This is a genomic window from Serratia myotis (assembly GCF_027474885.1).
Classification (GTDB): Bacteria; Pseudomonadota; Gammaproteobacteria; order Enterobacterales; family Enterobacteriaceae; genus Serratia; species Serratia proteamaculans.
This window is the reverse complement of record NZ_CP099707.1, coordinates 1,382,942-1,612,011: the sequence shown is the minus strand read 5'-3', so window position 1 is coordinate 1,612,011 and position 229,070 is coordinate 1,382,942. Positions and strand designations below refer to the sequence as shown.

Here is a 229,070-nt window from a genome sequence, read left to right as displayed (position 1 = left end):
CTGATTTTCGTGAGGTATTTAACGAATCTGACCAAAATCAGTGTCTGTAAGCGGTTCCCACCACGAAACGATTTCCCGTTTCGTTAACAAACAAAGCGGCAACTTTTGGCAAGCAGAACAGCAATTGCCGCGGCGTTTTTATCCGCACTGTTTCCGGGCGACACCTGCGTGTCGTTCAGGCTGGTGTGTGGGCACGATTTTACTCAGTTGTTAAAAAACAGAGGAAGACGATGACAACACGCGAAACCTCCTCAAAACCACAAAAGGATGGCCTTAATCCTGTGGTTTTCTTCACCTCGGCGGGGCTGATCCTGGCCTTCTCGCTGATGACCATCTTTTTTACCGATTTCTCCGGGCGATGGATCACCCGCACCCTGAATTGGGTTTCTACTACCTTCGGCTGGTACTACCTGCTGGCCGCCACCCTTTACATCGTATTTGTGGTGTTTATCGCCGCTTCACGCTTTGGTTCAATCAAGCTCGGGCCCGAGCAGTCAAAACCCGAATTCAGCCTGATGAGCTGGGCAGCGATGCTGTTTGCCGCCGGTATCGGCATCGATCTGATGTTCTTCTCGGTCGCCGAACCGGTGACACAATATATGATGCCGCCGGAAGGCCAGGGCCAGACGCTGGAAGCCGCACGCCAGGCGATGGTCTGGACGCTGTTCCACTACGGGCTGACCGGCTGGTCGATGTATGCGCTGATGGGCATCGCTCTTGGCTACTTCAGCTACCGCTATAACCTGCCGCTGACCATCCGTTCGGCGCTGTACCCGATCTTCGGCAAGCGCATTAACGGCCCGATCGGCCACAGCGTTGATATTGCTGCGGTACTGGGCACCATCTTCGGTATCGCCACCACGCTCGGCATTGGCGTGGTGCAGTTGAACTACGGGCTGAAAGTCCTGTTCCACATACCGGAAAACCTGACGGTTCAGGCCGCGCTGATCCTGCTGTCGGTGATCATGGCCACCATTTCGGTGACCTCCGGCGTCAACAAGGGCATCCGTATTCTTTCCGAGCTCAACGTGCTGCTGGCGCTGGGGTTGATCCTGTTCGTGCTGTTCTTCGGCGATACCGAGTTCCTGCTTAATGCACTGGTGCTCAACGTCGGCGATTACGTCAACCGCTTTATGGGTATGACGCTTAACAGCTTCGCCTTCGATCGTCCGGTGGAGTGGATGAACAACTGGACCCTGTTCTTCTGGGCCTGGTGGGTAGCCTGGGCACCCTTTGTCGGCCTGTTCCTGGCGCGAATTTCACGCGGGCGTACCATCCGTCAATTCGTGGTCGGCACGCTGATTATTCCTTTCGTGTTTACCCTGCTGTGGCTGTCGATCTTCGGTAACAGCGCGCTGTACCAGATTATTCACGGCAACGCTGCCTTCGCGCAGGAAGTGATGCAGTACCCGGAACGCGGTTTCTACAGCCTGCTGGCGCAGTACCCGGGCTTTACCTTCAGCGCTTCGGTGGCGACTATCACTGGCCTGCTGTTTTACGTCACCTCGGCGGACTCCGGTTCGCTGGTGCTGGGTAACTTCACCTCGCGCCTGAGCGACATCAATAATGATGCCCCCAACTGGCTGCGTATTTTCTGGTCGGTAGCGATTGGCCTGCTGACCATAGGTATGTTGATGACCGACGGCGTGCCCGCGCTGCAAAAAACCACGGTGATCATGGGCCTGCCGTTCAGCTTTGTGATCTTCTTTGTGATGGCCGGGCTGTATAAATCGCTGCGGGTGGAGGATTACCGCAAGGCCAGCGCCCTGAACACCACCGCACCGATGCCGGTGTCCAGCAATGACGTGTTGAACTGGAAACAGCGCCTGTCACGGGTGATGAATTATCCGGGTACCCAATACACGCAGAAAATGATGGATACTCGTTGCCGGCCGGCGATGCAGGAAGTGGCGCGTGAGCTGGAGTTGCGCGGTGCCAAAGTGGAGTTCAGTGAGGTGCCGCCAACCGAAGATGAGCGTTTAAACCATCTGGAGTTGCTGGTGCATTTGGGTGAAGAGCAGAACTTTACCTACCAAATCTGGCCACAGCGTTACTCCGTGCCGGGCTTTACCTATCGCGCCCGCTCCGGTAAATCGCACTACTACCGGTTGGAAACCTTCCTGATGGAAGGCACCCAGGGCAATGACCTGATGGACTACAGCAAGGAACAGGTGATCGGCGATATCCTCGATCAGTATGAAAAACACCTGAACTTTGTGCACATCCACCGTGAGGCGCCGGGGAATACCCTGACCTTCCCGGATATGTAAGCGTTAAAATGCCAAAGGCCACATCACGTGGCCTTTGGTTTTCAGGCTATCCTGAGTCTGCAGCACTTATTTCCCCATGCTGTCTTTTTTCATTTCATCTTTTTTCATGCCGTCTTTGGCCATGCTGTCTTTCTTCATGCCGTCGTGTTTCATCGCATCTTTACTCATGGAATCTTTTTTCATGCAATCCTTGCTCATGCAGTCTTTCTTCATGGCGTCTTTTTTCATGCCATCTTTAGCCATACCGTCATGAGACATCTGGCCCATGTTGTCCTTTTTCATCGCGTCTTTGCTCATGCTGTCTGCCGCATTGGCAGCGATAGAACCCAACATCAATGCGCTACACATCATCACTGCGAATAACTTTTTCATGGTATTTCCTTCTCTCATTTAAAAAGCACCTGTGTGCCGGGGGATAGTTGCGGCCTTCGTTAGCTGCCGCCAAACCAGTTGTAACCTTGATCTTCCCAGTAACCGCCGGGAAAACGGTTGGTGACTTCAATCACCTGAATATGTTTTGGATTCTTGTAGCCGAGCTTGGTCGGCATGCGCAGTTTCATCGGGTAGCCGTATTTACGCGGCAGGATCTGGCCGTCGTAGGTCAGCGCCATAATGGTTTGCGGATGCAGCGCCGTAGCCATGTCGATACTGGTGTAATAATCGTCGGCACATTTGAAGCTGACATATTTTGCGCTCAGGTCCGCGCCGATCGCCTGGAGAAACTCCGCGAACGGCACCCCACCCCATTTGCCGATCGCACTCCAGCCTTCAACGCAGATATGGCGCGTCACCTGGCTGATCTGCGACATCTTGTGCAATTGCGGCAGCGTCCAGGAGTGTTTATTCAGCACCAGTCCGCTGACTTCCAGCCGATAGTCGTCGCCATTAATATCCGGTGCCTGTTCCTCGGCATAAAACGCATTGAACGGGAACGGACGGGTGATCATCGATTCGGCGTACACCGGTGCCAGATGGTCGGCATTGAACAGCCAGCCCTGTACCCGATCGTTAAACCGCGAGATGCGGTTCAGCGCCTGTTCCACATTGGTGTTGTCGCTGATGTCACAACCGGTGAGCATCGCAATCCCCCCCAGCGTCAGCCCATTGCGCAGGAAACGACGGCGTGAAGAGGACTCCAGTTGGCGTGCCAGCAATTGCTGTGCCTCCCTGACGATCTCCCGCCCTTCACTCAGGCTGATCGGGTGTTTATCTGTTTTCATCGGGCTCTCCTTAACGTCCACGCAACATAGCCAACAGCGTGCGTGGCACCAGCGCCACCATCACCAGATGCACCACCACAAACCCCACCAGCGCCGACATGGCAAAAAAGTGGATATAGCGTGCTGCGTCATAGCCGCCGAGCAGCTCACGCAGCAGCGGAAATTGCACCGACTTCCACAGCACCAGGCCGGAAAGCACCATCACCACCCCAGCCACCATCACAAACAGGTAGGCCACCCGCTGCACCATGTTGTAATGGCGTAAGTCGTTGTGACCGAGCTTGCCCCGCAGCGCCGCCAGCAGGTCACTCAACAAGGCTTTCGGGCTGAGCGGCCAGAACTTGCGTTTCAGACGGCCACTAAACAGGTTAATCAGCAGATAACACAGACCGTTAATGCCAAACAGCCACATACCGGCAAAGTGCCACTGCAGCGCACCACCCAACCAACCACCTAACGTCAGCTCATTGATAAAGCTGAAGTTAAACAACGGCGAGGCGTTATAGATACGCCAGCCGCTGGCCACCATGATCAACATCGCCAGCGCATTCAGCCAATGCGTCAGGCGCAGCCACAGCGGATGGATCAGCACCGGTTTCTCCGGCGTAATGGACATGGCCATGGGGCTCTCCTGAGGGTGGTGGTTTCGATGTGTTGAGTATCCGTCTGATTTGTTCCCCAAGACCTCACGCAAAGTTAAATAAAATGTGATAACTCCGGCTGCGTCGCTTGTGTAGACTTCAATCAGGTCTGGCAATCAGCGGTGAGAAGAATGGATAAGCCAAAGAAAATTTTAATCGTCGAGGATGACGGCAATATCGCAGAGCTGCTGCAATTACATCTGCGCGATGAAGGCTATGACATCAGCCATGCCGCCGATGGCAATCTGGGTATGGCGATGCTGGAACAGGGCGGCTGGGACGCGCTGATCCTCGATCTGATGTTGCCGGGGATCGACGGGCTGGAGATCTGCCGTCGGGCACGCAATATGACGCGCTACACGCCGATCATCATCACCAGTGCACGTTCCAGCGAAGTACATCGCGTGTTGGGATTGGAGCTGGGCGCTGACGACTACCTCGCCAAGCCTTTTTCAATGCTGGAGCTGGTTGCCAGGGTCAAGGCGCTGTTCCGCCGCCAGGAGGCGATGAGCCGTAACCTGCGGATGGACGCCGGCACGCTCAGTTTTGACGGCTTGACCATAGATCCGATTGCCCGTGAAGTGCATTTGAACCAGCAGACGGTCGATCTGACACCGCGTGAATTCGACCTGCTGTATTTTTTTGCCAAACACCCTGGCAAGGTGTTTTCCCGCCTCAGCCTGCTCAATCAGGTGTGGGGTTATCAGCATGAAGGCTACGAGCACACCGTGAATACTCACATCAACCGGCTGCGCATCAAGATTGAAACCAACCCGGCGGAACCCGAGCGCATCCTCACCGTATGGGGCATGGGCTATAAATTCGCGGCAGCGCCGCAAGAGTGAATCATGAAAAACCTTACGCTAACGCAACGCCTGACCCTGATCTTCGCCCTGTTGATGGTAATCAGCTGCGCCATTTCCGGCTGGATGCAGGTCCGCAGCAGCACCCAGTACAGCCAGGGAGTGATCCAACGGCTGTCCGGTAATCTGGCGCAGCACATTGCCGACAGCAATCCGCTGTTAGGGCAAAATGGGCTGAACGCGGAGTCAGTCAATAGTCTGTTTAATCAACTGATGGCGGTGAATCCCAGCGTTGAGGTGTACCTGCTCGATAAACAGGGCGACATCATTGGTAACGCCGCCCCGGCCGGCCATCTGAAACGCCAGAAAGTGGATCTGCAGCCGCTGCAGGCGTTGTTCAACGGTGCAAATATGCCGGTTTACGGCGATGATCCACGGAATCCGGACGCCAAAAAAGTGTTCAGCGCCGCGCCGCTGAAGGTCAATGGACAGGTTGAAGGCTATTTGTATGTGGTGCTGCTGGGCGAGGATTACGACGCATTAACCAGCCATGCTTTGCATAACTCCGCGGTCTCCATGGCGCTGTGGACATCCGGCCTGATGGTGCTGTTCAGCCTGGTGGCCGGTGGTTTTGCATTTTATTGGGTGACCCGACCTATCCGCCGTTTGACACGCCAGGTCAGTGAGCTGGACAGCGGTGGCATCGCGGCGGTACAAGCCTATGCGGCACTGCCGGCCGACAGCGGCGGTCGCGATGAAGTCAGTCGACTGCAGCAGGCATTCCGCAGCATGGCACAGCGTATTGCCGAGCAGTGGCAGACGCTTTCGCAGCAGGATCAGCAACGCCGCGAATTTATCGCCAACATCTCGCACGACCTGCGTACCCCACTGACGTCACTGCACGGCTATCTGGAAACGCTGTCGGTCAAGTCCGCCAATCTGAGCGAAAACGATCGTCAACGCTATCTGGAGATCGCCTTGGCGCAGAGCCGCAAAGTAGGTCGATTGGCGCAGGAACTGTTCGAATTGGCGCGGCTGGAATATGGCGTGGTGAAACCGCAGAAAGAGCCGTTCTCACTCAGCGAACTGGTGCAGGATGTCTTCCAGAAGTTTGAATTGGCGGCGGAGGCACGTCAGCAGCGGTTGCTGGCGGATATCACCCCGGGTATTCCCCTGGTGTTTGCCGACGTCAGCATGATTGAACGGGTGCTGACCAACCTGCTGGATAACGCCATCCGCCACACACCGCAGGGCGGCGAGATCGAGGTGCGCCTGTGGCAACAGGCAGGCAAGGTGCTGGTGCAGGTCAATGACAGCGGCCCGGGTATTCCACAGGAGCTGCGTGCCGATCTGTTCATGCGCCCTTCCATTCTGAGCAGCGCGCGCCGTCATGCCAGCGGTTTGGGGCTGATGATCGTTCGGCGCATCTTGCTGCTGCACGACAGCGATATCCAATTGGTCGAGCGGCCGCAAGCCGGTGCCTGTTTCCGCTTTTCGATCCCGCTGCGCTAGTTGAAGCCACTGAGTTTAATGGCAACGTTGTCTTTTAGTCAGAGATACCCGGGCCTAGCGCACCGAGGGGCCATTATGGGACACGTCCATGTGTCCCACCCTACGGGCCGACTAGACGTCGTTCCAATTTGCTCCCGGCAAATTGGTCGGCGGCTGCGCCGCTACGACCCCAACGGCACGCTCTCCCTAATAACGGGCTTTGGCAGCAATCTGTACTGCATTAGTGAATGCAGCTTTTATCGACGCTGATAAATTTGTCGTTATAGATAATAAATTTCTGCCCTTTCAGTCGAATACCGGCATGGGTCAGCGTATCACCGGGGCGCAGGTACTCGGTGATCCCCTCTTCATCGGTGCTGTCGCAGCCGGGTTTGAGCAGGAATTTAAAGTAGGTGTTGCCGGTATTGGTGAGGGTACCGCGCTGCGGATCCAGCCGATAGGCGAAATTGCTCTGGCGCGGGCGCACCACCAAAATGGTGTCCATCACCACTATCGGCTCCAGATTGACGCCGGTAGTTTGACGCTGCGCCGGGTCGAAAAGGCGGGTGGGAATTTCGCGAAATGACACCCGGTAATAACGCTCACGGTTATCCTGCGGGCCACGGTAGAAGAACTTGTAATATTCGCCCTGCCCGGCCTGCAGTTGTAGCTGACGTGGGGCAAACAGCAGTTCGCCGTCCGCCGGGCGGCTGCGAGCCTCATTCTCCCCCGGCCGGTCAATAGCTCGCAAAGTCACCTGATAAATACGTGCGCTGCGGTTATTGTTCAGCACCCGCTTGGCGGTGAACGATTGGTCCTGATCCATCGCAAACGTCAGAGTGCCGACATTAATCGCCGTCGCGCTCAATGGCAGACACAGTAGCCACAACAGCCAGCTTCTCACGGCGTTTCCTCTAGTTAATATTGCGCCAGGTGGCTTCAACGTGGATCTCCCCGGCGGCACTGACGTCGCCATACCAGCCGTTACCGTCCACCGTTTTAAGCGAGATCGGGTTATTCATCGGAATGCTGAACTTCACCCGGGTTTTGTTTAGCACCCCGACCTCGCCGGAAATATCGTTCCACGGCGTGCTGCTCCATAACGCGTTAGTCATGTCATGCCACTGCCCGTCGCAGCCGGCGTCATAGCTCTGCTGACCATTGGTGCTGGTGGTGATACTGAGCGTGGCCGGAAAGGGTACCTGGCTGTGGCTATCCGCCGAGGAAAAAATACAGTAATTAATCCCGTTGATGGCCTGCGTCGGGCCGGTAGCCATCACCCTCACCTGATCGGCGGCAGTCTTACCGCTGGTGGTGACGATATAGCCAAATTCCAGCGGCGGCTCTGCCGGGCCGACGTAGCCCTCACGGTGCGGCTGATTGTCGTAGTCGTCAGAAATGATGCTGATACTGAAATCACGCGGTTTGATAATCAGCTGGTTGGAGGTGGAAAACTCATACCAACCAGACTCTGGCGAAGTGGTGTTCTGAAAGCGGAAGTTAATCAGGTCACGAGTACCGCTGTCGGAGATGCCCAGCTTCACCATCTGTTTGAAAAAGTTGCTGGCGAAGAACACATAGATCACATTGCTGCTCTTCAGTTGGTTAAAGGTGTAGTAACTGCCGGTACCCGAGGTATTTTTCCAGCTGTTTCCGTCCAGGCTGAACTGCAAATCGGCGGCGTTGGTCGCCGAGGTTAACGCCGCATTGTTGATCGCCGGGAACACATGAATCGAGGTGTTACTGACGCTGCCGTCGGTCTGCAGATCGTAACTGACCATTTTGCAGGTAATGCCGGAACGCGAACCGATAGTCTGGTTTTTGCAGTCGGCATTGCCTTCACCGATGATCGGCACGCCGTCACTGTTAACAAACACTTCCGACACCGCGTTGGTGTTGATAAAGCGCAGATGCGCCGCCTTGCTGTGGGTCACGTTGCGTTTATACCAGCTACCTCTGCTCTGATCCTGGCAACGCCCCCCGTTACTGGCATCGTAGACGTCTGCGGTCTGGCAACCATTAATCTGCATGCTGAACGCGTCACCGGGCGCCATCTGCTTCAAATACTGATAGAAACTCGGCGACATCATGCCGTGCATCCATTTAGCGCCACCCGAGGTCACCACTGCACCATAAAACCCTTTTTCATCGGTGGCCTGCGGCAAAATCAGGCTGGTATCCATATTACAGCCGCCATACCAGTTAATGCAGCGCAGCCCGAGGAACGGGTTCTTGATCGGGGCATTTTCCAGCCACATGTCAAAACGGTTGTTGGCCGACAGGCCGGTGTTGTAACCGTTATCCACATAGCCCAGGCTCTGCTGGTAAATGGTGCCGGAGCCGCCGTATTTCAGCCCGGTCCATTTATTGGCACCGGTCATGCGCGGATCAAGCGCCCCGGACGGGGTGACAAAAAAGTTGTCATCGGCGTTATTCTCGACAAACACGAACTTAACCATCGCGGCATCCGGCCGGTTAGTCACGTTTATCGCTGCCCGCAACGGCAAGGCAGCCAACAGCATCAGCAGCAGCGTAAACTTAGCCTTCATTCGCCATTTCTCCTGCCTGCTGGTTACCCGCATAGGTTTTCAATCCGGTACAAATCACGTCGCCAACCCATATCGCCCCCTGCGCTTTGCTCAGATCCAGGCCCACTTCGCAGCTCTGGTTACCGCTGTAGGTAAAGTCGATCACCGGGAATTTCTTATCGACATCCATAATGAATTCACCTTTCTCATCGGTGCGAGTGCGGCCGATATGGTTTTTGATATAGGCATTAGCCAGCAACGTGCCGTCTTCCGCCTTGATGCGGCCAAACACCGTCACCATCTGTTTAATTTCCGGCGTGATCACCGCCACGTTGCCTGGATACAGCGTCAGCTTGCTCTTGCGCCTGGTGACGATGTCGAAGCTTTCCGCCGAGTTTTTATTGTTCATTAATTCAACTTCGTACTGGCCGTAAGGCGACAACGGCACATAGTTTTTATTGCCGGTCAGCTTCACCGTCCGGCCATCAACCCGAGCGGTCAGCATGCCGTCATTTTCGATGCCGGTGTTAAAGATGATGCCCGCATTGCCCTCATTTCTGCCGCTGGCCGCAATATCACGTCCTTGCCAGCCCACGCTGCCGCTGGCGGTCAGGCTGGTGTTAACGTAACCGTCGGCAGAGCTGCTGACGTTGACCGTACCGGCGGAATACTTGGTGTCAAAGCGCGCGTAGGCACCACCATTCATACTGTTGTCGCCGTTGGTGTCACCGGAGATCGCCCGTGACAGGTTGGCGCCAAGGGTACGGATTGGCCCGTCTTGAATATCTTTACGCGCGGCCAGGTTAGCGGTGGTATAGCCGTTCTGGTTTGAAACCCCGGCGCTGAGCCAGTTGCCCATCGGCAGTGAAAAATCGAGTGCGATGTATTTACCGGTATTCGAACTGTAGCCACCGTTGTTGTAGCGCTGAACGCCGGCACGCACGCCAAGCGTGCCAAAACGACCGGTGAAAATGTTTTGATAATAATCAGCGTTGTAATAGTGGCTGCTGTTCTTTTTATCGTCGTTGTAACTGAGGCTTAGGCTGCCCAACGGCGACCAAAGCGCACCAAAATTCATCGTGCCGCCGATGGCGCGGTTGTGCGCATCGTTTTGCAGCAGCTTGTCGCCAATCACCGTTTTTTCCTGGTTGACCCACAGGCTGCTGAAACCGCCGGGCAGCGCAGCACTGACGCTGTTGACCAGGCTCCAGGAATGGTCAGACGCCGCCATGTTCTGCACGTTGAACTGAATGGATTGGGTCAATGGCACGCTGATACGGCTTTCGCCCACCGCGTTGCTGTCAAACGAGTAACCGGAAAGCGCCCAGTTCAGCGTCTGCAGGTTACCGGTGGCCGAAGCGCCGATCAGGTAAGAATCCTTGGCCTGCCGTTGGCGTTGATCATCACCACGCCAGTCGTCCATGCGGATCATCCCGCCCCAAAATTGCCAGGCCAGCGGTGCATTGGCACCGCGGTTGGGGCTAAACAACTTGTTTACCCGCTGCATGCGTTTATCCACCACCCGACCGTTGACCACCACCTCAACCTCAACGTCATAAATGCCGTAGGGCAAGTTGCCGGTATCCACTTCATGGTTGCCCATAGCGAAGTTCTGCACGCTCAGCAGTCGTCCCTCGCGCGACAAATGTACTTCCCCCGCCGAGGGGAAGAACGCCACGATCGGCGTCAGCGATTGGCTGTTATCAAATACGGTCGAGTTGGCGCGGTTGCCGTAAGACAGGCCATAAATTTTGCTGGAGTTGATGGTGGTGACCGGCCCCAGCGACTGCAGATTCCAACTGTCCAGCATGCCGGCGGCAAAGCGACGGCCGGCAAAATCACGTTCGTACATCGCCTTATACAGCGTGGCATTCTCATCGCCGCTGCCGATACCATAGACGGAACCGTTAACTTCCACATGATGCTCACGCAGGGCTGTCACGCTGTTGAGCGACAAATAGCTGGAGGTATTGCCCTCGCTGGCCCGGGTGCGGTTATCGTAAACCCCGAGGTTATAATCCAGCGTGCTGCTGATGGCGTCCACGCTGGAAACGCCGATGTCACTGGAGCGAGCACGCAACAGGGTTCCCATCGCCGCCTCTTTCACCACCAGTTGCAAATTAAGCTGGCGGAAATCCAGCGCCAGCCAGGCGTCATCCGTCAGTGCAATGCGCTGCTGCGGGTCAAAGCCGGCTTCCTGCAGCGCCTGCAATTGCCTGATGGTCTCTGCAGTCAGCGGCGTGCCATCGTCACCGTCTTCCAGCGTAATCTGGCGGATTTTCAGCTGATTGTTATCCAGGTATAAAAAGGCGTGACCAATACGGCGGTCATCTTTTACGCCGCTATTTTTTTCAAAGTGCAGCAGTAATGGAATACTCATGCCTTCGCGCAGCGCCAGGCTGAAGGTCTGTGGGATTAACACACCGTCAATCTGGGTCAGCCCGGCAGCGTTCACCGTCTGGCCCGGTAGCAACACCGCAGGGATCGCCATCACCCCGCTGGCCAGCAGCGTTCTCAACAGCACAGCCTTCACATGCCACTCCTTGCTTTAATGTGGTGCATTCCGTTTCATCGCAGACAACCTGCTCTATTTCACCGGGATAAACTGGTCGCCATGCCATAGCGCCACGCGACCTTTCTTGTCGTTGACGTCCACTTTGCTGAAACCACGTGCCTTGCCCGGCATTACGAAATAGTTTTCCTTGCAGTCATTGCCGTCTTTCTTGCTGCGGCAGTTGCCGTAGGCCACCACCTTGAAAGTGGCGTTGCCGGTGTTTTTGATCTGTCCGTCGGCAAACTGGTAATTGAATTGGTCCTGCCTTGGCGCCACCACTAAAATGGTGCCAATACGCGCAGAGGTGGTCGCAACAGCATTGCGCCTGGCCGAGTTTTGCCCTACGTCGCTCAGCGCCTGATCGAACCAGACGATGCGGTAATAGCGCTCCTGGCCGTCAGCGGGACCTTTGTAATAAAAGCGGATCACATCGCTGGCGTTGGCTGGCAATATCAGGCTGGCCGGTGACAGCAACATTTCGTCCTTGCTGCCCATCGGCACCACGGCTCCGGATTCCAGTGGGCTGGAGATACGCTCGATTTTGATGTTCACCAGGCGGCCACTGTCGGTGGTGTTCTTGATCTCTTTACTCAGACGCGCGCTATCGCTGTACATGAATGAACTGATCTCACCGACATCCAGCGCGAAAACAGGGTGAGACAGCGATAACAGCAGGAGAGCGGCGAGAGAGATGTGTTTCATGGTGGCATTCCAATGACGAGCTTCTGTGGCGATAAACAACAGGGAGTTGCCCCCCTGTTTTATAGCGGTGAACCTGGGAAGTTACGCGGTCCAGGTGGCGTTGAATTCAACGCTCACATCGCCGCTCCAGATCCCTTCAGGCAAGGTGCTGAAATCCGTCACGGCGGTAGTGCCGTCAGAGGTGGCACCAATGATGGTGAAGGTGAACTGATCTTGTGCGCTGGTGCGAACAGCCTGGTTATAAGCGTTGGACAGCGCGCTCAGGTTGCCGCCCAGAATACCGGCAGAGGTATCGATCATGGTGGTTTCAGCGGTTTTCTCTACGGCTTCACCGTTGTAGTTCACACCTACGTTCAGGGTGGAACCTGAGGTATCGAGCTGAGTCAGGGTGTTGGAAACCAGTTTGGAAGTCAGTTTGAATGCGGTCGCGGTAGCATCCCCTTCCACGGTCACGTCAAACAGACCTTTCTGGCTGTTAAAACCCTTGATGCCTTCCGCATAGTTGAAGGACAGGCTGCCAATAGGGGTAACAACCAGCTTGCTGGTAGTGTCTTTCTTCGCAGTAGCAGACCAGGTGGCCAACGCCTGAGCGGTAACGTCGGCGGCTTGTGCAGTGCTGACCGCAGCGAAGGCTGAAATGATTGCCAGAGCCAGTGTAATTTTCTTCATGGTAAAACTCCCTTCAACTTTGAATATGATTGTGCGTCCATTAGCGTGACCTGCTTTAGCCAGTCTGCTTGACGAGATGAAGAGTAACCGCATTGGATCAAAAAAGAATCATTAACTATCAATTGATAAATATTTAGTTTTAAACCCTGAAATTAATGTTTATAAAACCAATTTTAAGGTTAAAACCCCAAACGGTATCGTCTCTAAGGACAAAAAACTTATTATTTTCCGGACAAATAAAGCAGCCGCAACTGTATATAAAACACTCAGTTACGCCAAATCAAAATACGACCTTCCTGATTGTTTTTGTAGGATGTTTAATTTGATTTAAATCAATTCCACCGGAATGATGCGCCCGGCATAATTAAAAGATCTGAGGAGAAGGGGAATACGTCGCCGACTGCCCCGGAGCCAAGACAGACCGACGACTTACTTTCAGACTGGGTGCTGGAGGCGAAAAGCCAGAATCAAACGCATAAACCCCGCCTGATTAAGGCCAAGTTTGCGCATGATATTCAACTTATGGGTACTCACCGTTTTATAACTGCGATGCGTGACACGGGCAATGCGTTGCGGATTGGTATCGCTAATCATCATCGCCAATATGCGCCATTCACTGCGGGAAAGAGGCTCTACGGGTTGAGTCAATGCCGTCTGAATACCCGGACTGCGATACCCCACCCCCGTATCGGCAGCGGCAAAGGCCTCGAACAAACAATCCAGCGGATCTTCTTTTGCCACCAGGGATAAATGCGCCTCCGCCGCCAGCATCGCCAATATGCTGGCGTTGGTGATTTCAGTAAATATGATCAGCGGCGTCTTCGGCCAGAAATCGTTAATGGTCAGAATGAAGCGTAATACATCATACAAATTCTCACTTTCATTATATAACTCCATAATGAGGATTTGTTTCTCATTCTCCTTCAGCACAGCGTCTATTTCCCTGATACTGTGGGCAAATTGATAGTGTGTGGGCTCAGGGTCAATAAGTGCCCGTAATCCTTTTCTCACCCAGGGATTGGGTTCATAAAAAAGAATAGTCTCCCTGATAGGGGTATTCGTCATAATCTATTACCGAAAAGTAGGTATAAAAATAGCGTTCAAGGCGGAAATGTCGAGCATCACAGGTTGGCAAAGTATAAATGTTGCGCCATAAAAATGCTGCATTAATAGCCAGGCAGTGAAAGTTAAGTGGTTAATATCAAGGTGATAATATTGGCGGCATATTCCTTTCCCCCGGGGTGGTGTTCATCCTGACACCGATTAATTGATAATTGCTGCTTTGTCGCTTTCAAGACCAGAACAAATTTCGACCCTGTGCTCACGCAAAATGCGGCAACGCAGGAAAAATAGCCGGGAAATGCCGGAAATGTACGAGCGCACCTGATTGCTGCGTACCACCAACAAAAACTCATCACCGCTGCACTCTGCTGTCTGCGGAGCGGCATAGGCCAGAATGTCACGGCTCAGACCGGCACTGGCGGCGGCCGCAGCGCCGGGCATCGACATGAAAACCTTGCAGCTGTTGGCCTTACCCAGATAAATTTCCTGCCGGGAAACCGATCCGGTGAGATAGCTGCTAATGGCCACCACCAACATAATCACCCCCAGCGCGACTACGCTGGCTATCGCCCACCAACGCCGGGAATAGCCGGCGTAGACCATCCCGGTGACTGGCGGTTCTGCGGGCGATGAGGCTATTTCAGGTTGATCTGAGGCTCGCGGAACCACGGGTATGTCTTCGTCCGTGAAGCTGTCCTGCGAACCGTCACAGGATTCCACCTCTATTTCATAGCGCAGCATAAAACCGACTTTGGGAACGGTAGCGATTACCTCTTCCTCAATGCCCAGATTTTTAATTACCCGACGCAGTTTGCTCACACACTGGTTAAGATTATTGTTGCCTGAAACCATGCCATAATCATCCCAAACCTTCTTGAATATCACTTCCCTGCAAACGGCCTCACCATGATGGGTAATCAATAGCAGCAGTAATCGTTTTGAAGGATTGGAAATAGAGATGGGGTCATCAGAGAACTCCGTCTGGCTCAGGGTACCCGTATCCACATCAAAAATAATGTGGTCGTTTAATCTATATTTCATTTTTTAAAGGTCACTCTAGTGATTATTTATCGCCGGCGTTAAATGTTAATGGGATATTAAGCAATATTTAATCAGGTTAATTGGTCAATCTCAGCTAGCAATCGAAATGAAAATCAATTAACGCCACAGAATGGATGTCTCTTTCCTTACTATTTTAGATATAAGATTTTTCTCATAAACCATAACCAAAGATTATACAAACATCACAACCATTGATATATTTATATGTAAAGGTTCTTAAAGTTAGTTTTTTGTTTTGTAAATTACCGCCTTTAAGCTAAAAATCCTTTCCGTTCATTTATTGCAAGCATTTTTAATGAATAAATAATATTGCATAAATTTTAACAGTGTTATTTTTAACCAAAAATCAAAGGGTAAAGCGCAAAATTGACGTAATCATCAGCAGAGTTAATCACTTGATACGGGGGTTATAGAGGCAATAAGGAAGGAAATGAAAGTAAAATGTTACGAATAACATTTACGTCAATAATACCCTATGTCACTATATTATTGACGTAAAAAATAGCCTTAAACAGCGTAATTAAATTAATCCGCAGCGGGGAAGGTCAGGCTGAAGGTGATCCGGACAGCATGATTCCCTGCGGAACAGTGAGCACGACTCACACCACCATGCAGCGTCATAATCGCACGGACGATCGCCAACCCCAGACCGCTGGCATGGCTGCCGGCACTGCGGGCAGCGTCAACCCGGTAAAAACGGTCGAACAGCTTGTCCAGATGCGCCGGGGCAATCGGCGGTCCCTGATTAACCACCTGTATCACCGTCTCCCCCGTCGGCTGGCTAAGCACCTGCAACTGTATCTGGCTATTTTCATCGGCATAACGCACCGCATTAGCAACCAAATTGCTCAATGCACGCTGGAACAGCATCGCATCCGCCAACAGTTGCCCTTCCCCCTGGCAAACCAGTGTCATACCGCGCTCTTCTGCCAGGCCTTCGAAATAGTCCGCCACTCGCTGCAGCTCTTGCGCCACATCAAGCCGGCTGGCGTTCAGCACGGCCTGCCCTTCTCCCGCACGCGCCAGGAACAGAATGTTTTCCACCATGCGTGAAATGCGCTCCAGCTCCTCCATATTGTTCGACAGCAGGGTTTCATACTCCTCCACGCTGCGCGACTGATAGAGAGCCACCTGGCATTGCCCCATTAGCGCGCCCACCGGAGTGCGGATCTCATGCGCCAGATCGGCGGAAAACTGTGTCAGACGCTGGTAGCCATCGTTCAGACGATCGAGCATGGCATTAAATGAACGAGTCAGTTGCTGTAGCTCCTTTGGCGCGCCCTGCTCACTCAGGCGAGTCGACAGCGTATTCGGCGTGATCACCGCCGCCTGCGCCGCCATACGCCATAACGGCTGCAGCCCACGACGCATCACCCAATACCCCAGCAAGGCGATCAGGACAAACGCCACCACCACCGCGGCCACAATTCGCCAAAGATAACGCGCCAACATCTTCTGTTCATTGACCATCACATGGGCCGCCGAGATCTGCAGCAGGTTGCCGTCCTGTAGCCTGACCAACGCCGAGACGGCACGCAAGGGCACGCCTTGCTCTGTCAGCCCACCCTGTACCGCAGTCAACCGCTGCGGTGTGCCCACCGGCGTCGGGGTCATTGGCGGCAGGGTCAATCGGGACGGGTTAACGTTGATTAACGGCTTTTGACCCAGTTGCTGAAAAATAAGGACATCCTGTTCATTGCCCAGCATATTTTCGAACAGGCCGGTGTTCGCCGTCAGCCGGTCGAGCGGAAAACGCTGGCTCAATAAATGGCGAAAATACTCCACGCGGCCGGTGACCTGCAAATCGCTGCGGATGGTCATCTCCTGACGCATGGCTCCGTACAGGTATCCTCCCGCACCGCTGACCACCAGTGCCGCCACCAGCGCAAACAGCATGGCACTGCGCAGTGTCAACGACAGCGCACGCCAGCGTTGAGCCAGGGCCTTCATGAACGCGGCTCGCAAACGTAGCCGATACCGCGCACGCTGTGGATCAGCTTGACGTCAAAGGGTCGGTCAATCTTGGCGCGTAGCCGCTTGATCGCCACATCCACCACGTTGGTATCGCTGTCAAAGTTCATGTCCCAGACCTGCGAGGCGATCATGGTGCGAGACAATACCTCCCCTTCACGGCGCACCAACAGGTGTAACAACATGAATTCTTTGTTGGTCAGCGAGATCACCTGTTCCTGCCGTACCGCTTTGCGGCGCAGGACGTCAAGTTGCAGATCGGCAATCGCATAGTGGTCGGCCTCACGCACCGTGCCACGCCGCAGCAGCGTGCGCAGTCGCAACATCAGTTCGGTGAAGGAAAACGGTTTAATCAGATAATCATCGGCCCCGAGCTCCAGCCCATGAATACGATCCTGTACCCCGTCGCGGGCGGTCAGAAACAAAATAGGCACGTCGCTTTTCTTGCGCAGTACCTCAATGATCTGCCAACCATCCAACCCCGGCAGCATCACGTCGAGCACGATGGCATCGTAGCCATGCTCCAGCGCCAGGAACAGGCCGTCGGTGCCGTTACGCGCCAAATCGACGCTGTACCCGGCTTCCCCCAGCCCTTTCTTCAGGTAATCACCCGTGCTGATGTCGTCTTCAACTACCAATATCCGCATTGTCGCCACCTCATTACACCTGCGGAAATACTAGCAGTTTCAGCAGACATGCTTGATGACATTAATGTCATTAAACGGACATGGTGCTGTCCCTATTGTTCAACCATGCTTAACCGGCAACCTAAACAAAGGAGAACATTATGATTACCCGTCATCGTTTTGCCGGTTTACTGCTGTCCACCCTGATGCTGTGCAGCGGAGCCGCCGCTGCGGCTCAAACGCCAGGAAAAGTGATTGCTCCCCTGCGCGGCACTATCGATCAGGTGACCGACAGCAACCTGCAGGTCACTGACCGCAAAGGGGAAAAGATCAGCGTAAAACTCAACGACCAGACCAAGGTGCTGAGCGTTTCAAAAGGCACGCTGGATGACATCAAACCGGACAGCTTTATCGGCACCGCCGCGGTACCGCAAGCGGACGGCAGCCTGAAGGCGCTGGAAGTCCACGTGTTCGCCGCCAGCCTGCGCGGCACCGGTGAAGGCCATTCGGCCTGGGAATCTGCCGACGGCAAGGTGGATACCATGACCAACGGCACCGTCGGCAAACTGGTTAAATCCAACGGCCGTACCCTGACCGTGACCTACGGTAACCAGCAGAAAACCGTCAACGTGCCGGAAGATGTGCCGATCGTCACGCTCGATCCCGGCGATCGCAGCCTGCTGAAACCTGGCGTGCACATCGTGTTGTTCTCCGCGACTGACGACAAGGGCGAACGCGTAGCCACCCGCATTTCTGCCGGTAAAGACGGCACCGTTCCACCAATGTAATTCGGGAGTTCGTGATGAAAACCAACGCGCCACGGCCGGTGCATCGCTGGCCGGTCCGTATCACCCATTGGATTAACCTGTTCGCCATGGTTTGTATGTTTATGAGCGGCTGGGAAATCTATAACGCCTCACCGCTGTTCGGCTTTCGCTTCCCGCCGCAGGTCACACTCGGCGGTTGGTTGGGCGGCGCGATTGGTTGGCATCTGGCAGTGATGTGGCTGCTGGCAGGCAATGCACTGTGCTATCTGCTGTGGAGCCTGTTCAGCGGCCATTTCCGACGCGACCTGCTGCCGCTCACTGCAGGCAGCTTAGGGCGAGATATCTGGCAGGCGCTCACGCTGCGGCTAAAACATCAGCACGGCCGCTATAACGCGATTCAAAAGCTGATGTACCTCGGCGTGCTGGCTTTGGGCCTGCTGTTGGTGCTCTCCGGGCTGGCGATCTGGAAGCCGGTGCAACTGCAAGGGCTGGTGAGCCTGTTCGGCGGCTTTGACACCGCGCGTTACGTTCACTTTTTCGCTATGTCCGGCATTGGCTTGTTTGTGGTGATCCACCTGTTGATGGTGATTATCGTGCCGCGCACGCTATGGGCAATGATTGCGGGAGGCAAACATGAATGACAAAAAACAGCGCCCTGCGGCACCGACGCTGGAACCGGCGCAAAAGAAACAACTAGTCAATTTACAACGCCGCCTGATGCTGCGATCCGGCCTGACGCTGGGCGGTATCGCCATGCTGAGCGGCTGTAACCTGCAGGACGGGGATCAGGTGGATAAAGTACTGTGGGCCATGTCGCGCTGGAACGATCGGGTGCAGGCCTGGCTGTTCAACGGTCAAAAGCTGGCACAGACCTATCGCCCGGAGCAGATCACCCATCCGTTCCCGTTCAATGCGTTTTATCCCGAGTACAACGTGCCGGAAGTGGATCTCGCCAGCTATCGGTTGGAAGTCTCCGGCAAAGTTGAAAAAAAGGCGTCCTGGACGCTGGAACAGCTGCAACGCCTGCCGCAGGAAAGCCAGATAACCCGCTTGATCTGTATCGAAGGCTGGAGCGCCATCGGCCAGTGGGGCGGCGTGCCGCTGCGCAACTTCCTGCAGCATGTCGGGGCAGATCTGAACGCCCGCTATGTCGGTTTCAAATGTGCGGACCGCTATTACTCCAGCATCGATATGGCCACCGCGCTGCATCCACAGACGATTCTGGCGCTGGATTTCGGCGGCAAGGCGCTGCCGGCAGATTACGGCTACCCGCTGCGGCTACGGGTGCCGACCAAGCTGGGGTTCAAGAATGCCAAACATATCGCCGCCATTTTTGTCAGCGATACCAACCCCGGCGGCTACTGGGAAGATCAGGGCTATAACTGGTTCAGCGGCATTTAGTTTTTTGCGCAACACTGCGCAGAATTCCCGCTGACGGCTAGTACATGTATTCCGACGCTGTTAATAATTCATCACTAAAAAGGAAGGTAACTATTGGAAAAATAATAATAAAAAGGATTTTATCATGGAGATTGATGTTACTGAACGTTATTCGCTACGGGCGGGTGAATTCAGATATCAGTAAGCAAAAGTGACGAAAAAACTGCTGAATATTACCTTGATTTCAAAAATATCACTCAAGAAATGCGGGCATGGTTTACGCATGTTTATACCGACCCTGACTTTTTAGATAACGCTTATGCCATAGAGTTTTATGACGTCAAAGCACTGAATCTTGCCATCAGGCAAGGACGCTCTGCATTCGATACCTATACCCCCATGGGGTATACATTTTCCGAACGTGAGCGCCTGTTCGTCGAGGGAATAGGTAAAACTATTACCGACTTCGTTACCCAATATCAGGCAAAGCTCGTTTTTAGCGTACCTTTAAGACCCGCCTTGGCCAAAATCTATGATTCACTCTTGAAAAAACATGCTCAGAGAGTACAGTATTTGTACAAAATGGAATTCATAAAGGACGGTTTATATGTCATCGAAATCTAACGTCTTAGATCAATCTCAGGAGCAGAGCTCGGACTTTCTGAGTATTAAAGAACAGCGCCTGCAGGCCATACAAGCTTTCCATGATGCCTGGTGGGAACAAAGGTGTCAGGAATGGCGTGAACGAGGTTGCCTCGGTACGCCGGGTCGGGTCATCAGCCGCTACCGTTCCAACGATACGCCATAACCCCCATCTGGGGGTTTTCTGTTTTTAGCCGCTCATTCGCCGGTCGTCATCAGCGTGATATCTGCCTGCAAGATCGCCTCGCGCGCGGCGGCGGGCAGATTGTCATCGGTAATAATCGCGTCAAATACCGTTATCGGCAGCGCCAGATAGGTAGCGATTTTGCCGTATTTAGAGGTGTCGCTGAGCAAGATGCAGCGGCGGCTGGCGTCGACAATGGCTTTCTTCACCATCACCTTGTCTTCGTTCGGCGTCGACAACCCGCGCATGCCCCATGACGAAGCGGAAATAAATGCCAGATCGATAAACAACCCACGCAACGCCTGCGCTGCGGCTTCACCCACGCATGAACGATTCTCACGGCAGACGGTACCGCCGGTGTGAATGATTTTGCACTGGCTGTGTTCAATCAGGTAACCGGCAATCACGAAATCATTGGTGACCACCGTCAGATCGTCGCGATCGCTGATGTGCTTGGCCAGCGCCAGCGTAGTGGTGCCCGCATCCAGATAGACACAGCTGTCAGGAGGGATCTGCCGGGCCGCCAACTGGCCAATGGCCGCTTTCTGCTGGCTGTACATCCCTTCCTTATCCTGATGAGAAGGCTCGATCGCCACCCGTTCTGCCGACTGCACGCCGCCCGACACCGCCAGTACCGCCCCCTGCTCTTCGAGCTTTTGCAGATCGCGGCGGATAGTCATGTGCGACACCCCCAGCCGTTCGGTCAATTCAGCAATGCTGACCACCCCACGTTCTGATACCAGCGCTAAAATTTGCTGATGGCGTTCTACAGGTATCACGGTTCCCTCTCTTTACCGCGGTGATAATAATTGTGATTTTACGTCAATTTTCGTTCGATAACAGTCCCCTTTATTCAGGTCGTGAGGTGGGTCATGGTATCAACACATTATTTTAAATAGTTTTAAAACAGGGAGATAAGCCAATTTATAGCTCTTTTATCTGATATAAGCCTGAAACAACAACTGTTAATAATTGTGATGCCGATCGCTGACTTCGGACCAACAAGCGCTTACATTTAACACAACAAAACAAATTATCACTAAAATTAACACGAGGTGCCGCATGACACAGCCAGGGGATTTTGCAGTTTGCATCGTAGGACTAGGTTCGATGGGCATGGGAGCGGCAAAGTCGTGCATTAATGCCGGACTGAGCACTTACGGCGTCGATCTTAATCCGCAGGCGCTGGCCGCCTTGCAACAGGCCGGAGCAAAACAAGCGGCCACCCGCGCAGACGACTTCGCAGCCGAACTCGATGCCTTGTTACTGCTGGTGGTCAACGCCGCACAGGTGAAACAGATCCTGTTTGGTGAGAACGGCCTGGCAGCGAAGCTGAAGCCAAACACGCCGGTGATGGTGTCCTCCACCATTTCCGCCGCCGATGCCAAACAGATTGAACAACAGTTACTGGCGCTGGGGCTGAACATGTTGGACGCCCCGGTTTCCGGTGGCGCCGCCAAAGCCGCAGAAGGCCAGATGACGGTGATGGCCTCCGGCGCTGAGTCTACTTTCGGCCAGTTGCAGCCGGTACTGGACGCCATTGCCGGCAAGGTCTATCGCATTGGCGAAGAGATTGGCCTGGGGGCCACGGTGAAAATCATCCACCAATTGCTGGCCGGGGTGCATATCGCCGCCGGGGCCGAGGCCATGGCGCTGGCCGCCCGCGCCGGTATCCCGCTGGACGTGATGTACGATGTGGTCACCCACGCCGCCGGTAACTCATGGATGTTCGAGAACCGCATGCGCCACGTGGTCGACGGGGACTATGCGCCTAAATCGGCGGTTGATATCTTCGTGAAGGATCTGGGGCTGGTAGCGGATACCGCCAAAGCGCTGCATTTCCCGCTGCCGCTGGCTGCTACCGCTTTCAATATGTTTACCGCCGCCAGCAACGCCGGTTTCGGTAAAGAGGACGACAGCGCGGTGATCAAGATCTTCGCCGGTATCGACCTGCCGCAAAAGAAGGAGAAAGCATAATGCTGCTCGGCGTTATTGCAGATGATTTTACCGGGGCCACCGACATTGCCAGCTTTTTGGTGGAAAACGGTCTGTCGACGGTACAGTTGAACGGCGTGCCGCAGGATGAACTACCGCTCGAAGCGCAGGCGGTGGTCATCAGCCTGAAGTCACGCTCCTGCCCGGCGACACAGGCGATTGAACAGTCCTTACAGGCGCTGGCCTGGCTGCAACGCCAGGGCTGTCGGCAATTTTACTTCAAGTATTGTTCTACCTTCGACAGCACCGCGCAGGGCAATATCGGCCCGGTGACCGATGCGCTACTTGATGCATTGGGCGAAAGCCAAACGGTGATCTCTCCGGCACTGCCGGTCAACGGCCGCACCGTGTATCAGGGCTATCTGTTTGTGTTGGATCAGTTGTTGTCAGAATCCGGTATGCGCAACCACCCGGTGACACCAATGACCGACAGTAACCTGCTGCGGCTGATGGAAGCGCAGGCTCAGGGACGCTGCGGACTGGTGACGGCAACAGAAATGGATCGCGGTGTCGAAACGGTGGCCGAAAAGCTGCGGCAGTTGGCGCAACAAGGCATAAGGTACGCCGTGCTGGATACGCTGAATGAACAGCATTTGCTGACTCAGGGTGCAGCACTAAAAAATATGAAGCTGGTGACCGGGGGCTCCGGTCTGGCGATCGGCCTGGCTCGTCAATGGGCACAACCGGGGCAAGGCAGCCCACAGGCGGCCGGGGCACCACAGGGCGAAAAGGCAGTGGTGTTGTCCGGCTCCTGCTCCATCATGACCAATCAACAGGTGACGCGATACCGTCAGCAGGCGGCTGCCAAAGCTATCGACGTGGCCCGTTGCCTTAACGATGACGACCGAGCGGCTTACGTCACCGAACTGACCGACTGGGTGCAACAGCAGGCTAACGGCCCACTGGCTCCATTGCTGTACGCCACCGCCGAGCCGGAAAAATTGCGACAGGTGCAACAGCAATACGGTATGGCCGCTGCCAGCCAGGCGGTAGAATCGCTGTTCGCCGGGGTGGTTGAACAGCTCCGGCAGCAAGGTTTCAATCGTTTTATCGTTGCCGGCGGCGAGACCTCTGGCGTAGTGACTCAGGCACTGGGCATTCGCGGTTTCCACATTGGTCCCTGCATTTCTCCCGGCGTGCCCTGGGTGCGGGCCATCGATCAACCGGTTTCACTGGCCCTCAAATCGGGCAACTTTGGCGATGAGAACTTTTTCGCCCGGGCACAAACGGAGTTCCCCCTATGACACTGACCACAGAACAGCAGGCACGTGAGGAAATGGTGCGCCTGGGGGCCTCGTTCTTCCAGCGCGGTTACGCCACCGGTTCTGCCGGCAATCTTTCGCTGTTGTTGGCGGACGGCACGTTACTGGCCACCCCCACCGGTTCCTGTCTGGGTGAACTGCAGGCCGATCGACTGTCGAAGGTCAGCCTGAGCGGCGAATGGTTGTCCGGGGATAAACCGTCAAAAGAGATCAGCTTCCACCGGGCACTGTATCTGAATAACCCGGAGTGCAAAGCCGTGGTGCACCTGCATTGTACTTATCTTACCGCCCTGTCCTGCCTGCAAGGGCTGGATGTGAAGAACGCCATCAAACCCTTCACCCCTTATGTGGTGATGCGGGTCGGCAAGGTGCCGGTAGTGCCTTACTACCGGCCCGGCGACCTCCGGCTGGCGGAGGATCTGGCCAAACTGGCACCGACCCACCGCGCTTTCTTACTGGCCAATCACGGCCCGGTCGTCACGGGTAAGGATCTGCGCGCGGCGGCAGACAACACTGAAGAGATGGAAGATGCGGCGAAGCTGATTTTCACCCTCGGCGAGCGCCCAATTCGTTATTTGACCGATGATGAGATTGCCGAGCTACGGAGCTGAATCATGCCTAAATTTGCTGCCAATTTATCGATGATGTTTACCGAACTGCCGTTCCTGGAGCGGTTCGAGGCCGCAGCCGCCGCAGGGTTTAGCGCGGTGGAGTTTCTGTTCCCCTATGACTATCCGGCCGAGCTGTTGGCTGAAAAGTTGCACCATAACGGCCTGCAACAGGTGCTGTTCAATACCGCGCCCGGCGATGCCGATGCCGGTGAATGGGGGCTGACGGCCGTACCTGGCCGCGAACAGGCTGCACGGGCCGATATCGACCGCGCGCTGGCTTACGCTATCGCGCTGAACTGCCCCAGCGTACACGTCATGGCCGGTGTGGTGCCGCCTGGCGAAGACGGGCAGCGCTACCGCGATACCTTTATCAGCAATATCCGCTACGCCGCCGACAGCTTCGCCAAACACGGTATCAAGGTGCTGATCGAAGCGCTCAGCCCGCAGGTAAAGCCCAACTATCTGTTCTCCAGCCAGCATCAGGCAGCAAAACTGGTCGAGGCCGTCGATCGCCCGAACGTCTTTATCCAGTTCGATTTTTTCCATGCGCAGTTGGTAGACGGCAATATCAGCGGCCTGATGACCGCACTGGCCGGGCGCTACGCCCATATTCAGATCGCCTCGGTACCGGATCGCCATGAACCGGACGACGGCGAACTGAATTATCCCTGGCTGTTCGCCCAACTGGACCGCCTCGGTTATAGCGGCTGGATTGGTTGTGAGTACAAACCCCAGGGCGATACCCGCGCCGGACTGGGTTGGATAAGGCCTTACCTGTAACGGACTAACCAACCCAACCTGCACAGCAACAATATAAAAATTAAACGCACCCGTATCGCCAACCGGCGATCGCGGTGCCTGACTCTTACCCGATTAAAGGCTATCCCATGTCGACTTCTATGCTTTTGATGATTGCCGTATTAGGTGTAGTGCTGCTCCTGCTGATGGTGATCAAAGCCAAGATCCAGCCGTTTGTCGCCTTGCTGGTGGTCAGCCTGCTGGTGGCGCTGGCCAGTGGCATTCCGACCGGTGAAGTGATGAAAGTGATGACCGCCGGGATGGGCGGCGTGCTGGGCTCGGTGACCATTATCATCGGTCTGGGCGCCATGCTCGGCAGAATGATCGAGCATTCCGGCGGTGCCGAGTCGCTGGCCCAGCGCTTCAGCAAGGCGTTAGGGCCGAAACGTACCGTGGCCGCGCTGACCATCGCCGCGTTTATTCTCGGCATTCCGGTGTTCTTCGACGTCGGCTTTATCATCCTGGCACCGATCATCTATGGCTTTGCCAAGGTGGCCAGGGTTTCGCCGCTGAAGTTTGGCCTGCCAATGGCCGGTGTGATGCTGACGGTACACGTCGCACTGCCGCCGCACCCTGGCCCGGTGGCCGCTGCCGGGTTACTGAATGCCGACATTGGCTGGCTGACCATTATTGGCCTGGCGATCTGTATTCCGGTTGGCGTCATCGGCTACTTCACAGCCAAATGGCTGAACCGTAAGGCTTACCCGTTATCGATTGAAGTGCTGGAACAGTTGCAGCTGGCAGCGCCAGAACCGGCCCCGGAAGGCAAAGCGCCGTTAAGCGATCGCATTAATCCACCCGGTGCCTGGCTGGTGGCCGCACTGATCGTCATTCCCATCGCGATTATTATGCTGGGCACCGTTTCCGCCACCTTGCTTGAGCCAGGTTCAGCGCTGCGCGACACGCTATCGTTGATCGGTTCCCCAGCGGTAGCACTGATGATCGCCCTGCTGTTGGCGTTCTATTTCCTGGCGATTCGTCGTGGCTGGAGCCTGCAACACACCAGCGACGTGATGGGTGGCGCGCTGCCCACTGCCGCCGTGGTGATCCTGGTGACCGGTGCCGGTGGGGTGTTCGGCAAAGTGCTGGTTGAATCGGGCGTGGGCAAGGCATTGGCGGACGTTTTGACCACCATCGGCCTGCCGTTGATCCCGGCGGCATTTATCATCTCGCTGGCCCTGCGTGCCTCACAAGGGTCCGCCACCGTGGCGATCCTGACGACCGGCGGCTTATTGTCGGAAGCGGTCAGTGGACTGAATCATCTGCAACTGGTGTTGGTGACTCTCGCTACCTGCTTTGGCGGGCTGGGGTTATCGCACGTAAATGATTCCGGCTTCTGGATCGTCACCAAATACCTCGGTCTTTCAGTGGCTGATGGCCTGAAAACCTGGACGGTGCTGACCACTATCCTCGGCCTCAGTGGCTTCCTGTTCACCTGGTTGCTGTGGCTGGCGGTGTAATTTCTCTGGCATACTGCACAGAACCTTTTGGCTCTGTGCAGGAAAAAAATAATGACCCTTATCACCACCGCCCCGCAGTTGCTCACCGAACGTTTACGCCTGGATGCCCACACGCTGGACGACTTTGATTCATTGGCCGCCATGTGGGCCGATCCTGAAGTGGTGCGCTATATCGGCGGCACGCCGAGAGACCGGGAAGACTCCTGGGGCCGCCTGATGCGTTACGTGGGTCACTGGGCGCTGTTAGGGTATGGCTATTGGGCCGTGCGCGATAAAGTCAGCGGCGCTTACCTCGGCGGCATCGGTTTTTCCGACTTCCAACGCCATATCATCCCGGCGCTCGACGCCCCAGAGATGGGCTGGACGCTGGTGACATCGGCGCAGGGCAAAGGCTATGCCACCGAAGCGCTGCGGGCGGCTTTGGCCTGGGGGAAAGAGCATTTACCGGGTGATAAGACGGTCTGCATTATTTCACCGGAAAACCAGCCTTCAGTGGCGCTGGCGAAGAAGGTCGGTTTTAGCGAAAGCCGCCGCAGCGAGTACCATCAGAGCCCTATTCTGGTGATGCATTGCCCGCTGTAAGCCGGGGTATTAACTCACCGACGCCGTGGTCAGCGCAACCTGGATAAAATTATCCCGCAGTGCGTCAGCCTGCTGCGGGTTCCAGGCAATACCGACTTGCCACTCAGTCTGTTCGCCACTCAGCGGCAGAATATCGATGCCCGCCGGGGCAATATGGCTGACGCTGTGCGGCAACAGGGCAACGCCAATGCCGGCGGCGACCAGCGCCAGCAGCGTCTGGATATCCCCGGCCTGTTGCACTACGTTGGGTGTCAGTTGATGGGCAGCAATAAAGCGCAGCGACTGTTCGCTCAAACCGCGTCCGCGTTTCGGCGTCAACTGCAGCAGCGGTAGAGTATTGAATTGCCCGATGATCGTTTCCGCCTTCAGCGCCAACGCGGCGGGGGCGGCCAGCACCAAGCGATCGCTCAGCAGCGCGGCGGCCCGTAGCGGCGTGCTGACCGGTAGCCGTACGAACCCCACCTGCAACTCACCCTGCAATAACAATTGATACTGCCGCTCCGAAGGCAGATCCTCCAGCCCCACGGCAACCTCAGGAAAACGTTGGCGGAAGGCAGCAACCAGCTGCGGCGCCAGGTGAAAACTGGACAGCCCGAACCCCATCGCCAACCGCCCCGCCTCCCCTTGCACGATCTGCAAGGCACGCTGTTGAAACTGCAGATGCTGGCCAACCAGCGTCTGGGCTTCGGGATAAAGCCGCTGTCCGCTGGCGGTGAGTTGTGCTCCCTGGCGGCCACGGTTAAACAAGCGGGCACCAAGCAGCGCTTCCAGCGCCTGGATCTGTTTGCTCAGCGCCGGCTGGGTGATACACAGCCGCTCCGCCGCCAGGCGATAATTACCCTGTTCAGCCAGCACCACAAAGGCGCGTAGTTGTCGAATATCCATTCCGTTTAGTTATCAAATAAAGAATTTAATTGATTATACAGTAATCAATAGCTTTGCTGTAATCAACGCCAGACAACAGCCAAAGGTGATCCCATGACAAGCTCTCTGCGTGCCGCAACGGTGCAGTTTCAGCATCGCGCCAACGATAAAAACTACAACCTGTCGGTGATTGAGGGCTTTATCGCCCGTGCCGCCGCCGAACAAATCCAAGTGCTGACTTTCCCGGAGATGTGCATTACCGGCTATTGGCACGTTCGACACCTCAGCGCCGGCGAAATTGGCGCACTGGCGGAACCGATAGCCACCAGCCCTTCACTGGCGCGTATTCGTCCGCTGGCGGAGCGCTATAACATGGCGATCGGTGTTGGGCTGATTGAACAGGGTGAAGACGGAAAATATTACAATGCCTACGCTGTTTGCCTGCCCGACGGCAAACTTCACGTGCACCGTAAACTGCACGCCTTTGAGCACCCGGCAATAGCCAGCGGCGACAGTTTCACCGTGTTTGATACCCCATGGGGTGTGCGGATGGGAGTATTAATCTGTTGGGACAATAACCTGGTGGAAAACGTGCGGGCAACCGCACTGCTGGGGGCGGAGGTGCTACTGGCACCGCATCAAACGGGGGGTACTCATTCACGTAGCCCGCACGGCATGAAGCCGATCCCGCTGGAAATCTGGCAACGTCGGCAGGAAAACCCGGCGGCAATTGAGGCGGCGTTTCGTGGCGAACATGGCCGCGGCTGGCTGTTGCGCTGGCTCCCGGCACGCGCACATGACAATGGTTTGTTCGTTTTATTCAGTAACGGCGTAGGGCGTGATGACGATGAGGTGCGAACCGGCAACGCGATGATCCTCGACCCTTACGGCCGTATTCTGGCGGAAACCTGGGCGGCAGAAAATCAGATGGTCACGGCCGAACTTGACCTGTCGCTGATCCCACTCAGCACCGGACGCCGCTGGATCCACGGCCGCCGACCGGCACTATACGGTATTCTTACCCAGCCGCAGGGTTATGAACGAGATGCCCGCAGCGCGCGCTTTTCGTCAGAGCCGGGGCAAAAGTTGGGCAAGTGAAGGTTGCTGAATAACAGGCAATAAATATCCTCCGGCATAGCCGGAGGTTTTTCATATGCGCCTATAAGGCTCTGTTACCAGCCGCGCCCTAACAGGCGCATAGCAATCTGACATTTGCATCTATGGATTACTTACGGCCCGTAAACGGGCTACCTGGATACGGGATCGAGAGTTGCTCACCCATTTTATCCTCTTCCAGTTGGTGCTTTATGTATTCTTGTATCCTGGCCGTGTTTTTCCCTACCGTATCAACGTAATACCCTCGGCACCAAAACTCCCTGTTACGGTATTTGAACTTCAAATCCCCAAACTGCTCATAAAGCATCAGGCTGCTCTTTCCCTTCAGGTACCCCATAAACCCCGATACACTCATCTTCGGCGGGATTTCCAGAAGCATATGAATGTGATCCGCACAGCATTCCGCTTCCAGAATATTCACGTTTTTCCATTCGCACAGCTTTCTTAAAATACTGCCAATCGCTTTGCGTTTTTCCCCGTAGAACACCTTTCTTCGGTACTTCGGCGCAAAAACTATGTGATATTTACAGTTCCATCGGGTGTGCGCTAAGCTCTTTTCGTCCCTCATTGGGACCCCCTTTTGATTTCTTGTTGAACATTTGCAGTTGCCAGACCGCAAACTGTTTTAACAAATCAAAAGGGGTTTTTATAACTGGCTCAAAGCTGAAAGCTTTACTGAACCCCCAGCCTAGCTGGGGGTTTTCTGTGCACAAAAAAAATCCGCCCGAAGGCGGATTTTTATCTGATGCGGCTAACTGCGCCACATGCTCACGCCCGCAGGCGTGGAGAAATCTTAGAAACGGTAGCCTACGCCAACGCTCCAGATACCAACGTCAACACTGCGGATACGGCTCTGCTCGTAACCTACATCCAGAGCAACGTCCTGGATTGGGTTGAACTGCAGGCCAGCACCGTAGGTGAAGCCGTAGTCGCTGCTGCCGTTACGGTCGGAACCGTTCTGAGCATTGTCGATGTTTTTGCCGTAGCCAACACCAACCACACCGTAGATGCTTGCCCAGTCATTGAAGCGGTAAGCTGGACCGGCAGTGATAGAGTTGTACTGAGCTTTACCGTAGTAACCGTTCTCAGAACCGTTCTTTTCCACGTGGGTAAAGGAACCGATCACACCCAGTGGGTTGTTGTCGAATTCGTAACGGTACTTCAGGTTGAAACCGTCGGCTTTGTTAGCAACGCCTTGGAGATCACCCTGCGCATAACCAGCAGAAACGGTGCTCTGGCCAGCGAATGCGGTACCTGCGGTTACTGCTAATACACAGGCTGCTACTGCGGAAAGACATGCAATTTTTTTCATAACCACCTCAAACGCGTTATATTTTTAAGTAAATCCATTTGTTCATGCTTTGAAAATATAGCAAAAATTAGCGTGAAACTCTGCCTTAAAATGAGTGTCTAATGCTTTATATCGTGTAACATTAGATTTCAAGAACAGTGTATCTTCTTCTTTTCGCTCTATTTTCGAGCCGCATTCTACGCGTTTCTGTGACAACAATCACCTATTTAATATCCAGATGATTCTTAAAAAAAGCGCATTTTTTGAGCATAAAAACCAGATCACTGCCCTGAAGCTGGCACTTTTCTCCGCTGCATAAGCTTTTCTCAGACACATTTACCTCATTTCATTTACACTGCCGTCATCCAAAAAACGACAGTCTTCCCAGGTTATGGGAAACGCATAAAAGGCTCTAAAGGATGTCCTCGTCTGCAACCACTAAAGCGTCCTCCACGCTGGTGCCTATCTGTTTATTGATTATTGCCATGGTATCGATCCAGACCGGTGCCTCGCTGGCCAAAAGCCTGTTCCCGCTGGTCGGTGCTGAAGGTATCACCACGCTGCGCCTGAGTATCGGTACGCTGATCCTGTTTATTATCTTCCGTCCGTGGCGCATGCGCTTCGCCGCCGGCAGCCGTTTGCCACTGTTTATCTACGGCCTGGCGCTGGGGGCGATGAACTACCTGTTCTATCTTTCTTTGCGTACCCTGCCGCTGGGCATCGCCGTCGCACTGGAATTCACCGGGCCGTTGGCGGTCGCCATGTTCTCGTCACGCCGCCCAATAGACTTCTTGTGGGTCGCATTGGCGATCGCCGGCTTGTGGTTCCTGCTGCCGTTGGGCCATGACATGGGCAGTATCGACCCCTTTGGGGCGGCCTGCGCGCTGGGTGCCGGTGCCTGTTGGGCGGTCTATATTATCTGCGGCCAAAAAGCCGGCGGCGACCACGGCCCAGGCACCGTGGCGGTCGGTTCACTGATCGCCGCCGTGGTGTTCTGCCCGATTGGCGCCTGGCAAGCCGGAAGCGCCCTGCTGAATATTGATATCCTGCCCGTCGCACTGGCGGTGGCCATTTTGTCTACCGCACTGCCCTACTCATTAGAAATTATCGCTCTGCCGAAAATTCCGGCGCGTACCTTCGGTACCCTGATGAGCCTGGAGCCAGCGCTGGCGGCGCTTTCCGGCATGCTGTTCCTTAATGAACACCTGACCACGGTGCAATGGCTGGCACTGGCAGCGATCATCGCGGCTTCCATGGGTGCCACCCTGACCATCAAACCAAAACCACAAATCGAAAATCTGTCCTGAGGATCGGTAACGCCTGCATTTGCCAAAAGCGGAATGCAGGCGGGTTAACTGTTTTCATACTGGCAAACAGGCATACTTTTCCGCGCAGTACCCCCCACGTTTTTATGGAACCGGACCCGGCAGGGTTCACCACATGGAGAATTAAAGTGATTTATAACACTCTGTTTAACCCACGCTATGGCCGTGGGCTGTCACCGATACTGATCGAAACTCTCACCACCCTTCGTCAATACGATCTGCCTGAGCTGGCGCTCGGGCGGCATGAGATCGACGGTGAAAAGATCTTTATGGACGTGATGACGCTAACCACCGGGTTGGCGGAAACCCGGCGCGCAGAGCTGCATCAGGAATATGCCGATATCCATCTGTTAATCAGCGGTGAAGAACGTATTGATTACGGCATGCCGGGTGACTGGCAAAGCGAATTGCCCTATGACGAAGTTCAGGATTTGCAGCTGTTGGATATCCACCGCCATCGTCAGACGCTGACGATGTTTCCCGGCATGTACGCCATATTTTTCCCCCATGAGCCGCATCAAATCGGTTGTCAGTTGAACGCGCCGATGCTGATCAAAATAGCGGTGATGAAAGTGCATTACACCCTGTTGCTGTAAACAGCCAGCCGGTCGAAATGGCCGGCTTTCTCGTGGCACGCTTTAATGCCGGGACAAATCGCGAATAAACTCACTGGTTTGCCCAGGTGAGCGCAGCCGGATAAAACGGATATGCTGATAACGGGGATTGCTCATATCAGCCAGATAGCCGACCCGGTTTTTACGGTAGGTCTTGAGGGTCCACAGCACAATTGAATCGCGGCTGAAAAAAGAACGGCGGAAACTTTCACGATTGCCGGTGCCCGCCCACAACTCGGTACCGGACCATGCACGTGTGGCGGCACGCCGCACTGCCTGAAACAGCGTACGGCAGAAACCATAATCCACCCACACCACCCAATCGACGCCATTCCACTTGACCGCTTTGGTTCGGCTATAGTTGCCGTCAAGCACCCAGCCGCTTTCCGCCTCGGCCAGTACCTCTGCGACTCGCACCAAGAACACATCATCGGGTGTGCCTTGCCAGTCTGACCGCCAAAACAGCTTGTCCAACTCGATATGGGGCAACGCAAGTGTTTGCGCCAACTGACGTGCCAGGGTGCTTTTGCCACTGCCACTGGTTCCAACGACGTTGATTTTCATTGGCATCGGGTTCTGAAATAAGGGCAGAATATCTTAGCGGAGATGTCATTGGCCTATCAATATGAATTAACGGCTATTTCTGCAATTGACCTTTAAATTTAAAGCACAGCTTCATCCGATTGAAACAATAATAAGGATGATAATAAAATCGGGTTATAAAATATTACAAAAGGAAATAAAAAATTAAATTAAAATTCAATTAGTTAAATTTTACCAAACCACTCTACGCCTGTTAAATCACATTTTCAATTCGTTACTCCCTATTTATCCAATAGCCATTTTCGTCCTGCAAAAATCCCTGTCATTGCTATAATTACTCCCGAACCAAAATAGGACAACGCCACAACAAGAGGAGATCTGATATGAGTACCGCTAAACTGGTGAAAACGAAATCTTCTGAGCTGCTTTACACTCGCAATGACATGGACGAAAAAACCAAGCTGGAGGCCATCAAGGCGCTGAACCGTCAGGTTATCCAGTTTATCGACCTGTCACTGATCACCAAACAGGCCCACTGGAACATGCGTGGCGCCAACTTTATTGCCGTTCATGAGATGCTGGACGGGTTCCGTACGGCGATTATCGATCATCAGGATACTTTTGCCGAGCGCATCGTGCAGTTGGGTGGCGTCGCCTTGGGCACCGTGCAGGTAGTGAACGATAAAACCCCGCTGAAAAGCTATCCGACCAATATCCATAGCGTACAGGAACACCTGAAAGCGCTGGCCGATCGTTACGGTGCGGTGGCCAATGACATTCGCAAGGCCATCACTGAAGTGGAAGATGAAGATACGGCGGATATGTTCACCGCGGCATCCCGTGATCTGGACAAGTTCCTGTGGTTTATCGAATCCAACATCGAATAAACCCTGCTAAAAGCAATCAAAACGGCCCGCATTGCGGGATTGAACAGGCTGCGGGCTTTGCCCCAGCCTGTTTTTCTTTTTGCACGGCTTGAATTGCTCAAAAAACCGCCCATAGTAGATAAATTAGACGGCAGACGGTGCCACAACAGTGAGGTGACTATGGCAAGCGGATGGGCGGCAGAAGGTGCCGTGCAAGATCAAATCGATTCCACCGTGGATGATGCCGTACAGCGTGCCAGACAGGCGCTGGGCCACGGCGAAAGTGAGCATTATTGTCAGGAGTGCGGGGAAGAAATTCCTTTGGCGCGTCGGCAAGCGCTGCAAGGCGTGCGCTATTGCCTGGCCTGCCAAACCGAGCTGGATAAAAAACAGGCGGCTAGCAGCTTATATAACCGCCGCGGCAGCAAAGACAGCCAACTGCGTTAAGCTGATGGGCTAAAAGCCTTTCCGCCCTTTTTGACTGAACATTCCTGCACCAGATGCAACACCCTTGCTGCACAAAAGTTAGAGTTAGTTATCAGTATTGAAGCGAAATGGTTAACTATCGGTTGTTTCAGCACCATTATTTGGTTAATGATAGACGACTGCACCAACAGGTCACTCAAAGCACTATTTTGGGGCCCCAATAAAGTGCATAAAAATAATAATTCGATCCTCAAACACAACATCACAGCATAACTCTTTGTTTTTATAGTAGTTGAAAACATGGCACGATTTTTTCATGGCACCAACTGCAATATAAAAAATGGGTAATCCGCAACCTGTACAGGAAATTCCTCTCATGAAGTCAATTTTTAAAGTCTCCCTGGCCGCACTTTCGTTGGCCTTTGCCGTAAGCTCCCACGCAGCAGACAAACTGGTCGTCGCCACCGACACCGCATTCGTTCCTTTTGAGTTCAAGCAAGGCGATAAATATGTCGGCTTCGATATCGACCTGTGGGCCGCTATCGCCAAAGAACTGAAACTGGATTACACCCTGAAACCAATGGACTTCAGCGGTATCATCCCGGCACTGCAAACCAAAAACATCGATCTGGCGCTGGCCGGTATTACCATTACCGAAGAACGTAAAAAGGCCATCGAGTTCTCCGACGGCTACTACAAAAGCGGCCTGCTGGTGATGGTGAATGCCAATGACAACAGCATCAAGGGCATTGACGACCTGAACGGTAAAGTGGTGGCGGTGAAGAGCGGCACCGGTTCCGTTGATTACGCCAAACAACACATCAAAACCAAAGACCTGCGTCAGTTCCCGAACATCGATAACGCCTATATGGAACTGGGCACCAAGCGCGCTGACGCGGTACTGCACGACACGCCAAATATCTTGTACTTCATCAAGACTGCCGGCGCCGGCAAATTCAAAACCGTCGGTGAATCACTGGAAGCCCAGCAATACGGCATCGCCTTCCCTAAAGGCAGTGACGAGCTGCGCGTGAAGGTCAATGGCGCGCTGAAAACGCTGCGCGACAACGGCACCTACAACGAAATCTACAAAAAATGGTTCGGTACCGAACCTAAATAACGGATGAAGTCAGTCACTGATTCACTTGAGCACAGGGGTGGTGTCTTAGCCCCTGCGCTTTGTTGTATCTGATTCCCACGTTTGGGATCACCGGGAGAAAACACCATGCAGTTCGACTGGAGCGCCATCTGGCCCGCCATCCCCATCCTGTTAGAAGGCGCCAAAATGACCCTATGGATTTCGGTCCTCGGTCTGATTGGCGGCCTGATCATTGGCCTGGTGGCCGGCTTTGCCCGAACCTACGGCGGTTGGATTGCCAACCACGTGGCTCTGGTATTCATTGAAGTTATCCGTGGCACGCCGATCGTGGTACAGGTGATGTTTATCTACTTCGCCCTGCCGATGGCGTTCAACGATTTACGCATTGACCCGTTCAGCGCAGCGGTGGTCACCATTATGATCAACTCCGGTGCCTATATTGCGGAAATTACCCGTGGCGCCGTGCTGTCAATTCATAGCGGTTTCCGTGAAGCAGGCCTGGCACTGGGCCTGTCACGCCGCGAAACCATCCGCTATGTCATCATGCCGTTGGCGCTGCGCCGCATGCTGCCACCGCTGGGTAACCAGTGGATCATCAGCATTAAAGACACCTCGCTGTTTATCGTGATCGGCGTGGCGGAACTGACCCGTCAGGGCCAGGAGATTATTGCCGGTAACTTCCGCGCGCTGGAAATCTGGAGCGCCGTGGCGGTTATTTATCTGATTATTACTCTGGTGCTGAGCTTCGTGCTGCGTCGTCTGGAAAGAAGGATGAAAATCCTGTGATTGAATTTAAAAACGTCTCCAAGCATTTTGGGCAAACCCAGGTGCTGCACAATATCGACCTGAAAATTAACCAGGGTGAAGTGGTAGTGATTATCGGGCCTTCCGGCTCCGGCAAATCCACACTGCTGCGCTGCATCAACAAGCTGGAAGAGATCACCAGCGGCGATCTGATCGTCGACGGGCTGAAAGCTAACGATCCCAAGGTTGACGATCGGCTGATCCGTCAGGAAGCTGGCATGGTGTTCCAACAGTTCTACCTGTTCCCACACCTGACCGCGCTGGAAAACGTCGCCTTTGGGCCCATTCGCGTGCGTGGACTGAAAAAGTCGGATGCGGAAAAGCTGGCACGTGACCTGCTGGCCAAAGTGGGCCTGGCTGAGCGTGCGCACCACTATCCTTCAGAGCTTTCCGGCGGCCAACAGCAGCGTGTGGCTATCGCCCGAGCGCTGGCGGTGAAGCCGAAAATGATGCTGTTCGATGAACCGACCTCCGCACTTGACCCGGAACTGCGCCATGAAGTGCTGAAGGTGATGCAGGATCTGGCGGAAGAAGGCATGACCATGGTGATTGTCACCCACGAAGTCGGCTTTGCCGAAAAAGTGGCGTCACGTCTGATCTTTATCGATAAGGGACGGATTGCGGAAGACGGCAATCCTCATGAGTTGATCAACAACCCGCCAAGCCCACGTTTGAAAGAGTTCCTGCAGCACGTTTCCTGATTTATCCTGTTCAACGGCGGGCGTACTCTGCGCCCGCCGTTTCTATTTAGCACGCGTTCCCACTCCCCGCCTCGTATCATTTCCTACTATATTGCTTGTTTTTATTAACATTTGTATCAATCCGCCGATTTACAGAGCCCCAAGAGAGGATAAATGCCCGCAACCGCATGCTCCCGATTCGGTTCTCATCTGCGAGAACGTTGGTTCCCCCTGCTACTGCTGCTGGTCACCTGCACCGCTTCCCCGTTGGCGATGGCGCAACCCGCGCAGAATACCGCGGCTAGCGACCAGACCGAGCAGCAAAAGGCTTCCTACACCGCACTGGCAGATATTCTGCAGGACGACAAAGCCCGCGCCACGCTGATCGACCACCTCAGACAGGCGGCAGATGAATCGCCCAAGACCCAGACGAAACCCGCCGCGTCAGAAACGCCCGAGTCGCTGAGCGACAACCTGAGCAGTTTGGCGCAAGGGGGCATCAGCACGGTCAACCAGCGGTTAAACTCGCTGCAAAAGCTGATCGACTCCGGACCCAAACGCACCTTTAATCCCGACAGTTTTTTCCGAGCCTTGGGTTATTTTCTGCTGACGGTCGCGGCCACCTTCGCCCTGTTCCATCTGATCCGACGGCTGATCCGCCCGCTGTACAAGCGGATGGGTAGCTGGGGCCACAACGCCAAACTGCAGCAGGGGCCGTGGTATAAGCTGCCAACGGCAATCCTCGGGGCCTTCGCCGTCGATCTGCTGGTACTGGTACTGGCACTGGCTGCGGGTAACCTGTTTGCCCGCCATGTTAATGCCGACAGCGCGACCATCCTGCGCTTGCAAACTCTGTTTCTCAGCGCCTTCGCGGTTATCGAATTCTTCAAAGCCGTGCTGCGACTGATTTTTTCGCCTGACTTTGATTATCTGCGTCCCTTTGCATTTAGCGATGCCAGCGCCCATTACTGGAACAAACGCCTCGCCTGGCTTAGCGGCCTGATTGGTTACGGCCTGATGGTGGTGGTGCCGGTGGTCGCGACACAAATCAGCTATCCGGCAGCAGCAGCGGCTAACCTGGCGATCATGCTGGCGCTGACGCTATATGCAGTGGCGCTGATCCTGCGTAACCGCAAACCGATACAACAACAGATTAACCTGCTGGCAGAACGATCCATGGCATTCTTCAGCATCATTCTGCGTGGGCTGGGCCATGTCTGGCACCTGCTGGCAATCGCTTATTTCCTGGTGTTATTTGCGCTGTCACAGTTTGATATCGGTAACAGCCTGCGCTTTATGATGACCGCAACGGTGAAAAGTCTGGTGGTTATCGGCGTCGGTGCTTTGCTTTCCGGCATGCTGACCCGTTGGATTTTCCGTCGCATTTCACTGCCGGATGACGTCAACCGGCGCTACCCGATGCTGGAGCGGCGCATTAATTCTTATATCCCCAATGGCTTGAAGATACTGCGGGTGATGGTGGTGCTGGCGGTAACACTGCTGTTGTTTGACGCCTGGCACCTGATCAATCTGTATCAGTGGGCCGGTAGCGAGAACGGCGAAAAAATCATTGGTGGGCTGGTACATATCCTGCTGATTATGGTGGTCGCCGTCTTCAGCTGGACGCTGATGGCCAGCATTATCGAACACCGGCTGGCGTTGGAACTGAGCAATGGCATCCGCCCAAGCGCGCGTGAACGCACCTTGCTGACGCTGTTTCGCAACGTGCTGGCCATCGTGATCAGTACCATTACCATCATGATTGTGCTGTCACAGGTAGGGATTAACATTGCGCCCCTGTTGGCCGGTGCCGGGGCTCTGGGCCTGGCCATCAGCTTTGGTGCGCAAACGCTGGTGAAAGACGTGATCACCGGCGTCTTCATCCAGTTCGAGAACGGCATGAATACCGGCGAATATGTCACCGTCAGCGGCATTACCGGCACGGTGGAACGCATGACCATCCGTTCAATCGGCCTGCGGGACGACTACGGCGTGTATCACATCGTTCCCTTCTCTTCTATCACTACGCTGGCCAACTATGCCCGCGAATTTGGCGTATATCGCGCCAACTACAGCGTGAGCCGTGATGAAGACATAGACCATGTTCATGAGGTACTGCATCAGGCGGTAGACGCGCTGAAACAGGACGAGCAGGTGAAACACTTCCTGGTGGGTGAACCGGTATTCAATGGCGTGGTGGCACTGGGTGACCGTTCCTTCACCACCCGGGTGACCGTGCGTACCCAGGCGCTGAAACAATGGGTGGTGCAGTATGCGCTCGACCGTCTGGTAAAAATGCATTTTGACCAGGCCGATATCGCCATGCCACAGCAGGCCATGCAGCTTTCATATGCTCCGGGCTCGCAAGAGTCGGCAACCAAACAAGCTGAGTGAAAAAAGACGCTAGCCCCGGCAGGGGTTAGCGTCACAAGTCTCAGTGCAGTGCCTCGGTCTGTTTCACCGAAGCAAATGTCTGCATCAGCCTGACCACATCCTGCATGCCAACATTCACCTGATTGATCACTTCCCCGGCATCATGCGTCAGTGCTACGCCGCCACCCGCCTGTTCCACGCACACCGCCATTCCGGCAATCGCCGCCGTCACGCCCTGTTGAATCGCTTTGGTGATGCGCTCAATTTCGGTTGCCGCCTGACGAGACTGCTCTGCCAGAGTACGCACCTCGTTAGCGACCACGGCAAACCCTCGCCCGTGCTCCCCCGCATGTGCCGCCTCGATAGAGGCATTAATTGCCAGCAGATTGGTCTGGGCGGCAATTTTACGGATCGCCTCCACCATGGTGCCTATCTGTTGCGAGCCGTTACCCAGTTCGCTAACCACCGCCGAAGTATCCCGCGCAGCCGCTTCCACCTGCTGCATGCCGGCCACCGCCTGCTGCACGATCACCGCCCCCTGCGCAGCGGTCCGGTCGGTATCCAGGGAAAGATGATGCGCATTACGTACCATCTCTTCCTCGTGCTGTTGCTGAATCATCAATTGGGTGATGTCCTGAGCGATCTTCACCACTTTCACCAACCGCCCTTCCTCGTCGAGGATCGGGTTATAGCTGGCTTCCAGCCAGACCCGTTCCCTGCGACGGTTTACGCGTTCAAAGCGCCCGGTGATAAATTCGCCACGCGCAAGACGCTGCCAGTGTTGGCGATAATCGTCGGAGGCGGCAAAATCCGGCGGGCAAAGCACTGCATGCGACTGCCCGCGCGCTTCCTCCAGCCGATAGCCCATTAAATTCAACATATTGTCATTAGCATCGAGGATCTTTCCCTGTGCGTTGAAAGTGATCATCGCCATGGATCTATTTAGCGCGGCCAATAAACTCTGATGTTCCTGCGCCTGGGTAATACGCTCTGTCACCACGCTGGCGATCTTGACGATCTCCACCACCCGCCCCTGCTTGTTCAAAACCGGGGTATAGGTCCCCTGCAACCATACGGTTTCACCGTCTTTGCGAATCCGTTTTATATTGTCGGTGATAGGTTTGCCATGATTTAGCATATCCCAGTGTTTACGATACGCCGTACTCTCGGCGTATTGCGGATCGCAAAAAATACGGTGATGCTGGCCGAGCACTTCCTGACGCTGGAATTTCATGGTCTGCAGAAATAAGTCGTTGACGCGCAGCACGGTACCATCCGGATTAAAGACAATCATGGCAACGGCATTTTCTATCGCGTTTAGCTCCGCGCGGGTGTGGGTATTTAACTGACTGAATCGTAACAGCATAGGGTGAAGATCCTTCTGGCAGATGATTTAGCGAACAAATGCTTTTCATTTTATTTTTCTGCACGCCGCGCCCACACGCAGGCGCGCATCAGCCGGAGAAACGGGCAGGCCTTATTCTCCAGACAGATAACGCTAACCGGGGTAAATATATCAATTTAGCAAGGTGACTATTATTTTTTAAATAAATAATTAAATCGGGATTTTTATTATTGGTAACTGCATTGAGAATAACGCAAGTTGAAGAAATTGAAAGGAAAACGCAAAGTATTATTGATGCCGGTTAAATAACCGGCATCTGGGGAATTAACGCCAACGTTCTGCCGCCCAGGCGGCCTGCTGTTCTGCGTCATGGAAGGTCCAGGCAACGAAACGGCTGATCTTTTGCCCCTGCGCCATCTCAATGGTACGCACTTCGGCCGCACCCGCCAGCTTCAGCGCGTGATAAATCGATGGCAAAGTAGTGTGTTTGGAAATCAGCGAGGTGAACCACAGGCAGTTCTGCGCCTTGCTGACGCTTTCCTCTACCATTTTACGCACAAAGGCTTCTTCGCCACCTTCACACCAAAGCTCGTTATTTTTGCCACCGAAATTCTGTACCGGCTTGTCGGCCACTTCGCCTTTGCCCAGCTTGTGCAGTTTGCGACGGGTGCTGGCCTGCGATTCCTGTTCGGAACCGTGGAATGGCGGGTTACACAGCGTGGCATCAAACTTCTCAGCCACACCGATAATGCCGTTAAAGATAAACTCCGGCTGTTTTTGCAGGCGCAGACGCACGCTGTTTCTCAACGTCGGGTTCATTTCGACGATCATTTTGGCCGAATTAAGCGATACCGGGTCAATCTCCGAACCGGTAAAACGCCAGCCGTACTCGCGCAGGCCAATGATCGGATAAATGCAGTTGGCACCAATGCCTACATCGAGGATCGCCACGCCTTTACCGCGCGGGATCTCACCGTCGTTGCTGGTCGCCAGCAGGTCAGCCAAATGGTGCAGGTAATCGGAGCGCCCAGGGATCGGCGGGCACAGGTAATCGGCAGGAATGTCCCAATGCTCGATACCATAAAAATGTTGCAGCAACGCACGGTTGAGCATTTTAACCGCCGCCGGATCGGCAAAATCGACCGAGATATCGCCCCAGGCGTTCGGCTTGACGAACGGCTCCAGCCCCGGGCAACTGGCGATCAGCGCCGGGAAATCATAGCGTGAGCGATGACGGTTACGCGGGTGCAGTCCGCTTTTCTGCTGCGGGAAGCTTTTCTTTTTTTCCACCGTGACGGGCTCTCTTAAAGGTATTTCTGGCGCGTAAGATACCATAAAGCAGCGGCAAACTTGCAGACGACGGGAAACGCGTCAGAATAAAAGCTCTGTTTCCCTATCTCAGGTCACCTATGAGCAGTGAGTCCCGTTATTACTATGAACCCGCCGCAGGGCATGGTTTGCCGCATGATCCGCTAAACGCCATCGTCGGCCCGCGCCCCATCGGTTGGATCTCATCGGTCAGCGTCACTGGCCAGCGCAACCTGGCACCCTACAGCTTTTTCAACTGCTTCAATTACCGCCCACCGATCATCGGCTTCGCCAGCACCGGCTGGAAAGACAGCGTGGCGAACATCGTCGAGACCGGGGAGTTTGTCTGGAACCTGGCGACTCGCCCATTGGCCGATGCCATGAATAACAGCTCCGCCAGCCTGGCACGCGGGGAAGATGAATTCGCTTTTGCCGGTGTGACACCATTACCCAGCCGTCGGGTGAAGGCCGAACGCGTAGCGGAAAGCCCGGTGAACTTTGAATGTCGCCTGTCGCAATGCATTCAGTTGCAAAGTGCCGGCGGCGAAAAAGTGGAAACCTGGCTGATACTGGGGGAAGTGGTGGCGGTGCATATCGATCCCGCACTGCTGGACGAACATGGCGTCTATCAAACCGCCGCCGCCGAGCCTATTCTGCGTGCAGGGGGCCCGACCGCTTACTATGGCATCTCGGAACTGCACCGTTTCGATCTGACCCGGCCGGATGCGCAAAAGCGCTGAGTGACCTCATATTTTTGATAAAAAGCCCGCTGATACGCGTTATTGGCGGGCTTTTCTCATGGGATTCAGACCAGACGTGCGTTAATCGCCGCAGCGAAATCACGACACATCTTTTCGTCACCTTCGGCGTTATCCGCCAGCACCTGCTCGCCATCCACCACGCGGATATGCGCCGCCAGGTCAAAGTCCGCCGCCGGTTGAGGCCGGGCAGCCGCAGCCGCGATGGTCTGCTGCGCATCCTGCCACGCCTGTGCCACCGTCTGGTTACAGGCCTGCGCCAGATAGTCCGGATTAAAGCCTTCGCCGGTCAGGCTGCGTAGCGTCTCATCGTGGCTGACACCGTTACCCGGCAGCCAGTAGTGGCGCGCCAGGTCCGGGCCAATCGCCGGGTTATCGGTGAGGTAACCGTCACGCTGCAAGAAGAAGTGACGCGTCTGTTCGACCGCCATCAGCGCCAACAGATAGCCCTGATAGGAACAGGCCGACTCCAGCGACAACAAATGCGGGATCGCCAGCGTCGGACGCGGGCTGCCGCTGATGCCCAGTATTTTGTGCTCAACCTCACGCGCCAGCGCGGTAATCGCCTCCGGCGTGCACTGCTGTTCATCCCACTGATATAACGCCCATTCAAAGTACGGCACCAGCAGAATATGGCGCTCGTTGAACGCACGCATCGGCTGACGCGCAGCAATGCTGGCCTCAATCAGCGCATCCGGTACCGGCTCGCCGGCGGCGTTTTTCGCATAGCGTTTCAGCCAATCGGCGTCGTCCAGCAGGCTGTCGCAGAACATCGACTGGGTTTCGGCATAGGCCATAGACGTCGGCGGGAACTCCTGCGAGAAACAGGGGGCATTCTGGCAGATATTGGCGAAGTGAGCGGCGTGACCGCCCTCGTGGAACAGCGTATTCAACCCCTGAGCGCCACTGCCCACCTGATCCGGCTGCGCCAGACTGGTAAAGTTAATCCGTGCCGGCAGCCATTTCCCCTGCTGGATAAACGGCGGTACCGGCCCATGCATAAAGCCATTTTCATACTTGCCCTCACGCACCAACAGATCGAGATCCATCTGCGCACCGCGAAAACCGATGTGCAGTCGTTTGAAGCTGTTGATCCAACGCTCAAGCGACTGGGCGAACGGGAAGTAAGGATCCAGTTGGCGGGTCACGTCACCGGCGCTGGCAAAGCGCAGGTTCCAGGGCTCCAGTGCCTGTTCGCCCTTTTGCGCTGCCAACTGCTGCAGGCTGCGTGAGTTGGCTTCACGGGTTTGCTGTTCGAAGCGATCCAGAATGGCAAACAGCTGTTCCGGCGTCATGCGCTCGGTTTTGTTCACCTTGTAGTCGAAATAGTTGCGAAAGCCCATCTGGCGCGCAAAGCGGTTGCGCAGGCCAATCAGCTCCGGCAGGCCGTTATGCAGCAGCCACTGTTCCAGCTCACGCAACGCCTCCTGCGAACTACGGCGATAGTCTTCATTTTCATTGGTGGCCTGATTGGTCAACAGCTCGCCGAGCGAGGCGTTCACCCGTTGCCCGGTGGCATTCAAATGGCTGACCGGGTTGGCCTTGCGCCGGGTATAAAGGTCCGCTTCGGCGCTGATGATGTGATCCAGCAGCGTCTGGGCCTCGGCATCTTCAATGGCGTTACAGTCAAAGAAACGCAGCCAGCCGTTCAGCCCGTGTTGCAAGGCGTCGCGCTGCGCATCCTGTGGCAGGACCTCCAGCCCGGCGAGCAACTGACGGATCTCCGCCAATCGACGCGGCTCAGCGATAAAGCGTTTATAGGCGCTTTCCGCCGCCGAGAAGCGTGCAGAAACATCGTCACCGCCAGTGCCCATATAGTTCTGCCAGAACAGATCTTCTTTGGTGCGGTGAACCTCAAGGTAATCCTGATTCAATTGATTGAAGTAATCGAGAGCCTGTTGCATAACCATCCTTTCAGCCGATTCGCGAAGTATTCCAGTATAGACGATGGGATTTACGCGCTGCGTAAACGCTCCAGTCCCTGCTCCAGGCTGCCGACTTCACCGGTAGCCAGCAAACAGCAGGCAATCTGGCGCTGGATCGCCAGTGGGATTGCCACTTCCCCCGCCAGACAACGTTCGGTCCAGCGTGCGGTGGTTTCGGCATCTTTTGCTGCCGGCAGATCAGGCACTTCATCCTGCCCCGGCCGCTCCAGCAGCACCTGCTGCTCGCCGTTAACGATGTAATGGATCTGCGGGCAACGCTGCGGATTGGCGTAGGCCTCGCCTTCGGTGCCGTGCATCAACAACCCACGGGCGCCGATCTGGCGGAAAAACGAGGCCACCCGGCCAACGTATTCCGGATGCGACACGCTGGCGATACGCAGCACATCCTGCCCGGTAAACGGCGTGGCCAGTTTGGCCAACGTATGGGCACTGTTGCGCACCCCCATGCGCCAGCGCATGCCAAGCTGACGATCCAGAGGTGCAGACAAGGCCGAAATCGGGATAAACACCGCTTCACCCTGATCCAGACGCTGCTGGGCATCGGCGGCGTCTTGCGACCAGGGCAGGCCCAACGCCTGGAAGGTTTCGGCACTGGTGACGCGGGTGCTGTCATCCAACACGCCATGCACCACGACCGGCAGACCGACACGCTTGAGCAACAGTGCCAACAGAGGCGTCAGGTTCGCCTGTTTGCGCGCACCGTTATAGCTCGGCAACACCACCGGCATCGGCCGCCCTTGTGGTGCCTGCAGACACATCACCTGCTGCTGCATCGCCTGGTAAAAACCGAGCATTTCCTCTTCGGCTTCCCCTTTGATGCGCATGGCAATCAGGATGCCACCCAGTTCCAGCTCGCCCACTTCACCGGCCAGCATCTTTTGATAGAGCTGGAAGGCGGTTTCCCGGTCCAGATCGCGCGCATGGTTCTTGCCACGGCCTATTTCTTTGATAATTTTGGTGTAATCCATCGTCTGCGTTCCCCTGATTCAGTCTGGGTTCAGCATACCTTATCCACGCCGCCGCTCAACCTCATCCGCCAGTCGTTGCTGATCTGCATCACCGGCACGCAGCCCGGCGATCACCCCGTCAACGTCTTCGGCGCTGCGGTTCTGGCTCATCTTCCCTTTGCCTTCACGGCGAGTCACGGCGATCTCGATGCCGACAATGCCCTTGATTTGCGCAGCAATGTAATGGGCCGGGGCGTCGTCGATACGCCAGGGTTCAGGCTGACGTCCTTCCTGCAATGCTGTCAATCCTTCCAGCTGTTGCCGCAACCAGCCCGCGTCCTCCGTTACCCTGGGCACGCCGTGCAGTTGCACCACGCTGTAATTCCAGGTCGGCACCACCTTGCCGGTCTGACGCTTGGTTTCATACCAGCCGGGCGAGATATATCCCTCTGGCCCCTGAAATATCACCAGGCATTCCTGCACCTTCTGTAACAACGTCCAGTGGGGATTGGCGCGGGACAGGTGCGCCCGCAGCACCACGTTTCCCTGCTCATCGGCGTCAATCAAAAACGGCAGCGGGTCGGCTACCAGGCCCTGCTCACCCTGGCTGATTAACATGCCCAGCGGGTGGGCACGAACCAGCGCAATTTGGCTTTCCAGGCAGTCATCACGAAATGAAGCGGGTTGATACATGGCGTTGAGCGTCCTTTAGCGTAATCGGGGAGATGAAATAGCAATAACACTCACCCGCGGTTTACTGAAGAGCCACTTTGCGCTGTTGTTGAATGATCCACCTCAGCAGCACAAAGGCGACAACCATCGCCAGCAGGTTGTAAACCATTGCCCCGGCAAACGCCTGCCCATAGCGTTCAGCACCTGCGCCGCCTGCCAGCAAGGGGACAAAAAATGCACCGCTGGCGGCAATCCCCAGGGCGCCGCCGACCTGCTGCACGGTGGAAATCACCCCGGCGGCCATCCCCGCCTGCTGCTGTTTTGCCAGTCCGAGCACCAGATTAAGCAACGGCGTCATGCTCAGTGCCTGGCCAAAGCCGAGGATCACCAGCCCCGGCAACAACCACAGTGGCTGCACCAGCGCCGCCCCCCACAATACCTGTGCCACCAGCAGGGCCATCCCCGCGGCGTAAATCACCACGCCAAGTGCCAACACGCCATTGCCCCAACGCTGCGCCAACATCGGTGCCAAAAATGAAGCCAGCATAAAAGCCACGCTGGCGGGGGCAAACAGGCTGCCGGCCTGAAACGGCGTCAGGCCAAGGCCTGCCTGTAGCAGCAGGGCAAAACACAGGAAGAACGAAGAAGCGGTCGAGTAAATCGCCAGCACCACCGCCACGCCTGGGGCGAAACTCCCCTGCCGCAGCAACGCCGGATCGAGCACTGCGTCTCCGGCACCCAGCGCCAGTCGGCGTTCCCAGCGAATAAAGCCCCACAGCACCGCCACGCTCAGCGCCAGCGCAGGCAATACCCACCAGGGCCAGCCGCGTGACGGCCCTTCCAGCAACGGAACCAGCAACAGCAGCAACCCGCTGGCCGCCAACAGCAGGCCAACGCCGTCCAGCCGCTGTGCCTGTTCAAGGCGTGACTCGGGAATGCGCCGCGCCGCCAGCATCGCCAGCGCACCCACCGGCAGATTGATCAGGAAAATCATCCGCCAGCCGCTGCCGAAAATATCGGCTTCAATAATAAAGCCACCGAAGATCTGACCGACAATGGCCGCCAGCCCCAGCGTCATGCCCAGCCAGGCAAAGGCGCGCCGCCGCTGGTGCTCACTGTAAAGCACGCGCAACAGCGCATAGATTTGCGGGAACAGCAACGCCGCCGTTGCCCCTTGCAGAAAACGCGCCACGATCAGCATGCTGAGGGAGGTCGCCATACCGCACAGCGCCGACGTCAGCGTAAAGCCCAACATGCCAAGGCTAAACATGCGACGGCGACCAAAGCGATCGCCCAGCCGCCCACCGGCAATCAGTAACACACCGAATGCCAACTCATAACCGGCAATAATCAGCCCGATGCCGGCAAAGTCGGCGGCGAACTGCTGCTGGATCACCGGGGCGGCCACGTTCACCACAAACAGGTCAAACACCGTCACAAAACCGCCCAGCAACAACACCGGTAACCCAGGCAGACGACGATCGTTCTCCGCTAATGACTGTTCCATAAATGCCTCCAAAGATTGAGATGGCGACAGTATGGAACATGTCATAAACTGTTACTATATAGCCAGTTATACTATTACTAACAGCAACAGGACAGCCACTATGCCACCGCGCACCCTCAATCGAACCCGTCAGGATCTGGCGGATTTTCTGCGTCAAAAGCGGGAGAAATTATCGCCGCAGGCCGTCGGCTTGCCGAGTGGTACCCGACGCCGGACGCCGGGGCTGCGGCGCGAAGAGGTGGCCGCACTGGCGGGGGTCGGCCTTACCTGGTACACCTGGCTGGAACAAGGGCGGGAGATCAACGCCTCGGTGGATTTTCTGGAAAACCTGGCGCGGGTGCTGAAGCTGGATGCCACCGGGCGCTACCATCTGTTTTTGCTGGCGCATCAGCGGCCGCCGGTGCCGGTAGGCCATCAATGGTGTCAGGTATCGCCGCTGGTACGCCGCCTGCTGGACGACCTGAAACTGCGCCCGGCTTACGTCATGAACCTGAGCTGGGACATCATCGCCTGGAACCCGGCGGCGGATCGGCTGTTTGCCATCGGAGATCGCCCGGCGCAACAACGCAACATGCTGTGGATGCTGTTCGCCGATCCACAGCTCAACCAGCGGCTGATGGAGTGGCAGGCGCAAGCGCCGCAAATCCTGGCCAGCTTTCGCCGCGACTATGCCCGCGCACCGGAAGACGCCACCATGCAGCAACGGGTTCAGACGCTGGAACAGGTATCACCGCAGTTCCGCCAGCTGTGGCAGCAGCATGATATTCACGGCCTCTGCCAGGGGCAGCGTACTTTCACGGTGCCGGGTGCCGGCCAGGTGACGTTCGAACATGCGTCGTTCATTGTCGATGAGGAAAATCATTTGCGACTGGTGATGTACAGCGCGCTGGCGCAATGCCCGGCCAGCGCGGCGTTTGAGGCATTACTGCAGGCGTAAGGCTATTTACGGCTGTCAAAAATCAGCTTGCAGGCCAGCCCGGCGAATACGCCACTCAGCAGGTAGTTCGGCCAGCGCGCGCTGAAGCGGCGGCCGACGAAACGGCTTTTCATGCTGCTGACCGCCATGATCAACCCGCCGTTAATCAGCAGCCCCACCAGATTCAGCACCGTCGCCAGTAACAGCATCTGCACCACCAACGAACCGGCCTGCGGATCGATAAACTGCGGGAACAATGCCAGAACGAACAGCGCCATTTTGGGATTGAGGATGTTGGTGAACAGCCCCTGTCGAAAAATCCGCATGGCCGGTACTGCCGCTAACCCAGCAGAAGCCTGCAAACTGCTGCCGGTTCGCAGCGTTTTCCAGGCCAGATACAGCAAATAGGCTGCCCCCAACATGCGCACCGCGTCATAGGCCAGCGGCACCGCGACGAACAGTTGCGACAGGCCTAACGCCGCCGCCAGGGCGTGGCAATAGGTGCCAAGCTGGATCCCCGCCAGTGACGCGAAACCCGCGCGTCGGCCCTGACTGACGCTGCGTGAAGCGATCAGCAACATATCCGGGCCGGGAGTCACCGTCAGCGCCAGGCAGGCGCCGGAAAACAGCAAAAGTGTGGAAGCATCAACCATAAATCACCTGGTACCGCGTGGCGGGAAACAGGTTTTATCATAGATCTACCGCCGCCGTTTGTCAGCTCTGTCACTGTTCGGGGGCCTGCTTGCCGCCTGGCGCAGCCGTTAGCCGAACCCGGCGCTCACCCAGCAGGTTCATGCCCGCGGCCGCCAGCAGGATGATAGCCGCGCCGGCAAACTGCAGCGCCACCAACCGATGACCAAATGCCAGCCGATCCACCAGCATGGCGGCAATCGGATAAATAAAGGACAGTGAGCCGATAAGGTTGGTCGGCAACTTTTGGATCGCGCCATACAGCAATACGTACATGATCCCGGTGTGTAATACCCCGACCGTCACCAACATGCCCCACTGTCCGGCACTGGCCGAGGCATGGAAATCCACCAGCGGTAGCAGCATCACCACGCCGACCGTGACCTGGATCAGCGCAATCAGGTGCGGCGGCGTCCCTTTCAGTCGTTTGGCGGCCAGCGCCATCAGGGCATAGAAAAACGCCGCCCCCAACGCCAGCAGAATACCCATCAGGTAGTTATTCTGTCCGCCCGCCTGTTTCGGCTGCGCCAATACCACCAGCATCATGCCGACAAATGCCAGCACCAACCACAGCAGTTTGCGGGCGGTCAGTTTCTCACCGAGAAACACCGCACCCAGCGCCACCAGCATAAACGGCTGAGTGTTGTACACCGCGGTAGCGATGGAGATCGACGCATAAGAATAAGCGGCAAACAGCAGCAGCCAGTTGATCACCAGCGCGACGCCACCGGCAATCGCCACCAGCAGCGTAGTGCGCGTCAAAATATCACGTCGCAGTTGGCCCAGCGCCGCGCAGATTGCCAGCAGCACCAACGCGCCTATCGCACAACGCCAGAACACCACGTTAATCACCGGCTGGCCGGACATCAGCACAAACCAGCCAATGGTGCCGGAAATCAGCATCGCGGCGATCATCTCCAGCGAGCCGCGTTTTATCTCTGCATTCATGGTTGTTTCCTCAGGGTAGCCCAATACGCTTATCTTGCGGCTTTCCCGCGCCGGTTTCCATGGCATAAAAAAGGCCATTATGCTTAACTGCCTTTTTATCGAAGGCATAAAACATAAATAACCTAATGGAGGTTGTATGGATGATATCGATCGCCAGATCCTGACCCTGCTGGCCGAGGATGCACGGGTGTCGCTGAAAACCCTCAGCGCCAGCGCCGGACTGTCGTCACCCAGCACTTCGGAACGGCTGCGGCGGCTGGAAGAAAGTGGTGTGATCCGGGGCTACACCCTGAACGTCGATTTGCAGGCGTTGGGCTACGCTTTTCAGTCGCTGGTGCGCATCAAACCGCTGCCGGGCATGCTGAAGAAGGTTGAACAGATGATCCAGGCGACCCCAGAGGTAATTGAATGTGACAAGGTGACCGGCGAGGACTGCTTTATCGTGCGTCTGGTGGCGCACTCGATGGAGCAACTCGACCAGACCCTTGATCGTCTGGCCGAGTGCGCGCAAAGCAACACGTCTATCGTCAAAACCACGCCGGTGAAGCGCCGCCTGCCGCCGCTGCTTTGATTAACGCGTACGCCGACGGGCGAACGGATCCTTGCGCTTTTTGTCTTTTTTCTCTGCCGCAGCGGCAGATTTGACCGCGGCCAGGTGCGCCTTGTCTGCTTCAGGGACTTCGCGCTGTTCGATAGGAAACACCGGCAACGCCGCCAGCAAGCGCGACCCATAGCTTTTGGTCAACAGGCGGCGATCGTAAATCACGATCTCGCCGTGGCATTCATTACTGCGGATCAGTCGGCCCACTTGCTGGATCAGGTTGAACGAAGCGCTTGGCAGGCTCTGTACCTCAAACGGATAGCGCTTCAGCGACTTCAGCCATTCACCCTCGGTCAGGATCACCGGGCTGTCGATCGGCGGGAAGGCAATTTTGTGGATATGTACCTGGGTCAGCAGCTCACCTTTCAGATCCAGCCCTTCGGCGAACGACTGCAGGCCGATCAACACGCTGGCGGTGCCCTTCTCGACCCGTTTGCGGTGCTCTTCCACTAACCGGTAGCGCGGTTGATCGCCCTGTACCAGCAGCATCAGGCGCAGATCGGTGACGTAGCTGAGAAAGGTCTGCATCGCCCGGTGGCTGCTGAACAAGATCAGCATGCCCTTGTGCTTGCCGCTGGCCTGCTCGGCACGGAAAAAGCGCGCCATCTCTTCCAGGTGTTCGGCCTCATTGGCCATCGCCGGCTCAAAGCGCATGTTCGGAATGACAATCTTGCCCTGCTCCACGTGATTGAACGGCGAAGACAGGGATTCGAAGCGATCGCCGGCCTTTTCACTCAGCCCACTCATTTCTTGCAGACGCGCAAAGCTGTTCAGCGAGCGCAGCGTCGCCGAAGTGATCACTACGTGCGGCACCTTGCGCCACAGCAGCTTTTCCAATTGATCGCTGACGCGGATCCCCACGCAGTGCAGATACAGATGGGTCACGTTATCGCGCAAGTCGCGCGTGACCCATTTGGAGATCGGCGCATTGGAAGACTTGTCCAACGCCGCCAGCCGCCACAGTTTGCTCATCGCCTCCAGATACCCCAGGGTACGGCTCATCTGAATGATGGAACGATGCAGACGCACAATGTCGTGCTTGCCGGTCTGTTCGCTGAGATCGTTGACGATAAACTCTGCCACCCCGCGCAAAGCGTCGGTCAGTTTGAACAAGCGCGCGCAGGTTTCCACCATTTCCGCCGGCAGTTCGCCCATTTCAAAACGGTGTTCGGCGATGACGGTGTCAGTCGGCAGATAAGCGCTGACCTGATGCTCGAAAATCTGGATCAGTTCGCGCAGTTCTTCACAATGGTTTTTCAAACGTTCGTCGTTCGCCAACCCCGGCGGACTTTTAGGTCGGTATTGCGTCATGCACTGCTCAACGTGACGCACGATCATGTCCAACTGCAGGTTAGTCGACAATGCGGTGATTTCGCCCTCAATCTCCAGTGCGTCACGCGCCACTTCCGGCAGATGATGGCCTTCGTCCAGCACCAGCAGTAGCTCTTTCGGGTTGGGCAGCACCGATTCGGTTTCCAACGCCGCCATCACCAGCGCATGGTTAGCCACCACCACGTCGGCGGTCTCAATCTCTTTGCGGGCGATATAAAACGGGCATTCACGGATGTAATGGCAGTTACGGCCCAGACAGTTGGCTTTATCGGTGCTCAGTTTGATCCACAGTGGATCATCAATCGACAGCTGATAATGGTCGCGCAGCCCGTCCCACTCATGGCGGCTGAGCGCTTTACTCAGCTTTTGGCACAGCGCCTGTTCTTCCCCGTTGGAAGGGGCCAGTTCGTCGCCCAGAAACAGCATCAGGTCGCCCTGCTCGCTGACGTCAGTGCTCAGCGCCGCCAGGTTACGCGGGCAAACATAACGCCCGCGACCAAAAGCACCGGTAAATTTCAGATCGGGAATGATCTTCTTCAGCAGCGGCAAATCCTTACTGTAGATCTGATCCTGCAGCGCCACGTTAGCGGTGCTGACCACCAAAGGTTTGCTCTCGGCGCGGCCAACGGCGATCCCCGGGATCAGGTATGACAAGGTTTTGCCTACGCCGGTCGGTGCCTCGATCGCCAGATGGCGCGGATAATCACCGGCCAGCGTTTTCGCCACTTCGGCGATCATCTGCCGTTGCGGTGCACGGGAAATAAAATCCGGTATTTGCTGCTGCAGGGCTTTGTACCACTGGCCAATCTGATCTTTAACTGCGGGGGAGAGCGCCATTCAACTCTATATCGTTACGAAATGATGGCGCTATTGTCCCACAGACCGTCGGCCGCGTCAGCCTGGCCTTCGATCATTGAGGCGCGACCCGCACTGAACGACCACTCGTCCAACTGAGTGGTGGTGATCACCACCATCACATCTTGCGGCCGTAACTGCAGATTTTCCGCCAGCAGCTCCGCCAACCGCTGATAAAAACGCTGTTTGGTCAGGGTATCGCGCGGACGGCCAGCGGTAATGTAAAACAGCACAAAATCCGCCGAACGCGGGCCGCCCAGATAGTCACGATCGTAAATCAGCTCTCCCGGGCGATATTGATCGATGGCCTGGAATTTATCGGCCGGCGGTACGCTGAAGGTTTCTACCAGCGCCTGATGCAGGCTGTCTGACAGGGTTTTCAGGTATTGCGCAGATTTCCCCTGATGCAAAGCAATGCGGCTAAATGGCATGAGGCTACTCCTGTTTCAGTTCGCGCAAACGCGTTACGGCAGAGGCTGCCGCAGGCCAGCCGGCATAGAACGCCAGATGAGTGATCACCTCGGCAAGCTGTTCGACGTTCACGCCATTGCGCTGGGCCAGTTGCAGATGAAACGGCAATTGCTCCACGCGGTTAAGCGCCACCAGCGCCGCCACGGTGATCAGGCTGCGCTCACGCGGGGTGAGTATCGGCCGCTGCCAGACGTCGTCGAATAATACGCTGTCACTGAGCTGTGCCAGTTTGGGGGCTATGTCGCCGAACGCCTGCTGGCCGGCCTGTTGGGAAGGTTGCATCATTTTCTCCTGTCGATTTACCGATAGCCCCACGCTACCCGCAAACACCGCAGGCGAAAATCGGGATTTTTAACACTAAAGATTCATAAAAACAGGATGGTTAGCTCCAGAGGACGGCGCGCGAGGCGACGCAATGTATAAATCTCACACATGATTTCTCACAATACCCGGAGGTGTATCGATGACAGCCGACAGTCATCCAGAGAAGAAATTCACTCTTTCCGCAACTTTTTTAATCGTTCGACATGGAAATGAATATTTTGTCATAAATAGATCACATAACTACGGTAAAAAACCTGCGCTGCAAACAAACGGGCGGCACAGTGAAACAGCAGTACAACTGATGATAAGCGTCTTTCAATCGAATAAAGCAGGGTAAATCATGAAACGTAATCTTCTGGCCGTTATTATTCCGGCACTTTTAATTGCGCAGACAGCACAGGCAGCAGAAATCTACAATAAAGACGGCAACAAACTTGATTTTTACGGCCGCGTAAAAGCACTGCACTATTTCTCTGACGATGCCGGTAATGATGGCGACAAAACCTATGTGCGTATCGGTTTTAAAGGCGCTACTCAAATTAACGATATGCTGACTGGTTATGGCCAGTGGGAATATCAGATTTCAGCTAACCATTCTGAATCCGACAGCGCGAAAGATACCAAGACTCGTCTGGGCTTCGCCGGTCTGAAATATAAAGATATCGGTTCCTTCGACTACGGCCGCAACTACGGCATTATTTATGACGTCGGCGCCTGGACGGATATGCTGCCAGAGTTCGGTGATGATGCTTACGTCAAGACCGACAACTTTATGAATGGCCGTACCAACGGCGTGGCGACCTACCGTAACAACGACTTCTTCGGCCTGGTTGAAGGTCTGAAGTTCGCGGTACAGTACCAGGGCAAGAACGAAAACGACGGTCGCGCCAACAGCAAGGCGAACGGCGACGGTTGGGGCCTGTCTTCCAGCTATGAAATCATCGACGGTCTGAGCGTTGGCGCTGCCTACGCCTCTTCCAACCGTACTGCCGGCCAAAAAGCAGGCACCTTCGGTAAGGGCGATAAAGCAGATATCTGGGCTGGCGGCCTGAAATACGACAATAACGACGTTTATCTGGCGGCCACCTACTCGCAAAGCCGTAATATCGCGCCTATTTCCGGTACTGCGACCATCAACAACAATTCTACCTCCGTTAGCGGCTTTGCCAATAAAGCAGAAGGTCTGGAATTGGTTGCACAATATCAGTTCGACTTCGGTCTGCGTCCATCGCTGGGTTATGTTCAGCAGAAAGGCAAGGATATTGAAGGTATCGGCGATGCCGACCTGGTTAAATATATCGATGTCGGCGCTTACTACTATTTCAACAAGAACATGTCGACCTATGTCGATTATAAAATCAACCAACTCGACGGCGATAATAAGCTGGGTCTGAAAGACGACAACGTTATTGCTGTCGCCCTGACCTACCAGTTCTGATGTGATGAATAACCACCACTGCAAACTTTAGCTTCGGCTACTTGATCTCAGAGTGACTTCGCCGGGCGGCTACGCCCGGTTTTTTTATTTTCCTCTCCCCTTGCCCCTCATCACCGCACCAGGAAACTTGCCTTACAAAACAAACGGGTCTACATCTATATGTTGCGCAAATCAACCTGGATGACCTATGCCAAACACTTCCCCCTTCGAATACCACTCCGCCCTGCGCTACAACAGTGACGAGTTGGCACAGATCCTCTGCCATTGTTTTGAAAACTACATCGTGCGTTTCGTTATTGACGGTGACACCTTCGCCCGCCGCTTCGGTGCCGAAGATCTCAGTCTGAATGACAGCATTATCGTCACCCATCAACAGCAACCGGTAGCACTGGCGCTGATTAGCCGCCGCGGCTTACACAGCCGGGTGTCGGCGTTGTCTATCCGACCGGAAATGCGCGGTAAAGGGTTGGGCAAGGCTCTGATGCAACGAATTGTTGCCGACGCGCGTGAACGCGGCGATCGCCAACTGTCGCTGGAGGTGATCGAAGGCAATGACCCGGCGATTGCACTGTACCATCAGGCCGGACTGCGCATCGTGGGAACCCTGACCGGCCATCAGGCCGGCGAGCAGGCCGCAGCCGAGATTGTGCCGCTGCAAGAGATTGATCCGCTGTTTGTTTCCCACCGCCTGACGGCTGAAGGTGCCACTAGCCTGCCCTGGCTGATCGCCGCGGAATCGCTTTTCAAGCTGCCCGGTAAACCCTACGCCTTTACCTTTGGCCAGCATCAGGCCTATGCGGTGGTGCAGGTCGGTGCGGATAAGTGTTTTTTGCGCATGATTTACGTGCCACCGCAGCACCGCAGCCAGGGCCATGCCCGGGCGATGTTGACCGCGCTGCAGGCAAAGTTTTCACCGTTACCGCTGGTGGCCAACGTCTACGTTCCCGAAGTGGCCGCCCCCTTCTTCGACCGGCTCGGCTGGCAACAGGATCCATTACGCCAGTTTGAGATGACGATGGACTTAGAAACACCACAATAACAACCAGAGAGCGATCCCTTTATGACAGGAAAAAACAGGCAGACAGTGGCCCTTGGCGCGGCGTTTGGCATTGCGCTACTGACTCTGACCGGCTGTGCACAGCCGCCAAAAACCGATCTGCAAGCCCAGCAACGTCTGGCGGATCAGTCAGTGCTGGCACTGAACTGGTTCCAGCAGTCCGGCGAATATCAGGCGTTGTCACACCAGGCGTTCAACAGTGCCAAACTGGCCTTTGATCAGGCCAAGGCCACCCCGGGCAAGAAGAAAGCGGTAGTGGTTGATCTGGACGAAACCCTGCTCGACAACAGCCCGTACTCCGGCTGGCAAGCACAGCAGGGCCAACCTTTCGCCGCTGCCACCTGGGCCAAATGGTCACAGGCGGAGCAAGCCGGTGCAGTGCCGGGTGCCGTGCAGTTTGCCCGTTACGTCAATAGCCATCAGGGCACCATGTTCTACGTTTCCAACCGCAAGCTGTCTGAATACGCCGCTACGGTAGCCAATATGCAGAAACTGGGCTTTACCGGCATGTCGGAAAAAACCGTGCTGCTTAGCGGTGACACCTCCAACAAGCAGCCACGCTTCGACGCCATCAAGAACGCGGGTTACGACATTGTGGTCTACGCCGGTGACAACCTGAACGACTTTGGCGCAGCGACCTATCACAAAGATAACGCACAGCGCCGGGCGTTTGTCGCCGACAACCAAAGCAAATTCGGCACCGAATACATCGTGCTGCCGAACCCGCTGTACGGCGACTGGGAAAGTGGTATGGCGAAGGACTATAACAAGCTGACGCCAGAGCAAAAACTGCAGATACGCCAGCAAGCCATCAAGGCCTGGAACGGGCAGTAGTTGGATTAGATGGATGCTGCAGTCAGTGCCCTCACTGAGTCTATTACCCTATGGATTTCGAGTTGCAGCTAGGCGGCAAACTCGTTCATCCCCAGGAGCTTACTCAAGTAAGTGACTGGGGTGAACTAGTGCAGCCAACAACGCTGCAGCTTGAAAGACGACGGGGAAAATTACAGCAACTTATACATATAACTGGTGGCATCCAGCGCGCTGCCGTTGCTGGCGAGGGCGTATTGCGGAATGCTGCCGGCCAGTTGAAAGCCCATTTGGCGATACATGCCTTCCGCCGTATCGCCGGTCAGGGTATCCAGCACCAGTAAATGCCGCTGAAGCTCAGCCGCCTTTTGTTGCACCTGTAGCATCAAGCTACGGGCGATGCCCCGGCGGCGAGCGTCCGGGTGCACCATCAGCTTTACCACCTCCGCCCGGTGGCGGCCGTTGTCCGGCATCGCCAGCAACAATTGTACCGTGCCAACCACCCGCCCGGCATCGTATGCCACCAACAGCAACCGTTCCCCACGCTCAAACGCCGGTAACAGGCCACGCCAGAACGCCTGAGCCTGATCCAGACTGAACGGCATAACAAAACCAATGCTCGCGCCCTGGGCGACGCTGGCTTGCAGCATTTCGGCCAGTTCAGGGACCGCGTTGTGTGCCGCTTCTGCATTCAGTTGCTGTATCTCAATCATGATTAAGGCCTGCTGATAACGAGGGTATAGTGGGCCGGCTCGGGGCCGGGGGCATGAAATTTTGAAGCGCCGAACAGCCGATAACGCAGGCAGTCACCCGGCTCAAGCTGGAAGGTTCGTGCCTCCAGCGTCAGTTCGAGCCGGCCTGCCAGCAGCCACAGATGGTGCTCAAGCGCATGTACCGAAGGCGCGTCATAGGCAATCTCCGCCCCGGCCTCGAGGGTGCATTCAATAAACTCGGCCTTATACAAGGCGGCAGGCGGTGAGACCGAACGACGATGAAAACCGCTGGTGCGATCAACCCACACCGTTTGCTGTTCACGATGCAGCAGCTCCGGCGGCTCGTCCTCGACCTCACTCAGCAGCCGCGACATGGTCAGCCCATAAGCCGAGCACAGCTTGTTTAGCAGTGAGGCGGTCGGGCTGGTTTCAGTGCGTTCGACTCGCGACAACGTCGCCCGGCTGATACCGGTTTGCTGCGCCAACTCTTCCAGCGACCAACCCTGCTGCTGACGTAAATCAGACAACCGTTGCGCCAGCCGGAGATCGGCGCTCTCCAATTCGTTATCCATGTTTTAGTCTCTGATGCAAAAAAAATCCCATATAAGAGAAATAATCTCAAATACGGGATTCGTCAATCAGATTTTTAACCGGTAGTAAAATTCGTTGAGAGGTCTTTCGTTCCTACGACGATAACACCGACGGATCTGGTACCCGCTGCTCGCCTTCAACAACCGGCGGTGCGATCGCCGCACAGCGCCAGGCGCTGAACACCGCCAGCAGCGGTGCCAGTGCGAACAACAGGAACAACCAGCGCGCCGCGGAGGCCGCCCCCGCCGATCCACCCGGTACGTTCAGCCCCGCCAGATTAGCAATCATCCCGGCCAGGGCAGCACCAAAGGCGGTCGCAAACAGTTGTACCGTGGTGATCGACGCCCCGGCAATATCCTTATCCACCTCAGGCGAGACTTGCAGGATCCGCGTCAACAGGTGCGGCCAACCGAAGCCAATACCAAACCCCACCAGCGTCAGGGCAATCACAATCGGCGTCAGCCCCGCCCAGTGCCCGCCGGATGGTATTGGCATCAGTACGCCCAGTGCTAACAGCCCCACCAACACAAACAGCGGTCCACTGATGATCGCCCGGCGGATGCCTGCGCTGCGCCAACCGGAACTGAGGATCTCCGATAACGTCCACCCCGCCGCCATGGTGGCCGCAATATAGCCGGAAATCAGCGGTGACTGGCCGTGCAGTGTTTGCAGGAAATAAGGCACAAAAATTTCGCTGGTCATACCCACCACCAGCAAAGAGACGGTGATATACAGCGAGGCCAGAGGTGACCCACGGCGTAAGGCCCCCTTCGGCAGCAGGCGGGCACGGGAGTGCGCTTCACGCTGTATCAGCCAGGCCATCATCAGCACCGCCAACGCAATCCCCCCTAAATTAATCCACGCGCTGTCCGCCAGGCTGCCGGCAGAAACCACCAGAACCGCCGTTGCCAGCAACAACAGCTGGGCCACCGGCAGCGGTGCCGCCTGTTGCTGCGGCTTGCCTTTCGGCAGGATCAGGAAGGTAAACCCGGCGTACAACACCATCACCGGCAGCAGGATGCCAAAGGCCCAGCGCCAGGCGTTCAATTCGGCAAAGATGCCGCCCACCGCCGGCCCCACCAGGGTCGCGATGCCCCACATCGCCGAAATCAGTGCCATCGCCCGCGGCCATAGCTTTTGCTCAAACACCAGATTGATCATCGCGTATGAAAGCGCGAAAATCAGCCCGCCGCCGAAGCCCTGCACGGTTCGGCCGATTAACATTACTGGCATCGACGGTGCCAACGCACACAGCATCGCCCCGGCGATAAAGAACAGTGATGCCACCACGTAGGCACTGCGAGCCCCATAGCTACTGAGCAAGCGTGCCGATAATGCCGACCCCAGAATCGACGCCACCACAAACAGCGTGGTGTTCCAGGCATACAGATCCAGACCGCCTATATCCTGCACCACCGAGGGCAAAATGGTGGTAGCGACCAGAATATTGATTGCATGCAGCGCTACACCGAGTGAGAGCGCGATCGCACTGGCACCATTTTTGCCGGAAAAAAGATCGGCCCAGCGGCTATCATCGTTGGTTATCACGGTTGTCGTCCTGTTTTCAGAGGAATGGCATTGAGTTAATAGTGATACTGCGTTAAATTTAACAAGAATTATCTTGGAATAAGAGTAGGGTGAGGCGGAGAAATATGTCAAGAATAAACTTGGAAAATAGCGGTGGTCCCGCACAATCGGTCAGTGACCGTTTGCTGACACTATTAAAAACCCGCGGCCCACAGCAAGCGTCTGATGCAGGCAAAGTCCTTGGCACCACCGGCGAGGCCGCGCGCCAGCAGTTCGTCAAGCTGGCAAAAGATGGGTTGGTTGAAGCCGTAGCAGAGACCCGTGGCGTCGGTCGCCCGGTACAACTGTGGCACCTGACTGCCGCAGGCAATGCCCGTTTTCCGGATACTCATTCCGAACTGACGGTACAGCTGCTGCGCACCGTGCGCGACAAGCTGGGTGAACAGGCGATCGAATTGTTGATCGACACCCGCGAGCAGGAAACGCGCATTAACTACAAACAGGCGATGGTCGGCGCCACCGATTTACAGGAGCGCGTCGAGCGCCTGACGGCGATCCGTTGTCGCGAAGGCTACATGGCCGAATCACGCGTACAGGAAGATGGCTCTTTTCTGCTGGTAGAGAACCACTGCCCTATTTGCGCCGCCGCCACCGTTTGTCAGGGATTCTGTCGGGCAGAACTGAGCATATTCACCGAGGTGTTGCAGGCGCAGGTTGAACGCTCCGAACATATCCTGGCGGGGGCACGCCGTTGCGCCTACCGTATTTCATTGCTGTAACCGACCCCCGCCGCAAGGCATCCTGCAGGCTGGCGTCATCCGGTGGATCATCACCGGCTCGCCAGCCCGTTGCCTGCTTAAAAAAGTACTGAAAAGCGTTGCTTATCCTCTGTCCGATCGGGTTTACTGAGCCCTCTAATAATAACCTTCCCTGCAGAATTAAAATCCATGCTGAGCCAAAGTAGCCGTAACGTCCTGCCGTTAATCGGGGCGCTGTTCACGTTATATATTGTCTGGGGTTCGACCTACTTCGTTATTCGTCTGGGCGTCGAGAGCTGGCCGCCGCTGATGATGGCCGGTATCCGCTTCCTGGTCGCCGGCATTGTGCTGTTCAGCTTTTTGGCGCTGCGCGGCCATGCATTGCCCACGGCAAAGCAGTGGCTGGCTGCCGGAACCATCGGTATTCTGCTGCTGGCAGTAGGTAATGGCCTGGTGACCGTGGCAGAGCATCAGAACGTGCCTTCCGGCATTGCCGCCGTAATGGTGGCGACGGTGCCGCTATTCACCCTGTGCTTCAGCCTGCTGTGGGGCATGCGCAATACCAAGCTGGAATGGGCGGGTATCGGGCTGGGCCTGGTGGGGATCGTGCTGTTGAATACCGGTAATAATCTGGTTGGCAACCCCACAGGCGCGCTGCTGATCCTGCTGGCTTCTGCCAGTTGGGCCTTTGGTTCCGTGCTGGGCTCGCGTATTTCGCTGCCGGCCGGACCGATGGCTGGGGCAGCGGAAATGCTGGTCGCCGGTGTGGTTCTACTGGTCGTTAGCCAGCTTAGCGGCGAGCGTCTGACGCAGATGCCCACCGCCAAAGGCTTCTTCGCGCTCGGTTATCTGATTGTGTTCGGTTCGATGCTGGCGATCAGCGCCTATATGTTTTTACTGAAAAACGTGCGCCCGGCGGTGGCAACCAGCTATGCCTACGTCAATCCGGTGGTGGCGGTGCTGCTCGGTATCGGCTTTGCCGGCGAGTCGTTGGCACCGCGCGAATGGGCAGCGCTGGTGATTATCGTCGCGGCGGTAGTGCTGGTCACGCTGGGCAAGTTCCTGTTTGCGCGCCCGACCAGCCGTGTAAAAAACGTGGAGCAGCAACCGAAATAGCAGGTGTTTATACCCTATGGCTTTCGAGTTGCAGCTAGGCGCCCAGCTCACTCATCCCCAGGCGCTTACTTAAGTAAGTAACTGGGGTGAGTGAGTGCAGGTAACAACGCTGCAGCTTGAAAGACGACGGGTATAAAAACGATTCTTGTTTCGTCCGTTGAAGAGACTATAATTCCCGCTGTTCCGGGCAACCTGCGAAATCATCCCAATGCTGAAAAAATCGTTCATTATCGTTATCTTTCTGTGTGCCTTTGGTTCACTCGGCGGCGTATTCCTGGCCGGGCTGAATATGTACACCCGCTCCACCACGCCAAGCGAAGAAACCACCACCTCCAGCGAAGCCGCTGCCAGCGCTACACCGGCGGAAGGCATTCAGAGCAAGTGATGCGCCATCCAGTCCTGACAGCGCTGCTGTAAAAAGCGCTGCAACAGCCTGACGCGCTCCGACACCTGCGAACGGTGCGGACAAACCAGGCTGATGGGCACCGTGTCGCTATGCCACTCCGGCAACAATGCCAGCAGCCGTCCGGCCTGGATATCCGCCACCACATCAATGGCTGATTTACGGACAATCCCGTGCCCCGCCAACGCCCAGCGTCGTGCTACCTCGCCGTCATCGGTAAAATAACGGCCGGTCAGCGGCACCTCCGTCAATTCATCGCCTCGCCAAAAACGCCATTCCGCCTGCCTGCGCCCACTGGGTTGGTAAATCAGAATGCTGTGCTGAGCCAGATCGGCCGGTGTTTGCGGCACGCCATGCTGTTGCAGATAAGCCGGACTGGCGCAGATCAAACGGCGGTGCTGCGACAGGATCGGCAGCGCCACCAACGAAGAGTCCGCCAGTTGCCCGAAGCGCAAAGCAATGTCCACCGGTTCGCGAAACAAATCGGCATGACGGTCGTTAATCAGTAATTGCAGTTGGATATGCGGGTGTTGCCGTTTGAATTCATCGAGCCAGCCCAACAACAGATTGCGGCCAAAATCCGAAGGGGCGGAAATCTGCAATACGCCGGACAGCCCCTGATGTTTCTCACGTATCGCCTGCTCACCCTCCGCCAGCGCCCCCAATGCCAGCCGGGCACTGTCGAGATAGCGCTGCCCTTCTTCCGTCAGGCGCAGGCTGCGGGTGGAACGCACCAACAACCGAACCCCCAACCGTTGTTCCAGCCTTTTGATCGCAATACTGGCCGCCGCCGGCGTGATATCCAACGCGCGCGCCGCCGCTGAAAAACTGCCGCCTTCCACCGTACGGACAAACACTTCAAGGTCGATAAAGGATGTCATGGGTCTTCCTGCGTCTAAATAAATTCTGAAATATAACCCTATCTTACCGTGCCAATAACGTACCGCCATGAAATAACATTGACCACAAAGCAACCATTAGTTATGGTCAGATCATAACCTTATGGAGCATTAAGCATGGATGAAAACAAGGGACTGGACTACATCCTTAGCCTTCATGGCACCCGGGTCAGCCGTGAAGATGGATACTGGTGGAAAATAGAGGCATGGAAGGTGACCAAAACAGCATTCATTCCCCATGGCATACGCTACAACATGACGTTACATGATAAATACAACACCCGGGTGTTTGGCATCGACAATGCCCATGCTATTAAAGCGCCTCGAAAAGGGAAATTTTCGGGCCGGATACTTTACGACCACCAACACCAGACTCCTACGGATAAAGGCTCTCCCTATGAGTTTCATTCCGCATTTCAGTTGGTGGAAGATTTCTTCACTAAAATCGATGAAGTCATAAGCAAGAGAGAGAACCGAGGTTGAAGATGAAAGCACTGATTGGCGTAATGCCTGAAGAGTTGATCCGCAAACGGATACTGGCGATTGCAAAGGGTGAGTATGAACCGCAAGAAAGTGAACCGCAGGTCTGGTTCACCTCAATGATTGCCTTGGCCCAGGTACTCAGCAATGAAAATATTGCCTTGCTACGGCTGATTGATACTGAAAAACCAGAAACCCTAAGCCGGTTGGCTGAGCTCTCCGGCCGGCAAATAAGCAACCTTTCTACCACGCTGAAAACACTGAGCGGCCACGGTCTGGTTACGCTCGAAAAATACGGCCGAACAGTCAAACCCAATGCCCTGTTTACCGACTTCGAGATCATCGTTGATCAAAAATTGAATGCCCGTTTTAGTGCGGCCTGAACAGGTGTTTATTATTAAAAATATTTAACAAGTGTTTGCCATTTAGACCAATTGTTCGCGGATTTTCAATAAGGAATGATAGATAACACCGAAACTCACAGTAATTGAGGCGTTATCATGATTAGTCCTTCTTCTTCCCTGAACCGGCAAAAGCTGGTGATCCTTGGCGGTAACAGCGGCATTGGTGCGGCAGTGGCTTATGCCGCGATAGAACGCGGGGCCAATGTGGTGTTGGCTTCACGCCGCGTCGGCAGCATGCAGCAATACCAACCTGCCGACGGCGGCGGCAACCTGCGGGTGATGCAGGCAGACGTGACCGATGAAAACTCACTGCGCGCGCTGTTTGCCGAAATCGGCGAGTTCGATCATCTGGTGTTCACCGCCGGCCCGGCAGTGCAGGCCAGGCTGTTGGCAGAAACCGATTTTGACGAGGCGCAGGCCAACTTCGACGTCAAACTGTGGGGCGCACTGCGTGCCATTAAGGCTGCATTGCCCAGCCTGTCGCCACGGGGCTCCATCACCCTGACCTCCGGTCAGCTATCGCGGAAATACCTCAGCGGCCAGTTGATTAAAACTGGCATCAATGCGGCATTGGAGGCGATTGGCAAGCAGTTGGCGAAAGAGTTGGCACCGCGACGGGTCAACGTGGTGAGCCCCGGTGTCACGGCCACTGAAGCCTACGACGCCCTGAGCGCCGAGCAGCGTCAGGCGATGTTTGCCAAAACCGGCGCTGGGTTGCCGGTTGGGCGTGTCGGTCTGGCGGCGGAGGTGGCAGCGGGCTATCTGCTGGCGATGGAAAACGGCTTTATCACCGGCAGCGTGATCGATATTGACGGCGGCGGGCTGCTGTAAAATTACAGCGCCGTCACGCCAAACGCGGCGGCCTGTTGTTCCAGCCCGGCGATTTTTTGGTATGCCGAACGTGGCACCAGACTGAAATCACCGATCAACAGGCTGTCACTTACCGCTTCGCCCAGCATCGCCCTGGCCCCGGCGCGCAAGATCTCCAGCTGTTCCGGCGGGGTTTGTGCCGAAGTGATCAGTGGCAGCCCCGGAACGGTGGCGGTTCGCCCAATAATTTTTAGTCCCGCCAATGCCTGCGGCTGCGCCCGCTTCAACAGTTCAAGGCTGACGCAGTCGACGGCGGCGATATCCGCCTGCCGATTCTGGATCAGTTTTATCGACTGATAATGTGCCCCAGAGGCAATAGCGGAACTGAAGAACTTTCCGTCATGAGCCAGGGGGGCTATCAACGACCGCAGGCTGTTATGGCCTGACTGCGAGTCGGTACTGTTATAGGCCGCAACCCGGCCGCGAAAATCTTCCAGCCGTTCACCGGTTTCATCATCGCGTACCATCAGCCAACTGCTGTATTCCGGCCCTTCACAACCCTCAACGCGGTAGTGATAGGTACCAATCAACTGAACCTGCGGCAGGCTGACGGCCAACGGATAGCCACAGGTTTGACTGAGCAATAAGTCATCCCGCTGCCAATGCTGCGCCAGATCCTGCGGCCAACTAAGCAATTCGGGCGCTTGCGGCAACCCCAGTTGCAGCAATTTGCCACGCAGCACCTGCCAGAAGGCTGCGGCCGGTTGATGAGTCACGCCGTACATCGGCAAAGATACCTGCATTTTTTCCCTTACCCCGCAGAAGAAGAAGTCACCAGCGTCTGCTGACGCCAGGCAGTGAGACGACGCACCCAGCGCTCAAACAGCATATCGGTGATGATCGCCAACAGGGCAACCACCACCGCGCCCTGGATCACATAGGCGGTATTAAAGCCGCTCAGGCCAATAATGATTGGCGAGCCCAGCGTTTTGGTGCCGACGGTAGAGGCGATTGCCGCCGTACCGATATTAATGATCACCGAGGTACGGATTCCGGCCACGATCACCGGGGCTGCCAGCGGCAATTCAACACGCCACAGGATCTGCCGGGGGCTCATCCCTACCCCCTGCGCAACTTCACGGGTCGCCGCAGGCACTGACTCAATACCCGCTAAGGTGCCCTGCAAGATCGGCAGTAAACCGTACAGCACCAGCGCGATGATCGCCGGCTGCTCGCTAAAGCCCATCACCGGCACCGCCACTGCCAGTACCGCCACCGGTGGAAAAGTCTGGCCGACCGCCACCAGGGTTTCCACCAGCGAGCGGAACTCTTTACCCGCGCGGCGCGTCACGCCAACCCCGGCTGCCACCCCAATCACCACGGCGATCAGGCTGGAGACGGCCACCAGCAGCAGATGCGCCCATACCAGTGAGATAAAACTGTCCTGCTGATACACCGGCCGGTCCAGATCGGGGAACCAGGCGGCAAACAGGCCGTGTAAATGATTCATGCCAAACACCAGTGCCAGCAACAGGGCAAAGGTCCAGGGCAGTGGATCGCGCAGCCAGCGCAGGGCCTGAGACCCACTCATGACAACGCCTTTTGGACAATCAGATCGCTGAAATGCAGCACGCCAAGCGCTTCCCCCTGCTCGCCTATCACCGGCAAACATTCGCTACCGCGTGCCACAAACACCGACAGCGCTTCGCGCAGGCTCATGGCGGCGGCAATAGGCTCCCCTGCCACATGGCCAGGACGCACCCGTTGTGCCACCGTTTCCAGCGACAGCAGCTTGATACCGCGATCGCTACGGCCAAAGAAATCACGCACAAAATCGTTAGCCGGTGCGGTCAATAACTCCAGCGGCGTGCCTTGCTGCACAATGCGGCCCTGATCAAGCAACACGATACGGTCCGCCAGCGCCAGAGCCTCATCGATATCGTGCGTCACCAGCACAATGGTGCGTCCGGAGAGATGATGGATGCGCGCAATCTCCGTTTGCAGCGCCGCGCGGGTCACCGGATCCAGTGCGCCAAAAGGCTCGTCCATCAGCAGCACTTCAGGGTCAGCGGCCAACGCACGCGCCACCCCAACCCGCTGCTGCTGCCCGCCAGAAAGCTGGTGTGGATAGCGGTGGCGGAACAGATCCGGCTCCAGGTGCAACAGCTCCAGCAATTCGGTCACCCGATCGCGAATGCGCGCGCGCGGCCACTTCAGCAGTTGCGGCACGGTGGCGATATTTTCTTCCACCGTCCAGTGTGGGAACAGGCCGATCGACTGAATGGCGTAGCCCATACGACGGCGCAGATCCTGCGGTTTGAATTTCTGGATCTCTTCGTCGGCAAAGTAAATCTTGCCCTGATCGTGTTCGATCAGTCGGTTGATCATTTTTAACGTCGTGGACTTCCCGGAGCCCGAGGTGCCGATCAGTACGGCAAATTCACCCTTGGCAATCCGCAGCGTCAGATCGTCCACCGCTGGCTTGCCCTGAAAAATCTTGCTGACCTGATTAAACTGAATCATCGGCGTGATACATCCAACATTGAAACCATAAATTTAAACAGCGAATCGACGATTACCGCCATCACGATCACCGGGATCACTCCCAGCAGTACCAGATCCAGCGCGCTGCTGAGCAGGCCCTGGAAGACGATGGCACCAAAACCTCCGGCACCAATCAGCGCCGCCACCACCGCCATGCCAACGGTTTGTACCGCCAAAATGCGCACGCCGGTCAGGAACAACGGCAATGCCAGCGGCAACTGTACGCGAAAGAATATCTGCCCACGCGTCAGCCCCATGCCGCTGGCAGATTCGATCACGCTGGCCGGCACGCTCTGCAACCCGGCCACCACGCTGCGCACCAGCGGCAGCAGCGCATACAGCACCAGCGCCACAATTGCCGGTGCCATGCCAATACCGCTGACGCCGTGTTCCGCCAGCCAGGGCAGCGCCGCCGCCAGACCGGCCAATGGCGCGATCAGCAAGCCGAACAGCGCAATCGACGGCACGGTCTGGATAATGTTCAAGGTAGAAAATATCGGCGTTTGCCAGCGCGTAGAGCGAAAACACAGCACCCCGAGCGGAATGCCAATCAGCAGCGCCGGCACCAGCGTTGCCAGCAGGATGGTCAGGTGCTGCAACAGCGCGGCGTCGAAGACGTCCTGCCGGTTGTAGTACTCTTTCAGCAGCGAAAGCTGATCCAACTGGTGGCTAAATAGCAGCGCCAACGCAGGCAGTATCACCAGCAGGTTGCCGAGCATGCGCCACAAATGTGAGGCGGTAATGCGGGCCATGGCGTCGGCGGCCATCAGCAAGCTCAGCGCCAGGATCAACCAGCAACCGCTGCCCCAGGAAGTCCGCGCCAGTTTAGAGCCTTCCAGCGCCAGCTGTTGAGCCGCGTGCCCACTCAACCAGAAGGTCAAAGCCAGTAGCGCCGAAGCCGCCAGTGCAGTAAACACCGCATTGCGTCTGCCGGGTGCCAGCAGGCTGAGCCCCGCCAAAATCACCATGGGTACCAGCAACCACAGCGCCGGGCCGTGCAGCAGGGAAATCAGGGAAATGCTCTTGCCAGACAGCAGGCGATTGGGGGCATAGCTGAGAAACGGCAGGCCAAAAGCGGCCAGCAGCAACAGAATGAGTAGCGTCAGTAGTACGCGGTTTTTTACGGCAATAATCAAAGAAACTCTCCAGCTCCATGTTGGCCCCCAAGCGGGGGCCAATGGTGTTACCCCTTAACCAACCCTTTCTCTTTCAGGTAGGTAGCCGCCACCTGTTTGGCGTCCTGACCTTCTACCGCAATCTGCGCATTGAGTTTTTGCAGCGTTGGGCCGTCAAGTGTTGCAAACACCGGCTTCAACAGTTCGGCGATGTTGGCATGCTGTTTCAGCGTTGCCTCGCGGATAATCGGTGCCGGTGCGTAAATCGGTTGCACCCCTTTTGGATCTTCCAGCGTTATCAACCCCAGCGCCGCTACCGGGCCGTCGGTACCGTAGGCCATCGCCGCGTTAACACCGGAGGTTTGTTCCGCCGCCGCCTTGATGGTCACCGCCGTGTCACCGCCGGCCAACGACAACAACTGGTCCTGATTCAGCTTAAAGCCGTAAGCGTTCTGGAACGCAGGCAGGGCATCCGGACGTTCGATAAACTCCGCCGAGGCCGCCAGCTTGAACTTACCACCGCCGTTGATCCACTTGCCCAGATCGGCCAGCGTTTTCAGGTGATTGGCGTCTGCCACATCCTGACGGATGGCGATGGTCCAGGTGTTGTTGGCCGGAGCCGCATCCAGCCAGACAATTTTGTTCTTGTCGTAATCCAGCTTCTTCACCTTTTCAAAACCGGCCTGGGCGTTTTTCCACGCCGGGTCTTTTTCATCAGAGAAGAAAAATGCGCCGTTGCCGGTGTATTCCGGGTAGACGTCAATTTCGCCGGAGGTGATCGCCCCGCGCAGTACCTTGGTGGTACCGAGCTGTAATTTATTGGTGGTTTTGATGCCGTTGGACTCCAGCACCTGCACGATAATGTTGCCGAGCAACGAGCCTTCGGTATCGATTTTAGAACCAACGCGCACCGTGTCGGCGGCCTGCGCCACGCCGACGCTCGCGGCAAGCAAACTCAGCGCCAGAGCCAGAGCGCGACCACGTGATGGGGTGATTGCCATACTTTTTCCTCTTGTTGTGTATTTTCCGGCTATTTGGCCAGATCGATTGGAAAATCCTGTGAAGCGCGCTTCCATCGCACAATAAATGTCTCCGCCGGCCAGACTTCATTTTCGCCCTCAATTTCCCTTGGCGACTCGCCGGCATTAAACGGATGAACCTCAACGGCGACCGGGGTAAATGCGTATTCACTCACCCACTGGCCATAGCCTTGCACCACAAATCCCTGGCTGCGCTGTTGATATTCATCACGCTCGGCCAGATACACCTGCCGTAAACCGTACCACGGTAAGCCGGGGAGATCATGGTGAACTAAATGATAGTTCAGATTAAGAAACAGCAGCCGCCACGGCCAGGCCGCCTCATTAATAATAGAACGTGCCTGCGGAGCTTCAACGGCGCGGTGCTCAAAAAACGATCTTACCTTGGTCAGCGCCAACGCCGGATAACCGATCGCCAGCAGGTAAAACACCGTGCCAATGCCGTGCAGTTGCAACCAGTTCATTACTCCCACCAGCAACAGTAAATGCACCAGCCACATCGCCAGAGTGCGCAAGTCACCGGCGGCGATCGCTTTCAGCGCATTCACCCCGGTAGCGATAATATCCAGCGCCGGGCCCAACAACATGCGACCACTCAGCGTATTGCGCACCTTTGCCAACAGCGGGTACAACCGCGGAAAACGCTGCCATTGCGCCTGGCTGAAGTAATAGCTTTCGGGATCTTCATGCGGATCGGTCAGATGTTCATTACGGTGGTGCTGAAGATGCGAATCGCGATACAGGCCGTAGGGATACCACACCGCCAACGGCAGCAGACCGAATAACTGATTCAGCCGTGGCCAGCGGGTCGGATGGCCGTGGATCAGCTCGTGCTGCAGCGACATATACCAGGTGGCCAGCAGGATCAGCAACGGCGTACCAAGCCACGGCCCCAGTGCCTGCCAGTACTGCACCACGCCAAACCAGCCGCCGTAAACCGCCGCCATAATGCCCCAGGTCGGCAGTTCCAGCCGCCAGGACCAACGCTGGTTAAGCTGCCGGATCCATTGACGTTGGGCAGGATGCAAATAGTGGCTGTGGCTTTTGGCTGAGGACATGCGCAGGCTCGCTGTAAGAGATTTTGCTCAGTATCAGCGAGCGGCAGGGGCGCTCAAAATAACGAAAGCGGCAAAGCAAAGTTAAAAATCAGCTATTTCAGGGGACAAAATCCAGCACTACGCTGTGGAATAACGCGTACTCGGTCTCATTGGCCATTTTCGGCAGTTTGGCGCGTTGTACTGCCTGGCTTGCCGCCGCACAAAGCTCGGCATCGCCCTCCAGCACTTTAAAATCTTTCAGCGAGCCGTCGGGTAACAGATGAATGCTGATCGCACAGCTTTTGGATTTATATTTACCGGGCAACTGCATTTCCTGCGTGATGGCCTGGCGCATTCTTTCCGGGTAATTGCTACGCTGCGGTTTCGTCGGCTGGGCTGAAGCCACCCGGTTCTCCAACCTGCCGTCCGCAGTAGGGTTCCCGCTGCCGGCGCTACAGCCGGCCAGTAACATCGCCAATAACCACATCCCTGTTTTCATCTCTCTGCATCCTTGTATTATCACCCGAAGGTGTCAAATCAGTGCTCCGGGTAGACGCCCCCGGCATCGGCTAACTGTTGTAATCGCTCACGCCACCATTTTGCTGCCAGACCGGTGGCATTTTCTCGCCAGCCAAAATAAGCGACGTCGCTGCAGCGTTCGGATTCAACGCTTTTCGCTACCAGCTGGCCGCTTTTCAGGTAGGGTTCGGCCAAATATCGCGGCAGATAGCCACAGCCCAAACCGCTGAGTTGCGCCTGTAACTTGGCGTCGAAACCAAATACCGTCAAGGTGTCTTGTTCCTCGAGGATGTTCAGATTCTGCGGCGCATTCACCCGTGAGGTATCACGTACCACTACCGCACGGTGCTGGCGAATTTCGTCCTTTGGTATGGGTTCCGCCAGCGTGGCCAGCGGGTGCTGCGGAGCCACGGCAAACACGTAGTCCAGCCGCCCCAACTGACTAAAAGCATAGCCTACCCGCGACGGGGGTTCACAGATCGCACCAATAATAATATCCGCACAGCCATAGACCAGTGACTCCCAGGATCCGGCCAGCACCTCATGACCAAAACGCAGGCGGGTATGGTGATGCTGTTGATAGAACTCTTCAATCAGCGGCAGCAAGCGCTCAAACGGAAATGAAGCATCGATGCCGAGCGTAATTTCACTTTCCCAACCGTTTTCCACATAGCGCGCCTGCTGCTCCAGATCCTGCGCCGCACGTAATATCGACCGACCTTTTTCCAACATCAGCTTGCCGGTATCGGTGAATTTCGCCCGATGGCCGGAACGATCAAGCAGCGTGATGTCGAGATCGTTCTCCAGTTTCTGCACCATATAGCTCAACGCCGACGGCGTTTTGAACAGCACCGCCGCCGCCGCGGCAAAGGAACCATGCCGGTCGAGCGCATCCAAAATCAGTAACGCTTCCAGGTTTAATCTCACCGCTCCCCCTCCGTGTATAAAAAAACTCAACAAGACGGCAAAAATTCTGCGCTATCTTTGAAATCTGCCCCTGCCTACCATGCGTTTTATCGAGATGACATTCATCATCTGTTAAACCGAAGTATCACTGGGAAGGTAAATCATGTCTAAATTTCAATTACTTGATAAAGATAATTCCGCACTGATTTTCATCGACCACCAGCCACAAATGGCTTTTGGCGTGGCTAATATTGATCGCCAGCAACTGAAAAACAACGTGGTCGGTTTGGCCAAGGCCGGCAAGATTTTTAATGTTCCTACCCTTTTTACCTCGGTGGAAACTGAGAGTTTCAGCGGCTACATCTGGCCGGAGCTGCTGGCGGTTCACCCTGAAATCACCCCGATTGAACGTACCTCGATGAACTCCTGGGAAGACGCCGCCTTTGTGAAAGCGGTGGAAGCCACCGGTCGCAAAAAACTGGTAATTTCCGCCCTGTGGACCGAAGTCTGTCTGACCTTCCCGGCGCTGATGGCGCTCGAGGCCGGCTATGAAGTTTACGTAGTCACCGATACCTCCGGCGGCACCTCGGTCGATGCCCATGAGCGTTCGATCGATCGCATGGTGCAGGCCGGTGCCATCCCAGTGACCTGGCAGCAGGTGTTGTTGGAATACCAACGTGACTGGGCGCGCAAAGAGACTTACGACGCAGTCATGGCGCTGGTGCGCGAACACAGCGGCGCTTACGGCATGGGTGTTGACTACGCTTACACCATGGTGCATCACGCTCCAGCACGCGTGGCAAAATAAACCTTCACCCCGGCCATGCGCCGGGGTTTTTCTGGAGTGGATCGCTATGGCTCACCCGCAGCATGTCACGTTAGTCATCACACACCGTTTGGCTCCGGGACAGGAGCCGGCCTACGAGGCCTGGCTAAAACGCATTATGCCCGAGGCCGCCAACTTTCCCGGTCACCTCGGCGTTAACGTGATCCGCCCTACCGGTAACGAGCAGGCCTACACCGTTTTGGTGCGTTTTGACAACCTCGACAATCTCTATCTGTGGATTAACTCGCCGCTGCGCAAAAGCTATATCGCGGAAGTTTCGCCACTGCTGTTGGAGAGCGACCGCATTGAAATTCGGCCCGGTGCAGAATTCTGGTTTACGCCACCGAGTGCCACTACCCGTCAGCCCGCCAAGTGGAAACAGTTTTTGATCACCCTGTTGGTGATCTTCCCTTCCACCAATCTGGTGCCCTGGTTTTGGGGCAAGCTGTTGCCGCAATTGAACGGCACGCTGACCGGCCATTTTCTTAATGACGCCACCGTGGTTGCCCTGGTGGTGTTCCTCTGGATGCCAATCGTGACCCGTGTATTTCATCAATGGCTCACCCGCCGTTAGGCGGCCTGCCGGGAGAACGTTATGAGTAACCATGCTTCCCTGATTATCACCAACGGTAAATTTCACACTGTCGATCGCCAGGCACCTACCGCCCAGGCAGTCGCCATCCGCGACGGCAAATTCCTCGCCGTCGGCAGTGAAAACGAGGTCATGCAACACGCAGGGCCAGAAACGCAGGTGATCGACCTGCACGGCCACACCGCGGTACCCGGCCTCAATGACTCACACCTGCACCTGATCCGCGGCGGCCTGAACTACAACCTGGAGCTGCGCTGGGAGGGGGTACCCTCGCTGGCCGACGCGTTGCGTATGTTGAAAGAACAGGCGCTGCGCACCCCCAGCCCACAATGGGTACGGGTGGTGGGTGGCTGGACCGAGTTTCAGTTTGCCGAACGCCGCATGCCAACGCTGGATGAAATCAATCAGGCGGCGCCTGACACTCCGGTGTTTATCCTGCATCTGTATGACCGCGCCCTGCTCAACCGCGCAGCGCTGAAAGTGGTGGGCTACACCAAAGACACGCCCAACCCACCCGGCGGCGAAATTCAGCGTGACGGCAACGGCAACCCGACTGGCATGCTGATTGCCAAACCCAATGCGATGATCCTGTATGCCACCCTGGCCAAAGGGCCAAAACTGCCGCTGGAACAGCAGGTCAATTCGACCCGTCAGTTTATGCGCGAGTTGAATCGCCTTGGGCTGACCAGCGCTATCGATGCCGGCGGCGGTTTCCAGAACTACCCCGATGACTATCAGGTGATCGCCGAACTGCACGAGAAGAAGCAGTTGACCCTGCGAATTGCCTACAACCTGTTCACCCAGCGGCCGAAACAGGAACTGGAGGATTTCAAGCTGTGGACCGACATGCTGAAACCTGGCCAGGGTACCGATTTTTACCGTCATAACGGCGCCGGTGAAATGCTGGTGTTCTCCGCCGCCGACTTCGAGGACTTCCTGCAGCCCCGCCCGGACCTGCCGGAAGGTACCGAAGACGAACTGGAGCGCGTGGTGCGCCACCTGGTCGAACATCGCTGGCCATTCCGCCTGCATGCCACCTATGACGAATCCATCAGCCGTATGCTGAACGTGTTCGAAAAAGTGAACCGCGAAATTCCATTCAACGGTCTGCACTGGATTTTCGACCACGCCGAGACCATCTCCGATCGCAATATCGAACGGGTGAAAGCACTGGGTGGCGGTATTGCGGTACAGCACCGTATGGCATTCCAGGGGGAGTATTTCGCAGAGCGCTACGGTAAAGAAGCCACCAAACAGACACCGCCGGTGGCAAAAATGCTGGCAGCCGAACTGCCGGTTGGGCTGGGTACCGACGCCACCCGCGTAGCCAGCTATAACCCGTGGACCGCACTCTACTGGCTGGTTTCCGGCCGAACCGTAGGCGGCATGGCCATGTACGACGATAACGCACGGTTGGATCGTGAAACGGCGCTAATGCTGTGGACTCAGGGCAGTGCCTGGTTCTCTACCGAGCAAGGCAAAAAAGGCCAGATTAAGGTTGGGCAGTTGGCGGATCTGGCGGTGCTGTCGCAGGATTATTTCAGCGTGCCGGAAGAGCAGATCAAGGGGATTGAATCGGTGATGACGGTGGTGGACGGCAAAGTGGTTTATGCCGCCGGTAGCTTCTCACCGCTGGCGCCACCGGCAATACCGGTGCTGCCGGACTGGTCGCCGGTGACTCAGGTGCCGGGACATTATCGCTCTGCGCCGCCTGCCGCCGCTAGCCGTACCGGGGTATTAAGCCAGGCACACCAGTGCTGCGGGCCCTGCGGTGTGCATGCGCATCAGCATGATGTCGCCCGTCGCTCCAGCATTCCCATCTCAGACGAGAATGCCTTCTGGGGTGCGTTCGGCTGTTCGTGCTTTGCGTTTTAAGTTACCAGACTGGCAACCTGACAACTCATCAAGTTACTAAGCTAGTAACTTATTAACCAAGTAAACTCTGACGCTCTCAGCTTGTGAGCGTCAGAGTCCATCACTCAGTCGCGGTTGATGTCCAGCCAGCGGCGCTGCTCGGCAGAAGCGGCAATCGCATCCAGCACGCAGGACACTTTCCAACCCTCCTCAAAGTCTGGCCACATGCGATCACCGGCGGCAATACCGTTAACCAAATCGCGGATCTCCACCGTTTTCTGATCGTTAAAGCCAATGCCATGCCCGGCACTGATACAAAACGCAGCGTAGTCCGGATGCTTTGGCCCCACCAGCAAGGTTTTAAACCCTTGGCGTTCCGCCGGCTCATCGTGACGATACAGCTTCAGTTCCGCCATTCGCTCCTGGGTGTAACTCAGCGTGCCCTTGGTGCCGGTAACTACGTAGGTCAGCCCCATCTTGCGCCCGCAGGCAATACGTGAGGTTTCGATAGTGCCCATGGCCCCACCGGCAAAGCGCACCAGCGCACTGGCCTGATCCTCGTTTTCCACCTGGTGCATCAGCGTCGGGTCTTTCGCATCCGGACGCTGTTTGATGATGGTCTGCATATCGCCGGAGACTGCCACGATATCTCCCACCAGATAATGCGCCATATTCACGATATGCGCCGCCAGGTCGCCCAATGCTCCCAACCCGGCCGTCGCCTTGCGGCAGTGCCAGTCGATTGGCGTGCGTGGGTCGGCGAGGTAATCTTCGTTGTGGGTGCCATAGAAATGCACCACTTCGCCAATTTCGCCGTTGGCGATAATTTCACGCGCCAATTGGCTGGTCGGGTTCTTCATGTAGTTGAAACCCACCAGCGTTTTGACACCTTTGGCCCGCGCGGCCTGCACCATTTCAGCGGCGTCAGCGGCATCCAGCGCCAGCGGTTTTTCAGAATAAACGTGTTTGCCGTGTCGGATCGCCTCCAGCGCCATCTCTTTATGCAGGAAGTTGGGCGCACAGATATCCACCACATCTATCGCCGGGTCGGCTACCAGTTGACGCCAGTCACCGGTCGAGCGCGAGAAACCAAATTCAGCCGCGCGCTGTTGCGCCAGCTCCGGCGTCACTTCCGCCAGCATTTCCAGCACCAGCTCCCCTTTCAGCGGAAATACCGTGGCAGCCTGCGCATAAGCAATGGCGTGGCAGCGCCCAATGTAGCCGGTGCCAATTAAACCAACGCGAACCTGTTTCATTCCTTTCTCCCGTTACCGATAGCCTTAACATGTTGGCGCGCATTATGAAACGCACCATCTGATAAGTGTTTATATGAAATATAAATTTCAATAACAAGTGAGGGAGAAAATAAAGATGATATTCGTGATGCCGTTCATAAAAGCTTGCAGGCTTGGATGAAACAATAAAAATCCGGGCCAGCATAAACTGGCCCGGCGGTTAGAAATGAACTTTTCATTCCAAATTAGGGTGGTTCATTGAAACCCTGTCACAAGAGGCTCCGAGCGTGTCAGGCCAACATCCACTAACTGCACATCATCGAGTAACAACAGCGATTGGCACAACTATCCCAAGGTTCGAAAACACATTGGCGCAATCGGATTAACAGTTGGCAGGATCGGATTATCCGCACAGCGTCTAACCTTCTAGAGTGAAACCTCACCCAATGAACAGGTAAGGAAGGTTTTATGTCTCAGTCTCAAGTATGGTTAATCACTGGCAGTTCACGCGGTCTGGGCCAGCAGCTGGCGCAAGCGGTGCTGGAAGCCGGGCATCGTCTGGTCGCTACCGCACGCCAACCACAGCAGTTACAGCCACTGGTTGATCGCTACGGCGACCGGGTTATCACCGTCGCACTGGACGTTACCGATGCCGCCGCCGCGAAACGCGCGGTGCAAACGGCGGTCGAACACTTCGGTCGACTCGACGTGCTGGTCAACAACGCCGGTTACGGAAATATTGCGCCAGTGGAAGAAGCCGATAAGGCCGATTTCCGAGCTCAGGTCGACACCAATTTTTACGGCGTATTCAACGTCACCCGCGCCGCGTTGCCAATACTGCGTCAACAAGGTAGCGGCCATATCATTCAGATTTCCACCATCGGCGCTCGTCTCGCTTTCCCGGGCCTCAGCGCCTACCATACCGCCAAGTGGGCGGTCGAAGGCTTCTCCGAATCGCTGTCGAAAGAGATCGCCCCGTTCGGCGTGAAGGTTACGATGGTAGAACCGGGCGGTTTTCGCACCGACTGGGCGGGCTCGTCGATGGCCATCGCGCCGATCGGCTCAGCTTACCAGCCACTCTTCAACCCAATGCTGGAGTACCTGCAGCAGCATAACGGCCATCAGCCTGGCGATCCGGCCAAGGCCGCGCAGGTGATCCTGCAACTGGCATCAATGAACGAGCCGCCGCTGCGCCTGCTGCTGGGCAGCGACGCTGTGCAGATGGCCCAACAGGTGTTAACGGCGCGTCAAGCGGAAGATGTCGCCTTCCGAACGCTCAGTCTGAGCACCGACCGGGAAGATAGCCAACCAGATCACGCCACCATGGCAGCCTTGGTGGCCGGTAAATTATAAGGAGTAGCAATGAGCAGCGATCAGATTTCCCTGTCCAGTGCGGTATCGGCTCGCCTGGCCGCGATGGGCGTGGATATCGAACGGGTCGGCCAACTGGCCGGCCTGCCTGGCGGGCTGCTCAGCGGGCGGCGAGAGAAGGTCAAGCTGTCCACCCGACAGTTCTTCGATACCTGGCTCGCCCTCGCCCAACTGGCCGACGACAACGCCTTCGGCTTGCGCCTGGGCGGCGACATATCGCCAGAGCATTATGATATTGCTTCGGTCGCTGCGCTGCACTCCGCCACTCTCGGGGAAGCGCTGCAAAAGGTTGCCCGTTACAAACGGCTGCTGTGCCCGGAAGAACTGATGCTGGTCGAAGATGGCGACAGTATCCGCCTGCACACCCGTTGGACCATGACCGAAAGCCATGCGCCGGAGATGCTGATTGATGCCATGTTCGCCTCCATCATCACCCTGTGCCGCCGTGGCACCGGACAGGCGATACGACCACGGGCGATCGAACTGACCCGGCGACCGGATCCGGCTTCGCCTTTGTCGCGCCACTTCGGTTGTCCGGTGCATTTCAATGCTCCGCTGGATGTGCTGGTGTTTGACCGAGCGCTGATGCGCCAGCCCTTCATCACCTACAATCAGGACATGCTGGCGGTGCTGCTGCCGGGGCTGGAAGCCGAACTGGCCAGGTCATTGCAAAGCGACGATCTGCCCAGCCAGGTGATGGCGATCCTGGGGCGCAGCATGCGCGGCCAGCGCCCGAGCGTTAACAGCGTGGCTGCCGAGCTGTATGTCAGCCCGCGCACCCTGCAACGTCGCTTGCAACAGCATGGCTACAGTTATCAGCAATTGCTGGATAAAACCCGCCACCGTACCGCCTGCCAACTGTTGGCGGAAACCGATCTGGAGCCGGGGGAAATCGCCTTTGTGCTCGGATTTGAAGAATTGAATTCGTTCAGCCGCGCCTTTATACAGTGGGAAGCGCAAACGCCGAACCGCTGGCGCAGCCAACGCCTTGCCAGCCCCAGGGAGAACAGACCATGAGAGTGATTATCTTTGGTGCCAGCGGTATGGTCGGCCAGGGTGCGCTGCGCGAATGCCTGCGTGACCCACAGGTGAGTGAAGTACTCAGCATCGGCCGCACCATGCTGGCGCAAAGCCATGCCAAATTGCGGCAACTGACGCTGCCTGACCTGAGTGATTTATCCGCCGTAGAAGCCCAGCTTGCCGGTTACGACGCCTGCTTTTTTTGCCTGGGCGTCTCCTCGGCCGGCATGAGCGAAGCACGCTACCGCACGCTGACTTACGATCTGACGCTGGCCGCCGGTCGCCCCTTGGCACGGTTAAACCCGGCGATGACCTTTATTTATGTCTCCGGCGTCGGCACCGACAGCAGCGAAGGCGGTCGCAGCATGTGGGCCAGGGTCAAAGGGGCCACCGAGAATGCCCTGTTGGCCTTGCCGTTTCATGCGGTAATGTTTCGTCCCGGCGCTATTGTGCCACTGCACGGTATCCGTTCCAGAACCCGTGTTTATGATCTGCTGTATCGGCTATTGAAACCGCTGTGGTTCGGCGCGCTGCGGCTGTTCCCCAATCAGGTCACCACCACCGAACGCGTCGGGCTGGCGATGCTGGCCGTGGCGCGACACGAAACAACGCTGCGGATCGTCGAGCCTGGGGAGATTAATCGTCTGGCGCTGCCATCGGCGGAATGATTCTGCTATGTTAAAGCCGCGCGCGTGGGTCGCCTGTCCCACGCTTTCGCCCCTGTGACAGAGACAGACCTCATGCCGTCAAAGATTTTATTCAGCGCCTGCCTGGCCGGTTTTAAAGTTCGCTATAACGCTTCCGACAAACCCTTGTTCAATGCCACGCTGCTGCGCTGGCAGCGCGAAGGCCGCCTGGTGGTTTGCTGCCCGGAGCTGGCCGCCGGCTTTTCCACCCCACGTCCCTCGGCAGAAATCACGCCTGCCGCCGAAGGTGCTACCGTACTAGCCCAACGGGCGCGGGTGGTTGAAGTCAGCGGCGGTGACGTCACCGCCAGCTATCTGCTTGGCGCCCATCTGGCACTGGAGACAGCACAACGGCACGGCTGTCGCTTTGCCCTGCTTACCGACGGCAGCCCATCCTGCGGTAGCCAATTTATCTACGACGGTTCTTTCAGCGGCCAGACCAAGCCCGGCAGCGGCGTCACCGCCGAACTGCTGCGCCAGAACGGCATTGAGGTGTTTTCCGATCGTCAGCTCGACGCGCTGATCGCCCGGATTGAGGCGCTGGAAGGGGCTTAACGCCGCAAATGTTGCGCCAGCCGCTGTTGCAGGTGCGAAATGCCCTGCGGATGATGAATAAAGCTGTCGATGGTCATCATCTGCCAGCGCTGCCCTTCATCGCCAAAGCGTATGCTGGCAATCTGCTCCGGCTTGATGCTACCCAACATAAACCAGGTCGGTGGGTAACCGGGAAAAATACCCTGGTAACACTGCCCGTGGCTCACCTGCTGCGCGTCAATCTGCAGGCCGAACTCCTCCCGCGTTTCCCGCTGCACGCATTGTAGCGGCGTCTCATCATCCTCACGCCCGCCACCGGGTAAATCCCAACAGCCGGGCCAGGGAATATCCGCCTTGTCATCGCGCTGGTAGGTCAGCACGTTATCGCCGCACAACAGCGCGATTTTTGCACCGCCAAAGTCCGGGTTATCCATCTGCGACATGTTGATCCTCTTAAAGAACTGCATTTTACGTCTGTCCTTAGCCGTTTGACCGCTCAGACCCCGGGTTACTATGGCTGTTTGCACGTTTTAGCAGAACAGGACAAGGTTTTTTGCCGTGGTGAAACCCTTTTTACGCAGTGGCAGTTTAGATGACGTACTTGCATTGGGCGAGAATGGGCAACCGGTTTATGCCTGCGCGCAGCAGTTGCGGGAAACATTACGCATTCACCAACAGCAGCAAGCCGCCGACTGCCTGGCGATCCCGCAGCCGAACGAGACGGGCACCCGCATTGACTGGTACTCCCCCTTTCCGGGGAAAGTCACGTCCTGGTTGGCCGCGAGTGATGCCCAACGCGCGCAGGCCGTACATCTGCTGGAACAAAGCCTGACAACCTTGCATTTGCTGGTCGCTCAAACACAGACAGCCGAACACCCCAGCCACCGCCTGTTTGGCGCATTGTTGGCCAAAGCGATGCAAATTCCTGACCCCAACCATGTCTATCTGGTTGACGGCAAACCGGTACTGACCTTTTGGGGGTTTATCAAGCCACAGGCTCAGTGCCAGGACGACCCGCTGGCGTGTCTGCGACCGGCCGAAACTGCGAAAGAAAAGCCGACACCGATCGCCGCCGCACCAAGGCCGATGGCAGTCCCCACAGCAAAAACCGCCCCAGAGCCAGAGGTTAAATCGTCGGTTGCCGCCACACCGACGCAACCGCGCCGCCAGTGGCAACGCTACGTGTGGATATTGCCAGTGCTCATGCTGATTGCCCTGCTGGCAGGTTGGCTGAGCCAACCGAGTGCCCCACCTGCTACGCCCCTGGTGGCACAACCACCGGCGCCGCCGCGCACCGTCACACCGGTGTTCAAGCTACAACTGCCGTTAGCACCGGCCACGCTGATGCCAGCAGCACCGGTGCCGGTGGTCTTGCCGTCGGCGGACAAGCATGCGCTGGTGTTGCCCGCCGATTCGGTCAAAGCCGGTTCGACCCGCTTTCTGAACGGTAAATGGCGGGCCACGGTAGCGCTGAAGGATCTCCCCACCGGTAAGCGTCCCAGCCTGCAATACCGCATCAACGCAGGTAAAGGCAGTGCCAACATTACCTACGGCGATGGCATCAGCTGCCGGGTACCGATTGAGGCCGGTCTGATGCAGTCCGGCAATCTGGTGATTAACAGCCGTACCAAAGCGCGCTGCAGCGACGGCAGCCGCTACCAGATGCCGGAAATCATCTGCAAGCAAAATGAGACCGGCCCGGCAGAATGCGTCGGGCGTTACGATGCGGATACGGTTTACCCCATGATGTTAAAACGCGAGAGTAAATAATGCTGGCCACCCTTACCGATTACCCGCACAGCATTACGCTGATCCAGGACAGCGGTATCCAATTTTTGGACTTTGCTCTGACGCCGGTTTTGGATGATGAGTTTCCGGGCAAGTTTGTTCGCCAAACGGCCAGCGGCCCGCTACTGCGCCTGCAATGGGATGCCGACAGCGGCAAATACCTGTTGCCCGCCCAACCGGGACAGACTCCCGAAGTGGTTCGCCCGGAGTTCAGCTTCCCCTTGCAGCAATCGCTGCAGTTGTTGGATCAAACCTGGCTGCCGCTGCCCTTCTTTCGTCGCACTTCATCAGGGGTGTTTTTATCCGGGCCGGATAACTGGGCCCGGATGCAGATTCTGTTACTGGATAACCCCGATCAGGACGGCAACCTGCTGCGGGTAGTATTGGCCTTTGATACCCGACTCGCCTCTGCGGGCCAGGAGGCGCTAGCCCCAGGTGAAAGCGATCTCAATACCGGACTCAGCTTCTCGCTGGGCCATCAAAACCATCAGTTGGGCGAGTTTCTTGACCTGACCTGGGTAGACAGCTGGCTGCGTGAAGTCTTTAGTCAATCCGCGACCCAGCTGGAGCACCGCAGCGAAGCGGCAATAAACGCCGGACTGAAAACCTTCGAATATCAGGCGCACTACCTCAATCTGTTGAATTTGCTCGGCAGCCAATTAACCGTCCCGCAGATAAAAATCATCGGAGAGACACCACAACAACCCGCGATCGCCGTAGATCTGATTTTGGACGTCGGCAATTCCCACACCTGTGGGGTGCTGGTCGAAGATCACCCGCATGAAAGTAATGGCCTGAAACAGACCAATGAACTGCAGTTACGTTCACTGTCCGCGCCGCACTGCGTTTACCACGAATTATTTGAAAGCCGGGTAGAGTTTGCCCAGGTCTCATTTGGCAAACCCCACCTTTCATTCCAAAGCGGACGCGATGACGCCTTTAGCTGGCCTTCCATCACCCGCGTGGGCCGGGAAGCCATGCAACTGGCACTGCGGCGGGAAGGCACCGAAGGCACCACCGGGATTTCCAGCCCGCGTCGCTACCTGTGGGATGAAGAACGTTATGCGCCCGGTTGGCGCTTTAACAGCAAACAAGAGCCGATGGCCGCCGCTGCGCCATTGACCTCACTGATCAACGATGAAGGTTTACCTCTGTCTGCGCTACCTGTGGATCAGCGACTGCCAGTATTTGCCGCCCACTATAGCCGCAGTTCGGTCATGACCCTGATGCTGACCGAACTGTTGGCGCAGGCACTGATGCAAATCAACAGCGTCGCCCAGCGGATTAAAATGCCGAATACCGCCGCCCCACGCCGTCTGCGTACTATTATCCTGACGTTGCCTTCGGCGATGCCCAAGCCAGAGCGCGAAATTTTCCGCCGCCGCATGCAGGAAGCGATTGGCCTGATATGGAAAGCCCTGGGTTGGCACCCGCTGGATGCCCCGTTCAACGGCGAGCAAGCCCGCATGCCGGTGCCACAGGTGCATATGGAATGGGATGAAGCCACCTGCGGCCAGATGGTTTATCTGTATAACGAAACGCAGGTGAATTTTGCCGGCCGCACCGACGCCTTTTTTGCCGCCATGGCCCGACCGGACCGGCCGCCGGTGGCGGGAGAACAACAGGGAAAAACGCTGCGCATCGCCTCTATCGACGTGGGCGGTGGCACCACCGATCTGGCCATCACCCAATACACACTGGACGATGGCGTGGGCAACAACATCAAAATCAATCCGCGTCTGCTGTTCCGTGAAGGATTTAAGGTCGCCGGTGACGACATTTTGCTGGATGTCATTCAGCAATTTATCTTGCCCGCCGTACAGCAGGCATTCGAACAGGCCGGGGTCGGCGCAACGCCGGCGATGATGGACAAGCTGTTTGGCAACCAGGGCCGTATGGATGGGTTTTCAACCCTGCGCCAGCAGGCCACGCTGCAGATTTTCATGCCCGCCGGGCGTGCGCTGCTCAGTGCTTATGAGGATTACGATCCGCTGGATGCCCACGCGGAAATCGCCGCCAGCCTGGGCGAACTGCTGCCGCAGCCCCCCACGCCACAGGTACTGGCGTTTATCAATGACGAAGTTCAGCGTGGATCCGACGTTGACGCCTTCGACATTCTGCAAACCCCGTTGGTTTTCCGTCTGGGTGCCCTGCACAGCGCTTTCCTGTCTGACCGGATCGGCATCAGCCACTGCCTGCGCCTGCTTTGCGAGGTGGTGGCGTTGTATACCTGCGATGTGTTGCTATTGACCGGCCGCCCGGCACGTTTTCCGGGTGTTCAGGCGCTGCTGCGTCACCTGCAACCGCTGCCCGCCAGCCGAATTTTACCGCTTGAGGGTTATCACACCCGCAGCTGGTACCCGTTTAACAAACGTGGACGCATCGATAACCCCAAATCAACCGCTGCCGTGGGTGCCATGCTGTGTCTGTTGGCGATCGACCTGCGGCTGGAGAGTTTTTATTTTAACGTCGGCGACTTCCAACCCTATTCCACCGTTCGTCATCTGGGCATGCTGGACAGCAATAACCTGCTGGCGGACGATAATGTCTACTATCGCGATATCGATCTGGATCGCGCAGACTTCGCGTTGGATGCCGACAACTGTTTCCAGCTGCGCGGCCCTCTGCGCCTCGGATTCCGTCAATTGGACAATGAACGCTGGCCGGCATCCCCGCTCTACACGCTGACCATCACCGATGCCTCATTGGCGCGCAAACTGGCCGGTGATATGGTCATCAGCCTGCGACTGATCCTTACCGGTAACGATGGACAGGGAGCCGAAGGCGTCAGTATCGCCGAAGCCCGGTTGGCCGACGGCACGCCGGTTCCCGCGCATCATCTGCAACTCAAACTCAATACCCTGGCGGCCAGCGCCTCTGGCGCAACCCATTATTGGATCGACAGCGGGAGCCTTTATCAACCATGAAACCTATCACTTCCAGCCGGCCTGAGCCGCTAAACCGCCTCGGCAACAGCATCACGCAGGCGATTGACTGGGTGGCCGCCACCCGGCAGCAGTCCACCCGGCTGAACCGGGAAGCCGATAACCTGACGATCCGCCTGCGCCGCAGTTATAACCGGGCGAGGCAGTTGGACAAAGCCCAGCATCAGCCCCTGGCCATTGGCCTTTATGGCCATAACGCCGCAGCCAAGGCCCACCTGTTAGCCGCGCTGGCACCCGGTGCCAGGTTACTGAGCGAAGATGCCACGCTGGCCGTACGCTATTGCTCTGGTGATGCCCAAAATCCGCCTTCTTATCCCGTTGCCGTTTCCCTGCTTGATGAAGCGCAGTTGGTTGCCATGATGATCGGCAGCGCCTTGATCGGCGGCTTTCGCCCGGATTGGGATGCCCGGGCCATGGCCACACATCTGCAGGCACTGGAACGTCACCGCCAACCCATGGCGATCGGCGGCCTGGACAGCAACGCCATGGTGGCGCTGTGGGACAACCTTCGCCATCAGGGCGGCAAATGGCAAACGCCGCTGGATAAACACTTCTGGCCATATGCCATCTCGCTGGCCCCCTGTCTGAACGTTGACGACCGAGCCAGGCTGTTCGCGCCGCTCTGGGGTGAGGATCCGCTACTGACGAGTTGTTATCGCCAGTTGACGCATGCTTTACACCGCCTGGGGAACGGCGAACGGGTGTATGCCCCTCGCCAGGTATTGAGTCAGGATGGCGGCATCCTGCAGGCCCAGGCTATCCCAACGCCAGCCGAGGTAAAACTTGCCGTATTGACGGAGCAAGGCACCGCAGTGGACATCGCACTGACCGATCTGGCCTGGCTGGCTGCCTCGGTGACCAGCACCTTGCCACCGAGGGAAAGCGGCGGGTTGCCGAACCCTATCGAACTGCTGGACCTGCCGACCGGCAGCCCATGCCCGGGCGCTGGGCTGATTCAACGCATGCAGCAAGCAAAACGCGCCAACCTGTTGATTCTCGCGGCCGATGGCCTGCACGCCAACCTGCTGCTGGTGACCGATGCGGCCCGTACGCCGCAAGATGCCAGCAGAACGGGCAACGCGCTGGCTTATTGGGTCAGACAAACTCAGGGAGAAAACCCAGAGCTACGCAGCCGTCGCAAGCCGGGCTTAATCTGGGCAGTCACGGAATTTGACTCGCGTCAGGCCGGGAAATCACGCCCCGACGACGCCGTTCAACGCTATGTCGGTGAACCGGGCGAAAGCTGGGCAACCCTGCTGGCGATGGATGAAAGCGACTGCCAGCGTATGGTGGCCTGGCTGGCCGCACAGGCGTGCCCAACATTGAAACAGCATCGCATCCTTGAACAACAGCAGGAACTGCGACGCGAACTGTCTGAAAGCCTGCTCGGCAACTGGCTCCACGCGGCAGACAGCGCGTCAATGCAACAACGCACCCAGCACCTGCTGCGCAGATTGCAGGCGCAAGCCGGCCTGCACGGCGAACTGCTCGAATGGCTGCTGCCGCAGTGCGATACCTTGCGCCAACTCTATAACCAACAACGGCATAGCTCGCCCGCGCCGGTATCCAGTCCTCCCCCATTTGATGTTGAGATCGACCTGTTTGGTGAGGAAGTTGTGGCCGCCATTGCGCCCACCGGGCATGGCGGTGAGTCGTTTGCCCAACGGGTGTTTACGGATTGGATAAACCATCTGCGCGGTCTGCCGGATAATGCCCAACTGCTGGCATTATTGGGCGTTGGGAAACAGCATCTGGAGATGCTGGTCGATGCCTTGATCACCGCAGCCTGCCGGCTGGAGATGGCCGAATCGCTGGAGCGCACATTATCTGCCGGGGCGTTGCCGGAGCAAGCTGAAGACCGACAGGTCAGCCAGGCGTTGGCGATATTGGGTGATTTTGTCACCTGGTTGGGCTTCCAGCAGCGTGAAGCGAAGTTACGCCCCGCCAGCCGGATTAATCACGGCCAGCCGATCTTTACCCCACCGCCGCAGCCCGCCGTCGACTGGGGTAACCAACAGCGGTTAACCAAACTGGCACCGACACCGGCAAGAAATACCGCGTTTTATATCTACGACTGGTTGGTCGGTCTGCAGACGCTGCTGACGGAGAATAAAGCGGCAGAGGCTAACCCTGCCTTTGAGGCAGCTTCACAGGCGGCTTTGGGCAGCATCGTCGCCTCGCTAACGTCCGAGTCGGCCTGATAATTTCTGCGGATGGATCACATCGCCAAAGCGGCTGGTGTATAGTGAAAAACCGTTTTCACCACAGGCGAAAAATAACGATGAACTCTCCGTTTCTGGTTACTCCACAATGGCTTGCACAACATATCAACGATGAAAACCTGGTCGTGGTTGATGTCAGGATGTCCCCGGTCGGCCTGGTGCCGAAGAAAGACATGCTCGCTGAATTTGAACGCGGCCATATCCCGGGCGCGGTGTATTTCGATATCGATGACGTCGCGGACAAAAACACCACGCTGCCGCATATGCTGCCGACGGCAGAGGAATTCAGCGTAGCGGTGGGTAAATTGGGCATCAGCGAGCAACAGACCATCGTGTTTTATGATGAGGGCAATCAGTTCTCGGCCCCGCGCGGTTGGTGGACCTTCCGTAATTTTGGTGCCCAGCAGGTTTATGTGCTGGACGAAGGCCTGAACGGCTGGACGGCACTGGGCCAACCGCTGGCGACCGGTGCTGCGCAGCGCACGCCGCAAACCTTCAACGCCCGCTTTAATGCCGACGCGGTCGTCAATATGCAGCAGGTAGAACAGGCGCTGAACACTGAGGTGCAAATCCTGGACGCGCGCGCCGCACCACGTTTTTACGCCGAAGCCCCAGAGCCACGTCCAGGTCTGCACCGCGGCCATATTCCCGGCAGCATCAATATTCCTTACGGCGAACTGCTGGAAAACGGTCGTTTCAAATCGCTGGAAGCACTGAAGAAAACCTTCAGCGACAAGGGCGTGAATATCGACGGGCCGATCATCACCAGTTGTGGCTCCGGCGTGACGGCGGCAGTGCTGGCATTCGGCCTGCTGTCGCTGGCTGCGCCGCAGGTAAAGCTGTACGACGGCGCCTGGAGTGAATGGGGTGCACTGAGCGGCAAACAGCCGATCGAGCAGGACTAACCGTTGATCCGATCGGCGACGATCTGCGCCAAACGCTGGATCGCCGCTGACGGGTTTTCTTCGGCACGGTGCAGCACCACGCCTAGCTGATTTAGCGGCGGTAACACGTCAGGTGGCAAAAGGGACAGTCCCGACGGCAGCCCGGCGTCGGTGCGCACCGTCACCCCTAATCCGGCGCTGACCGCGGCCCACACGCCGTTCAGGCTGTGGCTGGTAAAGGCGATACGCCAGGGAATACCGGCACGATCCAGCGCCTTAATCGCCGCGCTGCGCATCAGGCATGGAGCATCAAACATCACCAGTGGCAGCGGTTCATCTCCCTGGCTCCATGGCGTCAGTTCAAAATGGGATGAGGCAATCCAGTGCATCTGCCGCTGACCCAATGTCTGATAAAACGGCGTGCTGATACCGCCGTCCCACGCCAGCGACAAATCCAGTTGCCCTTTCAACACCCACTCGAGCAGTTCGGTATTGCGGGCGATACGTGCTTCGATACGCACTCGCGGATGCGCTCGGGCAAAACTGCCCAAGACCTGCGGTAAAAAGGTTTCCCCGAAGTCTTCCTGCAAACCCAGCCTGACAGTGCCGTGCAGGTCCAGCCCGCGCACTGCGGTCGCGGCCTCATCATTCAACTCCAGCAAACGACGGGCATAGCCCAGCAGGATTTCACCGGCCTCGGTCATCACCATGCCGCGCCCGGACTTACGCAGGATCGGGCTACCCACCTGCTGCTCAAGCTTTTTCAGATGCGCGCTGACCGCCGAGGTAGATCGTCCCAGCCGCTCCGCCGCTTTTGCGAAACTGCCTAGCTCAATGCCGGTCACGTAACTGCGCAAATCGTCGAGATCAAAGGTGACTCGCCCCATACCAACCATCCTGTTTTTAAGAACCATCAGTCAAAATAATGCCGATATGACTAACAAAGATGGCGTGTGATGCTCAGCCGGTCAATAACTTTCAGGAGCATCGCTCTGCTTGCCAAACAGCCGGCTTTAACACGTCGTCCCCCTTTGACCACACAGCGCCACGGGTTGACAGCCCGTCTTGATATTGATAATCATTATCAATATTGAGTTTTCAATCAGGATCGGCAGGATGCGGATCCCAGGGGCCAACCGCTATGTCGCAGTCACCGATCACACCTTACGCCACCACTTGCTGCATCGTGGGCGGAGGCCCCGCCGGATTAATGCTCGGCTATCTGCTGGCCCGAGCGGGGATAGACGTGATGGTGCTGGAAAAGCACGCCGACTTCCTGCGCGATTTTCGCGGCGATACCATTCACCCTTCCACCCTGGAAATCATGCATCAGCTTGGCCTGCTTGAGGAACTGCTGGCACTGCCACACCAGCGCGCAGAAACGCTGCATGCCGAGATCGCCGGGCGTGATATTACGCTTGCCGACTTCACCCGCCTGCCGACGCGCTGCAAATTTATCGCCTTTATGCCGCAGTGGGAGTTTCTCAACTTTCTGGCAGAAAAAGCCGCCGCCTTTCCTGCGTTCAGCTTGCTCAAATCGGCGCAGGTACACCAGTTGTTGTACGATCGCGGTCAGGTCTGCGGGGTGTTGGCGGATACGCCGGAAGGCCCGATCCGCGTCCGCTGCCAATTGGTGATCGGCACTGACGGACGTAACTCGGTGGTACGCGAACAGGCGGCACTCAGCAGCCGCTGTTTTGGCTCGCCGCGCGACGTATTGTGGATGAAGATCGATAAACGGCCCGGCGATCCGGCCTGGTCGATGGGTCACACCGGGCCAAAGCAAAACTTCATCATGATCGACCGGGGTGAATACTGGCAGTGCGGTTATTCAGTCGACAAGGGCAGCTTCGAGGCGATCCAACAGGAGGGGCTGGAAAAATTTTTGCTGCATATCGCCGAGGTCGCCCCCTTCCAGGACCATCGCCTGCAGGAGATCCTCAGTTGGGATCAGGTGAAGTTATTGAGTATTCGCATCGATCGACTGGATCAGTGGGCCAAACCGGGCGTGCTGTGCATTGGCGACGCCGCACACGCTATGTCGCCGATTGGCGGCGTCGGCGTGAATCTGGCGATTCAGGATGCGGTTGCTACCGCCAACCTGATTATCCCTCCGCTACGCAGCCATGGTCTACAGCTCAAACACCTGTTGCGCGTGCAACGACGCCGCAATTTCCCCACCAAAGCCACTCAGTTTCTGCAAATTAAAATGAGCCAACGCAGGCCGAAAAAACGTCGCGGCAGCGGTGGAGCCAGTCTGATAACCCGGGTCGGCAACAGCCGCTGGTTGCCACGTTTATTTGGCCGGATTATCGGACTGGGGTTCCGTCGGGAAACGCCGAAGCATCTTGCTGATTGAGGGTTTGTTGCGGTCAGAAATGCGCAATGGGTACCCTCGAAAAATTAATCATCTTCCAGCAGAGTAATGCCCATTTCATCGGCCAGCTCAAACAGATGTAATAAAACGCTTTTATCTATTACTGATACCCTATTACCAGTAATAGATAACTCGTCTCCATTCAAACGGTCGCCAAACAGAATATAGGCATTGCCAGGATGTTGTTTTGACGGCCAAATCAGCCCATGAATATCTTGATGTTGCTCATGAATAGCTTCAGCCCACTTGCGCGTTACCTGATAGTCCGTGGCATCGCAATGCGCGACCTTTTTAGAGGCTCTCATTTTGGCCAGGCCAGGTTGATCTAATGCAGCAAGTTGCAATTCGGTATTCACCAACAGTTCTGTATGAACCAAACCCACCAATCGTCTGACGTTGAACTCAACATGTTGTTGTGAAAAATCGACATCATGCAAAGGGACTTCGCACAACGCCACCTTGGTAGTATCGCCAGCATAAATTGTGGCGATCACGTTATTGTGTTGGTCGAAAATTGGACTAAATCGTGCGTCGCCTCCTGGGCTATCATTGAAAGCATTGCCAGCGTACTTTTCTCGATGAATTCGATAAAGCGGCGTCCCTGCCCCGACAATTCGCTTATTAATATTGACCTTTCCTACCGGGGGAAATAAGTCATCAGCCATGCTGTGCCCCCGCTTTCTCTATAAGAGCAGCATGTAACACGGCAGCGGGTTCTTTCTTCATCACGTCTTTAGGCTTTTTACCGCCCAGCCAGCTATTGGCCGTCCCCATCCAGCTCGCAATTGTCCAGGCGCTGGTGCCGTCACCAAAGACGGTCAATATGTCTTTGAGGATTTTTAGTGGCTGGTAAGCCTCATCCAGCGCGTAAGCCGGATAACGGTCGTGGCCTTCAACGTTGATCGCAAAAATCTTCCCACGTTGCTTCCAACCGTTTGGGCCTGCGCTGCGGTTGCGATTTTTAAAACCGGCCCTGTCGGAGAGTTCGGCTGATGTCAACCAGTGGGCATCTTCCAGGAGGTACTGGCGAAGGTCCTGCTTCCTTGCTTCATTCCTGCCCTGAAACTCGGGAAAACCCGCAAAAATGCTGGCGGCAGGCATACCGTTGTCGCTATCGACATCCCCTCGTACTGCCGGTAGCTTCCCGGCTGTAGACTTGGTCACCATATCCCATGCAATCTCCAGCATTTGCATCGCCGCATTGGGATCCACTGCCGGGTCATTGATCATTTCGGTTAGTTTTTTTCTCAGGGCGCTATTACCGGCGTCATTGTTGCTATCCGATTTGGTTGTATGAGCATCGGGATCAATTTCAATCACCAAGAATCGCGCCGAATGCTTACTTGGCTTAAGATGTTGCAGCTGATCGGCAGTGAGCATTTGCATAACAGTACGATGTCCCTGACGACGATGGGTTTGCTGTTTGGCTGTCATACGCCCTCCGGCAGACAGATATTGAGTATATTGAGTATATCTCGTATACCCTGAGTTGTCTAAATCTTCACCAGTGCGGCGATTCCCTTTCAGGTTGCCTGCCGTTTCTCACCAAGAGGTTCATATGTTCAGTATCCGCCAGGCTTTGAGCGGTGATTTAGCGCAGGTTCGTGATGTGGGGATTCGTACTTATCAGGCCCATTTTGGCGAACTTTGGCACCATAAAGCGGAACTCGATGCTTTTCTGGCGCAAGACTTTGCCGTTGAGGCACTGGAAAAAACGCTGCAGGATACGGAAGTTTGCTGGCTATTGGGATATGAAGACGACAATCTGGTAGGTTATGCGCGGCTGAATTTCAACAGCCTGCTGGCACCGACCCAAACAACCGGGGCCGAATTGCAGAAAATCTATTTCCTGCCGGAATATGCCGGCCGGGGTTACGGCCAGCACTTTTTTGAACAGGTGCAGCTTCGGGCGATCGAACGTAAGCAGCAAACGCTGTGGCTGGAAGTGTTACAGCGCAATACCAGCGCCCAGCGCTTTTACCAACGCCAGGGGCTGAGTATTTGCGGTGAGACCTTTTACACCAGCGCCCAGGGTTCCATCGGTATCTGGTATATGTCCAAGCCGCTGTAACCCCTTATCCCGGAAACTCCAGCGCGCCGGTCAGATCGCCCAGCGGTTTCTGGCTGCGCGCCGCCATTGCCTTATCCCGTTCCGTTAGCCCGTCCAGCGGCGGCAGATCAAACACCCGGCTGATTAATCGCAAAATTGACCCGGTGTCATACACCTCATGGTCAACGTAGCCTTTACGGGCGAATGGCGAAATCACCAACGCCGGGATACGTGAGCCTGGGCCCCAACGATCGCCCTGCGGAGGGGCCACATGATCCCACCAGCCGCCGTTCTCATCGAAGGTAATCACTACCACGCTATTTTCCCACTGCGGGCCGTTGCGCAGGCTGTTGATGATATGGGCGATATGGCGGTCGCCGGCCTCCACATCGGAATACCCGGCGTGCATATTAAGGTTGCCCTGCGGCTTGTAGAACGCCACCGGTGGTAAAGTTCCCGCCTCCACCGCGGCCAAAAATTTATTGCTGCCGGTTGAATCGCCAATGCCGCCGTCACGTAAATGCGCCTCGCGTGCCTGTGGATTGCCCGGCCCCAGATTTTCGAAATAGTTGAACGGCTGATGGTGATACTGAAAGTCTGGCGCACCGGGGAAATCGCCCTGATCCTTGCGGTTGTCCAGCGCGTATTGCCAACCCCCGGCGTACCATGCCCAGTCGATCCCCTTCTGACTGAGTAAATCGCCGATGTGCGGGTGCTTCTGCGGCGGCATCACGTTGGGCATGGTAGCGTCCGCCAGCGTCGGATCTTTCTCATCCTGAGTCCACGACGGCCAGTACGGCGGTGCCATGGTGTTGACCGCATAGCCGTCCGGCGTCAGCAGGCTCTTGCCAAACAGCGGGATACCAAACGAAGCGCTAACCGGCGAGTCGCCCAACGGCTTCAGGCGCGAGTCCGTCACGTCATCGCTTTCCAGCAGGGCAATGCCGTCTTTGGCGACTGAGTTTTGTACCTCGGGGTAAAACGGCGGGCGGGCGCAAATCAGATACTGGTGATTCAGGAAGGAGCCGCCAAACGCCCCCTGGAAGAAGTTATCGCACAGGGTAAATTCCTGCGCCAAGGTCCACAACCGCAGGTTGTAAGCATCGTCACCGTAATAACCCATGGTCAGGGCACCGGAATCGGCCCAGGCAACAAACTTGTCGTTTTTGCCGCCGTTAATCTGCATCTGGTTTTGATAAAACACATGCCACAGATCGCGCGTGACCACGCCGTGCGGCAAGTTCTCACCCTGCGGCCCGGTCAGCACAAACGGCTGATTCGGTAATTGATTGGTGAATACTGCATCTTCGTCGATTTTGTAATTAACATGCCCGACTTCCTGCTCTTTTGGCACCAGGCCTTTCCAGATCGGTGGCAAAGAATCCAGTAGCTTATCGTCACGATCGCGCTGCTGGTACTCCTCCGGCTTAAGTGCCGACAGCGGTTTTTCTACTCCGGGGAAATTGGCGAACAGGTTGTTGAAACTGCGGTTTTCGGCGTAGATCACCACCACATTTTTCACATGACGCCGCAGCAGTGGGTTTTGTGCGCCGGTCGGCAAAGTGTTCAGTACCACTTTCTTGTTGCCGTCAGCTGCGGCCCTGGCCAACGGCACAATCGAGGCACCGACCCCCAACACCGTCGCACCTGCCAGAAAACGCCGACGCGCCGGATTGCTCGGCTGCTGCTGTTGCGCCGACGCCGGCAGATCCTTATCGGATTTATCGCTCATATTTATCCCTCGTAAAATTTTTAACCTATTGATTTGTTATAAATTTATTTAATAGTCATTATGCTATGGCACAACTATGAACGAAATGTGACAAGACCTGGCAGGTTAGCATTTGGCAACACTTTCGCGAACATCGCCGCAGTTTTATCAAAATCCTGCGACTTCACGGCTTAGCGAGCGTCACGTTGCAGCATCAGAAACAGCAAGGCCAGCGTATTGGGCACCATGTACAGCATCGCCCCCAGTTGCACCGCTAGCGGGTTTTCCTTGGCCTGCTAGGCCATAAACCAGTCGCCTGCGACCACCATAAAACCGAGCCCCCACACCGCAATCGCGCAGAGTGTGCCCAGCATGGCCCAGGCTTTCCCCCTGGCAAAGGCCGCGTAAGGTTGGCGCAGATGTTTCAGCATCAGCATCACACCCAGTGCCGCGGTGATACCGGCCACAGACTCCAGCACAGTGATCATCGCCAATCCGACCCGCCCGGCCCATTCCACGCTGACGGCGCGCCACATTAAGCCGGGAACCTGATAGGTATCCTGCATGGCAAGCAGCGGCGCCACGGCATGTTGGGCGGTACCAGCAAAATCGGCGGTATTGTTCAGCAGACTGAAGATCCCCCAAAGAGCCGGGAACAGTGACAGGACGATGCAACCCAGACGCGACATGGTGATTTCGTTCATAATTATCCCTAATTTATGATGATGTAAAACCCAGAGTTCCTTGTATTGTTGCCACTTTAGACTCCCCAGTTTTAACGTGCATAATGTAAGAACTAATCTTACAATGATTAAGAGAATAGCGGAGGGGAAAACATGGGCAGAACATTAACAGTGGATCTGGGTGAAGAACTGCGTAACTTTGTTGAAGGTCTGGTAGCCAGCGGCGACTACCGAACCCCCAGCGAAGTTATTCGTGAATCGGTGCGCACCCTGCGTGAGCGCACCGCCGCCTCAAAACTGGAAGAGCTACGCCGTTTGATCGCCGAGGGGGAGAACAGCGGAGACGTTGTGGAATGGGATCGTGATGTGTTCATGGAAAGAATACGGAGCAAAGCTAAAGGATGCGCAGAAAAATAACGATCAGGCCAAAAGCATTGGCTGATATGGAAGATATCTATTTGTATGGTTTGGCGCGGCACGGATTAACTGCTGTCGAAGACTATCTAAACCATATTCACGATACATTCGATAATTTAAGTCATCATCAAATTGGCAGGCGCATTGAATCAATAACCGATGATCTCTGCGCTCTGCCGGTAGGAAAGCATATTATCTACTTCCGAGACGACGCTCGGCAGGTGAGAATTATCAGGATATTGCATCACTCCCGGGATCCCTTCCGCCAACAATTTATCGGGTAGCATCACCTCTTATATCGCCACCAGCCCGCGCACGCCGTCTTGCTCCATCGCGCTGCCTGCACCGCGCTGGACAATGCTGCCACGCGACATCACAAGATAACGGTCCGCCAGCTCGGCGGCGAAATCATAAAACTGCTCCACCAGCAGGATCGCCATATCCCCTCTTTCCGCCAACTGTTTGATCACCGTGCCGATCTCTTTGATCACCGAAGGCTGGATCCCTTCCGTCGGCTCATCGAGGATCAACAACTGCGGTCGGCAGGCCAGCGCCCGCCCTATCGCCAACTGTTGTTGCTGGCCACCGGAGAGATCGCCGCCACGCCGATCTTTCATCTGCAACAGCACCGGGAACAGTTCATAGATATGATCCGGTACCTTGCGGGCCTGACTGCCAGAAAAGCGCGCCAACCCCATCAGCAAGTTTTCCTCCACCGTCAGGCGACCAAAGATCTCGCGCCCCTGCGGCACATAGGCGACGCCTGCCTGTACCCGCTGGTGCGGTTTTCTGCCGTTGAGGCTTTCGCCCTGCCAACTGATACTGCCGCTCTTGGCCGGGATCAGCCCCATCAGGCACTTCAACAGCGTGGTTTTCCCCACGCCGTTGCGCCCCAGCAGGCAGGTCACTTCGCCGATATGGGCTTCAAACGACAGGCCGCGCAAAATATGGCTGCCGCCGTAATATTGATTCAGTTCGTTCACTTGCAACATAGCTGCTCCTAGCGCCCCAAATACACTTCGATCACCTGCTCGTCGGCCTGCACCTGCGCCAATGAGCCCTCCGCCAGCACCTGACCCTGATGCAGCACCGTGACGTGGTCGGCAATGGTTTCAACAAACCCCATATCGTGCTCCACCACCATCAGCGAATGCTTGCCCGCCAGCGAGCGGAACAGTTCGGCGGTGTACTCGGTTTCAGCATCGGTCATGCCAGCCGCCGGTTCATCGAGCAACAGCAGGTGCGGTTCCTGTACCAGCAGCATACCGATCTCGAGAAACTGTTTTTGCCCGTGAGACAGCAACCCGGCGGGACGATGCCGTTCATGGCCGAGCCGCAGGGTTTTCAGCATGTCATCGATGCGATCGCGTTGTTCGCTGCTCAGTTTGGCGCGCAGGCAGGCCCATACCGACTTCTGGGTTTTCTGGGCGATCTCCAGGTTTTCGAACACCGTCAGCGCCTCAAATACCGTGGGTTTTTGGAACTTGCGACCAATGCCTGCCTGGGCGATCTGCATCGGATCCAGCGCGGTCAGATCAACGGTTTGATCGTAAAACACCCTGCCGCTGTCCGGTCGGGTCTTGCCGGTGATCACATCCATCAGCGTGGTTTTCCCCGCGCCGTTAGGCCCGATCACACAGCGCAATTCCCCCACGCCAATCTGCAACGACAGATCGCTCAGCGCACGGAAACCGTCGAAGCTGACGTTGATCTTGTCGAGCAACAGCACCGGATCGGTTTGCTGGCGGTATTTATCGGCCGGCAGCGGCTGAGTGAACAGCTCTTCGGTCATTTGCAGCGAATTCATTGTGGTTTCCCTCTGCGCAGCAGGCCAATGACCCCTTTCGGCAGGAACAGCGTGACGATGATAAACATCAGGCCGAGGAAGAACTGCCAGTATTCCGGAATGGCCATGGTGAACCAGCTCTTGGCACCGTTGACGATACCGGCCCCCAGCAACGGCCCCACCAGCGTGCCGCGCCCGCCGAGCGCAACCCAGATGGCGGCTTCGATCGAGTTGGTCGGCGACATTTCGCCCGGGTTGATAATCCCCACCTGTGGTACATACAGCGCCCCGGCCAGCCCACACAGCACCGCCGACAGCGTCCAGACAAACAGTTTGAAGCCTTTCGGATCGTAACCGCAGAACGTCAGGCGGTTTTCCGCATCGCGTACCGCCGTCAACACCCGACCGAACTTGCTGCGTGCCAGAGCAAAGCCGATTGCCAAACTGGCAGCCAGCAGCAGCACCGTGGTCAGGAACAGCGCCACCCGCGTGCCGGTCGCGGTGATCGGGAAGCCCAGCAGCGTCGTGAAACCGGTAAAGCCATTGTTGCCACCAAAGCCGGTTTCGTTACGGAAGAACAGCAGCATACCGGCGTAGGTCAACGCCTGGGTCATGATGGAGAAATACACCCCTTTGATTTTTGAGCGAAAAGCGAAGTAACCGAAGATAAAAGCCAGCACCCCGGGCACCAGCACGATCAGGCACAGCGCCCAGGCGAAATACTGGGTACCGCTCCAGAACCACGGCAACTCGTTCCACGACAGGAAGGCCATAAATCCCGGCAGGCCATCACCCGCCGCCTGGCGCATCAGGTACATGCCCATGGCGTAGCCACCGAGGGCAAAAAACAGCCCGTGCCCCAACGACAGCAGCCCGGCATAGCCCCACACCAGGTCGAGCGCCACCGCCACCACCGCATAACACAAAATTTTACCCACCAGCGTCAGGGTATAAGTGGAGATCGCCAGCGGATGGTCTGCCGGCAACAGCGCCAGAAACGGCATAATCAACAGCGCCAGCAACGCCAGTCCGCCGATGCCCAGCGCCAGTCGGGGTGCCTTTTGCACGCCGGTGACAGTCAATGGTTGGCTCATCAGTCGATCACCCTGCCCTTGAAGGCGAACAGTCCCTGAGGACGTTTTTGGATAAACAGCACGATCAGCGCCAGGATCAGGATCTTGCCCAATACAGCACCAATCTGCGGTTCAAGAATTTTGTTGAGGATACCGAGGCCAAAAGCCGCCACCACGGTACCGGCCAGTTGGCCGACGCCGCCGAGTACCACCACCAGGAACGAGTCGATGATATAGCCCTGGCCCAGTTCCGGCCCGACGTTACCCAGTTGCGACAGCGCCACTCCACCCAGCCCGGCAATGCCGGAGCCCAGACCGAACGCCAGCATATCGACACGGCCGGTGGGCACACCACAGCAGGCAGCCATCGCACGGTTCTGGGTCACGGCACGCACGTTCATGCCGAGGCGGGTTTTATTCAGCAACAGCCAGGTGAGTGCCAGCACCAACACCACAAACAGGATCACCGCGATACGGTTCCACGGCAGCACCAGATTCGGCAGTAACTGAATGCCGCCCGACAACCAGGCCGGGTTGGCGACCTCGACGTTTTGCGCGCCGAACAACACCCGAACGCCCTGGATCAGCACCAGGCTGATCCCCCAGGTCGCCAGCAGGGTTTCCAGCGGCCGACCATACAGATGACGGATCACCGTGCGCTCCAGTGCCATGCCAATGCAGGCGGTGATGGTGAACGCCACCGGCAACGCCACCAGCGGATACAGCGCCAGCCACTGCGGCGCAAACTGCTGAAACAGTCCCTGTACCAGATAAGCCGAGTAAGCACCGAGCATCAGCATTTCGCCGTGCGCCATGTTGATCACCCCCAGCAGGCCATAGGTGATCGCCAACCCAAGCGCCGCCAACAGCAGGATCGAGCCAAGCGACAGGCCGGTAAACGCCTGGCCAATCAGGTCGCCGATCATCAGCCGGTGTTTCACGCTGGTCAGGCTTTTCAGCGCTTCGGCACGCACGGCGGCGTCCGGTTCATGGCTGGCATCGGTCAATGCCTGCAGCCGGGTTTGGGTTTCCGGCGCGCCCGAACTGCCAAGCAGTTGCACCGCATTGAGGCGCACTTTGGCATCGGCGTCGGTCAGTTGCAGATTGGCCAGCGCGATGCTCAGCGCGTCATGCACCCGGCTGTCTTTTTCCTGCGCCAGGCGTTGGGTCAACAGCGGTAGCTGACTGTTTTGCGCCTCTTGCTGCAGAGCCTGCGCCGCCTGTAAACGCAGCGCCGGATCTTCACTGACCAGCCGGTGTGCCGACAGCGCGTTGGCAATCAGTATCCGCAGCCGGTTATTCAGCCACAGCTTCTTCGGCGTACCGACCGGGGCAGCGCTACCCTCCAGCGGCTGATAGCGATCGCCCTGCTGGATAAGGGCATGTTTGGCCTCGTCGATCACCACGTTTTCCTGCTTTAACGCCTGCAGTAATGGCAAACGCGCAGCATCCGGCGCGGTCGCCCACGCCTGCAATAATTTGGCCTGCTGCGTACGGTTGGCCGCAGCAAAGTCATCGGCCGGCCCCGCCTGCGCGAACATGGGCAGGCAGCCCAGCAATAACCACAGATGCCTGAGATGGCTTAAAGATAAAAGTTTCATCCGATGTCTCTTCGCAATAGGGCATGGCTCAGTCAGCCCCCCGCCGTAACGGGAGGCCGGGCATTACTTACCGCCTTTGACCGGGCTTTCCGACTTTTTGTCGTTGCCGGCAATGTACGGGCTCCACGGCTGAGCGCGTACCGGGGCATCGGTCTGCCACACCACGTTGAACTGACCGTTGCCTTCAATTTCACCGATCATCACCGGTTTGTGCAGGTGGTGGTTGGTGGCGTCCATGGTCAGGGTAAAGCCCGAGGGTGCGGCGAAGGTCTGTCCGGCCATCGCGGCGCGTACCTTATCCACGTCAGTGGTACCGGCCTTCTCAACCGCCTGCGCCCACATGTGGATGCCGACATAGGTGGCCTCCATCGGATCGTTGGTCACGGCAGTGGCATAGTTCGGCAGGTTATGCGCCTTGGCATAGGCTCGCCATTCGCTGACAAACTGCTTGTTGGTCGGGTTGTCTACCGATTCGAAGTAGTTCCAGGCCGCCAGGTTGCCCACCAGCGGTTTGGTGTCGATGCCGCGCAGCTCTTCTTCCCCCACCGAGAAGGCGATCACCGGTACATCGGTGGCTTTGATGCCCTGATTGGCCAGCTCTTTGTAGAACGGCACGTTGGAGTCACCGTTGATGGTGGAGATCACCGCCGTTTTGCCGCCGGCGGAGAATTTCTTGATGTTGGCGACGATGGTCTGGTAGTCGCTGTAGCCAAACGGCGTATAGACCTCTTCGATATCTTTATCCTGAATACCTTTCGAATGCAGGAAGGCGCGCAGGATCTTGTTGGTAGTGCGCGGATACACGTAGTCGGTGCCCAGCAGGAAGAAGCGTTTGGCCGAGCCGCCGTCTTCGCTCAGCAGGTATTCCACCGCCGGGATCGCCTGCTGGTTAGGGGCGGCGCCGGTGTAGAACACGTTAGGTGACATTTCTTCCCCTTCGTACTGCACCGGGTAGAACAGCAGGCCGTTCAGCTCTTCAAACACCGGCAGCACGGATTTACGCGACACCGAAGTCCAGCAGCCAAACACCGCCGCCACTTTATCCTGGCTCAGCAACTGACGCGCCTTTTCGGCGAACAGCGGCCAGTTGGAGGCGGGATCCACCACCACCGCCTCGAGTTTTTTACCCAATACGCCACCCTTGGCGTTAATGTCATCAATGGTCATCAGCGCTACATCCTTGAGCGGCGTTTCAGAAATGGCCATGGTGCCGGACAGCGAACTCAGGATGCCGACCTTGATGGTATCGGCCGCCTGCACGCCCCAAGCCATCCCCATGCCAATCATGGTGGCGGACAGCGCAAAAGCTTTTATAAAGTGACGACGTTGCATAATTCAAACTCCTGATGTGTGATAGAAAACCAACCTTCTTTTTTAAGAAAAACTCACGTAGGACTGTCTGGTAGCTGGAGGCGTGCTTGATGCAACATGTGTAAAGTTATTTTTCTGACCTCAGCCTTACTGACGGCAATATGGTTGCTGAGCAGCGTTTGCGCCTCCTCGGTTTGCTGTTGCAAGATTGCCCGCAAAATCGCGGCGTGTTCGTTATAGGTCGCCGCCACCCGGCTACCCTGAGTGAAATCCAACCGACGAATGATGCGGATCTTCTCGGTCAGATCACGATGGATACGCGCCATTTCGCCATTGCCCGCAGCCTCCACCAGCGCCATGTGAAACTGCTCGTCGTGCAGCGAAACGGTCTTGCCGTCCTCCAGCCGCGGCTCGTCGATCCAGAAACTGCTGAGCGTCTCCAGTTGCAACGGCATTTCGCCCGCCGGCCGTGCACACAGGCGTTTTACCGCCTCACACTCCAGCACGATGCGCAGGTCATACAGTTCCTCGAAGTAGGCAAAATCGAATGGCCGCACCTGCCAACCACTGCGAAAATGCACTTCGACATAGCCTTCGCGCTCCAGCCAGAACAACGCCTGACGCACCGGCGTACGGCTGACGTCCATGCGCAGCGCGACTTCGTTTTCGCTAAAGCGATCGCCCGGTAGCAGCTGAAAATCAAAAATGTCGTCCTTGAGCTGCAGATAGATACGTTCCGCCAGCCCCTCCGGTCGCGCCTTGCTGCGGTTATTGGTGATTTGCATCGTATTCCTCTCTGCGGGCGCAGCCTGCCGCGCCGCGACGATTAAAAACGGTTAACTGGCGTGCTCCAGCCACAACAGGGCGTCGCCCGGCCCGACAGGCCGCCCCTGCTGACAACTGATGCGCTTAATGATCCCGGCGCGCGGTGCAGTGACCGCCAGCTCCATTTTCATCGCCTCGACCACGATCAGCGGCTGACCGGCTTCTACCTGCTGTCCCGGCTCCACCAGGATCTTCCACACGCTGCCGTTCAGGTCGGCGCTGACCAGATAACCGTCCACGTCGTCCTCATCAATCTGCAGCGGCAACAGTTGGGCCTCGGCTTCGCCTTCTTCTTCCTGCCAGCGCGTCACCTCGTGGCTGAACGCCTGCTGCTGATGCTGCTGGAAGGCGCTGATATCTTCGGCGTTGTCCACCAGGAAACGGCTGTATTCGGCAAAATCAAACTCGCTGTCCTCGATGCGGATCTGCGCGCGCCCTTCACGGAACGCCTCGCGCTGTTCATCCAGCTCCTGCTCGCTGACCGGGTAGAAACGCACCTGATCAAAGAAGTGCAGCAGCCAGGGTTCACCGGCGGTGAACTGCGGGTTTTTGAGGAATTTGTTCCAGATTGGCAGCGTGCGCCCGACCAGTTGGTAACCACCCGGCGAATCCATGCCATAAATGCACATGTACATGCCGCCGATACCGACCGTGCCTTCGGCGGTATGGGTACGCGCCGGGTTGTATTTGGAACTGAGCAAGCGGTGACGCGGGTCAATCGGCACCGCGCAAGGTGCGCCGAGATAAACATCACCCAGCCCGAGGATCAGGTAACTGGCATCAAAGATGATGTCGCGCACCTGCTCACGCGTGCTGAGCCCGTTAATGCGCTGGATAAAATCGACGTTGTTCGGCAGCCAGGGGGCGGACGAACGGACCGTCTGCTGATAGCGTTCTACCGCTCCCAGAGTGGCTGAATCTTCAAACGCCATCGGCAGATAAACCGTGCGCGTCGGCACCTTCAGTTGGCTGACATCCCCCAGCGCCTGCTCGCGCGCCAGCAAACGCGTCAGTAAATCGGCCTGACCGAGCACGCGGCTGTCGTAGCGGATCTGCAGCGATCGCACGCCGGGCGCTAACTCCTCAACGCCGGGAATGACATCCTGCCTGAGCGACTGCATCAGCAGATGAATGCGTAATCTCAGTGCCAGATCGAGTACGTTGTCGCCGTACTCCAGCAAAATGTAGCCGTCCCCTGCCTGGCGATAGACCACTGCAGGGCGGCTGTCGGTGGCCGGTAACGCCGCCAGAATGCTGGCCGACCCGGTGGCTCCCGGAGTCAGATCCGGTGCAGCCAGGGTAATCGCCTTTACCGCCGCCAAGGCTTCGATGCTGCCGAGCTGCGCTTGCTCCAGCGACTGCGCCTGTTTGAAGCCAATCGGGTGGAAGCGGATGCGATCGCCCGGCTTCACCTGACCGACCTTCCACAATTCGGCCCTGGCGATGGTCACCGGACAGACAAAGCCACCGAGGCTCGGCCCGTCACGGGTGAGGATCACCGGGAAATCGCCGGTGAAGTTAATCGCACCGATGGCATATTCGCAGTCATGCACGTTGGACGGATGCAGCCCCGCCTCACCGCCGTCCTGCCGTGCCCACTCGGGTTTTGGCCCGGACAGGCGTACGCCCAGCCGGTTGGAGTTGTAATGCACCTGCCATTCGGCAGCGAAGAAAGTCTCGATCGACTCCGGGGTAAAGAAATCCGGCGCGCCGTGCGGCCCGTACAGCACGCCGATGTTCCACAGGTTGCCGTACTCGGGGATCAGGCTGTCATCCATTGCCTGCGGCGCGGCGATCGGCGCAGGAGTCGTGATGGCGGCCAACGTCGGTTGGGACACCGCCAGCATGTCCGCGACCCGTAGAGTACGCCCGGCGTGACCGCCAAACTGCCCCAGCGCGAAGGTCGAACGGCTGCCCAGATACACCGGCACGTCGAAACCGTTACGCACCGCCAGATAGGTGCGGCATCCGTGCTGAGCGCGGCCCATCGTCAGCACCTGCCCGGCCCGAACCGCAACCGGCTGCCAGTAACCCAGCGCTTCGCCGTCCAGATCCGCCGGGCAGTCCGCCCCGGTCAGGGCAATGGTGGCATCGCAGTGGAAACGTAAGGTCGGCCCCTGCAGGGTAAACTCCAGTCCGGCGGCGCTGGGGTGGTTACCGACAATGCGGTTGGCCAGCCGGAAAGCAAAGTCGTCCATCGGCCCGGACGGCGGTACGCCGATATCCCAATAACCGAGACGGCCCGGGTAATCCTGCACGCTGCTGTAGGTCCCCGGTTGCAATACTTCGATGCTGCTGGGCTGGAAACGGAAGCTGTCCAGCATGCGGGTCCACACGCTGCCGGTCTGGAATTCGGCGGTGGCAATCACCTGCCGCAGGTAATCCAGATTGGTGGCAATGCCGTGCAGCCGGGTAGCGTCCAGCGCCACGCGCATTTTCTCCAGCGCCTGCTGGCGATCCTCGCCGTGGACAATCAGCTTGGCGATCATCGGGTCGTAAAATGCCGACACTTCACTGCCGGTAGCGACCCAACCGTCAACCCGCACGGACTCCGGGAAATGCACCTCGGTCAATACGCCCGGGCTGGGCTGGAAGTTCTTCAGCGGATCTTCGGCATAAATGCGCACTTCAATCGACGCACCCTGCGGCGGACGTTGCAGTGCCGCCCAGTCCAGCGCATCCCCCGCCGCCACCTGCAACATGCATTCGATCAGATCCAGCCCGGTGACCATCTCGGTGACCGGATGCTCCACCTGCAGGCGAGTGTTCACCTCGAGGAAATAAAATTCGTCGCGTGCGCCGTCGTAGATAAACTCCACGGTACCGGCGCTGCGATAATTAACCGACGCTCCCAGCGCCACCGCCGCCTGATGCAGCGCCTGACGAGTGGCCGCAGGCAGGTTGGGTGCCGGGGTCTCCTCCACCACCTTTTGGTTGCGACGTTGCAATGAGCAGTCACGCTCGCCGAGCGCGACCACCCAGCCCTGACCGTCGCCAAAGATCTGCACTTCGACATGGCGCGCCTGATCGACAAAGCGCTCGATAAAGGCCCCAGAGTCGCGGAAAAACTGCTCACCCAGCCGTTTCACGCTGTCGTAGGCTTCACGCAGTGCGGCTTCGTCATCGCAGCGCGTCAGGCCGATACCGCCACCGCCGGCGGTGCTTTTCAGCATCACCGGGTAGCCAATCTGGCTGGCGGCGTTGACCGCCTGCTCAACGCTGTCCAGCAGGCCGGTGCCCGGCGTCATCGGCACCTGCGCCACCGCCGCCAGCTCACGCGCCCGGTGTTTCAGGCCGAACTCGCGGATTTGCGACGCCGTTGGGCCGATAAAGGCAATGCCCGCCGCTTCACAGGCGTCGGCAAACTCAGCGCTCTCGGAGAGGAAGCCGTAACCGGGGTAGATCGCCTGCGCGCCGGTTTCTGCCGCCGCCGCCAGAATCTTGTCGATACACAGGTAGCTGTCGCCGGGTTTTTCACCGCCGAGTGCCACCGCCAAGTCGGCTTCGGTGACGTGCGGAGCATTGCGATCGGCATCGGAATAGACCGCCACGCTGGTCACGCCCAGACGTTTCAGAGTGCGGATGGCGCGACAGGCGATTTCGCCACGGTTGGCAATCAGTACGGTAGAAAACATGATCAAGCCCCCTTCAGGCTGGCGACATAGTTGCGCCAACCGCCAAATTCAGTGATGTCCGTGGCGCCCTGTAGCGCCCAGGGTTCGCAGATAAAGCCCTTCACCCGGCGACCGTCCGCCAGCAACAGCGTGCCGATGCCCAACGGCGCCGGGATTTCCGCCACGAATTCGCCGAAACGCGCCAGCGGGATATCCCACAGCTCGACATCGATAGCGGCCCCCTGTTCGGTTTTGGCCAACCCCGGCTTTGGCGGCTGAGTATTGGCTAACGCGTACAGCCGGTAGCACGGCGCGGTGGTGGTTTGTTCCACCAAAGCCGCCGCACGTTGTGTGAGCTGGAAATTCAATGGCATTCCACTGAGGTGGGCACCCACCACCGCCACCCGCACGTGCTGGGTCGAAGGTATAAGGGATTGCGAAGGTGGCAGCGGGCGGCCGGTGGCGCCCAACGGCAGATCCTGCGCCTGTTGCCAGCGCAGGCCGAACGCGGCCAGCGCCCGATCGTGCCAGGCGGGGGCGACCAGCGTGATACCGGCGGGCAGGCCGTCGTCACGCATCGACGCAGGCAGCGCCAGCGCGCTCAGATCGGCCAGGTTGGTGAAATTGGTGTAGGTACCAAACTGCGAGTTGAACAACACCGGTTCCTGCTCCATTTCCGCCAGCGTGCGGATGGTCGGTGAGGTCGGCACCACCAGCGCGTCGAAGGGAGCCAGCCGCTGTTCAATCTGCCGTGTCAGTTCGGCACGCAGATATTCCGCCTTATAGGCATCGCAGGCGCTGTACTTCAGGCCGTTATTGACGATGCCGCGCACCACCGGGTTGATGGCCTGCGGGTTGGCACTCAGCATCTTTTCGACCGCCACGGTGCGTTCCGCCACCCAGGGGCCGTAATAGAGCTGCTCCGCCAGTACGCGGAACGGGGTAAAATCGAGGGTTTCCAGCGTCACGCCGCAGCGTTGCAACTGCGCCAGCGCCCGTTGAAAAGCCCGCTCGGCCTGAGTATCGCCAAAAAACTCGAGCTGCGCGGGCACTGCAAGGCGTGGCGCCGCGGGCAGGTCCGCCGGGGCGGTATGGGGATTGATACGGGAATAGGCGTCGGCGGCGTCGTAGCCACCCGCCAGTTCGGCCACCAGCGCGGCGTCCGTCACCGTCAGAGCAAATACCGACACCGTGTCATTCAGCCGACAGGCGGGTACCACACCTTGATTCGATAACCAGCCCTTGGTCGGTTTCAGGCCGACAATATTGTTGAATCCGGCCGGGACACGCCCTGAACCGGCGGTATCGGTACCCAGTGAGAACGGTGTCAGGCCGCGCGCCACCACCGAGGCCGATCCAGAACTGGAGCCGCCGCTGACGTAACGGCTGTCGAAACTGTTTACCACCGCACCGTGCGGGGAACGGGTGCCCACCAGGCCGGTGGCGAACTGATCGAGGTTGGTTTTACCGATCACCAGGGCACCGGCGGCGCACAGATTGGCGACGACGCTGGCGTCTGCCGTCGCCTGATAGGCAAACTCCGGACAGGCGGCGGTGGTCGGCCAGCCACCGACGTCGATATTGTCTTTAACCGCAAAGGGCACGCCAAACAGCGGCAGACGGCTGATGTCACCGGCGACGGCTTCAAGCCGTTGTGCCAGTCGTTGGCACTGCGCCTCCAGCTGTGCCGCGTCGGCAAGATACAGCCAGGCATTGTCATCCGCAGGGAGATCGGTAGCCCATGCAGCCAAAGTAGCGCGCACGCAGGCCATGCGCTCGCCCGCCAGGCGGGTGTGATAATAGTGTTGCCATTCACCGAGGGTGAAACCGCGTAGATTTACAGGCTGAGTCATTGGCTGAATTCCATCTGGTACACAAGATGGGATTCAACAGAGCAACCGGCGTGCCAATTTTTAATTGGCTGATTCTAATAAATTATAAGAAAAACTTATCTTAAAACAGAGAAAACCTGCACCAGCCACGGGCAAGCGGCGAACAAAAAAGGTGCAATAAACCGCTATTATGCCGATACAAAAATGTTTTTCTTAAATTAACCCCAATCTATGTGCGTGTGTTGGAATACCAACTTACGATTAATCAGAAATAATTAGCCTGTGGTTTTAATAAATTATTTAATTACAAAACAATGCCATCAACCAACTTCAAGCTAAAATCAACCGGAGCACAATGAATTACAAAGAACCATGAAAACACCAATTAAGTTTCAACCTTAATTAAAAATCCAGAATTAAAAACCATAAAATAACCGACATATGTTTATAACAAAATGGACTTTAAAATAGAGCATTTAACCAAGCCCACCTCGATATAGAAAACTTTACACAAACCCTGCTTATCATTCGCACAATGATTGGACTAACCTAGGTCTGGAGTTTTTGCTAGTGGCGGCGGCCTGCACGTCAGCGCCGAACTTTCTCGCTGCTAAATACCCTGACCCAAGGAGCCCCCATGACATTGATTAATCATCTGCTGGTTAAAAACCGCAGTTGGGCAACCCAGCAACAAGCGCGCGATCCCAATTTTTTCCCGCAGTTGGCACAGGCGCAGAAACCGCACACGCTGTGGATTGGCTGTTCCGACAGCCGGGTCCCCGCCGAAACCCTCGTTCGTGCACAGCCCGGCGAACTGTTTGTACACCGCAATATCGCCAATATGGTCGAAGAGCAGGATGATAATTTGATGAGCGTGGTGCAATACGCGGTCGAACATCTGGAGGTTGAGGCCATCGTGATTTGCGGCCATTACGGCTGCGGTGGCATCCAATCTGCCCTGAGCAGCCGCGATACCCCCAGTAAGGACTCACTAACCCGCCGCCTCAATTCGCTACGCACTAGCCTGGAACCGCATTTGCCATTTGGCACCGATACCGAAGACGACGAAACGGCTCACCTGAACCAGGCGGCGCACACCAACGTACAGCTCCAGCTCAGTACCCTCAGCAAAACCCAGTTGATTCAACGCGCCTGGCGACACAATGCCCGCTTGACGCTGGTCGGCTGCATTTACGATATGCATACCGGATTTTTGAATGTGCTGGAGCAGCGTAACGCCGCCGGGAGGGTGACATGAATCGCGCCGATCTGCGTTTTGACCTGCCCGCCGGGCTGGTGGTGTTTCTGGTCGCCCTGCCACTGAGCCTGGGCATTGCGCAAGCCAGCGGTGTCCCTCCGTTCGTCGGCCTGCTGACCGGGGTGATCGGCGGCATTGTCGTCACCCTGCTCAGCCCTTCCCCGTTTTCGGTCAGCGGCCCCGCCGCCGGGCTGGTGACCATTGTCACCGGTGCCATGGTCACGCTGGGCGACTTTCCGTCATTTTTGCTCGCCTTGTTATTGGCCGGCGTGTTGCAACTGGCATTCGGCCTGCTGCGCGGCGGCAAGCTGGCGGCGCTGATCCCCGGAGCGGTGATCCACGGCATGTTGGCCGCCATCGGTATTTTACTGATCCTGCAACAGTTGCCGTTAGCCATGGGTTATCCGTCAGGGCATGGTCTGAGTGAGAAACCGTCTGGCGCGCAACTGCGGAGTGATATCGCCCCGGCGGCGGTGTCACTGACGCTGGGTGCCCTGCTGCTGATCGGTTTCTGGGGGCGCTCATCGCTCAAACAACGCCTGCGGCTGACGGCATTACCCGGCCCTCTGGTCGCCGTGTTGTGGGGCTGCCTGTTTGTCTGGCTAGGCCAGAAGATTTGGCCCACCATTGGCACTTTGCCGCGGATAGAGTTGCCGGCACTGAACAGTGTCGAAGCGCTGCAGACGCAATTTTCGTTGCCCAACTGGCAAGCGTGGCGCAACCCGGCGGTTTATCTGGTGGCGATTACCCTGGCGATTGTCGCCAGCCTGGAAACCCTGCTGAGCCAGGAAGCCTTGAAAAAGATGGCGCCGATGATGCCGGAACCCTCCGCCGATAAAGAGCTACGGGCGCAAGGCGTGGGCAACTGCATTAGCGGGCTGCTGGGCGGTTTGCCGATTACCGCCGTGATCGTGCGCAGCTCTGCCAACGTGCAGGCCGGCGCACGCAGTCGGGTGTCTATTTTGCTGCACGGCGTACTGTTGCTGCTCAGTGCGTTGCTGTTTGCCGAGCTGCTCAACAGCATCCCGCTGGCCAGTCTGGCGGCCATCCTGATCTACACCGGTTTTAAGCTGGCGCACCCGCGTATTTTTATCAGTCTGTGGCGTCAGGGCCTGCAACAGTTCGTCCCTTTTGCCGCGACGCTCGGCGGTATTCTGGCATTTGGCATGCTGGCGGGCATTGCGATCGGCCTGGCGGCGCAACTGCTGTGGAGCCTGTACCAAAGCAATCGTCACGCCCTGCATCTGACCCGCTACGACGACCATTATCTGCTTCAGTGCCAGCAAAACCTGACCTTCCTCAACAAGATGCGCCTGAAGCATTTATTGGCGCAAATAGAGCCCAACAGCACGGTGATTATCGATTGCGAAGGGATTAACTACCTGGACGACGATATCCGCGCGATGCTCAACGAATACCGCCAAACGGCGGCGGATAAACAGATCAACATCAGTCTGCATCCACCGGCCAACATTCTGGCACGCGAAATCTCTTAAACGAAAACGGCGCCGGGTATGAAACCCGGCACCGTGAGTACCCTAGTCAGAAACCTGGCTGCGGATCAGTCCGCGACCCGTTCCAGACCCACCGGGGTAATGCAATAAGTCTGTTGCTTGCTCCTTTCACCCAACCGCAAGTGCTGCATTTCATTGGTGATCACCAAACGGTTATTCGGCTCTTCGTGATGCAGGTGGATTACTTCACCGCCGTAACCTGAAATCGGCAGCACCACTGTACGGGCCTGCTGCGCCTGGTCGCCAATCACTTCATAGCTGAACAGGTTGTTACCATCCGCATCGTCATAACTGAATGTGGCATAAGTGCCTGGGAAATAATTGTGTACAACCCCACCTTTGATGAGTTCAATCGTTAAGGTTTTTCTCACCAGGTCGACAGTGCCAGTCAAGAATTGCCAATCGCTGATCCCCCTGTAGGCGATGCTGAAAGTATTCCCTACCAGCTCATCAGGGCGAATGTTGCTGGCAGAAATACAGTCCTTATAGGTTTCTAACAACTGCTCACGCCGGGGACTGGCGAAAGTATTAATCGCCAGGTAAATATCGTCTTTAAATACCGAGAACAGCGCGTAATAGGCCTGAGGGTAGCTGCGCAAATGCTGGGCCGCAGTTTCAATCCGCGCTAATAGCGCCTGCTCGGGATCACCCGGCAGCGCTTCATTTTTCAGTCCGTTGTTGGTGATCAGCAAGACGTTAGTTTTGTTCTTGTCATCAAGGATATTCGGATACGCCGGGCTCACGCGTACCCGGCCCGGCTCCTCATGATAGATTTCAATTTTATCACCGGCGGTGAAAGGCAGCTCATCATGACTTAAGGTGGCCTGAGTACCATGAATATCCTTGCTGAAAATCACCGCATTTTGCTGATTACGTAAGGTGATTTTGGCGTAGGTCATATCAGGGAAATAGGAATGCGGCGTGGTGCTGGTAACGTCAATCACCACCATACCTTTGGCATGATCAACCGCCAGCGTGGCGAACACGGCATCGCCCAGGCCAAGCAGATTGATGTCCTGTGAAACGATTGACGAAGATACTTTTTTGACAAAACCAATCTTCGCCGCGTTATCCCCTTGCTGCAACACCAGGTAGTCCTGAGTCGGTTGATACTTATGGTTTTTACCCGTCGGTAACCGCAGAGTGTATACGCCAATCGGCAGGTCGCTCAGGACCATGGTCGGGCTGTTGATACGCGTTTTATATGCGTAACGCGCCCCTTCCATCAGGATCAGGTCTTCGCCATAAATTTGTGCGAAATCGTCAATATCAAAACTCAGGGTCGCATTGCCTTTCAGGCCGCTGGCCTTCAACTGAGTCGAATCAACCAACTGCAGAGTGGAGTCGAGTTTCAACTGCGTTTTGACCGATTCAATATCCTGAGCACCGACCAATTGACACAACGGATAGACGGCTTTCGCATGGCTGAAAACGTTGCGATTGCGTTGTTCCTGAGTGACATAACCCCCGACCCATTGGATAAATGGCGTCACATCCACTTTGTTGCCTGCCACGGCAAAGCTTTCCGACAGCATATCCAGCAAGGCATGTTCACTTGGCACGAAGCCAGGGGTATTACAACTTTGGCGATACTGCTGATTAAAGTGGGTGAAGGCATTTTTGCCCGCTTTACCCACCATCAAGACGATAAAATACAGCTTGGAACGCAGGTCCCACTGATTGAGCGGCGTGGACTGAGCGATCAGATCCAGGATTTTTTTCTCAACTTTAGCCATATTGCCGTAATCATACAGCCAGCCTTCTTTATATTTTCGCTCCCCCAACATCACATCCTGATAACAGGCGGCATAAATATTGTTCCATACCTCACCGGTGGAAAAATATTTATCGCCCATAAAATTTCCCTGATAACCATGGGCAATCTCATGCAGGCTGCCCCAATTATTATCCAGCGCCGTCAGCCAGAAACTGCTTATTGAGCTGGTACTTTCCGCCGTCCAATTACCGCCATAATAAGCGGCCCCGGCACCATTTTTATCGGCCTTGATAAAATAACGATTTTTGCTATTACGATCAGAGTCGCTTTCAGCCTCAAATGAAACGCCCGCCAGCGCATTATAAAAAGTAAAGATCCGATCGTAATAGGCGATCAAGCCATCAATATTTTTGGCTTCACCCAAAGACTTCAGATCTTTTTTGCTGATTTTTGGCACCAGGATATTGGCATATTCAGAGTCGACCAATGCGAATTCAGCATCCTGCGCGTCCCAACGTGCAAAGAAAGTGGTTTCATTTTCACCTTTGCGGTAAACCGGCAAGGGTTTGCTGGCGTCGGGATACTCAAACTCCAGAACCGGCGTGCCCTCTACGTAAGGCGTATCAATAAACGGCACCGAGACCGCATTTACGCTGGCCTCAACCCAGGCATTGCCGATGCTGAAGTCAGCCTCGGTTTTGTTATCGTCATTGAGCAGGCGCAGTTTAAGTTTGGTGGTAAAGGCTGCATTGGTCTGACGTACTCGCACCACCTGCCCGGCGGCGAGAATAATCCCCAGATGCTGACGATCGTGGCCGATGCCTTTGCTCATTCCCGCAGCATCCAGCCATACCGGTCTTGGCAAAGTATAAATTGATTTGGATTTAGTGATTGTAGGCATTTTATATTCCTCAAGGTTATTATTTTCGTCTAACAGACCTTGAGAAATTAACCAGGAATGCTCTTAAGCACTAACGATGGGAAATGGCTGAACCACCACACAACAAGGAGTAGAAACCCAAATATTTTACTGCCATACCGCCTCGCGGACTTTAATCGCACGCGGCAATAGCCCCAAAGCATAAAAACGATCGGCTATCGCCTGCTGCTGGCGAATAATAGTCAAATCCATTCGACGGGGTTGATGACTGCGACGAGACAAAGCATGGGTGAGCGAAGAAATAGCCAACCCCAGCTCAGCGGATAACAGCACTGCGGCCTGGTCACGGTGGGCGTCAATATAATGGCCGGTTTGTTCCAGCGCACTCATCAGCCCGTGCAGTAAATCGGGGGAATGCCCGGCAAAGTCGCGATGGGTGAGATAAAACTGATGGTTGTTCACCCGTCCGACGCCATTGGCAATCACCCTGAGCTGCGCATTCTGTTCGGCATCGCTCAGCAGAGGATCCCACATCATCCAGGCATCTACCGCATGGTGATCGCTGGGGGTCAGTGGGTATTTTGGTGGTGCATAGACCACCCGCACATCTTCCAGCGTCAGCCCGGCTTCATCCAGAATTTGCAGCAGCAGATAATGCACGTTGGAGCCTTTATTGACCGCAATCCTCTTGCCGCGCAGGTCGGCAATATTCTGAATGGGGCTATCGTGAGCAACCAGCAATGCCACGCTCTGTGGGGCGGCGGGTTCCCAGGCCACATACAGCAGCGGGCTGTTGCCGGCCTGAGCGAACAGCGGTGGCACCTCGCCGGTAGTGCCAAAATCGATTTCACGGTTGGTCAGGGCATGCAGCAACTGCGGGCCGGCAGGAAACTCGCTCCACAGTACACTCACCCCGCTCTCGGCAAACCGGGCCTCCAGCAACTGACGGGCTTTGAGTATCCCCAGATTGCCAAACTTCTGATAGCCAATGCGCAGCTCACGTTCACTGCGGCCGGCGGATTGGGCAGATTTTAGTGCCGAACTCGTCACGCTGCGCCGGGCTTTGATCAGGCCAAGATGCCCCAGATGGGTACGCAGCGTATTACGGCTGATCCCCAACAGCGACGCGGTCTGCAACTGATTGCCCTGGCTCAGTTCAAAAGCATTGCGCACCAGCGAATCGATCACCCGCTGATAGAGTGGGCCGTCGTTGCTCTCAAGCTGCTGGCGCAGGAAAACATCCAACGAATCATCACCATAAGGCAATGCACTGACATTTTCGGCGTTCAACCTCAGCTGCTGCGGGCTAATCAGCGGCTCTCTGCTAAGCAACACGGCATTGTGCAGGGTGTTTTCCAGTTCGCGGATATTCCCCGGCCACGGATAGTCCATCAGGGCGGCCAACGCCTGCTCACTGAGACGTAATTGAGGGCGCCCCAGGCGCCGCGCGTACAGCGTCAGGAAATGGTCGGCCAGCAACGGGATATCCTCCCGCCGTTGGCGCAAGGGCGGCAGAGCAACGGCGGCGACGTTAAGCCGATAGTAAAGATCTTCACGGAAACGACGTTCGCGAATGGCAGTAGCCAGATCCACATGCGTGGCGGCCACCACGCGGACGTCCACTTTGACCGGTCGATGAGAACCAACCCGGGTCACTTCCCGTTCTTGCAAAACACGCAGTAGTTTGACCTGTAACGACAGGCTCAACTCACCAATTTCATCAAGCAACAGCGTGCCGCCTGCCGCCGCCTCAAACCATCCCTGATGGCGATCCGTCGCCCCGGTGAAAGCCCCTTTTTCATGCCCAAACAGCTCCGATTCGGCCAGGCTCTCGGTCAAAGCCCCGCAGTTCACCGCCAGAAAGGGGCCATCGCGTCTTGGGCTTTGATGATGCAGGTAACGGGCGACCCCTTCTTTACCGGTGCCGGTTTCACCCACGATAAGCACCGTCGCATCGGTCGGTGCCAATCGATCCAGCACGCTCTGGAAGGCGATAGAAGCGGGATCAATTAACTGTGGGCCGGAGGTTTGCATGGTTATTACCTTCAGGGGATCAGAACGGAAACCATACCGGCAGACGCCGGCGATAACGAGAGGGGAAACGCCCTCCTTGCTGCAAATGCAGCAGAATACCGCTCCCAACAGATAAGCTAACCCACTAATAATTAACAAAAAATAAGAAAGTCATTTTTGGCATGCTTCCTGCTAAGTTGTTTATAACCAAGTCTGGATATTCTATGGAATAAATTAAGATATCGTTATATAGGAAACGGATAATGAGCGAAGCACAGGCTGACAACATCAACGTTTTTTGGTTTTTACCGACCCACGGTGACGGCCGTTATTTGGGCACTGCCGAAGGAGGAAGAGCCGTCGATCTGCCTTATTTACAACAGGTTGCTTTGGCGGCAGACAGTCTGGGTTATTACGGCGTGCTGATCCCCACCGGCAAAAGCTGCGAGGACTCCTGGCTGGTCGCTGCCGCACTGGCCCCAATCACCAAACGTCTGCGCTATCTGGTCGCTGTGCGCCCTGGCTTGCAGCCCCCCAGCCTGGCTGCACGGATGGCTGCCACGCTGGATCGTCTTTCGGAAGGCCGTCTGTTGATCAATGTAGTCACCGGTGGCGATCCGGTGGAAAACAAAGGCGATGGGATTTTCCTGAGCCATGCCGAACGTTATCAGGTCACGCGTGAGTTTCTGGAGGTTTATTCCCGCCTGTTGAAAGGGGAAAAGGTCGATTTCCAGGGTGAGCATCTGCGGGTGGAAGGCGCTGAGGTGCTGTTCCCGCCGGTGCAGGAGAACGGGCCACCGCTGTTTTTTGGCGGTTCGTCTGAAGAAGCGCTGGAGGTGGCGGCCAACCAGATCGATACCTATCTCACCTGGGGAGAACCGCTGGAACAGGTGGCGGAGAAAATTGCCGTGGTCCGTCAGCGGGCAGAAGAGCGCGGCCGCACCCTGGACTATGGCATTCGCCTGCACGTGATTGTGCGCGAAACCGAAGAGCAAGCCTGGGCCGCCGCCGACAAACTGATTGCCCACCTGGATGATGAAACCATCGCCGCCGCGCAGAAGATTTTCTCGCGCATGGACTCGACTGGCCAGGCCCGTATGAGCGCCCTGCATGGCGGTTCGAAGGACAGTTTACGTATCGCTCCCAATTTGTGGGCCGGGGTCGGACTGGTGCGTGGGGGCGCGGGTACGGCACTGGTCGGCAATCCGCAACAGATTGCGGCACGCATTCGAGAATATCAGGCGTTGGGGATCACCAATTTCATTTTCTCGGGTTACCCGCATCTGGAAGAAGCGCACCGATTTGCCGAGCTGGTGATGCCGCTATTGCCGCTGGCGATTAACAACGTGAAACGTCAGCGCACGGTCAATACCGGGCCGTTTGGAGAAACCATCGGTGGCGATCGTCGTCCGGTGAAAAAGTAAAACTGAGGAGCCACACCATGAGCAATGAACCGATTAAATTCGCCTACTGGGTGCCTAACGTCTCAGGCGGTCTGGTGATCAGTCAGATCCCTCAGCGCACCGGTTGGGATGCCGACTATAACCGCAAGCTGGCCCAGATTGCCGAGCGCGCCGGGTTTGACTATGCCCTGACACAGATCCGCTTTACCGCCGGTTATGGTGCCGATAACCAGCACGAGTCGGTGACCTTTTCACAAGACCTGCTGGCCGTGACCACCAGGCTCAAGGTGATTGCCGCCCTGTTGCCTGGTCCATGGAACCCGACACTGGCGGCCAAACAGATCGCCACCATCAGCCACCTGTCCAACGCGCGTATTGCCGTCAATATCGTTAGCGGTTGGTTCCGCGGCGAGTTTAAAGCCATTGGCGAACCCTGGCTGGATCATGAAGAGCGCTACCTGCGTTCGGAGGAGTTTATTCGCTGCCTGCAGGGCATCTGGCAGCAGGATAGCTTCACTTTTGCCGGTGATTTTTACCGCTTCCGCGACTATGCATTGAAGCCAAAACCCCTCGATCCCCAGCCGGAAATTTTCCAGGGTGGCAGCTCGAGAGCCGCGCGGGATATGGCAGCACGGGTCTCCGACTGGTACTTCACTAACGGCAATACTCCGGAAGCTATCCGCCTGCAGGTTGAGGATATCCAGCTCAAGGCCGCAGAAAACCAGCACCGGGTAAAGGTCGGCGTCAATGGCTTTGTGATTGCCCGCCAGACGGAGCAGGAAGCACAAAGCGTGCTGCGTGATATCCTTGATCATGCCAATCCCGATGCGGTGAAAGGCTTTCAATCCGAGGTTAAAAATGCCGGCAGCGCTTCACCAGAGGGTGAAGGTAACTGGGCTAAATCAACGCTGGAGGATCTGGTGCAATATAACGATGGGTTCAAAACCAACCTGATTGGCACGCCGCAGCAGATTGCACAGCGGATCATCGCGCTGAAGCAGGCGGGGGTAAATCTGATGCTGCTCGGCTTCCTGCACTTCCAGGAAGAGGTGGAGTTTTTTGGCCGCGAAGTGATCCCGCTAGTGCGTGAACTGGAACGTCAACAGCAGCCGGAGCTGAGTCATGGCTGACCGGCAGATTGTCATCATTGGTGGTGGCTTTAGCGGCACGGCGCTGGCTATCCACCTGGCGCGACTGGGAGAAGCCGGGCTGAAGGTGACAATTATTGAGCCTCGTACTCAGTTGGCGCAAGGCGTCGCTTACGGCACCCGCGACCCGGCGCACCGCATTAACGTCCCCGCCGCACGGATGCAGCTTTCCGCAGAGGAAGAAGGCGATTTCGACCGTTGGTTCCGGGCTTCTGCCGCCTGCCAACAGGATCCCAAGGCACTCTGGTCGGATGGGAGCCTCTATCCGCAGCGGGGCCAGTTTGGCGCCTATATCGCCGAAAAGCTGGCCACGGCGATGGAAACCTCCGCGGTGCAGGTTACCCACGTTCAGGACTACGCCGTTGCTCTGCAGGACGGTGTGGTACTGACCGCTTGCGGAAATAAATACCCTGCGGATGACGTGGTGCTGGCCATCAGTCATCCGCCGCCGGCCGTACCCAAACAGCTTCAACAAGCGCTGAAAAATCATCCGGGGCTGATCGCCAATCCCTGGCAGGTTAACGCGTTGACCGAGGTGGATAATCAGGCTCGGGTGGCTATTATCGGTTCCGGTTTGACCATGTCGGATGTGGTGGCCTCACTTCACCGCCAGGGACATCGCGGACCGATCCTGGCTTTCTCACGGCGCGGTCAACTTCCCCGGCCAAACCTGACCGGTGACTATGCCGCGCGGCAGCTTGATTACCAGCGTCCGCAGGCGGCTACCGCCCGTGGCTGGCTGCGACGAGTCCGGCAGGAAGTCCGCCAGGCAAAGGCAGAGGGGCTGCCCTGGCAACTGGTGCTGGACGACATTCGCTCCCACGGCCAGCAAATTTGGCAACAGTGGTCGCTGAAGGAACAGCGGCGTTTTCTGCGACATCTTCGCCCCTGGTGGGACGTGCATCGTTACCGCATCGCGCCGCAGGTCAGCGAGGTGCTGACGCAGTTGCAGCAGACCGGGCATCTTAAGGTGCTGGCCGCCCGCCTGCAGCAGGTCGCAGTGGATAAAGGGGCGATCGTGCTGAGTTTAAAAGCGCGCGGTAGGGGCATTGCGGAAACGCTGTTGGTGGATCAACTGATTGTCACTACCGGCCCGGCGCACGGCGCGTTGCTGGAAAGTGATGCTTTGCTGAAACAACTCGCAACGCAGGGGCTGATCCAACCCGATCCGCTGGCGTTGGGAATTTGGGTCGATGCCTATTCCCGGCCGATTAACCGCCAGGGCCAGAGTCAGGCTCACCTGTACGTGGCAGGCCCCGCCGCCCGTGGCCGTTTCGGCGAGCTGATGGGCTTGCCGCAGGTGGCGCAACACGCAGAATCGCTGGCGCAACAGCTGCTGGCCCCCTCTCCCCCGAAACCAATAAAAAAGGCGTAATCTTTCGATCACGCCTTAATCACCACCGGGGTGTTATTTATGCACCACGAAGACGTTGCGCCAACCCTTTGAGGAAGTAACGCAGCATCTGGTCGCCACAAGGACGGAAGTTTTTGGTGCCTTCTTTGCGGAACAGCGCACTCAGTTCCGGTTTGGAAATGCGGAACTCCACGGCGGTGAAGATCTGGTGCATGTCGGTATCTTTCAACTCGAAGGCTACGCGCAGCTTTTTCAACACCAGATTGTTGGTGACAGGCAGTTCCACTTCCGGCGCCGGGAACTTGTCGTCCTTACCACGCTTGAAGAACACCAGACCGTTCAGGAAGTGTGCCATCACTTCGTCCGGACAGTTTTCGAAACCTGGCTCACCTTCCTTGATGACGTAAGTGCTCATTGCCGAGACCGCAACGTCGAAATTATCCAGCTTGATAATCTCAACCATTTTCGCGTCGTTAATATTCAGCATGTAGCGCACGCTGCGCAGCACGTCATTGTTGATCATAGAATTGCCTTTAGCTTGTAAACCGGAAGGCGCGCACATTGTAATACCCTATACTGCTGCGCCTTGAATATGTGCGGCAGTATAGGGATCAGAGCCGGGTTTCTCAATCGATTTGGCTTTTTTGCTGATACAGCGGGATGTCTTCGCCAATGATGTATTTATTGCGCAGGATGGATGAGACCTTATCCATAATCATCACCACCACCACCAGGATCAGGGTGATAAACATCACCACGTCCCAGTTCCACAATCGCATGTTCTCCGCATACACCAGACCGATACCGCCAGCGCCGACGAAGCCCAGCACCGCAGCAGAACGGGTGTTGGATTCAATCTGGTACAGGCTGAGCGCTAAAAATGTGGGGAACGACTGGGTAAAGATACCGTAACGGTGCTTTTGCAGCCCGTTAGCGCCCACCGCCGTCAGACCCCGGCTGGGGGATTTATCTACCGCTTCATGCCCTTCGGCGTACAGTTTGCCGAGCAGCCCGACGTCCTGCATCACAATCGCCAGCACCCCGGCCAGCGGCCCCATGCCAACGGCGCGTACAAAAATCAGCCCCCAAATCGCCATGTCGATACCGCGCAAGACATCCAGCAGGCGGCGCACCAGCACCGAGATCGGTCGCAGCAACGGCGTCGACATCACGTTGCGCGCCGCAAAGAACGACAGCGGCAAGGCGATCAACGAAGCAGTGATAGTGCCGGCGAACACGATGCCGATGGTGATAAATATCTGCTGGAAGTAGTACATGAACGGCCAGTTGACGAAATCGTGCCAGACGAACATGCGCATAAAGTAGCGGCCTAGCTGATGACAGCCGTTAATAAACTGCGGCCACGAGATACCAAAAAACTGGAAGAAAAACAGGTAATACAGTGCAATCGCCACCGCCACAATACCGATGGTGCGCAGGTAGCGGCGCTGCTGTGAAAATATCTCCGGATGCTGCTGTTTGAGCGTTTGCAGCTTTTCCGCCGAAATAGTGGGTGCCGTTATCATTTTTTCCCCTCCACGACCCGTTTGCGCAGTTCACCTGAGGTGTAATCAAGCAGCGAAACTACCAGGATAATCAGCAGCAGCGTCATGCTGACCTGATCGTAGCGATCGAGTTTGATGTTGGTCATCAGCTCCTGACCGATGCCACCCGCCCCCACCAACCCCAAAATGGTTGACTGACGGAAGTTGATTTCCAGCCGCATAAAGCTGTACGAAAGAAACACCGGCTTCACTTGGGGCCACATGCCAAAACGCATGCGCTGCAACGGGGTCGCACCGCAGGCCATCAGCCCGCGTACCGGCTTGTTGGAGGCGGTTTCAATCGACTCATAAAACAATTTGGTCAGGCTGCCAATGGTGTGCAGCGCCAGCGCCAAAAAGCCGGGAATAGCCCCGATGCCGAACGCCATCACGAACATCACCGCCCACGCCAGTTCCGGCATGGTGCGTAAAAATGCCACCAGCGTGCGGATTGTCAGACGTAGCGTCGCCGGGCTGTGGGTGTTGTTGGCGGCCAAAAATGCCAGCACACCCGCCACCAGCACCGAAAGAATGGTCGCCGCCAACGCCAGCTGCAAGGTTTCCCAGATCAGCGGCAATTGAATGTTCAGCCGGTAACCCCAGTAGGCGAATGACCCTTCGGTGTGGCCATCGGCGAACAATAAGCGCCAGTGCAGGGTCGGAATGGTTTCCGCCAGATAGTCAAAGAAGTGGGGGATCGACAGCCACACGGTGTGCAGGTTGAACTCGGCGATGTTACCGGCGCCCAGGTAGAGCACCACCAGACCGAGCGACCAGATCAGCGTCTCACGCTTTTGCTTGCTGCGGATTTGCTGGTAATAGTGCGCAAAATCTTTATTCAAAATAGGTTTCCATCTTTATGCAACAAGGGGCTCAGCATGCTGAACCCCTTTGGATCAATCACGACGTAAAGGCGAGAATTAACGGTCGCCTTTGGTCAGCTCACGCTTCATATCGATGATGTTCTGGTATTCCGCCAGTGTGGTGTCGCCGATGTGTTGTTTGCCGCCCATCGCCTTGATAAAGCACTGGTGGTCTTCCTTATCCAGCTTCTTGATGGCAGTCACGACCTTGGCTTTGAATTCTGCCGGCAATGCATTGCTCACCAGGATTGGGCCGTTCGGGATCAGTGGCGACTGCCAGATAATACGGATCTGTTTCATCAGGTCCGGGTGATCCATGCGGATCATGCGGGTGAATGCTCCGCTGGTGTAGCCGGTATTGTAGTCGCCGATCATCGACGCCCAGGTCACTGCGCCTTCGAACTGGCCGTTCAGCACGCCGAGGACGTCCTGCTCATGGCCACCGGAGAAGGTCACACTGGAGAAAGCGTTGTTGTATTTATTGTCTACCGTGCCGCCGAACAGTTTCTTGAATTCCTGGTTCGGGATCAGGAAGCCGGAAGTGGAATCCGGATCGGCGAAGCCCACCGCCTTGCCTTTCAGGTCTTCCAGCTTTTTATACGGGCTGCCGGCTTTAACGATCACCACCGAGTGGTAACCACGGGATTGGTCAACGTCATCCACCGCGATGCCGACGATATCCACCGCTTTTGGATCCTTGATGTACACCGAAGCAAATGACGACGGCGACATGCTCAGCACCAGGTCAATTTTGCCGCCCAGTAGCCCCTGGATCACACCGGAATAGTCGGAGGAGTTGCGCAGCTTGGTGTCGACGCTCAGCTCTTTGTCCAGGAACTGTTTAACGCACTGGTTATCACCAATCTGCTGGGTGGCGTTTTGCCCACCGAGAATGCCCAGGTTCAGTACTTTAGGTGCGTCCGCTGCGGTAGCATTAAATACCATCATCGCGCCGGCCATCAGGGTGGTCAGACTCAATACTTTTTTCATTACTATGCCTTGTGTGTGTAAAGGTAAAAGTGAAAATAAGGGTTTCAATGGATTTGATTGGCTTCCTCGCCATACAGCTGGTGCAGTATCCGTTCGTTCAGTTGCGACGGATGACCGTCAAACACGATTTTGCCCTGAGCAATGCCGATCACCCGGGTGCAATATTCTTTCACCAGTTCGACCGAATGCAGATTCACCATCACCGCGATGTCGTTTTCGCTGACTTTTTGCAGCGCATCCATAATGCGGCGGGTATTTTTCGGGTCGAGTGATGCCACCGGCTCATCGGCCAGCAGAATTTTGGGGTTTTGCATCAGCGCGCGGCAGATCGCCACTCGCTGCATCTGGCCGCCCGACAGGTTCTCGGCGCGCTGCAACGCATGCGGCAGCATATTGAGCCACTGCAGCAGTTCTATGGCGCGGGCACGGTCGGCGTCGTCAAACAGTTTGAAGAAGGATTTCAGGGTGGAAGTGTGGCTCAGACGACCCAGCAACACGTTGGTCATCACGTCCAGCCGCGGCACCAGGCAGAAGTCCTGGAAAATCATGCCACAGCGTGAACGCCACTGGCGCATCTGGCGGGCGGTCAACTGGGCGATATCCTGCGCCACGCCGTCGTCTTCAAAATGCAGCATTTCGCCGCAGCTCGAAGGAATGGTGCCGTTCAGGGTATGCAACAGAGTGGATTTACCAGCACCGGAACGGCCGATCACCGCCACGAACTCACCCACGTGCAGGTCGAAGTTGATATCGTCCAGCACCCGTTGCTGAGATTTATAAGCTTTGCCTAAGCCTTTTACCGATAGCACCTTGCGGGATGACATCGGTTGTTGCCCTGGAAAGTCGGTCGTTGCAAGTTTTAACTGTGCCTGAGCCATATGATTTCTCTGGTTTCAGTGGCTAATCATTATGGGCACCTATTAACGAATAACTTTGTGACAACGGGATGATGGTTTTATGGCTGGGAAATGACGCGTGCCGTCATTTCCCATTGGGATTAAAAGCGAATAAGGCCTTTAATTAGCTGTTTGTTGTTGATGACCTGCGCTTCGTAATCCTCCGCCAGGCTGTCGAAATCAAAGTGATGGGTCAACATCATCTGGGCGGTGATCGCCCCCGTCGCCATTAACCGGCCGACCTTGACGAAATCCTCTTCGGTAGCGTTACGACTGCCCATCAGGGTGGTTTCCTTTTTGTGGAACTCAGGATCCGAGAATTGCAAATCCCCCTTGAACAACCCAACAAAAACGATGCTGCCGCCGTGACGGATCAGGTTGACGGCATGGTTCATTGCCTGCGCACTGCCGGTGGCGTCGATCACTTTCGCCGCCAGCATGCCACCAAACTGGCCGCGCAGCCTGGCCTCAAACTGATCGTCCAGTGGATTGAGTGCCGGCAGCTCCAGCACCCGTTCGACATGCCGTCGTCGTTCGGCGCTGGTATCAGCCACCACTACCTGTGCTCCATCGGCTTTGGCTATCGCCGCCACACCCAAGCCGATTGGCCCGGCACCTACCACCAATAACGGATCGTCCGGCGCGATGGCCGCACGGCGGACTGCATGGGCGCTGATGGCAAACGGCTCAATCAGGGCTGCCGCCTCTGGCGCTACGTCGTCCACCGCCAGCAGGTTACTGACCGGCACGCTGAGAAACTCGCTGAAGCCGCCGTCCTGATGTACACCAATCACCGAAATATTCTCGCAGCAATTGGTTTTGCCGCTCAGGCAGGCACCGCAATGATGACAGGAAAGATAAGGCATCACCGTCACGCGCTGCCCAATCCGCCAGCCCGTCGCTTGGTTGCCCAGACTGATAATCTCACCGCATATCTCGTGCCCCAGCACCCGCGGATAACTAAAGAAAGGTTGCTGACCGGACCAGGCGTGAATATCCGTACCACAAATGCCCACGGTAATCATTTTGATCACCGCCTCGGCCGGTGCGGGAAAAGGGGCCGGACGTTGCTGATAAATTAATTTCGTCGGTTGATCGAGCACTAATACTTTCATTGTTTTCATAACGTCCCCTCGGTTATTGGGAGAGTTATTAAATAAAAATGCCGAACGGCAATAAATTGGTGGGTAAATCTGTGAGGCAGTACAAAATAAACCGCTTTAAATTGGTTTTAAATAGATAAAAAACAGCCGAGGCTCATATGAGCAGAACCCAAAATCTGCGGCACAATGTCGTTAACCAGATGATTGACGGCATCAACAGTGGCCACCTGCGCTCGCCGCTGCCGTCTCAGGCTGCGTTGGCCGAAATGTACAACATCAGCCGCACCACGGTGCGCCATACGCTGACGCATTTGTTCCAGCGTGGCGTGCTGGAAAAGGTCGGTGACGACTATGTTATTTTACGCCAGCCGCAGTCGGACGACGGCTTCGACTGCCAAAGCCCCTCCCTGGACGAGCAGGGGAAAAGGTTCGAGAAAGCGTTCTATCAGATGATCAATCAGAAGCAACTGCGCGCCGGAGACAGCTTCAGCGAACTGCAACTGGCGCGGGCGGTCAACGTCAGCCCGGTGGTGGTGCGGGAATTTCTGCTGCATTTTAGCCGTTACAATCTGATCGACAGCGTCAAGCGCGGGCAGTGGAGCATGAAACAGTTTGACCAGCGCTATGCCGAACAACTGTTTGAACTGCGACAAATGCTGGAAACGCACGCCCTTTCCCACTTTATCAATCTGCCGGCGCACGATGAACGCTGGCTGCAGGCCAAAGAACTGCTGAGCCGCCACCGCCAACTTCGCGAAAGCATCAGCGACCACTATCGCCTGTTTTCCCAGTTGGATCGTGACTTCCACGGGCTGATCCTCTCCGCCGCCAACAACCCGTTTTTCAACCAGTCGCTGGAGATCATTTCGGTGATTTTTCATTTCCACTATCAGTGGGATGAGACCGATCTGAAACAGCGCAATATCATTGCCATTGAAGAGCACATGACCATTCTCAGTGCGCTGATCTGCCGCAACGATCAGGAAGCCATCAACGCGCTACACCGCCATTTGGATACCGCCAAACAGTCGATGATCCGCTCCCTCAATCAGGCCATCGCTTGAGCTGCCGGGGTGTTTTTTACTGATAAAAAACACCCCGGCATGATTTAAAACCGATAAAAAGCAGCAAAATACTGGCTGCCGCACGGAACCGCGACAAAACTTAGTGCCTAAAATATTTCGCCCTCTAGGCTTACTGCCGACCACCTGCCAATACCTTCACTAAAACACCATCCAGGGGAATACCCGGAATAATAAATATTATTAATGCGAGATTCTGGAGGACGAAATGGAAAGAAGTAATACGATTAACGCCGGAAAGGAACAGGCTGAACCCTATTCCGATCACATAATTCCTATGCCACCCGAGGGCATGCTGGTTCGCTCGGCCAGAATTAAAAAAATTCAAACTACGGCCATGTGTTTGTTATTTCTGGCGGCCATAATTAACTTTCTTGATCGCAGTTCACTCTCGGTGGCGAACTCTACCATTCGGCAAGAAATGGGCCTGAGCGGCACCGAAATCGGCTTGCTGCTTTCGGCATTCTCCCTGGCCTACGGTATCGCCCAGTTGCCTTGCGGCCCATTGCTGGACAGGAAAGGCCCGCGCATCATGCTGGGGATCGGCATGTTTGTCTGGTCGGTGTTCCAGACGCTGTCCGGCATGATCCACAACTTCACCCAGTTTATCTGGGTGCGTATCGGGTTGGGGATCGGTGAAGCGCCGATGAACCCGTGCGGCGTGAAGGTGATCAACGACTGGTTCAATATCAAGGATCGCGGTATGCCGATGGGCATTTTCAATGCCGCTTCGACCATTGGGCTGGCGATCAGCCCGCCGATCCTCACCGCCATGATGCTGGCCTTCGGCTGGCGCGGCATGTTTATCACCATCGGCGTGTTGGGCATCGCACTGTCGATCGGCTGGTACATGCTGTATCGCAACCGACAGGACGTCAGCCTGAGTGCCCAGGAACAGGCCTATTTGAATGCCGGGAGCGTCAGCGCAAGGCCAGAACCGATGAACTTTCGCGAATGGCGAGCGCTGTTCAGGAATCGCACCATGTGGGGCATGATGATCGGCTTTAGCGGTATCAACTACACCGCCTGGCTGTATCTGGCCTGGCTGCCGGGTTATCTGCAGACCACTTACCATCTGGATTTGAAAAGTACCGGGCTGATGAGCGCCATCCCATTCCTGTTTGGTGCCGCGGGCATGCTGTCGAACGGCTTTGTCACCGACTTTCTGGTGCGTCGCGGTATGGCGCCGTTGAAAAGTCGTAAAATTTGCATCGTCGCCGGCATGCTGCTGTCCGCTTCCTTTACCGCCGTGGTCGCTCAGGCCACCACCACCTACAGCGCGGTGTTGTTGATCGGCATGGCGCTGTTCTGCATCCACTTTGCCGGCACCTCCTGCTGGGGGCTGATCCACGTGGCGGTGACCTCCCGCATGACCGCCTCGGTCGGTAGCATTCAAAACTTCGCCAGCTTTATCTTTGCCTCGTTCGCGCCGGTAGTCACCGGTTGGATCCTGGATACCACTCACTCGTTCAGCCTGGCGCTCACCCTCTGCTCCTGCTTCACCGTGATCGGCGCGCTGTCGTATATCTTCGTGGTCAAACAGCCGATCGTTGACAGCGCAGCCTGATGTTTTGCTCACGCCCCCTTTTCCACCGGGGGCAAACCTTCAGCTCAGGGAGAAGAAATCCAACCCCAGCGCGGCCTTCACCCGCCCCAGCGTCTGCCGACTGACCTGGTCGGCGCACCGGGTACCCTGCTGTAAAATGCGCAGCAGTTCGCCCTTGTCGGCCAGGTAATCGGCCCGGCGAGTGCGGATCGGCTCCAGCAGACTTTGCAGGCAGTCTTCCAGCAGGCGTTTGATTTTCATGTCACCCAACCCGCCACGGCGATAGTGTTCCTTCAAATCCGCCACCAGCACGGCGTCATCACAGAAGGCATCCAGATAGGTGAACACCATGTTGCCCTCCACCTGGCCGGGATCACTGACGTTCAGATGACCCGGATCGGTAAACATGCTCATTACCGCCTTATGCACCTGATCGGCATCAGCCCCCAGGGTGATGGTGTTACCGCGTGATTTCGACATTTTACCCTGCCCGTCCAGCCCCGGCAGTCGGCTAACGTTGCTCAGTAAGGGTTGGCACTCCGTCAAAACCTGCTGGCCGACAATGCGATTGAAACGTCGGACAATTTCATTGGTTTGCTCCAGCATCGGCAGTTGATCCTCGCCGACCGGCACGTGAGTGGCACCAAAGGCGGTAATATCCGCCGCCTGGCTGACCGGATAAACCAGAAAACCGGCCGGCAGGCTGCGGGAGAAGTCCTTCTCGATGATTTCACTTTTCACCGTTGGGTTACGTTCCAGCCGCGCCACGCTGACCAGGTTGAGGTAATACATCGTCAGCTCGGCCAGCGCAGGTAGCGCGGATTGCAGGCAAATGGTGGTTTTCTGCGGATCGATGCCGACCGCCAGATAGTCGGCCACCAGATTAAGCACGTTGGTGCTGATTTTTTGCGGGTTATTGCCGTTATCGGTCAGCCCCTGCAGGTCTGCCACCAATACCGTTTGCCGATGCTGCTGTTGCAGCTCAACGCGCTGACGCAGTGAACCGACGTAGTGGCCTAAATGGAGGGATCCGGTGGCGCGATCGCCGGTCAGAATGGTGTAGCTCATTGCCTTGCTCCTGAAAGTAAAGACACCACCGGATCAACGCAATAAAAATGCCGCCAGAACCGGCGGCATTAAAAAGAGGTGTGAATACCCGTGCCGCCTTTAGAGGAGGCGCCACCAGGACTGGCTGTGAGTGGAGTGCATCGGCATATTCATGGCTTTTAGGCTACGCTCCCGGCAGCCGTGTTGTCAATAACCGCAGGTTGCCAGATTGCCGCCTGCTCACGGGCTATGCGACAAAATGCCTCGCTCAGCGGTGACGGTGTGCGCCACGCCAGCGCCAACGTATAGGGTACCGGGCTGCCGGCACCGCTCAGTTCACGGAACACTACCCCGGGAGACTGCAGTACCGCAAACAGGGCCGGCATCAGTGCGATCCCCACGCCTCCCGCCACCAGCCCGCCAATGGTCTGCATCTGTCGCGCCTCCTGCACGATACGCGGGCTAAACCCCGCCACGGCACAGGCCTGCAGGATCGCCGCATGCATCCCCGGCCCGTAATGCGCTGGAAACAATATCCAGGACTGATCGGCCAGACTGCTCAACGTGACTTGCTGCTGTGTCGCCAGTGGGTGGTTTTCCGGCAACGCCAGCACCATGCGATCGTACAGGAAAGGCAGCATCTGCAAGCCCTCCTGTGGCACCACCGGCAGCACTACCATGCCAATGTCGGCACGGTCATCACGCAGTGCGATCAGTTGCTCGGCGGTAGTGGCCTCCTGCAAATGAAACTCCGCCTGCGGATGCGCCTGACGAAACTGCCGCAGGATCCCCGGTAACAGAGCGTTCACCGTGCTGTCGACAAAAGTCAGGCGCAGCGATTCCGTCAGACCACGTGCCGCACGCTGGGTATTGCCGAGGGTGCGATCAAACTGCGCCAGCGTGCGCCGTGCCTCAATCAGAAATACCTGCCCCGCTTCGGTGATCCTGGTGATGCGGTTGCCGCGCTCCAGCAAAAGCACCCCCAGTTCCTGCTCAATTTTTCTGATGGCGGCGGTCAGCGGTGGCTGTGCCATATGCAAGCGGTCGGCGGCACGGTGAAAACTCATTTCTTCCGCGACGGCGATAAACTGCCGCAGCTGACGTAGTTCAATCACACGATACCTTTTTCATATTTTGGGAGCATAAATAGAGTATTGGATGTATCAACAGCAAAAGCCAATACTTTTCCAACCGCAGAACGCCGACGCCATTCCGGCACGGCCCGCGGTAAGGAGAACAGTTATGACGCAACGTACAGCGATTATCACCGGCGGCTCCAGCGGCATTGGGCTGGCTATCGCCCGGCAACTGGCGCAACAGGATTACCGTGTCGCCATCGTGGCACGTGAGCCCCAACGCCTGCAGCAGGCAGCGCAGCAAATTGGCCCCGACACCCGCTACTATTCGGCGGATTTGAGCCGCCGTGGGCCAGTGGAAGACGTCGTCGCACAGCTCGCTGCCGATCTCGGCACCGTAGATGTGTTGATCAACAACGCCGGCTTTACCCGGGTGATTGCCGCCGACACGCCGCTGGCGCAGGCCGAACAGGAATGGGATGCAGTGATCGAGGGGAATCTGAAAAGCACCTTTCTGTTTACCCTCGCGATGTTGCCACACCTGCGTAAACCGGGCGGTCGCATCATTAACCTGAGCTCAATTGCCGCCCAGTGTGGCAGCGGTAGCGCCGGGGCGCTGGGGTATTCCGCCGCCAAGGCCGGTGTGCAGGGTTTTACCCTCAGTCTGGCACGCGAACTTGGCGAATTGGGCATTACTGTCAACGCCATTGCCCCGGGCTTTATCGCCGATACCCGCTTCTTCGGCGCCGGGTTGTCGCAGGATCGCATTGACGCCATCGCGGCAGAAACACCTATGGGCCGCACCGGCCGGGTGGAGGACATCGCCAACGCCGCACTGTGGCTGGCGTCAAAAGAAGCCTCATTTATCACCGGCACCATCACCTCAATTAACGGCGGCGCGCGGGTCGGTTAAGAAAGCGTTACATTCCGCCATTTGCGTTCTCAGCCTGCCGCGCTAGGGTGAAGGGATTCAACCTGAAGAAGGAACACAATATGAAGATCGGATTTGCCGGGCTGGGCGGTATGGGTAGCGCAATGGCCACCAACCTGTTGCAGGCGGGCTATACGCTGAAAGTCTGGAACCGCTCACCTCAAGCGGCGCAGTCGCTGGTCGCTGCCGGAGCCCAACAGGTGCAGCAGGCTGATGAGTTGGCCGATGTGGATGTGCTGATCACCATGCTGGCCAACGACGCCGCAACCGAGCAGGTGGTGCTGGCAAGCGGGTTGCTGCAACGGCTGCAACCGGGGGCGATCCACATCAATATGGCGACGGTATCGGTGGCGCTGGCCAAACGACTGGCGGCGTTGCATATGGAGCACAACGTCGGCTATATCGCCGCGCCGGTGCTGGGGCGGGTGGACGTAGCCGCGGCCGGTAAGCTGAATATTCTGGCGGCGGGCGATGCGCAGCTGATCGCCAAGGTACAGCCGCTGTTTGAGGTGCTCGGCCAACAGACCTGGCATTTTGGCGAGCAGCCCGAACAGGCCAATATCGTCAAAATCGCCGCCAACTTTACGCTGGCCAGTGCGATTGAGGCAATGGCCGAAGGCAGTGCGCTGGTGCGTAATTACGGCGTTTCCGGCGCGGATTACCTGCAAATGCTCAGCAGTACCCTGTTCGCCTCTCCGGCTTATAAGGGCTATGGCGCACTGATTGCCGAAGAGAAGTTCGAACCGGCCGGTTTCAAATTAAGCCTGGGTATGAAAGACGTGAGCCTGGCATTGGAGGCCGCAGCCAACAGCCACACACCAATGCCGTTCGCCGGCGTACTGAAGGATAACTTCCTCGATGCGGTGGCGCAGGGCGATGCGGATTTGGACTGGTCAGCGTTGGCCAAGGTGGCGGCACGCAGGGCGGGATTGAAATAAGGCTAACGAGCCCGGCTGATACACCGGGCTTGTTTTTATCTGGCGATCAGAAGCGGATTTCTGCCGCCGGTAGCGCATTGATCAGCACGCCGAAGCTTTTAATATTCGACAACGTGGCGTTGTGATGGGTACGGATCTGCAGGCCAGTGGCGTGCGCTTTGTCGTGACTGGTGTGTGCATCGGCCGCCAGCGTCACCGGATAGCCCAGCCCAGCGGCGCGACGGGTGGTAGTGTCTACGCAAAACTCGGTGGAGTAGCCGCAGACCACCAAATGCGAAACCCCCTTGGCGATCAGCAATGGCCCCAGCCCGGTGCGCAGGAAGGAGTCCGGGGTGGTTTTACCCACCCGATGGTCGCCGTCGTTCACCTGCAAACGGGAGTCAATCTGCCAGGCATCGCTGCCCTGTGCCAGCTCATCGTCCGGTGTCTGATGCTGGATAAAAATCACCGGCACCCCAGCCTGACGGGCAGCGGCGCTCAAAGTGTTAATTCGCTCAATCGTCGCTTCGGCATCGGCCGGCGGCGGCGTAAACAACCCTTTCTGCACATCAATAATCAACAGCGCTGACTTCATGATAACTCCCGTGAATTTAATCGAAGATCAGCATAACGGTTGGCGCGGACGGAAGATATGGTCAACGCCCTGTTCACGCAATTGACTCACCAGATCGTGGCCGCCATTCGGTGTCGCGTGTGCCAGCAGGCGCTCGGCTTCAAATACCGGGCTGGCCCAGAAAATATTCACCGGATCGCCATACTGTTTCGGCAGGGTCAGGTGCTCGCTGTACGGGTAAAACGACGAGGAGAGCACATAGCCCTCATAGCCCTGCGGTGCGACTTCAGACTCCAGGGTATGGCCTTCGCCAAACCAGGTAATTTTAGCCCAGGGGGCGTGGGCAAACCCGGCCAGCGCGCTGGCCATCTGCACCGCGTTCTCCTCGGTCATGTACTGACCGTCGATGGCGATGCCCATTTCCATACGGCGGTAGCGGGGAGCTTCGTCGTTAAACAGGATTTCCACCCACGGCATCGGGCGGATACTGACGCCCATGGTGAGAAAATAGTAGATGCCATCGCGCTCATGCTGAGTAATGGCCATCGGCGGCCATTTACCCTGGTCGATTGCGTAGTATTTCACCGAAGGACCAAAGTGCTGATCGTAAATCGCCTGATAGTCGTTCTGCATTTTTGGCCACGGATTACCCTCTTCCCGCTGCCAGCTACGCCAGAACTGACGGGTACTTTCCGCCAGCGCATACTGGGTATTGGTGGAAGCAGAGCCGAGCGGATAAGCCAGCGGGCTCTCTTTGATGCAACTGGCGGAATAGCACACCGAGTGGTCGATATACAGGCTCCAGCCGGGGATCACTGCCAGCAGTTGACCGTAATACCACAGCGCCGCACCGTCGTCGCTCTCCGTCCAGACCACCATCAGCCCTTCAGGATTCAGCGGCGCTTCCCCTTCCAGATTGCGGCAAAACTCGGCTGCCAGCATCGGTGGCTGGCCCAACGCCAATGCCGCACTGTCTTCCTGTTGCGGCGCGGCCGCCAGGTTACGCAGCCAGCAGGCTCGCACCTGAAAACGTTCGCTATTTTCTTCTGAAGGATAAATATAAAAATAGGCAGCCCGATGATCTTGCTGAACCACCGCCACCAGCGTCTGGTTCTCATTACTGACTTCAGCAAGTACGTGTGACTCGTTCATATAACCTCAAATAGGCTCAAGGCGCAGAATAATGCTGCACGCTAAATAAAATGGAAATTGGCTTTTGCCCAGTGTAAAGCGCATTAGCGGCCGGATCACCCGTAAAAGTCTCAAAATTTCGGGCTGTTGGCTAATTGATGGTCGGATTGCACCGCATCGGTAATCATTTCCGCCATCGCCCTGGTCGTCAGATCAAAATACCCCTGAGGATCCCCATAAATTAAATATAGCGGCGTGGCACGGATCCGCTGACCGGCAAGCGGTAAGGGCTGCAATTCACCACTGGCCAGCAGCCCGGTGATGCGGTCCTGCGGCAACCAGCCATATCCCACCCCATGACATATCGCCTGTATCGCCGCATCAAAGGTGGTAAAACTCCACGCGGCGTCTGCATCCGCTTGCTGCAGAGGATCGGTAATCACCACGCGATGAAAACGGACCAGTTCGGCCTGCGTCAACGGGCCCTTCAATTGATGCAACGGATGGTGACGATGGGCGACGGCGATAAAATTCACATCCATCAAAAAACTGCCGTCCACTGAAGCATCCGGCGGCAACGTGGTGATGTATAAGTCGGCATCAGCTTGCGCCAGCAGTTCCCAGCTTTCACCCCGCAGGATCTCACGCAACCGCACCTGAGTTTGCGGATAGCGCTGTTGAAATTGCCGCAGCGCGCGGAACAGTAACGGCTTGGGAAAAACGCTGTCCACTACCAGCGTTAACGCCACCTTCTCACCTTGGGTAAACGCCGCCGCCCGCGCCTCAAGCTGGCTGAAAGCGGTAATCAGCGGTTTGGCATGTTCCAATAATGCCCGGCCTTCCACCGTCAACTCCGCCTTACGGCCGACTATCATCAGCAATTTAACCCCCAGCCGCTCCTGCAAGGTGTGCAAACTGTAACTCACCGAGGATTGGCTGCGGTGCAGGTATTCAGCCGCCTGAATATACCCCCCTTGCTCAATCACGGTCTGCAACGTGTGCCACTGATCCAGAGTGGTTTTGGGTGCCCGCATCCTCGCCTCCTAAAACATCTAATAATTCGATTATTAACCGCCAATATTAGCGTTTTTATATCGATTTTTATCAGCGTAGGCTACTCATATCGACTTAAAACACTCCCCATAAGGAACACATAATGAGCAGCTTCGACAAACACGACCTGAGCGGTTTTATCGGCAAACATCTGGTGTATACCTATGACAATGGCTGGAATTATGAGATCTACCTGAAGAATGCCGGCACCATCGATTATCGGATCCACAGTGGGTTAGTGGGCAATCGTTGGGTGAAAGATCAGGCGGTCTACGTGGTTCGGGTGGCCGCAGAAGTGTATAAAATCTCATGGACTGAGCCGACCGGGACTGACGTTAGCCTCATCGTCAATCTGGGCGATCTGATTTTCCACGGCACCATTTTCTTCCCGCGCTGGGTTATGAATAATCCGCAGCACACCGTGTGTTTCCAAAATGAACACCTGGCACAGATGGCGGCCTATCGTGAAGCCGGTCCGGCGTACCCGACTGAAGTGATCGACGAATTTGCCAGCATCACCTTTGTACGCGACTGCGGCGAAAACGATGAGCAGGTGATTAACTGTCCGGCCAGCGAGCTACCGGCAGATTTCCCCGCTAACCTGCGGTAATCATCAATGCGCTACGGCGGTTTTGTTAATTCGTCGTAGCGCTCGCTGATAGGAACCGTTACGCATCGAGGCCCGCAGCACTTTACCCACCCCACCGGCACCGACCCGCACCAGTTTTTGTCGCAACCGGCCGGAAGAAAAATCAAATTGCTGCTGCGCCCAATCCGGCAACAGATCAATACCCGCCTGCATTACCAGAGCGCCAAAAGGTTGTGCCAGCCTGCTCGGTGCCGGAGCCGCCAGCAGAATGCGCGCCACTTCCTGCGTGCGCTCATCACACACCAACTGCGGCCGCATCCGCTGCAGGTAATCTTCGATTTCACAACAGGATACAGGGATATTGCGCGCCCCCAGGGCAGCGGCGACGCGTGCCGCCTCACGGTAATAGCTGTCCTGCTGTTCGCGGGCAAGATGAGGGTTGCGGTAACGCAGATGGCTGGCCAAAAAACAGCGGCTTTCCACCACGTGCACCCAGGTGAGCAGGTCCGGATCGCTGGCGGCATAAGCCCTGCCGTCGCTGCTGACGCCGTTGACCCGCAAATGAATGGCTTTAACTTTGGCGATCAACCGTTCGGCCTCGGCCGTGGGGCCAAAGGTGGTGACGGAGACAAATTGGCTGGTACGGCGCAGGCGGCCGAGCATATCGTCGCGGAAGTTGGAATGATCCCAGACGCCGGCCAGCGCCAACGGGTGCAGCATTTGCAGCAACAAGGCGCTGACACCGCCACACAGCATCGAGGTGAAATCACTGTGTACCTGCCAGATAACCGACTGCGGCCCAAACAGGCCCGGATCACCCGGCGGGTTCTCAAAATCGACCCCGCCAAGCGCCAGCCCGGTCAGACCGATCACCTGTTTTTCTATCGCCGCACGTATCACTTCCATCCTGACTGACCCCAATTATCGTCCGGCGGCCAGTGTAGCATGCAGGGGAAGGCTGCTTTTAACTCTGCGGGTCGCGATCGTTGAGCAGCATAATCTTACCGGCAAAGCTGCGATCTTCCAGCCGACGGTGGGCAGCCGCGCCTTCGCTCAGCGGGAAGGTTTCAATATGGGGCACGGCAAATTCGCCGTTCTGCCAACTGCTGAACAGACGCTCAGCCCTGTCACGTCGTGCCTCGGCGCTATTAAGATAAGTCCAGAGATCGCCGCCGACCACACCTTTGGAATCCATCATCAGGCCGTAGGCAGAAATCGCCGGTGCCTCGCCGCCCGCCATCCCAAAGGTGACGACCCGGCCACCAGGGCACAGCGCGTCGATGCTCTGTTGCAGCGTGATGCCGACCGAGTCGAAACCGTACTCAACGCCACCGCCGGTCAGCGCGGCAATTTGCGCGACCCAATCCTGCTGATAGGTGAAAGCTGCTGCGGCACCGTTGTTCAGCGCGATCTGCTGTTTGTGCGCCGAAGACACCACGGCGTAAACCTGTGCGCCACGCGCCACCAGCATGCGGGTCAGGATCTGCCCGACACCGCCCGCCGCTGCATGCACTAACGCGCGATCGCCCGCCTTCACCTGCACGCTGTCATTAATCAGGTACTGCGCCGTCAGCCCTTGCAGCAGAATTGAGGCCGCCTCGACGTCGCTCAGGGCTGGTGGCAGCCGCAGTGCATGCTCCACCGGCACATTGATACGCGTGGCGTGACAAAAAGGCACATCGGCGAAACCAATCCGCTCCCCCAGCTGCCAGCCATTGACGCCCTCACCCACGGCGATAATGGTGCCTACGCCTTCGTAACCGCCGATATGCGGCGGGTTACCGTGCAGCACATAATTGCCCTTGCGGCGGTAGATATCGGCAAAATTCAGCCCGGCAGCACCCATCCGCACCTGCACCGCGCCCGCCGGTACCGCTGGTGTCGGTAACTCAAGGTATTCGAGCACGTCCGGCCCGCCAAAGTGTTCAAACGCTAATGCATGCATGTTGCTGCTCCAGGAAATTCCGCCAATAACACACTGACGGTCGATAGAAGGATTATCGCAAAGCGCTATAATCAGGCAAAGTGGCCCGCAGAACATTCAGAAAACACCAGGGGTTTATAATGGACCGATTAACCAGCATGGCGGTGTTTGTGCGGGTGGTGGAAAAAGGCAGCTTTGTCGCCGCCGCCGAGGAGATGGCAATCTCTCCGACCATGGTCGGCAAGCACATCCGTTACCTGGAGCAACGCCTTAATGCGCCGCTGCTGAACCGCACCACCCGCAGGCAGGGGCTGACCGAGGCCGGTCGGGTGTTCTACGAACGCTGCCGCCGCCTGCTGGCCGACGCCGATGCCGCCGAAGCCAGTGCCCGGGCGCTGCTGAGCTCCCCCAGCGGGCTGCTACGTATCAGCGCACCGGTCACTTTTGGCAACCGCGTTTTGACGCCAATCCTCACCGAATTCCTGCAGCGGCACCCAGAGGTCGAGGCGGAGGTGGTGCTGTCGGATCGCAAAGTGGATTTGATTGAGGAAAGCTACGAAGCTGCATTTCGCATCGGCCCAGTGGCCGACGACGGCCTGGTGGCGCGCGCCCTGCCCGATTACCGTATGACGCTGGCCGCCTCGCCGGACTATTTGGCGCAGCACGGTGTTCCAACGCAGCCGGTTCAGCTCAGTACGCACAGCTGCTTTGGCTTCAGTCAGTGGGACGGCAACCACTTCTGGCGGTTGCAGGGGCCAGAGGGGGAAATCAGCGTGCCGGTCAGGCCACGGCTGCGGATGGACTCTGGCGAAGGGGTGCGCCGGGCGGCGCTGGCCGGTTTCGGTATCGCGCTGCATGCCGGCATGCTACTGGACGAAGATATTGCTGCCGGCCGGTTGGTACAGGTCTTGCCGGACTATTCACCGCTACCACGGCCGATGCATTTGGTCTATCTGCCCGAACGACGACAGTCACCCAAGCTGGAAGCTTTTATCGCCCTGACCGTCGCCAGACTTTGGGGACGCGCCTGAACAAAACACCGCGGCCAAAATCGCCCTAGGCCGCGGTTTCACCATCACTTCAGCTCATTACTTCATATATCAAATAAGAATAACTAATAGAATTTATATTCTTCCTGTCACTATCAACCCCCGGTAGGATTGGCCTGTATTCACCAGCAACAGAGGTTCCGCCTGCCCTTTGCTCCGAGAAGCCGAGCCCTCTGGCGCTCCGGGCGGAATACTGTGATGTATTAATAAGGATCCGCTTCTCTATGATCGTTCTTTCGAACGTTTGCAAAACTTTTGACAGCGCACAGGGCCGCGTTGTCGCGGTAGATGATGTCAACCTGGCGGTCGAAGCCGGACAAATTTACGGCATCATTGGCTATAGCGGGGCCGGTAAAAGCACCCTGATCCGTTTGCTTAACGGGCTGGAAACCCCTACCAGCGGCAGCATTCAAGTCGACGGTTTCGATATCGCCGCGGCCAAAAGCGACCAGTTGCGCCAGGCGCGGCTGAAAATCAGCATGGTGTTTCAACACTTCAACCTGCTGTGGTCACGCACCGTCAGCCAGAACATTGCCTTCTCGATGCAAATCGCCGGCGTGCCCAAGGCACAGATTAAACCGCGTGTGGCGGAGCTGGTGGCATTGGTTGGCCTGCAGGGCCGCGAAGAGGCTTATCCTTCGCAGCTCAGTGGCGGACAGAAACAACGCGTCGGCATCGCCCGCGCGCTGGCCAATAATCCGGGAGTACTGCTGTGCGATGAGGCCACCTCGGCGCTCGATCCCCAGACCACCGATTCGATTCTGGACCTGTTGCTGGACATCAACCGCAAGCTGAACCTGACCATTGTGCTGATCACCCATGAAATGCACGTAGTGCGCAAAATTTGCCATCGCGTGGCAGTGATGGAAAACGGCCGCATTGTCGAAGAAGGCCCGGTGATCGATGTTTTCACCCGGCCGCAGCAGCCGATTACCCAGCAGTTCGTTAAACAGGTTTCGCAGTATCAGAAAACCGAGGAAAGCTTTAACCCCTTGCTGGCCCAGCACCTGCCAGGTGCGATCTTCAAGCTGACCTTTGTCGGCGTGCAAACCCATCAGGCGGTGATTTCCGACATGATCCTGCGCTACAAGGTGAGCATTAATATTCTGCACGGCAAGATAACCCAGACCCTGAACGGATCCTTTGGCGAATTGTATATCCACGCCGATGGCAACGATCTGCAAATCGACAGCATGCTGAAATTATTGAAAGAACAGCAGATCGCCGCTGAGGTGATTAAACATGATTGAGTCACTGTTCCCTCACCTGCGCATTGACCAGTTGCTGAACGCCACCCTGGAAACCCTGTACATGACCGGTATCGCCGGGCTGGCGACGCTGGTACTCGGTATCGTTCTGGGGGTACTGCTGTTCCTGACCTCCCGCGGCCAACTGTTGCAAAATCGCCTCGTCTATTCGCTGATTTCAGTGTTGGTCAACGTATTCCGCTCCATTCCCTTCATCATTTTGATCGTGTTGCTGATCCCGTTCACCAAGACGCTGATCGGCACCATTTTGGGGGCCGATGCCGCGCTGCCGGCGCTGATTGTCGGCGCTGCCCCCTTCTATGCGCGGCTGGTTGAGATTGGCTTGCGTGAGGTGGACAAGGGAGTCATCGAAGCGGCGCGCTCTATGGGGGCCAAAACCAGCACCATTATCTTCCGCGTGCTGCTGCCGGAGTCTTCCCCGGCGCTGGTTTCCGGTATTACCGTCACCCTGATCGCGCTGGTGAGCTACACCGCGATGGCCGGGGTGATCGGCGCAGGCGGGCTGGGTAATCTGGCCTATCTGGAAGGTTTTCAACGCAATCACGGTGACGTGACGCTGGTGGCGACGCTGACGATCCTGCTGATCGTTTTCGTTATCCAGTTCATCGGCGACACCATTACAACAACGCTCGATAAACGATAAATAACCAGGGAATAATGATGATGAAAAAGCAAATGATGATGCTGGCTTTCGCCTCACTGACCGCGTTAGCCTCCTTTGGTGCCGCGGCGGAGACCAAGCTGGTGGTTGGTGCGTCCAACGTACCGCACGCGGAGATCCTCGAGCAGGCCAAGCCGATTTTGGCGAAGGAAGGCATTGATCTGGTGATCAAACCCTTCCAGGATTACATCCTGCCGAATACGGCGCTGGCCAGTCACGATATTGACGCCAACTACTTCCAGCATGTGCCCTATCTGAATTCGGTACTGAAGGACCATGCGGGCGATAAGAGTTACGACTTTGTCAGCGCCGGGGCTATCCATATCGAGCCGATCGGCATTTATTCCAAGAAGTACAAGAGCCTGAAGGATCTGCCGGACAACGGCAAAATCATCATGCGTGATGCGGTGGCAGAGGAAGGTCGTATTCTGTCTATCTTTGAAAAGGCAGGCGTGATTAAGCTGAAACCGGGCGTGAGCAAGGTGGATGCACGCATTACCGACGTGGTGGAAAACCCGAAACACCTGAAGTTCCTGGCGAACGTGGAAGGCGCACTGTTGCCACAGATGTACAACAACGATGAGGGTGACGCAGTGGTGATTAACGCCAACTACGCCATCGATGCCGGGCTGAACCCAACCAAAGACCCGATTGCGGTCGAAAGCGGTGAAAACAACCCCTATGCCAACATCATCACCGTGCATAAGGCCGACGTGAACAAGCCGGAAATTGTCGCCCTGGTGAAGGTGTTGCACTCCAAGGCGATTCAGGATTTCATCCGCCAAAAATACCAGGGCGCAGTGATCCCGGTTAACCAGTAATTCAAGCCAAGGCCGCAGCAATGCGGCCTTGCCCTTTATCGAACAATACGCCCTTTCCTAGACCTTATTGCCCACCTGACTGAGACGCGGCCAAACCAGCATCAATGCATCGAGCAAGCGATATAAATCCTCACGGCTTGCCCCTTCACGTGCCTGAACCGACATCCCTTCAATGGTACAGACGATGAATTTGGCCAACAGTGCGGTATCGGTTTTCGCCAATAACTCCCCCTGCTGTACCTTGCGGTCAAAACAGTCTCGCAGGCTGGCCTCATTAGCATGATGCTTGTTACGCAGCATCTCGGCGACTTCATCAGACGACGAAGACAGCGCCGCGGACGCACACACCATAAAGCAACCGGACGGCGTATCCGGATCGGTAAACACTTCAGCTGAAGAGCGCACATAGGCTTCAACGATTTCCGCTATCGGCAGATCCTGCTCCAGCAGTTGATTGGTGCAGGTGGTGTACTTTTGCAGATAACGCTCCACCGCCGCGCGAAACAACCCTTCTTTATTACCGAACTCGGCATACAGCGTTGGCGCCTTGGCGCCGGTGACTTCAACCAGATCGGCCAGCGACGTTGAGTCATAGCCGTGCCGCCAGAACAGATCGAGCGCGCTGTCCAGCGCACGGTCGCGATCAAACTGCTTCGGTCTGCCACGCGTTTTTTTAGCGCAGACCTCTTCATTGATACTCATAGACCCTCTCTTATCCCGCCCCGCAGCAGGGCTCACTAATTAAATTAACGATCATTATAAAAAAATATTGCGCTGCCGTCGAGAAGCGATTAACATTTAGTTATCGATCGTTAAGTAATAACAACGACAGACATTCAAATCCCAGTTTACGCTGTTAGAATAGGAATTAACATCATGAAAAACTTAAAAATTACTCTTGCCGCCATCGCGCTTGCCTCTGCTTCTTTCGGTAGCTTTGCTGCAGACCTGGTTAATAGTCAGCCGGCTGATCAGCAAAAAATCGGCGTGGTTACCGTCAGTGGTGCTTCCGATATCACCTCTCTGGAAGCCGATTTAGCGGCCAAAGCTGACGCAGCCGGTGCAAAATCATTCCGCATCACCGGCGCCGGGGGTAACAACCAGCTGCATGGCACCGCAGTAATCTTTCAATAACAATCAGTTAATCGTCATTCTCTGGGCCGGTAACGGCTATTTTCTTCCCGGTTAACGACGATAAGAAAAAAATTAATTAACGAACATTAAAAAAATAGTTGCAAAGCGTCGAACAGGCGACTAACATTAAATTATCGATCGTTAATTAATTTAACGACCCAATAAAAACATCGTACAGAATATCGAGATAGGAAATAAGACCATGAAAAACCTGAAAATGACCATCGCTGCCATCGCACTGGCTTCTGTTTCTTTCGGTAGCTTCGCCGCCGACCTGGTAAATGCCCAACCGGCAGATCTGCAAAAAGCCGGTGTGGTTACCGTCAGTGGGGCTTCCGACCTGACCAGCCTGGAAAACAAACTGGCTGCCAAAGCGGATGAAGCAGGTGCTAAATCATTCCAGATCATCTCAACTACCGGCGACAACAAACTGCACGGTACTGCGATTATCTACAATTAATTGCTGAATCAGCAATTGCGCAAAGAGGCGGCCCTGGCCGCCTTTTGTATTATTGCCCCGCCGAAAATCTGCTGGCTGAAGCCCAATCCAGTGGTTTAGCAGCTACTTCGATAGGCCAATATCAGACTGGTATTGTCTCATTACGTCAGCCTGGATTAACCCGCCCGAACCGAGTTTCCCTTTTACCAAAAGTAGCCCATGCTGTAACAGGATGGGGTGGGCGACGGCTCATCCCGCACCTCTTTCTGGCAAATAGGGACGCTGGCTCATGACGAAAAAAACCACCTTGCTGCAGTTTTTCCATTGGTATTACCCTGATGGCGGAAAGTTATGGCCAGAGGTCGCCGAACGGGCCGCGCAAATTGCTCAGTTGGGTATCACCGACCTGTGGCTGCCCCCCGCCTATAAGGGCGCTTCCGGCGGCTATTCGGTAGGGTATGACAGCTACGATCTGTTCGATCTGGGCGAGTTCGACCAAAAAGGCAGCCGCGCCACCAAATACGGTGACAAGGAGGCATTGGTGCATGCCGCCACAGCGCTGCGTGATAACGGCGTGCGGGTGATTTATGACGTGGTCTTCAACCACAAGCTCGGTGCCGACGAAAAAGAGCAGGTGCACGTGTATAAGGCGGACGCCAACAACCGCAATAATATTAACGATCAGGGTTTCGACGCTCTGGCCTACACCCGTTTCACCTTTCCCGGCCGACAGGGCACCTACTCCAAATTTATTTGGGATTACAAATGCTTTGGTGGGGTTGATTACGTTGAACAGCCCGATGAGAAAGGCGTGTTCAAAATCGCCAATGACTACGGTGACGACGGCTGGAACGATCAGGTCGGCGACGAGAAAGGCAACTACGACTATCTGATGGGGGCCGACGTTGAATTTCGCAACCCGGCGGTGGTAGAAGAGCTGAAATACTGGGCGCGCTGGCTGCTGGAAACCCTGCCGTGCGACGGTTTCCGGCTGGATGCGGCCAAACATATCCCCGCCTGGTTCTTTAAAGAGTGGGCTGACCACGTGCGTGACAGCGCACAGCGCGATCTGTTTATCGTCGCCGAATACTGGTCGCACGATTTGGCCGCGTTACAACAGTATATTGACCTGGTCGAGGGCAAAGTGATGCTGTTCGACGTAGCCTTGCACCTGAAGTTTCATCAGGCATCAAAACAGGGGGATGGGTTCGATATGGCGCAGATGTTCACCGATACCCTGACCGCTGCCGATCCAGCCCATTCGGTCACGCTGGTCGCCAACCACGACACCCAACCGCTACAATCGCTGGAAGCGCCGGTCGAACCCTGGTTCAAACCGCTGGCTTACGCCTTGATCCTGTTACGCGAACAAGGGGTGCCCTGCGTGTTCTATCCTGACCTGTACGGTGCCAGCTATAAAGATAAAGGCAGTGACGGCCAGGAGTACCAGATTGATATGCCGGTCATCCCTGAGCTGGAAAAGTTGATTCAGGCGCGACAACGCTTTGCCAACGGCGTGCAAACCGATTATTTTGATGATAAAAACTGCGTGGCCTTCAGCCGCAGCGGTACTGCCGAAGCACCTGGCTGCGTAGTGGTACTCACCAATGGGGCTGAAAGCGGCAAAGCGGTTTCGCTGGGTGCCGAACTGGCACATAAAAACTGGCGCGATCTGCTCGATAACCGTCAGGATGAGGTCACCACCGACGAACAGGGGAATGCGACTTTCCCGGTTAACGGCGGCAGCGTCAGCGTTTGGGTACTGGCAGAAACCCTGTAGCAGGTGCGCCGTTGCGGCCATATGTCGCAACGGCGGCAAACTAAATTTTGTCTTTCGGGTCTAAATTTGGCTAACACCTTAGCAAACCATTCACACCGGAGCCTAAATAGGGTACAAGGCTGCATGAAAATTCCAAAACGACTCCAGCCATTGGTAGATGATGGTTTAATCGACGACGTCATCCGCCGTTTGAAAAGTGGCAAAGAAGCCGACGTCTTTATCGTGCGCTGCGGCGAAGAGATCCGCTGCGCCAAAGTTTACAAAGAAGCAGACAAGCGTAACTTCAAGCAGGCCGTGAATTACCAGGAAGGCCGCAAAGTGCGTAACAGCCGCGATGCCCGTGCCATGAGCAAAGGGTCGAAATTCGGTCGCCAGCAGCAGGAAGAAGCCTGGCAGAATACCGAGGTCGATGCACTGTATCTACTCGCCAAAGCGGGCGTACGCGTACCGCAGCCGGATATCTGTCTGGATGGCGTGCTGCTGATGGAACTGATCACCGACGAAGAAGGCCTGGTAGCCCCACGTCTGAGCGATGTCACTCTGACGCCGGAACAGGCGCGGGCCGATCACGCACTGATGATGAACTACGCGGTGCGCATGCTTTGCGCCGGGCTGGTACATGGCGACCTGTCGGAATTCAACGTGCTGATGGACAAAAACGGACCGGTGATTATCGATTTGCCGCAGGTGGTGGATGCCGCCGCCAACAACCACGCCAAAAGCATGTTCGAACGTGATATCAACAACATGTCGCAGTTTTACGGCCAATATGCCCCGGAACTGCTCGACAGCAAGTACGCCAAAGAAATTTGGGCGCTGTATCAGGAAGGTAACCTGACACCGGCCAGTATGTTGACCGGTAAGTTTGTCGAGAGCAACAAACGCGCCGATGTCGGTTCAGTGCTGGAAGAAATCCAGGCGGCCAGCGAAGAGCACCAACGTCAGCTTATGGCTCGCAACGAAGAAGATTAACCTCTACCCGGCCATTTCCTGTATGGCCGGGGTTTATTCGATCCTGAATGACTTTCTGTCGCCGCTTCCTACTCCCCCCGCCCTAACCCGGCATCAGGCCGATAAAGCTGGTTTTCTTGCGCGGCCCGGTCATCAGCGCTTCCAGTTTTTCCACGCATTGCAGATAGTGCGGCGTCTTTTTGTGGGCGGCGACGGCCTGCTCATCCCGGTAGGCTTCATAGATATAAAAACGCGTCGGGATGGTTTCATCCTGCAACACGTCAAAGCGCAGATTGCCCGGCTCTTCGATCGCTCCCAGATGATTAGCGCGGAAGACCTCAATAAACTCGTCGACTTTGTCCTGCTTAACGTTAATTTCTACCAGTGTGACGTGCATGGCGGCTCCTTGTTTAACCTTGAAGGTCAATGTGCTTTCCAACCATAGGTTTATTCCCGCAGATTTACCCCCCGCAACGGCAATTTTGCAGCGCAGTTCACAAATCCTGCCGACCCCGCCGCTTCCGCCAGCAGTGCGCAGAGCACCGCATCTATAGTTAAGATCCCAATCCCAGAGAGTGTGAGCTATGGATAACTATTTGATGGCACTGGACGCAGGCACCGGCAGCATTCGCGCGGTCATCTTCGATCTGGCAGGTAATCAAATTGCTCAGGGCCAGGCAGAGTGGCGGCATCTGGCGGTACCGGGGGTGCCCGGCTCGATGGAGTTTGATCTGGCCCACAACTGGCAACTGACCTGCCAGTGCATCCGACAGGCGCTGCAGAATGCCGGTCTCTCTGGCCAGGCGATCCGCTCCGTGGCCTGTTGCTCGATGCGCGAGGGTATCGTGCTTTACGATCGCGACGGCGTGCCGATCTGGGCCTGCGCCAATGTTGATGCTCGCGCCAGCGAGGAAGTCAGCGAACTGAAAGAACTGCATAACCACAATTTCGAACGCGAGGTTTATCAGTATTCCGGGCAAACGCTGGCATTAAGCGCCATGCCGCGCCTGCTGTGGCTGGCACATCACCGCCCGGATATCTACCGTCAGGCGGCGACGCTGACCATGATCAGCGACTGGCTGGCCAATATGCTGAGCGGCGAACTGGCGGTCGATCCTTCCAATGCCGGGACCACCGGCATGCTCGATTTGGTCAGCCGTGACTGGCGCCCGGCGTTGCTCGACATGGCCGGGCTGCGCGCCGATATGCTGTCACCGGTGAAAGAAACCGGCAGCCTGCTGGGACACATCACCGAGCTGGCGGCACAACAAAGTGGCCTGTTGCGCGGCACGCCGGTGGTAATGGGCGGCGGCGATGTGCAACTGGGCAGTCTCGGGTTGGGGGTAGTGCACGCCGGACAAACGGCGGTGCTGGGCGGCACCTTCTGGCAGCAAATCGTCAATTTGCCGGAGCCGGCCACCGACCCGGAGATGAACATCCGCATCAATCCGCACGTGATCCCCGGCATGGCACAGGCCGAGTCGATCAGCTTCTTCACCGGATTAACCATGCGCTGGTTCCGCGATGCCTTCTGCGCCGAAGAAAAACTGATGGCGGAACGGCTGGGCGTAGATGCCTACAGCCTGCTGGAAGAGATGGCCACACGAGTGCCGCCAGGGGCTTACGGAGTGATGCCGATATTTTCCGACGCCATGCATTTCAAAACCTGGTATCACGCCGCGCCTTCTTTTATCAACCTGTCACTCGACCCGGAACGCTGCAATAAGCAGACCCTGTTCCGCGCATTGGAAGAGAACGCCGCCATTGTTTCCGCCTGCAACCTGGAGCAGATCGCCAGTTTCTCCGGCGTACAGGCGCGCTCGCTGGTATTTGCCGGCGGAGGCTCCAAGGGCAAGCTGTGGAGCCAGATCCTCAGCGATGTCACCGGCCTGACGGTGCGCGTACCGGTGGTGAAAGAAGCCACCGCGCTGGGCTGCGCCATTGCCGCCGGAGTGGGTGCCGGGTTGTATGAGTCGCTGGCACAAACCGGTGAAAGTCTGGTGCGCTGGGAGCGTGAGTACCAACCGGACATGGCCAATCATGAACTGTATCAGCGGCAAAAGGAGACCTGGCAGCAAGTCTATGCCGACCAGCTCACCCTGGTAGACCATGGCCTGACCACCTCGATGTGGAAAGCGCCGGGCCTGTGAGCCTCCTCCGGGCGCACACCTGATGCGCCCATCGCATAAGCTTATGCCGATTAAGCCTTTGGCCTGCCGGTTGGCCGCCAACCCCCGATTGACTTGCCCTGCTGATTGTTCCCCCACAGAAACAGTGTAACTACCGCAAACGGATTTATCCGCCGCAAATGCCTGCGTAAATTGTGATCTCTGTCACTCCGCGCCCGCTGCGCGGTTTACACATTCACCTGGGATGAGCAGTACTATGTTGAATAATAATGATAAACCTGCACCATCAGCCTGGCTGGCGATTTTCTCGCTGACGGTTGCCTGCTTTGTGATGGTCACTACCGAGTTTCTGCCAATCGGCCTGCTGACCAATATCGCCCCGTCGCTGGATGTCAGTACCGGCAGAGCCGGCCTGATGGTGACCGTGCCTGGTATCATCGCGGCGATCGCCGCACCGGCACTGAGCCTGGCAGCCGGTCGACTCGACCGTCGTCTGCTGATGCTGGCGCTGAGCGTGCTGCTGGCCATCTCCAACCTGGTCTCCGCATTGGCGGTTAACTTCCCCATGATGCTGCTTGGGCGGGTACTGCTGGGCATCTGCGTCGGCGGTTTTTGGGCCTTTGCCGCCAACTATGGCCGTCATCTGGTGCCGGAAGCCAGTCAGGGTCGCGCCACCGCGCTGATCCTCAGCGGCATTTCGGTCGGTGCCGTATGCGGCGTCCCCGCCGGGGCATTGATTGGTGACCTGTTCGGCTGGCGCGCCGCCTTCTTTGGCAGCGCGGTGCTGGCGGTTGGGGTGCTGTTGGCCCAACTGCGGTTGTTGACGTCGGTCCCTCCCACTCGCCCGGTCACCGCACGCGACCTGCTGTTACCCCTGCGTCTGCCGATGGCACGTACCGGGCTGATTGCCATCGTGTTACTGTTTATCGGTCACTTTGCCGCCTACACCTATCTGAAGCCGCTGCTGCAGCAGGTGTTCGTCCTCAGCCCCTCGGCGATTTCGTTGCAGCTGCTGGCCTACGGCGCCATTGGTCTGCTCGGTACCTTCCTCGGTGAACGGCTGGCCGAACGTAGCCTGCGCGCCACCTTTATTCTGATCACCGCCATGTTGGCTGCCATCCTGATCGTCTCGCCGTTCCTCAGTGGCATCGCCGGTGCCACGCTGATGGTGATGGTATGGGGACTGGCATTTGGCGCTGTACCGGTCTGCGCCACCAACTGGATGTTCGCCGCCGTCCCGCAGGCACCGGAGGCCGGTCAGGCACTGCTGGTCTGCGTGATCCAGATTGCGCTGGCTTCCGGCGCGTTGTTGGGTGGCGAAGTGGTCGACTGGCAGGGCGTCAGCAGCGCTATGCTGTTTGGCGGTGCGCTCACCCTGTCCGCCGCGCTGGTTTTCGGCCTGACCTTGCGTTCCAGCATGATTGGCGTTAAACAGTCATAATCATTATTCATCCGCAGAAACACACCCCGGCCTCTGCCGGGGTTTTGCACTGAGAGCGCTATGGATCATCATTTACTCGCTATTCGGGTGTTTAACCGCGTGGTAGAAACCGGCGGCTTCACCCGCGCCGCAGATTCACTGCGGATGCCCAAGGCCACCGTCACCAAGCTGATCCAGAACCTGGAAGATCATCTGCAAACCAAGCTGTTCCAGCGTACCACCCGCAGCGTGTCGGTCACTGCCGAGGGCGAATGCTATTACCAGCGCACGGTCAAGTGGCTGGCGGAGCTGGAACAGATGGAAGGCAGCATGACCGAGTCGCAGAGTGCGCCACAAGGCGTGCTGCGCATTGACGCCGGTGGCTCAACGGCACGGCAATTGCTGGTGCCGGCGCTGCCGGACTTTATCGCGCGTTACCCGCAAATTCAGATCGACCTGGGGGTGGGCGACCGTCTGATCGATCTGATTAACGACAGCGCCGACTGCGTGATCCGCAGCGGGCCACTGGCCGATTCCACTCTGATTGCCCGCCGGTTGTTCGAGCTTGAATGGGTGACCTGCGCCACCCCGGCCTATCTGGCGCGCCACGGTACGCCGCAACACCCTTGCGATCTGGAGCTGGGTTTTCCACTGGCACATTACCGCCATGCGCTGAACGATCGCATCCAGCCGCTGCACTTTGTCGATCGGGGCAAGGAGATTGATATTCAGCATCGCTATCACGTCAGCGTCAACGAGGGTAATGCGCTGCTGGCGACGGCACTGGCCGGGTTGGGCATTATTCAAACCTTCCGCTTTATGGCTCAGCCGCATCTGGACAACGGCGAACTGGTCAGCCTGCTGCACGACTGGTAACCGCCCTCGGAACAGATGTACGTGGTCTATCCCTCCAACCGCCATCTAAGCGCCAAAATGCGCGTGTTTATCGATTGGGCGGTCGAGACCTTCAAATAAGCGAAATCTGCCGCTATAGTTGGCTGCTATTGGGCAAAAAACGAATCGAATTATGCGTATTGAACCACTGTCTGCGTATCGCCAACGCATTGATGAACTGGCCGCATTATTGCATCTGGAGTGGCAGGATTTCCCACCGTGGAGCTGTCGCGAAAAAATCAGCCGACGTCTTGAACAGCGTTGCGAACCGCAGCATCCCGGCATGGCGCTGTTGGCTCTGTCGCCGCAACAAGAGATCCTCGGCACTGCCAGCCTGATCGTTTACGAACTGGCGGATAGGCCGGAGCGAAAATTCTGGATGGGTGAAGTCTTTACTCACCCCCAGCACCGTGGGCAAGGGGTGGCTCGCCGCCTGATCGATCACTGCGTCGCCCACTGCCGCCAGCAACAGATCGCCGAGTTGTATCTCTACACTCCCGATCAACAGTTGCTGTATCAAAAACTGGGCTGGCAACCGGTTGAGTTGCGGGAAGTGTGCGGCGAAGAAGTGACGGTGATGTGCCGCACGCTGTAATCCGGCGCGTTGTGGTATTATTTAACGCATTATTGTTATCACCCGACGGGCACACACCATGGCATATATTCCAAAAAACTACGCGAGGCTGGAGACCGGCTACCGCGAAAAAGCACTGAAAATCTTCCCCTGGGTCTGCGGGCGTTGCTCGCGCGAGTTTGTTTATTCCAATCTGCGCGAACTGACGGTCCACCATATCGATCACGACCACAGCAACAACCCGGAAGATGGCAGCAACTGGGAAATGCTGTGCCTGTATTGCCACGACCACGAACACTCCAAATATACCGAAGCCGATCAATATGGCTCTACGGTAGTGGCCGGTGAGGACGCGCAAAAAGACGTTGGGCTCGCGACCCATAACCCGTTCGCCAACCTGAAATCGATGTTGAAAAAGTAGCCATTACCGAACAGTCATCCCTGGCAACTTAATAACTTATTAAGTTGCCAAATTATAAAAATCTCCTCCGCATAACCACTTCCCAGAGCATTCCTACTTACCCGCCTACTAAGTTACCAGCAAAATAAGCAGCAAAGTTAACCGCATACTGGCTTGGCAAGCCGTCGCCGTTGGTGCATATTGTTCAAGCGTTGTTGTTGTTAACCTGTTTAATTATCAATCCAATAAGCATATTAACTTAATAAGTTACCAGCTTAATAACTTGAGAGATGGCAGCATGATTGTTTTGATTGGCTCGCAAAAAGGTGGCGTAGGGAAATCGACCAAGGCGGTCAATATCGCCGGATATTTGATCCTCAAGCTGGGAAAAACCGCCATCATCGTTGATGCTGACGATCAGAAATCAATCATGACCTGGTATAACGACCGCCAGAATGTAGAAGGCTTGCCGCATATCCCGGTGGTCGCCGCCTCAGGCAAAATCAAAGAGACCCTGCTGGAGCTGGATCGTCATTACGACTATGTGATTGTCGATACCGCCGGCCGCGACAGCGCCGAGCTGCGTTCCGGCCTGCTGGCCGCCGATCTGTTCCTCTCCCCACTGCGCCCTTCCCAGATGGATCTCGATACCGTCGGCTATCTGTCGGAAATGTTTGCCACCGCGCAGGAATATAACGAGAAGGTGAAAGGCTACATCGTGCTGAACATGTGCCCGACCAATATCTTTATTAATGAAGCTAACGAAGCGGCGCAGGTGTTGAGCGAGTACCCGGAGTTGACGCTGGTCAGCAACCGTCTGTGCGACCGCAAGATTTACCGCGATGCCTGGGGCGAGGCCATCACCGTGCATGAGGCGAATAACCTAAAAGCGCAGGCGGAGATTGAAAGCCTGGTGAAAGAGGTGATCCTGTGAAAAAGCGTACCCCTACCCAGCGCATGTCAGAAGACGAATTTATCAACAGCGCCACTTCACACACCCTGCATGTTCCCGCCCCGGAAGCCAAACCGCAGGGCCGCAAACGCACTTACAAAGCCATTTCAGTCAGCCTGACCGATAACCACGTCGACGCGATCGATGAAATCATTGTGCAGGCGGCACGTAACGGCGTGGTGCGCATCACCCGTTCCGATATCATCAAGCTGGCGATCGACGGGCTGGCAGAAAAGAGTGAAGAGCACCTGCTGCAACTGCTGAAGAAGATGTAATTAGCTTCACAACCTGCCAGCTTAATAAGCTACTCGCCTGGCAGGTTGATAATCCAACTACCACTGCCGGGGAAACGGCATATCGCGATAGGTTTTTCCGGTCGCCTTATGCAGGGCACTGGCTATCGCCGGTGCGACCACCGCAGTGGAAACTTCGCCGCATCCCTGTGGCTCACGCGAACTGTCGAGCACCACGACTTCCACCTTGGGCATCTCGGCAATAGTTATCAGCGGATAACTATCAAAATTCCCCTCTACTACGCCACCCCGCTCAAAATGCAATTCACTTTTCAAGCAGGTGGTCAGGGCAAAACCAATGCCGCCCTCAACGTTAGCGCGAACCAAATTAGGGTTAATCACCTTACCGCAGTCAATACCACACACCGCGCGGATCAATTGCAGTTGCCCTTGATTAATCCTCAGTTCGACCACCAGGCACACGTAAGTGGTAAAAGCGTTGTTTCGACCTAGCCAGATATTACAAGACATGCCGCGATAGGTTCCCGTCGGCAGATCCTGCTGCCAACCCGCCGCCGTCGCAGTGGCGTCCAGCACCCGCCGTGCTTCAGGGCTACCCTGCAGCAATTTTCGTCGATACTGATATTCATCTATGTTGGCTTTATAGCTCAGTTCGCTGATGAAGCTTTCCAGGAAAAACAGGCTGGCCACGCTTCCCACACCGCGCAAATAACTCAGTGATACCGGCTGTTCGACAATGCCGGCCTCCACTTTCAGGTTAGGGATCTGATACGGCGTGCTATAGACACACTCCACCATGCTTTCATCCCAGCCGCCCGCCTCATGCACCGTTTCGCGCCGCATCTGCCAGAACAGCGACTGGCCGGCATAACGCGCCCACAAAGCCTGCGGATAGCCGTTTTCATCCAGCAGAGCCTGGTAATGACTGATACAACCGGGGCGATAGTATTCATGACGGATGTCGATCTCGCGTGGGTAAATAACCTTAACCGGCCTCCCCACCGCTTTGGAGGCGGCAGTGGCGTGCATCACTGCATCCGGCAGGTATTTACGCCCAAAGCTGCCGCCCAGATAGGTGGTGTTAACCACCACATCGACAGGCTTCAAGCCAAACATTTTCGCCAAGACACTGCGCACCATATCCTGCCCCTGGAATGGCCCCCAGGTTTCAATGCGGCCCGCCGTATAATGACTGGTGGCATTGCAGGGTTCCATGGTGGCATGTGCCAGATAGGGCGCGCTGTAATGCGCCTGATGCAACCGCGTGCTGCCAACAGCCTGCTGAATCAACGCTGAAGCCTGACCGCGATCTACCGCCTGCGCCAGCTCGCCACCGGCGAGCATGGCCTGATTCTCCGCGGCGATTTTATCGCTGGAAAGCGCCGTCCCCTCCCCCGGCTGATACTCAACCTCCAGCAAATCCGCCGCTTTCTTGGCCTGCCAGTAGCTTTCAGCCACCACGATCACCGTATTCAGGGACATATCATGGTCCAGGCCAACCATGTTATTCATTGACCACTGCCGGGTCAGCACCAGATCGATAACCCCCGGAATAGCGCGTATCTGCTGTTCGTTACGTATGGCGATAATTTTTCCACTGAGATCCGGTACCATCCAGGGGACGCCGACCAACATTCCCGGCAACTCAATATCGATGCCGTAAATTGCACTGCCGTCGACCTTCTCCGGCGTATCAACCCGTAACAACGGCTTGCCGATAATGCCCTGTTTTTCCTGCTCCTGGCTCTTCAATGTCGGTGTGGGATTCAGCGGCAGCTCCGCCGCATAATGCAGCAGATCGCCATAGGCTACCCGCCGCTGGCCAACATCATCAACTACCCAGCTTTTTTCCGTACGGCACTGCTCCGGCCGTAAAGCCAGATGTTTGGCACCGGCATGCAGGAAAAAATCTCTGGCCTGCGCGCCCGCCAGCCGGGTGCGTTGGTAAAACTTGGTCATTGAGGTTGAGGCCGCGACAAACTGCGCAAAAGACTCTCCCCCTGCAACCTGACGGTAGGCATCACGACCGGTGACAAACTTCACCGTCACCTGCGCCCAATCTGCATCCATTTCTGCCGCCACAACCTCCGCCAGGCCGGTGTATATCCCCTGACCAACCTCGCACTGCGACACGCCGATGACAATTTGGCCGTTGCGATCGATCCAAATCCAGTCGTTCAACTCATATTGGCTGTCTGGTGGCGTGGTATTTTGAGAAACCACTGCCGCGATACTGCGTAGCGATATCGGCAGGAGCAGAGCACCAACAGCCAGTGCGCCCCCTTTGACCAAGGTACGTCGGCTGATCGTCATGGTTATTTCTCCCCATTACTGACGCGATGTACCGCCGAACGAATACGATGGTAGGTGGCGCAACGGCACAGGTTGGTCAGGCCATCATCGATCTGACGATCGCTGGGATGTGGATTTGCCGCCAGCAGCGCGCTGACCGCCATGATCATGCCGGATTGACAGTAACCGCACTGCGGCACATCTTCGGCAATCCAGGCTTGCTGCACCGGATGGCTGCGATCGGCGGACAATCCTTCAATGGTGGTCACCTTGCGATTCACAACCAACTGCAGCGGGTAGCAGCAAGAACGCACCGCCTGACCGTCGACATGGACCGTGCAGGCACCACAGGCACCGATGCCGCAGCCAAACTTGGTGCCGGTCAGCTTAAAATGCTCGCGGATCACCCACAGCAGCGGCGTATCCGGCTCACCGTCACACTCGACCTCACGGCCGTTCAGATTGAACTTCATGCCACCCTCTCTTAGGTTGCGGAGCGAAAAATATCAGCGTGTGCGGCGGCGACGCGCCTGAATCAGCCAGCCCAGAGCCAGCAATACCAACAACAGCCCGCCCCAGAGCAGATAAGGCAACAGCCTGATCAACAGGGGTATCTCTCCACCCGCCCGCAGTTGCGCCACCTGTGCCGGTGTCACCCTGACGGCAGGGTTGCCAAACTGCTGCAACACATAATTACCCAACTCAGCGACCTGTCGATCGTCAAGGCTGTCGGCGAAGCCCGGCATCCAGGTCTGTATATTTTCGCCCTGCCGCTTGACCCCATGCAGAATGACCATCACCAGGTTATTGGCCTGTTCACTGCCGACGGTAGAGTTATGGCGCAAAGCGGGAAAGTGCCCGTCGTAAGCACCTTTGGCGTCAAGACGATGGCAACTGGCGCAAGAGATGGCATACAGCGCAGCGCCTGAAGCGCTGTCCACTCCACCGCCCTGATACTGATAGGCGGCTTTGGTAGCGCGAACAGTGGTTATCGGCGGGGTTTGTTTGAGCCAATCCGCGATGGCGGTAAGATCGTCATCGCTCAGGAACCTCAGGCTATGCTCCACCGCTTCCGCCATACCACCTGCCGCCTGCGCTTTGTCATTACGTCCGGTGCGCAGGTATTGCACCAGTTCCGTTTGGCTCCATCCGCCGATGCCACTGACGGGATCCGAGGTAATATTCGGTGCTATCCAGCCGCCAACCTCAGCGCCAGCCAGGTAGCGGTCGCCCCGCTCCGCCATCATCCAGTTGCGCGGACTGTGGCAGGCGGAACAGTGTCCCAACACGTCGACCAAATAACGACCGCGCTCATTCGCTCCCGCAGCATGGGTGGGCGTATTCTTCAGGAATAGCCAGTTCCAGCCGAGGATCGCGTAGCGCCAGGAGAAGGGAAAATCCAGTTGAGTGGCTGGCACCGCACGTTCAACCGGAGTGACTCCGACCATAAAATAGCGGTACAAGGCGTGTAGATCGGCATCGCTCAGCCCCTGATAAGCGCTATAGGGCATCGCGGGATACAGCGGTTGACCATCGCGGCGAATGCCCTGAGTCAATGCGCGTCGAAAATCCTGTTCGTTATAATTGCCAATCCCGGTCTCTTTGGCCGGTGTGATATTGCTGGCGATGATTTTTCCCATCGGTGAAGCAATCGCATAACCACCGACATAGGGCGCATCGTGTTCAGCACTGCCGCGATGGCAGGCAGCACAGTCGGCGGCAACGGCCAGATATTTGCCCCGGGCGATAATCTGTGGATCCTCAGCGCCGGCAAATGTCGAGACGGCAAAAATGCCCAGTGCAAATGCACACAGCCCCAGCACGACTTGCCGGCGGCCGATCACGATCCGCCGTCCGGGTTAATCTCGTTTGCCTGCTCGCTCGCCAGCAATGCGAACTCCTCCGGCAACAGGTTTTCCTGATCGAGCATGGCGATTGCGTTATGTTTAATGCCAAACAACACGCGGTAAAACGCCTCCAGATCGCTGGTGGAAACCCCTTTGAGCAGCAATTGGCGTGCCTGTTGGCTGGAGTGATCCAGCTGCTCCAGCATCTCCTGCCCGGCCGCTGTCATTCTCACCCCTTTGGCGCGTTTGTCCTCCGTCAGTGCAATGCGCGCAATTAACTGATTCTTTTCCAGAAATAACAGCGCGCGAGACATGGTTGAGACCTCGGCATTCAGGTGCAGCGAGATGTCTTTCAGGGTACAACCGTCACCGAGATCGGCGATGGCGCTCAGCGCCAGCCAATGCGGGCGTGTCAGATTGGTCATTTTCACCGACTGATCCATGGCGGTACGCCACAGGCGGTTGGTGACGTCCAGATGAATCCCCAGCGCAGCAGGAAGTTTACGCGGTTTTGACATGCTTGATGGCCTCTGGAAATTTATTTGCTTGTGCAAGCAAATAATAGATCGAACTCACCGGCAGGATCAAGCCAATGACAGAGATTTAATTAAAGTGATTTAAATACATGAGGATAGTGGTATTCTGGCTGAGTTTATAAGGACAAAAAACCCTGCTGCCGCAGTATCTCCTGCCCCTGTTCCGCCAGAATAAACCCGGCTAAAGGCTGCGCTCGCGCATCCAGCAGGCACAGGCCGTAATCGGCATCAATCGCCAACGGTGGGGGTAACTGCCGCACCGCCAGTTCGGGGAAACCCGCCAAGGCTGTGCCATAGCTGGCATACCCGAGGAAAATATCCGCCCGTCCGCTATTGAGCAGGTACTCCGCCGCCAGTCGATGCGGTGGCAGCGGCGCGGAGTCGGGCCCGCCTACCAACGCCAAAGCCCGCTGCTGCAAGGCGACGCCCTGCCCCGGTGCCAACAGCTCAATACGCTCGAACAGTTGCTGCGCATAGTCGCCGGAAGGATCAGCGCCCGGCGTTGATGTCGCCACCCGCCAACGCGAGTCCAGCAACACCTCCAGCAATGGCCGTTCGGTTAAGCCGGCAATATTACGCACAGTGGCGCACAGCCGGTTGCGAGCAAAAGGCTCAACCCGTGACGACAGTTGCAAACTTACCAATCGCTGCGGGTGCGCCAGGTTGGCCGAGGCGAAAATATGCGGGCGCTCCCCGGCTTCAATTCGCTGGCGCAGCAGACCCGCCGGGCCAAATACCGCCTCCACCGCCTCACCGGTTTGTGCCTGAAATGCCGCCAACAAAGGACCGAATGCCCCACGCAGGCTACCGGCGGCGAACAACAAGATATTACTCACTTTCACGCTCCCGTTGGCTGCGGTACAGGGGAACCAGCGTTTCAAACTGACGCCCGTCGATCTGCAAGGCTACCCGTTCAATCGCCAAATCAAACAGCGGCGACAGGCTCTCGGCCGTCAGCACCTCAGCGCAGGAGCCCAGCTGATGCTGTCCTGCCGCCCCCAGCAACAGGGCGCGATCGGCCACTGCATGTGCATGATTGGGCTGATGGGTAGAAAACATCACCGCCATCTGTCGTTCCCGTGCCAAATGTGAGATCAGGCTCAGCACCCGGTCCTGATGGTGCAAATCCAACGCCGAGGTCGGCTCGTCCAGCATCAACACCTCACAGCTCATCGCCAACGCGCGGGCTATCAATACCAGTTGCCGCTGCCCGCCGGACAGGCTGCCAAATTCGCGATCGGCATAGCCCAGCATATCCAGCGACTGTAGCGCCTCTTTCGCCAGTCGGTGATCCTCCGCCGACGGGGTACGGAACAGACCCACGTAACGCGCGCGCCCCATCAGCACGATATCCAACACCCGATAAGCAAAGGGGGCAGCGAACTGCTGCGGGACAAAACCGATGCCGTTACCCCGTTCCACCGCGCCCTGCTGCAGCGGTAAGGTACCGAGCAGCAGTTGCATCAGGGTGCTTTTACCGCGTCCGTTGGGGCCGAGCACCGCCAGCACCTCACCGCGCCGTAACTGTAAATTCAATTGATGAAACAGTGGTTTCTGACCGGGCCAGCTAAAACCCAGCCCCTCTACCCGCAGCAATGTCTCAGCCATGCCAGCCTCTCAGTTGCGCGCGGCGCAATAGCAACGCAAACAGCGGCGCACCAATCAGCGCCGTCAGGATGCCCAATGGAATTTCGCTGCTGCTTAAGGTGCGTGCCAAATCGTCAATCAACACCATATACAGCGCACCCAGACACATTGAGGCAGGCAACAGACGACGATGATCCGGGCCGACCAGCAAGCGGGCAACGTGGGGGATCACCAGCCCTACCCAACCGATGCTGCCGCTCACCGCCACCTGTGCAGCCACGATGGCGGCACACAGCGTCAGGATCAGCCAGCGGGTCCCTTCGACATTGATGCCCAGCGCGGCGGCATCCTCATCCCCCAGCGACAACAGATTAATGCGCCAGCGCAATGCCAGCAGCAGCCCGCCGCCCAACAGCAATGGCAGGAACAGCATCAACAGTTTGTTATCGTCGGCGGTAGCAAAGCTGCCCAGCAGCCAGAACACGATGCTCGGCAGCTTTTCTTCGGTATCGGCCAGATATTGCAGCAGGCTGACGCAGGCGGAGAAAAAGCCGCTGAGGATCACCCCGGCCAGCACCAGTGACAGAATATTGCGCCGGGCAATGGCGCTGGTGATGGCGAAAATCAGCAGTAACGCCGCCATGCCGAACACGAAGGCGGACAGCAGCAGCGCCGCCATTGGCAGGCTGAGCAAAATGGCCAGCGTACCGCCAAAAGCCGCACCGGAGGAGACGCCGATAATGTGCGGATCCACCAGCGGGTTGCGAAATACCCCCTGTAGCGCCGCACCACATAAGGCCAGTGCCGCCCCGGCCCCCATCGCCAGCAACACCCGGGGCACGCGCACCCCGAGGATCACCTGGCGTTGGATCTCATCAATACCGCCGTGCGGGCCAGTCAAGGGCTCCAGCAAGATTAGCAGGCTGTGGGCCGCCGACACCGGATAGCGACCGATGCCCAACGATAACAACGCACAAAGCAACGTCAGCAGGATCAGCCAGCCCAGCCTCATTGCCCACTCTGGCAGCAGCTACTGCGGTAATACTGCCGGTAGTAGGCGTCCACCCGCTGTTGCAGATTAACGTCGCTGAAACGCTGCGGATAAAGCTTTTTCGCCATCCACAGTTCGCCCAATGCCAGCGCTTCCGGCATCGGGTAGCCCCAGGCCTTGGCGTATTCCGGCATCAGATAGACCCGTTTATTTTTCACCGCATCAATCCCCTGCCACTGCGGCGAGCTGAGGATTTGCTTCACCACCTCTGGATAGCGTTCCTGCACGAAAATCACCGCCGGGTTCCACTTCAGCACGTCCTCAATCGACACCTGTTTAAAACCGTTAATGTCCTTCGCCGCCACGTTGAGAGCCCCCGCGTGCTGCATCATCAGGCCAGTGTACTTGCCCGAACCGTAAGTGGTTAAGTCCGGGTTGGCCATGTAGACCCGTACTCGCTGGTCCTCCGGCAGGTCACGCAGCCGGTCTGCCACCAGCGTCCGCTGCTGAAATACGTCCTGGATCAGCGCCTCGGCCTGTGGCTGGTGGCCCATGACCGTGCCGATTAAGCGAATGCCATCCTGCAGGCCCAGGTTATAGGCCTGATCTTCATCTTTCAGCTGCGGGTTCATTTTTCCTGCCTGATCCGCCGCCTCACGACGCAGTGAAATCGCCACCACCGGAATGCCAGCCCTTTCAATCTGGGCAATCATTTCCGGTGGTGCATAGTTGGCAACGAACACCACCTGCGGATGCAATCGGAGCAGGCTTTCGATGTTCACCGAGGTGAGATCGCCCGGCATCGGCATGTTTGCCAGCCCAGGTGCCAAGCGCAGATAATTCGGCCCCAGTTGCTTCTTCCAACTGCTGAGCACCCCAACCACCTGCGGCAGAGCGTCGAGCTGCACCAGCAGGTTCAGCGTCTGATGTTGCAGCACCACGGCGCGGGTGATGGTATCGGGTAGCCTGACCTGTCTGTTGAGTTGGTCAGTAACCTGGCGATCTGCCTGCGCAGCGCAAGAGAACAGAATAAAAAGCAACAGTAGGCGCGGGAAGCGTTTGAACATGAGGGGGATTCCGGTTGATTATCGTTATATATGAAATAATATAGCGATAGCCATGGCGAAACAATCAGCGGGATCAACGATTGAGAAAATAGCCGGGGAATTAAACAAAACAGGTAGGCGTTAAACATCAACAAGACCCTCTCCCACCACAGTGAGAGAGGGCCATGAGTGATTACTTCAGGGTAAAGCTCTGTGCCTGTACCTCGTCGGAATCCAGGCCGACAAACACATTAAACTTGCCCGGTTCCGCGCCCCATTTCAGGCTGGCGTTATAGAACTTGAGATCCTCTTCGGTGATCGGCAATTCCACCTTCTGTGCCTGACCGGCTTTCAGCATTACCTTTTTAAAGTTACGCAGCTCTTTCACCGGGCGGCTGACCGAAGCCGTCACGTCCTGCAGATATAACTGCACCACGGTGGCACCATCATATTTACCGGTGTTTTTCAGCGTGACGCTGGCGGTGATTTTGCCGTTGCGCGCCATCGTCGGGCTGGAGAGTTTCAGATCCGACAGGCTAAAGCGGGTGTAGCTCAGGCCATAACCAAAGGGATACAGCGGGCCGTTCGGTGAGTCAAAGTAACGGGAGGTGTACTTGCCCGGGTTTTCCTTGCCGAACGGACGGCCGGTATTCAGGTGATTGTAGTACATCGGGATCTGCCCGACCGAGCGTGGGAAGGTCATCGGCAATTTGCCCGACGGGTTGTAGTCCCCGAATAACACGTCGGCCACCGCATGGCCGCCCTCGGTACCGCTGTACCAGGTTTCCAGCATCGCATCCGCCTGCTGGCTTTCCCAGCTCAGCGCCAGCGGTCGCCCGTTCATCAACACCAGCACCAGCGGTTTACCGGTGGCCTTCAACGCCGCGATCAGATCACGCTGGCTTTGCGGAATGGTAATGTCGGCACGGCTGGAAGCTTCGTGCGCCATCCCCTGTGATTCACCCACCACCGCCACCACCACATCGGCTTTCTTCGCCGCCTGCACTGCCTCGTCAATCATCTGCTGTGGCGGGCGGGTATCAAACACCACCGCCGGCTCATACTCGTTCAGATAGTCGATAATGCTCTTGTCCTGAGTGACGTTGGCCCCCTTGGCATAGAGGATCTTCGCCTTGTCGCCCACCGCCTGCTCCAGCCCCTGACGGAGAGTCACTGACTGTTTGATCACCCCGGCCGCCGACCAACTGCCCATCACGTCACGCTGACTGTCGGCCATCGGCCCGACCAGCGCTATGGTGCTCTGCTTGCTCAACGGCAGCGTCTGCTTGTCATTCTTCAGCAACACCATGGTTTTACGCGCAACCACGCGGGCTTCGGCACGGTGCAAACGGCTTTCGGCATTGGTGTCCTGCGGATCGGAGCCGACCGGGCCAAGGTGGGTATAAGGGTCTTTGAACAGGCCCATATCATATTTGGTGTTCAGCACGTCGCGGCAGGCGCGATCGATGTCGCTTTCCGATACCAGCCCGTCTTTGACCAGCCCCGGCAGGTATTGGTCGTAATACTCGTCGCTCATGCTCATGTCGACGCCGGAAGTGATTGCCAGCCGCACCGCATCACGCGCGTCTTCAGCCACGCCGTGTTTGATCAGCTCTTTAATCGCGCCGTGGTCACTGATAGTGATGCCCTTGAAGCCCCACTGATCGCGCAGCAGGTCCTTCAACAGCCACGGGTTGGCGGTAGCCGGAATGCCGTTTATCGAGTTGAGCGACACCATCACCCCGCCGCTGCCGGCGTCCACTGCGGCCTTATACGGCGGCAGGTAGTCCTGGTACATTCTCAGCGGGCTCATATCGACGGTATTGTAATCGCGGCCGCCTTCGGTGGCCCCGTACAGTGCGAAGTGCTTCACGCTGGCCATGATGGAACCGGGTTTGGACGGGTCACCGTTTTGGTAGGCATCCACCATCTCTTTGGCAATTTTGGACACCAGCCAGGTATCTTCCCCGAAACCTTCCGAGACCCGGCCCCAGCGCGGATCGCGGGTGATGTCGACCATTGGCGAGAACGTCATGTTCAGACCGTCGTCGCTGGCCTCCTGCGCCGATACCCGGCCGCTGAGCGCGATGGCTTCGAGGTCAAAACTGGCCGCCAGCCCCAGGCTGATTGGGAACACGGTACGTTGACCGTGCACCACATCGTAGGCGAAGAATAACGGGATTTTCAGGCGGCTGAGCTGCATGGCCTGATCCTGCATGGCGCGGATATCCGGCCGGGTAACGGTATTGAAGATGGCGCCAATCTGCCCCTTGCTGATGCCGTCGCGGATCGCCTCTTTCGGGTTATCCGGCCCGACGCTGATTAGGCGCAACTGACCAATTTTTTCGGCCAGCGTCATCTGTTTCATCAGGTTGGTTACGAAGGCATCGCGCTGCTGGGCATTAACGCCCTGGATCACGGCGCTTTCCTGCGCAAAAACCGGGCTGATGGCCAGACCGGACAACATACTCACCACACAAAGCCATTTCATATTATTTGATCTCAGGCATGTTCCCGCCGCAGGCGGCGACGGGGATGATTTATCAACGTGAAAAGGCAGTGTGCCATACTCCTTTTCAGCGCAGAAATAATTTGTAATGTTAAAAGTTACAAGCTGTTAGCGAAGGCCGGTCGATAGTTTTGCAGCCTGGCGCGGCTTTGTTCCGCTTCATCACTGAGGAAATTGACCAGTTCGGTTAATGCCTGTGGCACCACCGCCCGTTCAGGATAGACCAAATAGTAAGCCGCACCGCTGACCACGCTGAGCGGGAACGGCGTGACCACACGCCGCGCCTGAATATCTTCTTCCAGCAGGCACAGATCGCCGATGGCAATACCAAAGCCTTGCAGCGCGGCGCTCATCGCCAGATCGAGCGTATCGAAATGCTGCGCCTTGCCGGATGGCAATGCCTCGAACCCCGCCGCCTTCAGCCACAGCAACCAGTCGCGGCGATCGCGCGTGGGATGCAACAGGGTTTTCTCCGCCAGATCGGCTGGCGTGGGTGGGCGTGACAAATCGGGCAAATAAGATGGCGTGCAGACCGGCGTCAAGATTTCATCGAACAGATGATGAACCCGCAATTTTTTGGCCTGTGGCTGGCCGAACACCACCGCGGCATCAAAATGTTCTGCGCCAAAATCCAGCCCGTGCGATACCGAAGCGGTTAGCTCAATATGCATTTCCGGCCGTTCATTTTGCAGCCGGATAATACGCGGCAGCACCCAACGCATGGCACAGGTCGGGCATTTGATGCGCAAGGTACCCGGCTGCGCCCCGACCCGCGCCAGTGCCTCATCCAACTGTCCGAGCGCCTGCTGCACCGGAGCCAGCAGCATCGCGCCCTGTGGAGTCAGCGTCAGGCCGCGCGCCCGGCGGCTAAACAAAGGGTAGCCCAGATGCTGCTCCAGCCCGAGGATCTGTCGGCTGACCGCGCCCTGCGTCAGGTGCAGGCTCTGGGCGGCATGGGTGAAATTAAGCCGTTGCGCCACCACCACAAAGGTTTTCAGCACGTCTAGGGAAGGTAAGGACATTGACATAACGGCCTCTCAAGCCATGATCTGGATGCATGGCGAGTATGACAAACTTTCCCTTGTTGGCCTACCCTCAGTGATGCTTAATCAAACCATAATTCCCCTGTTTCCCCTGGAGCCACTCATGCAGAGCGCCTGCTCACACCGCTCGAAGTTGCCGGACGTCGGCACCACGATTTTCACCGTTATCGGCCAGCTCAGCGCCGAACATCAGGCCCTGAATCTGTCGCAGGGGGCACCGAACTTCGCCTGTGAACCTCAATTGGTTGAAGCGGTGGCGCAAGCCATGCGCGCAGGTCATAACCAATACGCACCAATGAGCGGCGTGGCGGCATTACGTACCGCGCTGGCAGACAAAGTTGAACGATTGTATGGCGCACGCTATGACACCGACGAAGAAATCACGGTCATTGCCAGCGCCAGCGAAGGATTGTATTCCGCCATCAGCGCGCTGGTGCATCCGGGCGATGAGGTGATTTATTTCGAACCGGCGTTCGACAGCTATGCGCCGATCGTACGCTTGCAAGGCGCAACACCGGTAGCGATCAAACTGTCACTGCAGGACCTGCATATTGACTGGGACGAAGTCGCCGCCGCCATCAACAGCAAAACGCGGATGATCATCGTTAACAGCCCGCACAACCCGACCGGCAGCGTATTCGGCGAACATGATATTGAACGCCTGACCGCCCTGACGCGCAATACCGATATCGTCATCCTGTCCGACGAGGTCTACGAACACGTGGTGTTCGACGGTGATGTTCACCACAGCATGGCACGCCATCCTCAGTTGGCCGAACGCAGCGTGATCGTGTCGTCGTTTGGCAAAACCTACCACGTGACCGGCTGGCGCGTCGGTTACTGCATGGCACCGGCGGCGCTGATGGACGAGATCCGCAAGGTGCACCAGTTTATGGTATTTTCCGCCGATACGCCGATGCAGTACGCCTTCGCCGAAGCGCTGGGCAACCCGCAAAGTTATCTGGGACTGGCGACCTTCTATCAGCAGAAACGTGATTTACTGGCGAGCGCGCTGCAGGATTCACGCTTTGAATTACTGCCCAGCCGTGGCAGTTTCTTTATGCTGGCCCGCTTTAGCGGTTTCAGCAGCGAAAGCGACAATGACTTTGCGGTACGTCTGATCCGTGAGGCCAAGGTCGCGACTATCCCGCTGTCGGCATTTTACAGCGACGGCACCGATACCGGCATCATCCGACTGAGTTTTTCAAAAGATAATGAGACCCTGCTGGAAGGCGCACGCCGTCTGTGTCAGGTATAACGCATTCATTTTTTTGCTTTGACCATGGGAAAAGGGCTCGACTATGAAATCACTGAAAACGTTGATCGCCGCAGGCTGCCTGCTGGCCGCCGGTTCCACGCTGGCGGCGGAAAATACCCTGCGCTTCGGCCTGGAAGCGCTGTATCCCCCGTTCGAATCCAAATCCGCCAGCGGTAAGCTGGAAGGCTTTGATATCGATCTGGGCAACGCGGTGTGTGCCGCCGCCCAGTTAAAATGCAGTTGGGTCGAAACCTCGTTCGACAGCCTGATCCCGGCGCTGAAGGCACGCAAGTTCGACGCCATCAACTCGGCGATGAACGTCACCGACCAGCGTCGCCAGGCAATCGACTTTACCGATTCAATCTATCAGGTGCCAAACCGCCTGATCGCCAAGGCTGACAGCGGCCTGCTGCCAAACGCCACCTCATTGGCGGGCAAGCACGTCGGCGTACTGCAGGGTTCGATTCAGGAAACTTACGCCAAGGCCCACTGGGCACCTCAGGGTGTGGACGTGGTGTCCTATCAGGATCAGAACCAGGCTTATCTCGACCTGACGGCCGGGCGTCTCGACGCGACGCTGGTCATGGCACCGTCGGGCCAAAGCGGTTTCCTGGCGCATCCGGACGGTAAGGGCTTCGCCTTTGTCGGCGATGCAGTCAGCGACGACAAGATCCTCGGTGAGGGCATTGCCTTCGGCCTGCGTAAGGGTGATGACGCCCTGAAGAAAAAGCTGAATGAGGCGATCGTCAAAGTGAAACAGCAAGGCACCGTGAGTGAGCTGGCGAAGAAGTATTTTGGCGATATTGATGTGACAGTGAAGTAAGAAATCAGCTTCAAAAAAGAGCTGAGTGGTTAACTCAGCTCTTGATTAAGTTCCCGCCATTTCCCTATGGACGACGAGTCAGTTGCTTGATGACAACGATAATTTGCAAACAGACAAGAACTGTCTGTAACGTCAATAGAACCAGACTTGCAGTTATCACTTTACACACTCCTTGTGACGGAGGGTGCGCACTTCACCGTAATTGCTCTTGGGTAGCCCCTTACGGTGAGTACCCGTTGGATGACAAGTACATGCAGCACACCTTTGGGTGGGAGCAAACCGGACAGCACCACCCGTATCCAGTTGGGACCAATGGAAATCGTTTGTGATTCACCACCCGTCTTGCACTACTCCGACACACCTGTCATCGTCATTGATTATAAAGCAGGCTGCACAATTTGTAATCAAACAAAACACCGGGTACACTGAAAAGCGGATGACAAGTACATGCAGTACTGCTCTCTTTCAGAGCCGAAAATAGAAGAACCAGGCCACCAACCTGGTTCTTTTTTTATGCCCGTTTACCGATCAAACACCGAGCTGTTCAGCGCACGGTCCTGCTGATGACGCTCCAGCGCCAGTTCAATCAGGCGGGTGATCAGTTGGCTGTAGCTGACGCCGCTGGCGGCCCACAGTTTGGGATACATGCTGATATTGGTGAAGCCCGGCAGCGTGTTGATTTCGTTGATTACCACGTTGTTGTCTGGCGTCAGGAACACGTCGACACGCGCCAGACCGAAACACTCGAGCGCCCGGAATGCTTTCAGCGCTACATCGCGGATTTTATCACTCACTTCCGGCGCAATCGCCGCCGGCACTATCACCTGAGCGCCCTGCTCATTGATGTATTTGGTGTCGTAGGAATAGAAGGCGTCGCTCAGCACGATTTCGCCACACAGGCTGGCCTGCGGCTCGTCGTTGCCCAATACCGCGCACTCAATCTCACGGCCGACAATCGCCGATTCCACCAGCACTTTATGATCGAAGCTGAATGCCAGCGCTACCGCAGCCTCATAGCCGGCGCGATCCTGCACCTTGCTGACCCCTACCGAAGAGCCCTGGTTCGCCGGTTTCACAAACAGCGGCAGCCCCAGGCGTTCACTGAGTTGTTCAAAACTGTATTTAGCGCGGTTGTTGCGCGTCAGCGTCACAAAAGGCGCCACCGCCAACCCGGCATCACGCAACAGGCGTTTGGTGACGTCTTTGTCCATGCTAACCGCTGAACCCAGCACGCCGGCACCGACAAACGGCAGGTTGGCCATCCGCAACAGTCCCTGCAACGAACCGTCTTCCCCCAGCGTGCCATGCACAATGGGGAACACCACATCGAGCTGGCCCAGCGCACCGGCGTTGCCTGACTCGATCAACTGCTGCTTTTCCTGGCCGGGGATCAGCGCCACATTTTTATTTGAGCGGTTCAAGGCAATCAGCGCCGGGTTTTCCGCATTCAGCAGGTAATTGGACGCATCGTTAATGTGCCATTGCCCCTGCTTGTCGATCCCCAGCAGCGTGACGTCAAACTTGTCTTTGTCGATTGCATCCACAATGTTTTTTGCCGACTGCAGCGAAACCTCATGCTCCGCCGATTTACCGCCAAAGATCACCCCAACACGTAATTTGCTCACGCCCTAAATCCTTCTGAAAAATCAGTGCAAAAAAGTCGTTTATCACAATAAACGCATTGCCCGACGGCGGCAATCCTTGTGACCCGGAATCTTCCTATGCCACAGAAAGCAAAATTCGCACCATCCAAACCATATACACTTCGTATATAAATCGCTTATGGAGCAGCCTATGGGCATAGTAAAAATTTCAGACGCGCTGCATGACGATCTGCGCCTCGCCAGTTTGACGATGACGCGCTCGATCAACGCGCAGGCGGAATACTGGATCAAAATCGGCATGTTGGCGGAGTTCCATCCGGAACTGACCTACCCGCAACTGGTAAAAAAAATGATGAAAGATAATGCACTGACCTTGAAGGAGATTATCGGGTGAAAGAGATTGTGATCAAAACGTCGGAAGATATTGCCAAAATGCGTCACTCTGGCGCCCTGCTGGCGCAGGTGTTTGCTATGCTCGATAAGGTGATTGTCGAGGGCATCTCCACCATGGAGATCAACGACCGCGCCGAGGCCTTTATCGTCAATGAGCTGAAATCGCGCCCGGCCAGCAAAGGGCAGTACGATTTTCCTTATGTGCTCAATACGTCGATTGACGACGTGATCTGCCACGGCATTCCGTCGGTCAGCAAAATTCTGCGTTCCGGCATGATCGTTAACGTCGACATCACGCTGGAAAACGACGGCTACATCGCCGACTCCAGCAAGATGTACTGCATCGGCCAGACCACACCGCTGGCCAAGCGGTTGGTGAATAACGTGTATGAATCGCTGTGGCAAGGCATCCGGGTGGTTAAGCCAGGGGCGACGCTGGGCGACATCGGCCATGCGATTCAGCAGCACGCCGAACAGGCCGGCTACAGCATCGTGCGTGAATACTGCGGCCACGGCATCGGCCGGGACATGCACGAAGAACCGGCGGTACTGCACTTTGGCCAGCCGGGGACCGGCATGGTGCTGCAGGAAGGCATGGTGTTTACCATCGAACCCATGATTAACCAGGGCGACCACCGGATTAAGCAAAAGAAAGACGGTTGGACGGTGGTGACTCGCGACAAAAAGCTGTCGGCCCAATGGGAGCACACCGTGGCCGTCACCGCCGACGGCGTGGAAATCCTGACGCTGCGTGAAGAAGAGCGCCAGGCCGGTTACGCGGATAACTACTAAGTTAATAAGCTATTAGGCTGGCAAGTTAATAAACCATTAAATGATTACCCTACCAATTTCAGGTTGCCGCCAACAACGCGCGGCTTGAAAGACGACGGGTACCACAGGGAGATCGGCATGACGCAGTCCACCAGCGCGACCCACCAGGCGTTTCTCAATCAGCTCAAAAGTATCGTCGGCGGCCCGCAGTTGCTGACCGGCGAACGTAGCACCGAACGTTATCGCAAAGGCTTCCGCTCTGGGGTTGGTCAGGCGCTGGCGGTGGTGTTCCCGACGCGCCTGTTGCAACTGTGGCAACTGCTGGAGGCCTGCGTCGCCGCCGACAAAATTGTCATCATGCAGGCGGCGAACACCGGTCTGACCGAGGGTTCAACGCCCAGCGGCAATGACTACGACCGTGATGTCGTCATTATCAGCACCCTGCGGCTCGATCACGTGCAGGTGCTGGACAACGGCAAACAGGTGGTCGGTTTCCCAGGCAGTACCCTCAATCAGTTGGAAAAACTCCTGAAGCCCTATGGGCGCGAGCCACACTCTGTAATCGGTTCCTCCTGTATCGGCGCTTCGGTGATCGGTGGCGTGTGCAACAACTCCGGCGGCTCGCTGGTCAAACGCGGGCCGGCCTATACCGAAATGGCGCTGTACGCCCAGTTGGGTGAAGACGGCCAACTGCGGCTGGTGAACCATTTGGGGATTAAACTTGGCGATACGCCGGAGGAGATCCTCACCCGATTGGAAAAAGGTGACTACCGCCCGGAAGATGTCGAGCACGGCGAACTGCGCGCTTCCGACAACGAATATGCCAGCCGGGTGCGAGACGTCGATGCCGAGACTCCATCCCGATTCAATGCTGACAAGCGTCGTCTGTTTGAAGCTTCCGGCTGTGCCGGCAAGCTGGCGGTATTTGCCGTGCGGCTGGACACCTTTGAGAAAGAAGGTAAAGAGCAGGTGTTTTATATCGGCACCAACAACACCGCCGTCTTAACCGAACTGCGTCGTCATATGCTCAGCCAATTCGACAACCTGCCGGTGGCCGGCGAGTACATGCACCGGGATATTTTTGATATCGCTGAAGTGTATGGCAAAGATACCTTTATGATGATCGACAAACTGGGCACCGATCAGATGCCCAGTTTCTTCACCCTAAAAGGCCGCATGGACGCCAGCCTCAACAAGCTGCCGCTGCTGCCGCACAACCTGACCGATCGGCTGATGCAGGGGCTTAGCCATCTGGCCCCCAGCCACCTGCCGAAACGGATGAAAGAGTACCGCGAACGCTTTGAACATCACCTGCTGCTGAAAATGGCCGGTCCGGGCGTTGAAGAAGCGCAGCAGTACCTGAACCAGTACTTTGCCCAGGCCGATGGCGAGTTCTTCGCCTGCACCCCGGACGAAGGCAAAAAAGCCTTCCTGCACCGTTTTGCCGCCGCCGGTGCTGCCGTGCGTTACCATGCGGTGCATGCCGATAAAGTTGAAGATATTCTGGCGCTGGATATCGCGCTGCGCCGCAACGACACCGACTGGTTCGAAACCCTGCCGCCGGAAATCGATAGCCAACTGGTGCACAAGCTGTATTACGGCCACTTTATGTGCCACGTGTTCCATCAGGATTATGTGGTGAAAAAAGGCGTCGACAGCCATGCGCTGAAAGAGAAAATGCTGGCGATCCTCGACCAGCGCGGCGCGGAGTACCCGGCGGAACATAACGTCGGCCACCTCTACCCGGCCAAGCCCGATCTGCAGGCGTTCTACCGCTCTGCCGACCCGACCAACAGCTTTAACCCGGGCCTGGGCAAAACCAGCAAGCGCAAACACTGGGCCGACAATAACCAGTAATGTTATTTCTTTCAGCCAGTGCCCCCGTCATTCGGGGGCCAGGCCACTGGCCCCCGAATGACGGGGGCACTGGCCGGATACTTTGTTAGTTTTATGTTGCACAGCCCACTGGATTTCACTATCTTGGAATAGTTAATCACTCCCTGCGTTCAGGAATATCAATGACTCAGTTTGCGCACATGAAAGATCCTGCGAACACGTGCCTTCCGGCCGTCGTTCTGCTGTGCGCATCCTCTGCCCCACCCGCCGTTTTCTCTGTCGTCTCTGCGGTTGCTGCTTACCCGCCACGCTCTGTGGTTGTGCGCTAAGCCAAACCAAATTCTCACCTCCAGCTTTAATTGATTTACGTTCAGGCGAAGACCGCCGTGCGTACTGGAGTTTGTTACTTTCACGACAGGTGAAAACCAAATGCGATTTATTTCCCAATGGGCCAACGCCGGCCTGGCAACGCTATTCGTCCTGCTCTGGAGCAGCGGCGCTATTTTCTCTCGCTGGGGACTGGAGCATGCCTCCGCCTTTGCCTTTTTGTTCTTCCGTTGTGCTATCGCGCTGGCGCTGCTATTGGCGATCGGCCTGTGGCAACGGCAATGCCTGCCCGTGCCCGGCACCCGCCGCCGCGTGGCGCTGATCGGGCTGCTGATGATCGGCAGTTACCAGATATGTTATCTGCTGGCGCTGGAACAAGGCATTACTCCCGGCGTATTGGCGACGCTGCTTGGCGTTCAGCCGATCCTCACTCAGTTCATTACCGAACGCCGCTGTTCCGGGCTGCGCGGCCTTGGGCTGCTGCTGGCGATGGCCGGGTTAACGCTGGTGGTGTATCAAAGCCTGATGATTGCGCACTTTTCGCTACTCGGCATGCTGTGTGCCTTTGTCGCGCTGGGTTGCATGACCGCCGGTACGCTACTGCAAAAAGGCCTGGCCCAAGCGCCGCTGGCCGTGTTGCCGTTGCAGTACGCCGTCGGGTTGCTGATGTGTACGCTGGTGTTACCCTTTGAACCACTGCGGGTCGATTGGAGTGCAGCATTTATCGTACCGCTGCTGTGGATGGCGGTGGTGATTTCGGTGTTGGCGACCTTTTTGCTGTACCGACTGATCCAACGCGGCAATCTGGTGCAGGTCACCAGCCTGTTTTACCTGATCCCGGCGGTAACCGCCCTGCTCGACTACCTGCTGCTCGGCCACGCGCTGGCTGCCATTAGCATGCTGGGAATGGCGGCGATTCTGCTTGGCGTGATGCTGGTATTTCGCCAATCCTGAATAGCAAAAGCCCCTCACGCCAGACCGGCGTGAGGGGCTTTATCAAAACAGATTTCAGAACAACCAGGAACCATACCCCCACAGCAGTACCGTGACCCCAAGCAGCAGCTCAAGCAACAGGATACCGATGGCAAAGGTGGAGCTGGAGAAGATAAACCCTTCCTTACTGTCGATATTCAGGAAGTGCGGGATGCCCAGATTCAGCAGATAGCCCGAATAGCACAGGCCAATCACGCCAACAAACAGACACAGCCACACGACGGGATAAAGCGCCACAATACCGCTGAGGAACATCGGGGTTGCGATATAACCGGCAAACACCATGCAGCGATGCAGACTAGGGCGCACTTCATAACGCCGTGCCATCCAGTGGATCACTTTCCCCATAATGGCTACACCCGCCAGCATCAACAGATAAAAAGCGACCGCGGTATAGGATGCGGTGAACATATCGAGCCGGATAGCCTGTCCTTCGCCGGAGAGCCAGCCCAGTTGGGTGGTGCCGATAAAGGCACAAACTACCGGGATCAACGCCAGCAACAGCACATGGTGGGTGTAAAGGTGCGAGACGCTTTCGTTCTCGCTTTTAATGTGTTCGAACTCGGTGCTTGGATGCGCCAGAAGTCCCCAAACATGACTAACCATGAGACACCTCCTTCATCGCCGTAGGTCGCGATCGGCGAACGAATTTACCCCTCTGACGGATTGCTAACCGTACGAGGATTGCGGCCACGGGGCTCTCTCCCCTGTACTAATTATAGTCTTTCGCTGAAAAAGCGTTCGGAAAGCACAGACGTGGCGACAGTTTGTTTTATAATTCCCCCCTGCGTCACTGCCGTGAGGAATGTCATGTCATCCGCCATTCGTGTTCTTCAGGCCGGTATTGTCGATGTCGACGCCGGTCAAAATGTCACCGTCGTTCAGCCCTGTAATCTGTATGGCTGTAAACTTGGCGATGGGGTATTTGTCGGTCCCTTTGTCGAGATCCAGAAAAACGTCAGCATTGGCGCCCGCAGCAAAATCCAGTCGCACAGTTTCATCTGTGAATATGTCATTATTGGCGCGGATTGCTTTATCGGCCACAACGTCACCTTCGCCAACGATCTGTTTAAAGATGGCGCCCCCAATGCCGACTCAACGAGTTGGGGTCGTACGCAGATTGGCGATCACGTTTCCATCGGCTCCGGTGCCACGGTTCTGTCGGTGAACATCTGCAGTGGTGCGGTGATTGGTGCCGGTGCGGTGGTCACCAAAAATATCACCCGTAAAGGGATCTATGCCGGGAACCCGGCGCGTTTGCTGAGGGAGCTTGCCCCATGAGCCAGGCGATCCAGATTGCCCCGGTCACCCGTTTACCCGACGGCTACCTGACCGGCTGTGACTTTAGCTTTCATATCGCCCACTACGCCCAGCCGGTGTTCGACGCGCCGATCGACAACTGGCCGCTGCTGCCAGTTACCCCCTTTCGCAAGAACTACCCGCTGGCCCCGTTCGTCAATGACGAAAGCGAAACCTTTCTGGCCCGGCATCGCGGCGAGCCGGTTGGTCACATCACGCTGAGCAATAACTGGAACGGTTACGCGCTGATTGAGGAAATTGTGGTCAGCGCTCACGTACGCCGTTTGGGTGTCGCCACCGCACTGCTGGAAACTGCGCGGCAATGGGCGCAACGTCAGGAAACCGCCGGGTTGATGCTGGAAACGCAGAATACCAATCTGCCCGCCTGCCGCTGCTACCAAAGCTTTGGGTTTATCCTCGGCGGCATCGACCACCTGTTGTATCGCGCCCAGCCGGACATCGCCGATCACGAGATCGCCCTGTTCTGGTACCTGCCGTTTAACAGTGAAATCGGTTATTAAGCGTTAGCCAAACGTTGAGGCTATGTTTAACTATTAACCACCCTGGCCATGGTGAGAACTGTTATCATTTGCATGATAACGTGCCGAAACCATTGGAGGGTAAAATGTACAAGGTTGTTTCATTGATATTGGCTATTGCGCTTAGCGGCTGTACCGATAAAATTCAGGTTGGGCAAACGCCTGAACCCATCACTACCCCACCAGCAGATCTCAAGGCCAGCATGGATAACCACACGTTAAACAAACTCAATCAGCTTCTCGCCCTGCGCGCCGCCGCGCCGACAGAGCAGCAGCAGGATAGCGGTCGCATGATCGATCTGCTGTCCCGGCCCTTCCTCGGTACGCCCTACGTTGCCAATATGCTGGTTGGCTCGCAGGATACGCCGGAAAAACTGGTGATCGACTTCCGCGGCCTGGACTGTTTTACCTATATTGATTATGTCGATGCCCTGCGCCAGGCAGAGAACCAGGCAGATTTTGTCCAGCGGCTGATTAACATCCGCTACGCCAACGGCGATATCAACTTCCAGCATCGCAAACATTTCTTCAGCGATTGGTCGCATCAGGCAAAAACCAACGCAACGGACATCACCGCCACGCTTAGCCCACACACCGTAACGTTGGTGAAAAACCTGAACCAAAAAGCGGATGGCAGCAGCTATCTGCCGGGTCTGAAAAACGTTCAGCGCAGCATTACCTATCTGCCCAGCGATTTTATCGACGACAAGGTGCTGGCCCAGTTGCACACCGGCGATTACATCGGTATTTACACCCATCTGCCAGGGCTGGACGTCACCCATACCGGCATCTATATCATGACCGAAAACGGCCCGGTGCTGCGTAACGCCTCTTCGCGCAAAGAAAATATGCAGGTGGTGGACTCGCCCTTTATGGATTACGTGCAGGCCACGCCGGGCATCGTGGTACTGCGCGCAAAATAAAAGTGCGCGATAAAACTTCCTGTTATTAGCTAGAAGCCTTTGTGCTGAGCAAGCATTTGACTTCCCCACGGGTTCAGGCTTAGCTAACAGCACAAAACCAACTGATTTAATTGTTTTTTTCAGGGAGAAGTCGATGACTCAAAGCTGGCGTTTCACCCCTCTGCTGGCGGCTTTCGCCGCCGTACTGGCGCTGCAAGGCTGTGAACAAAAAACCGATCAGAATCATATCAAGGTCGGGGTAATCAACGGTGCAGAGCAGGACGTGGCGGAGGTTGCCAAACAGGTAGCGAAACAGAAGTACGGACTGGAGGTTGAACTGATTGGTTTCAGTGGTTCGCTGCTGCCCAACGACGCCACCGACAAAGGCGAGCTGGATGCCAACGTCTTCCAGCATCGGCCGTTCCTCGAACAGCAGAATAAAGATCACGGCTACAAGCTGGTCGCAGTGGGCAATACCTTCGTGTTCCCGATGGCCGGCTATTCGAAAAAAATCAAATCGCTGAAAGAGCTGCAGGACGGCGCGGTAATTGCCATCCCGCTGGATCCCACCAACCTCGGCCGTGCGCTGCTGCTGCTGGAAAAAACCGGTCTGATTACGCTCAAACAGGGTAAAGGACTGCTGCCGACTTCGCTGGATATTAGCGCCAACCCGCATAACTACAAGATTATGGAACTGGAGGGAGCGCAGTTGCCGCAGGTGCTGGACGATCCCAAAGTCACCGTGGCCGTCATCAGCACTACCTACATCAACCAGACCGGCCTGACGCCAACCAAAGACGGCATCTTCATCGAAGACAAGAACTCGCCGTACACCAATATCATCGTGACGCGTGAAGACAACAAGGATGCGCCGAACGTACAAAACTTCATCAAGGCCTACGAGTCGGATGAAGTGGCCAAAGCCGCCGAGAAAATCTTTAACGGCGGTGCCGTAAAAGGCTGGTAACTCAGCAGGTTGTTTGCGAGCTCTTGCGTAGGAGCTCGCATTTTTAATCTTCTCCTCCCATAGACTCCTACCAATCCCTTTCTCCGGCCTGGCAACAGACTCATTATTACCATTCAGTTCGGTCAGATAGTTTTTGCGTAACAAGGAGAGTTTATATGCCCATCAATTTTGCCCCTAAGGTCGGGGAAATACTCGAATGCAATTATGGCAATTATCCTGTACCCGTTGTCCCTACCCACTTGCCCCATTTTTATAATGGTCACATTCCACCTGAAATGGTGAAAAATCGACTTATCGTGGTACTCAATGGAAAAATCAACGGTAACGCCTGCATTATTGTACCGCTGTCGACCACCAAAGATATCAGCAAGCTTAGCCGGGGTATGCATATTGAGATTGCCGATGAAGTCATTGAAGACATGCGATTCTTTCATCCACAAACACGTTGGGCCAAAGGAGATCTGGTGCAACAGGTGAGCCGCCAACGTCTTAACAGGGCACGTAAGGAACGAGGATTTCTCATCCAATGCTTGCATCGAGAACTGGTTGCCGAGATACAACGAGCAGTAATCAAATCAATTAATGCTCGAAACATGCTGCTGGCATAACGCTCAATCTGTTGACAAAACAAGCAAACCAGATAAGATTACTGCCGTAGCCGAAAAGGCCCTTATGTTATACCTTCCCTTTAAGGGACCCGCAAAGCCCAGCCATACCGTTGGGCTTTTGCCATTCTGAGATACCGCAACTTCCCCCGAAAATATCCTCATCCCGCCTATTGACCCTCACGTCACGTCAGGCTTTAGTATTCCTGCACGCACAAGGGAGGAGCACACTCATGCTATTAAAAGTTGGCGAACTGGCCCGCCGTTCCGGCATCACTGTCAGGACGCTGCATTATTACGACAACATTGGTTTGCTGGTTCCTTCTGCGCGTTCCGACGCCGGGTATCGCTTATATAATCGGGCTGACATCACCCGCTTGCACCATATTCAGGCGCTGCGCCGCATGGGCGTTACGCTGGCGGAAGTCGGGGCAATTTTGGCTCGTTCAGGCATGGCACTGACCACGGTGATTGAGCAGCAAATTACCATGTTGGAGCAGCAGCTGGTGCAGACCGCCGCGCTACGCGATCGTCTGCAGCATATGCATGCGCAGCTCACCGCCGGGGATGAACCGGAACTGAACGACTGGCTGACTACGTTGGAGTTAATGACCATGTACGATAAATATTTTACCGCAGACGAGCTGGCGCAACTGCCCTTCTATCAGGCCGATCCGCTACGCAATCAGGAATGGGACGAACTGGTCAGCAGTATCCGTCAGTTGATCGACAGCGGGGTGGCACCGCAAGAATTGCAGGCCCAGGCTCTGGCCCGACGTTGGATGCTGATGCTGGAACGCGATACTGCGGGCAACCCGGCGTTCCTCACCCGGCTTAACGCCATGCATGCCGATGAACCCTCAATGCGCGAACAAACCGGTATCACCCCGGCGATGACTGACTATGTGACCCGGGCATTTGCCGAAACCAAGCTTTCGATCTACCAAAAATACCTGTCGGCAGAAGAATATGCCTATGTACGTCAACACTACTTTACCCGCCTGCAGGAATGGCCGGCGTTGATCGCCCAATTCCATCAGGCACTGAATGAGGGTGTGCCAGCAGAGTCCGGACAGGCAAGACAACTGGCGACACAATGGCTTGAGCTGTTCCAGTCCTATGCCGGTACCGATCCTGCCACCCAAATGAAAATTCGCCAGGCTATGGAGCGGGAGCCAACGCTCACCGAGGGCACCTGGCTGACCCCGCCGTTGCTGCGTTATTTGCAGCAGGCGGTGGCACAGTTAATGCGCGGTTAAACCTACTCAGCTCAGGTTATCCACCAGCCGGGTGATACCCGCGACACCCGCGTAGCAGTCCAGCAAAAACGCCGTCACCGCGGCGATACCCGGTGCATGGCGAATGTCGTCATGCACCGTTAGCCAGATTTCACGTTGTAACGACTGCGCGGCTGCCAGAGGTTCAAGCCCCAATTCTTGCCCGACAAAATGCGGCAACAGCGCGATACCTGCACCGGCTGCCGCAGCCGCGGCCTGGATCATCAGATCGTTACTGCGCATAACCAGCGGCCGCTCTCCGGCTTGATCCTGCAGCCACTTCTGCTGCACAGAGGCCGCCCGCTCATCGTGATAACCGATAAACCCCCGCTCCGCTTCCGGCGTCACCCGCAGATAGTTCGCATTGGCATACAAGCCAAACTCGACGGTACCCATTTTTCGCGTGACCAGGTCGCTTTCGCTGACGCGGCTAAGCCGAATGGCAATGTCCGCCTCACCACGCAGCAACGAAACGTTGGCCGTCTCCGCCAGCAGGATGAGTTGTAAATCCGGATAACGCCGCTGCAATTGGGCAATTCGCGGCGCGATCAGCTTGAGCCCCATCACCGGTGGCACACTTAGCGTCACCTCGCCCGCGACGCCCTGTTGCCCATTAAGCGCGCTGCGGCTGATGGCAAAAGCGTTAAGCGTCATGCTGTCCCCCTGTGCCGCGATGCGTTGTCCATCGACGGTCAGCAAGTAGCTACGCGGACGGCGATCAACCAGTTTTAATGCCAGTGCCATCTCCAGGCTGGCGATTCGCCGGGCAACGGTGGCGTGATCAACCTTCAAACTGCGGGCCGCACCCGACAGCGATTTTTCACGGGCGAACACCATGAAATAGTGCAGATCTTCCCAATTGAACATGGGTGTTTTCTCACATCAATAGTGAACATATAGGGAGTATTACCGCGAAGGTTTAAGGCGCAAGCTATTTTCTGTTTATTTCGCCACCACAGGAAATCATGATGAAAAACTCGCTGCCGCTGGCCTATCTGGGCGTGATTATCGCCACCTTCTTCTGGGGCACCAACTTTAACGCCGGTGCCTATATCATCGCCCACCAGCCGCCGATCACCGCGTCGATTGAGCGTTTCAGCCTGGCGACGCTGGCACTCTTGCTGTTCTTCGGCCTGCGTGGGCAACTACGCCTCAGCACGTTGAAAAACAACTGGCCGGCTTATCTGGGGCTGGGTGTGCTGGGCTTTACGCTATTCAACCTGTGCACTTTTTTCGGCCTGCAATCCACCACGCCGATCAACGGTGCACTGATCCTGGCCACTACGCCGCTGTGGACGCTGGTATTCGGCGTGATCTGGGAGAATGAAAAACTGAACGGTTCGCGTATTGCCGGTCTGTTAGCCGGTTTTATTGGCGTGGTATTGGTGATTACCAAAGGCCAGATCCAAACGCTGTTGCGGCTGGAAATCAGCCCCGGTGACGGCATTATTTTACTCGGCAGCCTGGCCTGGGCGTTGAATATGGTGGGCACCCGCCGACTGGTGCACAACGCCACCGCCATCGAAACCACCAGCTACTCGATGCTGTTCGGTACCCTGGCCCTGCTACCGCTGGGGTTTATCTTCGAAAACCCGCTGCAAAGCCTGGCCACCGCCAGCCTCAGCGTACACCTGGCCGTGGTTTATCTGGCGCTATGCGGTTCGCTGTTGGCCTATCTGTTGTGGTTCAACGGACTGGAAAAAATAGGTTCGGTTCGCACTGCGATTTTCTTTAATCTGGCGCCGGTTTTCACTATGTTGGTGGCGACACTCACCGGTACTGCCCCCAACGTCTGGCAACTGGCCGGCGCAGCCTGGGTGATCCTCGGCGTACTGTTAGCCTCCGGCGTATTAATGCGCCTGACACAACGACGATCGGCTAGCGAGCAACCATAGGTTTCTCTTATCTTCAGCATAAGAAAGCCCAATTTACCTTGTCAACGTGGGCGGCGCATAATGCGCTTATCTTCTTATTTTTCAAGGTAAACAGGAACACTATGCCCCATACCACCCCGCTGATGTTTGTCGATGCCACACCAGACGACATGGTCACCGTGCAGCAAATTTACACCCATCATGTGTTGTACGGTGCCGCATCGTTTGAAGAAGAGCCGCCAACGCTGGAAGAAATGCAACAGCGGCTCAGTAAGGTGCAAGAAGCCGGGCTCCCCTGGTTGGTGGCCAAACGCGATAATCGGGTGGTGGGATACTGTTACGCCACCCCTTATCGGCCGCGCCCGGCTTACCGGTTTACCGTGGAGGAGTCGGTGTATGTCGCCGACGGGCAGCAAGGTCAGGGTATCGGCAAAGCCTTATTGGCAGAACTGATCGCCCGCTGCGAGTCAGGTCCCTGGCGCCAAATGTTAGCGACCGTCGGCAATGCCAAACACAATCAGGGTTCGTTGGCTCTGCATCAGACTCTGGGGTTTTGCAGCGTGGGCACGCTAAAGGCGGTGGGTTTTAAATTGGGCGAGTGGCGCGACACTCATATCATGCAGCGCACGCTGGGTGCCGGTGATGTCAACCGGCCCTGATTGCCAGCGCAACAGGCAATCTGCGAAATATCAACTACAGTAAATAATGATTTCATTAGGTTAGCGAAAGCTCGCGCCATCATTCAAACCTATAGGGAGAGAACAATGAAAATTATTCTGTGGATTGTCGCCATTATCTTTATCGTGGGCCTGCTCACCATCACCGGTGTCTTTAAGCTGATCTTCTAAAATGCCCCGCGCCAGCCGGCGCGGGATTTATTCAGGCTTTCAAACGCCCCCGGATCGCGCCCAGCGCCGAAACCACCAGCAGCACCACGCCCCCGGCAATCAGGCCAAACACCACGTTGAGCAATGCAGGGATCACGCCTTGCAGGATCTGGCCGAAGGTCGGCACCACGGTGGCGTACGACGCCCAGTCCTCAAATAAATGGTGCACCGGCGGCAACCCGTGGGTCAGAATGCCGCCCCCGACCATAAACATGGCGATGGTGCCGACGATTGACAGCGTTTTCATCAGATAAGGAGCTGCACTGACAATGCCGTTGCCGATAGAACGCACCAGCGCACTGCTTTTGCGGCTCAGATACAGCCCCAGATCGTCGAGTTTGACGATACCGGCCACGATACCGTAAACCCCCGCCGTCATCACAATCGCGATACCACACAGCACGATCACCTGCTGGCTGAAGGTCGCCCCCGCCACGGTACCCAACGTAATGGCGATAATCTCGGCGGACAGCACGAAGTCGGTACGTATTGCCCCTTTAACTTTGCGTTGTTCGTAGGCTGCCACATCCTCATTGGCATCCAGCGCCTCTTTTTTCTCTTCACCACCCGTTTGCTTGCTGTGGGTCAGGCTGTGGAACACCTTCTCAAAGCCCTCGTAGCACAGATAAGCACCACCCACCATCAGCAACGGTGTAATGGCCCAGGGGGCGAATGCACTGATCAGCAATGCCAGCGGCACCAGAATTGCCTTGTTGATAAACGACCCTTTGGCCACGCTCCACACCACCGGCAGCTCGCGATCGGCCTTTACCCCGGTAACCTGTTGCGCATTCAATGCCAGATCATCCCCCAATACCCCGGCGGTTTTTTTCGCCGCCATTTTGGTCATTAGCGAAACATCATCCAGCAGTGAGGCAATATCATCGATTAAAGTCAGTAAGCTACTTCCAGCCAAAGCGGTTCATCCTTTTTAAATTCATCAGTTGTCACCTGTTTAGCATAGCGGTAACTGTGCCCAAATAGCCATCAGCATGGTCGGAGTGAAGGTATTATATTGCAATGATGAAGTAAAATTGAGGCATCAAAACAACGTCACCGGGGCAAGGCTCTGCCCCGGCAGACACAGGTTATCTTCTTTTACGCACCAGTTGCGGCCGTCGCGTCAGGTACTCCAGAGGAATACTCCACACGTGCACCAACCGTGTGAAGGGGAACAGCAGGAATAAGGTCATGCCCAGCACCAAATGAATCCGATAAATCGGTGCAACACCTTGCAGGAACTCTGAGGCACCGAAACGGAATGTCACCACATGCTGCGCCCAGTTCACCAGCTTCAACATCTCGCTACCGTCAGGATGCTGAGCCGAAAACGGTATTGTGCCCAACCCTAAAGAAACCTGGATCAGCAGCAATACCAGAATCAAAATATCCGCGCCGCTGGAAATCGCCCGTACGCGTGGATTAAACAGCCGGCGATACAGTAACATCAGGCCGCCAATCAGCATCAGTGCGCCACAGGCACCGCCCATAAACATCGCCATCTGTTGTTTCACCGGCATCGGCAACCAGGATTCATACACCCAGTGTGGTGTCAGCATACCAAAAGCGTGGCCAGCCAATACCCCAAGCACGCCTACGTGGAACAGGTTGGAGGCTACCCGCATCCAACGCTTATCCATAATCTGGCTAGAACCGGCACGCCAACTGTATTGACCGTAGTCATACCGCAACAGGCTACCAAGCAGAAACACCGTGCCGGCGATATACGGATAGATATCGAAAAAAAATACATCAAGGAAATGCGCCATCACTCACTCCCCTCTGGTTTGTGGCGCGGCAGCGCCAACGTCAAGATATTGCGGAGCCACAGAACCGGAGAAGCGACGCTGATGATGCTTCGCCTCTTCAGCGCTACAGCCGCCCTGCTCAACCATAAACCGCACCTGCTCTTCCTCCCATACCGCGTCCAGCGCCGCCGGCGTATCGTCACGCGCTTCTTCACGCACTTTAGGCATTAGATTTTTACTGCGTGCCTGACTGCCGGAAAGCTGAGTCAGCAGATCAAACAGTTGACCATAGCGGCTTTCCCGTTCGTGCAAGCGTGCGCCGAGCAGAGCCAGGATCGGCGCAATGCTTTCCAACCATTCCAGCGCTTCTTTCTCGGCCCCCATTGACAAGAAATCGAGAAACAACGGCAAATGGTCGGGTAATTCATAGGTATCCAACTGCAAGCCGGCCTGACGATATTGTTCAAGCAGGTTGATCATCGCCTGACCACGATCGCGCGATTCGCCGTGTACATGTTCAAACAATAACAGCGAGGTTGAACGACCACGGTCAAACAGACCGGTATATTCTGCCTGTGCGTCCAGCAGACGCCCGTTACAGCGCCAGTGGATCACGTCGGCCAACAAAGCTTGTTGTTGTGGTGACAATTCGCTGGCCTCGGGTAACGCCGCCAACAATTCATATTTCCCTTGCCACAATGCCTCATCGGGATATTCCAGCAGGCGCGAAATAATGCGGAGTGAAATCATAATTTCTGCCCCCCGGTTTTCACCCCAACATCAATGGCATCGATACGTTTGGAGTTAAACAGATCAAACTTGCTGTCGCTGCCGTGACAACCATCGCCAAAGGTAAAGCCGCAGCCATTACGCTCGGGGAAGGCGTCGCGTGCCAGTTCGCGATGGCTGGTCGGGATCACGAAACGGTCTTCGTAATTGGCGATGGCCAGATAGCGGTACATTTCCTGTACCTGCGCTTCGGTCAGACCCACTTCATCCAGGGCGCTGGTATCATGTACCCCCTCCACCGTTTCCATACGCTTGTAGTGACGCATCGCCAAAATACGTTTCAGCGAACGTGCCACCGGTGCGGTATCGCCGGCGGTAAACAGGTTGGCTAAATATTGCAGCGGAATGCGCAATGCATCGATGTCCGGCAACACACCTTTGTGAGGCAAAACACCGGCGTCAGACGCCGACTGAATAGGCGACAATGGCGGCACATACCACACCATCGGCAAGGTGCGATATTCCGGATGCAGCGGTAGCGCCAGTTTCCAGTCCATAGCCAGTTTGTACACCGGCGAACGCTGAGCGGCATCGATCACGTTCATTGGCACACCGTCCTTGAGCGCCTGCTCAATCACCATTGGGTCATTCGGGTTCAGGAATACTCCCAACTGGCGTTCATACAGATCCTGATCGTTTTCCACCGAGGCCGCCTGTTCAATGGCGTCAGCGTCATAAAGCACTACGCCCAGATAGCGGATGCGGCCAACGCAGGTTTCGGAACAGATGGTCGGTAAACCGGCTTCAAGGCGCGGATAACATAAAATGCATTTTTCCGACTTGCCGCTTTTCCAGTTGAAGTAGATTTTTTTATACGGACAACCGCTGACACACATTCGCCAGCCGCGACATTTGTCTTCGTCGATCAACACAATGCCGTCTTCTTCCCGCTTGTAAATTGCGCCACTTGGACAGCTCGACACGCAAGCTGGGTTAAGACAATGCTCACACAGTCGCGGCAGATACATCATGAAGGTACTTTCAAACTGGCCGTACATCTCCTTTTGCACGTTTTCAAAGTTCTTATCTTGCGAACGCTTGGCAAACTCGCCCCCCAGATCGTCCTCCCAGTTGGCGCTGCCGGTGATTTTGTTCATCCGTTTGCCGGTCAGCAATGAGCGCGGCCGTGCCACCGGCTGCACTTTGCCATCTGCGGCGGTGTGCAGGTGCTGGTAATCAAAGTCGAAGGGTTCGTAATAGTCATCAATCTGTGGCATATGCGGGTTGGCAAAAATATTCGCCAATACGGCAAAGCGCCCGCCCTGACGAGGCTTCAGGCGGCCATTGATCTTGCGGATCCAGCCACCTTTCCATTTGTCCTGGTCCTCCCAATTCAGCGGATATCCCAGACCCGGTTTGGTTTCAACGTTATTGAACCAGGCGTATTCGGTGCCTTCGCGGCTGGTCCAAACATTTTTACAGGTTACCGAACAGGTATGGCAGCCAATACATTTGTCGAGATTCATCACCATGCCGACTTGCGAACGAATTTTCATTTTTCCACTCCCCGGCCGCCGGCCACTGCTGCCGGTTGCTCGCTGTCATGCCCTTCGTTGTCCAGCCAGTCAATGCGCCGCATTTTACGCACGATAACGAACTCGTCGCGGTTCGAGCCGACCGTACCGTAATAGTTGAAGCCGTAAGCTAATTGGGCGTAACCCCCGATCATATGGGTAGGTTTAGGGCTGACACGGGTCACGGAGTTGTGAATACCGCCACGCTGGCCAGTGATTTCCGAACCGGGGACGTTGATGGTACGTTCCTGCGCGTGATACATCATGACCATACCGGCCTGCACCCGCTGGCTGACCACCGCACGGGCCGATAAAGCACCGTTGACGTTGAATGCTTCGATCCAGTCATTGTCTTCAATGCCCAGTTCTTTAGCATCGGTTTCGCTGATCCATACCAGTGGCCCACCTCGCGCCAGCGTCAACATCAACAAGTTGTCGCTGTAGGTCGAGTGGATGCCCCATTTCTGGTGCGGCGTCAGGAAGTTCAGCGCTTTTTCCGGGTTGCCGTTGGGGCGTTGATTAAACATCGGTCGCGTGGTGCGAGTGTCGATAGGCGGTCGATACACCAGCAAGCTCTCACCAAAAGCACGCATCCACGGATGATCCTGATAAAGCTGTTGACGACCGCTAAGCGTTCGCCACGGGATTAGCTCATGCACGTTGGTATAGCTGGCGTTATACGACACATGATCGTCTTCTAAACCGGACCAGGTCGGGCTGGAGATAATTTTACGCGGTTGCGTCTGTAGATCGCTGAAGCGAATTTTGACATCCTGCTTCCCCAGCGCCAGATGAGTATGATCACGGCCGGTCAGCTCTCCCAGCGCACGCCAGGCTTTTACTGCCACTTCACCGTTGGTTTCCGGCGCCAACATCAACACCACTTCTGCCGCCTGCTTCGCCGTATTGATCACCGGCCGACCGTCGGCATGACCTCCGCTGTGACAACGGTTGAGTTTACCGAGCAGGTCTATTTCCTCCTGGGTGTCCCAGTTGATGCCTTTACTGCCGTTGCCAAGCTTATCCAGCAGCGGCCCCAGCGAAGTAAAACGTGCGTAGGTATTCGGATAGTCGCGCTGTACTACTGCTATCGAGGGGGCGGTTTTCCCCGGGATCAGCTCACATTCACCTTGCTTCCAGTCGAGCACCTCAAGCGGCTGCGCCAGTTCGCCCGGCGAGTCATGCAGAATGGGCACCAATACCACATCGGTTTCTTCACCCAGATGGCCAACGCAGACTTTTGAAAAACTCGCCGCCAGACCTTTATAGATTTCCCAGTCGCTGCGCGACTCCCAGCACGGGTCCACTGCGGCGGAGAGCGGATGAATAAACGGATGCATGTCCGAGGTATTCATGTCGTCCTTCTCATACCAGGTGGCGGTTGGCAGGATAATGTCGGAATACAGGCAAGTCGTCGACATGCGAAAATCCAGCGTCACGACCAGATCCAGCTTGCCTTCACGCGCCTGATCGAGCCATTCCACCTCTTGCGGTTTTTGCTGCCCTTGCTGTCCGAGATCAACCTGCTGGATACCATGTTCGGTACCCAGCAAATACTTGAGCATATATTCATGCCCTTTACCGGAAGAGCCCAATAAATTCGAACGCCAAATAAACAGGTTTTTTGGGCTATTTTGCGGATCGTCCGGTTGCTCTGCGGCGAAGCGCAGGCTGCCGGATTTCAACCCGTCCACCACAAATTCCTGCGGTGTTTTTCCTTGCTGTTCAGCCTGTTTGGCAATATTCAACGGGTTGACGTTCAATTGCGGAGCGGAAGGCAACCAACCCATCCGTTCGGCTCGCACATTAAAATCAATCAGGCTGCCACCGAAACGGGATTTATCAGCCATCGGTGACAGCAGGTCCTCAGTATTGAGCGTTTCATAGCGCCATTGGCTGGAATGGTTGTAGAAGAATGAGGTGGTATTCATCTGACGTGGTGGACGGCTCCAGTCCAACCCGAATGCCAAGGGTAGCCAGCCGGTTTGCGGCCGGAGTTTTTCCTGCCCAACATAGTGCGCCCAACCACCTCCGGTCTGGCCAACACAGCCGCAGAAGACCAACAGGTTAATCAATCCGCGGTAATTCATGTCCATGTGATACCAGTGATTAATACCGGCACCGACGATAATCATCGAACGTCCGTGTGTTTTGTCGGCGTTGTCGGCAAACTCGCGAGCGATGCGAATAATATTGGCGCGCGGTACGCCGGTGATTTGCTCCGCCCACGCGGGTGTGTAAGCTTTGACTTCGTTATAATCTGTGGCGGCCAGCGAGTTATCTGCCTGTGTCGTTCCCCAGTCACGGGCAAGACCGTAATTAGCGATCATCAGGTCATAAACGCTGGCGACGTATGCCTGTGACCCCTCTGCCAGCGTAATTTGTTTCGCCGGGACCGGATGATGCAATACATCCTGCAATGCCACCGGGCGAAACTGTTCACTTTCCAATCCACCGAAGTACGGGAAGCCGACCGATACCACCGCATCCTGCTGACCCAGCAAACTCAGTTGCAGTTTGACCTCGCGCTGTGACTGCCCGGCGGTCTGGGTTAAGTTCCATTTACCCTTCTCACCCCAGCGGAAACCGATTGATCCCAACGGTGCCACCAGATCGCCGCTAAGTTGGTCAATCGCCACCGTTTTCCATTTCGGATTGTTGCTTTCCCCCAGTTCATCGACCAAATCCGCAGCGCGCAGCTGACGCCCGGCAGCATAGCTGCCGTCTTCACGCAGCTCCAGCAACACCAGCATAGGTAAATCACTGTATCTTGAGACATAATCGGTAAAGTACTGGCTAGGTTTTTGTAGATAAAACTCTTTCAGAATCACATGACCCATCGCCAGGGCAATTGCGCTGTCGGTTCCTTGCTTCGGTGCCAGCCATTGGTCGCAAAGCTTGACAATCTCCGCATAGTCCGGAGTGATCGCGACCGTTTTGGTCCCTTTGTAGCGTACCTCGGTGAAAAAATGCGCATCTGGCGTGCGGGTTTGCGGCACGTTGGAACCCCAGGCGATCAAGTAAGACGAATTATACCAATCTGCCGATTCCGGCACGTCGGTTTGCTCGCCCCAGGTCATCGGCGAAGCCGGTGGCAAATCGCAGTACCAGTCATAAAAACTCAGGCAAGTGCCGCCAATCAGTGACAGATAACGGGCACCGGATGCGTAGGAAACCATCGACATCGCCGGAATAGGCGAGAAACCAGTAACCCGGTCCGGGCCGAAGGTTTTGGCGGTGTAAACATTGGCAGCGGCGATAAGTTCATTCATTTCATCCCAACTGACGCGCACCAGCCCACCACGCCCCCGAGCCTGTTTGTAACGCTGGGACTTTTGCGGATCGCTGACGATTGCAGCCCAAGCGTCAACCGGATCATCGTGAACTTGACGGGCTTCACGCCACAACTCAAGCAAGTGCAGGCGCACCAACGGGTGCTTCAACCGGTTGGCGCTGTATAAATACCATGAATAGCTGGCACCACGCGGGCAGCCACGCGGTTCATGATTAGGTAAGTCGGGTCGGGTTTCAGGATAGTCAGTTTGCTGTGTTTCCCACGTAACCAATCCGTTTTTGACATAGATCTTCCAACTGCATGAACCGGTGCAATTGACGCCATGAGTTGATCGGACAATCTTGTCATACTGCCATCGCTGACGATAGCTATCCTCCCAATCCCGATTAGTATCAAGCGTTTGTCCGAAATCATCCGAAAACGTGTCACCCAGTTCCTTGAAATAACGGAACCGGTCAAGAAATTTGCTCATCGACATTCTCCATCAAGCCGCCAGCCGAAACCGTCGTTGTAGGTGAATAATTTTTTTTATATTTAAATCAATAAATTGAATGCTAATTATGAAGTAAAGTGCCGCAGCAGGCTGTTGCGGCACTTTTTTCAGGATAGACAAAAACCATGACATTGCCGTGGAAGAGGACAAGAAATAAAAATCGGATTAAGAAACGTATTTGCGAATGCGGAAACCCTCGACCAGACTAATGGCAGCGATCTTGCACATTGAGGAGCCACGGTCATGTCGCCATTGCCAAACACTGAAAAACATACCGAAAAAGGTGTTTTATCTAGCTGGAATCCCGAAGATCTCCAATTTTGGCAGCATACTGGCCACAGTATTGCGCGACGTAACCTCTGGATTTCCATCCCCAGTCTCCTGCTGGCTTTCTGCGTCTGGATGCTGTTCAGCGCCATCACCATCAACCTGAATCGCATCGGCTTTAAATTTACCACCGATGAACTGTTCATGCTGACCGCGTTGCCTTCCCTGGCCGGTGCCTTCATGCGCGTGCCCTACTCGTTCGTCATTCCGATTTTCGGTGGCCGCCGCTGGACCGCTTTCAGTACGTTAATTTTGGTGATCCCATGTTTGTGGTTGGGCTTTGCGGTACAAAACCCTGCCACACCGTATTGGGTATTTGTGATTATTTCATTGATGTGTGGAGTAGCTGGAGCTAACTTCGCCTCCAGTATGGCCAATATTAGCTTCTTCTTTCCGAAAAACCGTCAGGGCGGCGCATTGGGGTTGAATGGGGGTCTGGGCAATCTGGGCGTCAGCGTCATGCAGTTGGTGGCACCGTTGGTGATAACCAGCGCTATTTTCGGCGCTTTCACCGGCGGTGGTCAGGTCACGCCGGAAGGCGAAACGTTGTGGATACAAAACGCGGCGTTTATCTGGGTGATCCCGCTGGCAATTTTTGCCGTTGCTGCCTGGTTTGGCATGAATGACATCGCAGCAGCCAAAGCCTCATTGGGTGACCAGTTGCCGGTGTTAAAACGCCTGCATATGTGGGTGATGGCGCTGCTGTATTTGGCAACATTCGGTTCATTTATCGGCTTCTCGGCTGGCTTTGCCATGCTGTCAAAAACCCAGTTTCCTGACGTAGTGATTACGCATTATGCCTTTTGGGGACCGATGATAGGCGCGCTGGCGCGACCTGTGGGCGGAGTGCTGGCCGACCGATTCGGTGGTGCACGCGTTACCGTACTGAACTTCTTCATGATGAGCGTATTTGCTGGACTGATCTTTCTGACCTTGCCGGGCAGTAACGGCAGCGGCTCGTTCCTAGCTTTCTTCGTGGTCTTTTTGGGGTTATTCCTGACGGCAGGCTTGGGGAGCGGATCAACCTTCCAGATGATCTCGATTATCTTCCGTTATGACACCACCCGACGTGTGAAGGCCAACGGCGGGAGCGACGAAGAAGCTGCGCGTGAAGCAGCGACCGACTCTGCCGCCGCGCTCGGCTTTATCTCGGCAATTGGGGCAGTCGGTGGTTTCTTCATTCCTAAAGCATTCGGTACTTCACTGGCGCTGACCGGTGCGGCAGACAGCGCAATGAGAGTGTTTTTGGTGTTTTATATTATATGTACGCTAGTAACCTGGTGGTTCTACGTACGCACTAAAATCGATAACAGAAAATAATCTGCTCAGTGTCACGCAGCCTAAGCATGCGTGGCACTGAGCTATCGGTTAGCGCTTGCTGTTAACCACCTGACCGAACCCTTGTCCTTCCAGTTCAATCTCCGGCGCAGCGAAGAAATCCAGATTGAAATAGGTTTCCAGCGTCAATAATTCAATACGGTGCCAATATTCCGGCGGGCTGACGCCAAACTGGCCGGCGGAGATAATCACTTCAATCTCCGGCTGGCTGTCATGCTCTGATTTAAAACCAATATATTTCACCGCGCCACGCATCACCGAAAGCCGTCCATAGACCCCTTTCTTGGTGTTGTGGTGGGTTAACAACGCTTTTGGCACGCTGTCCTTGTCCCAGAACGGAGTTGAACGGGTGTGTTTATAATCGGCTGGAATACGGTATTTCATAATTAATTTTCCCGGTAAATATGGGTGAAGTCGCATCTCTGCGGTCTGGATTAACTGTTTAACGCCTTCAGCAAGCTGAAAGCCTGTTTCATATGATCTTCGCTAACGATAAATGCGCGCAATTGCTGTTGCTGTTGTTTATAACGTTTTGATAACTGCTCATAACGTAATAGCTAGCAAAGGACATGCCAGTTTTTATATCGTTGTTTTAAAACATATTTAAAACAGATAATGTCAAAATGACATCATAATCACATTGTCACCATGACACCACGATGTCAAAATGACAATACACCAGCGACGAAAAACAAATCCGGGCTTAATAGGGGATGACGAGTTATTTAAACCTGACTTCACCTTCATATTTGACGATATTTATACAGGCAATAAACTTCAAAACGCAGTATTTGGCTAATATAGGTTTTACTTTAAATACGCTATATTAGCCCTAAGCATTTATAATTATCCCCCCACATCTCCAGCCGGCACGTTCAATTGCCAGGACAAACCAAAGCGATCGTTTAACCAACCGAAACGCGCGCTGAAGCCATAGTCATCAATCGGCATCAACACTTCACCACCCTCAGCCAGACGGGCGAAAACCCGCTCCAGCTCCGCGTCGGTGGCGAAATTAACGAAAAGTGACACCGCCGGAGTAAAGCCAAAATCATGGCTGACCGGACTATCAGTGAACACCAGGTTGTGCCGCTCAAAGTCGATGGTCGCATGCCTGACCCGTCGTGGCCCATCATCGCTCTCATCATAATGCTGCAACTGTTGAACCTTGAAACCGGCGAATAACTCGCTATAAAGATCAATAGCCTGCTGGGCCTGGCCCTGAAACATGACAAAAGTAGAAACTTTGCTCATAGGATGCCGTCCTCATGCACGATAGGGTATTTATTAATGATAGCGGATGGATTAGCAACGCGAATCTACCCAAGGTAATGGGAGATATCGCTGACGGCAAGGATAAGGCGGCATCAGGGAGAAATAACGGCCCGCGGAGACTCCGCAGGCCGCAGAACGGGTTATTCGCTTTCGTTCTTCGCCAGACGGGCGTCTTTCTGACGACGATAGTCACGGGCAGCGGCCGGGATCGGCGTCACCTTACCAGTTTCGATCCAGGTGCGCAGACGGTTGGCATCGGCAAAGTGGGTGTACTTGCCGAAGGCGTCCAACACTACCAGCGAGACTGAGCGACTGCCAATCATGGTACGCATGACCAGGCAATGCCCTGCTTCATTAGTGAAGCCGGTTTTGGTCAACTGGATGTTCCATTTCGGGTTGTAAACCAGATGGTTGGTGTTACGAAACGGCAGCGTATAGTTCGGATCCTTGAAGCTGGCCATGCGTTCGGTGGTGGTACTGAGTTGGCCAATCAGCGGATATTGCTTGGTAGCAATCAGCAGCTTGGTCAGGTCACGCGCGGTCGAGACGTTATGAATCGACAGCCCGGTCGGCTCCACGTAACGCGTGTTGGTCATGCCCAGCGATCTGGCTTTAGCATTCATCGCCTTGATAAAGGCGCCGTAACCGCCCGGATAATGGTGTGCCAGACTGGCAGCGGCGCGGTTTTCTGACGACATCAGCGCCAATAACAGCATATCTTTGCGGCTGATTTCACTGTTCAGACGTACGCGCGAATAGACCCCTTTCATCTCCGGCGTCTGATGAATATCCACCGACAGCATTTCATCCATCGGCAAATGGGCATCCAGCGTCACCATCGCGGTCATCACCTTGGTGATCGAGGCGATCGGCACCACTTCATCCGGGTTGCGCGCATACATCACATTGTGGGTCTGCATATCCACGACCATGGCGCTGCCGGAAGCCAACTCAGGCTGGCTGGCCCGAACGGCGGCGTTATTTTCGCTGGCCAGCGCGCGCGGCGCGATGCCTGCTCCTGCCTGCAATGCGAGCAGGGTTAGTACCAAAACACGTATTTTCACATGTATTACTCTGTGACGAAGAAGATGAAGGTCTTATTTGGCCGAATTATATGTGAGGGATCTGCAGTTGGCACTGGGATTATGCCAGTCGATTTGTGACAAATTCTGTCGGAAGGAAAATTGTTTAAACCGCGAGCGCTCTGGGATTAGCGCCCGCGAGGAAAAAGTTACAGTGCCGGTTGCCAGGCCGACTGAGGCAACAGGTATAAACCGGGTCCCTGACTGGCACCCTCACCCACAATATGACCAATGCCCGCCGCCATCACCGCCAGCGTCACATCAAAGGCATTCAGGCTGTCGCCGTAGCCCGCCGTCAGGTTGAACATCGAGCCATTGGCCAGCAAATAGAGCGTTTTCTCTTCCAGTTGGTAGGCGTTTACAAACGGCATAGGCTCGCTGTGTGGCAGGCTTTGCAGGAAGCCAACGTCAATTTCCGCCGTCACATGGCCGACGTTGAGAATGAACACCCCATCTTTCGCCTGCTGCAGATGCCGTGCCGACAGCACGTTTTTCGCCCCGGTCGCCGTGGCAATCACATCGGCCTGGCTAACTGCAGTGGCCAGTTCGACCACCGCCCAACCGTCATAACGTGCCTGCAACGCCCGAGCCGGATCGATTTCCGCCACGATCACCTGTCCGCCGTAGGCTTTCGCCGCCGCCGCAACGCCCTGCCCAACCAAACCATAACCGATCACCAGTACACATTTTTCATGCAGCGTTAAATGGGTGGTCTGGAAGAAGGTATGCCAGGCGGTCAAACCGACCATGTGCCGATTATGCAGCCCTTCTTTCACCGGTAAGTCATCCCAGTTGAAGATCGGATAGCGCGGCGCCATGCCGTTCAGTCGGCTGATACCGGAACCGGTGGCTTCCAGCCCGGCGATAATCTGCGGGCCGTCGGTTGACTGGTGCAAACGGGTAGTCAAATCTGCCCCCATTTCACACAGGTGAGTCGGCGCCCAGGCCAGTGCGCGGTCAAAAGATTCGGACCAGTCGGCATCGCTCATGTCCCGCCAGGCATGGGCCTCGGCACCGCGGCGCTCCAGCCAGGCAACCACGTCATCCTGTACCGTGGTCGGGTTGCAGGTAGTCAGATAGATTGCCGCCCCCTTGTCCAGCAGGCCCGCCACCAGCGGCGCCATTTTCAGATCCAGATGCATATTGCACGCCAGCCGCACGCCGTTTAAATCCGGCAACGCAGCTACCGCCGCCCGGGTGCGTGGCATATGGCGCATCGCCCAGTCCAGTTCGCTCTCAAAATCCTGATACATCTGTTGCTCCTCTACTGCGCCGCGCCACCTGGGCACGGCAGAATGATTTAACCGGCGCGGCTCAGGCGCTTTATCGCCTGCGGCGACAGACCAAAGACGCGAATAAATGCCCGCCGCATCCGCTCCGGATCGCTAAACCCGACGGCACGGGCGATAACCTCCAGCGCTTCGCTGCCTTCTTCTATGCGCATTCTGGCGGCCTCAACCCGCAGTTGCTCGATCACCTTGGCCGGCGTTTGGCCGGTTTCGGCACGGAATAGCCGGCCGAATTGGCGTTCACTCAGGCAAGCTGCGTCGGCCAGATCGGCCACCGTCAACGGCTGATGCAGGTGTTCGCGAGCATAAGACAGCGCACTGCGGATACGGTCTGAAGACGGATTCAACTCCAGCAACAGCGAATATTGCGACTGCCCTCCCGGGCGGCGGTGATACACCACCAGTTGTCGCGCCACGTTGGCTGCCAGTTCGCTACCGAGATCTTCTTCCACCATCGCCAACGCCAGATCGATACCGGCGGTAATGCCCGCCGAGGTCCATATCGCACCGTCGCGGATATAAATGCGATTACTGTCGACGCGAATACGCGGATAGCCCTGCTGCAACCGGGCGGCATGGTACCAATGGGTGGTAGCCCGTTTACCGTCCAACAAGCCTGCAGCAGCCAGAATAAATGCGCCGGTGCACACGCTGGCCATACGTCGCGCCTGCAGGCTTTGCCGGTGCAGGAACGCCAGCAGTGCCGCAGACTGTGTGGCCACCACATTACCGCTGCCACCGGCAATCAACAACGTATCAAAGCGCCCCTGATTAAACGCCTGTGTGAGTACTTCCACACCTGACGAGCTCGTCACGCTGCCGCCGTGCTCTGATAGTGGCAGGCAGCGGTAAGCCGGGGTCGCAGTAAACTGATTGGCGTTATCAAACGCCGCCAGTGGCCCGGCAAAATCCAGCAGGTTAAAACCGGGGAAGACCACAAAGCCGATATTTTTCATCATGGCGCTTTTTGAGGGTTATCCGTCATATCAGCCAAAAACAGGACGCTTATTATTACCCAAGTCAAATGACAAAACTGAGGCGAATATCATGTCTGAATCGTTAGTGATTGTTTTTCCGATCTATCAGGGTGTCACCCAGCTCGACTTCACCGGCCCACTGCAGTTTCTGCGCCACATGCCGGGCGCAGAGATTGTCGTTGCCTCGGTCGGTGGCGCAGATATCAGTGCCGAAGGATTGCACTTTACGCAGTTGCAGAAACTGGAAGAGGTCACGCACTGCGACGTGCTGTGCGTGCCGGGCGGTGCCGGTTGCACCCAGGCGCTGCAGAATGACGAATTTATGCGTCAGATCCGCCGTCTGGGGCCTGATGCCCGCTATTTGACGTCGGTGTGTACCGGCTCGCTGATCCTGGCCGCCGCCGGCTTACTGCAGGGCAAACGTGCCGCCTGTCACTGGTCAATGCGCGACAGCCTGGCACTGTTTGGCGCCATCCCCAGCCAGGCTCGGGTTGAGCGCGACGGTAACATTATCAGCGGCGGCGGTGTGACGGCAGGCATCGACTTCGCTCTGGCATTGATCGCTGAACTGCAGGATGAGGAAACCGCGCAAATGATCCAACTGTATCTGGAATATGCCCCGGCCCCGCCATTCCCCGGAGGAACACCGGAGCTGGCACCGGCCAATATTCTGGCGCGAGTACAGGCGCAGATGGCCGACACTCTGCCACAACGCCAGGCGCTGGTGGCGCAGATTGCCGCCCGCGGCTAGCACACAGGGCGTATACTTAGCCTTATGTGTTAGAGACATAGGGGATAGGAATGGCGGATTTAGCCCACTACATTACGGATTACGGCTACTGGGCACTGTTTATCGGCTGTCTGGCTGAGGGCGAAACCATCACGCTGCTGGGCGGTATTGCGGCGCATCAGGGGCTGCTGCATCTGCCTTGGGTAATCGCGGTGGTGGCGTTGGGTGGCACGCTGGGGGATCAGATATTATTTTTCCTCGGTCGCCGCTTCGGCGGGCAGGTAATTTCGCGCATGAAGAGCCAGGAAAAGCGCATCGAACGCGCCAGAAAGCTGATTGCTCGCCACCCTATGCTGTTCGTGATTGGCGTGCGTTTTATGTACGGCTTCCGCATTATCGGCCCGGTGCTGATCGGGGCCAGCAAGCTGCCGCCGTCGCGCTTTGTACCGCTGAATATTCTGGGCGCTATCCTGTGGGCGACGATTTTTGTGTTGCTGGGCTATTTCGGCGGTGAAGCGATCGCCCGCTTTATCTCGGGTTTCGACAAACGGCTAACCAGCGTGCTGTTTTGCGCGCTGGTGATTGCCGCTATTTTGTTGCTACGGTTTTGGTGGCGCCGCCGCCATGCCGACTAAGGTTATACCCAAAATAATTGCGTTATCGGTTTAGCATCAGCTTCAAACCGAGCAAGGCCAGCACACCACCGCCCAGCCGATCGAACCAGGCTTTAAAACGCAGATAGGTGCGGCGTGGGCGTGGTGACGACAGAACAAAGGCCACAAAGGCGTACCACAGCACATCGATGGTCAGTGCGATCACCGGCAATACGAGGTACATCACCGGGGATATTTTATGGCTAAGCAACGCGGCAAACACGCTACCGAACACAATGGCGGTGTTGGGGTTGCCCAACTGAGTCAGCAGGCCGGTAGTAAACGCCTTGCGGAACCCCAGGTGCTGCTCACCGACCGCTTCCACATTCAGCGGCTGCCGAGCCCCACGCAGCATTTTACAGGCCAGATAGATAAGGTAAGCCCCACCCAACACCTTTAGCGTGGTGTAGAGCCACGGCAGTGCCAACAACAACGACTGCAGCCCCAGCAGAGCGATCAAGGCAAAGATAAAGCAGCCGACGCCCATGCCCAGCGCTACCGCCATACCGTCGCGGCGCGAAGAGGCTACGGCGGTACGCGCCACCAGAATAAAGCTTTGCCCCGGGCTCATCGCTCCCAGCGTAATCGCACCGCTAATGCTCAATACCGATAATGCCGTTTCGCTCAACATGCTTTCTGCCCCCATAAAAATCCCATTGCTCAAAGTAGCGCAGCGATGAAAATAAAAGCAATGCAGCCGCGGGGATTATTCCACTTGCGGCATATCTTGCATCAGCGCCACCAGCTCACGGGCGGCCTTCTCCAGTGGCCGGTTTTTCAGCCAGATCAGGTGGATCGGCAGGCGCAGTTCATTTTTGGTATTTTTGAATTTCAGCCGAACCAACCGTTGCTGGGCCAGTAACGGTGCGGTCAACGACAGCGGGAAATTGCCCCAGCCCAGACCGGCTTCCACCATGCTCAGCGCCATCGGCAAACTGTCGGTACGCCAGTAAGATTCCGCCACTCGCGGCCGCAGATCGGCAATCGGCAGATCGCGGCTGGCCACCATAATTTGCCGCACGTTAACCAGGTCTTCGAGAAACAGCTCGTTCGCCGTGCCGCTCAGCGCCGGGTGCCGTGGCGAGAGCGTGGCAACCAGCGATTCCGCGCCGACAAAGTGAAACTGCTCCTGGCTGTTGATATTGAGCCCACCGAACGCCAGAGCAACGCCTATCCTGCCCTGATGCAACATGTGCAACACGTCATCCTGCGGGGCAGTCAATACTTCGATGTTCAGCAACGGATGGCGGTCTGCCAGGGTTTTGACTGCGGCCAGCAGGCCACGGCTGTTGATGTCCGAGGCGATACCGATCGACAAAGTGCTTTCCAGCCCCTGGGACAACTCGATGGCGTGGTTTTGCAACTGTTTAAGCTGATCGGCAATCAGCCGCGCATGCGGCGCCAGTGCCAATGCCAGCGGGGTAGGTACCGGTTCGCGGTGCGAACGATCGAAAAGCAGAGAGCCCAGTTCTGCCTCCATGTTGGCAATCCCCATGCTGACGGCCGAAGGTACACGCCGCAGTGAGCGGGCCGCAGCGGAAAACGAACCGCGATCCAGTACCGCCAAAAACAGCTCTATATTATCGCTGGAAAAGTTCATTGCATTACCTGTCAGTAAAACTGACAGCTCCTGACTTTTTCTATCAATATGATTGACGATATCTTACTCGTCAGACGGCAAAAGGTCATCCGACCCTAAAGCCAAAAAATCAGTCAGGAGATGAGTAATGCAAGGCGTTAAACGCAAACTGGTGTATGTCACCGCCTATGAAATTATCGGCATGGCGATCTCCGCACTCGGATTGGCGCTGCTTTCCGGCAGTGCACCCAGCAGCACCGGGCCGCTGGCGGTGATCATCACCACCATCGCCGTAAGCTGGAATTTCATCTATAACTCGCTGTTTGAGCTGTGGGAAAGCCGTCAGGCCTCGCGCACCCGGACGCTCAAGCGTCGCATTATCCATGCGGTGGGCTTCCAACTGACGCTGGTGGTGTACCTGATCCCACTGATCGCCTGGTGGATGGGGATTACGCTGTGGCAGGCGCTGCTGCTGGATATGGCGCTGATCGTAATTATCCCGTGCTACACCTTCGTGTTTAACTGGGCATTCGACAAAATATTCGGCCTGCCAAGTTCTGCCCTGCCGGTTGGTGAGTCCGCTTAAAGATCGACCAAGAATAACCCTCGCCTGTGGACAATATCGCCGCAGGCAGGGTGAAGCTTATTATCCCCCTTTATTCTCGTCGCGAATAAATAAACCAAATTCCATGTAGTTTGCGCGGTAATTATTATTCTGTGATTTTAATCACTTTTTATTCCTCGTTATTTCCGTCTTGATAAATTCAATCATCTTGTTGAATAATATATTCTTTTATATATTTAACAAAAAATAAACACAATTGGTCACGATTTATACGCAGGATTTTTTGCCACCTTTACAGAGAAAAGGTAGCATGCTCCGCCGTTATTTCACTGCGGCTGCTCAGATAATATACGCCATGAATTTCATCGCTAAAGATCGCAAGGCGACGGGTATTAAAGCGCAGAATGATGCCATGACCTCATTCTCACTACGATTGGCAATAGCAATCGTTTGCTCTGGCAGCAGAGCAGGGTAACTCCATAGACAGGTAAACAGGACGGATGATGCAATCACAAAAAAAAACGGCGCATGACCAACATGCAGCCAGAAGACGATGGTTAGACTCCCATGAATCCGGTTATCACAAAAGCATGGGCAACCGGCAGATACAGATGATCGCCATCGGCGGTTCAATAGGTACCGGCCTGTTCCTCGGTACCGGCGGTCGGCTGGAAATGGCAGGGCCAGCGCTGGCGCTGGTCTATTTGGTGTGCGGGATTTTCTCGTTCTTTATTCTGCGCGCGCTGGGCGAGTTGGTGCTGCACCGCCCCACCAGTGGCAGCTTTGTCTCTTACGCCCGTGAGTTCCTCGGCGAAAAAGCCTCTTACGTCGCTGGCTGGATGTACTTCCTCAACTGGGCGATGACCGGCATCGTCGACATCACGGCGGTAGCGCTGTATATGCACTATTGGGGGACCTTCGCCGACGTGCCGCAGTGGCTATTCGCACTCTGCGCCCTCGGGGTGGTCGCCACCATGAACATGATCGGCGTGAAGTGGTTCGCCGAAATGGAGTTCTGGTTCGCACTGATCAAAGTCGTCGCCATTGCGCTGTTCCTGGTGGTCGGCGTGGTGTTTCTCGGCACCGGCACCCCGGTGGCAGGCAACACTACCGGCCTGCATCTGATTACCGAAAACGGCGGCATGTTCCCGCATGGCCTGCTGCCTGCGCTGGTGTTGGTACAAGGGGTTATCTTCGCCTTCGCCGGGATTGAGCTGATCGGTACCGCCGCCGGTGAGTGCAAAGACCCGGCCAAAATGATGCCGAAGGCTATCAACAGCGTTATCTGGCGCATCGGTCTGTTCTACGTTGGATCGGTAGTCCTGTTGGTGCTGCTGCTGCCGTGGAACGCCTACCAGGCAGGTCAAAGCCCGTTCGTGACCTTCTTCAGCAAGCTGGGCGTGCCTTATATCGGCACCATTATGAATATCGTGGTGCTGACCGCGGCGCTCTCCAGCCTGAATTCAGGCCTGTACTCCACCGGCCGCATCCTGCGTTCGCTGTCGATGGGCGGCTCTGCACCTAAATTCATGGCTAACATGAGCAGCCAACAGGTGCCCTACGCCGGTATCCTGGTGACCTGCGGCATTTATGTGATCGGCGTTTTGCTGAATTATCTGGTGCCTTCGCGGGTGTTTGAGATCGTGCTGAACATCGCCTCGCTGGGTATTATCGCCTCGTGGGCGTTTATCATCGTCTGCCAGATGCGCCTGCGCAAAGCCGTGCGTGAAGGCCGCGCAAAACCGGTCTCCTTCAAAATGCCCGGCGCGCCAGTGACCTCCTGGCTGACGCTGGCGTTCCTGCTGGCGGTGGTGGTCATGATGGCGTTCGACTACCCGAACGGCACCTGGACTATCGCCACCATTCCGGTGCTGGCAGTGTTGCTGACGCTGGGCTGGTTCGGCCTGCGCAAGCGCGCACAGGAAGTCAAACGGGAACAACAGGCGCACGAAGAAGCCCACCACTAAGTTTTTAGACTGCCGACAAAGCCCGTTATTAGGGAGAGCGTGCCGAAGGGGTCGTAGCAGCTTCAGCTGCCGACCAATTTGCCGGGAGCAAATTGGAACGACTTCAAGTCGGCCCGTAGGGTGGGGCACATGGATGTGCCCCATAATGGCTCCTCGGTGCGCTAGGCCCGGGTATCTCGGGTTCAAAGACAACGTTTTCATCAAATTCACTGCCCCGACCGGGGCAGTTTTTTTATCTCTCACAGCCGGCCGTAAAAGGTCATTCTGGCGCTTTCCGACAGCGCAATATCCGGTTGCGCGTTGTAAGCCAGCACCACCAGCATGCGGGTAATGTCACCGTCGGTCGGCGTAACCCGATGCATGGCGTTACGGCCACGGAACAGCACCAAATCCCCCTCTTCCATCGCCAACGGCTTAACCGCACGTTCACCGTCCAACACCTGCGACACGCCGGCGTAGTTCATCTCGCCCCTATCGGCATCTCGCAGGTTTTCCACATATTCAAAACGCCCGCCAGCCTGCGGTTTCTGGATCAACAGCGTGATGGCAAACGATGAGTTGTCAAAATGCCAACCCAGCTCCTGCCCGCGATGGGCGTAGTGCAGGTTGATCGAAGACAAGCTATCGGCGTAGGGATACAGGCGCTGTTCCGCCAGCACGGCGCAGAGGAAATCACGAAATGGTTGCGCGTCGTACAACGTACGCAGCGGTGACTGCTCTGGGATCTCCTCGTCGGTAATACAGCCCTTGGACGACACCACCAGCCGGTTGCGTGCATGATCGGGCGGCAATGTTTCGTCCTGCGGCTTCAGGTAGACGTTATGCTTGCTGGCCGCATAAAACGCCGCATGGCTATGCTCGGCCCCTCCAGACGAATGGTCGCCAGGGCCGCCGCGGTCAGAAAACCCGGCAGCACCAGCGCCCCCGCCGTATCCAGCGTGGCTTTACAACGAGCCTGAAAGGCGACGTCATCAATCGGGTTTGCGGATAAATCAACGATATGGGCAAGTGGCTGCATCAGAGGCTCCTGTTGGCATCGCGGCCGGATAACCCACTGTAGCGAATGTCAGATTGCCGTAATAACAAAAATACGTTAAGGATAAGTTAACCAATTCTTAGCGATAGCCACCATGAGCCCTCCTTCCCGCAGCCGCCTGCCCAAACTGAGCGCCATTCTGGCGTTTGAAACCGCTGCCCGTACCGGCAGCCTGGCCCGTGCGGCAGACAGCCTGGCGCTGACGGCCGCCGCCGTCAGCCAGCAGATCCGCCAGCTTGAACAACACCTGGGTATTGTGCTGTTTATCCGCGCCAAAAGCGGCGTGACGCTAACCGAACAGGGAACGGACTACCTGGCCTACGTGCAGCAGGCATTTGAAACACTGCGGGTGGCGCAGCAACATGTCGATCGCCAACGTGGCAAAGAAGAACTGACGTTATTTGCCCTGCCGGCGCTGGCGTCAAAATGGCTGAATCCGGCCATCGGCGGCTGGCTGGCCCAGCATCCGCAGGTGGATCTTCGACTGCACGCCACCCATGCCGAAGTAGATTTCGCCAGCTCGGCGGCGGACTTTGCACTGTGTTTTGGCGATCAGGACTATCCACTGCTGGAAAAAGTTCGGCTGTTTCAGGATTGCGTGCAGCCGGTTTGCAGCCCGCAGTTGCAGACCAGCGGCGACTGGACTCACCAGCCACTGATCCACGTGGATTGGGGGAAAGAAAGCCAGTTCCTGCCGGGCTGGCATGAATGGTTCAGCGCCGCCGGGTTACCACCGCCGCAGCGGCGTGGCCTGACCTATAACCTGACCTCACTGGCAATTGATGCCGCAGTTGAAGGCCACGGCATTTTGCTCGGCCAACGGCGACTGATCCAGCGCGAACTGGCCAAGGGCACACTGGTGCCTCTGGCAGAGCCTGTGCTACCGCTCAGCAAGCCTTACTACGTGGTGTATCCGCAACGCACGCTGGACAAACCCAAAGCGGTTGAGTTTTTGGCATGGCTGCAGAGCATCACCCCGACGGATAACAAGCAGCAAGTATTACCGTAGCGATTACCCGGCCTTGGACATCATCTCGCCCAGCAGCAGGTTGGTCGCGCGCGGCAGATAAACCTCGTTGCCGGCACCGGGGGTCAGGGTCAGCTCCCCAATGTAGATTTGCTCGCGGGTGAGATAGAAATCGACGCGGCAATAGTCCAGATCCGCCGAGACGGCTTTCGCCACTTGTACCATTTCATCCCAGAATGCCGGTTTTTCATTCAGCGTATTGAGTTGCGGGATATCCGCTTGAGTAAAGAAGCAGTGGTGTGCGTGCTCCTCCAAAAACTCCAGTGAAGTCGGTTCAGGCCCGCCTCGCAGCAATTCGACAAACAAATAAGACTGTTTTCCGTTAAACACATGCACCTTATAGTCAATCAATTCACCTTCCGATTCTATATCTAACAACTCCTCGACAATAATTTGCTGCGGGATATTCGCGTAGTGTTTTTCACGAAATCTTTTCCAATAGGTTATTTCAGACCATCCACTAAGAATCTTCGCAATATCTCTATAGCTGACCTGATCTTTATCTTTGACTATTTTCACCTGTTGAGAGGCATTATTAGTTTTGATAACAAACGATTGGGGTAACGAAAGGTAATCCTGCTCGGTGAAATTATCGGTAACCATAATGATGGGGGTTAGGTACTTTTCTGATACCCGCTGGGAAATATACTCCCTGACCGCAACCTTATCTGCTAACCTACTGAAATTACTGCGTGGATAGCGCATTCGTTGATAGATTTTCTCTGAGAATTTCTTCGGGCTTTTGAAGTTGACCAAAGAGCCATGGGCAAGATAATGGCTGACTTGATAATAAATAAAATCGGGCGCGGCCCGATAGAGTCGTTTTGCGAATTTTCTCATTCTTCTCTTTCTTCCATGAACATAGCATAGGGATAAATGCTTCTGACATTCCGGTTATAGCATCTTAATTATAAAACCCTGTGGGCCTATCCTTACAGAGGGCAAGGAGATAATCGGACAAATCCTATTATAAGATGCAACAGGGAAAGTACCAGTGAAATTAAAATTCATAGATATCAATATCGTGAAAAATGCGTTCTGGATGATATCCGAAAAAATGGTGTCTATCCTGGGGGTGATTTTCATCACCGCCTATATGGCGAAATATATTGGCCCGGAAAGCTTTGGCAAAATTACCTTTGCCACCGCGATTTTCGCCATTACCCAGACGCTGGCGCTGCTGGGCTCCGATACCGTGCTGTTCAAGCGGATTAGCCGCAACCCAAGCTCCGGAACCGCATTGATGTTTTCCACCAACCGGCTGCGACAGGGCTGCTTTGTGCTGTTCTCAGCGGCAATATTGATTTACACCGGACTACGCGAAGATTTCATTACCTTCTACTTTTGCGCCGCCACCTTTGTCGCCAGCTTCTTCTCGCTCAGAGACGTGTTTACCATTTATCATGATGCCCGGCTGGAGTCGCGCTTCAATACGCTGGCCAACGTGGCCGGGCTGGGCAGTGCGCTGCTGGTGCGTTATCTGATCGTCTATTTTGATCTGCACCTGTATTACCTGGCGATCCCGATCGTGATGGTTTATTTGATCCCCTACCTGATCCGCCATCACATCTATCACCGCCGCAATCCGCGCTTTATTGCACCAAGGCGAGTTCGGCGCAAATACGTGCGCTATCTGCTTGCCAGCGGCCTGCCATTGGCGGTGTCCAATGTCTCCATCGCCATTTATACCCGGCTGGCTCAGTTATTTTTGATGTGGTTTGTCTCCGCCGAAGCGCTGGGGATTTACTCCGTCGCCATCACCCTGGCGACCGCCTGGATGTTTGTCACTGATGCCGTCATTACCTCGTTTTTCGCCAAAATATTTGCTTATCAGCGCGATGACGCCGTACGCACCGCCGCCAAACTGAATGGGTTGGTGTTGGCGATCTCCGCCGCGATCGTGGCAAGTATTCTTTTACTCGGCAAACCGGTGATCGTATTGCTGTACGGGGAGCAATATTTAGCGGCTTACCCGGCGATGGGAGTGTTGGCGGTAGCCACCCTGCTTTCCGCCCTGGGCACCCTGGCCTACAAATACATTGTGATTTTCTCCGGCTACGGTTTTCTGTCGAAGAAGATGTTTCTGGTGTTTATCATTAATATCCCACTGTCCTATTTCCTGATCCGCCAATACGGCATGATGGGTGCCGCCTACAGCACGCTACTGACCGAACTGTTGTCGTTGACCGTCCTCAATTACTTCTTCCGCCGTGGCACGGTGTTGCAGATGCACCTGCGCTCGCTGAACCCTTTGACCTATATCAGACGTGCAACCCAGGGCGGTTAGCCGTGCTGGCTACCCCGTTAATGCTGCTTTGAGATGTAGCACCAAGGCCCCCGCCAGTACCGTCAACACCCCCAGCCACTGTATGGCGGAAAGCCGCTCGCGCAACAGCAGAGCCGCTAATAGCGCGGCGATGCCACCGGACAGGGTACTGAGCACCGTCACAATGGCCAGCGACCCACTGCCGACCCCCACAGCAAATGCGCTAAAGCCCCCCAAATTGAGCAAGCTGGCGACCAGCAGCAGGCCACCCTGCCGCCAGTTCGGCCGCGCCACCAAAGCTCGCCGGTCAGCATTCAACACCAGCAGGGCCGTCAGCCCTACGGCATAACCGAGCCACAGACTGACACTCGGCCCCAGCACGGGCAGCGTGTATTGCCCTTGCAGCCAGAAGCCAATGCCGTAACAGAGCGCCGCCAGCAGCGCGAAGGCTATCGCCGGTAAAGAAGATGGGGATCTGCCGGGCTGGCGGCCCAGACTCACGGCGGTCAGCATCACCCCCATCAGGCACAGAGCCAGTCCAATCAACGTCAGCGCGCCAAGCCGTTCACCACTGATCCACGACAGCAGCGTGGTGACCGCACCATAGCTGGTGACCAAAGGCGCCACCATCGCCGCCTTGCCGATAGCAAAAGCCTGCGACAGCGCCAGTGACCCGCCCACCGTCAGGCCAGCGGCCAACAATGCCAGTCCCAAAACGTTGGCGGAGGCCTCAAAGACAGGCCCACTGGTTGCCAGCAGTAGCAGGGTAAAAATCGCAAACCCGATCGCTTGCGAAAAAAATACCGCCCTGCGCACCCCCACCGCTCGGGCGTTAATGCCGACCAAAAAATCCGTGCCGCCCCAGCACAGCGCGGCGGCCAGTCCCATCAGTATGTCCACTCAATCCTCCCGTGCGTTCTTTGCCTCAAAAGTAAGCAAAAAATCACTTGTGGAACATCGATAGATTGGCAATATGGTTGAATGAAACTCAAGCTGAACGCTCAACCTCGCTTGCCCTCCCTGAAAGCCTTGCATACTTTCGAGGTGGCGGCGCGCTGCGCCAGTTTTACCGAGGCAGCGGAAGAGTTGAACGTCACGCTGGGGGCGGTCAGCCGCCAGATACGTCACCTGGAGAATGAACTGGGCGTTGAGCTGTTTCATCGCAAGGGTAACGCGGTAGAGCTCAACGATACCGGCAAACGGCTGGCTATCGACGTAACCCGCGCACTGACGCTACTGCAAAAAGCCAGCGATCGCGTCCGACCGGAACAACAGCAAACGCTGAGGCTGACCTGCACGCTGGGGATCGCCAGCCATTGGCTGGCAGCACGCCTGCCGGCATTACGCCGTGCAGATCCTGATGTTTCGCTGGTGCTGGACGCCAACGAAAGCCTACGCGATCTGGCCAATGGCGAAGCCGACATCGCCATCCGTTACAGTCCAACAGCCACCCCGCCGCCGCACTCCCGCGAGTTACTCAGCGATGCCTTCGCGCCGCTGGCCAGCCCAGCCTTTCTCAACGCGCATCCTGAGCTCGTCACCCCCGCTGATTTGGCGTTATCACAGTTGATTCATTCTCCGTGGAAAGATGGGCAGAAAATGGGCGTTGCCGGTTGGCAAGACTGGTTCGCGGCCTTTGGTGAAGGTGTTACGGCACCACGGGGTATCCTCACCTTTAACAGCGTCGGGCATGCATTGCAGGAAGCCATAGAAGGCCAGGGCATTGTGCTCGGCAGCCTGGCCGTGGCGCAGGATGCTCTGACCAGCGGCAAGCTGGTACGGCTGTTTGACGAGGGCCGACAACTGCCCGCGACCCACCAATATCGCCTGTGCTGGGCGGACAGCGCCTTCGTTAGCGCCACCACCCGCCGCTGGGTGAATCTGTTGCTGCAGGCGGCAGGCAAGCCTTCTGCGTTCTGACATAGCACTTATTGCCCTCACAACTTTGCCAAACCCAACTATTTTATGTTCAATTTTTCTGCTGTGAGACAAAACGTGGACAGACAACGCTACCTGCAACACATTGGATTCGCAGGCATCCCCAAACCCGACCTCCTGACGCTGCAACAGTTACACCGTGGCCATATGCTGAAGGTTCCCTTTGAGAACCTGAGCATTATTTATCACCAGGGTATCCATCTGGAGGAGGAAGCGCTGTTCAGTAAAATTGTCGAACATAACCGCGGCGGCTTTTGCTATGAGTTGAACCGGTTGTTTGCCCTGCTGTTGAAGGACATCGGCTTTGACGTGCATTTTATTTCCGGCGAGATCCGCGCCCGCGATGGCAGTTTCGGGCCGCCGTTCGACCATATGGCGCTGATGGTGGCGCTGGATCAACCCTATCTGGTGGACGTCGGGTTTGGTGATTCATTTCTGACACCGCTAAAGGTCAGCACAGCCGAGCAACAGCCACAAAGCACCGGCACCTTCCACCTGGAACAGGAAGGCGATATTTACTATCTGGAGCGCCGCAACGGCGATCAGCGTTCGCACGCCAAAACGCTCTATCGCTTCAGCCTGCAAAAACGCCAGTTGGCCGAATTTTCCGACATGTGCCACTACCACAGCACCTCACCGCTGTCGCATTTCACCCAGAAGCTGGTGTGTTCCCACGCCACGGAAAATGGCCGGGTAACCCTCAGCGAGAACAAGTTGATTATCACCGAGGATCATCACCGCCGGGAGTCAACGCTGCATTCGGAACAGGAACGCCGCGAAGCGCTGATGCACTACTTCCAGATCGATCTGGACAACTGAACCTGTCAGATTGGCTATACTTTAGCCCGATGGAAGCAGTCAATCGAGAGGAAGCAAGATGAAAAAGAAGATCCTGGTCGTACTCACCAGCATTGCCAAATACCCCAGTATCGATCGCGCCACCGGCCTGTGGCTGGGTGAAGCGGTGCACTTTGTGAAGAAAGTTGAAGCTGCCGGCTATCAGGTTGACTATGTCAGCCCGTCAGGCGGTTATACCCCGATCGATCCCCACAGCCTGGCCATGGCCGACGCCACCGACTGGGAGTGGTATCAGAACAAATCCTTTATGAACCGGCTGGGCGCCACACTGAAACCTTCACAGGTGAATGCCGCCGATTATGGCGTGATTTACTATGCCGGCGGCCACGGCGTGATCTGGGACTTCCTGGATAATCAGGCATTACAAACCCTCAGCCAGGCCATTTATGAAAGCGGCGGCGTGGTCTCCTCCGTGTGTCACGGGGCTATTGGGTTGCTGAATATCAAGCTGGCCAACGGCGACTACCTGATTAACGGCAAAAAGGTCACGGGTTTCAGTAATGAAGAGGAACAGCTGGCCGAATTGGATAAGTTAGTGCCCTATCTGACCGAAACCGAGCTAAAAAAACGCGGTGCCCTTTACCAAAAAGCGGCCGAACCCTGGGCCGCATTCGCATTGAGCGATCAACGGGTGGCCACCGGACAAAACCCGGCATCGGGTGCTGCGGTGGCAGATGAAGTGCTTAAGCTGCTGGCAGGTTAGCTCAACGGGGAGCATGGCTCCCCGGTTTGCGCCTTAACGACAAATCACCCGGGCAATATCTTTCGAATTGTTCAGCGCGCGAATTTCACTGAACAGCTCGGTCGCTTCATCATATTCTTTGCGCAAATAACCCAGCCACTGTTTGATCCGCGCCACATGGTACAGGCCGGTATCACCCTGTTTCTCCAGATGGACGTATTTTTGCAGCAACTGCACCACCTGTGGCCATGGCATGCGGGGTTCGTTGTACTTCACTACCCGGCTCAGATTCGGTACGTTAAGTGCGCCACGCCCCAGCATCACCGCATCGCAGCCGGTTGTCTGCAAGCAGTCTTGCGCGCTCTGGTAGTCCCAGATTTCACCGTTGGCGATCACCGGAATGGTCAGCCGCTGACGGATTTCACCAATCGCCGCCCAGTTAATACGCTCCGCCTTGTAACCGTCCTCTTTGGTACGGCCGTGTACCGCCAATTCTGTAGCACCGGCTTGTTGCACCGCATCGGCAATTTCAAAACTGCGGCTGTCGCTATCCCAGCCCAGCCGTATTTTTACCGTCACCGGCAAATGGGCAGGCACCGCTGCACGCATGGCTTTGGCGCCCTGGTAAATCAGCTCCGGATCTTTCAGCAACGTCGCCCCACCGCCGCTGCCATTGACCAGCTTGGACGGGCAGCCACAGTTGAGATCGACACCGTAGGATCCCAGTTCAACCGCACGGGCGGCGTTTTCCGCCAGCCACTGTGGGTACTGGCCCAGCAGTTGAATGCGCACCAGGGTGCCAGACGGCGTACAGCTGGCGTGATGCAGTTCGGGACACAGGCGATAGAAAGATTTGGCAGGCAGCAGTTGGTCAACCACGCGCAGGAATTCGGTGATGCACAGATCGTAGTCGTTCACTTCGGTGAGCAGTTCGCGCACCAAAGAATCGAGAACGCCCTCCATCGGAGCCAATAATACGCGCATGATTACCCCTGCTGAAAAAGACGCGCAATGATACGGGGGAATACCCGCAGCAGACAAGCGTCTCGGGGGAATAAAACCGCGCTACCCCAATTGGCGCAGGGGCTCACCGGCGATAAAAGCCTCGATGTTTTCGATCGCTTCGCGGAAATAGACCTGATAGTTGCTGTCAGCCACATAACCCAGATGCGGCGTGGCCAGCAGGTTGGGCAGGCGGCGGAAGATATCGTCGGCTGGCAGCGGCTCAATATCAAACACGTCCAGCCCGGCACCGGCAATCTGCCCCTGCTGCAAAGCGTCAATCAAGGCGCTGCGATCGACAATGGCCGCACGCGAGGTATTGATCAGATAAGCGGTTTTCTTCATCGCCTGCAGCTCTGGCTGCCCGACCAACCCACGGCTGCGCTCACTCAACACCAGATGAACGGAAACAAAGTCGCTCTGCTCAAACAGCGCCTGTTTTGACTCAGCTCGTGTCACACCCACCTCACCGGCCCTCTCCGCCGTCAGGTTCTGGCTCCAGGCCAACACTCGCATACCAAACGCCTGCGCCACCACTGCCATTTGACTGCCAATTTTGCCCAACCCCAGCAGGCCCAGCGTTTTCCCCTGCAGAGTCACGCCCAGCGTCTGTTGCCAGGGCCCGTTGTGTCGCAGGCCGTGATTCTCCGGTACCAGATGCTTGGCTAACCCGAGCAACAGCGCCCAGCTCAGTTCCATCGGCGCGGCAGAGCCACTGGCGGTACCGCTGACAATAATTCCATGTTTGGCAGCTGCAGCCAGATCAATAGAAGCATTACGCATGCCTGAGGTGATCAACAGTTTCAATTTGGGCAAGCGGGCCAGCAGCGTCGCGGTCATCGGCGTACGTTCACGCATGGCGACCACAATGTCACAGTCTTGCAAATGTACCGCCAACTCCGCTTCATCGCTAAAATGTTGGCTAAAAGAGAACACTTCAACCCGATCGGCTATCACCGACCAGTCCGCCATGGCTAGCGCGACCTGCTGATAATCATCAAGAATGGCACATTTTAGCTTCATTTCCGGCTCCGGGGATCAAGGGCAGTCAGTCGGCACGCACGTCAACCAGCACCGGGCAATCCGCATTTTCAATCACCAGGGCGCTGTGCGATCCATTCAACAAACGTCTAAAGGGAGAAAGGTGACGGCGCCCCATAATGATCATCGTCGCGTTCAGTGTTTTGGCCTGGGCGACGATAGTTTCTGCCGGCTCACCGGCCACCACTCGGCCACGCGCATTGACGCCAGCGTCCTGCAGCTTGACCAGCGCCTGTCGCACCACGGTGGCGGCGGCATTCTGTTCATCCTGCGCATAGCCAAAATCTGCCGGATCTTCACCCGCTTCAATTTCATACGGACCCGCCATGGAATAACTGAGGTCCACACAGCACAGCACTACGACCGCGGCCTGCTGCGCCAACGCCTGATCAGCAGCCAGTGAAATGACTTTGCGCGCATTGGCGGAGTTATCAATTGCGACCAACAGTGTTTTCATTGCCTTCTCCGGTTAATCTCGCGACGCCACCTTGCCAATCTCATCGATCAGCGCGTCTTTACATTTAAGGATCTCTTCGCGGAAGCGAGCTTCATTCTTGGCCAAACGGGTGCTGGGCACTAACAGACTGATGGAGAAGCGCCCCAGAATGGTGTCGATAGCCACCGCCATGGTAGAGACGCCTTCCAACGTTTCTTCCCGATCGTAGGCCAGACCGGTACGACGTATTTCAGTGAGGTGTTCCAGTAAAGCAGGAAAATTTCGCACCGTCAGATCGGTTACCGCCCTATAAGCCTCACCCAATAAATCACGGGCCGCATCATCGCTGTTCAACGCCAGCAACGCTCGTCCGCCGGAGGTGCTGTACAGCGGCAGGTTCATACCAATACGCGGCACCACTCGCAGCTCACGGTCTGCCACAATGTAATGCACTACCGCCAGTTGCAAACCGCTGGCGCGTCCCAGCGAAACCGTCTCACCGGTGGCATCACATAAAGCCTGCAACCAGGGCGTCGCAATGGCCACCATTTCGGTATGCACGCTGGCAATCAGCCGCAGCAAAGACGGCCCCAGGCGCACACCACCGACTCCGCCCCGCACCAATTGCACAGAGTCCAGCGCGTTGACAATACGTTGCACGGTGGAACGCGGCAGATCGACCGCCAGCGCTATTTCTCCCAGGCTCATGCCATTCGGCTTTGCACCCAGAGCTTCGAGGATTTTCGCCGCGCGGGTGATGACCTGAATACCGCCGGCCCTTTCATCATCACAACATGTTGAGGATTCAGACATAGGGGTTCTTTTCCTTACTTTTGGCCACACTGTAACATTTTTTTCTGCCAGACGGCATGCTGTACCACATTGCAATACAGCGCATCACAATGTAGCATGCGTCACAATGTATCGCCATGCAATACAGTGCATCGCAAGTTTCGTTTCTGGAGTCATACTATGAATGCTCAGCCTGCGCCTCCTGCCGCCGCGCCGCATCCTTTCACTCTGCGTCTGGCTGTGGGGTTGGTGGGGGTGCTGATTGCCGCCCTGACCTCTGGACTCAATGATCGCATCAGCGATCTGGCACTGGCGGATATCCGCGCGGCTATCGGTATCAGTTTCGACCAGGGGAGCTGGATCACCTCGGCCTATCAGGCGGCGGAAGTGTCGGCCATGATGGTTGCCCCCTGGTTTGCCGTAACATTTTCGCTACGCCGTTTCGCCCTGGTGATGATCGGCGGTTTTGCCGCCGTCGGGGTACTCCAGCCGTTAACCGCTGATCCCACGCTGTTTATTGCGCTGCGGGTGGTGCAAGGCCTGTTTGGCGGCGCATTGCCGCCGCTGCTGATGACGGTGGCGCTGCGTTTTCTGCCCCCCACCATCAAACTTTACGGGCTGGCCGCCTATGCGCTGACCGCCACCTTTGGCCCCAATGTCGCGGCACCGCTGGCGGCTCTGTGGACCGACAGTCTGGGTTGGCAGTTTGTCTTTTGGCAGGCGATCCCGCTGTGTCTGATCGCTTCTTTACTGATCGGCTGGGGGCTGCCGCAGGATCCCTTGCGCCTGGAACGTTTCCGCCAGATCGATCTGTTTGGCATGCTCACCGGGTGCAGCGGCATTGCGCTGTTGATCCTTTCGCTGACACAGGGAGAACGGCTCGACTGGTTCAATTCGCCGCTGATTAGTCTGATGTTGCCGGTGTCTATCGCGCTGCTGGTGACGTTTTTGATCAACGAATGGTTCCATCCGCTGCCGCTGCTAAAACTGCAATTACTGCAGCGCATCAATCTTTCTTATAGCCTGCTGACGCTGGCTGGCGTGCTGTTGCTGGCGCTGTCAGGTTCAATGCTGCCGTCGTTCTACTTTTCACAGGTAGAGGGTTTTCGCACCGTACAATTTGCACCGCTGGCGTTGGCCGTCGGCTTGCCGCAGTTGGTGATCGCCCCTTTAATCGCCACCCTGTTGAATCTGCGCTGGATAGACGCCCGCTGGGTACTGACCCTCGGGGCCGCGCTAATCGCCGGCTCCTGCCTGCTGGGAATGCAACTGACCGACGACTGGGCACGACAAAATTTCTGGTTGATGCAAGGCATGCAGGCGTTTGGCCAACCGATGATGATTTTGCCGGTTTTACTGATGTCCACCAGCGTAATAATGGCACCGGAAGGTCCCTTCGCCTCGGCCATGTTTAACACCGTGCGCGGTTTTTCTGCCGTAGCGGCAGGCAGCCTGGTCGAGAATTTTATTAGCCATCGGGAAAAATTTCACTCGCAGGTGCTGGTTGACCGGCTGGGCAATCGCCCGTGGCTGATGACGGCAGAGAGCTCAGAACACGCCAGCGGGGCTATGCCGCTGTTACCGGACGGCTCGGTCAGTTCAGCGGAAAATCTCGGGCATTTTTCGACGCTGGTAAAACATCAGGCGGTGATCCTCAGCATCAGTGATGCCTATCTGCTGATTATTGGCTGCGCGCTGCTGTTGGTTCTGCTGACCGCCTGGTTGCCGAAACGAGTCTACCCGCCGCAAACGCTTTTACCTCTAGTTCCAAAAACATCAGGATCATAACCATGAGCTTCACACCTGCAAAACGAACCTTAACCCTGGCGTTGCTGCTGTTAATCCTGCTGGCTATCGCTTTCTTTGTCCGTTCCTCTCTCAATCGCCATCATTTTCGTACCGATGACGCGGTAGTCAGTGCCGATTACACGCTGGTGGCCCCCAAGATTTCCGGCTATATCCGCAGCGTCAACGTCAGTGATAATCAGCAGGTGAAAGCCGGTGAAGTGCTGGCGACCCTCGACGATCGGGATTATCGCGTGGCGCTGGAAACGGCACAGGCCAACCTGCAGATCAGCCAGGCCAAGCTGGCCAGCATTCAGGCGCAGCTGGATCAACAGCAGGCCAATATTGCCCAGCAGGAAGCCGGCGTCAGTGCCAGTCAGGCCACGTTGAACTATGCCGGGCAAAATGCCGACCGCTATCGCCGACTGCTAAAAACCGGCACCGCCACCGCCGATGAACAGCAAAAATCCGCTTCCGTAATGCAGACCGCCGCCGCACAGCTAAAGCAAAATCAGGCGGCAGTGGTTTCTGCGCGCAAGGAAGTTGGCGTGTTGCAGGCCAGTCGTAAACAGGCCGAAGCGAATATTGCCGCCTCACAGGCCAGCGTTGATCAGGCACGTCTGAACCTTTCCTATACCCAGATTATCGCGCCCATTGCCGGTACTGTCGGTCAGCGTGCGGTGCGTCAGGGGGCCTGGGTCTCTGCCGGTACGCGCCTGCTGGCGGTGGTGCCGCTACAGCAAAGCTATGTGATCGCCAATTTCCTGGAAACCCAACTGGCCAACGTGTCTGCCGGCCAGCCGGTCTCGATCAGCGTGGATGCCCTGCCCGGCGTGACGCTACGCGGCCACGTTGACAGTATCGCCCCGGCTACCGGCTCGACCTTTGCCGCCATCAGCGCCGATAACGCCACCGGCAACTACACCAAAGTGGTGCAACGTCTGCCGGTGAAAATTCTGCTGGAGCCAAATCAGCCGGAGCTGGCGCGACTGCGCGTCGGCATGTCGGTGGTGCCGGAACTTGAGATGCGCTGATTTTTGCCAATAAAAAAGGCCACCTTGAAGGTGGCCTTTTAGCAGCGGACAACAGAGCAATTTACTCAGCCGGGCGGCTGCGCGGACGGCGCGAAGGTGCACCTGAACGCGGCTTGGCATCACCCTGCGGACGAGCACTGCCGCCACCGCGGTTTTCACGCTGACCGCCATTGCCGCCACCGTTGCCACTGCGCTGGCCGCCACCGTTACCGGAACGCTGACCACCGCCGTTACCACGTGGCGCACCGCGACCACCACCAGCCTGACGGCCGTTGATGATTGGCTCTGCCTTGATGCTTGGATCCGGCTCATAGCCTGGCAGGGCAATACGCGGGATTTCACGCTTCAGCAGGCGTTCGATATCACGCAGCAGTTTGTGTTCATCCACACACACCAGCGAGATCGCCTCACCGGTACGCTCAGCACGACCGGTACGGCCGATGCGGTGCACGTAGTCTTCCGGCACGTTAGGCAACTCGTAGTTCACCACGTGTGGCAACTGGTCGATGTCCAGACCACGTGCCGCTATGTCGGTAGCTACCAATACGCGAATTTTGCCGTCTTTAAAATCGGCCAATGCACGGGTACGAGCGCCCTGACTTTTGTTGCCGTGGATCGCTGCGGCAGTGATGCCGTCTTTGTTCAGCTGTTCAGCCAGGTGGTTAGCGCCGTGCTTGGTGCGGTTAAACACCAATACTTGCTTCCAGTCACCTTCGCCGATCATCTGGGACAGCAGTTCCCGCTTACGCTTCTTATCAACGAAGTGCACGCTTTGCTCGATCTGCTCAGACGCGGTGTTACGGCGCGCCACTTCAACCGATGCCGGGTTGTGCAACAGTTTGTTGGCCAGCCCTTTGATATCGTCGGAGAAGGTAGCAGAGAACAGCAGGTTCTGACGCTTGGCAGGCAGCTTGGCCAGCACGCGGCGGATATCATGGATAAAGCCCATATCCAGCATGCGGTCAGCTTCGTCCAGCACCAGAATTTCAATTTTGGACAGGTCAACCGCGCGCTGGTGTTCCAGATCCAGCAGACGACCCGGTGTTGCCACCAGTATGTCGACGCCGCCGCGCAGCTTCATCATCTGCGGGTTGATGCTCACGCCACCAAATACCACCAGCGAACGCAGGCGCAGGTATTTGCTGTAGGATTCGACGTTTTCGCCGATCTGCGCAGCCAGTTCACGGGTCGGCGTCAGGATCAACGCACGTACCGGACGGCGACCTTTGACCGCATGATCATGCTTACTCAGCAGCTGTAGCAGCGGCAGGGTAAAGCCAGCGGTTTTACCGGTACCGGTCTGGGCGCTGGCCATCAGGTCACGACCTTCCAATACGACAGGAATAGCCTGGCGCTGAATTGGTGTAGGTTCGCGATAGCCCTGTTCTTCAACAGCGCGCAGAATTTCAGCACTTAAGCCGAGGGTTTCAAATGACATAAAGAGAAAAACTCCAGATCCCCCCTAACCTAACAGTGTTCGGTGCAGTTTCCTGGGAGGATTATCAGACGGGACATTAAGCATGACCACGAGGGATTGGCACAAACTGCAGTGCACCAAGCGGGCGATTGTAGCAGAACTCGAACAAGAAAAGGCAAATTAAGTGACTCAGAGCACAATATGCCGAGAATTCAGCCTAATCTGAAAAAATGTCCTTAAATAAATCGCGGTTACTGATTGCATTTCGTGCAATCTGGCATAAAGTTAATCATATGATTGATTAACTTTTGCAGGCGCCATCAATGCCAAATAATCAGACTGCCAGCCGGGCACGGGGTGAGCAGGCACGCCAGCAGTTGATCGCCGCCGCCATCGAGATGTTTGGTGAATACGGCATTCAGGGCGCCACCACCCGCGATATCGCCCAGCGCGCCGGACACAACATCGCCGCCATCACCTATTACTTCAATTCCAAAGAAGGCCTTTATCTGGCCGTTGCACAGTGGATTGCCGATTTTATCCAGCAGGCTTTTCGCCCGCTGGCCGAAGAAATTGACCACTTCTGGCAACTGCCGGAAGCCGAACGTCCGCCGGAGCGCTACCTCGAACACCTGAAACGCGGCCTGCTGGCGTTCAGCGACCTGATGACTCAGCCACAGACGCTAAACCTGAGCAAAATCATGTCGCGCGAGCAGCTCTCCCCCACCGACGCTTATCCGCTGATCCACCAGCAGGTGGTAGCACCGCTGCATAACAAGCTTTGCCGCCTGCTGGCGGCCTACACCGGCATCGACCCGCAATCGACCAAAATCGTGCTGCATACTCACGCGCTGATCGGCGAAGTGCTGTCGTTCCGCGTGGCGCGCGAAACCGTCCGCCGACAGGCTGGCTGGCAGCAGATCGGCACAGCCGAAGCGGAACAAATCAGCGAGGTGCTGGCTGAACACATCGAACTTCTGGTTAATGGGCTGCGCCAACGCTATGGCGCGTAAATTCAGGCAGGGAGAATTATGAATAAGAAACGCAGTGCCTTCATTGTGGTGGTTATTGTGCTGATCGCCGCGGCCGCGTACGGAGTTTGGTATTACCAGCAGCATCAGGACCAACCGCTGACGCTGTACGGTAACGTGGATATTCGTACGGTGAATTTAGGCTTCCGCGTCGATGGGCGCCTGGCGTCGCTGACGGTGGATGAAGGCGATACCCTTCAGCCGGGGCAATTGCTCGGCAAACTGGACGATGCGCCCTACATCAACGCGCTACAGCAAGCGCAGGCTAACGTCGGCAGTGCCAAAGCCAAACTGGCGTTGCTGATGGCCGGTTACCGCGCCGAAGAGATTGCCCAGGTACGTTCGGAAATGGCGCAGCGCCTGTCCGCCTTCAGCTATGCCGATAGCTTCCTGAAACGTCAGCAGGGACTGTGGGCGAAAAATGCCACCTCCGCCGACGCACTGGAAGATGCCCGCACCTCACGCAATCAGGCGCAGGCCAACCTGCAGGCGTCGAAAGACAAACTGTCACAGTACCTGAGCGGTAACCGTCCGCAGGAGATTGAAGAGGCCAAAGCCAATCTGGCACAAAGCGAGGCCGCGCTGTCGCAGGCACAGCTTAACCTGCATGACACCAGCCTGATTTCCCCGTCGGCCGGCACAGTGCTGACCCGCGCGGTCGAGCCGGGCACCATGCTCGGCGCCGGTGGCACGGTATTTACCCTGTCGCTAACCCGCCCGGTGTGGGTGCGCGCCTATGTCAATGAAACCAGCCTGGGCAAAGCAACGCCGGGCACCGAACTGGAAATTTATACCGACGGTCGGCCAGACAAGCCCTATCACGGCAAAATCGGTTTTGTGTCGCCCACCGCTGAGTTCACCCCGAAAAGCGTCGAAACCCCGGACCTGCGTACCGATCTGGTGTACCGGCTGCGGGTGATCGTCACCGACGCCGATGACGCACTGCGCCAGGGGATGCCGGTCACCGTTCGCTTTGCCCAACCTTGAGGGGGCGGTGATGGAACAGGTTATTGAGCTGGAAGCACTGGAAAAACGCTTTCCGTCATTGGAAAAACCGGCGGTTGCCAGCCTGACCACCCGGCTGACCAGCGGCGCGGTCACCGGGCTGGTTGGCCCGGACGGTGCCGGGAAAACCACCCTGCTGCGTATGCTGGCCGGGTTGTTGAAACCCAGTAGTGGCACGTTGCGCGTCGCCGGGTTGGATCCGATCGCCCAGGATCGTCAGTTGCACGCCATCCTCGGCTACATGCCGCAAAAGTTCGGCCTGTATGAAGATCTGACGGTGATGGAAAACCTGACGCTGTATGCCGATCTGCGCGGCGTCACTGGAGATCTCCGCAAGCAAACCTTCGATCGGCTGCTGACATTTACCGATCTCACCCGCTTTACCAGCCGGCTGGCGGGCAAGCTTTCCGGCGGCATGAAACAGAAGCTCGGACTGGCCTGTACGCTGATCGGGCAACCGCAGGTGCTGTTGCTGGATGAGCCCGGCGTCGGCGTCGATCCGATCTCGCGTCGCGAACTGTGGCGCATGGTGCATGAACTGGCCAACGACGGCATGCTGATCCTGTGGAGCACCTCTTATCTGGATGAAGCCGAACAGTGCCGCGAAGTGCTGCTGCTCAACGAGGGCGAGTTGCTGTTCAGCGGCGCGCCGAAAGATCTTACCCAACGGATGGCCGGGCGCACGGTGCTGATCGCGCCGCCAACCGGTAGCCACCGTGCCCTGCTGCAACGGGCGATCTGCCTGCCGACGGTCACCGACGGCGTGATCCAGGGCAAGTACCTGCGGCTGATCCTCAGGCAAGGCGAAGATCATCGGCAGGTCCTGCAAGCATTGGATCTGCCTGATGCCGAGCTGAGCGAAGCGGATCCTCGCTTTGAAGATGCGTTTATCGATCTGCTCGGCGGCGGGCCAAACAGCAAATCGGCGCTGGCGGAGATCATGCCGACCGTCGAGGGAGAAAGCACCGAAACGGTGATCGAAGCGCAAGGGCTGACCAAGAAATTCGGCGACTTTGCCGCCACCGATCACGTGGACTTCAAAGTACAGCGCGGTGAGATTTTCGGCCTGCTTGGTCCGAACGGTGCCGGTAAATCCACCACCTTTAAAATGATGTGCGGGTTGCTGGTGCCGACCGAAGGCAAGGCCCTGGTGCTGGGCATGGATCTGAAAACCAGCTCCGGTAAGGCACGCCAGCATTTGGGGTATATGGCGCAGAAATTCTCGCTGTACGGCAACCTGACGGTGGCGCAAAACCTGAAGTTCTTTTCCGGCGTTTATGGCCTGAGCGGCAAGGCGCAGCGCGATAAAATCAGTGAAATGTCCAGCGCCTTCAACTTTGGCCCGATCCTCAACCAGACGCCCGACTCCCTGCCGCTTGGCTTCAAACAGCGGCTGGCGCTGGCCTGCGCGCTCATGCACGAGCCGGATATTTTGTTTCTCGATGAACCGACCTCCGGCGTCGATCCACTGACCCGTCGCGAATTCTGGCTGCATATTAACGGCATGGTAGATAAAGGCGTGACGGTGATGGTGACCACCCACTTTATGGACGAGGTGGAATACTGCGACCGCATAGGGCTGGTGTATCGCGGTAAGATCATCGCCGCCGGCACGCCGGACGATCTCAAACACCAGGTCGCCAGCAGTGATAATCCCAATCCTTCCATGGAACAGGCGTTTATCGAGCTGGTGCAGGGTTATGATCAGGAGGAGCAGTCATGAGCCCCAAAATAGCCATGAGCGAAAAAAACGCCGCCCGCGATGACAGTGGTTTTTCCTGGCGGCGGCTGCGCGCGCTGTGCCTGAAAGAGACACGGCAAATCCTGCGCGATCCGAGCAGCGGGCTGATCGCCTTTGTCATTCCATTGATGCTGCTGTTTATCTTCGGCTACGGCATCAACCTGGACTCCAGCAAGCTGCGGCTGGGCATTCTGATGGAACAGCAGAGCGAAGAGGCGCGTGACCTGGCCAATGCCTTTGCCGGTTCGCCCTATATCGAGCCGACCATCAGCGACAACCGCCAGCAGTTGATCCAACTGATGCAGGCCGGGCGCATTCGTGGGCTGGTGGTGATCCCCAATGATTTTGCCCAACGCATGGCGCGACCGCACGACAGCGCACCGATACAAATTATTACCGACGGCAGCGAGCCGAACACCGCCAACTTTGTCCAGGGCTATACCCAGGGAGTGTGGCAAGTCTGGCAGCAACAGCGTGCCACCGATAATGGGCGTGAGGAAAAACCGTTAATCGATGTACAGATGCGCTATTGGTTTAACCCGGCGGCCATCAGTCGGCACTACATTATTCCCGGTGCCATCACCATTATCATGACGGTGATCGGCGCTATCCTCACCTCACTGGTGATCGCCCGCGAGTGGGAGCGCGGCACCATGGAGGCGCTGCTTTCCACCCAGGTAACGCGCACAGAGCTGCTGCTGTCGAAGCTGGTGCCCTACTATTTTCTCGGCATGATCGCCATGGTGCTATGTATGGCGGTGTCGGTATGGGTGCTCGGCGTGCCCTATCGCGGCTCGCTGCTGATTTTATTCGTCATCAGCAGCCTGTTCCTTGCCAGTACGCTCGGCATGGGGCTGCTGATTTCAACCATTACCCGCAACCAGTTCAACGCGGCAATGGTGGCGCTGAACGCGGCCTTTCTGCCTTCGATCATGCTGTCCGGCTTTATCTTCCAGATCGACAGCATGCCGGCCATCGTGCGCGCCGTGACCTACATCATTCCGGCACGCTATTTCGTCAGCACGCTGCAAACGCTGTTCCTGGCGGGCAACGTCGGTACGGTGTTGATGATTAACCTGCTGTTCCTGATCGCTTCGGCGGTGGTGTTTATCGGCCTGACGGCCTGGAAAACCCAGCGGCGGCTGGATTAAGGGGAATAAGATGTTTCATCGTCTCTGGACGTTAATCATAAAGGAAATGCAGTCGCTGCTGCGCGATCCGCAGACCCGTGCCATCCTGATTATGCCGGTTATCCTGCAGGTGCTGCTGTTCCCGTTCGCCGCCACGCTGGAGGTGACCAACGCCACCATCGCGGTCTATAGCGAAGACAGCGGTCATGCCTCGGTCGAGCTGACCCAGCGCTTCGCCAAAGCCAAGGCCTTCTCGCATGTGTTGCTGTTGCGCAGCCCGCAGGAAATACAAACCACCATCGATAACCAAAAGGCCCTGCTGCTGATCCGCTTCCCGGCCCAATTCTCGCGTGATATCGCCAACGGCAATACGGCCCCGCTGCAATTGTTGCTCGATGGGCGCAACTCCAACAGCGCGCAGATCGCCGCCAACTATGTTCAGCAAATTGTGCAGGACTATCAGAATGAACTGATCGGCGGTCGCGCCAAGCCGAACAACAGCGAGCTGGTGGTGCGCAATTGGTATAACCCGAATCTGGATTACAAATGGTTTGTAGTGCCTTCACTGATCGCCATGATCACCACCATTGGCGTGCTGATTGTTACTTCATTGTCGGTAGCACGAGAACGCGAACAGGGCACGCTAGAGCAGTTGCTGGTGTCGCCGTTGACCACCTGGCAGATTTTTATCGGTAAAGCGGTACCGGCGCTGATCGTCGCGACCTTCCAGGCCAGCATCGTGTTGCTGATTGGCATCTTTATCTATCAGATCCCGTTCGCCGGTTCGCTGCTGCTGTTCTACGGCACCATGCTGGTTTACGGATTGTCTTTGGTGGGGTTCGGTCTGCTGATCTCGTCGCTGTGCGCCACCCAGCAGCAGGCATTTATCGGCGTGTTCGTGTTTATGATGCCGGCGATCCTGCTTTCCGGCTATGTCTCACCGGTGGAGAACATGCCGGTGTGGCTGCAAAACCTCACCTGGGCCAATCCCATCCGCCACTTTACCGACATCACCAAACAGATCTACCTGAAGGACGCCAGTTTCAGCATCATCTGGCACAGCCTGTGGCCACTGCTGGCGATCACCGCCACCACCGGCAGCGCCGCCTATGCCATGTTCCGCCGCAAAATTGCATAAAAAAAGGGCTCAGCATGCTGAGCCCCTACAAGTCATATTGATTCTTATCTGCGGTTGCCGAAAATGCGCAGTAACATCAGGAACAGGTTGATGAAATCAAGGTACAGCGTCAGCGCGCCGACGATGGCGTACTTGCGGAAGCTGTCTTTGTCATCGGCGTTCAACTGCTCGCCCATCGCTTTCAGTTTTTGGGTGTCATACGCCGTCAGGCCGACAAACACCACCACACCGATATAGGTAATCGCCCACATCAACGCAGTGCTTTTCAGCCAGATATTGACCAGCGAAGCCAGTACGATACCGATCAGCGCCATAAACAGCATGCTGCCGAAACCGCTCAAATCACGCTTGGTGGTATAACCGTACAGGCTCATCGCACCGAACATGCCGGCGGTCACCACAAAGGTACTGGCGATCGAGCTGTAGGTATAGGCGATGAAAATACTGGAAAGCGTCAACCCGGTTAGCGCCGAATAGAGCATAAACAGCGCGGTGGCTACCGTACCGTTCAGCCGGTTGACCATGCCGGAAATCACGAACACCAGCCCTAACTGCACGATAATCAGGCCGAAGAAGGTGATCTGGCTGGAGAAGATAAAGTTAAGGATCGCGGGCGTGTTGGCCGCATACCAGGATACAAACGCCGTCAACAGCATGCCACAGGTCATCCAGCCATAAACCTGCGCCATATAAGCCTGAATGCCGCTGTTGGCACGTTCGACGATTGAACCATTAGAGCGTGGATATCGGTCCATGACGGTTACCTTTTGCGTGTGGAACAAGATTTCAGACCCTCACAACGGCGGGGTCTACCTGCTATAAGCCTACCACAGAAAACCTAACCTGAAAGTTGCAAAGGTATTGATATATTTCTGCTGTTTACCGATTATTTAGCCGCTTTATGCCAGCGTTGTGCCGCCTGATGATCGCTGTCACGCGCATCGACCCAGCGGTCGCCCTGCCCAACTGCCTCGCGTTTCCAGAACGGTGCGCGGGTTTTAAGGTAGTCCATGATAAATTCGCTGGCCTCGAAGGCCATGCTGCGGTGGGCGCTGGTCACGCCGACAAACACAATCTCATCACCAGGGAATAACTCACCGACGCGGTGGATCACCGTTGCACGCTGCAATGGCCAGCGGCTGCGTGCTTCATCCACGATCTCTGCCAGCGCTTTTTCGGTCATGCCTGGGTAGTGTTCCAGCGTCAGCGCACTGACGTTATCGCCCAGATTATGGTTACGCACCTTGCCGGTAAAGGTCACCACGGCACCATCGTCGTCGCACTGTGCCAGCCACTGGTATTCGTCGCCGACGTTGAACGGCGCTTCACCCACGCGGATACGGGTATTTTCCACCATTAACCTCCGGTTACCGGTGGAAAGAAAGCGACTTCGTCACCGGCGCGCAACGGATGCTCTGCCGCCACCAGCGACTGATTCACCGCGGTCAACAGCTTGCCGGACTCCAATGCCAACGCCCAACGATCGCCGCGTGCGCACAATGCCTTACGCAGCGCCTCTACCGTGGGGTAGTCCGCCGGCATTGACAGATCACCGGTGCCGACCAGTTCACGCACCTGCGCAAAAAACAGAATATTAATCATAGCTCCACCTTAAAATCACCGGATTTACCGCCGCTTTTCGCCAGCAGCCGCACCGGGCCGATCACCATGTCTTTCTGTACCGCCTTGCACATGTCGTAAATGGTCAATGCGGCCACCGACGCGGCGGTCAAGGCTTCCATTTCGACACCGGTCTTGCCGGTCAACCGACAGCAGGTTTCAATCCGCACCCGGCTGTGTTCCGGCTGAGCCTCCAACTGCACTTCTACCTTGCTCAGCATCAGCGGGTGGCACAGTGGGATCAGCTCCCAGGTGCGTTTCGCCGCCTGAATACCGGCAATACGCGCCGTGGCGAACACATCACCCTTGTGGTGGCTGCCCTCGATGATCATCGCCAGCGTGGTCGGCAGCATCTCAACGAAGGCCTCGGCACGCGCCTCGCGTACCGTCTCTGCCTTGGCGGAAACGTCGACCATATGGGCTTCGCCCGCGGCATTAATGTGGGTTAGCTGCGTCATAGTTTTTATTTCTTCAGGTGTGGCAGAAAGTTACACGGGCGGTGGCGCGCGTCCAACTGCTCTTCAATAATGCGTTCCCAGCCGGTGCGACAGGCGCGGGTCGAACCCGGCATGGCAAAAATCACCGTCTGGTTGGCCATACCGGCCAGCGCACGCGACTGGATAGTGGCGGTGCCAATCTCTTCATAGGACACCATGCGGAACAGTTCACCGAACCCTTCCACTTCACGGTCGAACAGCGGCAGCAGCGCTTCCGGAGTGTTGTCCCTGGCGGTAAAGCCGGTGCCGCCGGTGATCAGCACGGCCTGAACCTGTTCGTCAGCAATCCACGCGGAGACTCGCGCGCGGATTTGATAAATATCGTCTTTGACAATGGCGCGGTCCACCACCTGGTGCCCGGCTTCAAGCGCGGCTTCCTGCAGATACTGGCCCGAGGTGTCTTCTGCTTCACCGCGGCTGTCCGAAACGGTCAGAATGGCGATATGCGCCGGAATGAATTCGCTGCTGGCATGACTCATTGCTTGCTCCCGTGCAATTTAGAAAAATTTAGCCGCCGATAAACGACAGGTTCTGCGTGATGCCGCTGTTGCCCTGGTGCAGGAAATGAGTCTGCTTTTTGGTCCGCAGCCCGCCCTGAATGCGATCCTTCAATTCCTCAAGCTGGCCGTCATCCGCCAGCAGATCGCGCAGGCTAATGCCCTGCTCACCGAACAGGCACAGATGCAGATTACCGATGGCGGAAACCCGCAGCCGGTTGCAGCTGGCACAGAAATCTTTTTCATACGGCATGATTAAACCCACTTCGCCCTGGTAATCCGGGTGGCTGAACACCTGCGCCGGACCGTCACTGCGGCCGCGCGGCTGCAACTGCCAACCCTGCTGTTCCAGTTGCGAACGGATCACTTCGCCAGACACGTGGTGTTTGCGGAACAGATCGCCGCCCTCGCCGGTTTCCATCAGTTCGATAAAGCGCAGTTGGATCGGACGGTCTTTTATCCAGTGCAGGAAAGCGCCCAGCTGCTGGTGGTTAACGTCACGCATCAGCACCGCGTTGACCTTTACCTTGCTGAACCCAGCGGTAAAGGCGGCGTCGATGCCCTCCATCACCTGGCGGAATTTGTCCTGACCGGTAATGGCGTGAAATTGACGGGGGTCCAGACTGTCGACGCTGACGTTGATCGCCGTCAGCCCGGCATCACGCCAGGCCATGACGTCGCGAGCCAGACGATAACCATTGGTGGTCACGGCAAGCTGGCGAACGGCCGGGTTTTCACGCACGGCGGCGATGATCTCGGTAAAATCGCGACGCAGCGAAGGTTCACCGCCCGTCAGGCGCACCTTTTCGGTGCCCAGCTCGGCGAATGCGCGGCTAACACGGCGGATCTCATCCAGCGACAAGAAGGTTTTCGGACTGCCGTTAGGGCGATAGCCATCCGGCAGACAGTAGGTGCAACGAAAGTTACACACGTCGGTGATCGACAGGCGCAAGTAATAGAACTTGCGCTCATAAGCATCAATGAGTTGCGGCACCATAACACCTTCCAAAGTCGGGAGATGCGAGCGTTTCCGCCCTGCACCCTGGTGGCTGACTTCGCCACGGCCCAAGCGCCATATTGTTCACCAGAACAACGTAGGCCCAGAGGCTAGGAGTTTTGGTCTCAGTTCCCGCTGCCTGAGTAGCCGGAACGAAACCGTGGTTTTCATCAGAATTCTAGCGCTAAACAAAGGCGATAGCCAACGCCCAATTTCGCTATATAATTGTGTATACAGCGTTTTTAGGCGATTCCAAATCTGGTAAACCATGATAAACGCCCTTTACGCAGACGAATTGACCGGAATCACGCAAATCACACTCTTTTTCGCGTTTTTACGCCAAATCCGCTACTTTATGCGGGCAGTTAAGCCCCTTTGTAAGGAAATTTATGCGTAATCGTACCCTGGCCGATCTCGATCGGGTGGTGGCATTAGGTGGTGGTCATGGTCTTGGCCGCGTGATGTCTTCCCTGTCGTCTTTAGGATCCCGTTTAACCGGTATTGTCACCACCACCGACAACGGCGGTTCCACTGGCCGTATCCGCCGTTCAGAAGGCGGCATTGCCTGGGGCGATACCCGTAACTGCCTGAATCAGCTGATTACCGAACCGAGCGTAGCCTCCGCGATGTTCGAGTACCGCTTTAGCGGCAATGGCGAACTCTCGGGGCATAACCTCGGCAACCTGATGCTGAAGGCGTTGGATCACCTCAGTGTACGTCCACTGGAGGCGATCAATCTGGTACGCAGCTTGCTGAAGGTGGACGCGGCGTTGATCCCGATGTCCGAGCAACCGGTGGATCTGATGGCGCATGACCATGAAGGCAACCATGTTTACGGTGAAGTAAATGTCGATCAACTGACCGATATGCCGCAGGAACTGATGCTGTCACCGCACGTCCACGCCACGCGAGAGGCGCTGGACGCCATCGCACAGGCCGATGTGATCCTGATCGGGCCAGGCAGCTTCCTGACCAGCCTGATGCCACTGCTGCTGCTGGATGACCTTACACAGGCGTTACGTCGCAGCAGCGCCAATATGATTTATATCGGCAATCTGGGCCGCGAACTGAGCGTTGCTGCGGCTGCCCTGACGCTAAAGAACAAGCTGGAGCTGATGGAAGAGAAAATTGGCCGTCAGATGATCGACGCGTTGATTGTTGGCCCGGCGGTAGATACCCATGAAGTACAGGATCGGGTGGTGATTAAACAACCGCTGGAAGCGACGGATGTCCCTTACCGTCACGACCGTCAGTTGCTGCGTCAGGCGCTGGATCAGGCTTTGATCGAGTTAGGCGCTCGCGGCTAAAGCGTTACTCGCCGCCACGCAGCCATGGATTATCGCTGGCGGCCTTATCGACCATATCGATATAAAGATCTTCCACCTGCTTGCGTGCCCACGGCGTGCGGCGCAGAAACTTAAGGCTGGACTTGATGCTGGGATCGCTGCTGAAGCAGTTGATGCGAATGCGTTCGGCCAGCCCTGACCAGCCGTAGTTCTCCACCAGTTTATTCAAAAGTTGTTCCAGAGTGACGCCGTGCATCGGGTCTTTGGACTGGTGTTCGGTCATGGTCTGCGGCTCGTAATAGTCAATTGGCCGCACACCATAATCAGCTTTGGCGGAGGCGACAAGGATTTTATGTTTGGCAGCGCCGCACTCTGCGGCGTGCCAACCGGTCATGAAATCGCGATAAACTGCTCACGCAACTGGTGGATCTCATCGCGCAAGCCCGCCGCCTGCTCGAACTCCAGGTTCTGGGCGTGTGTATACATCTGCGCTTCCAGCTCGCGGATTTTTTGATCCAGCGCTTTTGGCGTGAGGTGTTGGTACTGTGCCGCGTTTTCTGCCGCCTTGCCCTTGCCTCGACCCTTGCCACGGTTACCCGGTTTGCCCAACTGCAGAATATCGGAAATTTTCTTGTTCAGGCCCTGCGGCACAATGCCATTTTCTTCGTTGAACGCCTGCTGTTTGGCGCGGCGCCGTTCGGTCTCGCTAATCGCCCTGGCCATCGAGTCGGTAATTCTGTCACCGTAGAGGATCGCTTTACCGTTGAGGTTACGCGCCGCACGGCCGATGGTCTGGATTAACGAACGTTCGGAACGCAGGAAGCCTTCTTTATCCGCGTCCAGGATCGCCACCAGCGACACCTCAGGCATGTCCAACCCCTCACGCAACAGGTTGATGCCCACCAGCACGTCAAACTCGCCCAGGCGCAGGTCACGAATGATTTCGACCCGTTCCACAGTATCGATGTCCGAATGCAGATAGCGCACACGCTCGCCGTGCTCTTCCAGGTATTCGGTCAGGTCTTCTGCCATGCGTTTGGTCAGGGTGGTAACCAGCACCCGCTCGTTGACCGCCACCCGCTTGCGGATTTCGGAAAGCAGGTCATCCACCTGAGTTGTCACTGGCCGCACTTCTATTTGCGGATCCAGCAGCCCGGTAGGCCGCACCACCTGATCGATAATATCGTCGCCGGACTTCTCCAGCTCATATTTGCCCGGCGTGGCGGACACATAAATGGTCTGCGGCGCCAGCGCTTCGAACTCTTCAAAACGCATCGGGCGGTTGTCCAGCGCTGACGGCAGGCGGAAACCGTATTCCACCAGCGTTTCCTTGCGCGAACGGTCCCCCTTGTACATGCCGCCGATTTGCGGAATGGTCACGTGAGATTCATCGACCACCAGCAGGCCATCCGCCGGTAAATAATCAAACAGCGTTGGCGGTGGCTCGCCTTCTCCACGCCCGGACAGGTAGCGCGAGTAGTTTTCAATGCCGGAGCAGTAACCCAATTCGTTCATCATCTCCAGATCAAACTGGGTACGTTGCGTCAGGCGCTGTTCTTCCAGCAGCTTGTTGTTGGCCAGCAACACCTTGCGCCGCTCGGCCAGATCCACCTTGATCTCTTCCATCGCCTGCAGGATCCGCTCACGCGGCGTCACGTAGTGCGACTTCGGGTAAATGGTAAAACGCTGGACCACCTGTTCGATCTGGCCGGTCAAAGGATCAAACAGCGAAAGCCGCTCGACTTCTTCATCAAACAGCTCGATACGCAACGCCAACTCGTCTGACTCCGCCGGGAAGATGTCGATCACCTCGCCGCGCACGCGGAAGGTCGCGCGCTGGAAGGCCTGATCGTTGCGGGCATATTGCAGCTCCGCCAAACGACGCAGGATCGAACGCTGATCGATGATCATCCCCTTGGTCAGGTGCAGCATCATCTTCAGATAGAGATCGGGATCGCCCAGGCCGTAGATCGCCGACACCGACGCCACCACGATCACATCGCGGCGTTCCAGCAGCGCTTTAGTCGCGGAAAGGCGCATCTGCTCGATGTGTTCGTTCACCGAAGCATCTTTTTCAATAAAGGTGTCGGAACTGGGGACGTAGGCTTCCGGCTGATAGTAGTCGTAGTAAGAAACAAAATACTCGACCGCATTCTCGGGAAAGAACTCTTTCATCTCGCCGTACAGCTGCGCCGCCAGCGTTTTGTTAGGTGCCAGCACCATGGTCGGCCGGTTTAGATCGGCGATCACATTGGCGACGGTAAATGTCTTGCCCGAACCGGTAACGCCCAACAGCGTCTGGTGGGCCAGACCGTTTTCCAGGCCCTCTTCCAGCTTGCTGATGGCTTGCGGCTGATCGCCGGCCGGTTTGAAATCGGAATGCAGTTTGAAAACTTTACTCATATACCCTTCGTCTTTCAAATTGCCGCGTTGCTACCGGCTGTCGTAGTGAGCGGGCGCAGCATGCAGCGCCCCTACCTGGAGATGTGCGCGCTCAGGCGGCCATAGAGCTAATGCTCGATGAATGGCCTCTAATTATGGAAAGCCCCGGCGATTTTCGCCAGTCACTATGATACTGGATATAAAACCAGCTTCAAGCGATTCGTTGCTTCAGCGTGCGCCAAACCAGGCCGAATGCACCGTCAGGGTTACAGCCGCGTGACATTTTTATTGTCAATAACAGATTTATCCCCAAAATCCGTCACGAATTAACTTATTGATAGCACTGCGGCCAAAAATCATACATAGAGACTTCATCAATACATTAGCCGCTTGATTTTAGTTAATTTATTGATAATTAATGATTTTATAAAAAAGACGAGATTGCGGACAAAGCGAACAGAACCCGCGTCCGCTCTCGCTTTAAACCGGTTTTCTAAATCTAATGCACAAGGTTATCCACAGGAATAGTGGATAACTCTCACCGCCCCGCCCCGGCCGGGAGTTGCAGAAAGAACGCTTTTTGCCGTTTCTGTTCGCCAAGAGGGCTTTTTTAGTTATTTTTTCACAATAATATCGCTTTTGTTATGCCGATTAATGCTAAAAAGGCCCATTGCCAAAAACGGATTTATCTCATTGTTGCTATCATCGGTTACATCTTGCTACAACCGGCGAAATAGTTTGCACCATAACCTTTCTTCGCAGCACTGGAAGAGTGCAAAAATCGTCCGCGTTAACTTTCCCCCTTATTTTCACTCGGCCCGCCAGGTCCGTCCTGCCCCGGAAAACCGTTAACAAGACAATAACAATCCCTTTTTTAACGCTTTAATAAAGTTGGCCCAAGGGTTGCATTACCCTTCCACGGCAAAAGTACGGTCGGGATAAATATCCGGGTTGTAATGGCAGAGTTTTCCGCCATTACTTAAGCGTAATACTGATGTAAAACCACCGACCTTTGCCGGATAAAGACAAGATGGCGCTAAAAAATTCACAGTAACTGCCATTTTCACCTATATAGCATTGGCTTTACCTGAACCTAAACTACCTCGTTAAAGGTAGTCATTCAGCATTTTGTTCTGGACATTACGACACTCGGGAAAGAAACCGCTGATGCGGAAACTGCAGCAAGGAGTGGATAGCACAGGGAAGTAGAGGTTCGATTGCCGTACCTGCACCGGTCGCTATTGGGCGCCGCCAGGTAAGATCGATGCGGTTTGTTAAATAAAGCCGCGTTACGCCAGCGCCCCGACGGGCGTACATCCACGAGTGGAATACGGGTCTTTGAGGAGAATGCCGGATGTTGAGTTTAAGGTCAGTAAATCAGTTTTACGGGCAAACCCATACCCTGTGGGACATCAATCTGGAGCTGCCACGCGGCCAGTGCACGGTGCTTATCGGCCGTAACGGCGTGGGCAAAACCACGCTGGTGAACTGCATTATGGGCCATTTGCCGGTAGTCAGTGGCAGCATGACCTGGCAGTTGGCGGACGAACCACCGCAAAGCCTGCTCCAGCAGCCAGTGGAAAGCCGCACGGCCCTGGGGATCAGCTACGTGCCGCAAGGGCGACAAATCTTTTCACAGCTCAGCGTCGAGGAAAACTTACAGGTAGCGCTAATGGCCGGTCGCGACAGGACTCGCCGCATTCCCCCCTTGATTTACAGCCTGTTCCCCAACCTGCGAGAAATGCGCAGCCGCCGGGCCGGCGATTTAGGCGACGGTGAACAGCAGCAACTGGCGATTGGTCGCGCCCTGGTACTGGAGCCGGAATTGCTGATCCTCGATGAACCCACCAACGGCGTGCAGCCCACCATCGCTGCCGATATCGGCAACGTGATCCGCAAACTTAACCGCGAGCTGGGCATGACTATCCTGCTGGTGGAGCACAAGCTGCCGTTTGTTCGTCGGGTAGCAGACCGTTTTTGCCTGATGGACCAGGGGCGCAGCGTAGCCGATGGTACGCTGG

General features: G+C 56.4%; 221 protein-coding genes, 3 pseudogenes and 1 riboswitch (1 of these 225 cut by a window edge). Of the genes and pseudogenes, 109 read left to right on the top strand and 115 right to left on the bottom strand.

Going from position 1 to position 229,070, the window contains the following annotated elements; all coding sequences use genetic code 11:
- The first annotated feature begins 230 nt into the window (after positions 1-230).
- Positions 231-2,270: a choline transporter gene (locus tag NHG65_RS07610; RefSeq protein WP_099064074.1), complete on the top strand. Its 2,040-nt coding sequence runs from the start codon at positions 231-233 to the stop codon at positions 2,268-2,270.
- 66 nt (positions 2,271-2,336) lie between these two features.
- Here NHG65_RS07610 and NHG65_RS07605 read toward each other — a convergent pair whose 3' ends face one another.
- From NHG65_RS07605 to NHG65_RS07595, 3 genes are read right to left on the bottom strand one after another with little or no spacing between them, the layout of a single operon-like run.
- On the bottom strand, positions 2,337-2,642 hold the full coding sequence (locus NHG65_RS07605) for a pentapeptide MXKDX repeat protein (RefSeq protein ID WP_499183128.1): 306 nt from the start codon (positions 2,640-2,642) through the stop codon (positions 2,337-2,339).
- Positions 2,643-2,701: 59 nt separating this feature from the next.
- A complete protein-coding gene (locus NHG65_RS07600; RefSeq protein ID WP_499183127.1) occupies positions 2,702-3,490 on the bottom strand; it encodes a molybdopterin-dependent oxidoreductase in 789 nt (262 codons plus the stop codon).
- Positions 3,491-3,500: 10 nt separating this feature from the next.
- The gene (locus tag NHG65_RS07595; RefSeq protein ID WP_099064071.1) at positions 3,501-4,112 is read right to left on the bottom strand and encodes a cytochrome b/b6 domain-containing protein; all 612 of its coding nucleotides are present in this window, start codon (positions 4,110-4,112) and stop codon (positions 3,501-3,503) included.
- 150 nt (positions 4,113-4,262) lie between these two features.
- On the opposite strand from NHG65_RS07595, the gene NHG65_RS07590 reads away from it, so the two are divergent.
- Positions 4,263-4,976, top strand: a complete 714-nt coding sequence (locus NHG65_RS07590) for a response regulator transcription factor (protein ID WP_085115885.1) — start codon at positions 4,263-4,265, stop codon at positions 4,974-4,976.
- Positions 4,977-4,979: 3 nt separating this feature from the next.
- Entirely contained in the window at positions 4,980-6,446 is a 1,467-nt protein-coding gene (locus NHG65_RS07585; protein WP_499183126.1) for a sensor histidine kinase, read from the top strand.
- A 220-nt stretch (positions 6,447-6,666) separates the two neighbouring features.
- Here the strand turns inward: NHG65_RS07585 and NHG65_RS07580 are convergent, their stop codons facing one another.
- From NHG65_RS07580 to NHG65_RS07540, 9 genes are all read right to left on the bottom strand, one after another.
- Positions 6,667-7,329, bottom strand: coding sequence for a fimbria/pilus periplasmic chaperone (locus tag NHG65_RS07580; protein WP_219015730.1), 663 nt, complete (start codon positions 7,327-7,329; stop codon positions 6,667-6,669).
- A gap of 10 nt (positions 7,330-7,339) precedes the next feature.
- The gene (gene ecpD / locus NHG65_RS07575) at positions 7,340-8,974 is read right to left on the bottom strand and encodes a fimbrial adhesin EcpD (protein ID WP_499183125.1); all 1,635 of its coding nucleotides are present in this window, start codon (positions 8,972-8,974) and stop codon (positions 7,340-7,342) included.
- Positions 8,964-11,486: a CS1-pili formation C-terminal domain-containing protein gene (locus NHG65_RS07570; protein WP_499183124.1), complete on the bottom strand. Its 2,523-nt coding sequence runs from the start codon at positions 11,484-11,486 to the stop codon at positions 8,964-8,966. Before NHG65_RS07570 ends, ecpD begins: the two co-directional genes overlap by 11 nt.
- 54 nt (positions 11,487-11,540) lie before the next feature.
- The gene (locus NHG65_RS07565) at positions 11,541-12,209 is read right to left on the bottom strand and encodes an EcpB family pilus assembly chaperone (RefSeq protein ID WP_099064065.1); all 669 of its coding nucleotides are present in this window, start codon (positions 12,207-12,209) and stop codon (positions 11,541-11,543) included.
- A gap of 81 nt (positions 12,210-12,290) precedes the next feature.
- The gene (gene ecpA, locus NHG65_RS07560) at positions 12,291-12,878 is read right to left on the bottom strand and encodes a common pilus major fimbrillin subunit EcpA (RefSeq protein ID WP_085115879.1); all 588 of its coding nucleotides are present in this window, start codon (positions 12,876-12,878) and stop codon (positions 12,291-12,293) included.
- A gap of 435 nt (positions 12,879-13,313) precedes the next feature.
- Entirely contained in the window at positions 13,314-13,943 is a 630-nt protein-coding gene (locus tag NHG65_RS07555; protein ID WP_414072540.1) for a helix-turn-helix transcriptional regulator, read from the bottom strand.
- 198 nt (positions 13,944-14,141) lie between these two features.
- Positions 14,142-14,981, bottom strand: a complete 840-nt coding sequence (locus tag NHG65_RS07550) for a winged helix-turn-helix domain-containing protein (protein WP_099064063.1) — start codon at positions 14,979-14,981, stop codon at positions 14,142-14,144.
- A gap of 546 nt (positions 14,982-15,527) precedes the next feature.
- Positions 15,528-16,952, bottom strand: coding sequence for a heavy metal sensor histidine kinase (locus tag NHG65_RS07545; protein WP_219015727.1), 1,425 nt, complete (start codon positions 16,950-16,952; stop codon positions 15,528-15,530).
- Positions 16,949-17,620: a heavy metal response regulator transcription factor gene (locus NHG65_RS07540; RefSeq protein WP_499183123.1), complete on the bottom strand. Its 672-nt coding sequence runs from the start codon at positions 17,618-17,620 to the stop codon at positions 16,949-16,951. The genes NHG65_RS07545 and NHG65_RS07540 overlap by 4 nt, the downstream gene beginning before the upstream one ends.
- Positions 17,621-17,760: 140 nt before the next feature.
- Here NHG65_RS07540 and NHG65_RS07535 point away from each other — a divergent pair, with 140 nt between their 5' ends.
- The 4 genes from NHG65_RS07535 (at position 17,761) to NHG65_RS07520 (ending at position 20,554) form a co-directional block, all read left to right on the top strand.
- Positions 17,761-18,387 (top strand): hypothetical protein, encoded by a 627-nt coding sequence (locus NHG65_RS07535; RefSeq protein ID WP_499183122.1) that lies wholly within the window; start codon positions 17,761-17,763, stop codon positions 18,385-18,387.
- Between the two features lie 14 nt (positions 18,388-18,401).
- Entirely contained in the window at positions 18,402-19,007 is a 606-nt protein-coding gene (locus NHG65_RS07530; RefSeq protein WP_283602839.1) for a cytochrome b/b6 domain-containing protein, read from the top strand.
- Complete coding sequence (locus tag NHG65_RS07525; protein ID WP_219015724.1) at positions 19,000-19,767, top strand: molybdopterin-dependent oxidoreductase; 768 nt, start codon at positions 19,000-19,002, stop codon at positions 19,765-19,767. The genes NHG65_RS07530 and NHG65_RS07525 overlap by 8 nt, the downstream gene beginning before the upstream one ends.
- Before the next feature lie 586 nt (positions 19,768-20,353).
- On the top strand, positions 20,354-20,554 hold the full coding sequence (locus NHG65_RS07520) for a hypothetical protein (RefSeq protein ID WP_129935463.1): 201 nt from the start codon (positions 20,354-20,356) through the stop codon (positions 20,552-20,554).
- 32 nt (positions 20,555-20,586) lie between these two features.
- On the opposite strand, the gene ygbI is transcribed toward NHG65_RS07520, so the two are convergent.
- Positions 20,587-21,351: a DNA-binding transcriptional repressor YgbI gene (ygbI, locus tag NHG65_RS07515; RefSeq protein WP_112348217.1), complete on the bottom strand. Its 765-nt coding sequence runs from the start codon at positions 21,349-21,351 to the stop codon at positions 20,587-20,589.
- Positions 21,352-21,634: 283 nt separating this feature from the next.
- Between ygbI and ltnD the strand changes: the two genes are divergently transcribed.
- From ltnD to NHG65_RS07485, 6 genes are all read left to right on the top strand, one after another.
- On the top strand, positions 21,635-22,549 hold the full coding sequence (gene ltnD / locus NHG65_RS07510) for an L-threonate dehydrogenase (RefSeq protein WP_499183121.1): 915 nt from the start codon (positions 21,635-21,637) through the stop codon (positions 22,547-22,549).
- Positions 22,549-23,811, top strand: a complete 1,263-nt coding sequence (gene otnK / locus NHG65_RS07505) for a 3-oxo-tetronate kinase (RefSeq protein WP_499183120.1) — start codon at positions 22,549-22,551, stop codon at positions 23,809-23,811. Before ltnD ends, otnK begins: the two co-directional genes overlap by 1 nt.
- Positions 23,808-24,440 carry a 3-oxo-tetronate 4-phosphate decarboxylase gene (gene otnC / locus NHG65_RS07500; RefSeq protein WP_099064054.1) on the top strand — a complete coding sequence of 211 codons (633 nt, stop codon included), beginning with the start codon at positions 23,808-23,810 and terminating at the stop codon, positions 24,438-24,440. The genes otnK and otnC overlap by 4 nt, the downstream gene beginning before the upstream one ends.
- A gap of 3 nt (positions 24,441-24,443) precedes the next feature.
- On the top strand, positions 24,444-25,220 hold the full coding sequence (locus NHG65_RS07495) for an HPr family phosphocarrier protein (protein ID WP_499183119.1): 777 nt from the start codon (positions 24,444-24,446) through the stop codon (positions 25,218-25,220).
- A 107-nt stretch (positions 25,221-25,327) separates the two neighbouring features.
- A complete protein-coding gene (locus NHG65_RS07490) occupies positions 25,328-26,698 on the top strand; it encodes a GntP family transporter (protein WP_207975810.1) in 1,371 nt (456 codons plus the stop codon).
- A gap of 51 nt (positions 26,699-26,749) precedes the next feature.
- The gene (locus tag NHG65_RS07485; RefSeq protein ID WP_207975812.1) at positions 26,750-27,280 is read left to right on the top strand and encodes a GNAT family N-acetyltransferase; all 531 of its coding nucleotides are present in this window, start codon (positions 26,750-26,752) and stop codon (positions 27,278-27,280) included.
- Positions 27,281-27,289: 9 nt separating this feature from the next.
- Here NHG65_RS07485 and NHG65_RS07480 read toward each other — a convergent pair whose 3' ends face one another.
- Positions 27,290-28,165 (bottom strand): LysR family transcriptional regulator, encoded by an 876-nt coding sequence (locus NHG65_RS07480; RefSeq protein ID WP_207975814.1) that lies wholly within the window; start codon positions 28,163-28,165, stop codon positions 27,290-27,292.
- Positions 28,166-28,258: 93 nt separating this feature from the next.
- Between NHG65_RS07480 and NHG65_RS07475 the strand changes: the two genes are divergently transcribed.
- A complete protein-coding gene (locus tag NHG65_RS07475; RefSeq protein ID WP_207975816.1) occupies positions 28,259-29,242 on the top strand; it encodes a nitrilase family protein in 984 nt (327 codons plus the stop codon).
- A gap of 127 nt (positions 29,243-29,369) precedes the next feature.
- On the opposite strand, the gene tnpA is transcribed toward NHG65_RS07475, so the two are convergent.
- The 3 genes from tnpA to ompX are packed head-to-tail and all read right to left on the bottom strand — an operon-like array spanning position 29,370 to position 30,572.
- Positions 29,370-29,828, bottom strand: coding sequence for an IS200/IS605-like element IS1541C family transposase (gene tnpA, locus NHG65_RS07470; protein WP_129935314.1), 459 nt, complete (start codon positions 29,826-29,828; stop codon positions 29,370-29,372).
- Positions 29,785-30,024, bottom strand: coding sequence for a hypothetical protein (locus NHG65_RS07465; RefSeq protein WP_499183118.1), 240 nt, complete (start codon positions 30,022-30,024; stop codon positions 29,785-29,787). The genes tnpA and NHG65_RS07465 overlap by 44 nt, the downstream gene beginning before the upstream one ends.
- Positions 30,025-30,053: 29 nt before the next feature.
- A complete protein-coding gene (ompX, locus tag NHG65_RS07460) occupies positions 30,054-30,572 on the bottom strand; it encodes an outer membrane protein OmpX (protein WP_012005917.1) in 519 nt (172 codons plus the stop codon).
- 398 nt (positions 30,573-30,970) lie between these two features.
- Here ompX and rhtA point away from each other — a divergent pair, with 398 nt between their 5' ends.
- Positions 30,971-31,858 carry a threonine/homoserine exporter RhtA gene (rhtA, locus tag NHG65_RS07455; protein WP_112348209.1) on the top strand — a complete coding sequence of 296 codons (888 nt, stop codon included), beginning with the start codon at positions 30,971-30,973 and terminating at the stop codon, positions 31,856-31,858.
- 146 nt (positions 31,859-32,004) lie between these two features.
- The gene (nanQ, locus tag NHG65_RS07450) at positions 32,005-32,472 is read left to right on the top strand and encodes an N-acetylneuraminate anomerase (protein ID WP_099064047.1); all 468 of its coding nucleotides are present in this window, start codon (positions 32,005-32,007) and stop codon (positions 32,470-32,472) included.
- 42 nt (positions 32,473-32,514) lie between these two features.
- Here the strand turns inward: nanQ and NHG65_RS07445 are convergent, their stop codons facing one another.
- Positions 32,515-33,054, bottom strand: a complete 540-nt coding sequence (locus NHG65_RS07445; protein ID WP_099064046.1) for a P-loop NTPase family protein — start codon at positions 33,052-33,054, stop codon at positions 32,515-32,517.
- 362 nt (positions 33,055-33,416) lie between these two features.
- Here NHG65_RS07445 and dps point away from each other — a divergent pair, with 362 nt between their 5' ends.
- The 6 genes from dps (at position 33,417) to ybiO (ending at position 39,302) form a co-directional block, all read left to right on the top strand.
- Complete coding sequence (dps, locus tag NHG65_RS07440; RefSeq protein WP_261415639.1) at positions 33,417-33,920, top strand: DNA starvation/stationary phase protection protein Dps; 504 nt, start codon at positions 33,417-33,419, stop codon at positions 33,918-33,920.
- Between the two features lie 159 nt (positions 33,921-34,079).
- Entirely contained in the window at positions 34,080-34,346 is a 267-nt protein-coding gene (locus tag NHG65_RS07435) for a DksA/TraR family C4-type zinc finger protein (RefSeq protein WP_099064186.1), read from the top strand.
- Positions 34,347-34,701: 355 nt separating this feature from the next.
- Positions 34,702-35,445, top strand: coding sequence for a glutamine ABC transporter substrate-binding protein GlnH (glnH, locus tag NHG65_RS07430; RefSeq protein ID WP_085115857.1), 744 nt, complete (start codon positions 34,702-34,704; stop codon positions 35,443-35,445).
- Positions 35,446-35,550: 105 nt separating this feature from the next.
- Positions 35,551-36,210, top strand: a complete 660-nt coding sequence (gene glnP / locus NHG65_RS07425) for a glutamine ABC transporter permease GlnP (protein ID WP_099064044.1) — start codon at positions 35,551-35,553, stop codon at positions 36,208-36,210.
- Positions 36,207-36,929 carry a glutamine ABC transporter ATP-binding protein GlnQ gene (gene glnQ / locus NHG65_RS07420; protein WP_012005910.1) on the top strand — a complete coding sequence of 241 codons (723 nt, stop codon included), beginning with the start codon at positions 36,207-36,209 and terminating at the stop codon, positions 36,927-36,929. Before glnP ends, glnQ begins: the two co-directional genes overlap by 4 nt.
- Before the next feature lie 153 nt (positions 36,930-37,082).
- A complete protein-coding gene (ybiO, locus tag NHG65_RS07415; protein WP_499183117.1) occupies positions 37,083-39,302 on the top strand; it encodes a mechanosensitive channel protein in 2,220 nt (739 codons plus the stop codon).
- A 40-nt stretch (positions 39,303-39,342) separates the two neighbouring features.
- On the opposite strand, the gene NHG65_RS07410 is transcribed toward ybiO, so the two are convergent.
- Together NHG65_RS07410 and rlmF are read right to left on the bottom strand one after the other, a co-directional pair.
- Positions 39,343-40,647: a methyl-accepting chemotaxis protein gene (locus NHG65_RS07410; protein ID WP_499183116.1), complete on the bottom strand. Its 1,305-nt coding sequence runs from the start codon at positions 40,645-40,647 to the stop codon at positions 39,343-39,345.
- Between the two features lie 303 nt (positions 40,648-40,950).
- A complete protein-coding gene (gene rlmF / locus NHG65_RS07405) occupies positions 40,951-41,916 on the bottom strand; it encodes a 23S rRNA (adenine(1618)-N(6))-methyltransferase RlmF (protein ID WP_170287984.1) in 966 nt (321 codons plus the stop codon).
- Positions 41,917-42,035: 119 nt separating this feature from the next.
- Here rlmF and NHG65_RS07400 point away from each other — a divergent pair, with 119 nt between their 5' ends.
- Complete coding sequence (locus NHG65_RS07400; RefSeq protein WP_099064040.1) at positions 42,036-42,674, top strand: flavin reductase family protein; 639 nt, start codon at positions 42,036-42,038, stop codon at positions 42,672-42,674.
- A 65-nt stretch (positions 42,675-42,739) separates the two neighbouring features.
- Here the strand turns inward: NHG65_RS07400 and NHG65_RS07395 are convergent, their stop codons facing one another.
- From NHG65_RS07395 to NHG65_RS07380, 4 genes are all read right to left on the bottom strand, one after another.
- Positions 42,740-44,596: a M3 family metallopeptidase gene (locus tag NHG65_RS07395; RefSeq protein ID WP_499183115.1), complete on the bottom strand. Its 1,857-nt coding sequence runs from the start codon at positions 44,594-44,596 to the stop codon at positions 42,740-42,742.
- 50 nt (positions 44,597-44,646) lie between these two features.
- On the bottom strand, positions 44,647-45,606 hold the full coding sequence (gene ybiB, locus NHG65_RS07390) for a DNA-binding protein YbiB (RefSeq protein ID WP_499183114.1): 960 nt from the start codon (positions 45,604-45,606) through the stop codon (positions 44,647-44,649).
- Positions 45,607-45,645: 39 nt separating this feature from the next.
- Positions 45,646-46,278: an FMN-binding negative transcriptional regulator gene (locus NHG65_RS07385; RefSeq protein WP_261427079.1), complete on the bottom strand. Its 633-nt coding sequence runs from the start codon at positions 46,276-46,278 to the stop codon at positions 45,646-45,648.
- 61 nt (positions 46,279-46,339) lie between these two features.
- Positions 46,340-47,764, bottom strand: a complete 1,425-nt coding sequence (locus tag NHG65_RS07380; RefSeq protein ID WP_499183113.1) for an MFS transporter — start codon at positions 47,762-47,764, stop codon at positions 46,340-46,342.
- 100 nt (positions 47,765-47,864) lie between these two features.
- On the opposite strand from NHG65_RS07380, the gene NHG65_RS07375 reads away from it, so the two are divergent.
- Positions 47,865-48,701 (top strand): helix-turn-helix transcriptional regulator, encoded by an 837-nt coding sequence (locus NHG65_RS07375; protein WP_099064035.1) that lies wholly within the window; start codon positions 47,865-47,867, stop codon positions 48,699-48,701.
- Between the two features lie 2 nt (positions 48,702-48,703).
- On the opposite strand, the gene NHG65_RS07370 is transcribed toward NHG65_RS07375, so the two are convergent.
- Both NHG65_RS07370 and NHG65_RS07365 read right to left on the bottom strand, forming a co-directional pair.
- Positions 48,704-49,333 (bottom strand): LysE family translocator, encoded by a 630-nt coding sequence (locus NHG65_RS07370; RefSeq protein WP_085115842.1) that lies wholly within the window; start codon positions 49,331-49,333, stop codon positions 48,704-48,706.
- Positions 49,334-49,403: 70 nt separating this feature from the next.
- On the bottom strand, positions 49,404-50,318 hold the full coding sequence (locus tag NHG65_RS07365; protein WP_099064184.1) for a DMT family transporter: 915 nt from the start codon (positions 50,316-50,318) through the stop codon (positions 49,404-49,406).
- A gap of 136 nt (positions 50,319-50,454) precedes the next feature.
- On the opposite strand from NHG65_RS07365, the gene NHG65_RS07360 reads away from it, so the two are divergent.
- The gene (locus NHG65_RS07360; RefSeq protein ID WP_099064034.1) at positions 50,455-50,889 is read left to right on the top strand and encodes an Lrp/AsnC family transcriptional regulator; all 435 of its coding nucleotides are present in this window, start codon (positions 50,455-50,457) and stop codon (positions 50,887-50,889) included.
- Here the strand turns inward: NHG65_RS07360 and dinG are convergent, their stop codons facing one another.
- Genes dinG through NHG65_RS07345 form a run of 3 tightly spaced genes read right to left on the bottom strand, consistent with a single transcriptional unit; the run spans position 50,890 to position 53,859 of the window.
- A complete protein-coding gene (gene dinG / locus NHG65_RS07355; protein WP_099064033.1) occupies positions 50,890-53,088 on the bottom strand; it encodes an ATP-dependent DNA helicase DinG in 2,199 nt (732 codons plus the stop codon).
- Positions 53,089-53,102: 14 nt separating this feature from the next.
- Complete coding sequence (locus NHG65_RS07350) at positions 53,103-53,537, bottom strand: tautomerase family protein (protein ID WP_099064032.1); 435 nt, start codon at positions 53,535-53,537, stop codon at positions 53,103-53,105.
- Between the two features lie 4 nt (positions 53,538-53,541).
- Positions 53,542-53,859 (bottom strand): carboxymuconolactone decarboxylase family protein, encoded by a 318-nt coding sequence (locus NHG65_RS07345; protein WP_499183463.1) that lies wholly within the window; start codon positions 53,857-53,859, stop codon positions 53,542-53,544.
- Between the two features lie 181 nt (positions 53,860-54,040).
- Between NHG65_RS07345 and NHG65_RS07340 the strand changes: the two genes are divergently transcribed.
- From NHG65_RS07340 to NHG65_RS07325, 4 genes are all read left to right on the top strand, one after another.
- Positions 54,041-54,238, top strand: a complete 198-nt coding sequence (locus NHG65_RS07340) for a hypothetical protein (protein WP_157765454.1) — start codon at positions 54,041-54,043, stop codon at positions 54,236-54,238.
- A 3-nt stretch (positions 54,239-54,241) separates the two neighbouring features.
- On the top strand, positions 54,242-55,339 hold the full coding sequence (gene ompC, locus NHG65_RS07335; RefSeq protein WP_099064030.1) for a porin OmpC: 1,098 nt from the start codon (positions 54,242-54,244) through the stop codon (positions 55,337-55,339).
- A 187-nt stretch (positions 55,340-55,526) separates the two neighbouring features.
- Positions 55,527-56,378, top strand: a complete 852-nt coding sequence (locus tag NHG65_RS07330; protein ID WP_499183112.1) for a GNAT family N-acetyltransferase — start codon at positions 55,527-55,529, stop codon at positions 56,376-56,378.
- Positions 56,379-56,399: 21 nt separating this feature from the next.
- Positions 56,400-57,230 (top strand): 5'-nucleotidase, lipoprotein e(P4) family, encoded by an 831-nt coding sequence (locus tag NHG65_RS07325; protein WP_099064028.1) that lies wholly within the window; start codon positions 56,400-56,402, stop codon positions 57,228-57,230.
- A gap of 170 nt (positions 57,231-57,400) precedes the next feature.
- Here the strand turns inward: NHG65_RS07325 and NHG65_RS07320 are convergent, their stop codons facing one another.
- The 3 genes from NHG65_RS07320 to NHG65_RS07310 all read right to left on the bottom strand — a co-directional run bounded on the left by NHG65_RS07320 (position 57,401) and on the right by NHG65_RS07310 (position 60,058).
- A complete protein-coding gene (locus tag NHG65_RS07320) occupies positions 57,401-57,919 on the bottom strand; it encodes a GNAT family N-acetyltransferase (protein ID WP_499183111.1) in 519 nt (172 codons plus the stop codon).
- A gap of 2 nt (positions 57,920-57,921) precedes the next feature.
- Positions 57,922-58,491 (bottom strand): helix-turn-helix domain-containing protein, encoded by a 570-nt coding sequence (locus tag NHG65_RS07315; RefSeq protein WP_099064026.1) that lies wholly within the window; start codon positions 58,489-58,491, stop codon positions 57,922-57,924.
- A 112-nt stretch (positions 58,492-58,603) separates the two neighbouring features.
- Positions 58,604-60,058, bottom strand: a complete 1,455-nt coding sequence (locus NHG65_RS07310) for an MFS transporter (protein WP_499183110.1) — start codon at positions 60,056-60,058, stop codon at positions 58,604-58,606.
- Positions 60,059-60,162: 104 nt separating this feature from the next.
- Here NHG65_RS07310 and NHG65_RS07305 point away from each other — a divergent pair, with 104 nt between their 5' ends.
- From NHG65_RS07305 to NHG65_RS07295, 3 genes are all read left to right on the top strand, one after another.
- Positions 60,163-60,816 (top strand): helix-turn-helix transcriptional regulator, encoded by a 654-nt coding sequence (locus NHG65_RS07305; RefSeq protein WP_112348186.1) that lies wholly within the window; start codon positions 60,163-60,165, stop codon positions 60,814-60,816.
- Between the two features lie 168 nt (positions 60,817-60,984).
- Complete coding sequence (gene yedA / locus NHG65_RS07300; RefSeq protein ID WP_261427088.1) at positions 60,985-61,911, top strand: drug/metabolite exporter YedA; 927 nt, start codon at positions 60,985-60,987, stop codon at positions 61,909-61,911.
- Between the two features lie 208 nt (positions 61,912-62,119).
- Entirely contained in the window at positions 62,120-62,296 is a 177-nt protein-coding gene (locus NHG65_RS07295; protein ID WP_170924999.1) for a YohO family small membrane protein, read from the top strand.
- Here NHG65_RS07295 and NHG65_RS07290 read toward each other — a convergent pair.
- Complete coding sequence (locus tag NHG65_RS07290; protein WP_219015704.1) at positions 62,284-63,195, bottom strand: LysR family transcriptional regulator; 912 nt, start codon at positions 63,193-63,195, stop codon at positions 62,284-62,286. The genes NHG65_RS07295 and NHG65_RS07290 overlap by 13 nt on opposite strands.
- A 135-nt stretch (positions 63,196-63,330) precedes the next feature.
- Here NHG65_RS07290 and NHG65_RS07285 point away from each other — a divergent pair, with 135 nt between their 5' ends.
- From NHG65_RS07285 to NHG65_RS07275, 3 genes are all read left to right on the top strand, one after another.
- Positions 63,331-63,696 carry a toxin-antitoxin system TumE family protein gene (locus tag NHG65_RS07285; protein WP_499183109.1) on the top strand — a complete coding sequence of 122 codons (366 nt, stop codon included), beginning with the start codon at positions 63,331-63,333 and terminating at the stop codon, positions 63,694-63,696.
- Between the two features lie 23 nt (positions 63,697-63,719).
- Complete coding sequence (locus NHG65_RS07280) at positions 63,720-64,076, top strand: HVO_A0114 family putative DNA-binding protein (protein WP_499183108.1); 357 nt, start codon at positions 63,720-63,722, stop codon at positions 64,074-64,076.
- A 117-nt stretch (positions 64,077-64,193) separates the two neighbouring features.
- On the top strand, positions 64,194-64,928 hold the full coding sequence (locus tag NHG65_RS07275) for an SDR family oxidoreductase (RefSeq protein ID WP_099064021.1): 735 nt from the start codon (positions 64,194-64,196) through the stop codon (positions 64,926-64,928).
- Between the two features lie 2 nt (positions 64,929-64,930).
- On the opposite strand, the gene NHG65_RS07270 is transcribed toward NHG65_RS07275, so the two are convergent.
- The 8 genes from NHG65_RS07270 to NHG65_RS07235 form a co-directional block, all read right to left on the bottom strand.
- Entirely contained in the window at positions 64,931-65,710 is a 780-nt protein-coding gene (locus tag NHG65_RS07270) for a phosphate/phosphite/phosphonate ABC transporter substrate-binding protein (protein ID WP_499183107.1), read from the bottom strand.
- 8 nt (positions 65,711-65,718) lie between these two features.
- On the bottom strand, positions 65,719-66,498 hold the full coding sequence (locus NHG65_RS07265; RefSeq protein ID WP_272931546.1) for an ABC transporter permease: 780 nt from the start codon (positions 66,496-66,498) through the stop codon (positions 65,719-65,721).
- Positions 66,495-67,430 (bottom strand): ABC transporter ATP-binding protein, encoded by a 936-nt coding sequence (locus NHG65_RS07260; RefSeq protein ID WP_085115828.1) that lies wholly within the window; start codon positions 67,428-67,430, stop codon positions 66,495-66,497. Before NHG65_RS07260 ends, NHG65_RS07265 begins: the two co-directional genes overlap by 4 nt.
- A complete protein-coding gene (locus NHG65_RS07255; RefSeq protein WP_499183106.1) occupies positions 67,427-68,587 on the bottom strand; it encodes an ABC transporter permease in 1,161 nt (386 codons plus the stop codon). The genes NHG65_RS07260 and NHG65_RS07255 overlap by 4 nt, the downstream gene beginning before the upstream one ends.
- Before the next feature lie 47 nt (positions 68,588-68,634).
- Complete coding sequence (gene osmF / locus NHG65_RS07250; protein WP_085115826.1) at positions 68,635-69,567, bottom strand: glycine betaine ABC transporter substrate-binding protein OsmF; 933 nt, start codon at positions 69,565-69,567, stop codon at positions 68,635-68,637.
- 29 nt (positions 69,568-69,596) lie between these two features.
- Positions 69,597-70,664 carry a fatty acid desaturase gene (locus tag NHG65_RS07245; RefSeq protein ID WP_207975849.1) on the bottom strand — a complete coding sequence of 356 codons (1,068 nt, stop codon included), beginning with the start codon at positions 70,662-70,664 and terminating at the stop codon, positions 69,597-69,599.
- A gap of 97 nt (positions 70,665-70,761) precedes the next feature.
- Positions 70,762-71,142: a cell envelope integrity TolA C-terminal domain-containing protein gene (locus NHG65_RS07240; RefSeq protein WP_099064016.1), complete on the bottom strand. Its 381-nt coding sequence runs from the start codon at positions 71,140-71,142 to the stop codon at positions 70,762-70,764.
- Positions 71,143-71,180: 38 nt separating this feature from the next.
- Positions 71,181-72,089 carry a LysR family transcriptional regulator gene (locus NHG65_RS07235; protein ID WP_207975852.1) on the bottom strand — a complete coding sequence of 303 codons (909 nt, stop codon included), beginning with the start codon at positions 72,087-72,089 and terminating at the stop codon, positions 71,181-71,183.
- A gap of 142 nt (positions 72,090-72,231) precedes the next feature.
- On the opposite strand from NHG65_RS07235, the gene NHG65_RS07230 reads away from it, so the two are divergent.
- Genes NHG65_RS07230 through NHG65_RS07220 form a run of 3 tightly spaced genes read left to right on the top strand, consistent with a single transcriptional unit; the run spans position 72,232 to position 75,361 of the window.
- A complete protein-coding gene (locus NHG65_RS07230) occupies positions 72,232-72,876 on the top strand; it encodes a hydrolase (protein ID WP_037422649.1) in 645 nt (214 codons plus the stop codon).
- A gap of 46 nt (positions 72,877-72,922) precedes the next feature.
- On the top strand, positions 72,923-73,468 hold the full coding sequence (locus NHG65_RS07225; RefSeq protein ID WP_085115821.1) for an antibiotic biosynthesis monooxygenase: 546 nt from the start codon (positions 72,923-72,925) through the stop codon (positions 73,466-73,468).
- A 21-nt stretch (positions 73,469-73,489) separates the two neighbouring features.
- A complete protein-coding gene (locus NHG65_RS07220; RefSeq protein ID WP_085115820.1) occupies positions 73,490-75,361 on the top strand; it encodes an amidohydrolase in 1,872 nt (623 codons plus the stop codon).
- Between the two features lie 104 nt (positions 75,362-75,465).
- Here the strand turns inward: NHG65_RS07220 and NHG65_RS07215 are convergent, their stop codons facing one another.
- Complete coding sequence (locus NHG65_RS07215; protein ID WP_099064012.1) at positions 75,466-76,596, bottom strand: Gfo/Idh/MocA family protein; 1,131 nt, start codon at positions 76,594-76,596, stop codon at positions 75,466-75,468.
- A gap of 447 nt (positions 76,597-77,043) precedes the next feature.
- Between NHG65_RS07215 and NHG65_RS07210 the strand changes: the two genes are divergently transcribed.
- The 4 genes from NHG65_RS07210 (at position 77,044) to NHG65_RS07195 (ending at position 80,207) form a co-directional block, all read left to right on the top strand.
- Positions 77,044-77,928, top strand: a complete 885-nt coding sequence (locus NHG65_RS07210; RefSeq protein WP_499183105.1) for an oxidoreductase — start codon at positions 77,044-77,046, stop codon at positions 77,926-77,928.
- Positions 77,929-77,937: 9 nt separating this feature from the next.
- The gene (locus NHG65_RS07205; protein WP_499183104.1) at positions 77,938-78,963 is read left to right on the top strand and encodes an AraC family transcriptional regulator; all 1,026 of its coding nucleotides are present in this window, start codon (positions 77,938-77,940) and stop codon (positions 78,961-78,963) included.
- The gene (locus NHG65_RS07200; protein WP_099064007.1) at positions 78,960-79,634 is read left to right on the top strand and encodes a Rossmann-fold NAD(P)-binding domain-containing protein; all 675 of its coding nucleotides are present in this window, start codon (positions 78,960-78,962) and stop codon (positions 79,632-79,634) included. Before NHG65_RS07205 ends, NHG65_RS07200 begins: the two co-directional genes overlap by 4 nt.
- Before the next feature lie 72 nt (positions 79,635-79,706).
- On the top strand, positions 79,707-80,207 hold the full coding sequence (locus NHG65_RS07195; protein WP_099064006.1) for a 2-thiouracil desulfurase family protein: 501 nt from the start codon (positions 79,707-79,709) through the stop codon (positions 80,205-80,207).
- Here NHG65_RS07195 and NHG65_RS07190 read toward each other — a convergent pair.
- Positions 80,204-80,620, bottom strand: coding sequence for an NUDIX hydrolase (locus tag NHG65_RS07190; protein ID WP_499183462.1), 417 nt, complete (start codon positions 80,618-80,620; stop codon positions 80,204-80,206). The two genes, NHG65_RS07195 and NHG65_RS07190, sit on opposite strands and share 4 nt — an antisense overlap.
- 124 nt (positions 80,621-80,744) lie before the next feature.
- Between NHG65_RS07190 and NHG65_RS07185 the strand changes: the two genes are divergently transcribed.
- The 4 genes from NHG65_RS07185 (at position 80,745) to sseA (ending at position 88,046) form a co-directional block, all read left to right on the top strand.
- Positions 80,745-81,956, top strand: coding sequence for an SrfA family protein (locus NHG65_RS07185; RefSeq protein WP_499183103.1), 1,212 nt, complete (start codon positions 80,745-80,747; stop codon positions 81,954-81,956).
- Positions 81,956-84,901, top strand: coding sequence for a virulence factor SrfB (locus NHG65_RS07180; protein WP_499183102.1), 2,946 nt, complete (start codon positions 81,956-81,958; stop codon positions 84,899-84,901). Before NHG65_RS07185 ends, NHG65_RS07180 begins: the two co-directional genes overlap by 1 nt.
- Positions 84,898-87,120 carry a virulence factor SrfC family protein gene (locus NHG65_RS07175; protein ID WP_499183101.1) on the top strand — a complete coding sequence of 741 codons (2,223 nt, stop codon included), beginning with the start codon at positions 84,898-84,900 and terminating at the stop codon, positions 87,118-87,120. Before NHG65_RS07180 ends, NHG65_RS07175 begins: the two co-directional genes overlap by 4 nt.
- 80 nt (positions 87,121-87,200) lie before the next feature.
- The gene (gene sseA, locus NHG65_RS07170; protein WP_207975867.1) at positions 87,201-88,046 is read left to right on the top strand and encodes a 3-mercaptopyruvate sulfurtransferase; all 846 of its coding nucleotides are present in this window, start codon (positions 87,201-87,203) and stop codon (positions 88,044-88,046) included.
- Here the strand turns inward: sseA and NHG65_RS07165 are convergent.
- The gene (locus NHG65_RS07165) at positions 88,043-88,912 is read right to left on the bottom strand and encodes a LysR substrate-binding domain-containing protein (protein ID WP_099064001.1); all 870 of its coding nucleotides are present in this window, start codon (positions 88,910-88,912) and stop codon (positions 88,043-88,045) included. The two genes, sseA and NHG65_RS07165, sit on opposite strands and share 4 nt — an antisense overlap.
- A 254-nt stretch (positions 88,913-89,166) precedes the next feature.
- On the opposite strand from NHG65_RS07165, the gene NHG65_RS07160 reads away from it, so the two are divergent.
- Positions 89,167-90,384, top strand: coding sequence for an FAD-dependent oxidoreductase (locus tag NHG65_RS07160; RefSeq protein WP_499183100.1), 1,218 nt, complete (start codon positions 89,167-89,169; stop codon positions 90,382-90,384).
- Between the two features lie 44 nt (positions 90,385-90,428).
- Here the strand turns inward: NHG65_RS07160 and NHG65_RS07155 are convergent, their stop codons facing one another.
- Both NHG65_RS07155 and NHG65_RS07150 read right to left on the bottom strand, forming a co-directional pair.
- Positions 90,429-91,067, bottom strand: coding sequence for an RES family NAD+ phosphorylase (locus tag NHG65_RS07155; RefSeq protein ID WP_085115807.1), 639 nt, complete (start codon positions 91,065-91,067; stop codon positions 90,429-90,431).
- The gene (locus NHG65_RS07150; RefSeq protein ID WP_489844574.1) at positions 91,060-91,836 is read right to left on the bottom strand and encodes a hypothetical protein; all 777 of its coding nucleotides are present in this window, start codon (positions 91,834-91,836) and stop codon (positions 91,060-91,062) included. Before NHG65_RS07150 ends, NHG65_RS07155 begins: the two co-directional genes overlap by 8 nt.
- A 124-nt stretch (positions 91,837-91,960) precedes the next feature.
- On the opposite strand from NHG65_RS07150, the gene NHG65_RS07145 reads away from it, so the two are divergent.
- On the top strand, positions 91,961-92,473 hold the full coding sequence (locus tag NHG65_RS07145) for a GNAT family N-acetyltransferase (protein ID WP_499183099.1): 513 nt from the start codon (positions 91,961-91,963) through the stop codon (positions 92,471-92,473).
- Between the two features lie 4 nt (positions 92,474-92,477).
- Here the strand turns inward: NHG65_RS07145 and acpA are convergent, their stop codons facing one another.
- Together acpA and NHG65_RS07135 are read right to left on the bottom strand one after the other, a co-directional pair.
- A complete protein-coding gene (gene acpA, locus NHG65_RS07140; RefSeq protein ID WP_499183098.1) occupies positions 92,478-94,184 on the bottom strand; it encodes an acid phosphatase in 1,707 nt (568 codons plus the stop codon).
- Between the two features lie 275 nt (positions 94,185-94,459).
- Complete coding sequence (locus tag NHG65_RS07135) at positions 94,460-94,867, bottom strand: DUF2165 family protein (RefSeq protein WP_499183097.1); 408 nt, start codon at positions 94,865-94,867, stop codon at positions 94,460-94,462.
- Positions 94,868-94,999: 132 nt separating this feature from the next.
- Between NHG65_RS07135 and NHG65_RS07130 the strand changes: the two genes are divergently transcribed.
- Positions 95,000-95,263, top strand: a complete 264-nt coding sequence (locus NHG65_RS07130) for a type II toxin-antitoxin system ParD family antitoxin (RefSeq protein ID WP_219015688.1) — start codon at positions 95,000-95,002, stop codon at positions 95,261-95,263.
- Positions 95,248-95,547 (top strand): type II toxin-antitoxin system RelE/ParE family toxin, encoded by a 300-nt coding sequence (locus NHG65_RS07125; protein ID WP_499183096.1) that lies wholly within the window; start codon positions 95,248-95,250, stop codon positions 95,545-95,547. The genes NHG65_RS07130 and NHG65_RS07125 overlap by 16 nt, the downstream gene beginning before the upstream one ends.
- Before the next feature lie 9 nt (positions 95,548-95,556).
- On the opposite strand, the gene urtE is transcribed toward NHG65_RS07125, so the two are convergent.
- The 8 genes from urtE to atzF form a co-directional block, all read right to left on the bottom strand.
- On the bottom strand, positions 95,557-96,255 hold the full coding sequence (gene urtE / locus NHG65_RS07120; RefSeq protein ID WP_219015686.1) for an urea ABC transporter ATP-binding subunit UrtE: 699 nt from the start codon (positions 96,253-96,255) through the stop codon (positions 95,557-95,559).
- A gap of 8 nt (positions 96,256-96,263) precedes the next feature.
- Complete coding sequence (urtD, locus tag NHG65_RS07115; RefSeq protein WP_170924997.1) at positions 96,264-97,070, bottom strand: urea ABC transporter ATP-binding protein UrtD; 807 nt, start codon at positions 97,068-97,070, stop codon at positions 96,264-96,266.
- Entirely contained in the window at positions 97,067-98,143 is a 1,077-nt protein-coding gene (gene urtC / locus NHG65_RS07110; protein ID WP_219015685.1) for an urea ABC transporter permease subunit UrtC, read from the bottom strand. Before urtC ends, urtD begins: the two co-directional genes overlap by 4 nt.
- On the bottom strand, positions 98,143-99,723 hold the full coding sequence (urtB, locus tag NHG65_RS07105) for an urea ABC transporter permease subunit UrtB (protein ID WP_499183095.1): 1,581 nt from the start codon (positions 99,721-99,723) through the stop codon (positions 98,143-98,145). The genes urtC and urtB overlap by 1 nt, the downstream gene beginning before the upstream one ends.
- 63 nt (positions 99,724-99,786) lie before the next feature.
- Positions 99,787-101,055: an urea ABC transporter substrate-binding protein gene (gene urtA, locus NHG65_RS07100; protein WP_099063988.1), complete on the bottom strand. Its 1,269-nt coding sequence runs from the start codon at positions 101,053-101,055 to the stop codon at positions 99,787-99,789.
- A gap of 53 nt (positions 101,056-101,108) precedes the next feature.
- Positions 101,109-101,819 (bottom strand): GntR family transcriptional regulator, encoded by a 711-nt coding sequence (locus NHG65_RS07095; RefSeq protein ID WP_207975888.1) that lies wholly within the window; start codon positions 101,817-101,819, stop codon positions 101,109-101,111.
- 51 nt (positions 101,820-101,870) lie between these two features.
- Positions 101,871-105,494 (bottom strand): urea carboxylase, encoded by a 3,624-nt coding sequence (gene uca / locus NHG65_RS07090; protein WP_499183094.1) that lies wholly within the window; start codon positions 105,492-105,494, stop codon positions 101,871-101,873.
- A 2-nt stretch (positions 105,495-105,496) separates the two neighbouring features.
- Positions 105,497-107,326 carry an allophanate hydrolase gene (atzF, locus tag NHG65_RS07085; protein ID WP_207975893.1) on the bottom strand — a complete coding sequence of 610 codons (1,830 nt, stop codon included), beginning with the start codon at positions 107,324-107,326 and terminating at the stop codon, positions 105,497-105,499.
- A 616-nt stretch (positions 107,327-107,942) separates the two neighbouring features.
- On the opposite strand from atzF, the gene NHG65_RS07080 reads away from it, so the two are divergent.
- Both NHG65_RS07080 and NHG65_RS07075 read left to right on the top strand, forming a co-directional pair.
- Positions 107,943-108,563 carry a carbonic anhydrase gene (locus NHG65_RS07080; RefSeq protein ID WP_099063984.1) on the top strand — a complete coding sequence of 207 codons (621 nt, stop codon included), beginning with the start codon at positions 107,943-107,945 and terminating at the stop codon, positions 108,561-108,563.
- A complete protein-coding gene (locus tag NHG65_RS07075; RefSeq protein WP_099063983.1) occupies positions 108,560-110,059 on the top strand; it encodes a SulP family inorganic anion transporter in 1,500 nt (499 codons plus the stop codon). Before NHG65_RS07080 ends, NHG65_RS07075 begins: the two co-directional genes overlap by 4 nt.
- Before the next feature lie 65 nt (positions 110,060-110,124).
- Here the strand turns inward: NHG65_RS07075 and NHG65_RS07070 are convergent, their stop codons facing one another.
- Together NHG65_RS07070 and NHG65_RS07065 are read right to left on the bottom strand one after the other, a co-directional pair.
- Positions 110,125-112,695 (bottom strand): putative mucin/carbohydrate-binding domain-containing protein, encoded by a 2,571-nt coding sequence (locus NHG65_RS07070; RefSeq protein WP_499183093.1) that lies wholly within the window; start codon positions 112,693-112,695, stop codon positions 110,125-110,127.
- A gap of 126 nt (positions 112,696-112,821) precedes the next feature.
- Positions 112,822-114,708: a sigma-54-dependent Fis family transcriptional regulator gene (locus tag NHG65_RS07065; protein WP_499183092.1), complete on the bottom strand. Its 1,887-nt coding sequence runs from the start codon at positions 114,706-114,708 to the stop codon at positions 112,822-112,824.
- Between the two features lie 242 nt (positions 114,709-114,950).
- Between NHG65_RS07065 and ssuD the strand changes: the two genes are divergently transcribed.
- From ssuD to NHG65_RS07050, 3 genes are read left to right on the top strand one after another with little or no spacing between them, the layout of a single operon-like run.
- On the top strand, positions 114,951-116,111 hold the full coding sequence (gene ssuD / locus NHG65_RS07060) for an FMNH2-dependent alkanesulfonate monooxygenase (RefSeq protein WP_207975899.1): 1,161 nt from the start codon (positions 114,951-114,953) through the stop codon (positions 116,109-116,111).
- Between the two features lie 17 nt (positions 116,112-116,128).
- Positions 116,129-117,220, top strand: a complete 1,092-nt coding sequence (gene sfnG, locus NHG65_RS07055) for a dimethylsulfone monooxygenase SfnG (protein ID WP_207975901.1) — start codon at positions 116,129-116,131, stop codon at positions 117,218-117,220.
- The gene (locus NHG65_RS07050) at positions 117,213-118,613 is read left to right on the top strand and encodes an FAD/NAD(P)-binding protein (RefSeq protein WP_207975904.1); all 1,401 of its coding nucleotides are present in this window, start codon (positions 117,213-117,215) and stop codon (positions 118,611-118,613) included. Before sfnG ends, NHG65_RS07050 begins: the two co-directional genes overlap by 8 nt.
- Before the next feature lie 37 nt (positions 118,614-118,650).
- Here the strand turns inward: NHG65_RS07050 and NHG65_RS07045 are convergent, their stop codons facing one another.
- The 6 genes from NHG65_RS07045 to NHG65_RS07020 form a co-directional block, all read right to left on the bottom strand.
- Positions 118,651-119,115: a YehS family protein gene (locus NHG65_RS07045; RefSeq protein WP_099063977.1), complete on the bottom strand. Its 465-nt coding sequence runs from the start codon at positions 119,113-119,115 to the stop codon at positions 118,651-118,653.
- A gap of 103 nt (positions 119,116-119,218) precedes the next feature.
- A complete protein-coding gene (gene phnE, locus NHG65_RS07040) occupies positions 119,219-120,118 on the bottom strand; it encodes a phosphonate ABC transporter, permease protein PhnE (RefSeq protein ID WP_085115793.1) in 900 nt (299 codons plus the stop codon).
- Positions 120,115-120,978 carry a phosphonate ABC transporter, permease protein PhnE gene (phnE, locus tag NHG65_RS07035; RefSeq protein WP_099063976.1) on the bottom strand — a complete coding sequence of 288 codons (864 nt, stop codon included), beginning with the start codon at positions 120,976-120,978 and terminating at the stop codon, positions 120,115-120,117. Before phnE (NHG65_RS07035) ends, phnE (NHG65_RS07040) begins: the two co-directional genes overlap by 4 nt.
- A gap of 78 nt (positions 120,979-121,056) precedes the next feature.
- A complete protein-coding gene (phnD, locus tag NHG65_RS07030; RefSeq protein WP_099063975.1) occupies positions 121,057-121,989 on the bottom strand; it encodes a phosphonate ABC transporter substrate-binding protein in 933 nt (310 codons plus the stop codon).
- A 44-nt stretch (positions 121,990-122,033) separates the two neighbouring features.
- A complete protein-coding gene (gene phnC, locus NHG65_RS07025; RefSeq protein WP_099063974.1) occupies positions 122,034-122,867 on the bottom strand; it encodes a phosphonate ABC transporter ATP-binding protein in 834 nt (277 codons plus the stop codon).
- Positions 122,868-122,986: 119 nt separating this feature from the next.
- Entirely contained in the window at positions 122,987-124,009 is a 1,023-nt protein-coding gene (locus tag NHG65_RS07020) for a zinc-binding alcohol dehydrogenase family protein (RefSeq protein WP_198404451.1), read from the bottom strand.
- Positions 124,010-124,146: 137 nt separating this feature from the next.
- Here NHG65_RS07020 and NHG65_RS07015 point away from each other — a divergent pair, with 137 nt between their 5' ends.
- Positions 124,147-125,052 (top strand): GntR family transcriptional regulator, encoded by a 906-nt coding sequence (locus NHG65_RS07015; RefSeq protein ID WP_099063973.1) that lies wholly within the window; start codon positions 124,147-124,149, stop codon positions 125,050-125,052.
- A 226-nt stretch (positions 125,053-125,278) separates the two neighbouring features.
- Positions 125,279-126,637, top strand: coding sequence for an MFS transporter (locus NHG65_RS07010; protein WP_099063972.1), 1,359 nt, complete (start codon positions 125,279-125,281; stop codon positions 126,635-126,637).
- 39 nt (positions 126,638-126,676) lie between these two features.
- Here the strand turns inward: NHG65_RS07010 and trpS are convergent, their stop codons facing one another.
- Both trpS and NHG65_RS07000 read right to left on the bottom strand, forming a co-directional pair.
- The gene (gene trpS / locus NHG65_RS07005) at positions 126,677-127,684 is read right to left on the bottom strand and encodes a tryptophan--tRNA ligase (RefSeq protein ID WP_207975906.1); all 1,008 of its coding nucleotides are present in this window, start codon (positions 127,682-127,684) and stop codon (positions 126,677-126,679) included.
- A 158-nt stretch (positions 127,685-127,842) separates the two neighbouring features.
- Positions 127,843-128,778 carry a LysR family transcriptional regulator gene (locus tag NHG65_RS07000; protein ID WP_207975908.1) on the bottom strand — a complete coding sequence of 312 codons (936 nt, stop codon included), beginning with the start codon at positions 128,776-128,778 and terminating at the stop codon, positions 127,843-127,845.
- A 127-nt stretch (positions 128,779-128,905) separates the two neighbouring features.
- On the opposite strand from NHG65_RS07000, the gene NHG65_RS06995 reads away from it, so the two are divergent.
- Both NHG65_RS06995 and NHG65_RS06990 read left to right on the top strand, forming a co-directional pair.
- Positions 128,906-129,652 (top strand): SDR family NAD(P)-dependent oxidoreductase, encoded by a 747-nt coding sequence (locus NHG65_RS06995; protein WP_207975910.1) that lies wholly within the window; start codon positions 128,906-128,908, stop codon positions 129,650-129,652.
- A gap of 80 nt (positions 129,653-129,732) precedes the next feature.
- The gene (locus tag NHG65_RS06990; RefSeq protein WP_499183091.1) at positions 129,733-130,608 is read left to right on the top strand and encodes an NAD(P)-dependent oxidoreductase; all 876 of its coding nucleotides are present in this window, start codon (positions 129,733-129,735) and stop codon (positions 130,606-130,608) included.
- A gap of 46 nt (positions 130,609-130,654) precedes the next feature.
- Here NHG65_RS06990 and NHG65_RS06985 read toward each other — a convergent pair whose 3' ends face one another.
- The 3 genes from NHG65_RS06985 to NHG65_RS06975 all read right to left on the bottom strand — a co-directional run bounded on the left by NHG65_RS06985 (position 130,655) and on the right by NHG65_RS06975 (position 133,326).
- Positions 130,655-131,182 (bottom strand): cysteine hydrolase family protein, encoded by a 528-nt coding sequence (locus tag NHG65_RS06985; RefSeq protein ID WP_489844584.1) that lies wholly within the window; start codon positions 131,180-131,182, stop codon positions 130,655-130,657.
- A gap of 27 nt (positions 131,183-131,209) precedes the next feature.
- Entirely contained in the window at positions 131,210-132,313 is a 1,104-nt protein-coding gene (locus NHG65_RS06980) for a suppressor of fused domain protein (protein WP_099063964.1), read from the bottom strand.
- A gap of 110 nt (positions 132,314-132,423) precedes the next feature.
- Positions 132,424-133,326 (bottom strand): LysR family transcriptional regulator, encoded by a 903-nt coding sequence (locus NHG65_RS06975; RefSeq protein WP_499183090.1) that lies wholly within the window; start codon positions 133,324-133,326, stop codon positions 132,424-132,426.
- Positions 133,327-133,445: 119 nt separating this feature from the next.
- Between NHG65_RS06975 and NHG65_RS06970 the strand changes: the two genes are divergently transcribed.
- On the top strand, positions 133,446-133,955 hold the full coding sequence (locus NHG65_RS06970; protein ID WP_198404458.1) for a phenolic acid decarboxylase: 510 nt from the start codon (positions 133,446-133,448) through the stop codon (positions 133,953-133,955).
- Between the two features lie 3 nt (positions 133,956-133,958).
- Here NHG65_RS06970 and NHG65_RS06965 read toward each other — a convergent pair whose 3' ends face one another.
- Positions 133,959-134,840 carry an oxygenase MpaB family protein gene (locus NHG65_RS06965; protein ID WP_219015669.1) on the bottom strand — a complete coding sequence of 294 codons (882 nt, stop codon included), beginning with the start codon at positions 134,838-134,840 and terminating at the stop codon, positions 133,959-133,961.
- 58 nt (positions 134,841-134,898) lie between these two features.
- Positions 134,899-135,879, bottom strand: coding sequence for a quinone oxidoreductase family protein (locus NHG65_RS06960; RefSeq protein ID WP_499183089.1), 981 nt, complete (start codon positions 135,877-135,879; stop codon positions 134,899-134,901).
- Between the two features lie 119 nt (positions 135,880-135,998).
- Between NHG65_RS06960 and NHG65_RS06955 the strand changes: the two genes are divergently transcribed.
- The 4 genes from NHG65_RS06955 to NHG65_RS06940 all read left to right on the top strand — a co-directional run bounded on the left by NHG65_RS06955 (position 135,999) and on the right by NHG65_RS06940 (position 139,657).
- Positions 135,999-136,889: a LysR family transcriptional regulator gene (locus NHG65_RS06955; RefSeq protein ID WP_499183088.1), complete on the top strand. Its 891-nt coding sequence runs from the start codon at positions 135,999-136,001 to the stop codon at positions 136,887-136,889.
- Between the two features lie 242 nt (positions 136,890-137,131).
- Entirely contained in the window at positions 137,132-138,157 is a 1,026-nt protein-coding gene (locus NHG65_RS06950) for a methionine ABC transporter ATP-binding protein (protein ID WP_499183087.1), read from the top strand.
- Positions 138,150-138,818, top strand: a complete 669-nt coding sequence (locus NHG65_RS06945) for a methionine ABC transporter permease (RefSeq protein ID WP_099063957.1) — start codon at positions 138,150-138,152, stop codon at positions 138,816-138,818. Before NHG65_RS06950 ends, NHG65_RS06945 begins: the two co-directional genes overlap by 8 nt.
- Positions 138,819-138,835: 17 nt before the next feature.
- Positions 138,836-139,657 (top strand): MetQ/NlpA family ABC transporter substrate-binding protein, encoded by an 822-nt coding sequence (locus NHG65_RS06940; protein ID WP_499183461.1) that lies wholly within the window; start codon positions 138,836-138,838, stop codon positions 139,655-139,657.
- Positions 139,658-139,714: 57 nt separating this feature from the next.
- Here the strand turns inward: NHG65_RS06940 and NHG65_RS06935 are convergent, their stop codons facing one another.
- A complete protein-coding gene (locus NHG65_RS06935; RefSeq protein ID WP_499183086.1) occupies positions 139,715-140,359 on the bottom strand; it encodes a TetR/AcrR family transcriptional regulator in 645 nt (214 codons plus the stop codon).
- Positions 140,360-140,533: 174 nt separating this feature from the next.
- Here NHG65_RS06935 and bhsA (NHG65_RS06930) point away from each other — a divergent pair, with 174 nt between their 5' ends.
- The 4 genes from bhsA (NHG65_RS06930) (at position 140,534) to NHG65_RS06915 (ending at position 143,982) form a co-directional block, all read left to right on the top strand.
- Positions 140,534-140,791 (top strand): multiple stress resistance protein BhsA, encoded by a 258-nt coding sequence (bhsA, locus tag NHG65_RS06930; protein ID WP_499183085.1) that lies wholly within the window; start codon positions 140,534-140,536, stop codon positions 140,789-140,791.
- 202 nt (positions 140,792-140,993) lie between these two features.
- Positions 140,994-141,251 (top strand): multiple stress resistance protein BhsA, encoded by a 258-nt coding sequence (gene bhsA / locus NHG65_RS06925; protein WP_099063954.1) that lies wholly within the window; start codon positions 140,994-140,996, stop codon positions 141,249-141,251.
- A 268-nt stretch (positions 141,252-141,519) separates the two neighbouring features.
- Complete coding sequence (gene amyA, locus NHG65_RS06920) at positions 141,520-143,010, top strand: alpha-amylase (protein ID WP_499183084.1); 1,491 nt, start codon at positions 141,520-141,522, stop codon at positions 143,008-143,010.
- Between the two features lie 123 nt (positions 143,011-143,133).
- Complete coding sequence (locus NHG65_RS06915; protein ID WP_099063951.1) at positions 143,134-143,982, top strand: PA4780 family RIO1-like protein kinase; 849 nt, start codon at positions 143,134-143,136, stop codon at positions 143,980-143,982.
- Between the two features lie 82 nt (positions 143,983-144,064).
- On the opposite strand, the gene lsrG is transcribed toward NHG65_RS06915, so the two are convergent.
- On the bottom strand, positions 144,065-144,358 hold the full coding sequence (gene lsrG / locus NHG65_RS06910) for a (4S)-4-hydroxy-5-phosphonooxypentane-2,3-dione isomerase (protein WP_085115728.1): 294 nt from the start codon (positions 144,356-144,358) through the stop codon (positions 144,065-144,067).
- 187 nt (positions 144,359-144,545) lie between these two features.
- Here lsrG and lsrK point away from each other — a divergent pair, with 187 nt between their 5' ends.
- The 7 genes and pseudogenes from lsrK to NHG65_RS06875 all read left to right on the top strand — a co-directional run bounded on the left by lsrK (position 144,546) and on the right by NHG65_RS06875 (position 150,605).
- A complete protein-coding gene (lsrK, locus tag NHG65_RS06905) occupies positions 144,546-146,111 on the top strand; it encodes an autoinducer-2 kinase (RefSeq protein WP_499183083.1) in 1,566 nt (521 codons plus the stop codon).
- A gap of 235 nt (positions 146,112-146,346) precedes the next feature.
- Positions 146,347-147,531: an MFS transporter gene (locus NHG65_RS06900; protein WP_499183082.1), complete on the top strand. Its 1,185-nt coding sequence runs from the start codon at positions 146,347-146,349 to the stop codon at positions 147,529-147,531.
- 60 nt (positions 147,532-147,591) lie between these two features.
- A pseudogene (locus NHG65_RS06895) lies at positions 147,592-148,485 on the top strand (LysR family transcriptional regulator).
- Positions 148,486-148,537: 52 nt separating this feature from the next.
- Positions 148,538-148,999 (top strand): GNAT family N-acetyltransferase, encoded by a 462-nt coding sequence (locus NHG65_RS06890; protein WP_099065226.1) that lies wholly within the window; start codon positions 148,538-148,540, stop codon positions 148,997-148,999.
- 58 nt (positions 149,000-149,057) lie between these two features.
- A complete protein-coding gene (gene yajD / locus NHG65_RS06885) occupies positions 149,058-149,399 on the top strand; it encodes an HNH nuclease YajD (RefSeq protein WP_020825794.1) in 342 nt (113 codons plus the stop codon).
- Between the two features lie 277 nt (positions 149,400-149,676).
- A complete protein-coding gene (locus NHG65_RS06880; RefSeq protein ID WP_085115724.1) occupies positions 149,677-150,312 on the top strand; it encodes a division plane positioning ATPase MipZ in 636 nt (211 codons plus the stop codon).
- Entirely contained in the window at positions 150,309-150,605 is a 297-nt protein-coding gene (locus NHG65_RS06875; protein ID WP_085115723.1) for a hypothetical protein, read from the top strand. The genes NHG65_RS06880 and NHG65_RS06875 overlap by 4 nt, the downstream gene beginning before the upstream one ends.
- A 57-nt stretch (positions 150,606-150,662) precedes the next feature.
- On the opposite strand, the gene NHG65_RS06870 is transcribed toward NHG65_RS06875, so the two are convergent.
- The 10 genes from NHG65_RS06870 to NHG65_RS06825 all read right to left on the bottom strand — a co-directional run bounded on the left by NHG65_RS06870 (position 150,663) and on the right by NHG65_RS06825 (position 162,420).
- Positions 150,663-152,897 (bottom strand): xanthine dehydrogenase family protein molybdopterin-binding subunit, encoded by a 2,235-nt coding sequence (locus tag NHG65_RS06870; RefSeq protein ID WP_499183081.1) that lies wholly within the window; start codon positions 152,895-152,897, stop codon positions 150,663-150,665.
- Between the two features lie 2 nt (positions 152,898-152,899).
- Positions 152,900-153,349, bottom strand: coding sequence for a (2Fe-2S)-binding protein (locus NHG65_RS06865; protein WP_499183080.1), 450 nt, complete (start codon positions 153,347-153,349; stop codon positions 152,900-152,902).
- Positions 153,350-153,382: 33 nt separating this feature from the next.
- Positions 153,383-154,720, bottom strand: coding sequence for a cytochrome c (locus tag NHG65_RS06860; RefSeq protein WP_499183079.1), 1,338 nt, complete (start codon positions 154,718-154,720; stop codon positions 153,383-153,385).
- Positions 154,717-155,241, bottom strand: coding sequence for a MarR family winged helix-turn-helix transcriptional regulator (locus NHG65_RS06855; RefSeq protein ID WP_099065223.1), 525 nt, complete (start codon positions 155,239-155,241; stop codon positions 154,717-154,719). The genes NHG65_RS06860 and NHG65_RS06855 overlap by 4 nt, the downstream gene beginning before the upstream one ends.
- A 134-nt stretch (positions 155,242-155,375) precedes the next feature.
- Positions 155,376-156,095 carry a substrate-binding domain-containing protein gene (locus NHG65_RS06850; RefSeq protein ID WP_499183078.1) on the bottom strand — a complete coding sequence of 240 codons (720 nt, stop codon included), beginning with the start codon at positions 156,093-156,095 and terminating at the stop codon, positions 155,376-155,378.
- Positions 156,088-156,867 (bottom strand): ABC transporter ATP-binding protein, encoded by a 780-nt coding sequence (locus NHG65_RS06845; RefSeq protein ID WP_499183077.1) that lies wholly within the window; start codon positions 156,865-156,867, stop codon positions 156,088-156,090. The genes NHG65_RS06850 and NHG65_RS06845 overlap by 8 nt, the downstream gene beginning before the upstream one ends.
- Entirely contained in the window at positions 156,860-157,858 is a 999-nt protein-coding gene (locus tag NHG65_RS06840) for a FecCD family ABC transporter permease (RefSeq protein ID WP_099065220.1), read from the bottom strand. The genes NHG65_RS06845 and NHG65_RS06840 overlap by 8 nt, the downstream gene beginning before the upstream one ends.
- Positions 157,855-158,904, bottom strand: a complete 1,050-nt coding sequence (locus tag NHG65_RS06835; RefSeq protein ID WP_207975957.1) for an ABC transporter substrate-binding protein — start codon at positions 158,902-158,904, stop codon at positions 157,855-157,857. The genes NHG65_RS06840 and NHG65_RS06835 overlap by 4 nt, the downstream gene beginning before the upstream one ends.
- A 172-nt stretch (positions 158,905-159,076) precedes the next feature.
- Positions 159,077-161,374 carry a beta-glucosidase BglX gene (gene bglX, locus NHG65_RS06830; protein ID WP_499183076.1) on the bottom strand — a complete coding sequence of 766 codons (2,298 nt, stop codon included), beginning with the start codon at positions 161,372-161,374 and terminating at the stop codon, positions 159,077-159,079.
- Positions 161,375-161,490: 116 nt separating this feature from the next.
- Complete coding sequence (locus NHG65_RS06825; protein ID WP_261283939.1) at positions 161,491-162,420, bottom strand: LysR substrate-binding domain-containing protein; 930 nt, start codon at positions 162,418-162,420, stop codon at positions 161,491-161,493.
- 118 nt (positions 162,421-162,538) lie between these two features.
- On the opposite strand from NHG65_RS06825, the gene NHG65_RS06820 reads away from it, so the two are divergent.
- Both NHG65_RS06820 and NHG65_RS06815 read left to right on the top strand, forming a co-directional pair.
- Complete coding sequence (locus NHG65_RS06820; protein WP_499183075.1) at positions 162,539-163,693, top strand: pyridoxal phosphate-dependent aminotransferase; 1,155 nt, start codon at positions 162,539-162,541, stop codon at positions 163,691-163,693.
- A 43-nt stretch (positions 163,694-163,736) separates the two neighbouring features.
- Positions 163,737-164,516, top strand: coding sequence for an ABC transporter substrate-binding protein (locus NHG65_RS06815; protein ID WP_012005802.1), 780 nt, complete (start codon positions 163,737-163,739; stop codon positions 164,514-164,516).
- 521 nt (positions 164,517-165,037) lie between these two features.
- Here the strand turns inward: NHG65_RS06815 and ddlA are convergent.
- Positions 165,038-166,141 (bottom strand): D-alanine--D-alanine ligase, encoded by a 1,104-nt coding sequence (gene ddlA, locus NHG65_RS06810; RefSeq protein ID WP_489844600.1) that lies wholly within the window; start codon positions 166,139-166,141, stop codon positions 165,038-165,040.
- 169 nt (positions 166,142-166,310) lie between these two features.
- Here ddlA and NHG65_RS06805 point away from each other — a divergent pair, with 169 nt between their 5' ends.
- From NHG65_RS06805 to NHG65_RS06790, 4 genes are all read left to right on the top strand, one after another.
- Positions 166,311-166,514 carry a ParD-like family protein gene (locus NHG65_RS06805; RefSeq protein WP_099065213.1) on the top strand — a complete coding sequence of 68 codons (204 nt, stop codon included), beginning with the start codon at positions 166,311-166,313 and terminating at the stop codon, positions 166,512-166,514.
- Entirely contained in the window at positions 166,511-167,305 is a 795-nt protein-coding gene (map, locus tag NHG65_RS06800; RefSeq protein ID WP_499183074.1) for a type I methionyl aminopeptidase, read from the top strand. The genes NHG65_RS06805 and map overlap by 4 nt, the downstream gene beginning before the upstream one ends.
- A gap of 117 nt (positions 167,306-167,422) precedes the next feature.
- Positions 167,423-169,141 (top strand): D-lactate dehydrogenase, encoded by a 1,719-nt coding sequence (gene dld / locus NHG65_RS06795; RefSeq protein WP_499183073.1) that lies wholly within the window; start codon positions 167,423-167,425, stop codon positions 169,139-169,141.
- Positions 169,142-169,549: 408 nt separating this feature from the next.
- Positions 169,550-170,401 carry a DMT family transporter gene (locus tag NHG65_RS06790; protein WP_499183072.1) on the top strand — a complete coding sequence of 284 codons (852 nt, stop codon included), beginning with the start codon at positions 169,550-169,552 and terminating at the stop codon, positions 170,399-170,401.
- A 54-nt stretch (positions 170,402-170,455) separates the two neighbouring features.
- Here the strand turns inward: NHG65_RS06790 and NHG65_RS06785 are convergent, their stop codons facing one another.
- Positions 170,456-171,046, bottom strand: coding sequence for a Yip1 family protein (locus NHG65_RS06785; protein ID WP_099065209.1), 591 nt, complete (start codon positions 171,044-171,046; stop codon positions 170,456-170,458).
- Between the two features lie 204 nt (positions 171,047-171,250).
- Between NHG65_RS06785 and NHG65_RS06780 the strand changes: the two genes are divergently transcribed.
- The 6 genes from NHG65_RS06780 to NHG65_RS06755 all read left to right on the top strand — a co-directional run bounded on the left by NHG65_RS06780 (position 171,251) and on the right by NHG65_RS06755 (position 176,011).
- Positions 171,251-171,721: an acyltransferase gene (locus NHG65_RS06780; RefSeq protein ID WP_283602769.1), complete on the top strand. Its 471-nt coding sequence runs from the start codon at positions 171,251-171,253 to the stop codon at positions 171,719-171,721.
- A complete protein-coding gene (locus tag NHG65_RS06775; RefSeq protein WP_099065207.1) occupies positions 171,718-172,260 on the top strand; it encodes a GNAT family N-acetyltransferase in 543 nt (180 codons plus the stop codon). Before NHG65_RS06780 ends, NHG65_RS06775 begins: the two co-directional genes overlap by 4 nt.
- A 104-nt stretch (positions 172,261-172,364) precedes the next feature.
- Positions 172,365-173,201, top strand: coding sequence for a DUF1460 domain-containing protein (locus NHG65_RS06770; protein WP_499183071.1), 837 nt, complete (start codon positions 172,365-172,367; stop codon positions 173,199-173,201).
- Positions 173,202-173,334: 133 nt separating this feature from the next.
- Positions 173,335-174,147, top strand: a complete 813-nt coding sequence (locus tag NHG65_RS06765) for a MetQ/NlpA family lipoprotein (protein ID WP_207975974.1) — start codon at positions 173,335-173,337, stop codon at positions 174,145-174,147.
- Positions 174,148-174,302: 155 nt separating this feature from the next.
- On the top strand, positions 174,303-174,755 hold the full coding sequence (locus NHG65_RS06760) for a type II toxin-antitoxin system PemK/MazF family toxin (protein WP_099065204.1): 453 nt from the start codon (positions 174,303-174,305) through the stop codon (positions 174,753-174,755).
- A 230-nt stretch (positions 174,756-174,985) separates the two neighbouring features.
- Positions 174,986-176,011, top strand: a complete 1,026-nt coding sequence (locus NHG65_RS06755) for a MerR family transcriptional regulator (RefSeq protein WP_499183070.1) — start codon at positions 174,986-174,988, stop codon at positions 176,009-176,011.
- Between the two features lie 6 nt (positions 176,012-176,017).
- Here the strand turns inward: NHG65_RS06755 and NHG65_RS06750 are convergent, their stop codons facing one another.
- Positions 176,018-176,896, bottom strand: coding sequence for a LysR family transcriptional regulator (locus NHG65_RS06750; protein ID WP_262261158.1), 879 nt, complete (start codon positions 176,894-176,896; stop codon positions 176,018-176,020).
- A gap of 98 nt (positions 176,897-176,994) precedes the next feature.
- On the opposite strand from NHG65_RS06750, the gene NHG65_RS06745 reads away from it, so the two are divergent.
- The 3 genes from NHG65_RS06745 (at position 176,995) to NHG65_RS06735 (ending at position 178,751) form a co-directional block, all read left to right on the top strand.
- Positions 176,995-177,924: a DMT family transporter gene (locus NHG65_RS06745; protein ID WP_232519147.1), complete on the top strand. Its 930-nt coding sequence runs from the start codon at positions 176,995-176,997 to the stop codon at positions 177,922-177,924.
- A gap of 101 nt (positions 177,925-178,025) precedes the next feature.
- On the top strand, positions 178,026-178,562 hold the full coding sequence (locus NHG65_RS06740; protein ID WP_499183069.1) for a GNAT family N-acetyltransferase: 537 nt from the start codon (positions 178,026-178,028) through the stop codon (positions 178,560-178,562).
- A 105-nt stretch (positions 178,563-178,667) separates the two neighbouring features.
- The gene (locus NHG65_RS06735; protein WP_020825765.1) at positions 178,668-178,751 is read left to right on the top strand and encodes a small membrane protein YohP; all 84 of its coding nucleotides are present in this window, start codon (positions 178,668-178,670) and stop codon (positions 178,749-178,751) included.
- Positions 178,752-178,782: 31 nt separating this feature from the next.
- On the opposite strand, the gene NHG65_RS06730 is transcribed toward NHG65_RS06735, so the two are convergent.
- From NHG65_RS06730 to NHG65_RS06710, 5 genes are all read right to left on the bottom strand, one after another.
- Positions 178,783-179,706 (bottom strand): DUF808 domain-containing protein, encoded by a 924-nt coding sequence (locus NHG65_RS06730; RefSeq protein ID WP_099065199.1) that lies wholly within the window; start codon positions 179,704-179,706, stop codon positions 178,783-178,785.
- 172 nt (positions 179,707-179,878) lie between these two features.
- Complete coding sequence (gene narI, locus NHG65_RS06725) at positions 179,879-180,559, bottom strand: respiratory nitrate reductase subunit gamma (protein WP_099065198.1); 681 nt, start codon at positions 180,557-180,559, stop codon at positions 179,879-179,881.
- A gap of 3 nt (positions 180,560-180,562) precedes the next feature.
- Complete coding sequence (gene narJ, locus NHG65_RS06720) at positions 180,563-181,288, bottom strand: nitrate reductase molybdenum cofactor assembly chaperone (RefSeq protein WP_099065197.1); 726 nt, start codon at positions 181,286-181,288, stop codon at positions 180,563-180,565.
- Positions 181,285-182,823: a nitrate reductase subunit beta gene (gene narH / locus NHG65_RS06715; protein WP_219015644.1), complete on the bottom strand. Its 1,539-nt coding sequence runs from the start codon at positions 182,821-182,823 to the stop codon at positions 181,285-181,287. The genes narJ and narH overlap by 4 nt, the downstream gene beginning before the upstream one ends.
- Positions 182,820-186,608, bottom strand: coding sequence for a nitrate reductase subunit alpha (locus tag NHG65_RS06710; RefSeq protein WP_207975980.1), 3,789 nt, complete (start codon positions 186,606-186,608; stop codon positions 182,820-182,822). The genes narH and NHG65_RS06710 overlap by 4 nt, the downstream gene beginning before the upstream one ends.
- Positions 186,609-186,872: 264 nt before the next feature.
- Between NHG65_RS06710 and NHG65_RS06705 the strand changes: the two genes are divergently transcribed.
- On the top strand, positions 186,873-188,276 hold the full coding sequence (locus NHG65_RS06705) for a NarK family nitrate/nitrite MFS transporter (RefSeq protein WP_099065194.1): 1,404 nt from the start codon (positions 186,873-186,875) through the stop codon (positions 188,274-188,276).
- Between the two features lie 48 nt (positions 188,277-188,324).
- Here the strand turns inward: NHG65_RS06705 and NHG65_RS06700 are convergent, their stop codons facing one another.
- The 6 genes and pseudogenes from NHG65_RS06700 to NHG65_RS06675 all read right to left on the bottom strand — a co-directional run bounded on the left by NHG65_RS06700 (position 188,325) and on the right by NHG65_RS06675 (position 192,896).
- On the bottom strand, positions 188,325-188,678 hold the full coding sequence (locus tag NHG65_RS06700; protein ID WP_099065193.1) for a TehB family protein: 354 nt from the start codon (positions 188,676-188,678) through the stop codon (positions 188,325-188,327).
- A 50-nt stretch (positions 188,679-188,728) separates the two neighbouring features.
- A pseudogene (locus NHG65_RS06695) lies at positions 188,729-188,812 on the bottom strand (hypothetical protein); the annotation flags it as partial.
- A gap of 328 nt (positions 188,813-189,140) precedes the next feature.
- A complete protein-coding gene (locus NHG65_RS06690) occupies positions 189,141-189,548 on the bottom strand; it encodes a VOC family protein (protein ID WP_099065192.1) in 408 nt (135 codons plus the stop codon).
- 161 nt (positions 189,549-189,709) lie between these two features.
- Positions 189,710-190,579 (bottom strand): D-alanyl-D-alanine endopeptidase, encoded by an 870-nt coding sequence (pbpG, locus tag NHG65_RS06685; protein ID WP_420030054.1) that lies wholly within the window; start codon positions 190,577-190,579, stop codon positions 189,710-189,712.
- 221 nt (positions 190,580-190,800) lie between these two features.
- Positions 190,801-191,904: an adenosylhomocysteinase gene (locus tag NHG65_RS06680; RefSeq protein WP_099065190.1), complete on the bottom strand. Its 1,104-nt coding sequence runs from the start codon at positions 191,902-191,904 to the stop codon at positions 190,801-190,803.
- 47 nt (positions 191,905-191,951) lie between these two features.
- Positions 191,952-192,896, bottom strand: coding sequence for a GlxA family transcriptional regulator (locus NHG65_RS06675; RefSeq protein ID WP_099065244.1), 945 nt, complete (start codon positions 192,894-192,896; stop codon positions 191,952-191,954).
- Positions 192,897-192,987: 91 nt separating this feature from the next.
- On the opposite strand from NHG65_RS06675, the gene NHG65_RS06670 reads away from it, so the two are divergent.
- Together NHG65_RS06670 and NHG65_RS06665 are read left to right on the top strand one after the other, a co-directional pair.
- Positions 192,988-193,668, top strand: a complete 681-nt coding sequence (locus NHG65_RS06670; protein ID WP_099065189.1) for a DJ-1/PfpI family protein — start codon at positions 192,988-192,990, stop codon at positions 193,666-193,668.
- A gap of 50 nt (positions 193,669-193,718) precedes the next feature.
- On the top strand, positions 193,719-194,282 hold the full coding sequence (locus NHG65_RS06665; RefSeq protein WP_099065188.1) for a DedA family protein: 564 nt from the start codon (positions 193,719-193,721) through the stop codon (positions 194,280-194,282).
- 22 nt (positions 194,283-194,304) lie between these two features.
- Here NHG65_RS06665 and NHG65_RS06660 read toward each other — a convergent pair whose 3' ends face one another.
- Together NHG65_RS06660 and NHG65_RS06655 are read right to left on the bottom strand one after the other, a co-directional pair.
- On the bottom strand, positions 194,305-194,931 hold the full coding sequence (locus NHG65_RS06660; RefSeq protein WP_085115741.1) for a LysE family translocator: 627 nt from the start codon (positions 194,929-194,931) through the stop codon (positions 194,305-194,307).
- Between the two features lie 75 nt (positions 194,932-195,006).
- Positions 195,007-195,900, bottom strand: coding sequence for a LysR family transcriptional regulator (locus NHG65_RS06655; RefSeq protein WP_099065187.1), 894 nt, complete (start codon positions 195,898-195,900; stop codon positions 195,007-195,009).
- 127 nt (positions 195,901-196,027) lie between these two features.
- On the opposite strand from NHG65_RS06655, the gene NHG65_RS06650 reads away from it, so the two are divergent.
- Positions 196,028-196,465, top strand: a complete 438-nt coding sequence (locus tag NHG65_RS06650; RefSeq protein WP_085115695.1) for a PACE efflux transporter — start codon at positions 196,028-196,030, stop codon at positions 196,463-196,465.
- 482 nt (positions 196,466-196,947) lie between these two features.
- Complete coding sequence (gene ansP, locus NHG65_RS06645; protein WP_099065243.1) at positions 196,948-198,411, top strand: L-asparagine permease; 1,464 nt, start codon at positions 196,948-196,950, stop codon at positions 198,409-198,411.
- 239 nt (positions 198,412-198,650) lie between these two features.
- Here ansP and NHG65_RS06640 read toward each other — a convergent pair.
- A pseudogene (locus NHG65_RS06640) lies at positions 198,651-199,429 on the bottom strand (HalD/BesD family halogenase).
- A gap of 112 nt (positions 199,430-199,541) precedes the next feature.
- Here NHG65_RS06640 and NHG65_RS06635 point away from each other — a divergent pair.
- Entirely contained in the window at positions 199,542-200,456 is a 915-nt protein-coding gene (locus NHG65_RS06635) for a LysR substrate-binding domain-containing protein (RefSeq protein ID WP_499183068.1), read from the top strand.
- Between the two features lie 3 nt (positions 200,457-200,459).
- On the opposite strand, the gene NHG65_RS06630 is transcribed toward NHG65_RS06635, so the two are convergent.
- The gene (locus NHG65_RS06630) at positions 200,460-201,314 is read right to left on the bottom strand and encodes an ATP-grasp fold amidoligase family protein (protein WP_207975990.1); all 855 of its coding nucleotides are present in this window, start codon (positions 201,312-201,314) and stop codon (positions 200,460-200,462) included.
- 154 nt (positions 201,315-201,468) lie between these two features.
- Here NHG65_RS06630 and NHG65_RS06625 point away from each other — a divergent pair, with 154 nt between their 5' ends.
- Positions 201,469-202,761, top strand: a complete 1,293-nt coding sequence (locus NHG65_RS06625) for an oligosaccharide flippase family protein (RefSeq protein WP_499183067.1) — start codon at positions 201,469-201,471, stop codon at positions 202,759-202,761.
- A 9-nt stretch (positions 202,762-202,770) separates the two neighbouring features.
- Here NHG65_RS06625 and NHG65_RS06620 read toward each other — a convergent pair whose 3' ends face one another.
- Positions 202,771-203,640, bottom strand: a complete 870-nt coding sequence (locus NHG65_RS06620) for a DMT family transporter (RefSeq protein WP_232519146.1) — start codon at positions 203,638-203,640, stop codon at positions 202,771-202,773.
- A gap of 81 nt (positions 203,641-203,721) precedes the next feature.
- Between NHG65_RS06620 and NHG65_RS06615 the strand changes: the two genes are divergently transcribed.
- The 3 genes from NHG65_RS06615 to NHG65_RS06605 all read left to right on the top strand — a co-directional run bounded on the left by NHG65_RS06615 (position 203,722) and on the right by NHG65_RS06605 (position 206,239).
- Positions 203,722-204,660: a LysR substrate-binding domain-containing protein gene (locus NHG65_RS06615; protein WP_499183066.1), complete on the top strand. Its 939-nt coding sequence runs from the start codon at positions 203,722-203,724 to the stop codon at positions 204,658-204,660.
- Between the two features lie 75 nt (positions 204,661-204,735).
- Positions 204,736-205,497 (top strand): arylamine N-acetyltransferase family protein, encoded by a 762-nt coding sequence (locus NHG65_RS06610; protein WP_099065181.1) that lies wholly within the window; start codon positions 204,736-204,738, stop codon positions 205,495-205,497.
- 58 nt (positions 205,498-205,555) lie between these two features.
- A complete protein-coding gene (locus NHG65_RS06605; protein WP_207975997.1) occupies positions 205,556-206,239 on the top strand; it encodes a type 1 glutamine amidotransferase domain-containing protein in 684 nt (227 codons plus the stop codon).
- Positions 206,240-206,272: 33 nt separating this feature from the next.
- Here NHG65_RS06605 and dusC read toward each other — a convergent pair whose 3' ends face one another.
- From dusC to NHG65_RS06585, 4 genes are all read right to left on the bottom strand, one after another.
- Positions 206,273-207,202 carry a tRNA dihydrouridine(16) synthase DusC gene (gene dusC / locus NHG65_RS06600; RefSeq protein WP_499183065.1) on the bottom strand — a complete coding sequence of 310 codons (930 nt, stop codon included), beginning with the start codon at positions 207,200-207,202 and terminating at the stop codon, positions 206,273-206,275.
- Positions 207,203-207,283: 81 nt separating this feature from the next.
- Positions 207,284-208,243 (bottom strand): D-2-hydroxyacid dehydrogenase family protein, encoded by a 960-nt coding sequence (locus tag NHG65_RS06595; protein ID WP_261427180.1) that lies wholly within the window; start codon positions 208,241-208,243, stop codon positions 207,284-207,286.
- Between the two features lie 25 nt (positions 208,244-208,268).
- On the bottom strand, positions 208,269-208,718 hold the full coding sequence (locus tag NHG65_RS06590) for a universal stress protein (RefSeq protein ID WP_099065177.1): 450 nt from the start codon (positions 208,716-208,718) through the stop codon (positions 208,269-208,271).
- 12 nt (positions 208,719-208,730) lie between these two features.
- On the bottom strand, positions 208,731-209,510 hold the full coding sequence (locus tag NHG65_RS06585; protein ID WP_413502392.1) for an IclR family transcriptional regulator: 780 nt from the start codon (positions 209,508-209,510) through the stop codon (positions 208,731-208,733).
- A gap of 159 nt (positions 209,511-209,669) precedes the next feature.
- Between NHG65_RS06585 and NHG65_RS06580 the strand changes: the two genes are divergently transcribed.
- Positions 209,670-211,277 carry an MFS transporter gene (locus NHG65_RS06580; protein WP_099065175.1) on the top strand — a complete coding sequence of 536 codons (1,608 nt, stop codon included), beginning with the start codon at positions 209,670-209,672 and terminating at the stop codon, positions 211,275-211,277.
- A 2-nt stretch (positions 211,278-211,279) separates the two neighbouring features.
- Positions 211,280-212,308, top strand: a complete 1,029-nt coding sequence (locus NHG65_RS06575; protein ID WP_207976007.1) for an HlyD family secretion protein — start codon at positions 211,280-211,282, stop codon at positions 212,306-212,308.
- Positions 212,309-212,369: 61 nt separating this feature from the next.
- On the opposite strand, the gene rhlE is transcribed toward NHG65_RS06575, so the two are convergent.
- Positions 212,370-213,746, bottom strand: a complete 1,377-nt coding sequence (rhlE, locus tag NHG65_RS06570) for an ATP-dependent RNA helicase RhlE (RefSeq protein ID WP_099065173.1) — start codon at positions 213,744-213,746, stop codon at positions 212,370-212,372.
- 302 nt (positions 213,747-214,048) lie between these two features.
- Here rhlE and NHG65_RS06565 point away from each other — a divergent pair, with 302 nt between their 5' ends.
- Genes NHG65_RS06565 through NHG65_RS06545 form a run of 5 tightly spaced genes read left to right on the top strand, consistent with a single transcriptional unit; the run spans position 214,049 to position 219,770 of the window.
- On the top strand, positions 214,049-214,738 hold the full coding sequence (locus NHG65_RS06565) for a transcriptional regulator (RefSeq protein WP_499183064.1): 690 nt from the start codon (positions 214,049-214,051) through the stop codon (positions 214,736-214,738).
- Between the two features lie 18 nt (positions 214,739-214,756).
- Complete coding sequence (gene hlyD, locus NHG65_RS06560) at positions 214,757-215,743, top strand: secretion protein HlyD (protein ID WP_499183063.1); 987 nt, start codon at positions 214,757-214,759, stop codon at positions 215,741-215,743.
- A gap of 10 nt (positions 215,744-215,753) precedes the next feature.
- Entirely contained in the window at positions 215,754-217,484 is a 1,731-nt protein-coding gene (locus tag NHG65_RS06555; protein ID WP_499183062.1) for an ATP-binding cassette domain-containing protein, read from the top strand.
- Positions 217,481-218,653: an ABC transporter permease gene (locus tag NHG65_RS06550; RefSeq protein WP_232519145.1), complete on the top strand. Its 1,173-nt coding sequence runs from the start codon at positions 217,481-217,483 to the stop codon at positions 218,651-218,653. Before NHG65_RS06555 ends, NHG65_RS06550 begins: the two co-directional genes overlap by 4 nt.
- A 10-nt stretch (positions 218,654-218,663) precedes the next feature.
- A complete protein-coding gene (locus NHG65_RS06545) occupies positions 218,664-219,770 on the top strand; it encodes an ABC transporter permease (protein ID WP_085115677.1) in 1,107 nt (368 codons plus the stop codon).
- Between the two features lie 44 nt (positions 219,771-219,814).
- Here the strand turns inward: NHG65_RS06545 and NHG65_RS06540 are convergent, their stop codons facing one another.
- From NHG65_RS06540 to moaA, 6 genes are all read right to left on the bottom strand, one after another.
- The gene (locus NHG65_RS06540) at positions 219,815-220,525 is read right to left on the bottom strand and encodes a Bax inhibitor-1/YccA family protein (protein WP_099065169.1); all 711 of its coding nucleotides are present in this window, start codon (positions 220,523-220,525) and stop codon (positions 219,815-219,817) included.
- 131 nt (positions 220,526-220,656) lie between these two features.
- Positions 220,657-221,124, bottom strand: coding sequence for a molybdopterin synthase catalytic subunit MoaE (gene moaE, locus NHG65_RS06535; RefSeq protein WP_170924993.1), 468 nt, complete (start codon positions 221,122-221,124; stop codon positions 220,657-220,659).
- 2 nt (positions 221,125-221,126) lie between these two features.
- Positions 221,127-221,372, bottom strand: a complete 246-nt coding sequence (gene moaD / locus NHG65_RS06530; protein ID WP_017891981.1) for a molybdopterin synthase sulfur carrier subunit — start codon at positions 221,370-221,372, stop codon at positions 221,127-221,129.
- The gene (gene moaC, locus NHG65_RS06525) at positions 221,369-221,848 is read right to left on the bottom strand and encodes a cyclic pyranopterin monophosphate synthase MoaC (protein ID WP_012005756.1); all 480 of its coding nucleotides are present in this window, start codon (positions 221,846-221,848) and stop codon (positions 221,369-221,371) included. Before moaC ends, moaD begins: the two co-directional genes overlap by 4 nt.
- Positions 221,849-221,853: 5 nt before the next feature.
- Positions 221,854-222,366 carry a molybdenum cofactor biosynthesis protein B gene (gene moaB, locus NHG65_RS06520; protein ID WP_085115674.1) on the bottom strand — a complete coding sequence of 171 codons (513 nt, stop codon included), beginning with the start codon at positions 222,364-222,366 and terminating at the stop codon, positions 221,854-221,856.
- 28 nt (positions 222,367-222,394) lie between these two features.
- A complete protein-coding gene (moaA, locus tag NHG65_RS06515; RefSeq protein WP_165366370.1) occupies positions 222,395-223,381 on the bottom strand; it encodes a GTP 3',8-cyclase MoaA in 987 nt (328 codons plus the stop codon).
- Positions 223,368-223,510: riboswitch (molybdenum cofactor riboswitch) on the bottom strand. Its footprint overlaps the gene before it by 14 nt.
- Positions 223,511-223,770: 260 nt before the next feature.
- On the opposite strand from moaA, the gene NHG65_RS06510 reads away from it, so the two are divergent.
- Positions 223,771-224,688 (top strand): gluconeogenesis factor YvcK family protein, encoded by a 918-nt coding sequence (locus NHG65_RS06510; protein WP_099065167.1) that lies wholly within the window; start codon positions 223,771-223,773, stop codon positions 224,686-224,688.
- 4 nt (positions 224,689-224,692) lie between these two features.
- Here the strand turns inward: NHG65_RS06510 and NHG65_RS06505 are convergent, their stop codons facing one another.
- On the bottom strand, positions 224,693-224,950 hold the full coding sequence (locus NHG65_RS06505) for a VF530 family protein (RefSeq protein WP_085115739.1): 258 nt from the start codon (positions 224,948-224,950) through the stop codon (positions 224,693-224,695).
- A gap of 107 nt (positions 224,951-225,057) precedes the next feature.
- The gene (uvrB, locus tag NHG65_RS06500) at positions 225,058-227,070 is read right to left on the bottom strand and encodes an excinuclease ABC subunit UvrB (protein WP_261251857.1); all 2,013 of its coding nucleotides are present in this window, start codon (positions 227,068-227,070) and stop codon (positions 225,058-225,060) included.
- A gap of 1,333 nt (positions 227,071-228,403) precedes the next feature.
- On the opposite strand from uvrB, the gene NHG65_RS06495 reads away from it, so the two are divergent.
- Positions 228,404-229,070, top strand: partial view of an ATP-binding cassette domain-containing protein gene (locus tag NHG65_RS06495; RefSeq protein ID WP_085115670.1) — the 5' portion only. The gene runs 44 nt beyond the window's last position; only the first 667 of its 711 coding nucleotides appear in the window; its start codon is at positions 228,404-228,406; the stop codon falls past the right edge of the window.

Excerpts from the sequence above, each read along its gene's own strand:
- NHG65_RS07610 (WP_099064074.1), top strand. The coding sequence starts at position 231 with ATGACAACACGCGAAACCTCCTCAAAACCACAAAAGGATGGCCTTAAT.
- NHG65_RS07605 (WP_499183128.1), bottom strand. The coding sequence starts at position 2,642 with ATGAAAAAGTTATTCGCAGTGATGATGTGTAGCGCATTGATGTTGGGT.
- NHG65_RS07600 (WP_499183127.1), bottom strand. The coding sequence starts at position 3,490 with ATGAAAACAGATAAACACCCGATCAGCCTGAGTGAAGGGCGGGAGATC.
- NHG65_RS07595 (WP_099064071.1), bottom strand. The coding sequence starts at position 4,112 with ATGGCCATGTCCATTACGCCGGAGAAACCGGTGCTGATCCATCCGCTG.
- NHG65_RS07590 (WP_085115885.1), top strand. The coding sequence starts at position 4,263 with ATGGATAAGCCAAAGAAAATTTTAATCGTCGAGGATGACGGCAATATC.
- NHG65_RS07585 (WP_499183126.1), top strand. The coding sequence starts at position 4,980 with ATGAAAAACCTTACGCTAACGCAACGCCTGACCCTGATCTTCGCCCTG.
- ecpD (WP_499183125.1), bottom strand. The coding sequence starts at position 8,974 with ATGAAGGCTAAGTTTACGCTGCTGCTGATGCTGTTGGCTGCCTTGCCG.
- NHG65_RS07565 (WP_099064065.1), bottom strand. The coding sequence starts at position 12,209 with ATGAAACACATCTCTCTCGCCGCTCTCCTGCTGTTATCGCTGTCTCAC.
- ecpA (WP_085115879.1), bottom strand. The coding sequence starts at position 12,878 with ATGAAGAAAATTACACTGGCTCTGGCAATCATTTCAGCCTTCGCTGCG.
- NHG65_RS07555 (WP_414072540.1), bottom strand. The coding sequence starts at position 13,943 with ATGACGAATACCCCTATCAGGGAGACTATTCTTTTTTATGAACCCAAT.
- NHG65_RS07550 (WP_099064063.1), bottom strand. The coding sequence starts at position 14,981 with ATGAAATATAGATTAAACGACCACATTATTTTTGATGTGGATACGGGT.
- NHG65_RS07545 (WP_219015727.1), bottom strand. The coding sequence starts at position 16,952 with ATGAAGGCCCTGGCTCAACGCTGGCGTGCGCTGTCGTTGACACTGCGC.
- NHG65_RS07540 (WP_499183123.1), bottom strand. The coding sequence starts at position 17,620 with ATGCGGATATTGGTAGTTGAAGACGACATCAGCACGGGTGATTACCTG.
- NHG65_RS07535 (WP_499183122.1), top strand. The coding sequence starts at position 17,761 with ATGATTACCCGTCATCGTTTTGCCGGTTTACTGCTGTCCACCCTGATG.
- NHG65_RS07530 (WP_283602839.1), top strand. The coding sequence starts at position 18,402 with ATGAAAACCAACGCGCCACGGCCGGTGCATCGCTGGCCGGTCCGTATC.
- NHG65_RS07525 (WP_219015724.1), top strand. The coding sequence starts at position 19,000 with ATGAATGACAAAAAACAGCGCCCTGCGGCACCGACGCTGGAACCGGCG.
- NHG65_RS07520 (WP_129935463.1), top strand. The coding sequence starts at position 20,354 with ATGTCATCGAAATCTAACGTCTTAGATCAATCTCAGGAGCAGAGCTCG.
- ltnD (WP_499183121.1), top strand. The coding sequence starts at position 21,635 with ATGACACAGCCAGGGGATTTTGCAGTTTGCATCGTAGGACTAGGTTCG.
- otnK (WP_499183120.1), top strand. The coding sequence starts at position 22,549 with ATGCTGCTCGGCGTTATTGCAGATGATTTTACCGGGGCCACCGACATT.
- otnC (WP_099064054.1), top strand. The coding sequence starts at position 23,808 with ATGACACTGACCACAGAACAGCAGGCACGTGAGGAAATGGTGCGCCTG.
- NHG65_RS07495 (WP_499183119.1), top strand. The coding sequence starts at position 24,444 with ATGCCTAAATTTGCTGCCAATTTATCGATGATGTTTACCGAACTGCCG.
- NHG65_RS07490 (WP_207975810.1), top strand. The coding sequence starts at position 25,328 with ATGTCGACTTCTATGCTTTTGATGATTGCCGTATTAGGTGTAGTGCTG.
- NHG65_RS07485 (WP_207975812.1), top strand. The coding sequence starts at position 26,750 with ATGACCCTTATCACCACCGCCCCGCAGTTGCTCACCGAACGTTTACGC.
- NHG65_RS07480 (WP_207975814.1), bottom strand. The coding sequence starts at position 28,165 with ATGGATATTCGACAACTACGCGCCTTTGTGGTGCTGGCTGAACAGGGT.
- NHG65_RS07475 (WP_207975816.1), top strand. The coding sequence starts at position 28,259 with ATGACAAGCTCTCTGCGTGCCGCAACGGTGCAGTTTCAGCATCGCGCC.
- tnpA (WP_129935314.1), bottom strand. The coding sequence starts at position 29,828 with ATGAGGGACGAAAAGAGCTTAGCGCACACCCGATGGAACTGTAAATAT.
- ompX (WP_012005917.1), bottom strand. The coding sequence starts at position 30,572 with ATGAAAAAAATTGCATGTCTTTCCGCAGTAGCAGCCTGTGTATTAGCA.
- rhtA (WP_112348209.1), top strand. The coding sequence starts at position 30,971 with ATGTCCTCGTCTGCAACCACTAAAGCGTCCTCCACGCTGGTGCCTATC.
- NHG65_RS07445 (WP_099064046.1), bottom strand. The coding sequence starts at position 33,054 with ATGAAAATCAACGTCGTTGGAACCAGTGGCAGTGGCAAAAGCACCCTG.
- dps (WP_261415639.1), top strand. The coding sequence starts at position 33,417 with ATGAGTACCGCTAAACTGGTGAAAACGAAATCTTCTGAGCTGCTTTAC.
- NHG65_RS07435 (WP_099064186.1), top strand. The coding sequence starts at position 34,080 with ATGGCAAGCGGATGGGCGGCAGAAGGTGCCGTGCAAGATCAAATCGAT.
- glnH (WP_085115857.1), top strand. The coding sequence starts at position 34,702 with ATGAAGTCAATTTTTAAAGTCTCCCTGGCCGCACTTTCGTTGGCCTTT.
- glnP (WP_099064044.1), top strand. The coding sequence starts at position 35,551 with ATGCAGTTCGACTGGAGCGCCATCTGGCCCGCCATCCCCATCCTGTTA.
- ybiO (WP_499183117.1), top strand. The coding sequence starts at position 37,083 with ATGCCCGCAACCGCATGCTCCCGATTCGGTTCTCATCTGCGAGAACGT.
- NHG65_RS07410 (WP_499183116.1), bottom strand. The coding sequence starts at position 40,647 with ATGCTGTTACGATTCAGTCAGTTAAATACCCACACCCGCGCGGAGCTA.
- NHG65_RS07400 (WP_099064040.1), top strand. The coding sequence starts at position 42,036 with ATGAGCAGTGAGTCCCGTTATTACTATGAACCCGCCGCAGGGCATGGT.
- NHG65_RS07395 (WP_499183115.1), bottom strand. The coding sequence starts at position 44,596 with ATGCAACAGGCTCTCGATTACTTCAATCAATTGAATCAGGATTACCTT.
- ybiB (WP_499183114.1), bottom strand. The coding sequence starts at position 45,606 with ATGGATTACACCAAAATTATCAAAGAAATAGGCCGTGGCAAGAACCAT.
- NHG65_RS07385 (WP_261427079.1), bottom strand. The coding sequence starts at position 46,278 with ATGTATCAACCCGCTTCATTTCGTGATGACTGCCTGGAAAGCCAAATT.
- NHG65_RS07380 (WP_499183113.1), bottom strand. The coding sequence starts at position 47,764 with ATGGAACAGTCATTAGCGGAGAACGATCGTCGTCTGCCTGGGTTACCG.
- NHG65_RS07375 (WP_099064035.1), top strand. The coding sequence starts at position 47,865 with ATGCCACCGCGCACCCTCAATCGAACCCGTCAGGATCTGGCGGATTTT.
- NHG65_RS07370 (WP_085115842.1), bottom strand. The coding sequence starts at position 49,333 with ATGGTTGATGCTTCCACACTTTTGCTGTTTTCCGGCGCCTGCCTGGCG.
- NHG65_RS07365 (WP_099064184.1), bottom strand. The coding sequence starts at position 50,318 with ATGAATGCAGAGATAAAACGCGGCTCGCTGGAGATGATCGCCGCGATG.
- NHG65_RS07360 (WP_099064034.1), top strand. The coding sequence starts at position 50,455 with ATGGATGATATCGATCGCCAGATCCTGACCCTGCTGGCCGAGGATGCA.
- dinG (WP_099064033.1), bottom strand. The coding sequence starts at position 53,088 with ATGGCGCTCTCCCCCGCAGTTAAAGATCAGATTGGCCAGTGGTACAAA.
- NHG65_RS07350 (WP_099064032.1), bottom strand. The coding sequence starts at position 53,537 with ATGCCATTTAGCCGCATTGCTTTGCATCAGGGGAAATCTGCGCAATAC.
- NHG65_RS07345 (WP_499183463.1), bottom strand. The coding sequence starts at position 53,859 with ATGCAACCTTCCCAACAGGCCGGCCAGCAGGCGTTCGGCGACATAGCC.
- NHG65_RS07340 (WP_157765454.1), top strand. The coding sequence starts at position 54,041 with ATGACAGCCGACAGTCATCCAGAGAAGAAATTCACTCTTTCCGCAACT.
- ompC (WP_099064030.1), top strand. The coding sequence starts at position 54,242 with ATGAAACGTAATCTTCTGGCCGTTATTATTCCGGCACTTTTAATTGCG.
- NHG65_RS07330 (WP_499183112.1), top strand. The coding sequence starts at position 55,527 with ATGCCAAACACTTCCCCCTTCGAATACCACTCCGCCCTGCGCTACAAC.
- NHG65_RS07325 (WP_099064028.1), top strand. The coding sequence starts at position 56,400 with ATGACAGGAAAAAACAGGCAGACAGTGGCCCTTGGCGCGGCGTTTGGC.
- NHG65_RS07320 (WP_499183111.1), bottom strand. The coding sequence starts at position 57,919 with ATGATTGAGATACAGCAACTGAATGCAGAAGCGGCACACAACGCGGTC.
- NHG65_RS07315 (WP_099064026.1), bottom strand. The coding sequence starts at position 58,491 with ATGGATAACGAATTGGAGAGCGCCGATCTCCGGCTGGCGCAACGGTTG.
- NHG65_RS07305 (WP_112348186.1), top strand. The coding sequence starts at position 60,163 with ATGTCAAGAATAAACTTGGAAAATAGCGGTGGTCCCGCACAATCGGTC.
- yedA (WP_261427088.1), top strand. The coding sequence starts at position 60,985 with ATGCTGAGCCAAAGTAGCCGTAACGTCCTGCCGTTAATCGGGGCGCTG.
- NHG65_RS07295 (WP_170924999.1), top strand. The coding sequence starts at position 62,120 with ATGCTGAAAAAATCGTTCATTATCGTTATCTTTCTGTGTGCCTTTGGT.
- NHG65_RS07290 (WP_219015704.1), bottom strand. The coding sequence starts at position 63,195 with ATGACATCCTTTATCGACCTTGAAGTGTTTGTCCGTACGGTGGAAGGC.
- NHG65_RS07285 (WP_499183109.1), top strand. The coding sequence starts at position 63,331 with ATGGATGAAAACAAGGGACTGGACTACATCCTTAGCCTTCATGGCACC.
- NHG65_RS07280 (WP_499183108.1), top strand. The coding sequence starts at position 63,720 with ATGCCTGAAGAGTTGATCCGCAAACGGATACTGGCGATTGCAAAGGGT.
- NHG65_RS07275 (WP_099064021.1), top strand. The coding sequence starts at position 64,194 with ATGATTAGTCCTTCTTCTTCCCTGAACCGGCAAAAGCTGGTGATCCTT.
- NHG65_RS07270 (WP_499183107.1), bottom strand. The coding sequence starts at position 65,710 with ATGCAGGTATCTTTGCCGATGTACGGCGTGACTCATCAACCGGCCGCA.
- NHG65_RS07265 (WP_272931546.1), bottom strand. The coding sequence starts at position 66,498 with ATGAGTGGGTCTCAGGCCCTGCGCTGGCTGCGCGATCCACTGCCCTGG.
- NHG65_RS07260 (WP_085115828.1), bottom strand. The coding sequence starts at position 67,430 with ATGATTCAGTTTAATCAGGTCAGCAAGATTTTTCAGGGCAAGCCAGCG.
- osmF (WP_085115826.1), bottom strand. The coding sequence starts at position 69,567 with ATGGCAATCACCCCATCACGTGGTCGCGCTCTGGCTCTGGCGCTGAGT.
- NHG65_RS07245 (WP_207975849.1), bottom strand. The coding sequence starts at position 70,664 with ATGTCCTCAGCCAAAAGCCACAGCCACTATTTGCATCCTGCCCAACGT.
- NHG65_RS07240 (WP_099064016.1), bottom strand. The coding sequence starts at position 71,142 with ATGAAAACAGGGATGTGGTTATTGGCGATGTTACTGGCCGGCTGTAGC.
- NHG65_RS07230 (WP_037422649.1), top strand. The coding sequence starts at position 72,232 with ATGTCTAAATTTCAATTACTTGATAAAGATAATTCCGCACTGATTTTC.
- NHG65_RS07225 (WP_085115821.1), top strand. The coding sequence starts at position 72,923 with ATGGCTCACCCGCAGCATGTCACGTTAGTCATCACACACCGTTTGGCT.
- NHG65_RS07220 (WP_085115820.1), top strand. The coding sequence starts at position 73,490 with ATGAGTAACCATGCTTCCCTGATTATCACCAACGGTAAATTTCACACT.
- NHG65_RS07215 (WP_099064012.1), bottom strand. The coding sequence starts at position 76,596 with ATGAAACAGGTTCGCGTTGGTTTAATTGGCACCGGCTACATTGGGCGC.
- NHG65_RS07210 (WP_499183105.1), top strand. The coding sequence starts at position 77,044 with ATGTCTCAGTCTCAAGTATGGTTAATCACTGGCAGTTCACGCGGTCTG.
- NHG65_RS07205 (WP_499183104.1), top strand. The coding sequence starts at position 77,938 with ATGAGCAGCGATCAGATTTCCCTGTCCAGTGCGGTATCGGCTCGCCTG.
- NHG65_RS07200 (WP_099064007.1), top strand. The coding sequence starts at position 78,960 with ATGAGAGTGATTATCTTTGGTGCCAGCGGTATGGTCGGCCAGGGTGCG.
- NHG65_RS07195 (WP_099064006.1), top strand. The coding sequence starts at position 79,707 with ATGCCGTCAAAGATTTTATTCAGCGCCTGCCTGGCCGGTTTTAAAGTT.
- NHG65_RS07190 (WP_499183462.1), bottom strand. The coding sequence starts at position 80,620 with ATGGATAACCCGGACTTTGGCGGTGCAAAAATCGCGCTGTTGTGCGGC.
- NHG65_RS07180 (WP_499183102.1), top strand. The coding sequence starts at position 81,956 with ATGCTGGCCACCCTTACCGATTACCCGCACAGCATTACGCTGATCCAG.
- NHG65_RS07175 (WP_499183101.1), top strand. The coding sequence starts at position 84,898 with ATGAAACCTATCACTTCCAGCCGGCCTGAGCCGCTAAACCGCCTCGGC.
- sseA (WP_207975867.1), top strand. The coding sequence starts at position 87,201 with ATGAACTCTCCGTTTCTGGTTACTCCACAATGGCTTGCACAACATATC.
- NHG65_RS07165 (WP_099064001.1), bottom strand. The coding sequence starts at position 88,912 with ATGGGGCGAGTCACCTTTGATCTCGACGATTTGCGCAGTTACGTGACC.
- NHG65_RS07160 (WP_499183100.1), top strand. The coding sequence starts at position 89,167 with ATGTCGCAGTCACCGATCACACCTTACGCCACCACTTGCTGCATCGTG.
- NHG65_RS07155 (WP_085115807.1), bottom strand. The coding sequence starts at position 91,067 with ATGGCTGATGACTTATTTCCCCCGGTAGGAAAGGTCAATATTAATAAG.
- NHG65_RS07150 (WP_489844574.1), bottom strand. The coding sequence starts at position 91,836 with ATGACAGCCAAACAGCAAACCCATCGTCGTCAGGGACATCGTACTGTT.
- NHG65_RS07145 (WP_499183099.1), top strand. The coding sequence starts at position 91,961 with ATGTTCAGTATCCGCCAGGCTTTGAGCGGTGATTTAGCGCAGGTTCGT.
- acpA (WP_499183098.1), bottom strand. The coding sequence starts at position 94,184 with ATGAGCGATAAATCCGATAAGGATCTGCCGGCGTCGGCGCAACAGCAG.
- NHG65_RS07135 (WP_499183097.1), bottom strand. The coding sequence starts at position 94,867 with ATGAACGAAATCACCATGTCGCGTCTGGGTTGCATCGTCCTGTCACTG.
- NHG65_RS07130 (WP_219015688.1), top strand. The coding sequence starts at position 95,000 with ATGGGCAGAACATTAACAGTGGATCTGGGTGAAGAACTGCGTAACTTT.
- NHG65_RS07125 (WP_499183096.1), top strand. The coding sequence starts at position 95,248 with ATGCGCAGAAAAATAACGATCAGGCCAAAAGCATTGGCTGATATGGAA.
- urtE (WP_219015686.1), bottom strand. The coding sequence starts at position 96,255 with ATGTTGCAAGTGAACGAACTGAATCAATATTACGGCGGCAGCCATATT.
- urtD (WP_170924997.1), bottom strand. The coding sequence starts at position 97,070 with ATGAATTCGCTGCAAATGACCGAAGAGCTGTTCACTCAGCCGCTGCCG.
- urtC (WP_219015685.1), bottom strand. The coding sequence starts at position 98,143 with ATGAGCCAACCATTGACTGTCACCGGCGTGCAAAAGGCACCCCGACTG.
- urtB (WP_499183095.1), bottom strand. The coding sequence starts at position 99,723 with ATGAAACTTTTATCTTTAAGCCATCTCAGGCATCTGTGGTTATTGCTG.
- urtA (WP_099063988.1), bottom strand. The coding sequence starts at position 101,055 with ATGCAACGTCGTCACTTTATAAAAGCTTTTGCGCTGTCCGCCACCATG.
- NHG65_RS07095 (WP_207975888.1), bottom strand. The coding sequence starts at position 101,819 with ATGCAAATCACCAATAACCGCAGCAAGGCGCGACCGGAGGGGCTGGCG.
- uca (WP_499183094.1), bottom strand. The coding sequence starts at position 105,494 with ATGTTTTCTACCGTACTGATTGCCAACCGTGGCGAAATCGCCTGTCGC.
- atzF (WP_207975893.1), bottom strand. The coding sequence starts at position 107,326 with ATGACTCAGCCTGTAAATCTACGCGGTTTCACCCTCGGTGAATGGCAA.
- NHG65_RS07080 (WP_099063984.1), top strand. The coding sequence starts at position 107,943 with ATGACATTGATTAATCATCTGCTGGTTAAAAACCGCAGTTGGGCAACC.
- NHG65_RS07075 (WP_099063983.1), top strand. The coding sequence starts at position 108,560 with ATGAATCGCGCCGATCTGCGTTTTGACCTGCCCGCCGGGCTGGTGGTG.
- NHG65_RS07070 (WP_499183093.1), bottom strand. The coding sequence starts at position 112,695 with ATGCCTACAATCACTAAATCCAAATCAATTTATACTTTGCCAAGACCG.
- NHG65_RS07065 (WP_499183092.1), bottom strand. The coding sequence starts at position 114,708 with ATGCAAACCTCCGGCCCACAGTTAATTGATCCCGCTTCTATCGCCTTC.
- ssuD (WP_207975899.1), top strand. The coding sequence starts at position 114,951 with ATGAGCGAAGCACAGGCTGACAACATCAACGTTTTTTGGTTTTTACCG.
- sfnG (WP_207975901.1), top strand. The coding sequence starts at position 116,129 with ATGAGCAATGAACCGATTAAATTCGCCTACTGGGTGCCTAACGTCTCA.
- NHG65_RS07050 (WP_207975904.1), top strand. The coding sequence starts at position 117,213 with ATGGCTGACCGGCAGATTGTCATCATTGGTGGTGGCTTTAGCGGCACG.
- NHG65_RS07045 (WP_099063977.1), bottom strand. The coding sequence starts at position 119,115 with ATGATCAACAATGACGTGCTGCGCAGCGTGCGCTACATGCTGAATATT.
- phnE (WP_085115793.1), bottom strand. The coding sequence starts at position 120,118 with ATGATAACGGCACCCACTATTTCGGCGGAAAAGCTGCAAACGCTCAAA.
- phnD (WP_099063975.1), bottom strand. The coding sequence starts at position 121,989 with ATGAAAAAAGTATTGAGTCTGACCACCCTGATGGCCGGCGCGATGATG.
- phnC (WP_099063974.1), bottom strand. The coding sequence starts at position 122,867 with ATGGCTCAGGCACAGTTAAAACTTGCAACGACCGACTTTCCAGGGCAA.
- NHG65_RS07020 (WP_198404451.1), bottom strand. The coding sequence starts at position 124,009 with ATGAAAACAATGAAAGTATTAGTGCTCGATCAACCGACGAAATTAATT.
- NHG65_RS07015 (WP_099063973.1), top strand. The coding sequence starts at position 124,147 with ATGAGCAGAACCCAAAATCTGCGGCACAATGTCGTTAACCAGATGATT.
- NHG65_RS07010 (WP_099063972.1), top strand. The coding sequence starts at position 125,279 with ATGGAAAGAAGTAATACGATTAACGCCGGAAAGGAACAGGCTGAACCC.
- trpS (WP_207975906.1), bottom strand. The coding sequence starts at position 127,684 with ATGAGCTACACCATTCTGACCGGCGATCGCGCCACCGGATCCCTCCAT.
- NHG65_RS06995 (WP_207975910.1), top strand. The coding sequence starts at position 128,906 with ATGACGCAACGTACAGCGATTATCACCGGCGGCTCCAGCGGCATTGGG.
- NHG65_RS06990 (WP_499183091.1), top strand. The coding sequence starts at position 129,733 with ATGAAGATCGGATTTGCCGGGCTGGGCGGTATGGGTAGCGCAATGGCC.
- NHG65_RS06985 (WP_489844584.1), bottom strand. The coding sequence starts at position 131,182 with ATGAAGTCAGCGCTGTTGATTATTGATGTGCAGAAAGGGTTGTTTACG.
- NHG65_RS06980 (WP_099063964.1), bottom strand. The coding sequence starts at position 132,313 with ATGAACGAGTCACACGTACTTGCTGAAGTCAGTAATGAGAACCAGACG.
- NHG65_RS06975 (WP_499183090.1), bottom strand. The coding sequence starts at position 133,326 with ATGCGGGCACCCAAAACCACTCTGGATCAGTGGCACACGTTGCAGACC.
- NHG65_RS06965 (WP_219015669.1), bottom strand. The coding sequence starts at position 134,840 with ATGGAAGTGATACGTGCGGCGATAGAAAAACAGGTGATCGGTCTGACC.
- NHG65_RS06960 (WP_499183089.1), bottom strand. The coding sequence starts at position 135,879 with ATGCATGCATTAGCGTTTGAACACTTTGGCGGGCCGGACGTGCTCGAA.
- NHG65_RS06955 (WP_499183088.1), top strand. The coding sequence starts at position 135,999 with ATGGACCGATTAACCAGCATGGCGGTGTTTGTGCGGGTGGTGGAAAAA.
- NHG65_RS06950 (WP_499183087.1), top strand. The coding sequence starts at position 137,132 with ATGATCGTTCTTTCGAACGTTTGCAAAACTTTTGACAGCGCACAGGGC.
- NHG65_RS06945 (WP_099063957.1), top strand. The coding sequence starts at position 138,150 with ATGATTGAGTCACTGTTCCCTCACCTGCGCATTGACCAGTTGCTGAAC.
- NHG65_RS06940 (WP_499183461.1), top strand. The coding sequence starts at position 138,836 with ATGATGAAAAAGCAAATGATGATGCTGGCTTTCGCCTCACTGACCGCG.
- NHG65_RS06935 (WP_499183086.1), bottom strand. The coding sequence starts at position 140,359 with ATGAGTATCAATGAAGAGGTCTGCGCTAAAAAAACGCGTGGCAGACCG.
- bhsA (WP_499183085.1), top strand. The coding sequence starts at position 140,534 with ATGAAAAACTTAAAAATTACTCTTGCCGCCATCGCGCTTGCCTCTGCT.
- bhsA (WP_099063954.1), top strand. The coding sequence starts at position 140,994 with ATGAAAAACCTGAAAATGACCATCGCTGCCATCGCACTGGCTTCTGTT.
- amyA (WP_499183084.1), top strand. The coding sequence starts at position 141,520 with ATGACGAAAAAAACCACCTTGCTGCAGTTTTTCCATTGGTATTACCCT.
- NHG65_RS06915 (WP_099063951.1), top strand. The coding sequence starts at position 143,134 with ATGAAAATTCCAAAACGACTCCAGCCATTGGTAGATGATGGTTTAATC.
- lsrG (WP_085115728.1), bottom strand. The coding sequence starts at position 144,358 with ATGCACGTCACACTGGTAGAAATTAACGTTAAGCAGGACAAAGTCGAC.
- lsrK (WP_499183083.1), top strand. The coding sequence starts at position 144,546 with ATGGATAACTATTTGATGGCACTGGACGCAGGCACCGGCAGCATTCGC.
- NHG65_RS06900 (WP_499183082.1), top strand. The coding sequence starts at position 146,347 with ATGTTGAATAATAATGATAAACCTGCACCATCAGCCTGGCTGGCGATT.
- NHG65_RS06890 (WP_099065226.1), top strand. The coding sequence starts at position 148,538 with ATGCGTATTGAACCACTGTCTGCGTATCGCCAACGCATTGATGAACTG.
- yajD (WP_020825794.1), top strand. The coding sequence starts at position 149,058 with ATGGCATATATTCCAAAAAACTACGCGAGGCTGGAGACCGGCTACCGC.
- NHG65_RS06880 (WP_085115724.1), top strand. The coding sequence starts at position 149,677 with ATGATTGTTTTGATTGGCTCGCAAAAAGGTGGCGTAGGGAAATCGACC.
- NHG65_RS06870 (WP_499183081.1), bottom strand. The coding sequence starts at position 152,897 with ATGACGATCAGCCGACGTACCTTGGTCAAAGGGGGCGCACTGGCTGTT.
- NHG65_RS06865 (WP_499183080.1), bottom strand. The coding sequence starts at position 153,349 with ATGAAGTTCAATCTGAACGGCCGTGAGGTCGAGTGTGACGGTGAGCCG.
- NHG65_RS06855 (WP_099065223.1), bottom strand. The coding sequence starts at position 155,241 with ATGTCAAAACCGCGTAAACTTCCTGCTGCGCTGGGGATTCATCTGGAC.
- NHG65_RS06845 (WP_499183077.1), bottom strand. The coding sequence starts at position 156,867 with ATGGCTGAGACATTGCTGCGGGTAGAGGGGCTGGGTTTTAGCTGGCCC.
- NHG65_RS06840 (WP_099065220.1), bottom strand. The coding sequence starts at position 157,858 with ATGAGGCTGGGCTGGCTGATCCTGCTGACGTTGCTTTGTGCGTTGTTA.
- NHG65_RS06835 (WP_207975957.1), bottom strand. The coding sequence starts at position 158,904 with ATGTTCAAACGCTTCCCGCGCCTACTGTTGCTTTTTATTCTGTTCTCT.
- bglX (WP_499183076.1), bottom strand. The coding sequence starts at position 161,374 with ATGAAATGGCTTTGTGTGGTGAGTATGTTGTCCGGTCTGGCCATCAGC.
- NHG65_RS06825 (WP_261283939.1), bottom strand. The coding sequence starts at position 162,420 with ATGTCAATGTCCTTACCTTCCCTAGACGTGCTGAAAACCTTTGTGGTG.
- NHG65_RS06820 (WP_499183075.1), top strand. The coding sequence starts at position 162,539 with ATGCAGAGCGCCTGCTCACACCGCTCGAAGTTGCCGGACGTCGGCACC.
- NHG65_RS06815 (WP_012005802.1), top strand. The coding sequence starts at position 163,737 with ATGAAATCACTGAAAACGTTGATCGCCGCAGGCTGCCTGCTGGCCGCC.
- NHG65_RS06805 (WP_099065213.1), top strand. The coding sequence starts at position 166,311 with ATGGGCATAGTAAAAATTTCAGACGCGCTGCATGACGATCTGCGCCTC.
- dld (WP_499183073.1), top strand. The coding sequence starts at position 167,423 with ATGACGCAGTCCACCAGCGCGACCCACCAGGCGTTTCTCAATCAGCTC.
- NHG65_RS06790 (WP_499183072.1), top strand. The coding sequence starts at position 169,550 with ATGCGATTTATTTCCCAATGGGCCAACGCCGGCCTGGCAACGCTATTC.
- NHG65_RS06785 (WP_099065209.1), bottom strand. The coding sequence starts at position 171,046 with ATGGTTAGTCATGTTTGGGGACTTCTGGCGCATCCAAGCACCGAGTTC.
- NHG65_RS06780 (WP_283602769.1), top strand. The coding sequence starts at position 171,251 with ATGTCATCCGCCATTCGTGTTCTTCAGGCCGGTATTGTCGATGTCGAC.
- NHG65_RS06775 (WP_099065207.1), top strand. The coding sequence starts at position 171,718 with ATGAGCCAGGCGATCCAGATTGCCCCGGTCACCCGTTTACCCGACGGC.
- NHG65_RS06770 (WP_499183071.1), top strand. The coding sequence starts at position 172,365 with ATGTACAAGGTTGTTTCATTGATATTGGCTATTGCGCTTAGCGGCTGT.
- NHG65_RS06765 (WP_207975974.1), top strand. The coding sequence starts at position 173,335 with ATGACTCAAAGCTGGCGTTTCACCCCTCTGCTGGCGGCTTTCGCCGCC.
- NHG65_RS06760 (WP_099065204.1), top strand. The coding sequence starts at position 174,303 with ATGCCCATCAATTTTGCCCCTAAGGTCGGGGAAATACTCGAATGCAAT.
- NHG65_RS06755 (WP_499183070.1), top strand. The coding sequence starts at position 174,986 with ATGCTATTAAAAGTTGGCGAACTGGCCCGCCGTTCCGGCATCACTGTC.
- NHG65_RS06750 (WP_262261158.1), bottom strand. The coding sequence starts at position 176,896 with ATGTTCAATTGGGAAGATCTGCACTATTTCATGGTGTTCGCCCGTGAA.
- NHG65_RS06745 (WP_232519147.1), top strand. The coding sequence starts at position 176,995 with ATGATGAAAAACTCGCTGCCGCTGGCCTATCTGGGCGTGATTATCGCC.
- NHG65_RS06740 (WP_499183069.1), top strand. The coding sequence starts at position 178,026 with ATGCCCCATACCACCCCGCTGATGTTTGTCGATGCCACACCAGACGAC.
- NHG65_RS06735 (WP_020825765.1), top strand. The coding sequence starts at position 178,668 with ATGAAAATTATTCTGTGGATTGTCGCCATTATCTTTATCGTGGGCCTG.
- narI (WP_099065198.1), bottom strand. The coding sequence starts at position 180,559 with ATGGCGCATTTCCTTGATGTATTTTTTTTCGATATCTATCCGTATATC.
- narJ (WP_099065197.1), bottom strand. The coding sequence starts at position 181,288 with ATGATTTCACTCCGCATTATTTCGCGCCTGCTGGAATATCCCGATGAG.
- narH (WP_219015644.1), bottom strand. The coding sequence starts at position 182,823 with ATGAAAATTCGTTCGCAAGTCGGCATGGTGATGAATCTCGACAAATGT.
- NHG65_RS06710 (WP_207975980.1), bottom strand. The coding sequence starts at position 186,608 with ATGAGCAAATTTCTTGACCGGTTCCGTTATTTCAAGGAACTGGGTGAC.
- NHG65_RS06705 (WP_099065194.1), top strand. The coding sequence starts at position 186,873 with ATGTCGCCATTGCCAAACACTGAAAAACATACCGAAAAAGGTGTTTTA.
- NHG65_RS06700 (WP_099065193.1), bottom strand. The coding sequence starts at position 188,678 with ATGAAATACCGTATTCCAGCCGATTATAAACACACCCGTTCAACTCCG.
- NHG65_RS06690 (WP_099065192.1), bottom strand. The coding sequence starts at position 189,548 with ATGAGCAAAGTTTCTACTTTTGTCATGTTTCAGGGCCAGGCCCAGCAG.
- NHG65_RS06680 (WP_099065190.1), bottom strand. The coding sequence starts at position 191,904 with ATGTATCAGGATTTTGAGAGCGAACTGGACTGGGCGATGCGCCATATG.
- NHG65_RS06675 (WP_099065244.1), bottom strand. The coding sequence starts at position 192,896 with ATGAAAAATATCGGCTTTGTGGTCTTCCCCGGTTTTAACCTGCTGGAT.
- NHG65_RS06670 (WP_099065189.1), top strand. The coding sequence starts at position 192,988 with ATGTCTGAATCGTTAGTGATTGTTTTTCCGATCTATCAGGGTGTCACC.
- NHG65_RS06665 (WP_099065188.1), top strand. The coding sequence starts at position 193,719 with ATGGCGGATTTAGCCCACTACATTACGGATTACGGCTACTGGGCACTG.
- NHG65_RS06660 (WP_085115741.1), bottom strand. The coding sequence starts at position 194,931 with ATGTTGAGCGAAACGGCATTATCGGTATTGAGCATTAGCGGTGCGATT.
- NHG65_RS06655 (WP_099065187.1), bottom strand. The coding sequence starts at position 195,900 with ATGAACTTTTCCAGCGATAATATAGAGCTGTTTTTGGCGGTACTGGAT.
- NHG65_RS06650 (WP_085115695.1), top strand. The coding sequence starts at position 196,028 with ATGCAAGGCGTTAAACGCAAACTGGTGTATGTCACCGCCTATGAAATT.
- ansP (WP_099065243.1), top strand. The coding sequence starts at position 196,948 with ATGCAATCACAAAAAAAAACGGCGCATGACCAACATGCAGCCAGAAGA.
- NHG65_RS06635 (WP_499183068.1), top strand. The coding sequence starts at position 199,542 with ATGAGCCCTCCTTCCCGCAGCCGCCTGCCCAAACTGAGCGCCATTCTG.
- NHG65_RS06630 (WP_207975990.1), bottom strand. The coding sequence starts at position 201,314 with ATGAGAAAATTCGCAAAACGACTCTATCGGGCCGCGCCCGATTTTATT.
- NHG65_RS06615 (WP_499183066.1), top strand. The coding sequence starts at position 203,722 with ATGAAACTCAAGCTGAACGCTCAACCTCGCTTGCCCTCCCTGAAAGCC.
- NHG65_RS06605 (WP_207975997.1), top strand. The coding sequence starts at position 205,556 with ATGAAAAAGAAGATCCTGGTCGTACTCACCAGCATTGCCAAATACCCC.
- dusC (WP_499183065.1), bottom strand. The coding sequence starts at position 207,202 with ATGCGCGTATTATTGGCTCCGATGGAGGGCGTTCTCGATTCTTTGGTG.
- NHG65_RS06595 (WP_261427180.1), bottom strand. The coding sequence starts at position 208,243 with ATGAAGCTAAAATGTGCCATTCTTGATGATTATCAGCAGGTCGCGCTA.
- NHG65_RS06590 (WP_099065177.1), bottom strand. The coding sequence starts at position 208,718 with ATGAAAACACTGTTGGTCGCAATTGATAACTCCGCCAATGCGCGCAAA.
- NHG65_RS06585 (WP_413502392.1), bottom strand. The coding sequence starts at position 209,510 with ATGTCTGAATCCTCAACATGTTGTGATGATGAAAGGGCCGGCGGTATT.
- NHG65_RS06580 (WP_099065175.1), top strand. The coding sequence starts at position 209,670 with ATGAATGCTCAGCCTGCGCCTCCTGCCGCCGCGCCGCATCCTTTCACT.
- NHG65_RS06575 (WP_207976007.1), top strand. The coding sequence starts at position 211,280 with ATGAGCTTCACACCTGCAAAACGAACCTTAACCCTGGCGTTGCTGCTG.
- rhlE (WP_099065173.1), bottom strand. The coding sequence starts at position 213,746 with ATGTCATTTGAAACCCTCGGCTTAAGTGCTGAAATTCTGCGCGCTGTT.
- NHG65_RS06565 (WP_499183064.1), top strand. The coding sequence starts at position 214,049 with ATGCCAAATAATCAGACTGCCAGCCGGGCACGGGGTGAGCAGGCACGC.
- hlyD (WP_499183063.1), top strand. The coding sequence starts at position 214,757 with ATGAATAAGAAACGCAGTGCCTTCATTGTGGTGGTTATTGTGCTGATC.
- NHG65_RS06555 (WP_499183062.1), top strand. The coding sequence starts at position 215,754 with ATGGAACAGGTTATTGAGCTGGAAGCACTGGAAAAACGCTTTCCGTCA.
- NHG65_RS06550 (WP_232519145.1), top strand. The coding sequence starts at position 217,481 with ATGAGCCCCAAAATAGCCATGAGCGAAAAAAACGCCGCCCGCGATGAC.
- NHG65_RS06545 (WP_085115677.1), top strand. The coding sequence starts at position 218,664 with ATGTTTCATCGTCTCTGGACGTTAATCATAAAGGAAATGCAGTCGCTG.
- NHG65_RS06540 (WP_099065169.1), bottom strand. The coding sequence starts at position 220,525 with ATGGACCGATATCCACGCTCTAATGGTTCAATCGTCGAACGTGCCAAC.
- moaD (WP_017891981.1), bottom strand. The coding sequence starts at position 221,372 with ATGATTAATATTCTGTTTTTTGCGCAGGTGCGTGAACTGGTCGGCACC.
- moaC (WP_012005756.1), bottom strand. The coding sequence starts at position 221,848 with ATGACGCAGCTAACCCACATTAATGCCGCGGGCGAAGCCCATATGGTC.
- moaB (WP_085115674.1), bottom strand. The coding sequence starts at position 222,366 with ATGAGTCATGCCAGCAGCGAATTCATTCCGGCGCATATCGCCATTCTG.
- moaA (WP_165366370.1), bottom strand. The coding sequence starts at position 223,381 with ATGGTGCCGCAACTCATTGATGCTTATGAGCGCAAGTTCTATTACTTG.
- NHG65_RS06510 (WP_099065167.1), top strand. The coding sequence starts at position 223,771 with ATGCGTAATCGTACCCTGGCCGATCTCGATCGGGTGGTGGCATTAGGT.
- NHG65_RS06505 (WP_085115739.1), bottom strand. The coding sequence starts at position 224,950 with ATGACCGAACACCAGTCCAAAGACCCGATGCACGGCGTCACTCTGGAA.
- uvrB (WP_261251857.1), bottom strand. The coding sequence starts at position 227,070 with ATGAGTAAAGTTTTCAAACTGCATTCCGATTTCAAACCGGCCGGCGAT.